The organism is Thermocatellispora tengchongensis (assembly GCF_014202315.1).
Classification (GTDB): Bacteria; Actinomycetota; Actinomycetes; order Streptosporangiales; family Streptosporangiaceae; genus Thermocatellispora; species Thermocatellispora tengchongensis.
In genome coordinates this window covers 1-230,686 of sequence record NZ_JACHGN010000010.1, presented here as the reverse complement: position 1 = coordinate 230,686, position 230,686 = coordinate 1, and the positions used below count along the sequence as shown (strand labels likewise).

Sequence of the window (230,686 nt, the reverse complement as noted above, 5' to 3'; positions counted from 1 at the left end):
CGCCACCGCGACCGCGCTGGCCGCGATCCACCGCGCCGGGGTGGTGCACCGCGACTTCAAGCCGAGCAACGTGCTGCTCGGGCCCGACGGGCCCCGCGTGATCGACTTCGGCATCGCCAAGGCGCTGGACGTGAGCCAGAGCCACAGCACCGGCGTCGTGGGCACGCCGGCGTACATGGCGCCGGAGCAGTTCCACGGCTCGGCGGTCGGCCCGGCCGTGGACGTGTTCGCCTGGGCGGGCACGCTGGTGTTCGCCGCCACGGGCGCCCCGGCGTTCCGCGCTGAGGGCCTGCCCGCGACCATGCACCGCATCCTGACCACCGAGCCGGACCTGGACGGCGTCCCGGCGTCGCTGCGCCCGCTGCTGTCGGCGGCGCTCGCCAAGGACCCGGCGGCGCGCCCCACCGCCGCCGACTGCCTGACCGCGCTGTTCGGCCTCGGCGGCGACCCCGCGCCTGTTCCCACGCCTGCTCCCGCACCTTCCCCCGCGCCTGCTCCCACACCCGCTCCCCCACCTTCCCCCGGGCCTGCTCCCGGGCCTGCTCCGGTGACGTTCCCCGCACCGGGCCCGCCTCCGCCGCCCGCGCCGCCGTGGTCGGGGTACGTGCCGCCGGCGTCGCCGGTGCGGTACACGGAGACCGGCAAGGCGGTGCGCCGGTTCCCCGCCGGGTCGGGGAGGCGCGGGCTGGGCGTGCTCGCGGCGGTCGCGCTGATCGCCGTGGTGGTGCTGGGGTGGATCGCGGTGCCGAACGCGCTGTCGGCGCTGCGCGGCCAGGGCGGCGACGACGACGGCGCGGGAGAGCGGTCCGCCCCGCCCGCCGGGTTCGGCGCCGCGCTCACCGAGACCGTGAACCCGAGCACGCGCCGAGGCGGCACGATGCGGGTCGGCGCGGAGTACGCGCTGACCAGTTACGATCCGGCCTCCTCCTACGAGCCCGCGGGCACCAACCTGATCAGGCTGTACGGCCGGACTCTGGTGATGTCCCGGCCCGCCCCCGGCGGTCAGGGCGTCACGCTGGTGCCCGACCTGGCCCAGTCGCTGGGCGTGCCGAGCGACGGCGGGCGCACCTGGACCTACAAGCTGCGGCCGGGCCTGCGCTACGAGGACGGCACCCCGATCACCGCCGCCGACGTCGCGTACGCGGTGCTGCGCTCCATGGACGAGTCCTTCCTCGGGCCGGTCTACTTCCGGGAACTGCTCGACCTGCCCTCGCGCTACGAGGGCCCGTACAAGCAGCCCGAGGCCGGCACCTCGACGGCGATCGAGACGCGCGCCGACGGCACCATCGTCTTCCGCCTGAAGAAGCCCTACGCCGAGTTCGACTTCCTCGCCGCGATGCCGCAGACGGTGCCGGTGCCCAAGGCCCGCGACACCGGCGAGCGGTACAAGACGCAGGTTGTCGCGTCGGGTCCGTACCGGTTCGACGGGACGGCCACGGAGGAGCGGCTGCGGCTGGTGCGCAACCCGATGTGGGACCCCGCCACCGACCCCAACCGGCCCGCGCTGCCCGATGCGTACGACATCAGGTTCGACCTCACCCGCAAGCAGATCAACGACCAGATCCGCGCGGGCACGCTGGACCTGGACCTGCGCGGCGGCACGGCGGCCGATGTCGACGTCGCCCGCGTGCGCGACCGGGCCGACGCCCCCCACTACGGCAACCTGCGCTTCTTCGCGATCAATCCGCAGGTGGAGCCGTTCACGGACATCGAGTGCCGCCGCGCGGTGATGTACGCCGTGAACCGCACGGCGCTGACGCAGGCGGTCCGGGGCGGTACCCTGTCCGACCCGGGGCTGCGCGACACACCGGCGACGCACCTGCTGCCGCCCACGATCCCCGGGCGCCGGGCGATCGACCCCTACCCGGCGGGCGCCGAGGGCGACCTTGCCGCGGCCCGCGAGCGGCTGCGCGCCTGCGGCCGGCCCGACGGCTTCTCCACCGTCATGATCCACAACGATCTGCCGCAGCATCGGAACGCGGCCCAGGCCCTGGCCACGGCGCTGGCCCGGGTGGGGATCGAGGTGGAGACCAGGAGCCTGCCCGCGGGCGAGTACTACGGCAAGTACGCGGCCCCGAAGTACCTGCGCGACAACAAGGTCGGCATCATCTCCCGCACCTGGGCCCCCGACTGGCTCGACGGCTACTCCTTCCTGGAGTCGCTGGTCCACAGCAGGCTGATCCTGGACGACGGCGGCTCGGTCAACGTGAGCGTCCGCATGCCCGAGGTGGACAGGCTGCTGGACCAGGCGGCGGCCGAGGCCGACGCCGCGAAGCGGAACCAGACCTGGGCGGAGATCGACCGGCTGGTGACGGAGCAGGCGGTGATCCTGCCCGGGCTGTGGGAGAAGCGTGTGCTGGTGCGCGGGCTCACGCTGACCAACGTGCGGGTGCACCCGGAACTGGCCGAGTACGACCTGGTGGCGCTGGGGCTGAGCCGCTGACCCCTCACTCGGCCGCCCTACTCACTCGGCCGGTGCCGCTCAGCCGGTGACGGCCAGGGCCAGCGGCAGCACCGCGGGCGCGCCCGCGTGGCGGACGAGGGCGGCGGCCATGGTCATGGTCCAGCCGGTGTCCACGCGGTCGTCCACGAGCAGCACAGGGCCGTCCATGGCCTTCAGGGCGCCCGCCAGGGGCGTGGGCACGGCCAGGGTGGCCCTGATCGCCTGCACCCGCTGGGCGCTGTTGTACTGGCGTCCGGGCGGGCCGTTGCGGTAGCCCAGCTCGCCGAGGTAGGCCAGCCGGCCCACCTGGGCCAGCCGCTCGGCCAGGCCGCGTACGAGCCGGGGCCGCGAGGCCGAGGGCACGTTCACCACCGCGACCGGCCGCTGCCGCCACTCCCAGGACGCGAGCACCTGCACCACGGCCGCGAACACCTCGTCGGGCACGGGCTGGTCGGGGGCGCCCTCGGCGAGCATGCCGCGCAGCCGGTTGCCCCAGCCGATGTCGGTCAGCCGGCCCAGCGCGCGGCCCGGCTCGGCGCCGAACTCGGGCTTGATCCGGCCCGACAGGTCGGCCAGCCCGGTGGGCCACTGCTTGCGGGCCTCGATGTCCACCCCGGGGCGGCGCAGCCGCTCGCCCGCGGCGCGCACCGCCCCCTCGGCGACCTCGGCCGAGCGGTGGTCCCCGGTGCAGTTGTCGCACCGCCCGCAGGGGGCGGCGGTGTCGTCGTCGAGGTGGCGGCGCAGGAACTCCTCGCGGCAGCCGGTGGTGGCGATGTAGCCGAGCATGGCCTCCTGCTCGGCGCGCCGTTCGGCGGCGACCCGGGCGTAGCGCTCGCCGTCGTACGCCCACGGCTCGCCGGTCGCCTGCCAGCCGCCCTTCACCCGGCGCACCGCGCCATCGACGTCGAGGACCTTGAGCATGGTCTCCAGGCGGGTGCGGCTGAGATCGACCCGGGTCTCCAGCGCGGCCGTGGACAGCGTGCCGGCCTCGGCCAGGACCTCCAGCGTACGGCGTACGACGGGCTCGGGCGGGAAGGCGAGCGAGCCGAAGTAGGCCCAGATGTCGCGGTCCTCGGCGCCGGGCAGCAGGATCACCTCGGCGCGCTCCACGCCGCGGCCGGCGCGGCCGACCTGCTGGTAGTACGCCACCGGCGACTGCGGTGCGCCCACGTGCACGACGAAGCCGAGGTCGGGCTTGTCGAAGCCCATGCCGAGCGCGGAGGTGGCGACCAGCGCCTTGATCCGGTTGTCGAGCAGGGCCTGCTCGGCGGCCAGCCGCTCGGCCTGCTCGGTCTGGCCGGAGTACGCCGCGACCTCGTGGCCCTGCTCGCGCAGGTAGGCGGCGATCTCCTGGGCGGCGGCCACGGTGAGGGTGTAGACGATCCCGGAGCCGGGCAGCTCGCGCAGCTTCTCGGCCAGCCAGGCCAGGCGCTGTTCGGCGCCGGCGGGGCGCACCACGCTCAGATGCAGGCTCTCGCGCTCCAGCGGGCCGCGCAGCACCACGGTCTCGCCGCCGAGCTGCTCGGCGACGTCGCGGGTGACCCGGGCGTTCGCGGTCGCGGTGGTGGCCAGCACCGGGACGCCGGGCGGCAGCCCGTCGAGGAGGGTGCGCAGGCGCCGGTAGTCGGGGCGGAAGTCGTGGCCCCAGTCGGAGATGCAGTGGGCCTCGTCCACCACGACCAGGCCCGCGCTCTCGGCCAGCTCGGGCAGGACCTGGTCGCGGAAGTCGGGGTTGTTCAGCCGCTCGGGGCTGACCAGCAGCACGTCCACCACGCCCTCGGCGACGCCGGCGTAGATCTTCTCCCACTCCTCGGGGTTGGCGGAGTTGATCGTGGCCGCGTGGATGCCGGCCCGCTCGGCGGCGGCGATCTGGTTGCGCATCAGCGCCAGCAGCGGCGAGACGATGACCGTGGGCCCCTCGCCCAGCTCGCGCAGCAGCGCGGTGGCGATGAAGTAGACCGCCGACTTGCCCCAGCCGGTGCGCTGCACCACCAGCACCCGCGAACGGTCCAGCACCAGCGACCTGATCGCCGTCCACTGGTCCTCGCGCAGGCGGGCGTGCTCGCCGGCGAGGGCGCGCAGCCGCTCCTCGGCCTCCTCGCGCAGCGCCGCCGCCTCGGGGTCGTCGTAGTGAGCCTCAGCCACCTCAGCCATGCAGTCCTTGCTATCAGGTCCGGGTGACTGTTCGCGCCGTTACGGCACGCCGACCTCCCGGCCCCGGCCCCGGTCGGGGTCGCGGTCGGCGTGCTGCTCGAAGGCGTTGATGGTGACGCGGTGCATGATCCGCCGCTCGGTGTAGTCGGCCACGGCGTAGTGCTGGGTGCTGCGGTTGTCCCAGAAGGCCAGCGTGCCGGGCGCCCAGCGCAGCCGCACCTGGAACTCCGGCGACCGGATGTGGTCGATCAGGTACGGCAGCAGCGCCTCGTTCTCGCGGTCGGACAGGCCCACCAGCCGGGTGGTCGAGGCCCGGTTGACGAACAGCGCCTTCTCGCCGGTCTCGGCGTGCACCCGCACGACCGGCCGCTCCAGCGGCGGCCACCTGGCCTGGACCTCGGCCAGGTCGAAGTCGTGCCCCTTGGCGATGGCCTTCTTCATCGACATCGTGATGTCGTGCACGGCGGTCAGCTCCTCGCACAACCGCTGGATCGGCGGCGACAGCGCCTCGAACGCCATGACCGCGTTCGCCCACAGCGTGTCCCCGCCGACCTGGGGCAGCCGCACGCAGCGCAGCAGCGACCCCATCGGCGGCACCGGCTCGAAGGTGTTGTCGCTGTGCCACTCGTCGCCGCCCTCGCCCTTCGGGCTGACCTGGTCGAGCACGTGCACCCGGGTCTTGTGCCGGTTGAAGGCCGGCATGTTCTCGGTGCCGAAGCAGGTGGCGAAGCGGATGTGCTCCTCGTCGGTGATGTGCTGGTCGCGGAAGAACAGGACCCGATGCTCCAGCCAGCCCCGGCGGATCGTGGCCACCTCCTCCTCCGACAGCGGCTTGCGCAGGTCGACTCCGGTGACCTCGGCACCGATGTTCCGGGTGACCGGCGTGAACTCGATCATCGTCCCGAACCGCCTTCCGCCTTATCAAGCAATCGCTTGGTCAAGGATACCTCGCCGCATCCCCCTGTGGGCGGCCCGCCACCACGTGGTTGGATCTGGTGTCCATGGACGTCACGACCTGGCACCTGGAGCAGACCGACCCGGCGGACCTCATCCCGGCCAAGCCGCCGCGCATGCAGGTGGACGTGGTGCGCTCCGAAGTCCCCTCGCCGGAGTTCGCCCGTTTCCTCTACACCGCGGTCGGCGGCGACTGGCACTGGACCACCCGCCTGCCCTGGACCCGGCGGCAGTGGCTCGCCTGGCTCGACCGGCCCGGCCTGGAGACCTGGGTGGCCTGGCACCGCGGCACCCCGGCGGGCTACGTACAACTGGAGTCCCAGCCCGACGGCGTCGTGGAGATCACCAACTTCGGCCTCCTCCCGTACGCCATCGGCCACGGCGTGGGCGGCCACCTCCTGCACGCGGGCGCCTCCCGCGCCTGGGACATCCACCTGCGCTGGCCCGGCCGCGAGCCCACCCGCAGGGTCTGGGTCCACACCTGTTCCCTGGACGGCCCCGCCGCCCTGTCCAACTACAAGGCCCGCGGCTTCCGCCTGTTCAAGACCGAGGTCAAGCAGGAGGACGTCGCCGACACCCCACCGGGCCCCTGGCCCGGCGCCTGACCCGCCACGGCTCGCCACTGGCTCGCCACTACGGGCGGCGAGGCCGTGCGGGCGATGGGCGGGACTCGTGACGCGTGCCGGTCATGGGCGAAGCGCAGGCGATAATGACTGCCATGGCCCGACGAACCACCAGTTCCCCGCCGCCGGAGGACTTCGAGGAACGCATCATCGACATCGACGTTTCCGCGGAGATGCGTACGAGCTTCCTGGAGTACGCCTACTCAGTGATCTACCAGCGAGCGCTGCCCGACGCGAGAGACGGCCTCAAGCCGGTGCAGCGGCGCATCCTCTACTCCATGAGCGAGATGGGGCTGCGGCCCGACCGGGGGCACGTCAAGTCGTCCCGGGTGGTCGGCGACGTCATGGGCAAGCTGCATCCCCACGGCGACGGCGCGATCTACGACGCGCTGGTGCGCATGGCGCAGCCGTTCTCGATGCGGCTGCCGCTGGTGGACGGGCACGGCAACTTCGGCTCCCCCGACGACGCCCCGGCGGCGATGCGCTACACCGAGGCGCGCCTGGCCACGGCGGCGACGCTGATGGTGCAGTCGATCGACGAGGAGACCGTCGACTTCAAGCCCAACTACGACGGCCAGGAGACCGAGCCCACGGTCATGCCGTCGGCGTTCCCCAACCTGCTGGTGAACGGCGCGACCGGCATCGCGGTGGGCATGGCGACCAACATGGCGCCGCACAACCTGGTCGAGGTCATCGCCGCCGCGCGGCACCTGATCAAGAAGCCGCACGCGACGCTGGACGAGCTGATGCGGTTCGTGCCGGGGCCCGACCTGCCCACCGGGGGCATCGTCATCGGGCTGGAGGGCATCCGCGACGCGTACGAGCGGGGCCGCGGCACGTTCCGGATGCGGGCCAAGTGCGCGATCGAGCAGGTGACCCCGCGGCGCAAGGGCATCGTGGTCACCGAGCTGCCCTTCAACGTCGGCCCCGAGCGCGTGGTCACCAAGATCAAGGAACTGGTCACCGCGAAGAAACTGCAGGGCATCTCCGACCTCAAGGACCTCACCGACCGGCACAAGGGCCTGCGCCTGGTCATCGAGATCAAGACCGGCTTCAACCCCGAGGCCGTGCTGGAGGAGCTGTACCGGCTCACCCCGATGGAGGAGACCTTCGGCATCAACAACGTGGCGCTGGTCGACGGCCAGCCGCGCACGCTGGGCCTGAAGGAGCTGCTCCAGGTCTACGTGGACCACCGCATCGACGTCGTACGCCGCCGCTCCACCTACCGCCGCCGCAAGCGCGAGGAGCGGCTGCACCTCGTTGACGGCCTGGTCATCGCGCTGCTCAACATCGACGAGGTCATCCAGGTCATCCGGTCCAGCGACGACTCCGCCCAGGCGCGCTCGCGCCTGATGCAGGTCTTCGAGCTGTCGGAGATCCAGGCGGCCTACATCCTCGACACGCCGCTGCGCCGCCTGACCAAGTACGACAAGCTGGAGCTGGAGCGCGAGCGGCAGACCTTGCAGGACGAGATCGCCGAGCTGACCTCGATCCTGTCCTCGGAGGAGAAGCTGCGCAAGGTCGTCTCGGCCGAGCTGGCGGAGGTCGCCAAGTCCTACGGCACGCCGCGGCGCACGGTGCTGCTGGAGTCGTCCGGGGCGTCGCTGTCGGCGGCGGTCCCGCTGGAGGTCGCCGACGACCCGTGCCGGGTCCTGCTGTCCTCCACCGGCCTGCTGGCGCGCACCTCCGACGCCGAGCCCCTGGCGGGCGAGGGCGAGCGGTCCAACCACGACGTGCTCGTCTCGGCGGTGCACTCGACCGTGCGCGGCGAGGTGGGCGTGGTGACCTCGCGCGGCCGGGTGATCCGGGTCAGCGTGCTCGACCTGCCCGCGCTGCCGCCCTCGGCGAGCCCGCCGTCGCTGTCGGGGGGGCATCCGGTGAGCGAGTACGTCCAGCTCGACGCCGGCGAGAGCGTGGTCGGCCTGGGCTCGCTCGACCCGTCGGGCCCCGGGCTCGCGCTCGGCACCCGGCACGGCGTGGTCAAGCGGGTGGTGCCCGAGTATCCGGTCAACCGCGACGAGTTCGAGGTGATCGGGCTGAAGGACGGCGACGAGGTGGTCGGCGCGGTCGAGCTGACCTCCGAGGACCACGATCTGGTGTTCATCTCCTCCGACGCGCAGATGCTGCGCTTCCCCGCCTCCTCCGTACGCCCGCAGGGCCGCCCCGCCGGCGGCATGGCGGGCATCCGGCTCGACCCGGCGGCCACGGTGGTGTTCTTCGGCGCGGTCGATCCGAACAGGGAGGCCCGGGTGGTGACCGTGGCGGGCTCCACCACGGCGCTGCCGGGCACCCAGACGGGCGGCGGCAAGGTGTCCGACTACGCCGAGATCCCGGCCAAGGGCCGCGCGACCGGCGGCGTACGGGTGCAGCGGTTCCTGAAGGGCGAGGACGCGCTGCTGCTGGCCTGGGCGGGCCCGGCGCCCGCGCGGGCGGTCTCGGCCACCGGCAAGCCGGTGCCGCTGCCGGAGGAGCTGGGGCGGCGCGACGGCTCCGGCGTACGCCTGACGAACACGATCGGCGCCGTGGGCGGCGCGATCGGCACCGACCCGCGCCCCGCGGCGAGGCCGGCCCAGCAGGAGCCGCAGGACCAGGAGCAGCAGCAGGAGGCGGAGCTGTTCTGACGCCCGGCACGGCGCCCCGCACGGCCCCCGCCTCAGGGGCAGGCCGGTGCGGGGCGCCACCGTCATCGGCGGGCGGTCAGCTCCACGCCGTCCCGTCCTCCACGCACAGGCAGAAGGGGTGCCCGGCGGGGTCGAGGTAGACGCGGAAGTCGCCGTCGGGCCTGCCCGGCTGGTGCTCGGGCATGGTCGCGCCGAGCTCCAGCACGAACTTCTCCGCCGCGTCCACGTCCGCGGCGATCAGGTCGAGGTGGAGCTGCTGCGGGCGCTCGGGGTCGGGCCACTCCGGGCGCCGGTAGTCCTCGGCCCGCTGGAAGGACAGCTTGCGGCCGTCGGCTCCCTCGATCGTGGACCACTCGTCGTCCAGCTTGGTGACCTCCCAGCCGAGCACCTGGGCGTAGAAGCGCGCCAGTTCCTTGGGGTCGGGGCAGTCAAGGACCGTCGAGTGCATCTTCGCCACACCGGCCATCGCCGCGGCACCATCCTCTCCTACGCGTTCCACTCGTACGCGTTCCACCAACACCACTGATCACGTTACACCGGTGTCGCCGTGGTCGGCCAGCCTGGCGGCCTGCGATGGGACACAATGGGCGTCATGGCTGTCAGCTCGTTCATGGTCCCGCTCGGCACTCCCGCCCCCGACTTCGAGCTGCCGTCGATCGACGGCGGCAGGTTCGCCCTCAGCGAGGTGAAGGGCTCGCCGGCGACCCTGGTGACCTTCCTGTGCAACCACTGTCCGTACGTCCGCCGCATCGAGCGCGGCCTCGGCGCCTTCGCCGCCGACTACCGCGACCGGCTCGCGATCGTGGCCATCTGCAGCAACGACGTGAGCGCCTACCCCGACGACGACGCGGCACACCTGGCCGAGCAGGCCCGGCGGGCCGGGTTCGCCTTCCCCTACCTCGTGGACGAGACCCAGGAGGTCGCCAGGGCGTACAAGGCGGCGTGCACCCCCGATTTCTTCCTGTACGACCGCGAGCTGCGGCTGGCGTACCGGGGGGAGTTCGACAACGCCCGCCCGAGCAACGACGTCGCGGTCACCGGCGCCTCGCTCAGGGCCGCCGTGGACGCCGTGCTCGCCGGGACCACCCCCGAGGGACCCCAGCAGCCCAGCCTCGGCTGCGGCATCAAGTGGAAGCCCGGCAACGAGCCCGCCTGACTCCGCCCCTCAGGCGGGAGCGCCGGCCTGCGCCGCGGCCGACCGGATGGCGAACAGCAACTGCCACGGCTCGCCCGACTCCCAGTTCTTCACGATCGCCAGCCCTTCGTCACCCGGGTCGAACGGGCCGTCGCCGCCGGGCCCGAAACACCCGGCCTCGACCAGCCCGGTGATGAGCGGATCGCCGTCGTCGAGCGAGCCGGCGTACGCCGCCGCGTCGAGCAGGGCCAGCGCGCACCGGGCGTTGCGCCCGCCGTCGCGGACCTCGACCCGGTCCAGCCGGCGCCTGCCGTGGGTGCGGAAGTACTCCGCGACGGATTCGCTCCTGGTCATTGTCCTCTCCCGAGTCGCTCACGTTGAGTCGCAACATCATTACCCAAGGTGAGCACTGATCGTGTGACGTTGACCAACCCCGTGCCGGCTCTGTGCCACCCGTGTGCAGGCGGCCACGGCTCGTAGGCACGGATAGCCCCCGGAAACAGTCATGAAACCCGGATGTTGCACCATTACCGGCATGACCGCCTTCGATGACCTGCTCGCCGCGAACAAGAAGTACGCCGCCGACTTCTCGCACTCGAACCTGACGGGTCGAGCCGCCCGCAGGCTCGCCGTGGTCACCTGCATGGACTCCCGCATCGACCCCCTGGGCCTGCTCGGCCTCCAGGCGGGCGACGCCAAGATCCTGCGCAACGCAGGCGCCCGCGTGACCGACGACGTCCAGCGCACCCTGGTGCTGGCGGTCTACCTCCTCGGCGTGAACCGCGTCCTGGTCATGCCGCACACCGACTGCCGCATGTCCAAGTCCACCGACAGCGACATCCACGACCTCATCGCCCGCGACCACGGCGTGGACACCCGCAGCCTCGACTTCCACACGGTCGCCGACCAGGGCGAGGCCCTACGCCACGACCTGACCCGCATCCGCACCAGCCCTTTCCTCCCCAGCGACCTGGCGGTAGGCGGCGCCATCTACGACGTCCACACCGGCGAACTCATCCCCGTGGACATGTGACCCACGCCCACGACCGCTCCCGCGAGCAGGCGCCGCGGCCACGCCTCCTCCCCCTGCCGAATCCACGCCTACCGACCTCACGCACGCCGATCACGGGCATGCCGAGGAGGGTCGGCGGGCCCGGGGCACGGGAGCAGTCCACGGGCCGCAGGCCACGAGCCACGGACCGCAGGCCACGAGCCACGGACCGCAGGCCACGAGCCACGGACCGCAGGCCACGAACCGCAGGCCATGAGCCACGGACCTGCGGAGGCGCGGCCGAAGAGGGGGCGCCGCCTGCCGCGTGGGCCTTCGGCAGCAGGTCGGGCGGCGGCCGGATGCGCCCATGCGGAGCACCGGCGGCCTGGGACACGGGCCCGACGCAGCCGCGCTCCGCGGATGCGTACCACAGAGGAGGGGCGGCCGGATGCGCCCATGCAGAGCACGCGCGGCCTGGGACACCGGCTCGACGCAGCCGCGCTCCGCGGATGCGTACCACAGAGGAGGGGCGGCGCGATGCGCTCATGCAGGGCACGGGCGGCCTGGGACACCGGCTCGACGCGGCCGCGCTTCGCGGATGCGTACCGCGGAGGAGGGGCGGCCGGATGCGCCCATGCAGAGCACCGGCGGCCCGGGACACGGGCCCGACGTGGCCGGGCTTCGTGGACGCGTGTGGCGGAGGAGGGGCGGCGCGGGGTGTCAGGCGTCGATGTGGTCGCGGTCCACTTCGGCGGCGTTGCCGACGATGAACTCGCGGCGGGGGGCGACGTCGCTGCCCATGAGCAGGTCGAAGATCCGCTCGGCCTCCTCGACGTCCTCGATGCGGACGCGGCGGAGGGTGCGGTGGCGGGGTTCCATGGTGGTCTCGGCGAGCTGGTCGGCGTCCATCTCGCCCAGGCCCTTGTAGCGCTGCACCGGGTCCTTCCAGCGCTTGCCGCGCCGCTCCAGGTCGCGCAGTACGCGGTGCAGCTCGGCGTCGGTGTAGCAGTAGACGTACTTGTCCTGGCCGCGGCCGGGGTTGGTGATCTCGATGCGGTGCAGCGGGGGCACGGCGGCGAAGACGCGGCCCGCCTCGACCATCGGGCGCATGTAGCGGTGGAAGAGGGTGAGCAGCAGGCAGCGGATGTGGGCGCCGTCCACGTCGGCGTCGGCCATCAGGATGACCTTGCCGTAGCGGGCCGCGGAGAGGTCGAAGGAGCGGCCGGAGCCGGCGCCGATGACCTGGATGATCGCGGCGCACTCGGCGTTCTTGAGCATGTCGGAGACCGACGCCTTCTGCACGTTGAGGATCTTGCCTCGGATCGGCAGCAGCGCCTGGAACTCCGAGTCGCGGGCGGCGCGGGCGGTGCCCAGGGCGGAGTCGCCCTCGACGATGAACAGCTCGCTGCGATCGACGTCGTCGCTGCGGCAGTCGACCAGCTTGGCCGGGAGCGCGGAGTTCTCCAGGGCGCTCTTGCGGCGCTGGTTGTCGCGGTGCTCGCGGGCCGCGATGCGGGCCTTGGCCGCGGCCACGACCTTCTCCAGCACCTGGCGCAGCGCCTGCTTCTGGCCCCGCTTGGGGTTGGCGAAGATCTGCTTGAGCTCGCGGGAGACGACGTGGGAGACGATCCGGGTGGCCGCGGAGGTGCCCAGGACCTCCTTGGTCTGGCCCTCGAACTGCGGCTCGGGCACCCGGACCGTGACGACCGCGGTGAGCCCTTCGAGGGCGTCCTCCTTCAGGATCGGGTCGTCGCCGTTCTTCAGCAGGCGGGTCTCGCGCAGCAGCTCGTTGAGGGTGCGGACCAGGGCGCGCTCGAAGCCGTTGACGTGGGTGCCGCCCTTGGGGGTGGCGATCACGTTGACGAAGGAGCGCACGGTGGTGTCGTAGCCCTTGCCCCAGCGCATCGCGACGTCCACGGTCAGCTCGCGCTCGACCTCGGTCGGGGTCATGTGGCCCTGGTCGTCGAGCACGGGGACGGTCTCGTGAAAGTGGCCGACGCCCTGTAGCCGCATCACCTCGCAGACCGCCTCGTCGCGGGCCAGGAACTCGGTGAACTCGGAGATGCCGCCGTCGAAGCGGAACTCCTCCTCCACCGGCTCCTCGCCCCGGCTGTCGCGCACGAACAGGGTCAGGCCGGGCACCAGGAACGCGGTCTGGCGCAGGCGTACGTGGATCTCGTCGAGCAGGACCTCGGCGTCGGGCAGGAAGATCTGCGTGTCGGCCCACCAGCGCACCCGGGTGCCGGTGCCCTTGCCCCGGCTCAGCGGGCCGAGGTCGCGCAGGCCGGACTTCTTCTTGAACTTGGCCTTGGGGCCCTCGCCGTCGAACACGCCGGGCACGCCGCGGCGAAAGCTGATCTCGTGGGTGCGGCCGTCGCGATCGACCTGGACGTCGAGGCGGGAGGAGAGGGCGTTGACCACGGACGCGCCCACGCCGTGCAGGCCGCCGGACGCGCCGTAGGAGCCGCCGCCGAACTTGCCGCCGGCGTGCAGCTTGGTGTATACGAGCTCGACGCCGGCCAGGCCGCTCTTGGGCTCGATGTCGACCGGGATGCCGCGGCCGTCGTCGCGGACCTCGATCGAGCCGTCGGCGTACAACTCGACCTCGATGCGGCTGCAGTAGCCCGCGAGGGCTTCGTCGACCGAGTTGTCCACGATCTCCCAGAGGCAGTGCATGAGACCGCGGGTGTCGGTGGACCCGATGTACATTCCGGGGCGCTTGCGGACGGCCTCAAGGCCTTCCAGGACCGACAGATGACGGGCCGTGTAACCCGTCTCCATGCTTACGGCGGTCACACCCACTCCCACTCTTCAACTCTCCCAGCCGCTGGAGCTGGTGTTCGAATTCATCGAACACATGTGCGTAGCTTACCGTTCTTCCCGCTAACGCGCGTACAAGCTTGCCATGGCGCCGAGATTGGCGTTACCTCGGGAGTGGCGCCCGTCACTTTCCGACACATTCCGCTCTGGGCGTAGCCGGGGGGCGGTTGGGAACGTCCCGGCCGGGTTAGATGTTGTCCCAAGTGACTGACGCCAGATCCCCGTCCCTGCGGGGATGACCCGAAAGGCGATACGTGACTGGAGCTCTCGCCCCCACCAAGCCGCTGACGGCCATCGACCGCTGTGACCGTTGCGGTGCCCAGGCCTACATTCGCGCGACCCTGCCCGTGGGTGGGGAGCTGCTGTTCTGCGCCCACCACGGGCGGCAGCACGTAGCGGCGCTGCGCGAGAAGGGCGCTGACATTCAGGACGAGTCGGCGCGGCTCAGCCAGACCCGCGCGACCGCCTCCGAGAACGAACGATGAGATCGACGTCATAGGTCACCCGACCCGGTAGTGATACCGGCCCGACTCCGTGAAGCCGGCGCGCTCGTACAGCGCCCGAGCGGCGGTGTTGGCCTCGGTGACCACGAGATATGCCCGTTTCGCGCCCTGTTGCTCCGCATCGGAGAGCAGGGCGCGAAGCACGCTTCGCGCGTGTCCGGCGCGCCGCGCCCCGGGCAGCACCGCCATGCAGTAGATCCCGTACCAGTCGCCCTGGGCGACCCCGCGCCCGACGCCGTACGGCGCCTCGCGCGGGCCGCGCCAGGCGTACCGCGCCGGCACCCCGCCGAGGATCCGCGAGGCCGTGCCCAAGGCCGTGTCCAAGGCCGCGCCCTCGGCGTCGCCGGCGTCCCCGTACCTGCCGTCCACCCGCCACCAGGCGCGCAGCCAGGCCGGGAACGGCTCTTCCGCCATGCCCACCTCCTCCTCCGGCGCGCCGTCGCACGCCGTGCCGAGGGACGCGGTCATGATCAGGGTCGGGTCCGCCAGGGCGTAGCCGCGCCGCGCCAGCTCGGCGTCCAGCCCTTCCGGCGCGCCCGGCCCCATCGAGAACACGCACGGCGTGCCCAGCGACGCGTAGTGGCGTTCCGCGGCGTCCACGGCCGCGGCGATCCCCTCCGGCGGCTCCCCCACGGCGAGCACCGAGTTGGCCCGTTTCGTCACCCCGCCGGCGTGCCGGTACACCCATTCCCCCGCCCGTACGCGGTGCGGCGCGGGCCAGGCGGCGTCCACGAGGCGCTCGGCCTCCCCCTCGATCATCCCCGCAGCTTAACGGGCCGCCACGCCAGTCCGCCCCTGCGCCCCGGCGGCGCCGGGGGGCGATAGGGTCGGCGCTCGTGCTGATTGTGCTGCCGCCATCGGAAGGGAAGGCCGAGTCGGGAGACGGCCCGCCCGTGGACGTGGCCGGGCTGGGATTCCCGGCGCTCACGCCCGCCAGAATCCGGGTCCTGGACGCGCTCACCGCCGTGTGCGAGCGGCCCGACGCGCAGGCCGTGCTCGGGCTGCCCGCCGGACGCGTGGCGGACATCGCCAGGAACCGCGCCCTGCGCACCGCGGCCACGCTGCCCGCGGCGCGGCTGTACACCGGCGTCCTGTACGACAACCTCGGCCTGGCCACGCTCGACGCGGCGGCGCTGGCGAGGGCGGAGCGGCGGCTGGTGGTGTTCTCGGGGCTGTGGGGCCTGCTGCGGCCCCAGGACCGGGTGCCGCCCTACCGGTTGTCGATGGGGGTCCGCCTGCCGCCTGTGGGCAATCTGGCCGCGTTCTGGCGCCCCGCCATCGGCGAGATCCTGGACGAGACGCCGGGGCTGGTGGTGGACATGCGCTCCACGACGTACGCGGCGGCGTGGCGTCCCGGGGCGCGCGCGGTCTCGGTGCGGGTGGTGCGCGACGGCAAGGTCGTCAGCCACATGGCCAAGGCCACCCGCGGCGCGCTGGCGCGTTCCCTCCTGCTGTCCGACGCCGAACCGGAGACCCCGGAGAAGCTGGCCAGGCACCTCGCCGACCTCGGCTACCGGGTCGAGCTCGGCCCTCGGCCCCGCCGCGGCGAATCCTGGACCCTCACCTGTCAGGCGACCGTCTGAGACGGGCGTCCCCGTCCCCCATGCCCCTCGCGCGGGGTGCGGGACGCGCGACGGGCTTCGGGACGGGTTGCGGGCTTTCGGGACGGGTTTCAGGACGGCCCGGCTAGGCCGGGACGGGCACGTTGAGCCGGGCGCAGGCGCGCTGGTACTGGTGCGCCGGATCACCCAGGTGCGACCAGGGCAGGCGGCTGCCCCGGCCCCCGGTTCTGGCGAGGTGGCCCCGCGCGGGGCGGCGCAGGTCGGCGGTGTAGAAGGCGGCGCCGAAGATGTTGTGCGCCTCGATGCCGCGGGGATGCCTGCCGCGCTGCCACCAGCGGCCGGCCGCCGCGACGATCTCGCGCAGCGCCTCCTCGGGGAACCAGGCCCCGCGGGACATCGGGCTGCGGCCGGCGGCGGCGTTCTCGAAGTGCGCGAGCGGGACCAGGGCGGGCAGCGGGTCGCTCTCGGGAGCGCGCGCGGCCTGGGTCCTGGCGAACTCCAGCATCTCCTGGGCGGTGCCGCCCCACGCGGGCGAGAGGGTGGTCAGGCGGGCCACGTTGGCCGGGAACAGGGTCGGATAACGACGAGCGGCCTCGAACCAGACCGAGTCCTTGTCGGACCGGGGCCGGTCGAGGCCGAGTGCGACCCACATCATCGCCTCCCAGGGCACCGGGTCGGCGGGGATGAGGGAGGCCGCCGTGAGAAGGGGCCGCCGTGCGGAGTCCATCGCCTGCTGGAAGGACTGGAGCCGGTGCGCCTGTACGGCCCTGGCCCGCACGTCGGGTTTGAGCTGCCAGGCCTGTTCCACCAGTGTGCGGCCGAGCCACAGCCACAGGTCCGGATTGGACCGGTCCTGCTGGATCAGCCGCTCTATCGCGGTGCTCGCCCCCATCGCGGCCCGCGAGAGCGCCTCGACCCGCAGCGCCCGGAGCTCCGGATCGCCGCGTGTCGCGGCGAGAACCGGCACCGCCGCCGCGAACGATCCGTGGCGCACCGCGGTCACCGCGTCGTCGAGCATTACGTCCGCCCACGGACGATCCACGATCATCCGTGCCCCCCGGGCGCGAAGCTTGTCCACTTCGATCACACCCATGTCGGGCGAGCCTAGAAGCGGATCACGCGCCACATGCTTCGGGAATGTTACACCCAGGTAAACCAGGGATCACCGGACGCGACGTCGCGCCCGGTGACCGATACGACGACCTAGTCGAGGTAGTCGCGCAGCACCTGGGAGCGGGAGGGGTGACGCAGCTTGGACATGGTCTTGGACTCGATCTGCCGGATGCGCTCACGCGTCACGCCGTAGACCTTGCCGATCTCGTCCAGCGTCTTGGGCTGGCCGTCGGTCAGCCCGAACCGCATGGAGACCACGCCCGCCTCGCGCTCGGACAGGGTGTCGAGCACCGAGTGGAGCTGCTCCTGGAGCAGGGTGAAGCTGACCGCGTCGGCCGGGACGATCGCCTCGGAGTCCTCGATCAGGTCACCGAACTCGCTGTCGCCCTCCTCGCCGAGCGGGGTGTGCAGCGAGATCGGCTCGCGGCCGTACTTCTGCACCTCGATGACCTTTTCAGGGGTCATGTCCAGCTCGCGCGCCAGCTCCTCCGGGGTGGGCTCGCGGCCGAGGTCCTGGAGCATCTGCCGCTGCACCCGCGCCAGCTTGTTGATCACTTCGACCATGTGGACCGGGATGCGGATGGTCCGCGCCTGGTCGGCCATGGCCCGGGTGATCGCCTGGCGGATCCACCACGTGGCGTACGTCGAGAACTTGTAGCCCTTGGTGTAGTCGAACTTCTCCACCGCGCGAATGAGACCGAGGTTGCCCTCCTGGATCAGGTCCAGGAACAGCATGCCGCGGCCGGTGTAGCGCTTGGCCAGCGAGACCACCAGTCGGAGGTTGGCCTCCAGCAGGTGGTTCTTGGCGCGGCGGCCGTCCTCGGCGATCCACTCCAGCTCGGCCCGGACGTCGACCGGGAGCTTGTCGCCCTCGGTGGCGAGCTGCTCCTCGGCGAACAGGCCGGCCTCGATCCGCTTGGCCAGCTCGACCTCCTGCTCGGCGTTGAGCAGGGGGACCTTGCCGATCTGCTTGAGATAGTCCTTCACCGGGTCGGCGGTGGCGCCGGCCGCGGCGACCTGGGCCACCGGGGCGTCATCGTCGTCGTCGGAGAGGATCAGCACCTCGTCGTCGCTCTGCGCGACCTCGGGCTTGGCGTCGCCGTCGGCCTCGGTGTCGGCCTCGGCCTCCACCTCGATGTCGTCGCCCTCGTCGGCGTCGTCGGCCTCGTCGGTGACGTCCTCGTCGTCGAGCTCGAAGTCCTCCAGCTCGACATCGACGTCGAGATCGAGGTCGTCGTCCTCCTCGTCCTCGACGTCGGCGCCCTTGGGCTTGGTGTCGACCTTGACCTGGTCCTTGGCCTCGGGACGCGCCGCGGGCGCGGCGGGGGCCGCCGCGGCGGCGGCCGGCGCCGGAGTCTCGGGCTTGGCGACGGGCTTCTTGGCAGGAACCGCCTTCTTCGCCGGGGCCGCGGCCTTCTTGGCCGGCGGCTCGGGCCGGGCCTTGCGGACCGCGGGCTCCGGCTCGCTGACGACCGCGGTGACGGTCTCCGGCTGGGGCTCCTTGGCGGCCGCGGAGGCGGCCTTGGTCTTCTTGACGGGGGCTGCGGTGCGACGCTTGCCCGAACCACGAGACCTCTTGGGCGCGGCGGCCGAGTCGGCGGCCGTCACCACCACGGTCACACCCTCTTTGCTGAGGCTCCGCAGGAACGCGGCGGCGTGTGACATCGGGATGTCGGCCTCCTCGAAGGCCTTGCGGACATCCTCGGACTCGAGGAATCCCTGCGAGCGCCCACGCTCGAGCAGTCGCTGAATGACGGGCTCGTTCAGCTCTGATGGCTTAGAGCGAGTCGAACTTGCAGGCGACACGAACACCTCTCGAACGAACGCGTGGCGACAATGGACCCAGGTGCCCCGGCGAGGGGCGGATGGCTTCTCAGTTGTGGCGGCGATGCCGGACGGACCGCGGCGGACCTGCCCAGCATTGTGACATGACACCGCGTTCCATACGGCCGCCTCCCGGCGGTTGCCCTCCACCCTAGGCCGCGCCAGAGACTAGTGCGTACGTATGCGGCGCACTGATATCCGAAAGCAACCGTTATGACTGTTTCATTCAGTCACTCTTCGTCGCAGGAGGGACGTGGATCGCTAGCACCGTAACATCATCATCCTGTTCATACGCCGCCAACATGCGTTCGACCAGGAAATCCAGCAGCATGTGCGGGCTGCCGATGACTTCCGGCGGCGCCTCGGTCACAACCGAGCAAAGCTCCGCGAGTCCGGCGTCCAGGCCGCGCTTGCGGTTCTCGACCAGGCCGTCGGAGTACAGCACGGCGGTGTGGCCAGGGGGCACGCAGAACCGGAACTGCCGCCGGCTGGTGGGCCAGCCCAGCGGCGTGCCGGGCTCGCCGTCGCACAGGATCGGCACGCCCTGCGGCGAGACCAGCAGCGGCGGCGGGTGCCCGGCCAGGGCCAGCGTGCCCTCGCCGGTGCCCGGCTCGACCACCATGTAGGCCAGGGTGGTGACCTGCTCCTCCTCTTCGGTGGCCTCGAACACCCGGTCGAGGCCGGTGAGGACGGCCGCGGGCGGCGGGTTGGTCAGCGCGAGCGCGCGCATGGCGTTGCGGATGCGGCCCATGCCGGCCGCGGCCTTGACGCCCTTGCCCATGACGTCGCCGACGACCACGGCGACCCGGCCGTCCTGCAGCACGAAGGCGTCGTACCAGTCGCCGCCGACCTGGACGTGGCGGCTGCCGGAGCGGAACCGCTGGGCGATGGTCAGCCCCGGGACCACCGGCAGGCTGTCGGGCAGCAGGCTCTGCTGCAGGGTCTCGGCGGTGCGGTGCTCGCGCTCGAACAGGGTGGCGCGCTCGACCGCCAGCGCGCACTGCCCGGCCAGCGCCTCCAGGAAGACGCCGTCCTCCTGGGAGATCTTCTGCGGCCGGGTGAAGGCGAAGCGCAGCGCGCCGAGCGCGCGGCCCGCCGCGAGCAGGGGCAGGCCGACCCAGGCCCGCTCCTCGGTGCCGGCGGTGAACGCGGTCAGCGCCTCGCGGTCGCCGCCCGCCTCGACGAGCTGGCTGACCAGGCTCTGGGGCGACTCGGCGAAGACGGGCCTGCGGCTGTTGACCGCCAGGGTCATCACGCTGGAGTGGGACAGCGGGATCTCATCGCCCTGCGCCGGCGCCTCGGGCACCCCGCCGCTGTTGATCAGCTTCAGCGCGGCCCGCTCGGTGTCGAGCAGCGCCACCGCGGAACGGTCGGCGGCCAGGGCGGTACGGCCCACGTCGATGATGACCTGCACGACCTGCTCCACCGTGAGCGCCTCGGCGAGCACCGCGGTCGCGCCCTGGAGCCGGGCCGTGCGCAGCGCCGCCGCGCCGAGCTGGTCGGTCAGCCGCCCGCGCATCTCCTCGGCCTCGCGCTGCGGCGTCACGTCGGTGTTGGCGCCGACCCACTCCACCACCCGGCCGTGGCGCATGATCGGGACGGCGCGCACCTCGAAGTGACGGTAACCGCTGGCCCTGGTGCGCACGCGGTAGTTCCACTCGAACATCGTGCGGCCCCGCAGCGCCTCGCGCCAGGCCTCCTCGGTCTGGGCGCGCTCGTCGGGGTGCACGGCCTCGATCCAGCCGTGGGCGAGGTACTCCTCCAGCCCCTGGCCGGTGATCGCGCGCCACTGCGGCGCGTCCTCCAGCACCGCGCCCGACGGCGAGGTGATCCACACGAGCTGCGACTGCGCCTCGACCAGCGACCGGTAGCGCTCCTCGCTGCGGCGGAGCTGCTCCTCGGTCTCGCGGCTCTCGGTGACGTCCACGCCGACCAGGACGACCGCGCGCAGCACCCGCTCGTCGTCGTGCACCGGCGAGAAGGTCAGCGCCCAGTGCCGGCTCGCGCCGTCGGCGCTGCGGACCCGGATGCGCAGGTCGCTCCCCTCGACGGTGCGCCCGGTCTCGGCGACGTCGTGCACGGCCGACTCGATCACGGCGGTGAGGTCGGCGGACAGGACCTCGCCGGGCGCCCGGCCGAGAAGGTCCTCGGCGGGCACGCCCGCCACCTGGGCGAAGATCCCGTTCACCCGTTGGAAGCGGCCGTCGAGGTCGAGGAAGGCGAAGGCGTAGGGACTCTGCAGGATCAGGCCGTCGAGAAGGCCCGCGTCTGAGATCTCCACACCAGACTCCCGGGGACGGGGCACGGAGGTCTCGGCGCTCATGGTCGGCACCTCCGTCGCGTGCCAGGGTCTCCCACGAGGCACATCTCCAAACTCGAAAGTCGGTGTGGGGCAGGTCCGGGGGACCGGATCCTGCAGTACATCATCTGCGATGGGCATGCGCGGACGGAAGCCCCGGCAGCCATGCGGTCAACGCATCCTGTCAAAAACGCTTCACCACCCGCAGCAGGATCAACCTACTTTTTCTTCGCCGCCTGCTTGGCCTCCTGCTTCGTCAACCGGACTTTCGCCAGGCTGTCCCCATCGACCACGTCGGCGACCGACCGGAACACCCCCTCCTCGCCGTACGGCCCGGCCGCCTCCCGCCAGCCGGGCGGCCGGACGCCGAGCTGCTTGCCCAGCAGGGCCAGGAAGATCTGCGCCTTCTGCCGTCCGAACCCGGGCAGGTCCATCAGGCGTCCGAGCAGCTCCCGGCCGTCTCGCACATCCCGCCACAGCTCCTCCGCCGAACCGTCGTGCTGCTCCACGAGGTACGCGGCCAGCGCCTGGACCCGCCTGGCCATCGACGAAGGGTAGCGGTGGACGGCCGGTTTGCGGGCGAGAAGCGCGGCGAAATCGTCGGGATCGTATTGGGCGATCACCTCCGGCGACAAGTCCCCGCCCAGGCGGTCGGCGATCGTGCGCGGGCCGGCGAAGGCCCACTCCATCGGGATCTGCTGGTCGAGCAGCATCCCGACCAGCAGGGCGAACGGGTCGCGGCCGAGCAGCTCGTCGGCGTCGGCCCGCTGCGCGAGCTGTAAACGCATGCGACCAGCTTCGCATGTCGGGGGCAAGGGGGTTGACAGCGGCGGGAGAAGATATGGAATGGGAGCGCACGTCCTATAAGCGAGGGAATGGGACCCAATTCCATGCCCGCACTGACCAGAGATCACCGCACCATCACGCCGCGCGACCCGGCGTCCGCCGCGGCGGGCGGCGCCCCGGCGTTCCGTGGGCCCCGGCCGTCCCAGGAGTCACGGGAGTGCCGCGAGCTCGTGGCCGCCCACCTGGCCGAGGAGTTCCTCAAGGTGCCGGTGGAGGACGTCGCCAAGTGCGTCGCCGACGTCTGGGCCTGCGCCGAGCACCTCGGCTTCCGCCCCACGCCGGAGGTGGTGGAACGGGTGGCCCGCGAACACCTCCTCGCACTCGTGAACTCATCTCCCCCATCACGGATTCCTCGGTAACATAGGGGTCACCGGGCCGCGTTCTACGCACCCTTCCGGCCGGGAATGCGAGAGGGTCGGGTCGTGAGCGAGCAAAGCGAGCGAACCAATGAGCACACCAGCGATCTCGCTCACGGTGCCGACGAGGCAGGCGGCGTGAGCGGGCGTGCCACCACGCACGGCCACCTCCGGCCCGCGCGGCCGTCGCAGGAGGTTGCGTGACCCACCGAGCCACCATGCACCACCCCCCTCGACCCCGCCACCCCGCCCCCGCCACCCCCGCGACGGACGCCCACGCCAGGAACCACGGCACCCCCGAACCCCCCACGCGCGACCACGACCGCGGGGAGCATGCGCACCCCGCCACCGCGCCCGGCGACGCCGCGTCCGCTCGTGGCCGGGAACGTGAGCGGCGCGCCGCGACGGGCGGCGGGCGGCACGGGCACGCCGCCACGGCGGCCGGTGCCGTCCGCATGCTTCCGCCGCGCGCCAGCACAGCGCCCGGCCGGGGATCGGAGGCGTGCGGACAGCGCACCGCCACACCCACCCTCGCCGGGCACACCGGCGCCCCCGCCTGCCACGCCGCGCCCCCGCCCGACGACCACGGCAGCGCGGGCGGCGCGCATCCCGCCCCCACGCCCGACCGCGGCCGAAGGCGCGGGGCGTGGGGACGGCCCACCGCGGCGACCGTCGCCGACGCGCGGCATCTGAACGTCCGTCCGGCGGGTCCCGCCACGGCCTCTGCCGATGCCCTTCCGGCAGGCGGCCGGGGCTGCGGGGCGTGCGGGCGCGCCGGCGGCCGGGGGCGTGGGCGGCGCGTCACGGTCGCCGTCCGTGTGTGGCATGCTCGGTGCGGCCGGGTGGCGGGCGGCTGGGAGTATGGGGGGTGCCGGCGGGCCGTCGTGGTGGTCGAAGGGGCGGGGAGTGTGCTGCCGGGCGGTGTGAGGGGTGTCGTGGGGTGGGGTGTGGCTAGGGGGGTCGTGTGAGCCGTCGCCATCGTCGTACGCCGGCTGACACGCCGCCGCCGGATGACGTGTTCGCCGAGATGCTGCTCGCGGCGCGGGAGCTGCTGGCCGTGCGCAGCCCGCTGGACGCCGAGCTGATGGTGTCCGACATGATCGGGGCCTGGTGGGGCAAGCGGCTGCACGGCGGTGACGTGGAGCAGGTGCTCGGGGAGGGACTGGTCGACTACGCCGCCAAGGCCGGCACGCCGGCGGGCCTCACGCTGCTGATCGCGATGGCGTACCTCGGCACCGCGCGGCAGGCGGCGAAGGCCGAGGGGGCCGCGCTGGCGCTGATGGAGTCGGGCGTGGCCCGGCCCGGGTGGGCCGACCGGGTGGGCGCGGTCAAGCCCGCCGGCTGTTACGTCTCGCGCGACGCGTACGGCGACCAGGACACCGTCGTGTGCACCTTCGCCTACCGGTCCCCCGGCTCCTACCGCTCGGGCGCGCCGAGCTCCCCGGAGGAGGGCGAGGACCGCCACGCGCTCGTCGTCGTGGTGGACTACAACATGCGCGGCATGGCCCGCGACGCGTGGGTCTCCTCCCAGGTGGACAAGCTGCTGGAGCAGGCGAGCGCCGAGGCCGGCGGCAACCCGATGCTGCGCTTCGAAGAGCTGGAGCCCCAGCAGGCCCGGGCGCTGCTCGAATCGGCCATGAAGGCCACCCGCGACGGCTTCGACCGCAAGGGCCCGCCGCCGGTCAGCGACAGCTACGGCACCTACCACGCCTTCGCCCGCGCCCGGATCAAGGCGCTGCCGCCCGGCCGCAAACGCCCGGCCCCGCTGCACACCGAGGCGCCCTACAGCCGCGAGCGGCGGGCGATGCTGGCGGCGGAGTTCCTGGCCTCCGACGCGGCCGAGCACCTGTCCGACCCGTCGGCGGCCTCGCGGTGCGCCGACCACATCATCGACTACGGCTGCGAGCAGGACTTCATGCGGCCGATGCGGGTCAGCCCGACCAAGTGCGAGACCTTCCTGCTCGACTGGTTACCGAAGAAGATCATGCTGAGCCCGGCGGAGCAGGAGGCGGTGCCGTACGTGCTGTCGGCCTGGGTGCGCTTCGCGGGGCGGCGTACCGGCCTGCCCGAGGAGGGGGTGCGGGCCACGCTGGACGCGGTGTGGGAGGCCACGGCGAAGTTCGCCGAGGCGTACCGCGACCCGACCACCGCCTTCGGGCTGGACCGCGAGCTGGTGGCGCGGCTGCTGCCCGACGGCGACCTGTCGGCGCTGGCGCGGCGGGCGTTCGCGTTCCCGTTCCTGCAGGGCGCGGCCGGTGACATCCTGCTCGACCGGCTCAACCCGGCCGACGACGGCGACCGGCGGCTGCTGATCGAGCTGGACCACGCGGCCGAGCGGCACCGTCCCGACTACCAGGAGCACCTGGCCTGGCACGAGGAGATCGCGGCCCGGCTGTGGGAGGGCGACCCGCCGCAGTTGTGGGAGGCCGCGCAGCGGCTGCTGGACCTCGGGCACGACCGTCACGACGTGCTGCACGTGCTGATCGAGATCGCCGAGCGCATCGGCGACCACCCCGACGAGCTGGCCGCCGCCCTGGACGACATCGCCGACATTCCGGACGCACCGCCCGCCTGATCGGGATCGCACTCCCTAGAATTTCCTTCTATGACGGCCATGTACCTGCCCAAGGGCGCGGGGCGATACGACGCGACGGTGCACACCCAGGGCCCGTGGCATCCGGAGCAGCAGCACCTCGGCCCGGTGACCGGCCTGCTGGTCCACGAGCTGGCCCGTACGGCGCCGCGGCCCGGCCTGGCGCTGACCAAGCTGGCGGTGGACGTGTTCGCGCCGGTGCCGGTCGCCGAGGTCGAGGTGCGCACCGACGTTGCCCGCGACGGCAAGCGGGTCCAGTGCCTGTCCGCCTCGCTGCTCGCCGGCGGGCGCGAGCTGGTACGCGCGACCGCCTGGCGCATCCGCGAGGGCGAGACCCCCGCCACCGGCGCCGCCCCGCCGCCCGCCCCCGTGCCGCCCGCCCAGCCGAGGGAGTCGGCCTCGTGGCTGGCCAGCGGGTTCGGCTACGGCCGGGCGATGGACTGGCGGTTCGTGGCCGGCGACCCGCAGCACACCGGCCCGGCCACCGTCTGGGGCCGGTCCACGGTGCCCCTGGTGGAGGGCGAGGAGATGACGCCGCTGGAACGGCTGGCCGTCTTCGCCGACAGCGGCAACGGCGTCAGCTACGCGCTGGACTTCGACTCCTACCTGTTCGTCAACGTCGATCTGTCGATCTCGCTGTTCCGCCCCCCGCAGGGGGAGTGGATCTGCCTGGACGCCGCCACCACCATCGGCCCCGCCGGCTGCGGCCTGACCCGCACCACCCTGTACGACCGGTCCGGCGAGGTCGGGCAGGCCACCCAGACCCTGTTCGTGGCCCCGCGCCCGGGGCGGGAGGCGGACTCCGCGGGGTGATCACAGGCGTAGGCTTGAGGGCGTGATGGACGGGTCCCACCAGGAGATCGATCTCAACGCCGACCTGGGCGAGGGGTTCGGCGTGTGGCGGCTCGGCGACGACGAGGCGCTGCTCGACATCGTCACCAGCGCCAACGTCGCGTGCGGGTTCCACGCCGGCGACCCGGTGACGATCCGGCGCACCTGCGCCGCCGCGGTGGACCGGGGGGTGCGCATCGGCGCCCAGGTCTCCTACCGCGACCTGGCCGGGTTCGGCCGGCGCGAGATGGAGGTCGATCCCGAGGAGCTGTGCGCCGAGGTGCTGTACCAGATCGCCGCCCTCGACGGGATCGCCAGGGCGATGGGCGGCGAGGTGTCCTACGTCAAGCCGCACGGCGCGCTGTACAACCGGGTGTGCCGCGACCGCGAGCAGGCCGAGGCCCTGGTCGCGGCGGTGGCCGACTTCTCCCCCGCGCTCCCGGTGCTCACCCTGCCCGGCTCGGTCGTGCACGAGGCCGCCGCCGCCCAGGGGATCGCCACGGTCAACGAGGCGTTCGCCGACCGGGCCTATACGCCCGAGGGCGCGCTGGTCTCGCGCCGCCTGCCCGGGGCGGTGCTGCACGACCCGGCCGAGGTCTCCGCCCGCGCGGTGCGCATGGCCGTCGAGGGCGAGGTGACCGCCCGCGACGGCTCGCGGGTGGCGCTGTCGGCCCGCTCCATCTGCGTGCACGGCGACACGCCGGGCGCGGTGACGCTGGCCCGCTCCGTACGCCAGGCGCTGACCGACGCCGGCGTCCGGCTGCGGCCGTTCGCATGACCACGCCCGCCGGCGAGGGCGCGGTGCCGATCCACAGGGCCGGGGAGCACGCGCTGCTGGTCGAGACCGGCGGGCTGGCGGCCTCCCACCGGCTGGACGCGCTGCTGCGGGCCGAGCGCCCGCCCGGCGTGACCGAGATCGTGCCCGGCCCGGCCACGGTGCTCGTCGTCGCGCCGGGCGCCGACCCGGTCGGGCTGCGCGCCCGCCTGTCCGCCCTGGCCGCCGCCGCGACGGCCAGGCAGGAGGCGGGCACGGCCGCGGCGGCGCCGCTCGTACGGGTGCCGGTGACCTTCGACGGCGCGGACCTGGCCGACGTCGCCGCGCTGACCGGGCTCGGCCCGCAGGAGGTGATCGCCCGGTTCTGCGGGTCGGAGTTCGTGGCGGGATGGCTGGGGTTCGCCCCCGGCTTCGCCTACCTCACCGGCCTGGACCCGGCGCTGCGCGTGCCGCGCCTGGACACCCCGCGCACCTGCGTGCCCGCCGGCGCGGTGGCCGTCGCGGGCCCGTACGCCGCCGTCTACCCCGCCGCCTCCCCCGGCGGGTGGCGGCTGCTCGGCCACACGACCCTGCGCGTGTGGGACACCGGCGCCGACCCGCCCGCCCTGCTCCGCCCCGGCACCCGGGTGCGCTTCGAGGCGGCGGTCCCGTGAGCGTCGAGGTGCTCTCCCCCGGCCCCTACGCCACCGTGCAGGACCTCGGCCGCACCGGCTACGCCCATCTCGGCGTGCCCCGCTCCGGCGCCGCCGACCCGCGCGCCCTCACCCTGGCCAACCGCCTGGTGGGCAACCCCGAGGGGCACGCGGGCATCGAGCTGACCCTCGGCGGCGCCCGCCTGCGCTTCGCCGCCCCCGCCTGGATCGCGGTGACGGGCGCGCCGTGCCCGCTGACCCTGTCGGGCCGCGCGGCGGGCATGTGCGCGCCCCTGTGGGCCCCGGCCGGCGCCGAGCTGCGGGTGGGGGTGCCGGCGCGCGGCCTGCGCACGTACGTGGCCGTGCGCGGCGGCCTGGCCGTCGCCCCGGTGCTGGCCAGCCGCTCCACCGACTCGCTGTCGGGCCTGGGCCCGCCCCCGCTGCGGGCCGGCGACGTGCTGCCGGTGGGGCCGCCTGGCGGTCTCGGCCCGATCGTGGTGGACGCGGCGCCGTACGCGCCGCCGCCCGAGCGCCCGGCCCTGCGGGTGATCCCCGGCCCCCGCGACGACTGGTTCACCCCCGACGCGCTCGACCTGCTCTGCGGCGCGCCGTACGAGGTGAGCCCGCACAGCAATCGGGTGGGCGTGCGGCTGCGCGGCCCGGCCCTGGCGCGGTCACGGGGCGGCGAGCTGCCCAGCGAGGGCATGGTCGCCGGCGCGATCCAGGTGCCCCCCGACGGGCAGCCGATCGTCTTCCTGGCCGACCACCCGCCCACCGGCGGCTACCCCGTGATCGCCGTGGTGCGCGCCGCCGACCTGCCGCTCGCGGCCCAGTTGCGCCCCGGCGACACGGTGACGTTCCGCCGCGCCTGATCCGCCGAAGGTCAGGGCTCCAGGAGCGCGGACACGCGGTCGGCCTCGTCGGCGAGCGGCCCGGCCGGGACGTCCTCGAACAGCTCGAAGGCGAGCTTGCCGGACTTGGCCTCCCAGACGCCGGCGATCCGGCCCCGGTAGACGACCACGGGCGAGATCCAGCCGGCCGTACGGCTGACCTTGGCGCGGACGGCGGCGGGCAGCAGGGGCTCCAGGTCGCGGGGGGCCGCCAGGACGTACTGGTCGAAACCCGGCAGGAGGTGCACGGACTCGGACGGACGGGTGGCGGCCAGCGAATCGACGTGCTCGGCCAGGGCGAGCATGGGCCACCCCTCGACGTCGATCTCGACCGCGTCGGAGCCCAGCCCCGCGAACCAGGCCCGCAGTACGGCCTTGCGCGACTGGCCGCGGAAGAGCCAGGCGTCGAACATCTCGGGGGTGGCCGGGCCGTGGGCGCCCAGGAAGGCGCGGGCCAGCAGGGTGCCGGCCTCGGCCGCGGGCAGCGGGGCGACGCCGGGGGAGGTGAAGGTGACCCGGCCCTCGCGGGGCGGGCCGTAGCACAGCTCGCCGAGGAAGCTGAGCGGCTTGAGCAGCGCGCCCCAGCCCGAGGTCAGGGCCTCGCGCAGGTGCTCGTCGCCGGTGACCTCGATCACCGACTCGACCAGCTCCTCGCGGGTGAGCACCCGGCCGGCGAGCGCGCGCGGCACGGCGTCGATGACCTTCTCGATCTCGGCGGCGGTCACGCCGTGGCCGCGCTGCCAGGAGCCCTTCTCCCAAAAGCGCAGCGAGCCGAGCGTGCCGAAGTAGACCGGCAGCTCGTCGGCGGGCACGAGGTGCAGGGTGCCGCGCATCAGCCAGGTCTTGGCCAGCGTGCCGTCCTGCCACAGCGCCGACTCGACCTCGCCGGGGTCGGGCCGCTCCTGCCGCACCGCCACCGCCAGGCGCGCCGAGGACGCCACCTGGGACTGCACCCCGCACAGCCGGCGCACGATCGACACCGCGTCGCCGCCGGGCCGCGCCACGAACTGCCGCCCCAGCCGCCATGCCAGCACCTGGGGCCATGTCACCGAGACCGTCACCCCTACTGTCTACACCGCGCCACCGACAGGAAAACCGCGCTCAGCGGGTGAAGCCGATGTCGGTGTAGCGCAGGTCGCGAAAGCCGTTGGCCCCGATGTTGGCCAGCGAGGCGCGTACGGCGACGGTCTGCGGGCGCTGGTAGAGCGGCAGCACGTTGACGTTGCGCCACAGCAGGGCGTCGGCGGCGTGGGTGTATCCGAGACGGCGGGTGGGGTCCAGCTCGCCCATGGCCCGCAGCAGCGCGCGGTCGGTCGTGGGATGCCCGATCCTGGCCAGGTTGGCGTTCCAGACCCGCGGCCCGCCCGCGCCCACGGTACGGGCACCGCCGGGCGGCGTGACCGCGTCGGCGTACTGGGCGTAGGAGGCGGAGACGGGGAACGGCGAGCCCGCGTACGTGAACGGGGCGATGTCGAAGTCGCCGGGGATGACGTGCTTGGTGAAGAAGGCGTCGGCCGGCACCTCCACGACCGTCACCTTCACCCCCACCTCGGCCAGCATCGCGCGTACGCGCTCGCCCTCGGCCCGGCTCACCGCCACGCCGGCGGGGACGACGAACCGCAGCGCCGGCTCGGCGCCGTCCTTGCGCCGCACACCCGTCCGCTCGTCCAGGACCCAGCCCGCGTCCTCCAGGCGCTCGGCGGCGGCCTCGGGGTCGTACGTCCCGATCTCGTGGGAGTTGTCGCGGTAGCCGGCCTGGGTGTTCAGGAAGAAGTGGTTGCCGAGCGGCACGGCGGGCCAGCCGAGGCCGGCCAGGCCGGCGCGGGCCAGCTCGGCGCGGTCGATGGCCATGGCGACCGCCTGGCGCACGGCCGGGTCGGCGAGCCTGGGGCTCTCGCCGTTCAGGGTGAGCTGGCGGTAGCCGGGGCCCGCCGCCTGCCGCACCACGGCGTCGCGGGACGCGCGCGCCTTGGCCACCGCCTCGGCGGACATGCCGAGGTCGGTCACGTCCAGCTCGCCCGCGGTGAAGGCGCGCAACCGGGCGGCGGCGTCCATGGCCCGGAACACGATCCGGTCCAGCCTGGCCTTCTCGCCCCACCAGGCGGGGTCGCGGACCACGGTGACGGTGCGCGCGTCGGGATCGAGCCCGGCCGGCTTGAACGGGCCCGCGGTGACCGGGATCGCGTTGAGCCAGTAGCCGTTGAACGCGTCGGGCGTGGCGTTGGCCGAGCGCGGGTACAGCGGCGTGAACAGCGAGCGCCAGTCGGCGAACGGCCGGGCGAAGGTGATGACGACCTGGTGGTCGTGCGCGCCCCGCGCCACCGAGCCGATGTCGCGGTAGCCGGCGGTGCCCGCCACCTGGTAGGCCGGGTCGCGCCCGCTCATCGCCCGCCACTGGGCGTGGTAGTCCTCCCAGGTGATCGGCCTGCCGTCGGACCAGCGCGCCCTGGGGTTGAGCGTGAGCGTGACGACCTGCGCGGGCGAGCCCCGGGTCACCTCCGCCCGGGTCAGGTAGTCGGGGTCGGGGGCGACGATGCCGCGCTCGTCGGCGCGGAACGGGGCGGGCATCAGCGCGTCCATGACCGCCTCGACCTCCGGCAGGCGGCCGTTGACGTGGTTGAGGTTCCACTGGCTCGGATAGTGGTCGATGCCCCACCGCAGCGTGCCGCCCTCGCGCACCTGGCCGCGCGGGACCGGATTGATGTCGTACGCCCGCAGCGTGGCGCTCACGGCCGGAGCCGCGGCCCGCCCGCCCTCACCGCACCCGGCCAGCGACACCATGGACACGACCAGCACCGTGGCCACGACGAGCACCGCCGCCACCGCGGCGGACGCCGATCGCCGCCCGTTCTCCACGACTCCCCCACTTCGCCCACCGCACACGAGGACAACACTACTCAGAGTGATCACCCAAATGCGTACAGGCAGTGCGTCCGCGCGCGCCGCGTCGCCGTCACGCCGCGGGCAGGGTCAGGGGGCGGGATCAGCGGTCGGACAGCTCCTCGATGGCGCTGCGCACGTCCTCGCTGGTGATCGTGGTCAGGTCGGCGGCGGTGGCCGGGGTGGGCCCGGCCGCCAGGCGGACGTCACGGCGCATGGCGGCCCGCTCGAACAGGTTGCGGGCGAAGCGGCCGTTGCCGAGCCCGTCGATCAGCCGCTCGGCGCACACCACGGAGAACACCTCCAGCAGGTCCTGCCGGGCCGCGTCGTCGAAGCGGTCGCCGGCGCGCTCGGCCAGCAGCTCGGCGATCTGGGCCAGCTCGTCCGGCGTGTACGACGGGAACGCGACGCGCTGGTTGAACCGGCTGGCCAGCCCGGGGTTGGTGGCCAGGAACCGGTCCATCTCGCCGGCGTAGCCGGCCAGCACGATGACGAGCCGGTCGCGGTCGTCCTCGGCCCGCTTGAGCAGGGTCTGCACCGCCTCGGCGCCGAAGGCGTCGCCGCCGGAGTAGCCGGTGTTGACCAGGCTGTACGCCTCGTCGATGAACAGCACCCCGCCCAGCGCCCGGTCGATCAGCTCGTTGGTCTTGATCGCGGTGGAGCCGAGGTGCTGGCCGACGAGGTCGGCGCGCTGGGCCTCCACCACGTCGGGGCGGGCGAGCAGGCCGAGCGCGGCGAAGATCCGGCCGAGGATGCGCGCGACCGTGGTCTTGCCGGTGCCGGGCGGGCCGACGAAGACGAAGTGCCGCATCTGCGGCGGGGTGGGCAGGCCGCGCTCCTGGCGCATGCGGGCCACCCTGAGCTGGGCGGCTATCGCGTGGACCTGGCGCTTGACGGGTTCGAGCCCGGCCATGCGGTCGAGGTCGGCCAGGGCCTCCTCCAGGGTGGGGGTGGCCTGGTAGCCGCGGAAGCGGGCGGTGAGCTCCTCGAACGCCTTGGTGACGTCGGCGGCGGTGGTGGTGACCAGGTCGGCGGTCGTGGGCGAGCCGCCCGCGCCCACGACCCGTACGTCGCGGGCCTGGGCCGCCGCCTCGACCAGGCTGCGGGCGAAGCGGGCGTTGCCCAGCTCGTCGATCAGCCCGCGCCTGATCACCTCGTCGTAGAGCCCGGTCAGCGCGGCCCGCGCGTCGGGCGCCATGCGGTCGCCGCGCCCGGCCTGCAGCAGCTCGGTGATCCGCGACAGCTCCTCGGCGGAGTAGCTGGGGAAGGTGACCCGGGTGGAGAAGCGGGAGGACAGGCCGGGGTTGGAGGAGAGGAACGCGGTCATCTCCTTCTCGTAGCCCGCCAGGATGATGATCAGCCGGTCGCGGTCGTCCTCGGCCCGCTTGAGCAGGGTCTGCACCGCCTCGGCGCCGAACCGGTCGGCCTGGCCGTCGCCGGTGTTCATCAGGCCGTACGCCTCGTCGATGAACAGCACCCCGCCCAACGCCCGGTCGATCAGCTCGTTGGTCTTGATCGCGGTCGCGCCGAGATACTCGCCCACCAGGTCGGCCCGCTGGGCCTCCACCACATAGGGGGTCTCCAGCAGGCCGAACGCGTAGAAGATCTTGGCGACGGTGCGGGCGACGCTGGTCTTGCCGGTGCCGGGCGGGCCGACGAAGACGAAGTGCCGCATCGGCGGGTCGGTGGTGTAGCCGGCCTCGGCGCGCAGCCGGGACGCCTCGATGGAGGCGGCGATCGAGCGCACCTGCTCCTTCACCGGCAGCAGGCCGATCATGTTCTCCAGCTCGGCGAGGGCGTCCTCGACCGAGATCGGCGGCGGGGGCGCGGCGGCGTCGGCCCCGGCGGGCGGCGGGCCGCCCTCGCGGGCGCGCACCCGTACGTGCCGCTGCTCCCCGGCCGTCAGCGCGGCCTTCACCCGGCGGGCGAGGACGAACCGGTACGCCAGCACGCCCGCCGCCCCGGCGTACGCGAGCCAGACCCCGGCCATCGGGTACAGCGGCGAGACGGCCCCGGCCAGCACGCCCGCGGCGAGCAGCGCGAGCAACGTGGTCATCCAGGGCGGCACCCACCGGATCAGGTGGGCGGCGCCGCCGGCGACGACGCCGAGCGCGATCAGCAGCGTGGGGCCCGGCGAGCCCGGCTCGAAGAAGGCGGCGAAGATCGGCAGCAGCAGCATCCACCCCGCCACCACCAGCGCGGTGGCCGCGGCGCGCGGGAAGCGCAGGGTGAGCGCCACGAAGGCGAGCAGCAGGACGCAGCCCACCAGCGTGTTCACGATCGACCAGCCGAGGGCGACGGCGAGCGCGAGCGCGATGACGAGCACCGCGGCGTACGCCATTCGCCGCGTGAATGGGGAAAGCCGAAAATAGCGAACACGCACGTGTTCGAACAGATCCCTAGCCGCAGCGCGCCCCGCCGGCCGGGCCCTGTCGGAGTCCCGCATCAAGCCTCCCCGGTTCGCCCCCGGTTATACCGCAACCGAGCGACGTTTGGGCGCGGGCGCCCAGAGCGTGTTTCGGCGTGGCGCGCGGCCGGGTTCCACGCGCCTGCCGTCTCGCGAGGAGCCGGTGTCACTGTCCGGCATTCCGGTCGGATGCGGCCGACAAACCTCGCGATTTCCGCGCCGAGGTCCGGACCGGCGTCTTCCTGCAGCAAATGCCCCGCTCCGGCGATCACGGGATGCCCGATCCCGCGCGCTCCGGTCGGACGACTCGTCCGGGAACGGCGCGTCGTACGCCGCGCGCACCTCGTCCGGCGGCTTCGTACGGCAGCGCGCCTGCACGAACCTGCGGGCGTCGCGGACCGGCGCCGCGGCTGCCGCCCGCCGGGACCGGCGCCGGCCCTCGGGCATGGGAATGTCACCGGCCGGCAAGCCCGTGCCGGCCGCGACGATGGCCGCGATCCGCTCCGGATGCGCCGGGCCACGCGCACCCGCCAACGCGCGGGCCCACTCCACTGGGCGTGCCGACGAGCGGCCCGCCGTGCGGGACGGCGGCCCTCAGCGGCGGCGGGACTGGTGACGTCCCGGGTACTCGCCGATGAGGACGTCCTTGGGCGTGACCCGCAGCACCTCGGCCTCCGGGTCGCCCAGGGCGATCCCGCGCACCTCGGCCCAGAAGCGCCGCTCGATGGGGTCGGCGACGAAGACCGCCACCCGGGGATCGCGCTCGGCGGCCTGCCAGGCGTCGTCGGGCGCGATCAGGCGCAGCTCGCCCGCCGGGCCGATGGAGCTGACGGCGCCGACGGCCAGGGCGCGCGGGCCCGCGTCGTCGGCGTACGCCAGGACGACGCCGCGCGAGGACACCAGCGCCCGGCGCACGGCCTCGCTCAGGCCCACCGGCGCGCGCACGTCGGCGGGGAGCCTGCCGCCCCACCCGTCCGCCATGGCCAGCGAGGAGCGCCACGGGCCCGGGGAGCCCCGCCACCAGGCGCGGGCGGCGCGGGCGGCGAAGACCGCGGCCATCAGGGTCAGCGCCGCCAGCGCCACCCTCCCGCCCCACGCGGGCACCTCCGTACGCGGCGCGCCCGCGGCCTCGACGAGCCGTACCACGCCCGCCCCCGCCAGCGAGGCCGAGGCCAGCACCAGGAGCAGCAGCGCCGCCGCGAGGGAGCGGTCGGCGGCCAGCACCCGGCGCACGTTCGCGCCCAGCCGCCCCGACCTGCGCACCCGCAGCAGCGCCAGCGGCACCGCCAGCGCCGCCACCGCCACGCCGGTCTCGCCCGCCACCAGCGACAGGCACCCGACGAGCCCCGCCGCCGACCATCCGCGCACCGCCACGATCCACATGGCGATGCCGGTGTCGCGCCGCGCCGTACGCTCGGGCAGCGCGACCGCGAACTCCGCCAGCGCCCGCACCGGCCGCCCCCGCCACGCCTCCGCCAGCACCCGGACCAGGGCCGCGGCCGGCCCGTTGCACACCACCAGGCCGGCCAGCCCCGCCCACAGCGGCTCCCACGAGACCGGCCCGGCGGCGGACCAGGAGGGCAGCATGAGCACCGCCGCCGCGTACGCGAGCGCGGCCAGCGGCGTGAGCGCCACCGCCACCGTCAGCCACAGATCGCGGCCCAGCATCTGCGGCACGTACGACCAGATGCGCACCCGCCGCGCCTGCCGCACCGTCGGCACCGCCGCCAGCGCCAGCACGACCAGCCCGCCGATCTGCGCCTGCGCCCGCATCCCCGTCCAGAAGGCGGCCACCGCCACCAGCGGAAGCGCCAGGGCCAGCAGGACCCGCACCTGCCGCGACCACACGTCCAGCGCCCGCCGGGCCCGCCCGGTCTCCCGCGGATCGGCGGCCCACGCCGGATCATGGTGACCGCGCGGCCGCTCCCAGCACAGCAGGGTCAGCCCTAGGTTCACCCGGGCCACCGGATGATCGTGCGCGCCGCGCAGCGCGGCGCGGTAGGCGCGCGCGGCGCGCTCATGCTCGCCACGGACCAGCGCGAGGTCCCCGGCGAGCACGTGTACGTCCGGCTCCTCCGGCGCGAACCTGACCGCCTTGCCCGCCTGGGTCCACGCCTCCCGCCACCGCCCCGGCACCCGCCGCAACGCCGACCCCAGCCGCAACCGCGCCGCCCACGAACCGGGCGCCAACCGCACCGCATGCTCGGCCGCGACCACCGCCTCGTCGTCCCGCCCCAGCCGCTCCAGCGCCAGGCTCTCCAGCCGATACCCCCACTCCAGCCGCGAATCCCGCCCCAGCGCCTCCCTGGCCGCCTCCAGCGCCGCCTCCGGCATGCCGGCATCGAGCAACCGCACGGCCAAGCCACACCACTCACGCGGATCATCGGGATCCGCAGCCCCCGACACACTCACGCGGCTCTGCTCATGGCCCGTGCTCCGCACGGGCGGGCTTGGGCGCCCCGCAGGGTCGCGTCTTCCCTCGTCGCTCCGGTCGCTTCGCTCCCGCCGCTCCTCAGTCCAGACGCGACCCGCGCCCAAGCCAACCACCACCCCGTCACCGCACCTTGATTCCGGAACCCGCTCACCGGACGGCTCACCCGGTCACGCTCCTTGCCGATTGGGGCCTCCCGACGCCGGCACGGGCACCACCCGCATGGCACCCAGCGGCCACCACCCGGGTAGCGCTCGCGCACCAGGACGGCCGCCCCTGCTCCAGCCCCGCCAGAGCCGATGCCGCCCATCCCAGACAGGACCGCGCCCACAGGCCGCGCACCCCACCGCCAGCGCCCAGCCAGACCCACGACCGCACCTCCCCCCGCGCCGCAAGTGGCCCCGCCGCCAGCGGCCCCCAGGCCAGAAACGGCCCGCACTAGGCGCATGGCGCGTGCGCCACGCACACAGCCCTCCCGCACCGCGACGGCCACGCCTGCTCCCCTCACGCCGGGACCGATGCCACCCATCCCGGACACGACCACCCCACCCACAGGCCCCGCACCCCACGAGCGGCGCTCATGCAGGCCGACGGGCTGCGCACCCCACAGGCGGGGCTCATGCACGCCCACGACCGCGCCTTCCCCTGCCGCGTCAGTCAGCCCGCCGCCGAGGGCCTTCTCCAGACCCGAGACGGTCTGCACCGCGCTCAGAGCGCCGGGAGCGGGGTGCAGGCAGCGCTCGCGCATGCCGATGGCCACCTCCCGCACGACACCCGTGACCACCTCCCGCACAAGGCCCAGGGCCGCCTCCCGCACGACGCCCGTGGTCGCCTGCCGTATGGGCGGGATCCGCGTCGGTTTCGGGGGCGGCGCTTCGGGGTTGGGGCATGGCGGTGGTCCCGCCTTCTGCTGCCCTCCGACGGGAGGAGGCGGCTGCCCTCGGGCGGGAGGAGGCGGCGTGCGCCGGGGGCGTGGCCCGGGGGCGGTGCCGGGTCTGGCGGCGGGTGTGATCTGGGGCCCCTCGCAGTCCCTGTCCACGATCGCCATGGTCCGTGCGAGATCACGGATTGGCCAGACCTCGGACATATCTGTATCTCTCTAGAGAGGTCGTCACCATGCGGTCACACTTCGCGTACGACTGCAAGTTTCGGGGGTTGCATATGGGGCGAATCCCCTGATGTCGCCCGTGGTGAGGGCGGGATGGCCTAGGCTGCCACGGCGACCGGCGGCCCGGAGCGGTGCGGGAATTCGAGATCTTGGTGAGGTTTCCGCCACGTTTACGTGAGGTTTGGAATCGCTTCTGGAGGTCACAGGGATATGGGCAACTCGAACCGGGCGAACCAGAATGAGTGACGTGCGACAAACCCTTCACGATCTTGCCGCGCTCGCCGCTCGCATTGGGGTGGGCGGCATATTCTTCGCCAACGGGTGGCACAAGCTGGAGGCCGGCCTGACCGCCACCGGCGCGCAGTTCGCCGCCCTTGACGCGCCCGGTCCCGGGGGGATCTGGGCGGCGGCGACCATGCTCACCGAGCTCATCGCGGGCGCGATGCTCGTGGCGGGGCTGGCCGTCTCCGTGTGCGGGCTGCTGCTGTTCGCCGAGGCGCTGGCGGTGTTCATCGTCACCAGCGGCGACCAGGGGCTGCCGCTGACGGGTGGTGACGTGAACCTCATCGTGGCGCTGGGCGCCGCCTCGATCCTGCTGTCGGTCGGCGGGGCCGGGCGGTTGTCGGTGGACCACATGGTCGTGATCAAGCGGCGTGAGGCGGAGGAGGCCGAGAACTTCGCCGCCGAGGCCGAGGCCGACGATGTCATCGCCGCCCTGCGCGAGCCGAAGGAGCAGCGGCGGGGCGGTTCCCCTGGCGTCCCCGGCGCCCCCGGCGCCCCCGGTGCCCCCGGTGCCCCTGGTTCCGGCGGTTCCGGCGGTTCTCGTGGGTCCTCTGGTTCTGGTGGGTCTTCTGGGGCGGGGAGTGGTGAGCGGCCGTCGTCGCTGCGGCAGGAGCCGCCCGCTCCCACGGCTCCGGCCGCCGACGCCGAGGCCGACGCCGATACGGCCGAGATCCCCAAGCGGCGGCGCGGGCGTACCCGGGCCGAGCCCGCCGGGGACAAGGACGCCGGGAGCAAGGACGAGGTGCCCGCGCCCGGCGACACGCTCGTGGCGGGGCGGCGCGAGCCCCGGGCGGGCGGGAAGGCGCGCTGACTCCTCGGGGCCGCGTCGCGTTCGCGGGCCGCATAACTCCCGTATGCCCGTGTATGCCGGGAAGACAGGAGAATGCAGGGCATGCGCCTCCCAGCATGGTTCGCGGAGCGGGCCGGGCCCGTACCGGAGGAGTCCGAGATTCGGGTCTCCACGCTTGAACTCTTCTTCGACCTGGTCTTCGTCTTCACCATCACCCAGCTCACCCACCTGCTCGTGGTGGGGTTCGGGGAGGACGGCCACGGCACGGGGCACGCCGTGCCGATCGGCGAGAGCGCCCTGCGGGTGCTGCTCGTCTTCGGGGTGATGTGGTGGATGTACAGCGGGTACGTGTGGCTGACCAACACCATCCCCCCGGCACGCCCCGCGCGCCGCGTCCTCATCCTGCTCGGCATGGCCGGGTTCACGATCATGGCACTGTCGATCCCGACCGCCTTCGACGGCAGCGGGGTCGCGTTCGCGATCGGCTACCTGCTGCTGGTCCTGGTGCACGCCGGGCTCTACCTCCAGGCGACCGCCGCGATCGTCAGGGTGGTCCCGTTCAACCTCGCCGCGACCGCGCTCATCGGCGTGGCGGGCTACCTGCACGGCCCGTGGAACTACGTGCTGTGGGCGGCGGCGCTCGTGCTGGTGTGGGGCAGCCCGTACTTCATCGGGCAGAAGGGCTTCCCGCTGCGGGCCGAGCACATCGTGGAGCGGCACGGGCTGCTGGTCATCGTGGTGCTCGGCGAGTCGATGCTCGCGATCGGCATCGGCGCGGCCGGGCTGGCCGTGGACTGGGGGCTCGGGCTGGCCGCGGTGCTCGGGCTGGCGCTCGGCGCGGCCCTGTGGTGGGTCTACTTCGGCGGCGACGACGAGGTCCGGGCGGAGCACGCGCTGCGCGCCGCCGGCCAGGAGCGGCGGACCCGGCTGATCCTCGGCGCGTACTTCTACGCGCACATCCCGATGCTGCTGGGCGTGATCGCGGTGGCGGCGGGGATCAAGAAGCTGATCGGGCATCCCCTCTCCGGGATGAAGCCCGCCGCGGCCGTGGTCCTGGCCGCCGGGGTGGCGCTGTTCCTGGCCGGCGACCACTGGTACCGCCGCCTGCTCGCCATCCCCCAGGGCGGGCAGCGGGCGCTGGTGGCGGTGGCCGCGCTCGCCACGATCCCGCTCGGCCTGTGGTCCGGCATCGTCCAGATCGCCGTGCTGGTCGCGCTGCTGGTGGCCATGCTCGCCCTGGAGGGCCGCCGGGAGCGGGCGGCGGTCACGGACGTGGCGGCAGGCCCCTGAGCGGCCCCGGCGTCACGCCCGGGGCGCCGTGCTCTCCCTGACGGTCAGGCGGGGTTCGAGCAGGGTCGCCTCGGGCACCTCGCGGCCGTCCAGCTTGGCCATCAGCAGTTCGACCGCACGGTGCGCCACGTCGCCGGCCGGGATCAGCACCGAGGTCAGCGGAGGGCTGGCGCGGTCGGCCACGTCGTCGGGGCAGATCGCGACCACCGAGACGTCCTCGGGCACCCGCTTGCCGAGCACCCGCAGCGCGCTCAGCACATGGCCGACCGCCGCCTCGTTGTGCACGATCAGGCCGGACAGGCCGGGCATCCCGGAGCCGGGCTCGAACAGCGCCTTCACCTCGCCGAACACCTCGTCGAAGGTCTCCTCGCAGGGCAGCGCCGCGCCGGTCTGGCCGTGCGCGCGCACGGCGGCGGAGAACCCCTCCCGCGTACGCCGGGCGAAGCCGGTGCCGCGCTCGTAGACCACCGCGGGCGCGCCGAGCAGCGCGATCTCCCGGTGCCCCAGCTCGGCCAGATGGTCCACGCACAGCGCGCCCGCCCGCGCGAAGTCGAGGTCCACGCAGGTCAGCCCGGCCGAGTCGGCGGGGAAGCCGATCAGGACGCTGGGCTCGGCCAGCTCGCGCAGCAGCGGCACCCGCTGGTCGTCCAGTTCCACGTCCATGAGCACCAGCCCGTCCACCAGGGCGCTGGCGGCGACCCGGCGCAGCCCGTCGGGGCCCTCGTCGGCGGTCATGAGCAGCACGTCGTGGTCGTACTGGCGGGCCGTGGTGACCACGGAGGTGGCGAACTGCATCAGCACGGGCAGGTGCATGCCGGCGCGCAGCGGCAGCACCAGCGCGATCACGTTGGCCCGCTTGCTGGCCAGGGCGCGGGCGCCCGCGTTGGGGTGGTAGCCGAGCACCCGTACGCTGTCGAGCACCCGCTGCCGGGTCGTGGCGGAGATCGTGCGCTTGCCGCTGAGCACGTACGAGACGGTGCTGACCGCGACCCCGGCGTGCCGGGCCACCTCGGCGATCGTGACGGCGCGGCGGCTCACGGACGTACCCGGGCCGGGTGCAGGGTGAGCGCGCTGAGCGTCACGCCCTCGTTCTCGAACACGACATAAAGATCGTGGAGTCCCTCCGCTCCCGCAACCGAGCACGGTATCTCGGCCGGGGCGTGGCGGTGGCGGGTGCGCGGCACCGGCACGGTGGCGGCGACGTGCCCGAACAGCGGGTCGTCCAGCCGGATCGTGACGACGGCGCCCTCGGTGCTGGCCGCGGTGATCACGCAGTGCGCCGCGCCCTCCCCGAAGTCCACCTCGCGGAAGCCGATCCAGCTTCCCGCGGCCTCGGCGCGTACGGCGTCGCCGCGCTCCTTGGCCGCGTCCACCAGGGCGACGCCGTCGTACTCGTCGTTGTCGGCGGCGGCCAGCGGCCGGGCGTACGGGTCGCGGGGCGGGATGCGCTCGCCCGGCACGTGGAACGGCGCGGACAGGCGGATGTCGCGGGCCGAGCGGCCGGCCATGAGCTTGTGCGGCGCGTCCTCGACCACGAACCGGCCGCGGGTGACGTCCCAGAAGGCCAGGTCGGCGAGGTCGATCTCGATCGTCACGGTGCGGCTCTCGCCCGGGTCCAGGCGCAGCCGCTCGAAGCCGCGCAGGCGGCGCAGCGGCTGCTTGACCCGGGAGCGCTGCTGGTGGGTGTAGAACTGCACCACCTCGACGCCGGGGCGGTCGCCGGTGTTGGTGACGGTCACGGTGCCGATGACCTTCTGGCCGTCCACGGTCGCGGTGATCCCGGAGTACTCGAAGGCGGTGTAGCTCAGGCCGTGCCCGAACGGGTACAGGGGTGCGCCACGGAAGTACAGGTACGTCGCGTCGGCGGCGATGATGTCGTAGTCGAGCAGGTCGGGCAGTTCGCAGGCGGCGCGGTACCAGGTCTGGGTGAGCCTGCCGCCGGGATCGGCGTCGCCGTAGAGCACGTCGGCCAGCGCGTGGCCGTACTCCTGGCCGCCGTGCGCCGACCACAGCAGGGCGGGCAGGTTCTCCTCGGCCCAGGTGACCGCGAACGGGTAGCCGCTGCTGATCACCAGGACCGTGGCGGGGTTGGCGGCGTGCACCGCGCGCAGCACGGCCTCCTGGGCGGCGGGCAGGTCCAGCTCGGTGCGGTCCTCGGTCTCGCGCCCGTTGACCAGCGGGTGATCGCCGGCGACGACGATCGCCACGTCCGCCTCGGCCGCCGCTGCCGCCGCGCGCTCCGGGCCGCTCGCGACCAGTTCGGGGGTGAGCACGGCCGCGGCGTCGGCGTCGTCGGTCAGCCGCAGCGTGCCGCCCTCGGCCGTGACGTAGCGGCCGGTGGAGATGTGCCGCAGGGCCAGCGCCCCGCGCGAGCGCTCCTCCAGCCGGAACGTCTGGCGCACCTCCCAGCCGTTGGGCCCCGGCTGGTCGTTGACCAGCACGCCGTCATCGCCGGCGGAGACGTACCTGCCGTTGGCCGCGGCCCGCAGCGCGTACGCGCCGCCGCCCCAGTCGAACAGGTCGAACCAGCTCAGCTCGGGCCGGTCGGCGACCGGCCCGACGACCAGCGGCGCCCCGACGGGCTCCTCGCCCGCCAGGACGTGCCCGTCGGGGGTGTGCAGCGCGATACGGTCCACGCCCTCGCAGAACACGGTCTCGCCGCGCTCGGCGAGCCCCTGCCGCGCGGTCACGGCGTACGGCAGGGTGCCGCTGTACCAGTCCTCCATCAGCGTGTCGGCGAGCTGCCCGATCACCGCGACCTTCACCGGCGCGCGCAGCGGCAGGATGCCCTGGTTCTTCAGCAGCACGAACGCCTGGGTGACCGCCTCGCGGGCCAGTCGCTGGTGCTCGGGGCTGTTCACCACGGCCTCGGTGACGTCCTCGTACGGCTCGGCGGGGTCGAACTCGCCGAGCCGCAGCCGGATCGACAGCGCGTGGCGCACGGCCGCGTCGATGTCGGCCTCGGTGAGCAGGCCGCGGTCGAGCGCGGCGGTGATGTGCCGGATGGTCTCCTCGGGCCGGTCGTCGTCCTGGGTGAAGCTGTCCACGCCGGCCTTGATCGCGTGCGCGTACGCCGTGGGCGGGTCGGCGTGGTAGCCCTGCAACGCCGTGAGGTTGCCGGGGGCGTACGCGTCGCTGACCACCAGGATGTCGTCGGGGGCCCAGCGCCGCAGCACGTCGCCGATCAGCGGGCTCAGGTGCGCGGGCCGCCCGTTGACCAGGTTGTACGACGGCATCACCGCGACCGCGGCGCCCGATTCGAGCGCGGGGCGGTAGGCCGGCAGCTCGTACTCGTGCAGCACCCGGGGCGGCAGGCCGCTGGAGGTGGTGCAGCGGTCGGTCTCGTTGTTGTAGCCGAGGAAGTGCTTGAGCGTGGGGGCGGTCTTCATCGGCCCGGGGCCCTCGCCGCGCAGCCCCAGCGCGTACGCGGTGGCGAGCACGCCGGTCAGCCAGGGGTCCTCGGAGTAGCCCTCCTCGTTGCGCCCCCAGCGCGGGTCGCGCAGCGGGTTGACCACCGGCGCCCACACGTTGCGCCCCACCCCCTCGGGGTCCTTGCGGTGGTAGGCCAGCAGCTCGTCCGCCGTGGCCGCGCCGACCGCCCGTACCAGCTCCGGGTTCCATGTGCTGGCCAGCCCGATGGCCTGGGGGAAGACGGTCGCGGGGCCGAGCCAGGCCAGGCCGTGCAGCGCCTCGGTCCCGGTGCGGAACGGCTTGAGGCCCAGGCGCTCGACCGGTGCCTGGTACTGGTGCAGGAGCGCGATCTTCTCCGGGAGGGTCAGCCGGCCGATCAGGTCGGCCAGGCGCGCGGCGGGGGCCAGCGCGGGGTCCCGGAAGGTGCCGGACACCGGTTCGTTCATCGGGCCATCCTTACGTCGAAGCGCTTCGACGATCCTGCGAAAAGGAGCGCCTCGATCGAAGCGCTTCGAAGACGTACGAGAAGATTTCGGCGGTGTTAAATCCGGAGTTTTCATGAACTGTGCACTGTGACGCGCCGCGGGTCAACCCCCCGTGAAACTTTCACGGGGGGAGCCTCACCCCCGGTGCGGCAGTCGCCCGGAGTCGACCGAGTCGAGCACCCTGGCGGCCCCGCCGAGCGCGGCGGCGCCGTAGCCCAGCGTGCTGGCGACCAGGCGGCAGCCGCCCGCCTCGGGGGCGATGGTGCGGCGGCGGATCTCCGCCTCGGCGGCGGGCAGGAGCCAGGGGGCCAGCGGCACGTAGTAGCCGCCCAGGACCACCACCTCGGGGTTGAGCAGGTTGGCGATGACGGCCACGCCGCGGCCCAGGTTGCCGCCCACGCCCGCGAGCATGCCCAGCGTGGCGCGGTCGCCGGCGCGCGCCCGGCGTACGACCTCGTCCAGCTCGGGCTCGACCTCGGCGGGCGAGACGGGCGCGCCCTGCGCGTCGCGGCCGACCACCGCCCCGATGCCGGCCACGGCCTCCAGGCAGCCCACCCGCCCGCAGCGGCACTCGGGGCCGCCGGGGTCGATCTGGATGTGCCCGAACTCGCCGCTGTAGCCCTGCCCGCCGCGGCGCAGCCGCCCGTCGAGGATCACCCCGGCGCCCACGCCCACCTCGCCGGTCAGGTAGACGAGGTTGCCGATGCCGCCGAAGGGGCCGAAGCGGTGCTCGGCCAGCGCGCCCAGGTTGGCGTCGTTGTCCACCTGGACCGGGAAGCCGGGGTCGCGCAGCGCCTTGGCCAGGTCGCCGGCCAGATCGACATCGCGCCAGCCCAGGTTGGGGGCCAGGCGCACCCGGCCGTCCACGCCGACCAGGCCGGGCACCGCCACGGCCAGGCCGAGGACCTGGCGCTCCTCCTTGACCATGCGGGCCACCGCGCGCCGGGCGAGGCGGGCCACCTCGGCCACGGCCTGGGCCGGCGTGGCCGCGGGGCCCTGGAACGAACGCCGCCAGGACAGCAGCCGCCGTCCGGACAGGTCCACCGCCACCGCGGTCAGGTAGTCCACGTTGACCTCGATGCCCGCGGCGGCGTACGGCGAGCCGTCGAGCACCAGCATGGTGGCCGGACGGCCGACGCGGTTCTCGGTCAGCCCGGTCTCGCGCACCAGCCGCCGGTCGATCAGGTCGGCCACCAGGCTGGAGACCGTGGCCTTGTTCAGCCCGGTGGACGCGGCGATGTCGGCGCGCGAGCACGGCGCGTTCTCCCGGACGAACCTCAGCACGACGGCGAGGTTGGTGGCCCGGACATCGGTGAAGTCCGCGGGCTGCGGGCCCGTAGTAGAAGTGATCAAGGTCAGCCCCGTTCCCGGTCGGCCAGGCTTGGCCCATCATGCCGCATAGCGTGCCCATGGGTCATTCCGGCGGTCCCTTCACCGACTCGTGGCCCCGGCGCCCGGCACAACGCCGTCGTACGGCTCTTGTGGCGCGGGTCACCCTCGACTAATTTGTTTGGTCGAAAGACGAACTAACTTTACCCCGGAGCCATCCGCTCCCGACACCCCTCACCGCACGCCACCACTGCCTGACTCCAGAAGGAGCGCGCCGTGACCCACCTTCCGTTACGCGCGGCCACGTCCAGGCGCGGCTTTCTCGGCCTCGTCGCCGCCACCGCCGCGGCATCCGGCGGCCTGCTCGCCGGCTGCTCGACCCCCTCGACCCCGCGCCCCGGCTCCGGAGGCGCCACGGCCGCCGCCGCCGACAAGCTCAAGTCGCTCGTTCCCGCGTACACGCCCTTCACCGGCGCCAGGCCCGACATCCCCGGCACCGAGTCCACGCTCGAAGGCGTGCCGGGCTACGGCGGCGGCTTCACCGAGTATCCGAGCCCGCTGGCCCAGGCCGTGCCGCAGAAGCTCGGCAAGGGCGGCAGGTACACCGCCATGACCCCGCTGTGGGCCCCGGTCCCGCCCGGCCTGGACGACAACCGCTTCTTCCAGGCGGTCAACGCCGAGATCGGCGCCACCGTGGAGTTCCAGATCGCCGACGGCAACACCTACGTCGAGAAGGCCACCGCCCGCCTGGCCTCCGGCGACCTGCCGGACATCATGGTCATCCCGCAGTGGGAGATCGACAAGATGGCCGACTTCAACGTCGCGGTGGACAAGGCGTTCACCGACCTCACGCCGTACTTGCAGGGCGAGAAGGTCGGGGCGTACCCGCTGCTGGCCAACCTGCCCACGCCCGCCTGGCAGTGGTCGGTGTGGAACGGCAGGCTGATGGCGGTGCCGTTCCCGACGGAGCCGTACCCGTACGCGCTGCTGTACCGCAAGGACCTCTACGACGAGCACGGCTGGCCGCTGCCCAAGACCGCCGAGGAGCTGTACGAGCTGGGCAAGACGATCACCGACCCCAAGGCCAAGCGGTGGGCGTTCGGCGACATCCACGAGATGGTCTGGCCGATCTTCCGGGTGCCGCAGGAGTGGCGCTACGAGAACGGCAGGCTCGTCTACAAGTACGAGACGCCCGAGTGGGAGCAGATGCTCGCCTTCATGCGGCGCCTGTTCACCGAGGAGCTGATCCACCCCAACGTCGTGAGCAGCAAGGGCGCCAACGAGAAGGACCTGTTCGCGGCCGGGCAGATCACGATGTTCCGCGACGGCATCGGCGGCTGGAAGCCGCTGCTGGACCAGAACCGCCCCAAGAACCCCCGCTTCGACATCGGCGCGGTGCCCCTGTTCGCGCACGACGGCGGCACCCCGATCCACTACCACAACACCGCCGCCGGCATCTTCACCTTCCTGCGCAAGGGCCTGACCTCGGCGCAGGTGGAGGAGATCCTCGGCATCCTCAACTACACCGCGGCGCCGTTCGGCACCAAGGAGTACGAGATGTACGTCTACGGCGTCGAGGGCGAGCACTTCACCCGCGACGACGACGGCGTACCGCAGAAGACCGAGCTGGGCCTGAAGGAGGCCGCCGAGACCTACATCTTCCTGGGCGGCCGGCCGCTGGTCACCGACTGGGTCGCCTACCCCGACGCCGTACGGGCCTGCGCCAAGTGGCAGAACGACAGTTTCAGGTACATCCAGCCCACGCCGTTCGACGGCATCAGGGTGCAGCGCCCGGCCAGGATGTCCGGCCTCCAGGTGCCGACGGAGGACAAGTTCACCGACATCATGCGCGGCCGGCGTCCGGTGAGCGACGTGAAGAAGATCGTCGAGGAGTGGCGGCGCGACGGCGGCGACGAGGCCCGCGAGTTCTACATGCGCGTCCTGCGCGACAACGGCCGTGCTTAGCCACGGCGCGCGCCGGGACTCGGAAGAGGGCCGGAGCCCAGAAGAGGGCCGGAGTTCGGGAGAGGAGGCGCGGAAAAGGACCGGCCCGGCGGGTGACCTGACCTCACCCGCCGGGACCGGCACTCAACACGATGACGGCAACGACCCCATCAGCGCAAGTCGGACGCCCACCAAGAGCCGAAAACTCCGGAATTCCAGCGAAAAAACCATCCAGAAGGGCCCGCGCGCCACGCCTCCACACCGCCGCCGAAGCCCCCGGAGCCCTCGGAGTCCCCGAGGCGGCGCCCGGCCGCCGCTGGCCGCCCGCCTGAAACGCGACTGGCCGATGCTGCTGATGGTGCTCCCCGCCGTCGGGCTGCTGGCGGTCTTCTACTACACCCCCATCCTGGGCAGCGTCATCGCCTTCCAGGACTACTCCCCCTATGTCGGCATAAAGGACAGCCCCTGGGTCGGCCTGGCCAACTTCCAGTGGCTGATGCTGGACGCGAGCTTCTGGGACGCCACGCTGAACACCCTCAGCATCACCGCGTTCCAGCTCGTCTTCTACTTCCCGGTGCCGATCATGCTGGCCATCCTGCTGGACAGCATCGTCCGCCCCCGGGTGCGGCTGCTCATGCAGAGCATCGTCTACATGCCGCACTTCTTCTCCTGGGTGCTGGTCGTCTCGCTGTTCCAGCAGATGTTCGGCGGCGCGGGCCTGCTGTCGCAGATCCTGCGCGAACACGGCTACCGCGGCATCGACCTGATGACCAACCCCGACACGTTCATCCTCCTGGTCACCGCCGAGACCATCTGGAAGGACGCGGGCTGGGGCACGATCATCTTCCTGGCGGCGCTGGCCGCGATCGACCAGAACCAGTACGAGGCGGCGGCGGTGGACGGCGCGGGCCGCTGGCGGCGGATGTGGCACATCACGCTGCCCGGCCTGCGCCCGGTGATCATCCTGCTGCTGATCCTCCGCCTCGGGGACGCGCTGAACGTCGGCTTCGAACAGTTCTTCCTGCAGCGCGACGCGGTGGGCCGGGAGGCGGCCGAGGTGCTGGACACCTTCGTCTACTGGCGCACCCTGCTCACCGGCGAGTGGAGCTACGGCGCCGCGGCCGGGCTGGTCAAGGGCGTCGTGGGCCTGGTGCTGATCGTGATCGCCAACAAGGTCGCCCACCGGTTCGGCGAGCAGGGAATCTACCAGCGAACATGACGACACGCGCGTACCGGACGATCCCGGCCTGGGCCGAGCGCCCGTCACCGGCCGGAAGGGCGGCCAAGGCCGCCGTGCTGACCCTGATCGCCGCGGCGATCCTGTTCCCCCTCTACATGGTGACGCTGACCAGCCTGTCCACCCAGGAGGCGGTCTCGGCCGCCGGCGGCCTGGTCACCCGCCCCTCCCCCGGGCATCTGTCCTTCGCGGCGTACCGGGAGCTGTTCGCGGGCGGCGTGGTGACCCGCGCCGTGCTGGTCAGCCTGGGCGTCACCGGGGTGGGTACCGCGATCAGCCTCGCCGTCACGGTCCTGGCGGCCTACGGCCTGTCCAGGACGGGCTCGCTGCTGCACCGCCCGATCCTGTTCCTGATCCTGCTCACCTTCCTGTTCGTCCCCGGCATGATCCCCAGCTACCTGGTGGTCAGCTCCCTCGGGCTGATCGACACGTACTGGGCCCTGATCCTGCCCAGCGCGGTATGGGCGTTCAACCTGGTCGTGATGCGGGCGTTCTTCATGAACATCCCACGGGAGATCATGGACAGCGCCCGTATCGACGGCGCGGGCGAGTTCCGCATCCTGTGGCGCATCGTGCTGCCGATGTCCAAGGGCGTCACCGCCGTGATCGGCCTGTTCTACGCCGTGGGCTACTGGAACGCGTTCTTCAACGCCGTGCTGTACCTCAACGACACCAGCATGTGGCCGCTGCAGCTCGTGCTGCGCCAGTACGTGCTGCAGGGCCAGTCCATCTACGCCGGGCAGAGCGGCGAGAGCATCGTGGCCGGGCAGAACCTGCCGCCGAGCCTGGCCGTGCAGATGGCCATCGTCGTCGTGGCCATGATCCCGGTGCTGTTCATCTACCCCTTCGTGCAGAAGCACTTCACGAAAGGCGTGGTGATCGGCGCCGTGAAGGGTTAGAGGGCCTTGAGGAACTTGGCCGCGATGGGCGCGGCCGAGGAGGCTCCGCTCCCCCCGTTCTGCACGAACACCGCGAACGCCAGCGTGCCCCGGTACCCGATGAACCACCCGTGCGACTGCTGCCCGGCGACCTCGGCGGTCCCGGTCTTCCCGGCGGTGCCGGGCGGCAGGCCGACCCGGGCGGCCGTTCCCTCGGTGACCACGGCGCGCATCATCGCGCGCAAGCCGGCCACCATGCCCTCGTCCAGCGGCACCTCGGGCGCCGCCTCCCCGCCCGGCTCCCCCATGCTCGCCGGCCGCCACACCCCGCTCGCCACCGCCGCCGCCACCTCCGCCATGCACAGCGGGCTGGCCTGCACCGAGTTCTGCCCGATCGCGTCGGCCCCGAGCGCGTCGGCGTCCGGCGCGGGCGCGATCCGGCACGAGCTGAGCCCCGGCTTCACCCGGAACCCGAACCGGCCGGCGGCCTCCGCCCGCAGCAGGTCGCCTTGCAGCCGCTCGTACGCCTGCTGGGCGAAGGTCGTGTTGCACGACAGCGCGAACGCCGCCGCCAGCGAGACGGTGCCGTGGTCGGTGGCGTCGGCGTTGGTGAAGGTCCGCCCGTTGGGCAGGGTGTACGTGGCGGGACAGGCCACCGGCGAGTCGGCCGTGAGCCCGGTGCGCAGCAGCGCCGCCGCCGTGACCGTCTTGAACGTGGACCCGGGCGGATACAGCCCGTTGAACGCCCCCTTGCCGCCCAGCGTGTCGGCGACGGCCCGCACCTCCCGGCTCCCGACGTCCACCGCCACGATCGCCGCCCGCCGCGCCAGCCCGTCCAGCGCCCGCGCTGCCGCCGCCTGCACCGGCTGCGAGATGGTGGTCCGCCGCGTGGCCGGGGTGGGCGCGGGCGACTGCAGCAGCACCTTTCCCGACGGCTCCTCCTCCAGCGCCAGGTCCACCGCCATGCCGTCCAGCCCGGTCACGTAGTCGCCGGCCCGGCTGTCACGGGGGAACGGCGTCCCCTCCATGGTCAGCGTGGCCGGCCGCCGTACGGGCGTCTCCACGATCTTCAGGCCGCCCCCGCCCGCCAGCGACGGATGCATCGTCTCCGGCGCCCACACCACCTTCCACGCGCCCGTACGCCGCCCCAGCCGCAACACCGACGAGAACGGCCACCGCCCCAGCCCGTCCACCTCCCGCACCCCCTCGAAGGGCATCTCGGCGGAGTCGGGCCCGTTCTCCCGGAGCGCCCCCGGCGTGATCAGCAACGACCGCACGCGCAGGTCGGCGTCGAACCGCCGATGCCGCTCCACGAAGTCTCCCGGCGCGTCGGTCACCATCCCCGCCATCGCCGCCAGATCCCCGACCTGCCAGGCCGCGAAGTACGCCGCCGCCACCTCCCGCGCCCCCAGCGTAGGAGTCGGGGAAGGCGAGGGCGACGGCGTACGCGCGACCGTGGCCGCGCTCTCAGGCTCCTCCTCCTGCGCCTCCGACGGCCCCGCCTCCGGCCTCCCCACCACCGCGGCCCCGGGCGCACACGCCAGCCCGTACACCCCGAACGCGACAATCGCCCCGGCCGCCGCCAGCAACGCGACCAACCGCCGATTCGCCATACGGAGCACCCCTGCATCATGGGATCAAATCCGGCGAAAGGATCGTATTCCCCCCACCCACCCCCGCACAGGCGCGTCTTCAATACTCCTGCTCGGATTTCAGAGGCGATCTAGACCGGAAAGGCACGCCGCCGGGGCAGGAACCACAGCGCGGCCACCCCGGCGGCCAGCATGATCAGCGTCCCGATCCAGGCGATCGAGCTGGCGTAGGAGTGGAACTGCCACGCCCACCAGCGGGGGACGCCACCGCCGTGGGCGCCCCAGTACCCGACCACCACGAAATCGGCCAGGGGCAGCCCCCAGGCCAGCGCCCGCCCGAACAGCCGGGCCGAGATCAGCCCGAGCCCGAGGAAGAGCAGGACGTTGCGGACCGCCTCCGCCAGCGTCCCCGCGGTGACATGGCTGCCTCCGGCGTACGTGGCCGCGGCGAAGAGCGTGCAGGACAGCACGGTGAGGAACGCCAGGTGGACGAGTTCCGCCCGCCTCAGTACCGCTGTGGCGGCCTGTTCCAGGGAGGCCATGGAGCTGTGCAGGCTGACCGCGACCAGCACGGCGAACGGGAACGCCGTGTACAGCATGCTGGCCATCGCGACCGATCCGGAGGCCGTGGACGCCGGGATCACCAGCTCCCGGTCAGCGGCGAAGTAGGCCGCCGCCGACTCAGCTCCGGGGGACACCGTGTGTCGATATCCGCCGAGAGCATCGGTCAGGGGCCTGCCTCGATGTCCGGCGCGGTCACGCAGTCTCCGTTGAGCCAGAGCCGGTGGTTTCGGTTGCGTCCGCGCTCACACACCTAGCGGCGAAGGGATAGATTTAACATAGGCGGTAACGAACATCAACTGCACATTCGGTCTCCGGCGGCCCCAACTCCAGGTACACAGTTGAACTCGTAGAGGAAGACCGTGCGTTCACCGCGGTTGAATGGGCAGTCGGCGCACATCGGGCAACCTGTGAGAAAATGCGTCCTGAGCCGGGTCTTTTTCAACTCACGTTTGCCGATGCGGACCAGGGCGTCGACATCGGCGGCGTAGAAGCACGGCAATGGCGCTTGAGCAGCGACCATACCCCTCGGCCGGTTCGGCTCGGGAACATAAGCGGGCATCAACCGGCGCAGCCAGTCCTTGTCGCCGGCGGCGAAATCAGCCGGCCGGAACCACCCCGTGGTGCGGCCGGTGCCAGGCCACGGGGGTGGCGATGCACGGCCGGGCGTTCAGGCCGCGATCTTCGTCCGCGCGCCTCCGCTGGGCTCAGCCACGGCGGGTCTGAGGGGCTCGCCCGGTGGGGCGGGGGGTGGCGGGTGGGTCAGCAGCCTTTTGCCGATGCGCGGCCGTGCCATCGCACGCGGGAGTTCACAGCTCCCAGCGTTCTACTCTTCGTATCTTGTTCATGGCGTCCAGGGCGGCCACCTTGTAGGACTCGGCCAGGGTGGGGTAGTTGAAGACGGCGTCCACCAGGTAGTCGATGGTGCCTTCGCAGCCCATCACCGCCTGGCCGATGTGCAGCAGTTCGGTGGCGCCCGTGCCGAAGACGTGGACGCCCAGCAGTTTGCGGGTCTCGGGGCTGACCAGGAGTTTCAGCATGCCGTACGTGTCGCCGATGATCTGGCCTCTGGCCAGTTCGCGGTAGCGGGAGACGCCGACCTCGAAGGGGACCTGCTGCTGGGTCAGCTCGTCCTCGGTGCGGCCGATGAAGCTGATCTCGGGGATGGTGTAGATGCCGATCGGCTGGAGGTGGTGGATGCCGCGCAGGGGTTCGTCGCAGGCGTGGTGGGCGGCTATGCGGCCCTGTTCCATGGAGGTGGCGGCGAGGCTGGGGAAGCCGATGACGTCGCCTACGGCGTAGATGTGCGGGACCTCGGTGCGGTAGTCCTTGTCGACCTGGATGCGGCCGCGGGCGTCGGCGGTCAGGCCGGCGGCCTCCAGGTCGAGCTCGCCGGTCATGCCGTGGCGGCCGGCGGAGTACATGACGGTGGACGCGGGGATCTTCTTGCCGCTCTCCAGGAGGGTCAGCGCGCCTTTGGGGCGGCGCTGTACGGCGGCGACGGTCTCGCCGAAGCGGAACGTCACGGCGAGGTCGCGCAGGTGGTACTTCAGGGCCTCGACGACCTCCAGGTCGCAGAAGTCGAGCATGCGGTCGCGCCGTTCCACGACGGTGACCTTGGTGCCCAGGGCGGCGAACATGGAGGCGTACTCGATGCCGATCACTCCGGCCCCGACCACGACCATCGACTCGGGGACCTCGCGCATGGACAGGATGCCGTCGGAGTCGATCACGGTGTGGTCGTCGAACTCGACGGTGTCGGGGCGGGCGGGGCGGGTGCCGGTGGCGATTATGATCTTCTCTGCGGTGACCTTGACCTCGCGCTCGTGCTCGTCCACGACGCCTACGGTGTGCGGGTCGAGAAAGCGGCCGGTGCCGGTGAGTACGGTGACGTGGTTGCGGGCGAGCTGGCTGCGGATGACGTCGATCTCGCGGCCCACGACGTGCTGGGTGCGGATGCCTAAGTCGGCCACCGTGATGTCGTCCTTTACGCGGTAGCTCTGGCCGTACATCTCGCGCTGGTTGAGGCCGGTGAGGTAGAGGACGGCCTCGCGGAGGGTCTTGGAGGGGATCGTTCCGGTGTTGATGCAGACGCCGCCGATCATGTTGCGACGTTCGACGATGGCGACGCGTCGCTCCAGCTTGGCCGCGGCGATGGCCGCCTTCTGGCCGCCCGGCCCGGAGCCGAGCACAAGAACATCGAAGTCCCGCATAACGCCAGTGTGAGGGGTGAACCCCTGCAATTCGACCCGCGGACTGCTCATAATTGATGATCTACGGGTGGGCTGAACTCCTGGGGAGGAGAACCGGAAATGCCGGAAATGCAGCCCTTACGGGATGTAGATCCCGCTGAAGTGGGTTCTTACCGGCTGATCGGGCGATTAGGGGATACCACATACCTGGGCCAGCAGCCCGGCGGTGAGCGGGTGGTCATCAAGTTGTTACACCCCGACGCCGACCCCGAACGGTTCATGCGGGTGATCGAGCCGCTGCAGGGGGCGTCGGCGTTCTGCACCGCGCAGATCCTGGACTCGGGCACGCAGGACGGCCGGCCGTACGTCGTCAGCGAGTACATCGACGGGCCCACCTTGCGCGCCGCCGCCGAGGCGGGCGAGCTGCTGCGGGACGCGGCGCTGCACCGGTTCGCGGTGGGCACGGCCACGGCGCTGGTGGCGATCCACCAGACGGGGGTGGTCCACGGCGACATCGGGCCGGACAACGTCGTGCTCGGGCCCGACGGGCCAAGAGTGATCAACTTCGGCGTGGCGCGGGCGGTGCAGGCCACCGGCGCGGCCACGACCCGCAAGGTGGACGTCCCCGCCTTCACCGCGCCGGAGCGGTTGCAGGGCCGCGAGATCGAGCCGGCCGCGGACATGTTCTCCTGGGCCGCCACCATCGCGTACGCCGCCTCCGGCCGCTCGCCGTTCGACGGCGGCTCGATGGCGGGCACGGTGAACAAAATCATGAACGCCGAGCCCGACCTGCCCGAACTGGGCGACCTGCGCGGGCTGGTGCTCGCCTGCCTGGCCAAGGACCCGGCCCGGCGGCCCTCGGCGAGCGAGGCCCTGCTGCGGCTGGTCGGCGAGACCGGCTTCCTCACCGGATCGGTGAGCGCCGCGCTGCCGCCGCCCTCCGGCCCCGCGTACGACCTGCCGCCGCCGCGGGGCGCCACCACCACGGCGCCGGTGCGGCGGATGGGCGTGGTGCTGGTGGCCGTGGTCGCGTTCCTGGCGGGGGGCGTGCTCACCGGGGGCACCGTCTACACCCTGACCGGACGGGAGGGGCCGGTCGCGGCCGCTCCGAGCGCGTCGCCCAGCGGCCCGGTGATCACGTCCGCGCCGCCGATCACGCCCGGCTTCACCCAGGCCCCGTTCGCGTCGGTCGCGCCGACGCCCGCCACGAACACCAAGCTGCCCGACATCGGCGTCATGCTGCACGAGCATCCGGACGACGCGGTACACCTGGCCGCGTACTTGCAGGCCAAGGCGCCCTTCAACGCGTTCGTACGCGAGCCGTCCGGCAAGTTCAAAGCCGTCGGCCTGGGTGAGGAGCCGTCACTGTCGCCCGACGGCAGGTGGGTGGCGCTGAACCCGTGGCTGAAGTTCCAGGGCTCCGACATGGACCAGGTCAACTTCACCAACCTCGCCACCGGTGAGAAGTTCACCGTGACGACGGTCAAGAAGCCGCAGCAGACCTGGTTCCCGGTCTGGTCGCGCGACAGCAGGCGGCTGCTGCTGTCGGTGACCGACGAGAAGCGGGAACGGATCACCGGCTTCGCCCTGATCGACGTGACGACGAAGAAGGCCACGGTGGTGGAGGCCGAGTACCACGACGACATCCGGCTGACCTACGCCTTCACCCCGGATGGCACGATCGTGCGGGGCTACGGCAACGGCAAGTCGTACGGGATGGAGTTCTACAACCTGTCCGGGCAGGTGGTCCGGAGCATGCACTGGGTGGGCCGGCCGCCGCGCGCCCCCGACTGGTATTCGCCCTCCGGCAAGCAGTTCCTCACCGTCTGCCCGAACGGGGAGGACCTGTGCGTATGGAACGCCGACACCGGTGTGCGCAGGGCGACCGTGCCGAAGATCAGCAGTGAGGCGGGCCTGCTCGGCTGGTTCGATGAGAACCACCTCCTCATTCACCAGCCCGGCAAGGGCAAGAAGGACAGGAGGGAGGGCGAGGTCCGGATCGTGGACTTCACCGGCGACGTCGCCCGGGTGCTCGCGGACGTCGATCCTCTCAGCGCCTCCCTCCAGTGGGCGCCCGTGGTGCGCTGATGGCGACGCGGACGAAGCCGCTGCTCGGGGGCGACCCGGCCGAGGTGGCCGGCTACCGCATCCTGGGCCGGATCGGCGAGGGCGGCCAGGGCGTCGTCTACCTGGGCGAGGGGCCCGGCGGCATGCGGGTCGCGGTCAAGATGCTGCGGTACGGCCCGGGGCTGGGCGAGGAGGGCTCGCTGGGCGACTTCCGGCGGGAGATCGAGCTGACCCGGCGGGTGAAGGCGTTCTGCACCGCCGGCGTGCTGGAGACCGGCGAGCTGAACGGGCTGCCGTACATCGTCAGCGAGTACGTGGACGGCCCTTCGCTCTCGGAGGTGATCTCCGAGCGGGGGCGGTTGCGCGGGGCGGAGCTGCGCCGGCTCGCGCTGGGCACGCTGACCGCGCTGGCCGCGATCCACCAGGCGGGCGTGGTGCACCGCGACTTCAAGCCGGGCAACGTGCTGCTCAGCAGGGACGGCCCGCGGGTGATCGACTTCGGCATCGCGCGCGGCCTGGACGTGAGCGAGCTCACCGGCGAGCACATCGTGGGCACGCCGCCGTACATGGCGCCGGAGCAGTTCACGATCGGCGGCTCGGGCGCGCCCGCGGACATGTTCTCCTGGGCGTCCACGATCGTGGCCGCGGCGACGGGCCGGCCGCCGTTCGGCTCGGGCGACCTGCCCGTGGTGATCAACCGCATCCTGTCCGCAGAGCCGGACCTCGGCGCCCCGGACGGCGGCCTGGACGGCGACCTGCGCGAGCTGGTCGCGCGGTGCCTGGCCAAGAACCCGGGCGAGCGGCCGACGGCGTCGCAGGCGCTGCTGACGCTGCTCGGCCATCCGGTTCCGCAGCAGGACCTGCTCGCCGCGGGCGAGGCGGTGGCCACCCCGCCCTCGCCCGCGCCTCCCCGGCCCCGGCGCCGCCGCGCGTACGTGGCCGCCGCCGCGGCGCTGGCCCTGGTCGCGGCGGGCGGCGGCGTGGCGTACCACCTGTCCGGCTCCACTGCCGGTCCCCCGAGCTCCTCCGCGCCGCCGGCGCCGCGTCCCACCCCGTCGTCCGGCCCGATGGCGGCCACCTCGACCGTCACCTCGCCCATCCCCGACACCGGCATCGTGCTGCACGAGAACCCGGCGGACCCGGTGTGGGCCTCCTCCCTGTACGGCGCCGGCGACGACACGTTCACGGGCGCCCCGTCCTACGTCCGCGACCCCAAGACGGGCGAGTTCGCCTTCTTCGGCACCTACCAGTTCCCGATCGTCTCCCCCGGCGGCGCGTACGTCGCCGCGCTGCCCACCACCAACTTCACCCGCACCGACTACAGCAGGCTGAGGATCGTGGACCGCGCCCGGGGCGAGGAGGTGCAGCTCCGCGTGGACGACAAGCCCGGCAACGCCGCGGACATGCGCTGGCACACCGACCAGCGGCTCCTGCTCACCGTCTACCGCGACAACGTGACGACGGGATTCGTCGTGGTGGACCCGGCCGCCCGCTCGGTCGTCGTCAGGAACGTCCCCGGCGCCGGCACCGCCGCGTACGCCTGGGGCCCCGACGGCACGGTGATGCACCAGACGGCCGACGGCGCGGTCCGCTTCCGCCGCCTGGACGGCACGGAGGTGCGCTCGTTCCGGAACGTGGGCGACCTGTCGCCGGCCGGCGTGACGAGCGTCGCCGATCACGGCGAGGTGTTCACCACCGAGTGCCCGGCCCCGGACATCGGGCTGTGCCTGTGGGACGCCGCCACCGGCGCCCGCCGCGCCACGGTGCCGCTGCCGACCCGCTCGCGGTTCAACGGGTGGCTCGACGACCGGCACTACATGGCCACGATGACCGGGGCGAAGACCACCAAGGTCGTCCTGGTGGACCTGGAGGGCACGGCGGTGCGCACCCTGGCCGAGGGGCCGGCCAAGGAGATGGCGAAGAGCACGCTCTGGTTCACCGCGAAGTAGAACCGCTCAGGCCATCGCCTCCACGCGGTCCACGATCGACTTGGCGCCCTCCTCGCGGGCGCAGTGGGCGCAGCAGAACCAGCGAGTGCCGGCCTGGACGCCGTGGCCCACGATCCGGCAGCCGCAGTGCTCGCACACCGGGGCCATCCGGGTGATCGCGCACTCGAAGGAGTCGAAGGTGTGCACCTTCCCCTGCGCGTGGATCTCGAAGCTCATGTCGTAGTCGTTGCCGCACGTCTCGCAGCGCCCCATGGTGTCCCCCAATGCAAACCGAAGGCGGTCCGTACGCGGGTAGCCCTACCCCGCGCGCGGACCGCCAGTCACCGGCTCAGCCCAGCGTGAAGGAGGAGATGCGAAGATCCCCGGTGAAGACCAGGTAGACGTCCTGCTTTCCGGTCGCGCCGGTGAGGGGCGCGGTCACGGTGGTGTAGGCGTACTTGTCGCCGGTGGACGGGACCGTGGCGGTGCCGAGCAGCCGCCCGCGCACGGGGTCGCCCGCGCGGATCTGCACGCTCGCGGTGCCGGCCGCGGGGCGGGCGACCTGGGCGGTGAACGTGCGCGCGTTCAGGGCGCTGCCGGCGAACTCGATCCAGTCGCCCGCCGAGGCGCCCACCGCGTCGCCGCGCGCCTTGGACTCGTCCACGAGCTCGACGCCCTGGTAGTCGTCGAAGTCCACGGCCCGGGTCGGCTTGGACAGGTCGCGGGCGGGGATCGTCTCGCCCCGGACCCGCAGCGCGGCCTTGCGCCGGATGTCGGCGGAGGAGGAGCCCACCATGATGTCGTGGGTCGCCGACTCGACCACCCACTTGTTGCGGGTCACGTCCCAGTGCGCGAGGTCGGCCGCGCGGACCTTCAGGCTGACCGTCCTGGTCTGGCCGGGCTTGAGGCTCACCTTCTGGAAGGCGTGCAGCTCCTTGACCGGCTGCGGGTCGCGGGAGGCCCGCTGGTGGCCGTAGAGCTGGACGACCTCCTGCCCGGCGCGCGAGCCGGTGTTGGTCACGTCCACGCTGACGGTGACCGTGCCGTCCGCGCCGATCGTGCCCGAGCTGAGCCGCAGCGGGCCGTACCGGAAGGAGGTGTACGACAGGCCGTGGCCGAAGGCGTACAGGGGATCGCCCTTGTAGTACAGGTACGTGCGCTGGGCCTTGACGATGTCGTACTCCAGGATGTCCGGCAGGTCCGACTCCGAGCGGTACCACGTCTGGGTCAGCCGCCCGGCGGGGTTGACCGCGCCGAACAGCACGTCGGCCAGCGCGTTGCCGGTCTCCTGCCCGGCGTGCGAGGTCCACACGATCGCGGGCACGTTGGCCTGCTCCCAGTTCAGCGTGGTCGGGTAGCTGTTCTGCACCACCACGATCGTGTTCGGGTTGGCCGCGCGCACCGCCTTGATCAGCTCGCTCTGGCCCTCGGCCAGCGCCATGCTGGTGCGGTCGTGGTCCTCGCGCCCGTTGATGAACGGCATGCTGCCCACCACGACGACCGCCGCGTCGGCGCCCTTCGCCGCCTCGGCCGCGCCGCGGGCGCCGTCGGCGACGACCTCCTTGGTGAAGCGGGCGGCGCCCTCGGCGGTCGGCGAGCCGAGCGTGAGCGTGCCGTCGGGCCCGACGGTCAGGTAGTGGTTGGGGCCGGACCAGTCGTGGGCCTTCTCGTAGCCGGCGTAGCGGGCGGCGTACGTGCCGTCGGGCTGCTCCTCCAGCTTGAACTGCTGCATCACGAACCAGCCGTTGGGCTGGTCCTGGTCGTTGACGAAGGTGGACCAGTTGTAGCCCACGTACTTGCCGTTGGCCACGCTGCGCAGGGTCAGCACGCCCTGGCCCCAGTCGAAGACGTCGAACTTCTCGGTGTCGCCGGCGGCCGTGGCGCCCACCTTGAGCGCCGCGCCGGCGCCGGTGCCCGCGCTGACGTACTTGCCGGTGGTGACCTCCTTCAGCGCGATGCGGTCCACGCCCTCGGTGGCGGTGACGCTCGCGCCGGAGCCGAGCCGGGCCTTGATGCCGTCCAGCGGGGTCACCCGGTACGGCAGGCCGCCGGAGTACCAGTCGGTGTAGACGGTCTGGGTCAGCGGGCCGATGACCGCGACCTTCCTGGTCCTGGCCGGGTCGAGCGGCAGGGTCTTGCCCGCGTTCTTCAGCAGCACCATCGCCTCGGCGGCGGTGCGCCGGGCCAGGGCGCGGTGCTCGGGGGTGCCGATCGCGCTCTCGCCGATCTTCCCGTACGGGCCGCCGCCCGGATCGAACTCGCCGAGCCGGAACCGGATGGACAGGATGTGCCGCACGGCGGTGTCCACGTCCGACTCGGCCAGCAGCCCCTTGGAGAGCGCGGTCCTGATCGCGGTCGTGGTCGGCTCGGCGTTGGTGTTGTCGGTGGTGAAGCTGTCCAGGCCGGCCTTGAGCGTCGCCGCGTTGCCCTCGGTCAGGCTCGGGTAGTAGCCCTGGGAGCCCACCAGGTTGTTCGGCGCGCCCGCGTCGGTGACGTTGAACAGGGTCCGGCCGGTCCAGCTCCTCACCTCCTCGCCCAGGTCGGGCAGCACGGTCGCGGGCCTGCCGTTGACCAGGTTGTACGCCGCCATCACGCCGGTCGCCGCGTCGCTTTCGATGGCGGGCCTGAAGGCGGCCTCGTCGTACTCCTTCTTGACCCGGGGCCGCAGGTTGGAGGAGGTGGTGTCGCGGCGGATCTCGTTGTTGTTGGCGAGGTAGTGCTTGAGCGTGGGCGCGGTCTTGAGGTGGTCGGGGTCGGGGCCGCGCATGCCGGCGGCGTACGCGGTGGAGATCGCCCCGGTCAGGTGCGGGTCCTCGGAGTAGCCCTCCTCGTTGCGGCCCCAGCGCGGGTCGCGCAGCAGGTTGACCACCGGCGCCCACAGGTTCAGCCCCCACACCCGCGGGTCGCGGGCGTTGAAGCCGCGCGCCTCGTCGCCGACCGCCGAGCCGACCTTGTGGATCAGCTCCGGGTCCCAGGTGCTGGCCAGGCCGACCGCCTGCGGGAACACCGTGCCGTTGGCGGTCACCACGTTGCCGTTGTCGTCGTAGTCGGTGGACCAGGCCACGCCGTGCAGGGCCTCGGTGCCGGTCTTGAACAGGCCGATGCCGAGCCGCTCGATCGGCGGCTGGTACTGGTGCAGCAGCGAGATCTTCTCGTCCAGCGTGAGCCGGCCGAGCAGGTCGTCCACGCGCTGCGCGAGGGGCAGCGCGGGGTCTCGGAACGGGAGGTCCTCGGCCGCCCGCGCGGGCGTGCATAAGCCCGCGACCAGGCCGAGCGCGACGGCCGCGGACAGCAGCGGCCTGCGTGAGGACATGGCGCCTCCAAGTCAGGAAGGGTCGAAGCGCGTTACTTGATGGCCCCCACCGTGACGCCCCGGGTGAGCGTCCGCTGGAAGATCAGGAAGAAGGCGACCGCCGGTACGATGCCGAGCAGCGCGGACGCGCTGGACATGGTGGCGTCCATCATGCGCTGCCCCTGGAGCACGCCCAGGGCGACCGGCACGGTCTGGTTGTCGTTGCTGATCAGGAAGATCAGCGGCAGGAAGAACTCGTTCCAGGTCCAAATGAAGAAGAAGATCAGCAGCACCGAGATCGTGGGGCGGCTGATCGGCACCACGATCCGCCACAGCGCCCGCCACCGGCCCGCGCCGTCGATCTCGGCGGCCTCCAGGATCTCCCGGGGGAACGCGCCGAGCACCGAGGACAGCAGGTAGGTGCCGAAGGCGGCCTGGATCGCGGTGAAGATGATGATCACGGCGAGCTGGGTGTCGTACAGGCCGGCTTCCTTGGACAGGTAGTACAGCGGGTACGCCAGCGCCTCCTGCGGCATGGTGTTGGCGACCAGGAACACCACCAGGATCCACAGCCGGCCCTTGACCCGGCCGATGCCCAGCGCGTACGCGTTGAGCACCGACAGGATCACCGCGAGCACCGCCACCGCGCCGCTGGTGATCAGGCTGTTGAGCAGCTTGCGGCCGAAGTCGACCCGGTTCCAGAAGTCGATGATGCCCTGGAGGTACAGCTCCGAGGGCAGCGAGAGCGGCCCGTTGGTGGAGTAGTCGGCGGGCGTCTTGATCGCGTTCAGCGAGACGATAGCGAACGGGGCCAGCATGACCACGGCGAACACGACGAGCGCCGCGAGCACGGCCCAGCGCCCGGGGCCGTAGCGCCTGCTGGTCTGGACGGTGGTCATCGCTCGCCCCTGTCCTGGAACTTCAGGAAGAAGGCGGTGACGATCACGATGATGATCGCGAGCACGGTGGCGATGGCCGAGCCGTACCCGACGTTGGCCTTCTCGAAGAAGTTCACGTAGCTGAAGTAGGACGGGACCATGGTGGCCCGCCCGGGACCGCCGCCGGTGAGCACGAAGATCGGGCCGAACACCTTCAGCGCGGCGATCGTGCAGGTCAGCAGCACCACGAAGATCTCCTGGCGGATCTGCGGCACGGTGATGTGCCAGAATCGGCGCCACCAGGAAGCGCCGTCGATCTCGGCGGCCTCGTACAGCGCGGGATCGACCCGCTGCAGCCCGGCCATGAAGATCACCACGGGGTAGCCGAGCTGGAACCAGACCATGATCGCCATGACCGTGGCCAGGGCCAGGTCGGGGTCTCCGAGCCAGTTCCGCGCCAGCCCGTCCAGGCCGACCGCCTGGAGCACCTGGTTCAGCGCGCCGTAGGAGGGGTGCAGCATCCACCCCCACACCACGCCCGCGACCGCGACCGGGAGCACCTGCGGCAGGTAGTACGCCGCGCGCAGCGCGCTCGCGGTGCGCGCGCCGAACCGCTTGCCGATGTAGTCGAACAGCGCCGCGGCCAGCACCAGGCCGATGATCGTGGGCACGATCGCCATCGCGACGATCAGCAGCACGTTGTGCCGGAACGACGCCCAGAAGGTCTCGTCGGCGAACAGCCGCGTGTAGTTGTCCAGCCCGGTCCAGCGGGGAGTGCCCACGCCGGTCCACCGGGTGAAGCTGGCGCCGACGTTCATCGCGAACGGCACCACGATCACGGCCAGGAACAGGACCGCGCTGGGCAGGAGGTAGAGCCAGTAGCCGCCGCGCCGCGGGGCCGCCCGGCCCGGCCCGGCCTCCCGCGTCGCCGCCGGCCGGGCCGCCGGAGCTTGTACTGCCATGGGTCACCTTTCGGCAGGGCCCGCCGCCGCCCAGGGCGGCGGGCCCGCCCCGCATTCCGCACGGACCGGGCTCCTGCCGGTCGCGTTCGTGGCGGGTTCGTTGTGTTTCGTACTGGTCGTCGAGCGGGAGTGCGGGATGTGGGGCGCGGCGGCCCTCAGCCGCCGATGTCGGCCAGGTTGTCGTTGTACGGCTGGGCCAGCTCGTCCAGGACCGCCGACGGCTCCTTGCTGCCGTTGATCAGCTCCTGTACGCCCGCCACCATCACGTCGTAGTAGCCGGGCGCCGGCCAGTCGGGGTAGAAGGCCAGGCCGTCCTGCGCGGCGAGCTTGTTGAAGTTGTCGATGAGCTCCTTGTTCTTCTCATCGCTGATCGCGGCGGGGTCGGCGGCCACGGGCACGCCGCCCGCGTTGCCGAGCTTGTTCTGGATGTCCTTCTTCATGGTGATGTCGATGAAGTCGTAGGCCAGATCCTTGTTCTTCGACTGCTCCGGCACCACCCACAGGTTGCCGCTGGAGCCCGCGCTGAACTGGTTGCCCGGCCACAGGAACGTGCCCCACTCGAAGTCCTTGACCTCATCGGCGATCCTGCCGTACCACCAGCTTCCGGACACCATGATCGGGAACTTGCCGCTCATGAAGGCCAGGCCCATGTCCTCGGCCTTGATCCCGGCGGAGTCCTTGGCGATGTAGCCCTTCTTCACCCAGTCGGCGAAGGTCTGCGCGCCGAAGGTCAGCTCCGGGCCGTGGAAGTCCACCTTGCCCTTGTAGAGCTGGAAGGCGTCCACCCACTGCCGGTTCGCCTTGCTCAGCGCGAGCTGGTACATGATCTGCTGGGCCGGGTACTCCGCGCCGCCGACCGAGATCGGGGTGATGCCCGCCTTGACGAACTTGTCCATGGCGGCGGTGAACTCGTCGAGCGTCGTCGGCGGGGCGGTGATGCCCTGCTTCTCGAACATGTCCTTGTTGTAGTAGACCATCACGTATTCGGCGTAGTTGGGCACGCCGTACCAGTTGCCGGAGCCCATGATGCCGCGCTCGTCGTACTTCGCGGTGGTCTGCAGCGACGGGCTGAGCAGCTGGTCCCAGCCGCGTTTGGTCGCCTCGGCGCTCAGGTCGGTGAGCAGCCCCTGCTTGGACAGCAGGCCGGCGGTGGCGTTGCCCTTGTTGTACTCCAGGATGTCCGGCGCCTGGTCGGAGTTGAGCACCATGCTCGCGGTCTTCTGGATCTGTTCGAAGCCCTTCTCCTCGAACTTCACCTTGACGCCCGGGTGGGTGGCCTCGAACTGCTTGATCGCCTCGGCCCAGGCGACGCCCATGGCGCTGTTGGCGGTCTCGTAGTGCCACAGCGTGAGCGTGCGGCCCTCCGCCGAGGAGCCCCCCGGCTCGTCGGACCCGCCGCCGCAGCCGGCCAGGGCCAGGGCCGCGACGGCCAGCGCCGCGACCGCTCGTAGCTTGAACATGGTGCCTCTCCAGGGGTGGTGTGGTCTTGCTCGCCTGCTTCACGTCGTGATGATCTCGACGGGGCCGGGCACGTTCTCGGCCGCGCGGATGCGCGCGGGGCCCGACACGACGAGGCGGAGGGTGTCGCCGTCGCGCGTCGCCGTGACCGTGGTCTCGCCGTCGAGGTCCCTGATCGTCGTGCGGGCGCCGTCCCCGGCGCCGTAGCCCACCAGGGTGATCTCCCCGAAGGGCCCGTCGCCCACGGCCTCCCCCGGTTCGGCCGTGGGCAGGATCGCGCCGTGCCGTACGTACAGCGGGATCCGGTCGAGCGGCGCGGTCACCCGGACGTACGCGCCGCCGTCGAGCACCTCGCCCGTCCAGTAGTCCACCCAGGACCCGGCGGGCAGGTAGACCTGCCGGGTGCCGTCGGGCGACGTCATGGGGGCGACCAGCAGGTCGGGGCCGAGCAGGTATTCCAGGTCGGCCTGCCAGGCCACCGGGTCGTCCGGGAAGTCCACGCACAGCGCGCGCATCATGGGCGCGCCCGTCTCCGCCGCGGTGACGGCGGCGGTGTAGAGGTAGGGCATGAGCCGGTAACGCAGTCGGATCGCCTCGATCGCGCCCTTCTCGGCGTAGTCGGGGAACTCCCACGGCTCACGGCTGGTGGTGCCGTGGAAGCGGACCAGCGGCGACAGCGCGCCGAACTGCGCCCAGCGTACGTACAGATCGGGGCTGGGGGTACCGGTGAACCCGCCGGCGTCGTGGCTCCAGAACGGCACGCCCGACAGCCCGTGGGCCAGGCCGCCGCGCAGGGTGCTGCCCATCGCGGCGTAGCTGGTGTAGGTGTCGCCGCCCCACTGCGCCGAGTGCCGCTGCCCGCCCAGGTACGACGAGCGGGCCCAGACCAGCGAGTGGCCGTTGATCTCGCGGGTGACCTCGGCGACGGCGTCGTTGAACAGCAGCGTGTAGACGTTGTGCAGGTCGGTGCCGGTCATGCCGTTGTGCGCGAGCGAGTCGGCGGGCACGCCCTCGGCGAAGTCGGTCTTGAACACCGCGACGCCCTGGCGCAGCAGGGGGCGCAGCAGGTCCTGGAACCAGGCCACGGCCTCGGGGTTGGTGAAGTCGACGATGCCGCAGGCGGGGTAGCTGCCGTGCCAGCAGTCGGCGACGTACGTCGTGCCGTCACGCTTCTTCAGGAAATATCCGGCTTCGTCGGCTTCGGCGAACAGCGGGCTCAGGTGCGAGACGTATGGGTTCATCCACAGGCTGACCTTGAACCCCATGCCCGCCAGCTCCGCCAGCATCGCCTCGGGGTCGGGGAAGTTGTCCCGGTCCCAGCGCAGGTCGGACCAGTTCCCCTTGACCTGCCAGTAGCAGTCCAGGTGCAGCACGTCGCACGGGATGCCGCTCTGCCTGATCCGGCGGGCCCGCGCCAGCACCCGCTCCTGCGTGTCCACGAAGAACCCCGAGGAGATCCAGGTGCCGAACGCCCACTTCGGCGGCAGCGACGGCGCGCAGGTGAGCAGATCGTACCGGGCCAGCACCTCGGCCGGGCCGGGGCCCGCGATCACGTAGTAGTCGATCAGGTCGTCGGGGACCAGGATCTGCAGGCAACTGTGCGTGGACTGGCACACGTCGAACTCGACCGGGGCGCCGCTGTCCACCAGCACGCCGTAGCCGCGGCTGGAGACGTAGAACGGGACGTTCTTGTACGCCCGCTGCGACTCCGCGCCGAAGGCGTCGAAGTTCCACATCACGGGCCGCTGGCCGCGTTTGTCCAGCGGGGTGAACGACTCGCCGAACCCGCTGAACGCCTCGTCGGGCGCGGCGGCGAAGCTCTCGTGGTAGGCCACGGGCGCGCCGTCGGCGGTGGACCGGCCGAAGGGCAGGGTGCGCAGCCGGCCGCTGATGTCCACATGGCCCCGGTCCTGCTCCACCAGCAGCCGCCCGGAGGCGTCGGTGAAGCGCAGGTGCCACGGGTTCAAGGTGATCTCCGCGCGCAGCGCGCCGGCGTCCAGGACCACGGCGCCCTCGCCCACCTCGACCCGCGCGCCCGGGTACTCGCCGGGGGTGACCATGGTGGTCGCGCGCGCCGATCGGGTGCGCGCGTCGGCGTCCTGGCCGAGGCGGACCCGGATCACTCCCTCGCCGGCCGTGCCCACCTGCACGACCAGGGTCTCGTCCGCGCCGGTCTGGCCCTTGAGCGTCACGCCGTACGCGTCCGCGCTCACCAGCTCGGCCCGGACCAGCGCGGACAGGCCGCCCTCTCCCGGCGCCCGCACCGGCAGCTCGGGCGGGTCCGCAACGAAGTACTCATGCGCGACCAGAGGCGGACGAAACGGCATGGGGGCTCCTCAGTCAATGCGGCCAGGCGCTAATTAGTTTGCCGACCATACCAACAAACGTCAACGGGACGAGGACCCCCGAACACGCGGAAGGGGCGCGGGGATGATCCCCGCGCCCCTTCACGCGATCGCGCCCGGAACGCCTAGTGGCAGTTGCCCCAGGTCCTGCGCCCGCCGGTCGCCTCGGTGAAGTCCAGACGGGTGTCACGCGTGGCGCCCCAGTACTTCACGCACGCGTCGCGCGCCGGCAGCCTGACCGGCCCGGCGTAGTACTTGAACTGGCCCTCGTCGGTCTCGGTCCGCCCGCCCTGCACGCTCAGGGTGGCGCTCGTCCAGGTCTTGGTCCGGGTGAAGGCCGACTTGATCAGCGTCACGCAGTTGTAGCCGGTCCTGCGGTTGTAGAGCAGATAGATCCGCCCGTACACGTCCCTTCCGGCCTTGACCGCGCGCGAGCCGTCGCTGACGCGCGAGAAGCCCGCGCCGCAGATGCCCTCGGGCGTGTAGCCGACGGCCGCGGACACCGCCCCGGCCGGCGTCAGCGCGAGCCCTCCGGCCAGCGCCACGGCCACGGCGACGCCCTTCGTGGCGATCCTCACCAGCACTCCCCCTTCTCCGGGTGACACACCCGAGCGATCTTTACGCACTCCTTTACCCACCCGCAACCTCCTTGGCCGGGCCCGTACGCGTTGACCGCCGGCCGCGAGCCGGATTAGTTTGGCGTCCAGCCGAATTAAGGACGTCTCGGATGGACTGGAGCGAGCGCGTCGCCGGCCTGTGCTACGGCGGCGACTACAACCCCGAGCAGTGGCCGGAGGAGGTGTGGCGCGAGGACGTGGCGCTGATGCGGCGGGCCGGGGTCAACCTGGTCACCGTCGGGGTGTTCGCCTGGAGCCGGCTGGAGCCGGAGCCCGGCCGGTACGACTTCGGCTGGCTGGACCGGGTGCTCGGCCTGCTGCACGAGGGAGGCGTGCGCGTGGACCTGGCCACCCCGACCGCGAGCCCGCCACCGTGGTTCACGCTCGCCCATCCCGGCGCGCTGGCCGTCCGGCGCGACCTGGTCCCGCTCACGCACGGCAGCCGCGACACCTACTGCGTCAGCGCGCCGGAGTACCGGGAGGCGTCGGCCCGGATCGCGCGGGCCCTGGCCGAGCGGTACTCCGGCCACCCGGCGCTGGCCATGTGGCACGTGCACAACGAGTACGGCACCCCCTGCCACTGCGACCACACGGCACGGGCCTTCCGGGCCTGGCTGCGGCGCCGGCACGGCACGCTGGACGCCCTCAACGAGGCGTGGACCACGGCGTTCTGGAGCCAGCACTACTCGGCCTGGGAGCAGATCCTCCCCCCGCGCGCCACCCAGTGGCTGCCCAACCCGGCCCATGCGCTGGACTTCCGCCGCTTCCTGTCCGATGAGATGCTGGACCACTTCCGCGAGCAGCGCGACATCCTGCGCGCCGCCGCCCCCGGCGTCCCGATCACCACGAACCTCCACTTCGGCGCCTGGTCCCCGGTGAACCCCTGGCGCTGGGCGGGCGAGATGGACCTGATCGCGGTGGACCACTATCCCGGGCAGGCGGGCGAGGGCGCGGCCGAGGAGACCGCGATGGCCGCCGACCTGGCCCGCTCCTGGGCCGGCGGGCGGCCGTGGCTGCTGATGGAGCAGGCCCCGGGCATGATCCACGCGGACGGCCGGATGCTCGCCAAACGCCCCGGCGAGACGCTGCGGCACAGCCTCCAGCACGTCGCCCGGGGCTCCAAGGGCGCGATGTTCTTCCAGTGGCGCGCCTCACGCGGCGGCGCCGAGCAGTGGCACGCCGGGATGGTGCCGCACGCGGGCCCCGACTCGCGCGTCTTCCGCGAGGTCTGCGAGCTGGGCGCGCTGCTCGGCCGTCTGCCTGCGGACCTGGCCGGGCCGGACGCGCGGGTGGAGGCCGGCGTGGCGATCCTGTGGGACCCGGAGTGCTCCTGGGCCCTCCAGGCGCCCAGCCTGCCGTCGCCCGGCCTGGACCACCACGACGCCGTGAGCCAGGCACACCGGGTGCTGTGGCGGCACGGCGTCACCGCGGACTTCGCCCACCCGGGCGCGGACCTGTCCCGCTACCGGATGGTGCTCGCCCCCTCGCTCTACCTGATCGGCGACGCCGAGGCGGCGAACCTGCGCGCCTACGTGCGCGGCGGCGGCACGCTGGTGGTGTCCTACTTCAGCGGCGTGGCCGACGAGCACGGCCGGGTGCGCCTCGGCGGCCACCCGGCCGCCTTCCGCGAGGTGCTGGGCGTGCGGGTGGAGGAGTTCCACCCGCTCCCGGCCCCGGTGCCGCTGTCCGACGGCGGCGAGGGCACCGTGTGGAGCGAGCACGTCCACCTCGACGGCGCCCGCCCCCTGCTGCGCTACGCCGCCCCCCACCCCACCGGCGCCGAACTGGCCGGGCTGCCCGCCGTCACGGTCAACCGCGCCGGCGCCGGCACGGCCTGCTACGTCTCCACCCGGCTCGGCGACACCGCGTACGCGCGGGTGCTGGCCGCCGCCGGGCTCCCCATGGAGCCGGCCGGGGTGGGGGCCGGGGTGGAGACGGTACGCCGCGGCCCCTGGCTGTTCGCGATCAACCACGGCGCGGACACCCGCGAGGTGAAGGCGCACGGCACCGATGTGGTGACCGGCGTGCGGGCCGAGGGCACGCTCTCCCTCGCCCCCGGCGGCACGGCGCTGATCCGGCTCGACGACTAAAGGCGGCACACCTCACGGTAGGGAAGGCCGGGCAGGTGGGCCCGCCACTCCTTCTCCGACAGGCCCCGCCCGGCGCGGGCGCACACCTCGGCGGCCGCGTCGCCGGGCCGGAGCCGGTGCACGCCGAGGCCGCCGTTGGCGTCCAGGATGAGCAGGCGGGCGGCGTCGGCGGAGAACGCCAGGTCCGTGATCGCGACCGGGGGCCCGCTCACCCTGCCGAGCAGCGCGCCGGTGGCGCGGTCCCACACCGCGACCGTGCCGTCGCGGGCCACCGTGGCGAGCGGGCCGCCGACCGGGGCGGCGGCCAGGCCGGCGATGTCGCGGGTCGAGCCGCGCAGGGTCACCTCCACCGGGGCGGGCGAGCCGGGCACCCACATGGTCAGGCTTCCTTCGGCGTCACCGGCGGCGTACAGGACGCCTCCGGAGCCGAAGCGCACGCCGCGGCTCGCCCCGCCGAGCGTGGCCGGGCCGCGCGGCTCCCCGGTCGCCGCGTCGAAGGCCGCGACGTCGAAGGCCATCGCGTCGTCGCCCCGCACCAGCACGGTCCGGCCGTCGGGGGTGAAGGCGGCCTCGCGCGCCAGGTCGCGGGTCACCCGCCACAGCCGCTCGCCGGAGTCCAGGTCCCACAGGTCCACCAGGAAGACCGGCCTGTTCACGTCACTCGTCACCGACACCAGGCGGCGGCCGTCGGGTGAGAAGGCCACCGAGTCGGGGGGCGACGGCAGGCCGGTGATCCTGGCCTGCTCCGCGCCGGTGCCGGTGTCCCAGACCACGATCTCCGTGCCGTCGTCGTCGCTGCCCCCGGCGGCCAGGGCGCGTCCGTCCGGGCTGAACGCCGTGAGGGACAGGCTCCAGGCGCCGCTCGGCTTCCGCCCCAGCGTGCGCCCGGTGTGGCGGCCACCGCCGGTGGCGAGGGGCTCGCCGAGGCGTACGCCGCCGGTCGCCGGGTCCCACGACGCGAGCAGCCGCCCGCCGGGGGCGAGCGCGCTCCATCTCGGCCTGGCGTAGCCGGCCAGGCCGGTGAGGTCCAGCGTCACGACCGTGTCGCCGTCGAGAACGCGGGCGGAGTGGCCATCGGGATCGAAGGCCAGGTCGGGCTGGGAGGCGGAGATCGCGTGCCGCAGCACCATCGCGCGGTCGGCCACCCGGAAGACCTGGACCTCGGTCGCGGTGGTCGAGGCGAGCAGAGCCCCGTCGGGGGAGAACTCCAGCGTCCCGCCGTTCCAATCCTGCATGGGCTCTCCGCGCTGCTTGCCGGTCATCGGGTCGTTCAGGGTGATGAGATCGTCCTCGTCGGCCACGGCGAGCATGCGGCCGTCGCGGCTGAGCGCGATCTCGTGCCGGCACCCCCCGCACTTCTCCAGGACAACGCGCCGCCCGCTCGGGAAGGCGGTCCGCACCACGTCGCCCGACAGTGCGGCGGTGACCGTCGCCGAGCCGTCGGGGACGGCGATCGAGTGGCAGCACTCGGCCCACCCGGTCTGCCCGGTCCGGCTGTTCCAGACGGCCTCCCCCTCGCCGATGTGCACCGCCAGCACGTCCTCCGAGTTGCCGTACGTGATCCCGGTCTGCAACTGGGCGCTCTCGGGCCCGAGCGGGTAGCCGCGGGGCAGCGGCCGGCCGGTGCGCAGGTCCCACAGCCGCACCCCCTTCTCCGCGGTCGCGACCGCGAGCACCTTGCCGCTCGGGCTCAGCTCGGCGTCCAGGATCTGGTGGACCCCGGTGCCCAACTCGTCCACCCCGCCAACCCGGCGGCCCGTGCGCACGTCCCAGGCGCGGACCCGGTCGTCGCCGATGCTGACCAGCACCCGGCCGTCCCGGCTGAGGCGGCGGATGCCCTGGGCCGCCGGGTCGCGGAAGACGCGCGTCTCGGGCTGGGTCAGGGCCCCGATGAGCGCGGCGCGCGCCTCGGTGACCGGGCTGATCCGCCAGGCGGCCACGCTGAGCAGCATCGCGACGACGGGGTCGGTGGCCCGCAGGCCGTCGGCCACCACGGCGATGCGCCGTGCCTCGGACTCGTCGCGCTGGAGCGCGGCGACGCGGCTCTGCCAGACCGCGACGCCCCCGGCGACCAGGGCGGCCACCAGCAGCACGGCCAGGGTCACGGTGACCATCCGGTCGCGGCGCGCCTTGCGCCGGGTCAGGGCCGCGGCGGCGTCGAGGAAGTCGCGCTCGACGGGCGTGAGGGTGATGTTGCGCCGCTCCGTCGCCGCCCAGCGCAGCGCGTCGTCCAGAGTGGCGCCCTGGATCAGGTCGGCGTCCCTGCGCCCGCCGGTGGTCCAGCGGCGGGCGGCCAGGGCGATCTGCCGGTGCACGGCCAGGCCGTCGCGGTTGGCGCGCACCCAGGCGCGCATGCGCGGCCAGGCGTGCGGCAGGGCGGGGCGGCTGAGGGCGATCTCGTCGCCCGTGGTGAGCAGGTAGGAGAACACGCCGAGGACCCGCTCCACCGCCGCGGCCTCGTCGGGGGGCCGGCCGCCGAACAGCTCCTCGCGGGCCGCGCGGCGTACGGACAGCTCGCCGTCGTCGCGTACGGTGACCAGGCGCAGGAAGATCTCCGGCACCAGCTCGCGCTCGGCCGGCGAGAGCACGGCGTAGGAGTCCTCGGCCAGCGTGCCCAGGGCCGGATCGGCGGTCACGGCCTGCCCCACCTCGGCGGCGGCGCGGCTGCCCTCGGCCAGCATCCGGGGCATGTCCAGGCCCGCGCCGCCGCTGACCAGCGAGATCAGCAGCTCGGGAGCGCTCGGCCGGCCGGTCGGCTCCTTGGCCAGCGCCGCGCCGACCAGCCCGCGCAGCGAGGGCGGCAGCGGGCTCAGATCGGGGTCCACCGACAGCACGCGGTGCATCACCGCGCCCAGGCTGTCGGCCTGGAACGGGTCGCGGCCGGTCGCGGCGAACAGCACGATCGCACCCCAGGCGAACACGTCGGCGGGCATCCCGGCCCGCGCCCCGGTGAACACCTCCGGCGCCATGTACGTCGGCGTGCCCGCGGCGATGCCGGTGGAGGTGAGCGACATCTCCAGCGTGCGCGCCACGCCGAAGTCGATCACCCGCGGCCCGTCGGGGCCGAGCAGCACGTTGTCGGGCTTCAGGTCGCGGTGCACGACCCCGGCCTCGTGGATGGCCGTGATCGCGGTGGCGATGCCGGTGGCCAGCCGGTGCAGGTCGTCGCCGGCGAACACCCGCCCCTCGCTCACGGCGCGGCGCAGCGTGGGGCCCTCGACGTACTCGCTGACGATGTACGGCCGCTCGCCGGAGAAGTCGGCGCCCAGCACCCTGGCGGTGCAGAAGGACGCGACCCGCTGCGCGGCGGCGGCCTCCTTGACCATGCGGGCGCGCAGGCCGGCGGCGTTGAGCGGGTCACCGTGCAGCACCTTGACCGCGACCCGCACACCGCTCGCGTCGTACGCCTCGTACACCACGCCCTGGCCGCCGGCGCCCAGCCGGCCCGCCAGCCAGTAGTCGCCGAGCCGGTGCGGATCACCGTCGATCAGGGCTTGCCCCATGCCTCATCCCCTGCCTGCCTCATCCCGCGCTGTTGGACGTCGTTGATCACGGCAAAGTTCTCCGAAACACCAGGAAGGGGATGTCACATTCCGGCCACCCCTCTCGTCCTTGCTTACGTGAGCGACGACGAGGATCTCGCCCGCGAGTTCGCGGAGCTGCGCCCGCGCCTGGTGGGGGTGGCCTACGGCCTGCTCGGCAGCGTCGAAGAGGCCGAGGACGTGGTGCAGGACGCCTGGCTGCGGCTCAGCCGGCAAGAGCCCGGCCATGTCGGCGACGTCGCCGGCTGGCTGGTGGTCACGGTCTCCCGGCTCGCCCTGGACGTGCTGCGCTCGGTGCGGCACCGCCGGGAGGAGTACGTCGGGCCGTGGCTGCCCGAGCCGGTCGTGACCGGCCCGGAGGCCGCCGATCCGGCCGACCGCGTGACGCTGGACGAGTCGATGAGCATCGCCATGATGGTGGTGCTCGAATCGCTCAGCCCCGCCGAGCGCACCGCGTTCGTGCTGCACGACGTGTTCGGGCTGCCGTTCGAGGAGATCGCCGTCGCCGTCGGGCGCACACCCGCGGCCTGCCGGCAACTCGCCGCCCGCGCCCGCAGGCACGTCGCGGCGCGGGCCCCGCGCTTCAGCGTGGACGGCGCCGAGCACCGGCGGGTGGTGGACGCCTTCGCCCGCGCCTGCGAGGCCGGCGACCTGGACGCCCTGCTGGCCGTGCTCGACCCCGACGTGGTCCTGCTCTCCGACGGCGGCGGCCTGGCCCGCGCGGCCCGCAGGCCGATCCTGGGCGACGCCAAGGTGGCCAGGTTCCTGCTCGGCGTCGCGGCCAAGTTCGGCCCCGGCCCGCGCTTCACCCCGATGGCCGTCAACGGCTGGCCGGGCCTGGCACGGGTCGGCGGCGGGCGGCTCACGCACGTGTTCGGGCTCGCCGTGGCGGACGGCCGCGTCACCGAGATCGACATCGTGATCAATCCGGAGAAACTGAGGAGAACGACATGACCCCGAGGATCAACATCGCCGAGCTTGCCCCCAAGGGCTACCAGGCCATGCTGGGCGTGGAGATGTACCTGGCCAACAGCAGGCTGCCGAAGAACACCCTCGGCCTGGTGAAGCTGCGCGCCAGCCAGATCAACGGCTGCTCCTTCTGTGTGGACATGCACGCCCACGAGCTCAAGAAGGAGGGCGAGAGCGACGAGCGGCTGTGGTCGGTGGCGGCCTGGCGCGAGTCGCCGTACTTCACCGAGGCCGAGCGGGCGGCGCTGGCGCTGTGCGAGGAGGTCACCCGGCTGGCCGACCGGGGCGAGACCGTGCCCGACCCGGTGTGGCAGGAGGCCGAGAAGCACTTCGCGCCGGAGGTCCTGGCCGATCTGGTGCTGGCGCTGGCCCTGATCAACGCCTGGAACCGCATCGCCGTGACGTGCAGGACCGTGCCCGGTTCCTATCGGAAGTAATCCATTTGTGACCCGGCCATACCAGGGGTTAGGTTGGCCGGGTCACAGGACCTCCTTCACCGGTCCTGTGCCCGAGGGCGCCGTGCCCGATGGCGCCCTCGCCACGCTCGCACTTCGAGCGCCCGGACATGGTCCACTGCAAGCGCGCGCCAACCGCCCGTCAAGCCGGGCGGGTGAGAGTCGAGGCGACACGCGGGAAGGAGGCTGACCATGCGGCGTATCAGGATCTCCCGGCCGTCCAGCCGGCGTCCGGCCCCCAAGCCGGACCTGGACCTGCGCTCACCCTCGGGGCGCCGGCTGCCCTACTAGCACCCGGTTTTACGGCGGTTTTACGGGGTGATCGGTAGGTATTCCGATATAACGAAATCATCACGCCGGGGGGCTCAGGTGAAGAGACTAGTGGTGGTACCGCCTCACGTCGCGCGACACAAGATCCGCGACATCCGCAGCGCGACCGTGCGGCGCCGGCCGGCGGCGCCCGACACGAAGGTGATCGACATGCGCGCCTGGACCGGCCGCAACGTCATCCACTTCCCCCCGAAGCCCGGACCCACCTCGGCGGCCTGATCCCGCCGCGTCCCGGGCATCCGGCGTCCGCCGCTCCCGGAGCCGCACCACGGCACCGGAATTCCGTAAAAAGGCGTTCAAGGGCGGCCAAAGACGCCAGGATGCACCCGATGAATGATCTCGACTCACTCGATCGGCGCATCCTCGCGGCGCTCAGTGTCAACGGCCGCGCGAGCTGGACCGACATCGCCCAGGTGATCGGCACCTCCACCACCACCGTGGCGCGGCGGGCGCAGCAGCTCATCGGCGACGGGGTCGTGAGCGTCGCGGTGCTGCCGCACCTGGAGCACAACGGCCCCGTTGAGGTCTTCCTGGTCCGGCTGGGCTGCGCGCCCGGCAGCCAGGCGCGGGTGGCGGGCGAGCTGGCGCGGCGGCCGGAGGTCGGGTTCCTGGCGCTGGTGACCGGCGGGCACGACATCGTCTTCGAGCTGGTGGCGGCCAAGGACCGCGACCTGTACGGCGCGCTGGTGGAGGACGTGCAGCGGGTGCCCGGGGCGCTGCAGGGGCACGCGGACCTGGTGCTGCACACCTACGACACCGGCCGCGACTGGCCCTTGGAGGCGCTCGGCGCCGACGCCGCCCGGCTGGCCCCGCCCCGCGTGCCGCACTCCTGCGACGCCACCCACCTCGACGAGGTGGACCGGGACATCCTCGGGGTGATGGGCGAGGACGGGCGGGCCAGCTTCCAGTCCGTGGCCAAGCGGCTGGGGGTGAGCGAGAGCACGGTGCGGCGCAGGTTCGAGGCGATGACCGAGCGGGGCTGCGCGTCGGTGACCACGTTCGTCCCGGCCCCGGCGCTGGGCTACGCGACCGAGGTCCTGTTCTGGCTGTCGGTGGAGCCGTCGCGGCTGGAGCGCGCCGCCGAGGCGCTGGCCGCGCGGCGCGAGGTGCGCCGGGTCTCGGCCACGCTGGGCCAGTCGTCGCTGATGTGCGAGGTCGCGCTGCCCGCGACCGCCGACGCGCGCCGTTTCACCGGCCGTACGCTGGCCGGGATCGCGGGCGTGCGGTCCTGGACGGCCAGCGTGCAGATCCTCACCGTCAAGCGGGGCTTCCTCACCGCCCCCTGGGCGGAGCGCCGCCTGGCCCGCGAGACCGCCGCCGCGTCCTGACCGTCACGGCAACGGCTGGAGGAGCCGGTGCGGCGCGCGCAGGGCGACGCTGACCGGATCGGTCCTGCGGTGGTCGGCGGCCGGGCCGGGGCGTACCTCGATGTCCTCCAGTTCGGGGATCGCCCCGCACTCGGTGCAGGCCGCGTTGCCGTCGAGCCCGGCGTCGCAGGGCATGTGGAAGAACCTGCGCCGCGACCTGGCCGACAGGTGCCGCTCGCCCCACCTGCCCAGTAGGTACACCACCGGCCACAGCTCCCGGCCCATGGGGGTGAGCACGTACTCGTCGCGCGGCGGCGCGTCCTGGTAGCGGCGGCGCTCCAGCACGCCCGCCTCGACCAGGGTGGTCAGCCGCTGGGCCAGCACGGCGCGGGGCGCGTCGAGGTGGGCCAGGAAGTCACCGAAGCGGCGTACGCCGTAGATCGCGTCGCGTATGACGAGCAGGGTCCAGCGCTCGCCCACGAGTTCGAGCGAGCGGGCGACCGAGCAGTCCTGGCCCTCGTAGTTCTTGCCTAGGCCCATACCCTCCACCCTAGTTCATTGACTGAACCGACAGGTGATACCGTCGTCAGCCTACCGTCGGTTCAATGAACGAACTTAGGGGAGCACTCCGTGACGGCCATCTCCGCACCCGCCACCGCGGCCCGCGCCACCGGGCCGATCCTCACGCTGACCTGCGCGGCGCCACTGCTCGTACTGATCAACTACACCGCGCCCATGGTGTCGGTCGCCGGCACGGCGGACGCCCTCGGCGCCGGTCCCACCGGCCCCGCCTGGATGATCAACGGCATCGCGCTCGGCCTGGCCGCGCTGCTGCTGGTCGCGGGCAGCCTGGCCGACGACCACGGCCGGCGGCGGGTCTACGTCATCGGCACCTGGCTGCTGGCGCTGTCCTCGGTGGCGGTCGCGACGTCGGTGAACACGCCCATGTTCGTGGCCGCCCGGCTGGTGCAGGGCGCGGCGAGCGCCGCCATGCTGGCGGCCGGCCTGGGCATCATCGGGCACGCCTTCCCCGGCGGCCCGCAGCGGCTGCACGCCACCGGCCGGTACGGCGCGATGCTCGGCCTCGGCATCGCCGCCGGCCCCCTGCTGTCGGGCGGCCTGGCCGCGGTGTGGGACTGGCGGGCGGTCTACTGGGTGATCGCCCTGGCCGCGGTCGCGCTGGCCGTCGCCGCCTCCCGCGCGCTGCCCGAGTCCCGCGCCGAGCACCCCCGCCCGCCGGACGTCGCCGGCGCGGTCACGCTCGGCCTCGGCGTGGCCGCCCTGCTCATCGCGATCACCGAGGGCAGGTCCGGCTGGACCAGGCCACCGGTGCTCGCCGCCCTGGCCGCCGCGGGCGCGCTCATCGCCGCCTTCGTCGCCGTCGAGCACCGCCGCGCCCGGAGCGGAGGCGCGCCGATGATCGACCTGTCGCTGTTCCGCCGCCCGCCGTTCCTGGTGGCCACCGGGGGCGCGCTGGTCGCCGGCGTCGCGGTGATCGGCCTGATGAGCTACCTGCCGACCGTCCTCCGGCTCGCGCACGGCATCGCCCCGCTGACCAGCGCCGCGCTGTTCTGCGCGTGGTCCGGCGTCGCGTTCCTCACCGCGCTGGCCGCAAAGCGGCTGCGGATCTCGGCGCGGGCGCGGCTGGCGCTCGGCCTGCTGCTGTCCGGCGCGGGCACGCTGCCGCTCCTCGGCGTCGCCGCCGACGCCACCTGGCCGCTGGTGGTGGGGGGCCTCGTCGTGGGCGGGCTGGGCAGCGGCCTGATCAACGCCTCGCTCACCCACCTGGCCATCGAGAGCGTGCCCCCGCAGCAGGCCGGCATGGGCTCCGGGGCGAACAACACCGCCCGCTACATCGGCGCCTCGATCGGCGTCGCCGCCGTGGCGAGCGTCGTGGGCGGCCAGGGCCTGTACGCCGGCACCGACATCGCCGTCCTCGCCGCCGCCGCCCTGTGCGCCCTGGCCGCCGCCGCGACCCTGCTCCCCGCCGCCCGCCGCCCCTGACCTGTCCCCCGCCCCTGCCCTGCCCCGCCCGTTACCTGCCCCCGCCCGTTACCTGCCCCCGCCCCTGACCTGTCCCCGCCCGTGCCCTGCCCCGCCCCTGACCTGCCCCCGCCCCGTACCCGGCACGGCTTCGCGTCCCGGCACCATGTCCGATTCCCGCTGGCCGCCCGCTCCCGGGACCGGCGATCCTGGACGGCATGCTCTTCTCGCTCGACCTGCCCTTCACCCCGCCGCTGCACCCGGACAACCTGTTCGGGCACCTGGTGGCCACCGGCGTACCGGGGGTGGAGGAATGGCGCGACGGCGCGTACCGGCGCACGCTGCGCCTGCCGCACGGGCCCGGCATCGCGGCCCTGCGGCCCCAACCGGAGCGGATCGGGTGCGAGCTGATCCTCTCCGACGAGCGCGACCTGCCGGCCGCGATCGCGGTGTGCCGGCGCATCCTCGATCTCGACGCCGATCCGGCCGCGGTGGACGCCGCGCTGGGGGCCGACCCGCTGCTCGCGCCCCTGGTGGCCAAGGCGCCGGGGCGGCGGGTGCCGGGCGCGGCCGACGGGGCGGAGTTCGCGGTACGGGCGGTGCTCGGCCAGCAGGTCTCCACGGCCGCCGCGCGCACCCACGCCGCCCGCCTGGTCGCCGCGTACGGCGAGCCCGTACGCGACCCGGCGGGCGGGCTGACCCACCTGTTCCCCACCGCCGAGGCCCTGGCCACGCTGGACCCCGGCACGCTCGCCCTCCCCCAGGCGCGGCGGCGCACGATGGCCGCGCTCGTCGCCGCGCTGGCCTCCGGCGACCTGGACCTCGGCCCGTCGGCCGACCCCGCCCGCGCCCGTACGCGCCTGGCCGCGCTCCCCGGCGTCGGCCCCTGGACCGTCGAGACCATCGCCATGCGCGCGCTCGGCGACCGGGACGCGTTCACGGCCACCGACCTCGGGGTCCGCCACGCCGCCCTGGCCCTCGGCCTGCCCGCGACCCCGGCCGCCCTCACCCGCCACGCCGAAACCTGGCGGCCCTGGCGCGCGTACGCCGTGCAGCACCTGTGGGCGACCGGCGACCACCCGATCAACCGGCTCCCGCGCTGATCCCCGGTTATGCCGCTGATCCCCGGTTATGCTGAGGGCGCGCAGGAGGGCGCATCCGGGCCCGCGGGAAGGACCGAGTCCACCTCCGTCTCCAGGCGCACGGTCGCACCCGGCCTCTTCCCTCCGCCTGACACGCGGGCCGCGGGCGGTGCGAGGGAGAGACCATGCCACTCGATCTGCCCGAACGCCCGCACCTCGGGCGGCTTCGCCGCCTGGCGAAGGACCTGCGCCGGGCCGCCGCGTCCGGTGACCCGCAGGCGCTGGCCCGCATCCACGCGGTGTCCCCCGCGATCACCCTGTCCCCCGCGATCACCCTGGCCGCCGCGCAACTCGCGCTGGCCCGCGAGCACGGATTCGCCTCCTGGCGCCGCCTGAAGGCCGAGGTGGAGCGGAAGAACGCCCTGGCCGACGGCGACCTGCGAACCCTGGCCCGCCTGGTCGCGGCCGATCCCGGCCTCGCGCGCGAACGGGTCAGCTCCCGCTACAGCTCCCCGTCGGCGCCCGCCCTCGGCTACGCCGCCGTGGCCCGCTTCCACGGCCTCGCCGAGCACGACCGCGCCGCCGACATCGCCCGCGTGCTGCTCGCCGCGGGCGCGTCACCCGACGGCGACCCCGATGACTTCGAGACACCCCTGATCACGGCGGTCAGCTACTACGAGACCGAGATGGCCCGGGTCCTGATCGAGGCCGGCGCCGGCCTGGAGGCCACCGGCCGCGAGATCCCGGGCGGCACCGCCCTCACCCACGCGGTCTGGTTCGGCCAGCCCCGGATCGCCGACATGCTCGTCGCGGCCGGGGCCCGGGTGCGTACGATCGTCGAGGCCGCGGGCGCGGGCGACCTCGACGGGTTCCTCACCCCCGCCACCCCGCTCGCCGACCGCGAGGCCGCCCTGCTGACCGCCGCCGCCAACGACCGCCTGGCCGTCATCGACCGCCTCCTGGCCACCGGGGTGGACGTGAACGCGACCCCGGGCCGGCACCACGGCCCCGGCGTCACGGCCCTGCACCAGGCGGCCTGGCACGGCAAGGCCGCCGCCGCCCGCCACCTGCTGTCGCGCGGCGCCGACCCCGGCCTGCGCGACGCCCGGCACCACGGCACCCCCCTGGACTGGTACCACCGCCGGCAGCGCGAGGCCACCCGGTTCCCCGGCCAGCGCATCCCGGACGACGTGGAGCACGTCCTCACCGCCGCGGCCGGAACCGCCTCGCCCGCCACATGAGCGGCGGGGAGCGGACCGTCCGGCCCGCTCCCCGCCCGCGTACGCGTCAGCTACAGCCGCTGGTGCTGCCGCAGCCCTCGCACACGTAGCAGCTCCCGGCCGGGCGCATCTTGGTGCCGCAGGTCATGCAGAGCGGCGCGTCGGCGGTGCGGCCCTGGTGGCTCTCCAGGGCGCGGCCCCGGTTCGGCTCGGCGGCCGGGCGCGGCTGGACGGCCGGCGGCGCCGCGGCGACCGGGGGCTTGGGCTCGATCGGCGCCGACTGGGCCAGGGCCTCGGCGTCGAGGACCTCCTCGGCGTGCAGCGCCGCCGGGTCCTCGCCGCGCGCCTGCGCCGCCCGCTCGGAAGCCGAGAAGATGCCCAGCGCCGCGCGGTCCTCGTACGGCAGGTGGTCAAGGGCCAGGCGGCGGAAGATGTAGTCCATCACCGAGGCCGCCATCCGCACGTCGGGGTCGTCGGTCATGCCCGCCGGGTCGAAGCGCATGTTGACGAACTTGCTCACGTACGTCTCCAGCGGCACGCCGTACTGCAGGCCGATGGAGATCGCCACGGAGAAGGCGTCCATGACGCCCGCCAGCGTGGAGCCCTGCTTGGACATCTTCAGGAAGACCTCGCCCAGGCCGTCGTCAGGGTAGCTGGACGCGGTCATGTAGCCCTTGGCGCCGCCGACGGTGAACCGGGTGGTGGTGCTGGGCCGCTGGTTCGGCATGCGGCGGCGGGTGGGCCGGGTGACCTCCACCACCTGGACCGTCGGCTGCTCGGCCTTCTCCTCGGCCTTCTTGCCGCCGTTGCCCGCCGACAGCGGCTGGCCCACCTTGCAGTTGTCGCGGTAGACGGCCAGCGCCTTCAGGCCGAGCCGCCAGCCCTCCATGTAGACCTGCTCGATGTCCTCGACCGTCGCCGACTCCGGCAGGTTGACGGTCTTGGAGATCGCGCCCGACAGGAACGGCTGGGTGGCGGCCATCATGCGCACGTGCCCCATCGGGGCGATGGCCCGCTCGCCCATCGCGCAGTCGAAGACCTCGTAGTGCTCCTCGCGCAGCCCCGGCGCGCCCACCACGTGGCCGTTGGCCGCGATGAACTCCACGATCGCCTCGATCTGCTCCTGCTGGTAGCCGAGCTGCTTCAGCGCCCGCGGGATGGTCTGGTTCACGATCTGCATCGAGCCCCCGCCGACCAGCTTCTTGAACTTGACCAGGGCGAGGTCCGGCTCGATGCCGGTGGTGTCGCAGTCCATCATCAGGCCGATGGTGCCGGTCGGGGCCAGCAGCGACGCCTGCGCGTTGCGGTAGCCGTTCTTCTCGCCCAGCTTCAGGCACTCGGCCCACTGACGGGTGGCCTCGGCGTGCACCTTCTCGTCGATGCCGCCCAGGGTGGCGATCCTGGCGTTGGCGTCGGCGTGCTTGCGCATGACCCGCTTGTGCGGCTCGGCGTTGCGGGCGTAGCCGTCGTACGGGCCGACGATCCCGGCCAGCTCGGCGCTGCGCCGGTACGACACGCCGGTCATCAGGCTGGTGATCGCCGCCGCGATCGACCGGCCGCCGTCGGAGTCGTAGGCGTGACCGGTCGCCATGAGCAGCGCGCCCAGGTTGGCGTACCCGATGCCGAGCTGCCGGTACGCCCGCGTCGTCTCGGCGATCTTCTCGGTCGGGAAGTCCGCGAAGCAGATCGAGATGTCCATCGCGGTGATGATCAGCTCGGTGAGCTTGACGAACGCCGGGACGTCGAAGCTGTCGTCGTCCTTGAGGAACTTCAGCAGGTTGATGCTGGCCAGGTTGCAGGAGGAGTTGTCCAGGTGGACGTACTCCGAGCACGGGTTGCTGGCGGTGATCCGGCCCGTCTCGGGCGTGGTGTGCCAGTCGTTGATCGTGTCGTCGTACTGGATGCCCGGGTCGGCGCACTCCCACGCCGCCCTGGCCATCTTGTGGAACAGGTCGCGGGCGTCGACCTTCTCGATCACCTCGCCGGTCAGGCGGGCGCGCAGGCCGAAGTCGTTGCCCTTCTCCACCGCCTCCATGAACTCGTCGGAGACGCGCACGGAGTTGTTGGCGTTCTGGTACTGCACCGAGACGATGTCCTTGCCGCCGAGGTCCATGTCGAACCCGGCGTCGCGCAGCGCGCGGATCTTGTCCTCCTCGCGCGCCTTGGTCTCGATGAACTCCTCGATGTCGGGGTGGTCCACGTCGAGCACGACCATCTTGGCGGCCCGGCGGGTGGCGCCGCCCGACTTGATCGTGCCGGCGGAGGCGTCGGCGCCGCGCATGAACGACACCGGCCCGCTCGCCGTGCCGCCGCTGGACAGCAGCTCCTTGCTGGAGCGGATCTTGGACAGGTTGACCCCGGAGCCGGAGCCGCCCTTGAAGATCACGCCCTCTTCCTTGTACCACTCCAGGATCGACTCCATCGTGTCGTCCACGGAGAGGATGAAGCACGCCGACACCTGCTGCGGGGAGGCGGTGCCCACGTTGAACCACACCGGCGAGTTGAAGCTGAACAACTGGTGCACCAGCGCGTGCTTCAGCTCGTGGTCGAAGATCTCGGCGTCTTCCTCCGAGGCGAAGTAGCCGTGCTCGATCCCGGTCCTGGTGTACACCCCCACGACCCGGTCCACCAGTTGCTTCAAGCTCGACTCGCGCTGCGGGGTGCCCACCGCGCCGCGGAAGTACTTCGACGTCACGATGTTGGTCGCGTTGACGGACCAGAAGTCGGGGAACTCCACGCCGCGCTGCTCGAAGTTGATCGAGCCGTCCCGCCAGTTCGTCATGACGACGTCGCGGCGCTCCCAGTTCACCTGGTCGTACGGGTGCACGCCCTCCGTGGTGAAGATCCGCCGGATCTTCAGCCCCTTGCGGCCGCGCTTGCCCCCGCGCGCCGCCGTCGCGCCGCTCACCGTCTCCGTCATGACTTCCCCCTTCCGGGGCCGCTCACCCGGCCCTCGATACGGTTCAACGTGGTCTTGCCGCCGTGCCGTCCCCCGCCGCCGGGGCGCACGCTTCCGGTCCTGTCACGATCCGGTGTTCAGTTGCCGCGGCCTCCCGGCACGCGTACGGGCCGTCTCCTCGCCACGTTCACGGCCCCGCGGCCCCCCGCTCCCGCGGAAGGCCGTCGCCTCACTCCTCGACGGGCTTCTCGGCCGCCCGCTTCGCGCGAAGCTGCTCGATCTCCGCCTCGAAGTCGGCCAGCGTCTCAAAGCTCCGGTACACCGAGGCGAAGCGCAGGTAGGCGACCTCGTCGAGGTCCCGCAACGGCCCCAGGATCGCCAGCCCCACCTCGTTGGAGGGGATCTCGGCCGCACCCGTCGCCCGGATGCTCTCCTCCACCCGCTGCCCGAGCTGAGCCAGCGAGTCCTCACTCACCGGCCTGCCCTGACAGGCGCGCCGCACTCCGGCGATCACCTTGTCCCTGGAGAACGCCTCGGTGACGCCACTGCGCTTGCTCACCATCAGCAGCACGTTCTCCTGCGTGGTGAACCTGCGCCCGCACTGGGGGCACGTACGCCGCCGCCGTATGGCCGCGCCGTCCTCGGTGGAACGGCTGTCGATCACCCGCGTGTCGGGATGACGGCAGAACGGACAATGCACCCCGATTCGCCTCCCTAACCGGGCCCCGAGCCGCAGCCCACAACCACGCCGCCACCCCTGCGAAAACGCTGACGCACGCCCAATGGCGTACCACGGTGCGGCAATGGAAACACAATTTGTGGTGAACTACATGGCTGTAACTACTAGATGTTGTGGTCCAAACCTAGAAGCGCGCGCCCATGAACGCAAGTCGAACACCGGCCCCATACCGAATTCGCTGCTCAGCCCCCTCGCGAGTGAACAGACCCGGCGTGTCGCCCCAGGGTCCCCACCGGTCCCACTGCACACACCGCGCCGACCTTACGCCCTCCCGCTCCCGGCCCGCGTCCCACCCCGCCACACGACGGACGACCGCCTGGGCCGCCGGGAGCGTCCGGACCGCCGCCGGCCACGCCAAGGGCCGTCCACGCGCAGCCGATGACCGTGTCGGGGGCACCGCAGGACGGCCCCCGCTTGAGGGGTTCGCGACGCGGTGCCAGGAGGTCGCCGTGCGCGGGCCGGTGAAGGGCGGCGCGATGGGCCGGCTCGCCCTTTTCGCGATCTCGCCACCCTCCTGTCGGCTCCTCGGCCGCAGCCCTCTGGGGTGGGCGCTGCCTCCCGGTCCTGCCCCACGGCCGTGCCACCTCGTCAGCGGCCGGAGAGGCCGCCCCGGTGCGGACAGCAGCGCAGCGCGAGAGCAGCCGGCCACCCCTGGCTCACCCCCCAGAGGCGCCCGCGACGACGTCGGACCCTCCACCGCACAGGAGGAGAGTCGCCCCTTCGGCCGCCCGCGAGAAAGGTCACTCATCCCCCGCACAGGGGTGGGCACCGGAGTGGGCACCGGGGTGGATGGCCGCCCCACGACCCACCGCAGCCCCTCAAGTGAGCCGCCCTTCAGGCGAACCGCCCCCCACGCGAACCGCCCTTCAGGCGAACCGCCCCCCACGCGAACCGCCCTTCAGGCGAACCGCCCTTCAAGCGAGCCACCCCCATGCGAGCCACCCCCCACGCGAACCCCCCCACGGGAACCGCCCCCCACGCGAACTACCCCACGCGAGCCACCCCCACGCGAACCACCCCCGGCGAACCGCCCCCAGGCGAGCTGCCCCTCAGCCTGCCTGCGAGAGCGGGACGTACAGGCGCATGCCCGGAGTGATCACGGTGCTGGACAGGCCGTTGAGGTTCATGATCTTGCGGACCATCGGGGCCGGGTCGGCCTCGGGGCTGACCGCGTCGGCGATCTCCCACAGGGTGTCGCCCTGGCCGACCACCACCCAGGGCAGGCCCGCGTGCTGCGAGCCGGGGTGGTGCCAGGTCGAGGCGATGCCGACGGCGCGTGTGCCGAGCCAGAACACGCCGAGGGCGATCATCGCCACGGCGACGACCAGGACCACCCGGCCGCGTCTCGTCAGCCGCAGCGGCGGGGCGGGGTGGCGCCGCTTCCTGAGGGTGGTCCGAGAGGGCCGGGCCCCCGGGCGGCCGGACGGCGCGGGGCGTACGGTCGTCTCCTCCAGGTCCTCGGCCGTCAGCACCGTGCCCGGACGCCACCCGCCGGCGGCGCCCCGCCTCGGCGCGCGTACGGCCCTGGGGCCGGGCGTACGGCGGCCGCCGGACCCCACGAGCTCGCCGCCACGCCGACCGGCGCCCCCGCCAAGGCCGCGCGTCGTCACCGCGCCGGTGCCCGCGGGCTCGCCGCCGCGCCGACCCGCGCCCCCGCCAGGGCCGCGCGTCGTCACCGCACCGGTGCCTGCGGGCTCGCCGCCACGCCGGCCAGCGCCCCCGGCACGGCCGCGCGTCGTCACCCGGGTCCCCAATCCACTGACCGCCCATTGGGAGGCGGGACCGCCCTGGGCCTCACCCCGCAGGCCACCGGCCCATCGGCCGCCGTTCACCCATCCGGCCTCGGCCGCGCCCCACGCCTCGCCCATGCCACCGGCGCCGGTCCCCGCCCTCGCGGTGGCGCCCGCCCGCGCGTTGACGGCAACCTGGGCGTTCGCGATCTTCTGAGCCCGGCGCGCGGAGGATCGTCTCGCGGCCGCGCGGCGGCGCATCGCACGCCGGGCCTCGGTCTGACGGTCGAGGACCTGCCGGGCGAGCGCGCCCCCGCCGGCGCCCGCCCCGCTCACATCCGCATCCGATCCGGACGCTCCGACGTTCCCCCTCGTGTCGAGAACGCCGCCCGGCTCCGCCGCAGCCGCGCGCGGGCCCGCCCCGCTCGCATCCGCACCCACTTCGGACGCGCTCGCGCTCCCGCTCACTTCGCGGACACCGACCACCTCCGCAGCCGCGCACGGGCCCGCCTCGATCACATCCACACCCGCTTCAGACACACCGGCGTCCCCGCTCGTGTCGAGGACGCCAGGTTCCCCCGCCGCAGCCTCATGCGGGCCCGCCCCGCTCACATGCACACCCGCATCGGCCTCGCCCGCGTCCCCGCTCACTTCGAGGACGCCGACCACCTCCGCCGCAGCGGCGTACAGACCCGCCGCGGTCACATCCGCATCCGATCCGGACGCTCCGACGTTCCCGCTCACGTCGAAGACGCCGACCACCTCCGCCGCAGCCGCATGCGAGCCCGCCCTGGCTTCGGCCGCGCCTGTTCGGGGCCTGGGCACGATGACGCCCGCCCCGGCCGCGCCCACGCCTGACCCCGCACCCGTTCCGGGCGTGGCCGCGGTCTCGCCCCTCTTGGCCGCACGCACGCCCACGTCGGCCCTCTTCGTCGTGGGGTCCGCCGCCTCGGCGGGCGCGGGGCCGGGTAGGGGCGGGCTGGTGGCTTCGGGCAGGTCGGCGGGTGTCTCGCGAATCGCACGGCGGATCACCGCGGGTTGTGCGAAAGTTGGGTTTGTGGTTGTGGTCGTCCGCATGGCGGCCTCCGCTCCCCCCGGCCGGCCCGAGTATCGGCCGAGTAAAGATCGGCAAATCGAACACGGTGTCGATCGAACTCCCGTACGATGTTGTACACCACGCGACCGACGATTTCGAGGACACTCGAACAATTGTTTGAAGATGATCTTTGGAGGGGATACGGTCGCTGTGTGCGACGTGAAGACCACGGATCGGGAGGCGAGCCACGTGAGACCGCAGCGCGGCCGAGCGGGGACCGCCAGGCGAGGAGGCAATCGTGAGCGGGCATGACGACGAGGCCGTGAGCGACCTGGCGGTGCGCAGGCGCGACTCCCTCGGGCTCACCCCCAGGCAGCGCAAGATCCTGGAGGTGATCCGCGACTCGGTGCAGCAGCGCGGCTATCCCCCGTCGATGCGCGAGATCGGCGAGGCGGTGCAACTGACCAGCACGTCGAGTGTGTCTCATCAGCTCACGGCGCTGCAGCGCAAGGGCTACCTGCGCCGCGACCCGCACCGGCCGCGCGCGCTGGAGGTACGCCTTCCGGGCGAGCCGGTCCTGTGGGTCGATCCCGACGCGGGCGAGGAGGAGTCCGCGGTCAGCCGGCCCACCGCCGCGTACGTGCCGCTGGTCGGCCGGATCGCCGCCGGTGGCCCGATCCTGGCGGAGGAGAGCGTCGAGGACGTCTTCGCGCTGCCCAAGCAACTCGTCGGCGAGGGCACGCTGTTCCTGCTCCAGGTCTCCGGTGACTCGATGATCGAGGCCGCCATCGCCGACGGCGACTGGGTGGTCGTCCGGCAGCAGCCGGTCGCCGACAACGGTGACGTCGTGGCCGCGATGATCGACGGCGAGGCGACGGTCAAGACCTTCAAGCGCAAGGACGGCCACGTCTGGCTGGTCCCGCACAACCCGTCCTACGAGCCTATCCCGGGCGACGAGGCGACGGTGCTGGGCAAGGTCGTCGCGGTCCTGCGCAAGCTCTGACCGGTCGCCCCCGAGAGGTCCTCGCGCACCGACCCGGGCGAGCCGCCACACCTGCCCTCCTGTGAGGTGCCAGGCGTGGCGGCCGCCTGTCGTTGGCATCAGGGGGTGGGATCCCAGCCCGCGGGGTCGGGGGCGCTCACAGGTCCGGGCTCGTGGATCAGAGGGGTCTGGTGGGTCACCGGGGTCTGGGGGGTCACGGGTCTCGTGAGTCCGGGCGCTCGCAGGTCAAAGCGGCCGGTGGGTGAGCTGGGTCCGGCGGGTCGGGGCGCTCGCGGGGCGGAGGGGCCGGTGGGTGAGCTGGGTCCGGCGGGTCCCGGCGCTCGCGGGGCGGAGGGGCCAGTGGGTGAGCTAGGTCTGTGGGCCGGGGCGCTCGCGGGGCGGAGATTCTCGCGGATCGGGGCGCTCGCCGGGCAGAGATTCTCGCGGGTCAGGGTTTCGTGGGTCAGAGGGTCTGGCGGGGCAGGGCGCGCTGGAGATCGAGCCGATGCAGCTGCACGGCGGCGCGCAGCCGGACCAGGGCGAGGCGCTGTTGGGCGTCTTGGAATCGTTGCAGCTGTTCGCCGATGATTTGGCCATCCCGGTACGGACGCTGGAGACCCACCGCTGGGTGGCCTCCCGCTGGCCGGCCAAGTACCGCCAAGCCGGCGTCCCGTACTACATTCACGCGACGCCGGCCTCCATTCGCGACGATGAGGAGCGGTGGGCGCGCATCGCCAAGCCGCCGCTGGACAACCGCACGGGAACCCATCGGTGGACCGACACGGCCGCCAAGCAGGCGGTCGACCAGAAGCTCGTCAACATCGCCTCGGTGCAGCAGAAGGTCGAACGCATCCACGATCTAGCCCGCGATGAGGAGGTCGCCGTCCGGGTGGCCACCGACCTGCTGCGCCGACCGCAGGTGGCCTCCCGCACGATGCTGGATGACACAGCCAAGCACATGGTCAACCGCGCCCAGGTCGACCATGTCCGCCAGGCCGGTCAGGTGGTGCGGCAGCGCACCCCAGCTCTGCCCCGCATCGAGCACAGCCGCGACTTCCTGGTGTTGACCGGCGCCTGCGCGGCCTTCGTCTCGGCCATCGGCCGGGTCGTCCCCGGCCTGCGCGGCCACCAATTCACCGCCGACGAGCGCGCCGCGGTGGCGCGGAACGTGGCCCGGGTCCGGGCCACGGCCGACTGGATCGAATCGGCCGTGGAGTCCGGCGAGATCAGTGGTGGATGATGAACGCCCGGCGCAACGTGATCGACTACGAGCGGCTCCCGCAGCATAGCGAGGCCCACCTGGCGTGGGCCGCGATCACCTTGATGACAAGGCGTTTGACCAGGAAGAACGCGCGATCGTGGAGTCGCGCGCAACCCGTGACACCGCAGGCCGCATGAGCTGCCGGGCGGTTTGCGAAGGCGCCCCTCAGACTCAGAGGCCCGCTTGCGCCCATTGTTAGCCAAGTGGTGTACTGTTAGCTATATGGTGAACGATCCGTTCAGGGCCGTGGCCCACCCGATCCGGCGCAGGATGATCGAACGTCTGGGCAACGGCCCCGCGACGGTCGGCGAGGTGACCTCAGACCTGGGCGTCTCCAAACCAGCGATCACCAAGCATCTGAAGATCCTCGAAGAAGCCGGGGTCGTCGTCCGCAGAGTCGTCGGCCGCACCCACCGGCTGGCCTTGAACCCGGCCGCGCTCATCGACGCCGTCACCTGGGTCGACCACCAGCGCGCCCTCTGGGAGCGCATGTTCGACACCGTCGAGGAACACCTTGCCGACAAGGAGCAGACAACCATGACCGACACGACTACACGGTCGACCGCCGTCCGCATCGAACGCACCTACCGGGCGTCCGCAGACGCCCTGTTCGACGCCTGGACCAACCCCGAAGTGATCAGGAAGTGGTGGCACGCCGGCCCTGACTGGGAAACCGCCGAGGCCGAGGTCGACTTGCGCGTCGGCGGACGCCTGCGCGTCGTCATGCGCGACACCGACGGCATCGAATACACCGCCACCGGCGTCTACACCGTCGTCGAACGCCCCTCACGCCTGGGCTGGATCTGGCACGGCGAAGAGGGCGAGGCGGGCACCGGATCGCGGTGTGACCTGGAAATCAGCGAGCAGGATGGCGTCACCGCGGTGGTGCTGACCCACAGTGGCCTGCCCGACCACCACGCGGCGGCTGAGCTTCGCGAGGGCTGGGGCCTGTGCCTGGACAACCTCGACAAGGTCATCACTCGATGACCCGCCTCGACGACGCGACGTTGCCCCAGGGCGATGTGCGCCTGCTGGGGACTGACGTGGCCCAGCGGCTGCTCCGCTCCACCGAACTCGCCCGCGTCGCCTACGTGGCCAAGGACGGAACGCCACGGGTGTTCCCCATGCTGTTCCATTGGACCGGCAGCGAGGTCGTGCTCTCCACCTTCGGAGGTCTCAAGGTCAACGCTTTGCGAGCCCGCCCCGACATCGCTATCACGATCGATGCCGCCACCACCCCACCCTCAGTGCTCCTCATCCGAGGGAAAGCCGAACTCACCGACGTCAAGGGCATTGTCGAAGAATACGCCGCCGCCCAGCGCCGCTACGCCGGTGAGGAACAAGGCGCGGCGAACGTCGCCGCAGTCGACCGGCCCGGCACCACCATGGTCCGTATCGCCGTCCGGCCGACCTGGGTCGGCGTCCTCGACTTCATCACCCGCTTCCCCGGCGGCACGACGCCCGACGAGTTCGCTCGGCGAGGGCAATAGGCAGGCCGCAGGGAGGCCATCGCCGCATATCCCAAAACGAAACCAATGAGCCCGGCCAGCGCGATCGCGTCAGCCGGGCTCCTACATGCCTCAAACGATGGGAGTCGGGTCCTCCCACTTCACATCTCTGTGTCTCGAAAAGATCGTTTTACCGGTCGAGAACACCTCTCAGGGGGCGGGGTGGTCGTTGCCCTCGTTCAGGAGGGTGCGCAGGCGTTCGGTCTCCCGGCGTTTGCGGTAGCCGGCCGTGAAGGACGCCGAGACGATCAGAATGCTGCCGGTGGCCATCAGGAGCAGGGCGAAACTGGGCAGTTCGCGTCCGCCGGTGAAGACGATGCTCAGGGCGCTCACCATCACGGCCAGGTAGCCGGGCACGACCGTGAACTCGCGGCGCAGGAACATGCCGAAGCTGCCGTACGCGTCGGGAGCGACGAAGTACAGGTGGGTGGTCGCCACCGTCAGTGCCGCTATCGACACCGCCCAGCCGGCGATGGCGAGGTGCATGGCGTGGCCGAGCCAGCCGGCCAGCATGGTGACGCCACCGGTCAGGGTGAAGGCGGCTATGGCCGCCAGGCTGACGATCTCTGCCGCTGACGAGCGTGGTGTCACGGTGTGCTCCTCAGGGCGAGGGCTGGATGATGCCGGGGCGGAGGATGTGCGTGGCGACTGCGACCGGGGCGGGGCGGGCGGTGACGCGAACCGGCGGGCGAGTGTGCGGGTGGGCGTGGGGATGGCCCGCGGGTAGAGCCGGGCAGGTATTGACGCGACTCACGTGGGCTTGCGGATGGCCTGCGGGTACGGCCCGGCGGGCATTGTCGCGACTCACGTGGGTGCGCGGATGGCCTGCGGGTGGAACCCGGCGGGCATTGTCGTGGCTCGCGTGGCCGTGCGGGGGATCCTGGGTCTGGGGGGAGGCGGGCTCGGTGGGGGCCGGGGCGGAGTGGGAGGGGTGGGGCGGCGGCGGGTTCGCCGTCGGTTTGTCGCAGGCCCGTGCCCAAGGCAGCGCGTACGCCCCCGCGACGGTCTCGTGGCGGGCTCGCCGGCGCTCGCGCGGGGTCGGGCGGGACACCAATGCAGTCTAGCGTCACCGGATACGGTTCATTATGGCATCGAGGCCCGATTGGGACCGGGTATCACGACGACGGAGGCATGCCCCAGGCAGAGTCACGCGGCTGCCGTACTTTTACCATTAAGGGCGTGGGAGAGCGCTTTGGGGTGGATCGGCTGTCGGAGGCGGACGCGCGGCGGCGTACCGGGGTGAAGTGGGCGCAGCCTGAGGACGGCGTGATCCCGGCGTGGATCGCCGACATGGACTTCCCCGTGGCCCCGGCGATCGTGGCCGCGGTGCGGGAGCGGGCGGAGCTGGACCTCGGCTACCCCGTCTGGCTGGATCGGCCGCAGGCCGGGCCGCTGGCGGAGGCGTTCGCCGAGCGGATGGAGCGCAGGCACGGCTGGCGGCCCGATCCCGAGCACGTGCGCGCCTACTCCGACATCAACCAGGCGCTCCAGGTGCTGTTGCATGTCATGACCGAGCCCGGTGACGGGGTCGCGCTGCACGTGCCGAACTATCCGCCGTTCCTGGAGACGCTGGCGCAGATGGGCCGGACCCCGGTGCACGTCCCGATGCGGCCCGAGGGCGGGACGTGGACGTTCGACCCGGAGCTGATCGACGGGCGGTGCCGGGTGCTGCTGCTGGTGAATCCGCACAACCCCACCGGAAGGGTGCTGACCCGGGACGAGCTCGGCCGGATCGCCGAGCTGGCCGAGCGGCACGACCTGCTGGTGATCTCCGACGAGATCCACGCCGACCTGGTGTACGAGCCGCACCGGCACATCCCGTTCGCCACGCTCCTCCCCGAGCGCACGATCACGCTGACCTCGGCGACGAAGGCGTTCAACCTGGGCGGCATCCGATGCTCGGTGGCCCACATCGGGGCGGCGCGGGCGCGCAAGGCACTGGCCGCGCAGCCGGCCCATCTGTTCGGCGCGGCGAACCTGCTGGGCGTGGAGGCGACGGTGGCGGCCTGGCGGCACGGTGACGCGTGGCTGGAGGAGGTCGTCGGCGTCCTGGACCGCAACCGGCGTCTGCTGGCCGACCGCCTGCCGCCGGAGGTCGGCTACCGGATGCCCGAGGCCACCTACCTCGCCTGGCTCGACTTCGGCGGGCTGGGCCTGGACGAGGAGCCGGCGGAGTTCCTGTATCGCGAGGCCCGGGTGATGGCCAGCCCGGGGCCGCTGTTCGGGCCGGGCGGTCCCGGGCACGTGCGGCTCAACTTCGCCACCTCGCTGCCGATCTTCGAGGAGATCCTGGGCCGGATCGGCCGCGCCTGCACGACGCCCTGAGCCGGTCAGCCGGAGTCGGCGTCGAAGTACAGCTCTGAGGTGATCCGGTAGCGGTCGCCCCGGTAGATGGAGCGGGTCAGCTCGACGATGCGGCCCCCGGCGTCGCGGGTGGTGCGTTCGAACAGCAGCGCCGGGGCGTACTGGGGGACGCCGAGGAGCTCGGCCTCGGTCTCGTCGGTGACGGTGGGCTCGATGGTCTGCACGGCGCTGCGCACGTCCACGCCGAAGCGGGCGCGCAGGAGCTGGTAGAACGAGCCCGACTCCATGTCCTCGGGGGCCAGTCCGCGCACCAGGGCGTGGGGCAGGTGGATGCGCTCGATGGCCATGGGCTCGTCGTCCACGATGCGCAGGCGTACGGCGCGCAGCACCGGGTCGGCGGGCGAGACCTGGAGCCGGTGGGCCAGGCGGGCCCCGGCGGGGGCGGAGTCGAACTCCAGCACCCGGCTCAGCCAGTGGCCCTCGGCCGGCGGCACGTAGAAAGAGCTGCCCGCGGTGGCGGCGAGCTGCTGGGTGACCTTGTGCGGGCCGATGAAGGTGCCCCGGCCGTGCTCGCGGACCAGCAGCCCCTGGCGGACGAGGTCGTCTATGGCGGCGCGCAGCGTGGGGCGGGAGACGCCCAGCTCGCGGCAGAGGTCGCGTTCGGAGGGGATCGCGTCGCCGGGGCGCTTGTCGCCGATGAGGTCCAGCAGGAAGTCACGGACCCGGTCCCGCTTGAGTCCGGCACGCGCGTTCAGGGCCGATGTGCTCACACCGGCCCATGTTACCAGTTATTGACCAGTTCTCCGGAAACTCCCCTCTTGACGCGGCTACTGGTAAAGACCACTATGCGCCTATCCGGCCGGATTGCTTACCAATATCTTACCAATCAGGGAGGCGCCATGAGGGGTCTCGCGAGGCTGCTGTGCGCGGTTCTGCTCGCAGGCGGGCTGGCGGCCTGTTCCGGCGACGGCGGCGAGGGGGGCGCCGCCACTGCGGGGCCGGGGACTCTGGACGTCTGGGTGATGCGCGACAGCGCCCCCGACGACCTGATCGAGCGGGTCAACGCCGAGGTCGAGGCGGCCCACCCGGGCCTGACCGTACGCGTGCAGGTCCTGGACTGGGAGGGCCGGGACGTGAAGTGGAAGACGGCCCTGGCCGGGGACGATCCGCCGGACGTGCTGGAGATGGGCAACACCGACGTGCTCACCTACGCGGCCTCCGGGGCGCTGGCCGAGCTGAAGCCGGCCGACTACGAGAACTCGGGCACCTGGCTGAAGGGCCTGGCGGACGCCGGCGGCTACGAGGGCAAGCTGTACGGCGTCCCGTACTACGGCGGCACCCGTGTGGTGATCTACCGCAAGGACCTGTTCGAGAAGGCCGGGATCGACTCCGAGCCGGCCACGCTCGCCGAGCTGCGCCAGGCGGCGGAGAAGCTGATGAAGGCCAACCCCGGCGAGGACTTCTCCGGGCTGTACTTCCCCGGCCGCTACCAGTACGGCGCGCTCCCCTTCGTCTTCGACGCCGGCGGCCAGATCGCGGCCAAGGAGGGCACGGCCTGGAAGGGCATGCTGTCCACCCCGCAGTCGCAGCAGGGCCTGCGGAACTGGGCGGACCTGGTCAAGGCGGTCTCGAAGGCGCCGCTCGACGTGGACACCGACGCCGACCGGTTCGTGGACGCGCTCGGCCAGGGCCACACCGGCATGATCATCGGCCAGGCGTGGATGATGCGCGGGCTCGGCGAGAAGTACCCCAAGCTGGCCGACCAGCTCGGCGCCTTCCCGGTGCCCGGCGTCAACGGGACGATGCCGGTGTTCATCGGCGGCTCCAACCTGGTGGTCTCGGCAGGCTCGCAGGCGCCCGCCATCGCCACGGAGTGGGTCAAGCTCATCACCGGCACCAAGTACCAGACCGAGCTGGCCAGGTCGGGCCTGCTGCCCAACAGCACCAGCCTGGAGGGCGTGGTCGAGGGCGTGACCGCGGTGCAGATGAAGGCAGCGGCCAGGAGCTGGTTCACCCCGCAGTCCACCCAGTGGTCCAACGTGGACAACGCGCAGGTGCTCCAGGACATGTTCCAGGCGATAGCGTCCGGGGAGAAGAGCGTCGCGGAGGCGGCGGCGACCGCGGACAAGAAGATCGCCGAGATCCTGAACGCGACCGGCTGAGGCGAGGCCGGGCGTGACGCTGACCCGAAACCCGCCGCGCGCGGCCGCCCCTGACCGGCGGCGGCGCGGGGTGCGGCCCGCCTCCCGCAGCCGCTCGCGGGCGTTGCCGTACGTGCTGCTGCTCCCGGCCGCGCTGGGCATCCTCGGCACGCTGGTGTACCCGGTGTTCCAGCTCGTGGCGCTGTCCTTCCAGCGGGAGAACCTGGCCGACCTGATCCGGCGCACGACCACGTGGGTCGGGCTGGACAACTACACCCGCACGCTGACCGACCCGCAGTTCTGGACGGTCCTCCCCCGTACGATCGCGTTCGCGCTGACCTGCGCCGGGCTGACGCTGCTGATCGGCACGCTGTGCGCGCTGCTGCTGCGGGCGGCGAGCCCGTGGGCGCGGCTGGCGCTGTCCAGCGGGCTGGTGGTGGCCTGGGCGACGCCGGTGTTCATCGGCGCGGTGATCTGGCGCTGGCTGTTCGACAGCGAGTTCGGCGTGGTGAACCACCTGCTCACGGTCACCGGGCTGTGCGAGTGCCGCGGGCACGGCTGGTTCCTCACCGGCGGGCAGGCCACCTTCGTGCTGGTGGTGATCATCGTGTGGGGCGCGGTGCCGTTCGTGGCGCTGTCGGTGTACGGCGGGCTGCTCACCGTGCCGCCGGAGCTGCACGAGGCGGCCAGGGTGGACGGCGCGGGCGCGACACGGATCTTCTTCTCGATCACCTTCCCGCTGCTCCGCCCGGTCTACACGATCCTGCTGGTCCTCAGCCTGATCTGGGACATGAAGGTGTTCCCGCAGATCTGGTTCACCACCAAGGGCGGCCCGTACGAGTCGACGGTCATGCTCGGCGTCTACATCTACAACAAGGGGATCAACGCCTCCCAGTTCGGCGCCGCGTCCTCCATCGCGGTGCTGATGACGCTGCTGCTGGTCGGGCTGTCCTGGCTGTACGTCCGGGCGCTGCGTCAGGAGGCGTCGTGAAGAAGGCACTGGTCAACGTCGCCTGCCTGCTGGTGTGCGCGTTCTTCGTCTTCCCCGTCTACTGGATGGCCACGACGGCGCTGAAGCCCGACTCCGACATCCTGCGGCACACCCCCAAGCTGGTCCCCTCCCCCGTCCACTGGGACAACTTCCGCGAGATCCTCACCGCGAGCGGCTTCTGGAACGCGATGCGCAGCTCACTGCTCGTCACCGGCGCGGTGGTGCTGCTGGGCATGGCGGTGTCGTTCCTGGCCGCGGTGGCGCTGGCGAGGTTCCGGTTCCGGGGCAGGACCGCGTTCCTGCTGGCGATCATCATCGTGCAGATGATCCCGGGCGAGGCGCTGTTCATCCCGTTCTACCTGATGCTGCGCGACGCGCGCCTGCTCGGCACGTACGCCGGGCTGGTGATCGTCTACATGTCGTTCACGCTGCCGTTCGCGGTGTGGATGCTGCGCGGGTTCGTCACCGCGGTGCCCGCGGAGCTGGAGCAGGCCGCGATGGTGGACGGCGCGAGCCGGTTCCAGGCGTTCCGCAAGGTGGTCTTCCCGCTGGTCGCGCCGGGCCTGATGGCCACCTCCGTGTTCTCCTGGATCACCGCCTGGACCGAGTTCACCTACGCGTACGTCCTGCTGGACGAGCCCGCCCGCTACACCCTGCCGGTCTACATCCAGTCCTTCATCGGCAGGTACGCCACCGACTACGGCCCGCAGATGGCGGTCGCCACGCTGTTCACGCTGCCGGTCGTGGTCTTCTTCCTGATCATCCAACGACGCGCCGTGGCGGGGCTGTCCGCCGGCGCAGTGAAGGGGTAGTCGCGTGCTCATTCCGAGACCGCAGGTCCTCACCGCCGCCGCCCGGCCGCTCGACCTGTCCGCCCTGCCGGTACGCCGCGGCGCCGACGACCCGGCGCTCGGCCCGGAGGGCTACCGGCTGCGCGTGGGCGAGGACGGGATCGACCTCACCGCGGGCGGCCCGGCCGGGCACTTCTACGGCACCCGCACGCTGGCCCAGCTCGGCGGCTCCGCGCCGGAGCTGACCGTCGAGGACCGGCCGGCGTTCGGCTGGCGCGGCGTGATGCTGGACGTGGCCCGGCACTTCATGCCCAAGGAGTTCGTGCTGCGGCTGATCGACGCGCTGGCGCTGCACAAGCTGAACGTGCTGCACCTGCACCTGACCGACGACCAGGGCTGGCGGCTGGAGAGCAAGAGGTACCCGCGCCTGACCGAGGTCGGCGCGCGGCGCGGCGGCCACTACAGCCAGGAGGACATCCGGGAGATCGTCGCGTACGCCGCCGCCCGGTTCGTCACCGTCGTGCCCGAGATCGAGATGCCGGGGCACGCGCAGGCGGCCATCGCGGCGTACCCGCGGCTGGGCAACCACCCGGGCCGGCGGCTCGACGTGTGGGACCGGTGGGGCATCAGCGAGCACGTGTTCAACCTGGAGGAGGCCACGATCCGGTTCTGCCAGGACGTGCTGGACGAGGTCGTGGACCTGTTCCCCGGGCCGTACGTGCACGTCGGCGGCGACGAGGTGCCCCCGGCCGAGTGGGAGGCGAGCCCGGCCGCGCGGCGCAGGATGGCCGAGCTGGGCCTGCCCGGCGCGACCGCGGCCCGCGCCTGGTTCATCGGGCGGATGGCCGAGCACCTGGCCGCGCGGGGGCGGCGGGTCGTGTGCTGGGACGAGGACGGCACCAGCCCGCCGGGGGCGGTGCGGATGGCCTGGCGCGACGCCGAGCGCGGCCCCGACGCGGCACGGGCGGGGCATGAGGTGGTGCTGACGCCGTACCGGCACACCTACTTCGACTACTACCCGGCCGACCCCGAGGCGGAGCCGGGCCAGCCGCGGGCGCAGGACGGCGTGGTCTCGCTCGCGGACGTCTACCGCTTCGCGCCGCCGACGATCCCCGGCGTGCTGGGCGCGCAGTGCCAGCTCTGGACGGAGTACATGCCCACGCCCGAGCACGTGGAGTACATGGCCTTCCCCCGGCTGTGCGCGTTCGCCGAGGTCGCCTGGGGCACCGCGGGCGACTTCGAGGGTTTCCTGGCCCGGCTCCCCGCCCACCTGGACCGCCTGTCCGCGCTTGGGGTCGCCTCCGGCCCCATCCGCGTCTGATCCGCCATCCGATCGATTGGAGAACGCATGCGGTTACGCAAGATCCTGCTCGTCGTCACGCTGGCCGCCATGGTGGCGACCGGCGGCCTGATCCGCGCGGCGTCGGCCGACAGCGGGCTGCGGGTGCAGTACCGCACCACCATGACCGGCGCGAGCGCGTACGAGACGCAGCCCTGGTTCAAGATCCGCAACACCGGGTCGTCGGCGGCGTCGCTGTCGCGGTACACGATCCGGTACTACTTCACCGGCAACGGCGCCGCGTACTCCTTCTCCTGCGCCTGGGCGGTGGTCGGCTGCGGCACGCTCAGGCACCGGTTCGTCACCCTGGCCACGCCGGTGAACGGCGCGGACAGGTACCTGGAGATCGGCTTCACCTCCGGCACGCTGGCGGCGGGGGCCGACACCGGCGACATCCAGCTCCGCCTGTGGCGCACCGACTGGCAGAACGTGAACCAGGCCGACGACTACTCCTTCGGCGCGGCCCAGACCTCCTACGCCGACTGGGCGCGCACCCCGCTGTACCTGGACGGCGTGCTCGACTGGGGCACCCCGGCCAGCACCGACCCGACGACCAGCCCGTCGCCGACGGTCACGCCGACCGTGCCGCCCGGCGAGCGTACGGAGCTGTTCGACGACTTCTCCTACACCAACTCCTCCGACCCGCGCATCGGGCAGCGCCGCTGGTCGGTGCGCACCAACCCCGGCGGGCCCGGCATCCCGGGGGCGTCGTGGCCGGCCTCGGCGGTCACGTTCCCCTCGATCGGGACCGGCAACCAGGCGCTGACGCTCACCGCGACCACCGACGGCACGGCGAGCGGCACCAGCCAGGCCGAGATGCTGCACCAGCGCAAGTTCTTCGAGGGCACGTACGCCGCGCGCGTCCGCTTCACCGACGCGCCGCAGAGCGGGCCCGACGGGGACAACGTGGTGCAGACGTTCTTCACGATCACCCCGCTCGCCTTCGACCTCGACCCGAACTACGGCGAGATCGACTTCGAGTACCTGCCCAACGGCGGCTGGGGCGCGCAGGGGCCGATCATGTACATGACGACGTGGGAGACCTACCGCAACGAGCCGTGGCTGTCGGACAACACCTACACCACGGTCAACCAGAGCATGGCGGGCTGGCACACGCTGGTCTTCCAGGTCTCGGGCGGCAACGTCACCTACTACATCGACGGGCAGCAGGTCGCCCAGCACGGCGGCAAGTACTACCCGGAGACCCCGATGTCGATCAACTTCAACCACTGGTTCATCAACGGCGGGCTGAACGGCAGCTCCACGCAGCGCAGCTACGTGCAGCAGGTGGACTGGGTCTACCACGCCAAGAACGAGGTCGTCGCGCCGACGGCCGTGCAGGGGCGGGTGGACGCCTTCCGCGCGGCCGGCACGGCGTGGACGGACAGCGTGCCTGAATGAACGAGCCCGGGTGAACCGGGTGAACGTACCCGAGTGATCTGATCGGCGGTCGCGGGCGGCCCGCATCAGGGCCGCCCGCGGTCGCTCAGGGGACGATGTTGACCAGCTTGGGCGCGCGTACGATGACGCGGCGCGGGGCGCCGGACAGCAGGGCCTTGACCTTCTCCGAGGCCAGGGCCAGCTCGGCCAGGGCGTCCTCGCCGATGTCGGGCGAGACCTCCAGCCGGTCGCGGACCTTGCCCGCCACCTGCACCACGCAGGTCACCGACTCCTGCACCAGCAGCGCCGGGTCGGCGACCGGCCAGGGGACGCGGGCGATGGAGCCGGTGTGGCCCAGCCGCTCCCAGCCCTCCTCGGCGACGTAGGGCGCGACCAGCGACAGCAGCACGGCCAGGGTCTCGGCGGCCTCGCGCACCGCCGGGTCGCCCGCGCCGGGGCCGGAGTCGATGGTCCGGCGCGCGGCCGTGGTCAGCTCCATCATGCGGGCCACCGCGACGTTGAACCGGTAGGACTCGACCAGCTTGGTGACCTCGTCGATGGTGCGGTGGGTGACCCGGCGCAGTTCCAGGTCACCGGTGGCCGGGTCGGCGCCCAGCGGGCTGGTCACCTCGCTCATCACCCGGAACGCGCGGCTCAGGAACTTCTGCGAGGCGGCCGGGGACACGTCGGCCCAGTCGATGTCGTCCTCGGGCGGGCCGGCGAACACCATGGTCAGCCGGACCGCGTCGACGCCGTAGGTGTCGATCTGCTCGCCCAGGTCGACGCCGTTGCCCAGCGACTTGGACATCGCCTTGCCCTGGTTGATCACCTGGCCCTGGTTCAGCAGGCGCACGAACGGCTCGGTGAAGCCGACCATGCCCATGTCGTAGAGCACCTTGGTGAAGAACCGCGCGTACAGCAGGTGCAGCACGGCGTGCTCGATGCCGCCGACGTACTGGTCGATCGGGCCCCACTTGCGCACCTGCTCGACGTCGAACGGGCCCTCGGTGTAGCCCGGCGAGCAGTAGCGCAGGAAGTACCACGAGCTGTCGACGAAGGTGTCCATCGTGTCGGTGTCGCGCTTGGCGGCGCCGCCGCACTTGGGGCACTCGACGTTGACCCAGTCGGCGGCGTTGGCCAGCGGCGCGATGCCCTTGGGCGCCAGCGCCTCGCCGCGCAGGTCGGGCAGGGTGACCGGGAGCTGCTCGTCGGGGACCGGCACCTCGCCGCAGTCGGGGCAGTGGATGATCGGGATCGGGGTGCCCCAGAACCGCTGCCGCGACAGCAGCCAGTCGCGCAGCCGGAAGTTGACCGCCCGCTTGCCCAGGCCGCGCTCCTCCAGGATCTGGATGATCCGGTCGATCGCCTCGGCCTTGGTCAGCCCGTCCAGGGGGCCGGAGTTGACCAGCGTGCCCTCGCCCGGGGTGGCCTCGCCGGTCTCGCCCGGGTCGGCCAGGCCGGTGTGCACCACGACCCGCACCGGCAGGCCGAACTTCCGCGCGAAGTCCAGGTCGCGCTGGTCGTGCGCGGGCACGGCCATGATCGCGCCATGGCCGTAGTCGGACAACACGTAGTCGGCCGCCCAGACCGGGATGCGCTCACCGTTGACCGGGTTGATCGCGTGCACACCCAGGAAGACGCCGGTCTTCTCCTTCTCGGTGGACAGGCGCTCGATGTCGCTCAGCTTGGCGACCTCGGCCCGGTACGCCTCGAAGGCGGCCCGCTGCCCGTCGGAGACGATCTCCTCCGCCAGCGCGGCGTCGGGGGCGACGACGAAGAACGTGGCGCCGAACAGGGTGTCGGGGCGGGTGGTGTAGACCGTGACCGGCTCCTCGCGGCCCTCGATCCGGAACCGCACGTCGGCGCCCTCGGAGCGGCCGATCCAGTTGCGCTGGATGGTCAGCACCCGCTCGGGCCAGCCGGCCTCCAACTGGTCCATGTCGTCCAGCAGCCGGTCGGCGTATTCAGTGATCTTGAAGTACCACTGGGTCAGCTCGCGGCGTACGACCTCGGCGCCGCAGCGCTCGCAGCGGCCCGCGACGACCTGCTCGTTGGCCAGCACGGTCTGGTCCTGCGGGCACCAGTTGACCAGGCCGCCCTTGCGGTAGGCCAGGCCCCGCTCGAAGAACCGGTTGAACAGCCACTGGTTCCACTTGTAGTACTCGGGGTCGCTGGTGTGCAGGCGGCGCGACCAGTCGAAGCTGATCCCGTAGCGCTTGAAGGAGGTGGCCTGCGTCTCGATGTTGGCGTAGGTCCACTCGGCCGGGTGGGCGTTGCGGCGGATCGCGGCGTTCTCGGCGGGCAGGCCGAAGGAGTCCCACCCGATGGGGTGCAGGACGTTGTAGCCCTTGTGGAACCAGTAGCGGGCGAGCACGTCACCGATCGCGAAGACCTCGCCGTGGCCCATGTGCAGGTCGCCGGACGGGTAAGGGAACATGTCGAGCATGTAGCGGCGCTCGCGGGGGTCGGCCGGGTCCTCCTCGGCGCGGAAGGGGTCCAGTTCCTCCCACCGCCGCTGCCACTTGGCCTGCAGCGCCTGCGGGTCGTACTGCTGCTCGCTACGATCACTCACGGTCGGTCCCTCGGTTGTTGTCCCGCATTGTCGCGGCCCATGGTCACGGCCCATAAAGAAACCCCTCCGCGCACGTGGAGGGGTGGCCGCGTCGGCGTGGGCAGTGATCAGCTCGCCGGACGCGGCCTGCTAAGAAGCAGGGTCGCGAAACGCATATGTCAAGGGTAGCGCAGAGCGCGATGTTCTCGGGGCGCGAGACGGTCTCTGTCTCGCCAGGTGAGATGAGATGCGGCTTTCGCCCGGACGGCGAAGAAACGCCTCGTAAGGTATGACGCGCGGAGCGCCCGTGCCTGGGCGTACAGAATGAACGCCTGATGCACGTGAGACCCGATGGTGATAGATCCGTTGTGACCTCTTCTGTACCGTTAGTTTACTCTTGTCGCTATGGCGAACTCGTACGATCCAGAGCTTCGGCCGGATCCCGAGGAGTTCGGCCTTCCACTCCAGGACCCGCCGACCGACCCGACCGGCCGGCTGTTCTACGGGGGATTCTCCCGTTTCCCTGCGGAACCCCCCGAGCCGCATGAGATCATGCGCAGCACCCCTAATCCGGGCAATATCGCGGGAGGTACGGCAGCCATGGCCCCGGAGCAGTCCAGCCAGTCCCACCTACCCCCGGCCTGGCCCGAGACGCCGCGCAACGACCCGCCGCCGCCCGCCTGGCCCGATCCCCCACGTGGCGACGCCCCCCACCCCGGTGGCCGGCCGTCCCACCAGGCGCAGTCCGGCCGGCCCCACACGTCCACCGGCCCGTCCTGGCCCGACCCCGCGGCCGGCCCGTCGCCAGACCGGTCCGGCATGACCGGCCCAGACCCGCTCGGTATGGCCACGCCGTCCCGGCCCGACCCGAACGGCGGCTCCGGCATGTCCTCACCGACCTGGCCCGGCCCCAACGGCAGCACCGCCGACTCCGGCCCCGCCTGGCCCGACCCCAACGGCAACGCCGGCGCGTCGTCCCCGTCCTGGCCCGGCCCCAACGGCAGCACGGCCGACTCCGGCCCGGCCTGGCCCGGCCCGAACGGCAGCACCGCCGACTCCGGCCCGGCGTGGCCCGATCCGAACGGCCGCTCGGGCGCGTCGTCGCCGTCCTGGCCCGACCCGAACGGCGGCTCCGGCATGTCCTCGCCCTCCTGGCCCGGCCCGAACGGCGGCTCCGCCGACTCCGGGCCCGCGTGGCCCGGCCCCAACAACGCGGCGGCCTCCGGCGCGTCGTGGCCCGGCCCCGAGGGCGGGCCCGGCATGAGCACGCAGCCGCGGCCGGAGCCGAACGGCACGTCCGGTGCGTCGTCGCCGTCCTGGCCCGGTCCCAACGGCGGCCCCGAGCCTGACCCGGCGCCCAGGTCGGTCTGGGACACCAGCCACAACCGCGCTCCGGCGCCCAACCCGTCCGCCGGCACCCCGTCCTGGGAGGACGACCCGCTCAGCACCATGAGCGCCATCTCGGTCCCGCCGGCGCCCGCGGCCTCTGACGCCAACTTCGAGCGGACCGTCTCGCTGCCCATCGGCGCGGCGCGCCCGGCCCAGCCCGACACCCCGCCCCCGGCTCCGCCCGGCCCCGGCTCCGCAGGCCCTTCGGGCCCGTCCGGGCCGCAGCAGGGTGGCCCTGGTGGTCCCGGTGGCCCGGGTGGACCCGACGGCGGTCCCGCCGGACCGTCCGGGCCTCCCGGCGGCGGGCCGTTCCAGCACCCGCAGGGCCCGCCGCCCGGCCCCGCGCCGCACCCGGGCGGCCCGGGTGGTCCCGGCGGTCCCGGCGGCCCTGGTGGTCCGGGTGGCCCCGGTGGTCCGAACGGCGGGCATGGCGGCCCCGGTGGGCCCGGTGGCCCTGGTGGACCCGGTGGGCCGGGCGGGCCCGGCCCGCAGGACCCCGGCGACCCGTACCGGCCGTTCGTCACGGCCGGGCAGATCAGCGGGCCCAAGACGCCGCCGCCCGACCGGCAGCAGGAGCTGTGGAACAACGTCTTCGGCGAGAACTACCAGCAGATGGGCGATGATGACCTGGACCGGCCGGGCAAGCCGATCTGGATCTACGCGCTCGTCGGCTCGGTGGTGATCGCGCTGGTCGCGGCGCTGTTGTGGGCGTTCCTGGCGGGTCCGCTGGCCTCGGGCGACGAGTCCGATTCCGACCCGGGGGCGCAGGGGCCGGTGGCCACCAAGTCGGCCGCGCCACGTCAGCAGCCGATCGGCCGGCTGCCCCGCTACAAGGGCACGGCCTCGCCGGTTGCGGGCACGCTCACCGACCAGGGCGCGGCGATCACCCTGCCCCGGCTGGGCCGGCCGTGGCGGCTGGACCAGCGCGCCACCGTGCGTACGCAGTTCGGCTTCGACACCCGCCAGTACGTCGCGGCCGGCCAGGACTCCACCGGCAAGGCGCAGTTCGCCCAGGTGATGTCCGGCCCGCTGGCCCGCCGGCTGGCCTCGAAGTACACCTCGCCGGAGAACCTGACCCCGGTGATCAGCGCGGTGGCGTTCCAGCAGCGCACCAAGTACTTCCCCGAGGGCAACAAGATCCGCAAGACCGCGCAGCAGGCGCTCAACGTGGGCGGCCTGCCCGGCCAGCTCGTGGCGTACGAGATCACCGCGGGGAGCGAGAAGACGACGATGGTCGTGGCCGCGATCAGCACCGGCGCCGACCTGCCCGCCATCGTCTACATGGCGGTGCCCGACGCCAAGAAGGAGCTGCTGCCCGACGTGAACACGGTCTTCAAGGGCATCCGCCTGTCGAACCCCTGACGGACGCCCCGCGGGGACGGCGTCAGAACGTCTGCTCGGCTCAGAACGTCTGCTCGGCTCAGAACGTCTGCTCGGCTCAGAACGCCGGCTCGGCTCAGAACGTCGCCTCGGCGTGCTTGATGCCGTTGATGAAGTTGCTCAGCAGGCGCTGCGGGGTGCCCACCTCCAGGTGCGGGACGCGCTGCAGCAGCTCGCGGAACATCACGCTGATCTCGCGCCGGGCGAGGTGGGCGCCCAGGCAGAAGTGCGGCCCCGGGCCGCCGAAGCCGACATGCGGGTTGGGGTCGCGGGTGATGTCGAACCGCAGCGGGTCTTCGAAGACCGCCTCGTCGCGGTTGGCCGCCCAGTAGTACAGCAGGACCTTCTCCCCCTTGCGGTACAGGTTGCCGTTCATCTCGTGGTCGCGGGTGACCTTGCGCCGCATGTAGTTCACCGGGGAGGCCAGGCGGACGATCTCCTCGACGGCGCGCGGGGTGTGGCCCTCGATGTCGCTCAGCCACAGCGCCCGCTGGTCGGGGTTGGTGGTGAGCAGGCGCATGCCGTACGAGATGGCGTTGCGCGTGGTCTCGTTGCCGGCCACGACGAGCAGGATGAAGAACGACCCCAGCTCCTGCATGGTCAGGTGCTCGCCGTCGATGTTCGCGGTGACCAGGGCGGAGATCAGGTCGCCGGTGGGGTGCTCGGCCCGGTGGGCGGCGAGGTCCTGCACGAGCTGCTGCAGCTCCATGCCCGCGGTGAGCAGCCGCCGGCCCACCTCCTCCATGTCGGCGGCGCCGTACTCGGGGTCCATGCCGCCCAGGATGATGTTGGAGCGGTCGAAGACGAACCGGTAGTGCTCCTCGGGGATGCCCATCATGTCGCAGATGATCTTCAGCGGCAGCCGGGCGGCGACCTCGGTGACGAAGTCGCAGCCGGGCCCGGTGCGCAGCAGGTCGTCCACGATCGCCCGCGCCGCCGACTCGACGTCGGCCTCGAACTGCTTGATCATCTTTGGCGTGAAGGAGCGGGAGACAATGCGGCGCAGCCGGGCGTGCCGGGGGTCGTCCATGTTGATCATCGACCCGAAGTACTCGGCGAACTCCGCCGGCATGTCGGGGATGTTGGTCGCCCCGCCGTCGCCGGAGCAGAACACCTCGGGGTTGCGGCTCGCCTCCAGGATGTCGGCGTGCCGCACCAGCGCGTGGTAGCCGAGCCCCTTGGGGGCGTAGGCGACCTCCATCTCCTCGAAGAAGGCCGGCCGGTCCAGCGCGCGCAGCAGCGCGAAGGCCCGCTCGCGCTCGGCCATCGGCCGGGCCCAGAAGTCGATGTCGCTCAGATCGATGTCGGCGGCGGTGACGATCGGCCGCCGATCGGCGGGAGTCACGGTCATGGGCCCATGATTCGCACGCTCACGCCCCCACGTCAATGCGTGTGACGTACATCGTACGTAACAGGCAGCATGCGGTGATTTGCACTAGAAGTCGCAGGTCATGTGCTTTATCCCATTGATGAAGCTGGACCGGAGCCGATCCGGCTCGCCCACCGACCGGATCGCGGGCACCCGGGTCAGCAGCTCGCGGAACATCACGCTGATCTCGCGCCGGGCGAGGTGGGCGCCCAGGCAGAAGTGCGGCCCCGGGCCGCCGAAGCCGACATGCGGGTTGGGGTCGCGGGTGATGTCGAACCGCAGCGGGTCTTCGAAGACCGCCTCGTCGCGGTTGGCCGCCCAGTAGTACAGCAGCACCTTGTCGCCCTTGCGGTACTGGTGGCCGTGCATCTCGTGGTCGCGGGTGACCGTGCGGCGCATCCACGCCACCGGCGAGGCCACGCGGACGATCTCCTCCACCGCGCCGGGCAGCCGGCCGTCGAGGTCGGCCAGCAGCAGCTCGCGCTGGCCGGGGTTCTGGGTGAACAGGTGCAGCCCGTGCGAGATGGCGTTGCGGGTGGTCTCGTTGCCCGCCACGACCAGCAGGATGAAGAACGAGCCCAGCTCCTGCGGGGTCAGCCGCTCGCCGTCTATGTTGGCGCTGGTGAGCGACTTGATCAGGCCCCGGGGCTCGTTGTCGGCCAGGGTGACCACGAGATCGCGCAGCTTCTCGCCGGCGCCGAGCAGCTCCTCCGCGGCCCGGTCGAGGTCCTCGATGAACTCGGTGTCGCCGCCCGAGAGGATCACGTTGGAGGCGCGGAAGATGTCCTGGTAGTGCTCCTCGGGGATGCCCATCATGTCGCAAATGATCTTCAGCGGCAGCCGCGCGGCCACATCGGCGACGAAGTCGCGGCCGGGGCCCTTGGCGAGCAGCGCGTCCACGATGCGCGCGGCCTCGGTCCGCACGTCTTCCTCGAACTGCTGGATCATCTTCGGGGTGAACGCGCGCGAGACGATGCGGCGCAGCCGGGCGTGCCGCGGGTCGTCCATATTGATCATCGACCCGAAGTACTCGTTGAACTCCACCGGCAGGTCGTGGATGCTGGTGGCGCTCTTCCCCGAGCAGAACACCTCCGGGTTGCGGCTGGCCTCGATGATGTCGGCGTGCCGCACCAGCGCGTAGAACCCCGGCCCCGTGGCGGCGAAGCCGATCTCCGGCTCGGCGAAGCGCACCGGCGCCGGCAGCCGGCGCAGGAGCGCGAACGCCTCCTCCCTCTCGGCCATCGGCCGCTCCCAGAACTCCGGCTGCGCCAGGTCGATCTCCGCGAGGGTGAGCGTCACATCCGCCTCCTCCAGAACAGGGTTCGGTTACCCGCATCCTGCCACAGGACGGCCGGTTCGCGGCAGGTGAATCCGAGCCGTGCTCATGACGTCACCCGGCCTCGGCGTCGGCGAGGATCAGGTCGGCGGCCTTCTCGCCGATCATCACGGCGGGGGCGTGGGTGTGGCCGCGGTTGATGACCGGCATGACGGAGACGTCGGCCACGCGCAGGCCCGCCACGCCGCGTACTCGCAGCTCGGGATCGACCACGGAGGCGGGGTCGGTGCCCATGCGGCAGGTGCCCACCGGGTGGTAGAGGGTCTCGCTGCGCTCGCGGATCCAGCGCTCCAGCTCCTCCTCGGTGCGCGCCCCCCAGTACGGCGACATCGGCGGGCCGGCCAGCGGCGCGAGGGCGTCGGTCGCGAACAGGTCCAGGGCCAGGCGCAGGCCCGCCACCTGCCGGCGCAGGTCGGCCGGGCTGGTGAGGTAGGCCGGGTCGATCACCACGTCGTGGCCGTCGAGGGTGATGCGGCCCCGGCTCTCGGGCTGCAGCAGGATCGAGGCGATGGTCAGCCCGTGTCCGGGCGGCGGGGTCAGGCCGTGGTCGGCGAACGGGCCCGGGGCGAAGATCAGCTCGATGTCGGGCGCGGGCTCCTGCGGCGTCGTACGGACGAAGGCGACGGCCTCGCCGACGTTGGAGGTGAGCATGCCCCGGCGGCGCAGGAGGTAGCGGGCGAGGTTGGCCAGCGACTCGGCCCCGGTCAGGGTGATGTCGCGCGGGCAGTGCAGGATGATCCCGGAGGCCAGGTGGTCCTGGAGGTTGCGGCCGACCTCGGGCAGCTCGCACACCGGCAGCACCCCGTTGGCGCGCAGGTCGCCGGGGTCGCCAACGCCCGAGAGCATGAGCAGGTGGGGCGAGCCGATGGCGCCCGCGCACAGGATCACCTCGCGCCCGGCCGCGATCCGCACCCCGTCGGCGCACTCCACCCCCACCGCGCGGCCGTCCTCGATGGCCACCTTGACCGCGTGGGCGCGGATGAGCACGGTGAGGTTGGGCCGTCCGCGCGCCGGGCGCAGGTAGGCGTCGGCCGCGCTCCACCGCCGCCCCCGCCACTGGGTCACCGGCGTCTGGGCGAACCCCTCGTTGGAGGGGCCGTTCAGCTCGTCGAGACGGGTCATGCCCAGCTCGGCGCAGGCCCGCAGGAACGCCTCGGTCGCCGGGTTGGGGTCGCGCAGCTCGGAGATGTGCAGCGGGCCGGAGGTGCCGTAGACGCCGCCGCGGTTGGAGCCGACGCGGTGCTCGGCCCGCTGGAAGTAGGGCAGCACCTCGTCGTAGGACCAGCCGGGCACGCCCCAGCCGTCGTAGTCGGCGCGGTGGCCGCGCACCCACATCTGGGCGTTGATGCTGGAGGAGCCGCCGAGGGTCTTGCCGCGCGGCCAGTACAGCCGCCTGCCGGCCATCTCGGACTGCTTGGCGGTCATGAAGTTCCAGTCGTACTCGGTCTTGAACAGCTTCTTGAAGCCGGCCGGCACCCGGATCTCCATCTTGCTGTCGGGGCCGCCCGCCTCGATGAGCGCCACCGTGACCCCGGGTTCGGCCGACAGCCGCCCGGCGAGCGCGCATCCCGCGGAGCCGGCTCCGACGATGACGTAGTCGTACTGCGTGGCCGTGGCCATGGGGCGCACCTTTCCAACGAGGGGCGGGCCGTCGCGGGGGCGGGCGGCCCGTCGTCCGCACACTCCGCTATGTGCTTACTCCGCTTCGTCGTCCCCGTCCATCGCCTTGACCGGACTCGTCCAGCGACTCACGGCTCTTGCGGGTAATCGTCCAATTTGTAATCTTGGGTTACCTACCGGTAGGTATCCCGCGCCTGCGAGTATGGCCGGGCAGCATCGTCTCCAACCGGCTACGAGGAGGACGCGTTCCATGCTCAACCTGGCGATCGTGCTGGAGGACAGCGCGCGGGAGGCACCGGACCAGACCGCCTTGGTCTTCGGTGACCTGCGCATCCCGTACTCGCTGGTGGACACGGTGGCGAGCCAGGTCGCCAACCTCCTGGTCGCGCGGGGCATCCGCAAGGGCGACAAGGTGGCGCTGGCCTGCCCCAACCTGCCCTACTTCCCGTTCGTCTACTACGGCATCCTCAAGGCGGGCGCCACGGTGGTGCCGCTCAACGTGCTCCTCCAGCCGCGCGAGATCGCCTACCACCTCGACGACTCCGAATCCAAGGCGCTGTTCTGCTTCGAGGGCACGCCGGAGCTGCCCCTGGGCGAGCGCGGCAAGGCGGGCTTCGAGCAGTCCGGCAGCGCCGAGCACTTCTTCGTCCTCCCGGCCACGCCGTTCGCCATGGAGTCGGAGTACGGCGAGACGCTGTGGGCCGCGCTCGATGGCATGCCGGGCGAGTTCTCCACCGTGCAGACCTCGGCCGACGACACGGCGGTCATCCTCTACACCAGCGGCACCACCGGCCAGCCCAAGGGCGCGGAGCTGAGTCACCAGAACATGCTGCTCAACGCGATGGTCTCGGACGAGATGTTCCCGCGCGAGGGGCTGGGCAAGGACATCTACCTCGTCGCGCTGCCGCTGTTCCACTCCTTCGGGCAGACCACGATGCTCAACGCCGGGTTCCGCCGCCGGGCCACGCTGGTGCTGCTCCCCCGCTTCGAGCCCGGCCCCGCGCTGGAGCTGATGCGCAAGGAGAAGGTGACCCTGTTCGCCGGCGTGCCCACGATGTACTGGGCGATGCTGTCGAAGATCCACGCCGACGGGGACGAGGTGCCCACCTCGCTGAAGTCGGCGACGGCGGGCGGCGCGTCGGCGCCGGTGGAGGTGCTCAAGGACTTCGAGGCCACCTTCGGGGTGCCGATCAACGAGGGGTACGGCCTGTCGGAGACCTCGCCCGTCGCCAGCTTCAACCAGCCGGGCAAGCCGGCCAAGGCCGGCTCGATCGGCTGGCCGATCTGGGGCGTGGAGATGAAGCTCATCGACAGCGACTGGAACACCATCGAGGGCGAGGGCCCCGGCGAGATCGCCATCCGCGGGCACAATGTGATGAAGGGCTACTACAACCGGCCCGAGGCCACCGCGGAGGTCCTGCGCGACGGCTGGTTCCGCACCGGCGACATCGCGACGCGGGACGAGGACGGCTACTACTACATCGTGGACCGCGCCAAGGACATGATCATCCGGGGCGGCTTCAACGTCTACCCGCGCGAGGTCGAGGAGGTGCTGATGACGCACCCCGAGGTCTCGCTCGCGGCCGTGCTCGGCGTGCCGCACGACTCGCACGGCGAGGAGATCAAGGCGTACGTCATCCGCACGCCCGGCTCCACGCTGACCGAGGACGACCTGGTGAACTGGGCCAAGGAGAACATGGCCGCGTACAAGTACCCGCGCATCGTGGAGTTCCGCGAGTCGCTGCCGATGACCGCGACCGGCAAGATCCTCAAGCGCGAGCTGCGCTGACCCGCCGCGCAACACCGGCCCTGCGCACAACGCCGACCCTCGGCACAACGCCGACCTTCGGCACAACGCCGACCCTCGGCACAACGCGGCAGGCCGCCCGCTTCCGCGGGCGGCCTGCCGTCGTTTCCGGGACCTGGCGCCGTGGCCGGGACCTGGCGCCGTGGCCGGGACCGCCGTGGTCGGCGGGATCGGTCAGGGCCAGCCGATGGCCGGGCGCAGCGGCATGTCCGAGGCGCCGTGCTCGCCCAGCTTGACCGCGAGCACCTGGTGGAGCTGCACCTTGTTGCGCTCGAAGCCGACGACGCAGCCGGCCATGTACAGCCGCCACACGCGGGCGGTGCCCCGGCCGACCTCCTGCACGGCCTCGTCCCAGTGCTCGTCGAGGTTGGCGCACCACTTGCGCAGCGTCAGCGCGTAGTGCTCGCGCAGGTTCTCCTCGTGCCGGATCTCGAAGCCGATGTCCTCCATCTGGCGCACGAGGTAGCCCACGGACTCCAGCTCGCCGTCGGGGAAGACGTAGCGGTTGATGAACCCGCCCTTGTTGAAGGTCTTCTCGGTGCCGGTGGGCCGGGTGATGCAGTGGTTGAGCAGCCGCCCGCCCGGCTTGAGCTTGTCGTAGAGGAACTTGAAGTAGAACGGCAGGTTGTCCTTGCCGATGTGCTCGGTCAGGCCGATGGAGCTGACCCGGTCGAAGTCGGTCTCCTTGACGTCGCGGTAGTCCATGTGGCGCACCTCGGCCAGCTCGCCGAGGCCCGCCTCGGCGATGGCCTTCTGCGCCCACTCGGCCTGCTGGCGCGACAGCGTGACGCCCAGCGCCTTGACGCCGTACTCGCGGGCGGCGTGCATGACCATGCCGCCCCAGCCGCAGCCCACGTCGAGCAGGCGCATGCCCGGCTTGAGGTCCAGCTTCTTGGCCACCAGGTCGAACTTGGTGAACTGCGCCTCCTCCAGCGTGGAGTCCTGCTGCGGGAAGACGGCGCAGGTGTAGGCCATCGAGGGGCCGAGCACCCACTCGTAGAACCTGTTGGAGACGTCGTAGTGGTGGTGGATCGCCTCGGCGTCGCGGCGCTTGGCGTGCCGGCTGCCCAGGCGGGCCATCATGCTGCGGCGCACCTCCTGCTTGGGCGGCGGCACCCGCATCAGCAGCGGCTTGAGCCCGAGCGAGCGCATCGCGGCGATCTTCTCGGAGGTGGGCATGTCGTTGAGCGTCACCGACCACATGCGGTCGAGCAGGGTGTACATGTCACCTTGCACGTCGATGTGCCCGGAGACGTACGCGCGGGCCAGGCCCAGCTCGCCCGGAGCCTGGGCCAGGTAGGCCACCGCGATCGGCGACTTCACCTCGATGCGGATGTCGGCGCTCGCCGGCCCGGCCTTGCTGCCGTCGTAGGCGACCAGCGAGATGCCCGCGTCGGGGCCCACGATCTTTTCGAAGATCTGTGCAAGCGACACAGAACCAACCTCCTTAACGCCCCCGTACACACTTGTCGTAGAGGTCGAGCAAGCGACCGCCCGGGTCGTAGGACCGCTTGACCGGCCAGTACGCGTCTCCGTTGTACAGCCGCCAGAACTCCTCGCGGGGATAGAACGAGGTCGAGTACAGCGACTTGTGCCCGTCGAGGTCGTGCACGGCGCGCTCGATCATGCGGTTGTAGTAGCCGTCGAACTGCCCCCGTGGCAGCGGGACGGTTCCCCAGAACCCGAAGTTCACATACAGCCGTCCCGGCTCCAGCGGGTACAGCGGCCACTCCTCGCGCGCCTTCAGCGGGCACATCCACACCGGCGTCATGCCCACCTTGGCGGAGAAGAAGTCCAGGAACTCGGCGCCGCGCTCGACGGGCACCTCGATGTCCTGGATCACCGACTCCTGCACCGGCCGGTCGCGCCAGCGGTCGATCCGGGCCGTCACGCCGTACTTGCGGTCCAGGCCGACGAGCCTGCGGTAGACGTCGGAGCGCATCCAGCGGCGCGGCATGAGCGAGCGGACCAGCGGCTGCTGCACGCCGAAGGCGCGCGAGCACCAGAACCAGTCGGTGTCCCAGCGCCACAGGTAGTCGCGGATGGTCAGCCAGTCGCGGGTGCGGGTGCGGATCGACTGGTAGTAGATCCGCATGCCGGTGTAGTCGGAGGCGTACGGAGCCCGGTCGGCGAACTGCCCGACCGTGATGTACATCTCGCCGGGCCGGAAGAACACGCCGTCCACGAAGTCGATCTTCTCGCCGTCGTGCTCGCCGCGCTCGCAGATCTCCTGCATGGCCAGCATGCACTTGTCGGCGTCGGAGAACGGCAGGTGCGTGAGGCGGACGTACGGGCTGACCGGCTTGAGCTTGATCCTGATGCGCAGCGCGTAGCCCAGCGTGCCGTAGGAGTTGGGGAAGGCACGGAACAGGTCGCGGTGCTCGTTGTCGTCGCGGGCCACGATGATGCGGCCGTCGCCGGTGAGGATCTCCAGCTCCTCCACCGACTCGTGCGGCAGCCCGTCGCGGAAGCTGGTGGACTCGATGCCGAGCCCGGTGACCGCCCCGCCGAGCGTGATCGTCTTGAGCTGCGGCACGACGTACGGCATGAGGCCGTGCGGCAGGGTGGCGTCCACGAGGTGCTCGTAGGTGGTCATCCCCTGCACCTCGGCCGTGCGCGTGACCGGATCGACCTCGATGACCTGGTCGAGGTCGCGCGCGGAGAGCTTGGCCGCCTTCCCGCCGTCGCGGAAGCGGAACAGATTCGTCGTGGCCTTGGCCAGCCGCGGCGCCGCGTCATCGGGAATCGCGGCGTAGGACTCCTTGATCTGCTCTACTGCCCGCCGGTGTGCCCCCATCCGCCCGGTCGTCCGCACGGAGCGCTCTGGCATGACACCACCCCCAGGTTCCCAGAGACGGAGATCGTCCCATCGAACGCTATATCCAGAAATATCGACGTACCAGACTCGACACGTTAAGCATGCGAAAACTTACAACTGCCGCGGCACGCGTGATCGATCCCCGGCCCGCGAGCCGTGAGAACTCTACTCCTCACGCGATCGTCGTCACGCCCACCCCCCCGGTGTGCCGCGATATCGGCCATGCGAAACCCACCGCGGAGTCCGGATACCGCTAGCCGGGCGCGCGGCGCACGACCACCGGGGACACGCCGTTGACCACGCCCTCGACCGGGCGGCCCTCGACGGCGGCGCGCACGTTGTCCAGCACCCTGGCCACCAGCCTCGTCGTGGACTGCGGGGTGCTCCCGGCCACGTGCGGCGAGAGCAGCACGTGGGGCAGCGAGCGCAGCGGGTCGTCCGGGGGCAGCGGCTCGGTGGCGAAGACGTCCAGCGCCGCGCCGCCGAGGTGGCCGCGCTCCAGCGCCGCCACCAGGGCCGCCTGGTCCACGACCCCGCCCCGCGCGGCGTTGACGAGCAGCGCCCCGGCGGGCATCCGGGCCAGCCGCTCGGCGCCGATCAGGCCCCGGGTCTCCTCCGACAGCGCGATCACCAGCACGAGCACGTCGGAGGCCGCCACCAGCTCGTCCAGGCCGAGGTACTCCGCGCCGCGGCTCTCCTCCGGCGGCCTGGCCCGGCGCGACCAGTACGACACCGCGCAGCCGAGCGCGCCGAACAGCTCCGCCGCCCGCGCCCCGATCGGCCCGAAGCCGACGATGCCGACCCGGAGCCCGCCCAGCTCCCTGGGCCTCAGACCGAGCTGCGGCCACTCGCCCGCGCGCACGGCGGCGTCGGCCTCGGGGAGCTTGCGGCTCAGCGCGAGGGCCGAGGCCAGGCACCACTCCGCGACGCCCGCGGCGCTCACCCCCGCCGTGTTGGCCAGCGGCACGCCGGCCGCCGCGAGCGCGTCCGGGTCGTGCCCGTCCACGCCGACCGAGGGCTGCTGCACGAAGGCGAGCCGGGGCGCCGCGCGTACGGCCTCGGCGTCGAGCGCCAGCGCGGCGGTCCAATCGCCGACCACGATCTCCGCCTCGGCCAGCGCGTCGAGCAGCGCGCCGCGCTCCCGGGCGGCGGGCACGGCCACGGTGACCGCCTCGCCGAGAGGCCCGAGCATGGCCCGCACGGCGTCCTCGGGCAGCGGCGCGAGGGCCAGCAGCCGCCAGGGCCCCTGCTCGGTCATGGCGTCAGACCCCTCCGGGCGTGAAGCTGCGGAACACCTGGTTGAGCAGGCGGCGCTGGCGCTTCCAGTCCGACTCCAGCGTGGTCCACTCCAGGATGTAGGTGTTCTCGCCCACCACGATCACGCGCTGCACCTCGTGGTAGGTCTGGCCCGCGCTGGCCCACTCCGAGCGGCCCAGGTCGCCGGCCACCCAGGTGAACTCCCACTCCACCGCGGTGGCCCCGGGCACCCGCACCTCGCCGGTGCGGATCGTGCGGATGCTCTGCGCGTACGGCTTCAAGTTCTCCTCGGCGTCGCGCAGCACCTGGGCCGGGTCGCCGCCCCGGCCCGGCACCTCCTCCACGCCGAGGTGCGCGTTGCCGTCGCGGCGCAGCCACTCGGTGTACGCCTCCTGCCGCGAGCCCTTCCACAGCCGGGGGTAGCGGATCGACCAGCCGGCCGGGGAGGTGTACGTGCGGATGGCCGCGGCCCGCCTGACCGCCGTGGGCGTCGGGGTGGGGGTCGGCGTCGGGGTGACCTCGGGCCGGGACTGCGGAGTGGCGGGCGGGCTGGTCGTGGCCGCCGCCGCTGCCGCCGCGTCGGCGCTGCGCGAGCCGGGCGCGTCGGGCACCAGCGTGACCCAGCCGACGGCCGCGGCCACCGCCACGACCACCGCCGCGCTCGCGATCACCAGCGTCCTGCGGCGGCCCCCGGCCCCGTCGCCGCCCTGGGCGGCCTGGCCCGTCGCGGGGGCGCCGCGGTCGCGCCGCCTGCCGCCCTTGCCCTGGGCCGGGGCGGCGAGCCCGGTCAGGATCTCCTCGGCCTGCTCGGCGGTGAGCCGCTGCGCCGGGTCGCGCTGGAGCAGGCCCTTGATGATCGGGTGCAGCGCGGGCGGCACCCGGCTGAGGTCGGGCTCCTCGGTCAGCAGCGCGCTCAGCGTGGCCATGGTGTCGGCCCGCTCGAACGGCGAGCGGCCGATCACCGCGGCGTAGATGGTGGCGCCGAGCGACCACAGGTCGGCGGCCGGGCCGGACGCCTGGCCGCGGGCCCGCTCGGGGGCCAGGAAGCTGGGCGAGCCCGCCACCATGCCGGTCTGCGTCAGCGAGGTGTCGCCCTCCAGCGTGGCGATGCCGAAGTCGGTCAGCACCGCCCGCCCGTCGTCCGCCACCAGGATGTTGGCCGGCTTGACGTCCCGGTGCAGGATGCCCGCCTCGTGGGCGGCGCGCAGCGCCGACAGCACCTGGAGCCCGATGTCGGCCACCTGGCGCACCGGGGTGGCGCCGCGGGTGCGGACCATCTCGTCCAGCGGCTGGGCGTCCACCAGCTCCATGACGATCCACGGGCGGCCGTCCTGCTCGGCGACGTCGTAGATGGCGACGATGCCGGGATGGTTGAGCTTGGCCGCGGTGCGCGCCTCGCGTGTGGTGCGCAGCAGCAGGCGCTCGTGCTCGACCGGCGGGAGGTTCGGGGGCAGCAGCACCTCCTTGACCGCGATGGCGCGGTCGAGCAATGTGTCGTGGCCCTCCCACACCACGCCCATGCCGCCCTGGCCGAGTTTGCGCAACAGGCGGTAACGCCGGGCGATCAAGCGCTCTCCGTCCGGTGACACCATGTCCGTTTCAGCCCCTAGATCCGCTACGCAATAGGGCGCAAGTTTCCCATAATCCCGGCCTTCCGCGTTGGTGGACGGCGGCGCGTCTTCACGGTGGGCGCGGGGGCGGGCGCGGAGGCTTGCCAGACGTGACCGAATATGGTTCTACTGACCGCACCGGGCGTCGAACCCAACGCTTGTTCACCGCCCACCGAACGCTGAAGGAGATCCTCATGAGCGCAGCGACCGAGGGCCGTACGGGACCGCTCGCCGGGATTCGCGTCCTTGAGCTGGCCGGCCTGGCGCCCGGGCCGTTCGCCGGGATGATGCTGGCCGACCACGGGGCGGAGGTGCTGCGGATCGACCGCGTGCCGGCCGTGCGCCGGGCGGGCGGCCGGCCGCGTACGGACGTGATGGACCGGGGCAAGCACACCATCGGGCTCGACCTGAAGTCCCCCGACGGCGTGGCCGCCTTCAAGGAGCTGGCCCGCGGCGCCGACGTGGTGATCGAGGTGTTCCGTCCCGGCGTCGCCGAACGGCTCGGCATCGGCCCCGAGGACCTGCACGCGGTCAACGAGCGCCTCATCTACGGCCGCATGACCGGCTGGGGTCAGGACGGCCCGCTCGGCCCCACCGCCGGGCACGACATCGACTACATCGCGATCTCCGGCGTGCTGTCCATGCTCGGCCGCGCGGGCGAGAAGCCCACCCCGCCGATCAACATCCTGGGCGACTTCGCGGGCGGCGGGCTGATGCTGGCGTACGGGGTGCTGCTGGCGCTGATCGAACGCGGGCGCACCGGCCTGGGGCGGGTCATCGACGCGGCCATGGTGGACGGCTCGGCGCTGCTGTTCGCGATGTTCTACCAGGGCGTGCAGAGCGGGTCCTGGGGGCCGCGGGGCACCAACCTGCTGGACACCGGGGCGCCGATGTACGACACGTACGAGACCGCCGACGGCGGCTACGTGGCGGTCGGCTCGCTGGAGCCGCAGTTCTGGGAGGAGATGGTCGCGCGGATGGGGCTCACCGGCCTGCCCGACCGCGACGACCCGGCCAACTGGCCCGCGCTGAAGGAGCGGCTGGCGGCGGAGTTCCGCTCCAGGACCCGGGCGGAGTGGGAGGCGGTGTTCGACGGCTCCGACGCGTGCGTCTCGCCCGTGCTGTCGATGGGCGAGGCCGCCGAGCACCCGCACAACAAGGCGCGCGGCACGTTCCTGCGCGTCGGCGAGGTGCTGCAGCCGGCCCCCGCGCCCCGGCTGCTCGGCGTGCCGGAACAGGACCTGTCGCCCGCGACCACCCTGGAGGATCTGTCGGGCTGGGGCCTTTCCCGCGAGACCGCGGCGAAGCTCCGGGAAGCGGGCGTGCTGGCCTGACACGCGGGTCGCCGGCCCGTCACGGGCCGGGCGACACCGGCGTTCACATCGGCTGGAGCACCGCGATGTACAGGTCGGCGCCGTCCGGGTGGTGCACCTCCAGATCGGTGGTGAACGCCCGGGGCGGCGTGGCCCCCGACTCGGTGTGCTTCCACACCTGCTGCCAGCACTCCACCAACGCGCCCGGCATGGGCCCCCGCGCCTCCAGCTTCAGCGCGGGCACCTTCGGCACGCGCACGGCCACCATGCCCTCGGGCAACGCCGCCGCCGTGCGCACCGCGACCCCGACCACCTGCGTGTACGCCCCGTTGTGGTCGCTCTCGTAGTCGGTCAGCACCGCGTACAGGTTCTCGTCGGCCTTGCCGGGGACGTGGGCGAACGCCCCCGGCGCCCCGGCCCGCGCCCACAGGGCGGGCAGCCTGGCCCGCGAGGGATCCATCTCGTCGGCGTTCGACGTGCGTACGGCGAACCCGACGACCAGCGCCTCCGGCCGGTCAACGATGTTCACTGCGCCTCCATTTCATGGCCACCCGTTCGGCGTCAATCGATCGCGCCGTCAATGTAGCCCCTTCCCGCATCATCCGGATCACCGGCAACCCCGGCGGGTGTGGAATCCTCCCCCGCACCCCTCTGACCAGCGACGTCCTGCTGAGAGGCCATTCAGGATACGGAACGGGGAATACCTGTCTGAGCACCGGGCGAATAGGATGGACATACGTGAAGTTCCTGAACGACATGACGCCTGCCCACGAGCTGACCTACTCCGACGTGTTCATGGTCCCCGCACGCTCGGCCGTCGGCTCCCGGCTCGACGTCGATCTCGCCACCTGCGACGGCACCGGCACCACCATCCCGATCGTGGTGGCGAACATGACCGCCGTCGCCGGGCGGCGCATGGCCGAGACCGTGGCGCGGCGCGGCGGCATCGCCGTGATACCGCAGGACATCCCGATCGACGTGGTCACCAACGTGATCGACTGGGTCAAGACCCGTGACCTCGTCCACGACACCCCGATCACGCTCACCGCACACGACACCGTCGGCGAGGCGCTGAACCTGCTGCCCAAGCGGGCCCACGGCGCGGTCATCGTCGTGGACTGGGAGAACCGCCCGGTCGGCGTGGTAACCGAGGCCGACTGCCAGGGCGTGGACATGTACACCCAGCTCTCCCAGGTCATGTCGGCCTCGCTGCTGACGCTGCCCGCCGGCCTCGACCCGCGCGAGGCGTTCGAGAGCCTGCACGAGGGACGGCACCGGCTCGCCCCGGTCGTGGACCACGACGGCCGCCTCGTCGGCATCCTGACCCGCACGGGCGCGCTGCGCGCCACGCTGTACCGGCCGGCTGTGGACGCGGCCAACCGGCTGCGCATCGCCGCGGCCGTGGGCGTGAACGGCGACGTCGCGGCCAAGGCCAAGGAGCTGCTCGACGCCGGCGTCGACTGCCTGGTGGTGGACACCGCGCACGGCCACCAGGAGAAGATGATCTCAGCGCTGCGCTCGGTGCGGGCGCTCGACCCGGGCGTGCCGGTCGCGGCCGGGAACGTCGTGACGGCCGAGGGCGTGCGCGACCTCGCCGCGGCCGGCGCCGACATCATCAAGGTCGGGGTGGGCCCCGGCGCGATGTGCACCACGCGCATGATGACCGGCGTGGGCCGGCCCCAGTTCTCCGCGGTGCTGGAGTGCGCGGCCGAGGCGCGCCGGCTGGGCCGGCACGTGTGGGCCGACGGCGGCGTACGCCATCCGCGCGACGTCGCGCTGGCCCTGGCCGCCGGCGCCGCCAACGTGATGATCGGGTCCTGGTTCGCGGGCACGTACGAGTCGCCGGGCGACGCGCGCACCGACGCCAACGGGCGGCGCTACAAGGAGAACTTCGGCATGGCCTCCGCGCGGGCCGTACGCCTGCGCACCGCCGAGGACACGCCGTTCGACCGGGCGCGCAAGGCGCTGTTCGAGGAGGGCATCTCGACCTCCCGGATGTATCTCGACCCGGTGCGGCCCAGCGTCGAGGACCAGATCGACGCGATCGTGGCCGGCCTGCGCTCGGCCTGCACGTACGCCGGGGCGGCCGACCTGGAGGAGTTCCACGCCAAGGCGGTGGTGGGCGTGCAGAGCTCCTCCGGCTACACCGAGGGGATGCCGCTGCACCAGAGCTGGTAGGCATAACCTCCGCGAGGCGGGTAGAGGCACGATCGTCTTTTTCGTGTCAGTCCATCTCGTGAGAGGCGAGATCACCATGATGACCGATCCGACCGCCGGACTGGACGTGCCCGTCGGCGGCGACCGGCGACTGCTCGTCAGCCATCCCGACTACCTGTCGGCCCAGCGCACGGTGGACACGCTCTCCGACGCCGGCTTCCCGGTGCAGAACGTGTCCATCGTCGGCCAGGACCTGCGCCTGGAGGAGGCGGTGACCGGCAGGGTCACCAACGCCCGCGCCGCCCTGACCGGCGCCGGCAGCGGTGCCGTGTTCGGTGTGATCGTGGGACTGTTCCTCGGGCTGTTCACCAGCACCACGGGCTCCTTCGTCGCGCTGGTGCTGTGGGCGGCGTTGTGGGGCGCGGTGCTCGGGGCCGCCTTCGGCTTCATCAACCACGCCTTCCAGGGCGGCAAGCGCGACTTCGCCTCGCGAAGCGCCATCGTCGCCGGCCGGTACGACGTGCTCGTCACCTCCGCCGAGCTGGAGCGCGCCCGGCAGCTCCTCGACGGCGTCGCCGCCGCCACCGGGTCCGCCCAGGCCGACACCGCGGTGGTGACCCCGCCGCCGAGCGCCGGCACCTACGACCCCGCGCGGGCCCGCGCCCAGGCGCCGTCCGCCTACGCCGACACGCCCACGACCCCCTCATCCCCCGCTCCCCCGCCCCGGCGGCCCTGACCTTCCAGGGGCCGGGTGACGTTCGTCCACCCGGGTGGAGAATACGGACCCCGCCGCCGCCCGCCCGCGAGCCGTACCACGTAGAGTCGTCCGGTCGGCCCGGAAAGGCGGCCGGCGGCCGGTCCCGTACGCGCCCGCGGCCCGGTTCACCGACCCAGAGGCGCGAATCCAGGCAAGGAGAACCACGTGGCACTGGAGAAGCCGGAGATCGACTTCCCCGAGGGCGCGCCGCCCGCGGATCTGCAGATCGAGGACATCACCGTGGGAGAGGGCCGCGAGGCCAAGCCGGGCGACAACGTCAGCGTGCACTACGTGGGCGTGGCGTTCTCCACCGGCGAGGAGTTCGACGCCTCGTGGAACCGCGGCCAGCCGTTCCAGTTCCCGCTCGGCGCCGGCCGGGTCATCGCGGGCTGGGACCAGGGCGTCGCCGGCATGAAGGTCGGCGGCCGGCGCAAGCTGACCATCCCGGCCCACCTGGGCTACGGCAACCGCGGCGCGGGCACCCGCATCAAGCCCGGCGAGACTCTGATCTTCGTCGTCGACCTGCTCGGCGTGAACTAGAGGACCTACCGAGATTTGCCCGTGCCGGCCGGGGCGCGCGCCCGCCCGGCCGGCACGCGCGGCCGGATTCGCCCGGCCGCGGCCGAGGGCCCCAGCAGACCGTCCGGTAAGGCACCATTGACGGTGTGTTGCTGATCGACGTGGCCCGGGTTTCCGAAGAGGTGGCCCGCACCAGTGCCAGACTGGGCAAGATCCGCCTCCTGGCCGAGCTGCTCGGCCGGGTCGAGCGGGCCGAGGCCGAGATCGCGATCTCCTACCTGTCCGGCGAACTGCCCCAGCGCCAGGTCGGCGTCGGCTACCGCTCCCTGCGCGACCTCCCCGAGCCGCGCCAGGTCGCCACCATGACCCTCGGCAGGGTGGACGACCTGCTCGAACGGATCAAGGCCCAGACGGGCCCCGGCTCCCAGGCCGCGCGCAGGGCGCTGGTGACCGAGCTGTTCGGCGGCGCCACCCGGCAGGAGCAGTCCTTCCTGGTGCGCCTGCTCACCGGCGAGCTGCGCCAGGGCGCGCTCGACGGCGTGATGATCGAGGCCATCGCCCGCGCCTCCGGCGCCCCATCCGCCGAGGTACGCCGCGCGCTCACGCTCCGCGGCTGGCTGCCGGCGGTGGGCTCCGCCGCGCTGACGGGCGGCGTCGAGGCCCTGCGCGCCTTCCAGGTCGAGGTGGGCCGCCCGGTCGCCCCCATGCTCGCCCAGAGCGCCCCCACCGTCACCGCCGCCCTGGAGAAGATCGGCGGCGAGGCGGCCCTGGAGTGGAAGCTCGACGGCATCCGGGTGCAGGCCCACCGCTCCGGCGAAGTGGTCGCGGTCTTCACCCGCACCCTCGACGACATCACCGCCCAGGTCCCCGAGCTGGTCGAGGCCGTACGCGAGCTGCCGTACGACGACCTGATCCTCGACGGCGAGGTGATCGCGCTGCGCCCCGACGGCCGGCCCGAGCCGTTCCAGGTCACCGCGGCCCGCGTCGCGAGCCGCACCGATGTCGCCCGCCTGCGCGAGGCGACCCCGCTGAGCGTCTTCTTCTTCGACGCGCTCCGCCTGCGCGGCAAGGACCTGCTCGACCTCCCCGACGCCGAACGCCACGCCGCCCTGTCCGACGCCGTCCCCGAGTCGCTGCTCACCCCCCGCCTGGTCACCGCCGACCCCGCCGAGGGTGAGGCGTTCTTCGCCGAGGTCGTCCGCCGCGGCCACGAGGGCGTGGTCGTCAAGAGCCCCCAGACCCCGTACGCCGCCGGCCGCCGCGGCGCAGGCTGGATCAAGGTCAAGCCCCGCCACACCCTCGACCTCGTCGTCCTGGCCGTCGAATGGGGCAGCGGCCGCCGCCAGGGCAAGCTGTCCAACATCCACCTGGGCGCCCGCGACCCCGAGACCGGCGGCTTCGTCATGCTCGGCAAGACCTTCAAGGGCCTCACCGACGAACTGCTGGCCTGGCAGACGGAACGCTTCCTGCAACTCGCCGACGGCCCCACCGACGGCTGGACGGTCCACGTACGCCCGGTCCAGGTGGTCGAGATCGCCTTCGACGGCGTACAGCGCTCGACCCGCTACCCGGGCGGCATGGCCCTGCGCTTCGCCCGCGTCCTGCGCTACCGCGACGACAAGACGGCCGCGGAGGCCGACACGGTGGACACGGTCAGGTCGCTCCTGCTCTGACGAGACAGACTCGCACGGGCGCCTCCCCCAGCCCTTTGCCGAGCGCCGTACGCATTGCGCAGCCCCTCACCCAGCGCCCCGCCACCCATATGCCGCCCCCCGCCCCACCGTGCGCCGGCCCCCGCGTGCCACCCCACCGCCCCTTACGCTGAGGGCCACCCAGCGGCCCCGCCCACCGCGCCCCGGCCCCCACGCGGCACCCCGCCGCCCCTACGACGGCCCCCGCCCAGCGGCCCCCTGAGCCGACCCCCACTGGCCGCCCCGCGACTCCTTACGCCAGCCCGCCCCCACGCCCCCACGCACACCCCTTACGCCAACAGCCGCCCATCCGCCCAGCGCACCCCAACGCCGCTGCTCACCCAGCGGTCCCACCCACCCATGCGCCGGCCCTCACTCGCCGCTTCGCCCAGTCCTTCGCCCGTTGCCCGTTGCCCTTTGCCCTGCCGAGCGGCGCCTCACCCGGCGTTTGATTGGCGCGGACGCCGACCCGGCACGCCCCCGCCGCCGCGCAGCGCCGTCATACGCACGAGCGAGGGCCACCCCACGACCCCGCCGCCGCGCAGCGCCGTCATACGCACGAGCGAGGGCCACCCCACGCCGCCGCCGCTGCACAGCGCCATCACACGCACGAGCGAGCGCCACCCCACGCCGCCGCCGACGTCACCACACCACCCCCGGCGCCACCTTCATCCCCGATCACCCCAATAGTGATATAAGTCACGATATATCCCATTAAGGTGTCTTTGTCCCAGTTTTGTCCAATATGGTCGGCTGCACCACGCGGGACCTCCCCGCATCCGGGCACGGGCCGCGCCCTCTCCCCTCGGCCGCGGCCCGTGCTCCCGTCTCCTCCCCTGCCCCCGAACAAGGAGCCGTGGTCAGCCGTGGGCCAGCACTCCAGCCGGCGTACCCGCCGCCGTGTCATCACCGCCACCTGCGCCGTAGCCGCCGTGACGGCAGCCGCCGCCACCTGGGCCGTGATCGCCCGTCAGGAGGCGCCCGCCCCCCTGGCGAGAACGGCGGCCCACCTCCCCGCGGCAGCCCCCAAGCTCTCCCCCCAGACCCCTGCGATCCCCCAGACCTCCGCGGTGACCCCGACGCCAGAACCCACCCCCACGCAATCCCCGACGTCCACCCCCACCTCCGAACCGGAGGCCAAGGCGGAGCCGAAGGCCGCCCCCAAGACCACCGCGAAGCCCAAGCCCAAGCGCAAGGCCGCGAAGGTGATCAGCAGCGGATCGTGCGGCGCCTCCTTCTACGACGAACCCCAGATGACCGCGAGCGGCGAACGCTTCAACCCCGACGCGATGACGGCCGCGCACAAGTCCCTCCCCCTGGGCAGCCGGGTCAGGGTGATCAACCCCTCCAGCGGGCGCGCGGTCACCGTGCGCATCAACGACCGGGGCCCGTACATCGGCGGCAGGTGCCTGGACCTGTCCAGGGCCGCGTTCGCCGCGATCGGCGACACGGGCGCGGGCGTCATGCGGGTCAGGTACGAGGTCCTGGCCCGCTGATCACTTCACCAGCCGCAGCGTGAGCGGGTAGCGGTAGAAACGACCCTCGGTCAGCGCCGACACGCCCGCGACGACCGACAGCACGAAGGCCACGACCCAGATCACCGGGACCACGATCAGGCCGATCACGGTGAACGGCAGCAGGATGCTCGCCCCGAGGACGGTCAACTGGAAGTTCAGCGCCTCGACCGCGTGCGCCCGGATGTACGGCGAGGCCCGGCCGGCCAGCATCACGATCAACGGCCCGATCACCACGAGCCCGAGCAGCGGCAGCAGGTGCGCGGCACCGGCCGCGAGCCGGTCTCCCGACTCGACATGCCCGAATCCGGGGCGGGGGCCGACGGGCGGCACGGGCGCGGGCGCGGCCGGGCGCACGCCGTACAACTCCTGCATGATGGGCACGAGGTCGGCGTGCGTCTGAGCCGTCATGGCCCGGTGCACGCGCTCGTCGAACTCGTCCTTGTCGAAGCGCCCCTCCGCGTACGCTGCCTTGACGTGCTCGACGACCTGCTCCCGATCGTCGTTGCTCACCCGGAGGTCGACATGCGACCGAGGCCCTCCCGCGGGCCCCTGCCAGCGCGGAGGCTGCGGAGGCCGAGGCGTCAGAGTCGGTGCCGTGTCGTACGGCGTGCCTGCCATGTGCAGCAACCCCTTCGGTCAGTTGTGTTTCCCGTATCCCCATCGTGCGCCCGCCACCCGCCCGAGAACATCCGGAGAAACCCCGACGGAACCCCGATAGTGCCCGTAGACCACGCCAAGAACGGCCAAGGCGAGGTATACAAGGAGACATGAGATGGCGCGATCGCTATGGCCTCCGCCGACGCCGCGGTCAACGGCTGGCCAAGTTCGACCGTGAGGCCACCGACGCCGACATCGAGGCCCTCATCGAGTTCGCGAAGTCCCGTGCCGGGGTCGAGTTCTACGTCGAGCCCGAAACCTTCGCCACCGACACCACGGCCGTCGCCGTAGCCGACGACGGCGAGTGGACCAGAAGGCGCGTCGGCTCCCCCGACGTCATCCGCCGCGTCGCCCGCGACCTCGCCCTCCCGGTCTACGACGTCCAGCTCACGGGCTACCCGCCCCGCATGCGCGCGTACAACGAACGCCGCCGCCGCCTCGAAAGCTGACCCACCCCGCCCAGAGCCCACCCCCGCCCGCACGCCCCCAACCGGCGACACCTCCTGTCACCCCTAACCGCCGCCGGCACCGAGCGGCGGCGTCATGCTGCGCGGACGCCCCCGCCCCACTCAAACACCCACGCAACAAACCCACGGCCGCCCGCCTACGCGCTCCCATCCCCCACCACCGCGCCTCCGCCCCGCCATTCCCCGCCACGCCCCCACCCCAACCCGGCCACGCAGCCACCCGCCACCATCGCCAGTCCCGCTGCGGCCACCCCCAAGCCCAGCACCAGAGCACGAACGCCCCAAAGCGCCCCGCCACGAAACCCACCGGCCGACCTTGAACCCGCGCCCCTCGGGCCTCCCCCACCCCCAACCCCGACCCCCCAGCCCGACTCCCCCCAACCCCCACCCCCAGCCCAACTCCAAGCCCCAACCCCCCCGACGCCCCAGCACCCGCTCGCTCCACGCCCGACCACCACACAGCCCCCGCCGGGCCCACCCCACTCCCCGCCGGGCCCACCCCACTCCCCCCAGTGCCCGCCGGGCCCACCACCTCTCTTATCCACAGCCGGACACCGCAACGGGAGACGCCCCCCGCCCCGTCCACAGAACCGCGTTCGCCTCCGCCCCCGATTTCCCGCCAAGGCACTCTTGGCCGCATGCTCGACGACACCCGCCCCGAACTCCGCGTCTCCGCCCCCGACGACGTGCTCGCCACCGTCCCCTATGTGCTGGGCTTCCATCCCAGCGACAGCCTCGTGCTCATCGGCCTGACCGGTGACCCGCCACTGGCGCACACACGCTTCATGCTGCGCTGGGACCTCCCCCTGGATGCCGGCGCCACCGACGACCTCGTCCCGCTGCTGCGCCGCGAGAAGATGTCGCGGATCATCCTGGCCGGCTACGGACCGGGCGCTCTCGTCACTCCCGCGATCGACACACTGCGTGCCCTGGCCCGGAGGTCCGGCCTCGCGGTCCTGGAGGCGCTCCGGGTGGAGAACGGCCGGTTCTGGTCCTATATATGCACCGACACGTCGTGCTGTCCGCCCGATGGCAGACCCTACGATCCCAAAGGCAGCCGCATCGCGGCGCAGGCCACGCTCAGTGGCATGGTGGCGCTGCCCGACCGGGAGGCGCTGGAGCGCTCGCTGGACCCCTACGTCGGCGCGCCGAGACAGGCCATCCGGCGGGCGACCGACGCGGCCGTAGCCGACACCCTCCGCCGCCTGCAACTGTGCCGTGACGCCGACGCCCTGGCCCGCGACTTCGTTGCCGAGGGCATCGCCCGCGTCCGCACTGCCCTGGGCCCGCAACCGGACCTCGCCGCGGGCGCTCCACCCCCGACCGGCCATCCCCCCGCGTGTCCCCCCGCACATCCTCCAGCGCATCCTCCAGCGCATCCTCGAACGCATCCGCCGACCCATCTCCGGCGCCTCACCGACGACGAGGCCGTACGCCTGGGGATCGCCCTCACGGTGATCAGAGTCAGAGACGAGGCGTGGACCCTGATGAGCGACGCCACGCTCAGGACCCACCTCGCGCTGTGGCAGGACCTCACGCGCCGCCTGGAGCCCCGGTTCGTGCCGCCGGTGGCCTCACTGCTCGGCCTGGCGGCCTGGCGCGACGGCAACAGCGCGTTCGCCGGGATCGCGCTGCGACGGGCGCTGGCCATCGATCCCGGCTACTCGATGGCGAGGCTGCTGATGCACGCGCTCCAGCACTTCCTGTCTCCTGCCGCCCTCGCCGACCGGATGCCCGGCCCCGCCGAGCTCGACGAGACGATGGGCACGCCACGCATGTCCTGGCTGCTGCCGATGGTCGGCATCCTGAACGAGGAGGGCCCGGCGTCAGGAGACGACGTGCCGGGCACGGCAGAGCCTGCCCGATTCAGCCCTGCGGCACCGACGGAGACTCCGTACCACTCGCCTGAGCTGGGACCAGCCGGAGCCGCACCATGATCGCCGCCCCGGCGACGGCCACGGGCATGGCCACGACGGCGCCGAGCGGCACCAGGAAGACAAGGAAGACGATTACGCCGAACCCGAGCGACGTCGCCTTGTTGCCACGCAGTACGCCGAAGCGCACCTTCCGCCGCATGCCCCTGCGCTCCATCGCCAGGGCGGTGAGTTCCACCGTGAGGAAGAACCCCGACACCAGCGCGCCCAGCACGGGCACCACGGTCTGGCCCACCACCGGCACGAACCCGAGCGCGAAAAGAGGAATGGTGAACAACAGCACCCAGCAGAGCGTCACGAGGCTGTCCCGTATGGATCGGGGAATCGCCCGCCACCAGGGGGTGTCGTCCTCGCTCGGCACCTCGCCGTAGCTCTCCTCCACTTTCTCCGACAGCTTCTCGTAGAAGGGCTCGCCGACGGCGAGGGTGAGCGCGGTGAACGTCAGCACGGCCACCGCCAGCCCGGCACCGAAGATCACGACGGCGAGCAGCGTACGAACCGTGTCCCTGAGTCCCGCGCTCCAGTCATCGGCGAAGGGGGTGAGGAAGACCGCGATGTCCCCGGCCCTGTTCCCGAGGAAGATCAGCACAACGACATAGACGACCAGCGCCACCAGCGCCGGCAACAGCCCGAACAGCCACCAGCGCGGATGCCGCGCAGTCCAGCGCAGCCCTTGAAAGAAGAACCCGACGCCCTCGAAGAAGGCACGCACAGCTTGCATGCCCGGCAGGCTAGCCCCACATCCCCCCATCACGCCCGGCCACCTCCGGAAAAGCCCACGCATGCGGAAGGAGAACAGGACCATTCACCAACGGCGATACGCCCTCATCCACGCCACCACCATGGCCACCGGATCACCCCACCCCCCGCCGGCCCCACGCAGCGCCCCACCGCCACCCACTGCAACACGGCGGCACAGGCACATCGCCTGCCGAGACGACACGTCTCCACCACCATCAACCTGCCGAGATGCAAGTCTCCACCACCATCGGCATGCGGAGACGACACGTCTTCACCGCCATCAGGACAAAGAGCGCCCCGACCACCAGCAGACCTCGCCATCACGTCTGCGCCACCGGCACCGACCGCGCTACGGCGCCATCCGCCACCTGCGCAGCCCTGGCGCGTCAGCGCCACACCGCGCCGCCCCCTGCCATCGCGCCACCAACACGACGGGGGCCACCGGGGCCATCCACCCCTGGGCTGCCCACGCCACGTGTGCCACCCGCGCTACCACGCCACTGGTGCTGCCCGCCACGCCGGCCACCGGGCCACATGCCACCTTCTCGCCCGCATACCGCCCCCCACACCATCCGGGCCACCAGCACCACACGGACCACCCGCCATCCCTGGGGCGACCCGCCACGTCTGCCACCCGCGCTACCGCGCCGCCGCACCACCCGCGTTCCCCCACCACCCGCGCTCGGCGCCACAACAATGGCCTGTGCGCCTCCGGCACCGCGCATGCCGTCACCATCCGCGCCATGTGCGCCGCCTTGCTGCCCCCACATGCGCCGCCCTCGCCCGCACGCCATACCGTGCAGCGTGCGCCGTTCGCGCCACCGGCACCGGACGTGCTAGGGCCCACCCTCGCCACCTGCGGCCCCCTTGACCAATATGTGCCACCCTGGTCGCCACCGCCATACCGCGTAGCCCGTGCCATCCAACGCACCGGCAGCGCCCACGCTTGGGCCGGCCCATCCTCCACCCGCGCCATCAGCGCCGGCCATGCCATGGCACCGTCGGCACCACCGGCGCCCGCTGGCCTCGGCAGTGCCGTCGGCGCCGCCGCCGTCATCCATGCCGCCAACGCACATCCGCGCCACCGGCCTGACGCTCACGGGCCGGGGCGAGGACGTACGCCCTTGATCAAGGGCTGGGCACGCTGCGGTCTTCGCGGTCAGCGCAGGCCGGAGTTGGCGAGGAAGGCTGTCAGGGGGCCGTCGGTGAGCTTGCCCTCTCGGCGGGCATGGCTCAAGTCTCGGGTCAGCTCCCGGATCTTCTTGCCGGCTTCGGAGGCCTCGCCCTTGGCCAGCTTCTCCGCCGCGTCTCGGATCTTCTCGTGCGCTTTGGCCGCCACGTCGGGAGCGATGCCGCCGGTGCGTTGCTGTGCGGTCACGGCGCTGTCCAGTGCGAGGAGCCAGACGCGCGGATCGGTGAGGTTGGGCGGGGTGGCCGATGGGGTGGGCCTGGCGGTGGGGGGCGGCGTGGGCGTGGGCGCCGATCTGCTGGGGGTCGGGGTGGTGGTCGGCGGCGTGGCGGGGGCGGATGTGGGGGTGTCGGTGGGGGCGGTGGCGGCGGGGGGCCGTGGCGCCGGCTCTGGGCGGGAGAAGACCACGATCGCCCCCACGGTGGTCAGGGCCAGAACGGCGACAGCCAGCGCCACCTGGACCAGCAGGCGCCGGTGGGACAAGGAGGACCCTGCGGAACCGGGGGGCACTGCGGACTCGGTGGGCGGTGCGGGGAGTACGGCGGTGTGACCGGCGGCCACCGGTCCGCGGTCGAACGGGGGTGCGGAGGCGGATGGCGAAGCCGCAGGGGTGGAGGACCAAGATCGGGCCCCTGGGGTGGTAGGCGGGGCCGCGAAGGCGGCGGCTCCAGGCGCGGTCGCGGAGCCGAGTGGTGGGGCCAGGGGGGCGGACAGCGGAGCCCTCGGCGTGGACGCCGGAGCTCCTGGCATAGACGCCGGGGCCCCTGGCATGGACGCCGGGGCCCCTGGCATGGACACCGGGGCCCCTGATAGAGACGCCGGGGCCCCTGGCATAGACGCCGGAGGCGTAGGCATGGACACCGGAGGCGCGGGGGTGGGCGGCGGAGATCCTTGGGTGCGAGGGTCCGGCGGCGTGGGAGGGGCAGGCGGAGACGCGGGGGTGGGGTGGGGGGCGGGAGCGGGGGCACTGACGTGCGGGACCGGAGCGGGGGCGCTGGGATGCGGGACCGAAGCGGGGACGCTGGGATGCGGGACCGAAGCGGGGACGCTGGGATGCGGGACCGAAGCGGGGGCACCGGGGTGCGGGACCGAAGCGGGGGCACCGGGGTGCGGGACCGGAGCGGGGACGCTGGGGTGCGGGGCGGCGGGAATCGTGAGGTGGGGGGCCGGTGTGGGGCGGGGTGATGTGCGGGTGCGGTTGGCCAGGACGGCGAGGAGATGCTGTACGTGTTCGGCGTCGGCGGGGCGTTGGGCGGGGTCCTTGGCCAGCAGGGCCAGGATGAGGTGGTTGAGTTCGGCGGGGATGTCGGCGCGGTGCCGGATGGGGGGTACGACCGGCTCGTACAGGTGTTGGTCGATCAGTTCGGGTGGGGACGCGGTGAAGGGCGGGTGGCCGCACAACAGCTCGTAGGCCACGCAGCCCAGCGCGTACAGGTCGCTGGCCGCCTGTGCGCCGGAGCCGTTGATCTGCTCGGGGGCCAGGTAGGCGGCCGTGCCCACGGTGGTGCCGGCCGTGGTCAGGCGGGCGGCCTCGCTGGCGAGGTGGGCCAGGCCGAAGTCGACCACCTTCAGGGTGCCCTCGTCGGTCAGGTGCAGGTTGGCGGGCTTGATGTCGCGGTGGACGACCCTGGCCCGGTGGGCGGCCGCCAGTCCTGCGGCGGCCTGGGCCAGGAGTCTGCAGACCTCGGCGACGCCGAGCGTGCCGCGGTCGGCCAGTTCGGCGGCCAGGCTGCGGCCGGAGAGTAGTTCCATGACCAGGAACCGGCGCTGGGCGTCCTGGCCGACGTCCAGCACCGTGACCACGTTGGGGTGGATGATCTGGGCGGCGGCCCGCGCCTCGCGGGCGAACCGCTCGGCCGACGCCAGGCCGCCGGTCAGCGAGTTGACCAGCTTGACCGCTACCGGCATGTCCAGGCGCGTGTCCACTCCACGCCAAACCTCGGCCACGCCTCCGGCCCCGATCGGGTCGATCAGCCGATACCGGCCGGCGATCATCACCTGTTCCTGGTGCATCTTTCGTGCGCCCACCGCTCAAAGAGGAGATCTCATAACTTCGGGCACACCTTATGGCCAAGGTCGTCCGATCGGAGGGTCAGGATCGGGCGGGCGCCTCGATCGCCGCTCCTCGGCTCTCGCCTTTTCCCCTTCCTCGGCTCTCGCCTTCTGTGGAGGGCGGCTTCGTCGCGCCCTTGGGTCACGCCGGGGCGAGGGGCGGCCGGTTGCTGCTGCCGGTTCCGGCGGGCGGGGAGGTCGCCGGGCCGCAGTACGCGGCCTGGGTGATGGCCAGGAGCTTGGGGAGGGGCGAGTTCGCGTCGTCGAAGGCGGTCGTGTTGGTGGAGATCGCCAGGCGGCGGGCGTCGCGGGTGGCGAGGGCGAGGCTGGAGAAGCCGAAGGTGCCGCCGCCGTGGCCGTACAGGGTCTCGCCGCCGCACTCCGGGGGCAGGGTCAGCGTCATGACGCCGAGGCCGTAGCCGGCGATGCCGACCGTGCCGCCGGGGAAGGGGCGCAGCATCTCCGCGAGCAGCGGGGGCGGCAGTACGGCGCCGGTCAGCAGGGCGCCGAGGAAGGTGTTCAGGTCCCGGGTGGAGGAGATCATCGCGCCGGCGGCGTCCACGGCGGAGGGGTTGACGACGGTGATGTCCACGAGCCTACCGCCGGCCGTCATGTAGCCGTGGGCGTGCGGGCCGGGGATGTGCGGGTCCCGGTCGGGGGCGGAGGTGGCGGTGAGGCCGAGGGGCTTGATCAGGCGGCGGGTTACCTCCTGCTCCCAGGTACGGCCGGTGGCGTCCTGGATCAGCATGCCGAGCAGGATGTAGTTGGTGTTGCCGTAGCTCTGGGCGGTGCCGGGCTCGAACAGGCGGGGGTGGGCCGTGGCGACGGCGACCAGTTCCCCTGGGTGCCACTGCCGCCAGCGGTGGCGCAGCACCTCCTCCGGGTCCGACATGACCTCGGGGCGGTAGTTGGGGATGCCGCTGGTGTGCTGCAGGAGGTGCCGTACGGTGATCGGCGGATAGTCCGCAGGCAGCGCGTCCGGCAGGTACTCCTGGATCGGCCGGTCCAGGCCGATCCTGCCCTCGGCGACGAGTTGCAGGACCACGGTGGCCACGAAGGTCTTGGTGATGCTGCCGATGCGGAACCGGCCCTCGCGCGGGACGGGACGCGTACGGCCCGCCTCGGCGCTGCCCGCCGTACCCGCCCAGCGGGCGTCCCGCCCGCTCACCCTGGCCTGTACGCCCACCACCGAGTCGCCGACCGCCGCCTCCAGGGCGGCGTGGACCGCCCGTTTGTCGAAGGGGGCGGGCGCGGACGATCCGGACGCGGCGGGGTTCGAGGGGCGCGCGGGCGTGTGAGTGAGGGGCGTGGCCGAGGCCGGCGCGGCGGTCAGGAGGCAGGTGAGGGCCACGGCGGACGCCATCAGGCTCAGGCATGCCGCCGGGGTCATGGGTGTCGATCGCATGGCTTCATGGCAGCCGATCGGGATGTGCCGCGTCACGGGCGTGTGGTGGAGTCCCGGGGTAGAGCGCGGTCTACCCCTGCACGGCTTCATGGCCGCCGGTTGGGGACGTGCGGCGGCACGGGCGCGTGGTGGAGTTCCGGGACGGCTTCATCGCCTCCGATCGGGGACGCGCGGCGCACGGGCTCATGGTGGTTCCTGGGTAGAGCGCGGTCTACCTCTGAGGTGGATCGGGTGGTATGTCCATCGGGGATGATCGGTCGTAGGGTCTGCGGGGATGGCTGGTATCCGCGTATCTCCGGGGCAGGCGCCGGCCTGGGCGCCGTGGCGGCTGGTGTTCTCCGCCCGGCCGTGGCGGTCGGTGGCGTACCTGGGCACGGGGGCCCTGGTGGGGTTCGGGGTGCTGCTCTGCGTCGTGTTCACGGTGGTGGCGTTCTCGGTGCTGCTGGTGCCGCTGTGGGTGCTGGTGGTGGCCCCGCTGGAGCGGCACAGGTTGCGGCTGCTCGGACACCCCCTGCTGCACAGCCCGCACGCCGCGTCCGCCTCCGGTGTACGGGGGTGGCTGCGGGAGCCGGCCACATGGCGGGAGACCGCGTGGTGCCTGCTGCTCGCGCTCCTGGGCCTGGGGAACGCGGTCGTGCTGATGGGGACCGTGGTGCCGGCCGGGCTGTTGCTCGGCTCGCCCCTGTTGTACGCCCTGGGGCTGCTGGACGACGCGGGGATCTCGGCCACGTCGTGGTGGCCGACGCTGCCGCTGGCGGGGGCGGGGGTGCTCACCCTGGTGGCCGCGTGTTACGTGTGGACCGCGCTCGCCGCCGCCGAGGCCGCCCTCGCCCGTACGCTGCTGTCGCCGCGCGAGGAGGAGCTGGAGAGCCGGCTCGCCGAGGTCGTGCGGTCGCGGATCACGCTCGCCGACGCCTTCGAGCACGAGCGGCGGCGGATCGAGCGCGACCTGCACGACGGCGCCCAGGAGCGGCTGGTGGCGCTGAGCCTGACGCTGGGCCTGGCGGAGCTGGAGCTCGCGGGCCCGGAGTCGCGGCCCACCGCGCGGGAGCTGGTCGCCAGGGCGCGGGCGCAGGCCGAGGAGGCGATGGTGGCCCTGCGTGCCACGGTGCGGGGCATCCACCCGCAGGTGCTCACCGATCACGGACTGGCGGAGGCCGTACGGGAGGTGGCCGGCCGCTCGCCCGTGCCGGTGGCGGTAGACCTGGACGTGCCCCGGCTGCCCGCGGGGGTGGAGTCGGCGGCGTACTTCGCGGTCACCGAGGCCCTGACCAACGCCGCCCGGCACAGCGGCGCGGCGCGCGCCGAGGTGACCGGCCGGTACTCGGCCGAGGACGGGCGGCTCACCCTGGTGATGCGTGACGACGGGCGGGGCGGGGCGAGGTTCGCCGACGGCGGCGGGCTGGCGGGGCTGCGCGAGCGGGTCGGCGTGTACGGCGGGAGCCTGGCGGTGGACAGCCCGCCCGGCGGGCCGACCGTGGTGACCGTGGTGGTTCCCTGTGCGCGGGAGGGGCGCTGAAGGTGCGAGTGGTGCTGGCCGAGGACTCGGTCCTGCTCCGGGAGGGCCTGGCGGGCCTGCTGGCCCGGTTCGGGCACGAGGTGGCCGCCTCGGTGGGCGACGCGGAGGCGCTGGTCCGGGCGGTGGAAGGGCTGACGGCGGCGGGCGGGCCGCCCGACGTGGTGGTGACCGACGTACGGATGCCGCCCGGCCACGCCGACGACGGGCTGGTCGCGGCGGTGGAACTGCGCCGCCGCCACCCGGGGCTCGGCATCCTCGTGCTCTCGCAGTACATCGCCGACGCGTACGCCGCCGAGCTGATCGAGCGCACGTCGGGGCCGGGCGGCGTCGGCTACCTGCTCAAGGACCGCATCGGGCGACTGACCGAGTTCGCCGCCGCCCTGGACGCGGTGGCGGGCGGCGGCGTCGTGATCGACCCCGAGGTCGTACGCCACCTGCTCACCCGCCGCGCCCCCGGCGGCGGCCCGCTGGACCGCCTGACCCCACGGGAGCGCCAGGTGCTCGCCCTCATGGCGGAGGGCCGGGCGAACGCCGAGATCGCCGAGCACCTGGTGGTCACCGAGCACGCCGTGGCCAAGCACATCGGCAACATCTTCGCCAAGCTGGACCTGTCGCCCGCGGAGGGCCACCGCCGGGTCCGGGCGGTGCTCGCCTACCTGAGGTTGAGGTCGTGACGCCCGCGGCGGCCCGGGCGCGTACGGCGGCGGTCAGCGGGCCGTGCTCGGGCCTACTCGGCCGTGCACGGCCCTACTTGTCGGGGGCTAGGAACGCCACAAATCGGTGACCTGGACGCCCAGTTCGGCGAACAGGCGGCGGAGCAGGGGCAGGGAGATGCCCAGCACGTTGCCGTGGTCGCCGTCAATGCCGTCCACGAACCAGCCGCCACGTCCGTCGAGGGTGAACGCGCCGGCGACCCGCAGGGGCTCGCCGCTCGCGACGTAGGCGTCGATCTCGGCGTCGGACGGGGTGCCGAAGCGGACCTCGCTGGAGGCGACCTCGGCCACCTCGCGCCCGCTCCCCGCCTCGATGACGCAGTGCCCGGTCAGAAGCCGCCCGGTCTTGCCGCGCATCTCGCGCCAGCGCGTCACCGCCTCCTGTGGCGAGCCGGGCTTCCCGTACGCGCGTCCGCCGAGGTCGAGCACCGAGTCGCAGCCGATGACCAGCCCGGCGTCCAGAGCGCCCGCCACCGTCCGCGCCTTGGCCTGCGCCAGAACCAGCGCCAGCTCGGCGGGGGTCTCGGCGGTGACCGCCTCCTCGTCCACCCCGCTCACGATCACCTTGGGGTCGAGCCCGGCACTGCGCAGCAGAGCCAGGCGGGCAGGGGACGCGGAAGCGAGCACGATCGTCGTCACGTCCCCTCACCCTAGCCGACCACCGCCCCCGGCGGTTCCCGGCGGACGAGCAGCAGGGCGCGGAGGGCGTCAGCCGTGGACGGGTGGGAGGGGTGGGGGCTGGGTGGGTCTGTGGGGGTGGGGGAGGCCGGCGGCGGTGTAGGCCTGGGTCTCGTCCAGGGTCTCGTTCTCCAGCAGGGCGGTGACGATGGCGTCCAGGCGGTCGCGGTTCTCGGTCAGGACTCGGATGGCCACCTCGTAGCACTCGTCCACGATGCGGCGGGCCTCCTGGTCCACGGCGGCGAGGGTGGCGGGGGCGGCGGCGGGCTGGCCCCCGTCGGGGGAGGCGGGCAGGATGGTGAGGGGGCCGATCTTGGGAGACATGCCCCAGCGGCCGACCATGCCCCGGGCGATGGAGGTGACCTGCTCCAGGTCGCTCTCGGAGCCGGTGGTGATCACGCCGTACACGACCTGCTCGGCGGCCATGCCGCCGAGGGCGCCGATGATGCGGCCGCGCAGGTAGCGCTCGTCGTAGTTGTAGCGGTCGGAGTCGGGGGTGGACAGGGTGACGCCGAGGGCCCGGCCGCGCGGGATGATGGAGATCTTCCGCACGGGGTCGGCGCCCTCCTGCAGCATGCCGAGCAGCGCGTGCCCCGCCTCGTGGTACGCCGTGCGGCGCCGCTCCTCCTCCGGCATCACGATCGCACGGGCCGTGCCGAGTTGCAGCTTCTCCAGGGCGTCGGCGAAGTCGGCGGGGGCGACGGCGGTCCGGCCGCGCTTGGCCGCCAGAAGGGCGGCCTCGTTGACCAGGTTGGCCAGGTCGGCGCCGGTCATGCCGGGGCTGGACTTGGCCAGCCGGCCGAGGTCGACGTCGGGCGCGAGCGGCACGCCGCGGGTGTGCACCTTCAGGATGGCGACGCGGCCGGTGGCGTCGGGCGGGGCCACCATCACCGTACGGTCGAAGCGGCCGGGCCGCAGCAGCGCGGGGTCGAGGATCTCGGGCCGGTTGGTCGCGGCGATGACGATGACGCCCTCCGAGCCGGTGAAGCCGTCCATCTCGGTGAGGATCTGGTTGAGCGTCTGCTCCCGCTCGTCGTGGCCGCCGACGGCCATGCCGCCGCGCGTACGCCCGATGGCGTCGATCTCGTCGATGAAGATGATGCTCGGCGCGACCTTGCGGGCCTCCATGAACAGGTCGCGCACCCGCGAGGCCCCCACGCCGACGATCATCTCGATGAACTCCGAGGCGCTGGCGGAGAAGAACGGCACGTTCGCCTCGCCCGCGACGGCGCGGGCCAGCAGGGTCTTGCCGGTGCCGGGCGGGCCCGCGAGAAGCACGCCCTTGGGCAGCTTGGCGCCCAGCCTGCGGTACTTCTCCGGCTCCTTGAGGTAGTCCACGACCTCCACGAGCTCGTTCTCGACCTCGTCGATGCCGGCCACGTCGTCGAAGGTGACCCGCACCTCGCCCGTCTCGACCGGCTTGGCGGCCCGGCTCCGGCCCAGCCCGCCCAGGCCGCCGCCGCCGAGCATGCCGGCGGAGCGGCGGATGAACCAGATGTACAGCCCGGCGAGCAGGGCGACCGGCAGCAGCGACAGCAGCAGGTTCACCAGGAAGCCGCGCTGCGTGGCGATGGGCTCGGCGCGCACCACCACTCCGCGCGAGGCCATCTGCTGGTAGATGTCGTCGTCGGCGAACGTCGGCCGTTCGGTGACGAACCTGGTGTAGGTGACGTTGTCGGAGTCCTTGGCCGGCTGCTTGAGGTTGCCCTGGATCGAGTCGCCCTGGGCGTAGATGTCCTTGACGTTGCCGTTGCGCACCTGCTCGGTGAACTGGGTGTAGGCGATCGTCTCGGGCTGCTCGGCGTCGAAGAAGGAGGAGACGAAGAAGAACAGGGCGTAGGCGGCGACGAGGGTCATCGCGAACCGCCACCAGTTGATCTTGGGCCGCTGGCTCTTGCCGCCGCGGTCGCCGAGCCCTTCGATGCGCCAGGGCTTGGGCCGGTCGTCCCCGTTCTCCCTGCGGGCGGCGTCGCGCCGCCCGTTGCGGGCCTCGCCGTTGCGCCCGGCCTCGCGTGCGCCCCGGTCGGTGTCGCTCACCCCGGGCGGGGCCGGCTTGCGCACGGAGGCGTGGACGAAGCCGCCCGTCGCCGCGGTGCCGTCCGATGGGGGGCCGGCGGGGCCGTGCGGCCCGGCGTTCATATGGTGCTTCCGGTCATATGGATATTCTGCCCATGAATCGCGATCATGCTTCGAGACCGTCTTTGTCACGAAACATCCCCATATTTCCCCATGGGCTGCGCGGCTAACCGGGCCCGCACGTCCCGCACGGCGCCTAGCGCATCGGGCGTATCCGGGAGATCAGGGTGTTGATGTCGCGCCACCGGGAGCGCTGCGCGTCGGGGATGCTGACGAACACCAGGGCCGGCTTGGCCGCCTTCGGGGGCTCGACCAGCGCGACCGCGGCCATGGAGGACCGCTTCTCGCCCTTGACCTGGTACTTCACCCGGTAGGCGAGCACCCGGCCGTACTTCGCGGGCTGGGAGGCGACCCAGCTCAGGGTCGCGCCCCTGGGCTGGTGGTTGAGCGTCCAGCGGGCGGCGAGCAGGGCGGTGTCGCGCAGGTCGTCCTGCACCTCGATCGGCACCGGGCAGGAGACGATCAGCGCGCGGTGCCCGGCGCCCTTCGCGGCCGGGAGGACCTGGCGGGTGCGGAACGGGGAGGCGGCGGCCCGCTTCCACGGCCCGCCGAGGCGCGGGAGGTGGACGCGGGAGCGGCGGTCGATGATCCTGCCGGCGACCCGGGCGGGTTTGCCGGGCAGTTTGCCCAGCTTCGCCCGCTCCGGCTCGCCGGGCACCCGGGGATCGTCCAGCGCGTCCTCCATCGCCGTACGCTCGGGCGCGGAGACCGGCGGGGGCGAGGCGGCGAGCGTGGGCGGGGCCACGGGGGATGCGGGCGAGGGCGGCGCGGCCGATGGCGCGGCGATCGGCCGGGACGGAGCCTCACCCGGTTGGGCCCGCAGCACGAGCAGCACGACCGCCGCGGCCGCGGCCACGACGATCGCCAGGCCCGCGGCCGCGATCCTATACACGACCCGCATCGGCAGGTCGCCGATGCGGGACAGCGGCGTGCGCGTGGCCGTCTTGGGCGGGAACGGCGGCGGGCTCACCGTGATACGGGGCAGCGGCGCGGTCTCCGCCTCCGCCGCCACGTACGACGGCACCGCCCGGCCCCGTCGGGGAGCCGGATCGGCCTCGGCCGCCGGCGCGGCGGCGAACCCTGCCCCTCCTGCCCCCGATTCCCCACCCACCCCATCGAGCACGATCGGGAGCGTACGACATATCACGTCTTTTCGCGGCAGAACCTAATCACACTTCGGGAACGACACCCCCATCTGTCCGAATTGCCCCCTCGCTGGCATGATGGCGAAATGCAACACCAGGTGGAGCTGCGTTTCCACGCCGATTCCCGCGACGCCCAGACCCACACCAACCTCTCCGCCATCCGCGCCGACGGTCCCGGGCTCTGGGTCGCCGGCGACGAGACGGCCACCATCGAGCACCTGTCCTTCGCCGGCGGCCGCTACGACGGCCAGCGCGGCTTCGCCCTGGCCGACTTCGTGGAACTGCCCGCCGGACGCGACGACGAGGCCGACATCGAGGGCATCGGCCTGAGCGACGGCTGGCTGTGGGCGGTCGGCTCGCACAGCCTCAAGCGCAGGCGGGTCAAGACCACCGACCCGCAGAAGGCCAGGAAGCGCCTGGCCACGGTGGTGCGGGAGGAGAACCGGTTCGTCCTGGTACGCCTGCCGGTGACCGGCAGGGGCACCCCGTACGCGACCCCGGTGCGCCGCGACGGCGACCGTACCGCCGCGATCCTGGCCGGCAAGGGCGACAACCTGGCCGACATCCTGGCCGATGACCCGCACCTGGCGCCGTTCCTGCGCCTGCCGGGCAAGGACAACGGGCTGGACATCGAGGGCATCGCGGTCAAGGGCGACCGGCTCTACATCGGGCTGCGCGGGCCGGTGCTGCGCGGCTGGGCGGTGCTGCTGGAGATCCGTCCCAGGCAGCACCACTCCGACCCGCACCGGCTGCGGCTCGGCGAGATCGACGGGCATCCGTACCGCACGCACTTTCTGGACCTGCGCGGGCTCGGCATCCGCGACCTCAGCCCGCACGGTGACGACCTGCTCATCCTGACCGGCCCGAGCATGGACCTGGACGGCCCCGTACGCGTGGTGCGCTGGCGCGACGCGCTGATCACCGACGCGCCCGCCGTCCTCACCGCCGCGGACCTGGAGGTGGTCGCCGACCTGCCCTACGGCGACGGCGACGACCACCCCGAGGGGCTGACCGTGCTGAACGGCGACACGCTCATGGTCGTCTACGACAGCCCGGCGCCGGCCCGGCTCACCCCCGAGGGCGGCGTGTACGCCGACCTGATCCCGCTCCCCCGGACGTGACCGGGCCGATCTCGATGATCTTGGCCCGATGGTTGCGCATATTGGCATCCGGGCCACTCGTGACGCGGCCGGGCGCCCGGCGATGATGGCCCGCATGACGCTGACCACCGACGGAAAGAGCGGAACCGGCGGGCGCCGGACGAGCCGGCGCGGGCTCCACCGGGCGTGGATCGTGGCCGGGGTGGCGTTCGTGGCCATCGTGGGCGCGGCCGGGTTCCGGGCCACCCCCGGCGTGCTGATCACGCCGCTGGAGGAGGCGTTCGGCTGGACGCGCGGCGAGATCTCACTGGCCGTCTCGGTCAACCTGATGCTCTACGGCCTCACCGCGCCCTTCGCCGCCGCGCTCATGGACCGCCTCGGCATGCGCCTCGTCGTCACCGGCGCGCTGGCGCTGGTCGCGGCGGGCAGCGGCCTGACCGTGTTCATGACGGCGAGCTGGCAGCTCGTGCTGTGCTGGGGCGTGCTGGTGGGCCTGGGCACCGGCTCGATGGCGCTGGCCTTCGTGGCCACGGTCACCGACCGCTGGTTCGTACACCACCGCGGGCTGGTCACGGGCGTGCTGACCGCGGGCGGGGCCGCCGGGCAGCTCGTCTTCCTGCCCGTGCTCGCCCACCTGGCCGGGCACCAGGGCTGGCGGGTCGCCTCCCTCACGGTCGCGGGCGCCGCGCTCGCCGTCGTGCCGCTGGTGCTGCTGTTCCTGCGCGACCACCCGCGCGACGTCGGCCTGACCGCCCTGGGCGCCGGGGAGGAGGCGCCGCCCCCGGCCCGCGCCCACGGCGGGGCGGCCAGGCGGGCGCTGGCGGTGCTCGGCCGGGCCGCGCGCACCAAGGCGTTCTGGCTGCTCGCGGGCGGCTTCGCGATCTGCGGCGCGAGCACCAACGGGCTGGTCGGCACCCACTTCATCCCGGCCGCGCACGACCACGGCATGGCCGAGCCCGTCGCGGCGAGCCTGCTGGCCCTGATCGGGATCTTCGACATCGCGGGCACGGTCGCCTCGGGCTGGCTGAGCGACCGGGTCGACTCGCGCATCCTGCTCGGCGCCTACTACGGCCTGCGCGGCGCGTCGCTGATCGTGCTGCCGTCGCTGTTCTCGGCCACCACCGAGCCGAGCACGCTGATCTTCATCGTCTTCTACGGCCTGGACTGGGTGGCGACGGTGCCGCCCACGGTCGCGTTGTGCCGCAAGATCTACGGCCCCGACGGTGCGGTGGTCTTCGGCTGGGTGTTCGCCTCGCACCAGGTGGGCGCGGCCATCGCGGCCTCGGCCGCCGGGCTCACCCGCGACCACCTGGGGAACTACGACCTGGCCTGGTACGGCGCCGGCGTGCTGTGCGCGTTCGCCGCGGTGATGTCCCTGCGCATCGGGCGCGGGCGGGCGGCGGCGCCGGCGGGGGCAGACTTGAAGGATGCACGAGGCTGAAGCAGAGGAGAAGCGGGCCCTCCCGCTCGTGGTGCGGATCGAGCGGGCCGAGCCGCCGCGGCGTACCGACGCGCTGGAGGCGGCGGCGCGGGCGGTGCTGACGCTGCTCACCGACCCCCGGGTGACCGGCGCCGAGGGCGAGTGGGCCGCGGCGGTGCGGTCCTGGGAGCGGATCGGGATCAGGAAGGTCGTGCGCCGGGCGCGCGGCGGCGAGTGGCGGCGGGTGCTCGACCTGCCCGGCATCACCGTGGCCCACCGCACCGCCGAGGTGCGGGTGCACCCGCCGGTCCCGCTCGACGACTGGCCCCGCGACCTGGCCCGGCTCCAGGTGCGCGGCACCGAGCTGGACGACCCCGAGCCGGTCCCGCCGCCCGGCGAGGAGGTCGTGCTCTGGCTCAACCCCGGCCTGGAGATGTCGGCGGGCAAGGCCATGGCACAGGCGGGCCACGCGGCCCAGCTCGCCTGGTGGGACACACCGGAGGCGGTCCGCGAGTCCTGGCTCGCGGCCGGTCTGCCCCTGGCGGTGCGCCCGGCGCCGCCGGAGCGCTGGGAGGAGCTGACCGGCAGCGGCCTGCCCGTGGTGCGCGACGCCGGCTTCACCGAGGTCGCCCCGGGCTCCTGCACGGTGGTGGCCGAGGCCCCGTGGCTGCGCGCCGACGGCTACCGCCCGGCCGCGGCCGGTCCGCTCCGCAACCAGGGGCTATAGCCGGGCCCGCAGCCGCCGCGCCACCGCGACCAGGGTGGTCAGGGCGGCCTCCACCTGCGGGTAGGTCCGGGTCTTCAGCCCGCAGTCGGGGTTGACCCACACCCGCTCGGCGGGCAGCACGGCGAGCGCGGCGCGTACCGACTTCTCGACCTCGGCCTCCGTGGGCACGCGCGGGGAGTGGATGTCGTACACGCCCGGGCCGAGGCCGCGGCCGAAGCCGGCGACGGCGGGCTCGGCCAGCAGGCGCGCGTGCGAGCGGGCCGACTCCACGCTCGTCACGTCGGCGTCGAGGGCGTCCACGGCGGCCAGGATGCTCTCGGCGTCGGAGTAGCACAGGTGGGTGTGGATCTGGGTGCGGTCGCCCGCGCCCGAGGTGGCCCGGCGGTACGCGGCCACCGCCCACTCCAGGTAGCGCTCCCGCTCGGCCTGCCCGCGCAGCGGCAGCAGCTCGCGCAGCGCGGGCTCGTCCACCTGCACGATCGCGGTCCCGGCGGCCTCCAGGTCGCGCACCTCCTCGCGCACGGCGTCCGCCACCTGGAACACCACCTCGCGCAGCGGCAGGTCGTCCCGGACGAACGACCACGCCACGATCGTGACCGGGCCGGTGAGCATGCCCTTGACCGGCTTGGCGGTGAGCGACTGGGCGTAGGAGGTCCAGCGCACGGTGATCGGCGCGGGCCGGCGCACGTCGCCGTGCAGGATCGGCGGGCGGGTGCAGCGCGAGCCGTAGGACTGCACCCAGCCGTGCCGGGTGACCGCGAAGCCCTCCAGATGCTCGGCGAAGTACTGCACCATGTCGTTGCGCTCGGGCTCGCCGTGCACCAGCACGTCCAGGCCGAGCCGTTCCTGCAGCCGGATCACCCGCTCGATCTCGGCGCGCACCAGGCCCTCGTACGCGGCCTCGTCCAGCTCGCCGGACGCCAGCGCGGCCCGCGCCGCCCGCAGCTCCCCGGTCTGCGGGAACGACCCGATCGTGGTGACGGGCAGGGGCGGCAGCCCCAGCGCCTCGGCCTGGGCCGCCGCCCGCACGGCGTACGGGCTGCGCCCGCCGCCGCTCACCGATGCCGGCGCGGCCGGCGCGTGTACGGCGGGGGCCGGGGCCGTCACGGCGCCGGGCAGGGCGGCGGCCAGCTCCACGACCTCGGCCACCTTCTGCTCGGCGAACGCCAGCCGCTCGCGCACCGCCGGGTCGAGCCCGTCCTCGCGCGTCACGTCGTACGGGACGTGCAGCAGCGAGCACGAGGTGCTCACCACGACCTGGGCCGCGTGCTCGCGCACGGCCAGCAGTGCGCGCAGCGCCCGCTCCCGGTCGGTCCGCCACACGTCGCGCCCGGACACCACGCCCGCGACCACGGTCTTGCCGGCGAGCACGCCCAGCCCCTCCGGCGCGCCCCGGACGAGGTCCAGGCCGATCGCCTCCACCGGCGTGGCGGCCAGCGCCGGCAGCGCGTCCCCCAGCCCGCCGAAGTACGACGCCACGAACAGCGCGGGCCGCCGCGTCACCGCCCCCAGCCGCTCGTACGCCCGCCGCAGCGCCGCGATCTCGGCCGCGGTGCGGTCGGCCACGAAGGCGGGCTCGTCGAACTGCACCCACGCGACCCCCTCGCCGGCCAGGACGCCGAGCAGCCGCTCGTACTCCCCCAGCACGTCATCGAGCCGGCCCAGGTCCGAGCCGCCCTCGCTGAGCAGCAGGAACGTCACCGGCCCGAGCAGCACCGGCCGCGTCTCGCACCCCAGCGCCCGCGCTTCCCGCACCTCCCCCACCGGCTTGGCCGGGTCCAGCCGGAAGACGGTCTCCGGGCCGATCTCGGGCACGATGTAGTGGTAGTTGGTGTCGAACCACTTGGTCATCCGCAGCGGCGGCACGCCGTCGGTCCCCCGCGCCATCGCGAAGGCCGTGTCCTCCGGCGTCGCCGCCCGGTAGCGCTCGGGAACCGCGCCCAGCATGATCGCGGTGTCGAGCACGTGGTCGTAGCAGGAGAACGTGTTCGACGGCAGCGCCCCGAGCCCCAGCTCGTCCAGCCTGCGCCAGGTGGCGGCCCTCAGCTCGGCGCCGGTGCGGCGCAGCTCCTCGATCGTCGCCCGCCCGTCCCAGTACGCCTCCAGCGCCCGCTTCAGCTCGCGGCGCGGCCCGATGCGCGGATACCCGAGCACGGTCGAGGCGGGAAAGGGGATCATCGGCAACTCCTTTCGGTACGTGCCCGGCATGCTGCCGTGCCCCCGCGCCCCGGATCGCGATCGATAAGCAATGGCAATAGATTGGGCGATGTGGAGCGAGGGCCGGAGATCCGCGACGTCAGGTGCTTCGCGGCCGTGGGCCGGCATCTCGGGTTCTCCAGGGCGGCGGTGGAGCTGGGGCTCTCGCAACCCGCGGTCTCGCAGGCCATCGGGCGGCTGGAGCGCACCCTCGGCGTGCGGCTGTTCGACCGGACAAGCCGGGAGGTGCGGCTGACGGCGGCCGGGGAGGCGCTGCTGCCGTACGCGGGGGCGCTGCTCGGGGCCGCCCGCGAGTTCGCCGCGGAGGCGGCCCGGCTGGCCGAGCCGGCGGCCCCGGCCATTCGCCTCGCTTATGCCCCGGTCGTGGGCACGCTGGCGGCCCGGGTGGCGCGGCGGCTGGGGCGGCGCGGGATCGGGGTGGAGCTGCGCCCGGCGGGACGGCGGGCGGCACTGGCCGGGATCGCGGGCGGGGAGGTGTCGGCGGCCGTGCTCGCGGCGCCGTTCCCGGCGGACCTCGCCACCGCCGCGCGGTTCCACGTGCCCGTGGCGCATCTGGCGGTGCCCGCGGGCGACCCGCTGGCCACGGCGGCGCGGCTGCGGCCCGACCGGCTGGGCGGGCGGCGGGTGCTGATGCCGCGCGAGCGTCCGCCGGGCGGGATGTGGGCGCGGCTGGCCGCCCGGCTGCCCGCGCCCGGCGGGCCGTACGCGGTGGCCGACGAGATCGACGACTTCGCGGCGGCGCTGGACCTCGTGGCGGCCGGGACGGGCGTGCTGCCGGTGCCGCAGCTCCTGGTGCGCTCGGTGCGCCGCGACGACGTGCGGTTCGTGCCGCTCGACGTGCCCGGCCTGCGCATCACGTACGCGCTGGCCTGGCGGCCCGACCGGGCCTCGGCCGATCTGCTCACCCTGGCCGGGGCGGTGCAGGAGACCCTGTGGACCAGATGATCAGCCGTGCACGATCAACCGTGCACGATCAACCACGTCGCCACGGCGCTGGCGCTCCGGTGCCGGTTGGCGATGATGTGGGGGCGGCTGCACGGGAACGTGACGGAGTCGCCGGGGCCCAGCGTGACCTCCTCCGACTCGAACTCGATGGTCAGCTCGCCCTCGGTGACCGTGCCGACCTCGTAGCCCTCGTGCCGCAGGAACCGGCCGTGCGCGGTGGAGGTCGAGCCGGGCGGATAGACCGACTCGAAGAACTCCACGCCGGGCGTGGGCACCGGTGACAGCCTGCGGAACAGCACGCCGTCCTTGAGCACGAGCGGGGCCACCTCGCCGGCCCGGCGGACCACGACGCCCCCGGGCTCGGCGACGCCGAAGGCACCGGCGGAGGTCCCGGCGGTCGTCTCACCGGTGGTCTCGGCAGCGGTCGCGCCGGTCGTCCCGGCAGCGGTCGCGCCGGTCGTCCCGGCAGCGGTCGCGCCGGTCGTCCCGGCAGCGGTCGCGCCGGTCGTCCCGGCAGCGGTCGCGCCGGTGGTCTTGGCGGTGGTCTTGGCGGTGGTCTTGGCGGTGGTCTTCGGGGTCGTCTCGCCGGTGGCCTCGTCGAAGACGGCGGCGAGCGGCACGCCGAGGGCGGTGACGATCGCGATCAGCCTGCTGACCGAGGGCCGCAGCGCACCGCGCTCGATCTGGGAGACCGCGCTCGGCGAGATGTCCAGCTCGCGGGCGAGCGCGCGCAGCGACATGCCGGACCTCACGCGCAGCTCGCGCAGCCGCTCGCCGAGCCTCTCGGTGGAGATCGCGGGGGGTTCAGGCGTCATTCGTCACAGGGGCTTTACAAGCGGGAAATTCGGCGCCGGGTGTTAAGTCATACATTCACACCAAGGCGTTAAGTGGTCGCTTAACACGTGCGCGAAAATCCTACCCCCCGGAAGTGCACATGACCGAATTCAGCACCCCCCTGCCCTCCTCCGCGGCGGCCGTGTCCACCGGCCCCGCCGTGATCAAGCCCGGTTACGATCCCCGCCTGGCCAACGAGGACCTGGCGCCGCTGCGGCAGCAGTCCTGGTCCTCCTACAACATCTTCGCGTTCTGGATGTCGGACGTGCACAGCGTCGGCGGCTACGTCACCGCGGGCAGCCTGTTCGCGCTCGGCATCGCGAGCTGGCAGGTGTTGTTCGCCCTCGTCGCCGGCATCGTCATCGTCAACGTCTTCTGCAACCTGGTGGCCAAGCCCAGCCAGGTCACCGGAGTGCCGTACCCGGTGATCAACCGGGCGGTGTTCGGCGTGCTCGGCGCGAACGTGCCGGCCGTGATCCGCGGCGCCATCGCCATCGCCTGGTACGGCGTGCAGACCTACCTCGCCTCCCAGTCGCTCATCATCATCTTCCTGAAGTTCTGGCCCGCCACCGCGGCGCTGAACGACGCCGGCAGGTACGGCTTCCTCGGCCTGTCCGCGCTCGGCTACATCTGCTACGCGATCCTGTGGGTCGCCCAGGCCGCGGTGTTCTGGAAGGGCATGGAGGCGATCCGCCGCTTCATCGACTGGGCCGGCCCGGCCGTGTACGTCGTGATGCTGGTGCTGGCCGGCTACCTGGTGGCCGAGGCGGGCTGGGGGAACATCAGCCTGGACCTGTCGCAGGGCGAGAGCCTGGGCTTCGCCGAGTCGATCCCGGTGATGCTGAGCGCCATCGCGCTGGTGGTGTCGTACTTCTCCGGCCCGATGCTGAACTTCGGCGACTTCTCCCGCTACGGCCGGAGCTTCGAGGCGGTCAAGCGCGGCAACCTGCTCGGCCTGCCGGTCAACTTCCTGTTCTTCTCGCTGCTGACCGTGATCACCGCCTCGGCGACGGTGCCGGTGTTCGGCGAGCTGATCACCGACCCGATCCACACCGTGGAGCGGATCGGCACGCCGTTCGCGATCCTGCTCGGCGGGCTCACCTTCGTGATCGCCACCATCGGCATCAACATCGTGGCCAACTTCATCTCCCCGGCCTTCGACTTCTCCAACGTCAGCCCGCAGCGCATAAGCTGGCGCACCGGCGGCATGATCGCCGCGGTCGGGTCGGTGCTGCTCACCCCCTGGAACTGGTACGGCAACCCCGACGCCATCCACTACACGCTCGGTCTGCTCGGCGCGCTGATCGGGCCGCTGTTCGGCATCCTGATCGCCGGCTACTACGCGATCTCGCGGCAGAAGGTGTCGGTGGACGATCTTTTCACGCTGGAACCCACTGGGCGATACTGGTTCCGCAACGGATACAACCCCAACGCGCTGTGGGCGGTCGCGGCGAGCGGGGTGCCCGCGATCCTGTCGGTGCTCCTGCCCAAGATGCTGCTCGACCTCGGCGTGACGAGCGTGGACGCGACCTGGATCAGCGACTACAGCTGGTTCATCGGCTGCGGCCTCGGGTACGCCGCGTTCGTCCTGCTGGAGCGGGCGTCGCCGCGGATCTCGGTCCCGGCCGGCGCCGAAGAGGCGACCGGCGGCGCGCGCCCGTGACCGACCCCCTGACCGAACCGGCCACACCGTGACGCAGATCAGAGTGATCAACCCGAACACCGCCCGCGCCATGACCGAGAGCATCGGACGCTGTGCGCGGGCGGTGGCGGCGCCCGCGACCCGGATCGTCGCTGTCAACCCGGCGATGGGCCCGGCCTCCATCGAGAGCCACTACGACGAGGCCATGGCGGTGCCCGGCGTGCTGGCCGAGGTCGCCGACGGCGAGGCCGACGGCGCCGACGGCTACGTCATCGCCTGCTTCGGCGACCCGGGCCTCGACGCGGCGCGCGAGCTGGCCCGCGGCCCGGTCGTGGGCATCGCCGAGGCGGCGATGCACGCCGCGACGCTGGTGGGCCGGGGCTTCAGCGTGGTGACCACGCTCTCCCGCACGGCCGGCCGCGCCTGGGACCTGGCCGCACGCTACGGCTTCCGCGACGCCTGCCGGGCGGTGCACGCCTGCGACATCCCGGTTCTGGAGCTGGACGCCCCCGGCTCCGGCGCCCGCGAGGTGGTGACCCGGCTGTGCGCCACGGCGCTGGAGCGCGACGGCAGCGACTCGGTCGTGCTCGGCTGCGCGGGCATGGCCGGGTTCTGCGCCGAGATCTCCGCCGAGCTGGGCGCCCCGGTCATCGACGGCGTGGCGGCGGCGACCAAGCTGGTCGAGTCGCTGGTCGCGCTCGGGCTGCGCACCGGCAAGCGCAACGAGTACGCCCCGCCGATCCCCAAGCCCTACACGGGCCTGCTCGCCGACTGGGCGCCCGCCATGTGACCCGTGGCGCAGGTCACACCCGGCGTGTGCGGTTCGACATGTTCCGAGAACGCGGTTCGCCCCGTAATGGGACACGACCGATCCATTGTCTCGGAAGGAAGAACCGCCATGCGAAAGATCGCCTCTGTCCTGGCCCTGGCCGCCGCCGCGGTGGGGACGCAGCTCGTGCTGGCCGCGCCCTCGCACGCCGACACCCAGGCCGGCGTCACGGCCGCGAACCTGCACATCACCGCCGCCGCGGGCAAGACCAACTCCATCACCATCGACCCGGCGGACGGGGACGTGATCGTCCGGGATGGCGGCGACGTCATCCGCCCGGCCCCGGGCTGCCTGCGGGTGTCCGCCGACTCGGTGCGCTGCTCCGGCGTCCAGGTGATCCAGATCACCCTGGGGGACGGCGACGACAGCGTCGTCAACAACACCGGGATCGGCGCCCGGGTCAAGGGCGGCGATGGCGCCGACACCATGACCGCGGGCTCCGGCGGCGACACCTTCACCGGCGGGCCGGGCGATGACACCTTCACCGGCGGCGCCGGGACCGACAACATGGTCGCCGACGCGACGGCCGACGGCGCCGACGTCTTCAACGGCGGCGGCAACGTGGACACCGTGGTCTACAACGACCGCCTCGCCACGGTGTTCGTCTCGCTGGACGGCCAGGCCAACGACGGCGCGGCCCGCGAGCGGGACAACGTGGGCACCGACGTGGAGAACATCCGGGGCGGCAAGGGCGCCGACACGATCACCGGCGACGACGACGCGAACGAGATCCGCGCCGGGGCCGGCGTGGACACCGTGGACGCCCGGGGCGGCAAGGACGTCGTCAACGGCGACGCCGGTGCCGACACTCTGAACGGCGGCGCCGGCGACGACACCGTGCGCGGCCTGGACGGCGCGGCCGGCGACACCGTCAACGGCGGCGCCAACACCGACACCTGCACCGTGGACGCGGGCGACACCGAGATCGACTGCGAGAACTGACCGGCCCAGGCGGACCACGCCGGCGCAGGCACGCCGGCGCCGCGGGGTCGGCGCATCCCGCCGGGCGCGCCGGACCCCTCCAGGTTAACCATGAGAACCCAAACGGGCCACTTACCACAAGGGCTATTGCACGCTTAAGTTAATGTGGAATAACCTCCTGGCGACAGAAGCCCGCGGACGTCGCCGTGGGCCGGGGCACAGGGAGGCCGACTGTGGAACGCCGGGTGTGCGTCGCGGGAGCCGGGATGATCCCGTTCACCAAGCCCAGCGCGGGCGAGACCTACGACTCCATGGGCGAGCGGGCCGTGCGGGCCGCGCTGGCCGACGCCGGTGCCGGGTACGAGCTGATCCAGCAGGCGTACGCGGGCTACGTCTACGGCGACTCGACCAGCGGCCAGCGGGTCCTGTACCAGGTGGGCCTGTCCGGGATTCCGGTGGTCAACGTCAACAACAACTGCTCCACCGGGTCCTCGGCGCTGTGGCTGGCCCGGCAGGCGGTCGCGAGCGGCGCCGCCGAGTGCGTGCTCGCGGTGGGCTTCGAGCAGATGCGGCCGGGCGCGCTGCGCAACGTGTGGGACGACCGGCCGCTGGTGTTCGACCGATTCACCGACGCGATGGCGCAGGTCCAGGAGCCCGCCCCCGACGCCCCGCTGGCCGCGCAGTTGTTCGGCGGGGCCGGAGCGGCGTACATGGCCAGGTACGGCACCGACCCGGCGACCTTCGCCAAGATCTCGGTCAAGGCGCGCAGGCACGCGGCGCACAACCCGTACGCGGTCTTCCGCGAGCCGGTGACCGAGGAGGAGGTGCTGGCCTCGCCCCACGTCTACGGCCCGCTCACCCGGTTGCAGTGCTGCCCGCCCACCTGCGGGGCCGCGGCGGCCGTGCTGTGCGGCGAGGAGTTCGCCCGCCGGCACGGCCTGCCGTCGGACGTGGTGATCAGGGCGCAGGCGCTCACCACCGACACGCCGAGCACGTTCGGCTCCGGCGACATGACCCGCGTGGTCGGCTACGACATGACCCGCGAGGCCGCCCGCCAGGTGTACGAGGCCGCCGGCGCGGGCCCCGAGGACGTGCCGGTGGTGGAGCTGCACGACTGCTTCACCGCCAACGAGCTGATCACCTACGAGGCCCTGGGGCTGACCCCGGAGGGCACGGCGGAGAAGTTCGTGCTCGACGGCGACAACACCTACGGCGGCCGGGTGGTCACCAACCCGTCGGGGGGCCTGCTGTCGAAGGGGCACCCGCTGGGCGCGACCGGGCTCGCGCAGTGCGCCGAGCTGGTCTGGCAGCTCCGCGGCCGGGCCGGGGCCCGGCAGGTCGAGGGGGCGCGGCTGGCGCTCCAGCACAACCTCGGGCTGGGCGGCGCCTGCGTCGTCACGATGTACGAGAAGGTCACGACGTACGAGAAGGTCACGACGCACGAGAAGGCGGCATGACAGCGCGGCGGCGGACTGTCGATCCAGGAGCCGGACGATGACGTACACATCCTCCTGGGTGCGCGACGACGTGGCGCTCCTGGCCGAGACCGCGCGCCGGTTCTTCGCCGCCGAGGCCGCGCCGCGGCGGGCGGAGTGGGAGGAGCGGCGGGGCGTGGACCGCGCGTTCTGGCGCAAGGCGGGCGAGCTGGGGCTGCTGTGCGCCGGCGTCCCGGAGGAGTACGGCGGCGGTGGCGGCACCGTCGCCCACGACCTGGCCGTCCTGCGCGAGCAGGCGGCGGCGCTGGAGTACGGGTTCGGCAACCCGGTGCACAGCGGCATCGTCGCGCACTACCTGGCGGAGTACGGCACCGAGGAGCAGAAGCGGCGCTGGCTGCCGCCGATGGCGTCCGGCGAGGTCGTCGCGGCCATCGCGATGACCGAACCGGGCACCGGCTCCGACCTGCAGTCGATCGCCACCCGGGCGGTGCGCGACGGCGGCGAGTACGTCATCACCGGCGCCAAGACGTTCATCACCAACGGCGGCTCCTGCGACATGGCGCTCGTCGCCGCGAGCACCGACCCCGCCCGGCGGGCCCGCGGGCTCTCGCTGTTCCTGGTGGACGCAAGCGCCCCCGGCTTCCGGCGGGGGCGCGTCCTGGACAAGATCGGCCAGCACACCGCCGACACCGCCGAGCTGTTCTTCGACGAGGTGCGCGTGCCCGCCGGCGCGCTGCTCGGCGGGGCCGAGGGGCAGGGCTTCGTCCAGCTCATGCGGCAGCTCCCGCAGGAGCGGCTGATCATCGGCGTGATCGCGGTGGCCGCCGCCGAGCAGGCGCTCGCCCACACCGTCCGCTACGTCAAGGAGCGGCGGGCGTTCGGCGAGCCGCTGTTCGCCATGCAGAACACCCGGTTCGAGCTGGCCGAGTGCGCCACGCTCGCCCACGCCGGGCGGGTGTTCGCCGACTCCTGCGTGGAGCGCCACCTGCGCGGCGAGCTGGACGCGGCCACCGCCTCGATGGCCAAGTGGTGGCTGACCGAGGTGCAGTGCCAGGTCATCGACCGCTGCCTGCAACTGTTCGGGGGATACGGCTACATGCGCGAATACCCGATCGCGCGCATGTACGCCGACGCGCGAGCCCAGAAGATCTACGGCGGCGCGAACGAGGTCATGAAGGAACTCATCGCCCGCTCTCTGTGACCCCCCTCTTCTCCCCTAAGGAGGAGCCCGTGTACCTCACCCAAGGGCTGCACCGCTCGCTGCGGCACGACCCCGACGCCCCCGCCACGATCTTCGGCGAGCGGGTGCGCACCTTCCGGGAGCAGGCCGACCGGGTGTCCCGGCTGGCCGGGGCGCTGCGCGCGCTGGGCGTGCGCGACGGCGAACGGGTCGGCGTGCTGGCCCTCAACTCCGACCGGTACGCCGAGATCCTGCTCGCCGTGCCGTGGGCGAACGGCGTGCTCAACCCGGTCAACATCCGCTGGACCGCACCCGAGATCGCCTACTCGCTGGCCGAGTGCCAGACCGGCATCCTGTTCGTGGACGACCGGTTCGCCGGTCACGTCCCGCACCTGGCCGAGGCGGGCGTGCACACCGTCGTCCACCTCGGCGACGGCCCGGCGCCCGAGGGGATGCTCGGCTACGAGGAGCTGATCGCCGCGCACGACCCGGTCCCCGACGCCCGGCGGGGCGGCGACGCGCTGCTCGGCGTCTTCTACACCGGCGGCACCACCGGCTTCCCCAAGGGCGCGATGATCAGCCACGCGAACCTGCTGATGTCCACCCTGGGCATGCAGGCCGCGGCGCCGTCGGGGGTGCCGGGCGGGCGGCACCTGCTCGCCGCGCCCATGTTCCACATGGCCGCGCTGGCCGGCTGGCACATCCAGCTCACCGTGGGCGGCGCGCACGTGATCGTCCCGGCCTTCGAGCCGGCCGAGGCGATCCGGGCGATCACCAGGCACCGGGTGAGTTACCTGCTGCTCGTGCCCACGATGATCCAGATGCTGATCGACCACCCCGAAGCGGCCGAGCACGACCTGTCCTGCGTGCGCAGCGTGGTCTACGGCGCCTCGCCGATCAGCGAGAGCCTGCTGCGGCGGGCGATGAAGGTCTTCCCGCGGGCGGGGTTCGCCCAGGCGTACGGGATGACCGAGCTGGCGCCGGTCGCCACCGTGCTCACCCCGGCCGACCACGAGGAGGGCACCCGGCTGCGCTCGGCCGGCCGGCCCGCGCCGCACGCCGAGGTGGCGGTGGTGGACAGCGAGGACCGGGAGCTCCCGCCCGGCCAGGTCGGCGAGGTCGTGGTGCGGGGCGGCAACGTCATGCTGGGCTACTGGGGTAAGCCGGAGGAGACGGCCGAGGCGCTGCGCGGCGGTTGGATGCACACCGGCGACGGCGGCTACCTCGACGAGGACGGCTACCTCCACATCGTGGACCGGATCAAGGACATGATCATCACCGGCGGCGAGAACGTCTACTCCGCCGAGGTGGAGAACGCCCTGGCCACCCATCCGGCCGTGGCCCAGTGCGCGGTGATCGGCGTGCCCGACCCCCGGTGGGGCGAACGGGTGCACGCGGTGGTCGTGCTCCGGCCCGGGGCGACGGCCTCGGCGGCCGAGCTGCGCGAGCACTGCCGGGGCCTGATCGCGGGCTACAAGGCGCCGTGCAGTTGCGAGTTCGTCGAGGCGCTCCCGCTGTCGGCGGCCGGGAAGATCCTCAAGCGCGAGCTGCGCAGGCCGTACTGGGAGGCCGCGGATCGCCGGGTCAACTGAGCGCCCGTCTACGATGGCGGCCATGAACGGGAAGGCGACGGTGCGGGCCAGGCCGCGCGACCGCAGGGCGCAGATCCTGCGCACCGCCGCCGCCCTGTTCCACGAGCACGGCTACCACGGGGTGGGCGTGGACGGCATCGCCGCCGCCGTCGGCATCTCCGGCCCCGCCCTCTACAAGCACTTCCGCGGCAAGCACGACCTGCTCTGGCATGTCATCGACAGCGGGCTGGCGGCGTACGAGGCGGCCTCGCCGGCCGGCTTGGGGGAGCTGCTGGACGCCATGGTCGCCCTGGCGCTGGAGCGGCGCGAGCTGGGCGTGCTGTGGCAGCGCGAGTCGCGCAACCTCAACGCGCCCGAGCGGGCCGAGTTCCGCGCCCGGCTGCGGCGCGGCTGCGAGCACACCGCGCGGCTGCTGGCCGAGGAGCGCCCGGAGCTGGGCGAGGACGAGGCCCGCCTGCTCTCCTGGGCGATCACGGCGGTGGTGAGCAGCCCGTCGTACCACCGGGCCTCCTTCGAGGGGTATCCGGCGCTGCTGCGCGGCATGCTGGCCGCGGTGGCGCGCAGCACCGCGCCGGTGGCCGCGCCGCCCGTGCCGGTCCCGCAGGAGGCCCCGCGCGAGCGCGCCTCCCGGCGCGAGGCGATCCTCGCCGCCGCCATCCACCTTTTCGCCCGCCACGGCTTCGCGGCGGTGTCCAACGACGACATCGGCGCCGCGACCGGCGTCACCGGCCCCACCGTCTACAAGCACTTCGCCAGCAAGACCGAGATCCTCGTCACGGCGCTGAACCGGGGCGACGACGCGCTCCAGCTCGCGCTGGACCGCGCGCTGACGGGCGCCCCCGCCCCGGCCGACGCCCTCCCGGCGGTCGTGGCGTCCTACGCGGACTTCGCCGCCGGCCACCCGGACCTGATCGGCGTGCTGATCACCGAGGTCATCCACCTGCCCGCGGAGGAACGGCACGCGAACCGCCGCAAGCAGCACCTGTACGTCGCGGAGTGGACCCGCCTGCTGCGCGCGGTGCGCCCGGAGCTGTCCCAGCCCGAGGCCCTGGCCCTGACGCACGGCGCGCTCACGCTGGTCAACGACCTGGTACGCCTGCCGCTGACCCGGTCCCGCCCCCACCGGGCCGAGGAGCTGACCGCCCTGGCCCTGGAGGTGCTGCGGGCTCAGGCGTAGAGGAAGTACCTGCCCTCCGTGCTGCCGGGCCAGGTCTGGTAGACGCAACTGAAGCTGGTCCACCAGCCGGCGTTGATGCCGAACTGCCCGCCGTAGAGGCAGTCGGAGTAGTAGACGTACACGTACCTGATGGTGGGCTCGGCGTGTGCGGGCGCGGCGGCGGCCCACAGCAGGCCGGTGGCCAGCAGTGCCGAGACGAGCAGTGCCCGGACCTTGCGCATGGTTCCTCCAAGGAGGTCTGCGAACGACGTTCCCCCGACCGGCAGGGGCAGCATCGCATCGCGGCCCGCGCGCCGAGAAGATCGCCGCGCTCCCCGGGCCGGGACGGGCCCGAAACCGCAGGCCGCGCGCCGCACGCCCGTGAAACGTTCACCGGACCCGGCCACGCCGGCCGGCGAGCCGCTGGGGCGGCGGCCGGCCCAGGACAACAGGAGCCGTGAGCGGGCATGAGAAAGGCGTCCGAGCGAGGCCGCTCGGACGCCTTCGATGCTTGTGGAGCTATGGGGATTCGAACCCCAGACCTCCTCCATGCCATGGAGGCGCGCTACCAACTGCGCTATAGCCCCTTGGGTGTGTCGTCAGTGTATCCGAACTTGGGGCCATGGCTGTAACCGTGAGGATCAGAGCAGGTCATGGGCCCGGCCCAGGAGGGTGGCGAGCTCCTGGAGCGCGGGTCCCGGTTTCTGTGGCGGGTGGTGAATGCGGTGATTTGTGCGATAGGTCTATGCACTGTCGTGTCGCCGGTGTGGGGAGTCGTCCGTGCGGGTCTATCTGGGAGTGGCGGTCAAGCGTCCGGGGGCGCGGGTGCCCACCGCCGTCCTCGACCTGGCGCGCGCCTCGATCGAGGTCGCCTTCCCCGTCCCGCGCGAGGCGATCCGGCCGGCGGAGTGGCACGGCACGGGGGTGTCGCTGCTGGCCTGGACCAACGAGCCCGACGACACCCGTACGCCCGGCACCCTCACCGTGGATCCGGCCGGCCGGCGCGCCGTCGGGGTGAGCGGCTACCTGTCCGCGCCGCCGGACGTGGCCCGGCTGCTGCGGGCGGAGAACCTGGGCGTGACCACCGACGCGCTGCCGGGGTGCCTGGCGGCGTTCCGCGCCGGCGAGGACGGCGAGCTGAGCGCGGCCACCTCGATCACCCGCGCCTGCCCGGTCTTCCACGCCGAGACCCCCGACCTGTACGTCGTCGGCAACCGCGCCCTCCTCGTCCACCTCGCCGCCCGGGGCCGGGTCGAGTGGGACGTGCTCGCCCTGGAGATGATGGTGCGCCAGGGCTACTTCCTGTCGGACGAGACCCCGTTCCTGGGCGTCACCGCGCTGCCGCCCTCGTCCTCGATCACCATCCGCGACGGCCGGCGTACGATCACGACGTTCCCGCTGCCGCACGCCCGCCCCGCGCCCGCCGATCCCAAGGGGCGCAAGGCGCTGGTGGAGGACCTCGCCGACGCGCTGCTGACCACGGTCGAGCCGCTGCGGGCCGCGTCCGAGCCGGTGAACCTGGCTCTGACCGGCGGGCGCGACAGCCGGCTGATGGCGGCGCTGCTGCACGCGGCCCGCATCCCGTTCCGCGCCACCACCAACGGCCTGGACGACCACCCCGACGTGGTGATCGCCCGCTCGATCGCCGCCGCGCTGGGGATCGAGCACACGGTGATCCCGCCCAAGCAGACCGAAAAGCGCGACGCGGTGATGGTGGAGCACCCGCTGCTGCGCACCCACGAGACGCTGCGCACCTGCGAGGGCATGACCTCGGCGTACGAGTCGATCGTGGGCTACCTGCCCTACAGCGCCAAGCCGACCATGTCCGGGCAGAGCGGCGAGATCCTGCGCGGGAGCGGGTTCCTGCTGCTGCCCACAGACCTGAGCCCGCGCGGGCTGCGCCGCCGGGTGGACAACTACTTCCTCAAGACCGGCGAGCTGTTCACCGACGCCGCCAACGAGCACGCCCGCGCGCTCGCCGCGCCGTGGCAGGCGATGGACAACGGGTTCGAGGCCCTGGAGCACATGTACGTCGCCTACAAGGTGGGCCGCTGGCACGCCGCCGCCCGCGCCGGGTCGCTGCGCCGGGGCGACGCGGTGATCCCGTTCCTGGACGCCCACGTCGTACGCCCGGCGATGACGATGGACCACCTGTGGCGGCGCTCGGAGGAGGTGGTGTTCGAGCTGATCGACACCTTCGCCCCGGAGCTGTGCCGCATCCCGGTGGACGGCAAGCCGTGGCGCTTCCTGGCGGAGGCGGGCGAGGACGCGCCGCGGCGCCGTGAGCACCGCCGCATCCCCCCGCCCCTGGTACGCCCGCCGGCCAAGGGCGGCTGGCACTGGCGGACGAGCCCGGGGCCGGAGCTGAGCGCGGTGCTGGGCGGATTCGTGCTGGAGCACGCGGACGCGCTGGCCCCGATCGTCCGCCCGGACAAGCTGCGCGAGATCTTCGCCGGGCCGGTGGTGAAGCAGCCGTCGCTGGCCTGGAACCTGTACACGGTGGCCGCGATGCTCACCGGCCTCTATCCCGGCCCGGCGCCCAAGGACCTGGACCCGGTGCGGGTCCCCGTGCCGGTCTGACCCTCTTTCAGCAGGCGCGGGCCGTACCGGCTGGGGCGCGGTGAGCGGACCCCCTGGACATCCGCCGAAATCCCTACAAGATTTGTAGGGAAGCGGTTCCCGTCGAAGGGGGATGCACCATGCTCGTCCAGCCCGATCCGACCTTCTACCCCTCGGCCCGCGAGGCGATGCGGGCCCCTCGGGAGCTCCTCGCCTACGTCGCGCTCCTCGACGCGGGGGGCGACGGGCGCCCCGACGCGCTGGCGACGGTGGACCTCGACCCCGGCTCGCCGGCGTACGGGACCGTCGTCAACGTGCACGACCTGCCCGTGGCCGGCGACGAGCTCCACCATTTCGGGTGGAACGTCTGCAGCGCGGCGCTGTGCCCGTACGCGCCGCACCCGCACGTCGAGCGCCGCTACCTGATCGTGCCCGGCCTGCGCTCGTCCCGGATCTACGTCTTCGACACCAAGCCGGACCCGCTGCGTCCCGTCCTGGTCAAGACGATCGAGCCGGAGACGATCCTGGACCGCACCGGCTACAGCCGTCCGCACACCGTGCACTGCGGCACCGACGCGATCTACGTCAGCGCGCTCGGCAACGCCGAGGGCGACGCGCCCGGCGGGGTGTTCATGCTGGACCACGACACGTTCGAGCCGCTCGGCCGCTGGGAGGTGGACCGGGGGCCGCAGCGGCTGCACTACGACTTCTGGTGGCACCTCGGCCACGACACCATGATCACCAGCGAGTGGGGCACCCCGAACATGATCGAGGCGGGCCCCGACCTGGAGCTGCTGCTCGGCCGCCAGTACGGCCACCGCCTGCACGTGTGGGACCTGCGCAAGCGGGTGCACCTACAGGAGATCGACCTGGGCGACCAGTACCAGATGGCCCTGGAGCTGCGTCCCGCGCACGACCCGACCAGGACCCACGGGTTCGTGAACACCGTGATCAGCGTGGAGGACCTGTCGGCGAACATCTTCACCTGGTGGCTCGACGGCGGCACCTGGCGCGCCGAGAAGGTGATCACGATCCCGGCCGAGCCCGCCGACCCGGCCGTGCTGCCCGAGCCGCTCAAGCAGTTCGGGGCGGTGCCTCCGCTGGTCAGCGACATCGCGCTGACCCTGGACGACCGCATCCTGCTGGTGTCGGCGTGGGGCACGGGCGAACTGCTCGCCTTCGACGTGTCCGACCCTCGCAACCCCAAGCAGACCGGCTCGGCGCGGCTGGGCGGGATCGCGGCGCGCGCCGCGCACCCCAAGGCCCCCGGCCGGCCGCTGAACGGCGGCCCGCAGATGGTGGAGGCCAGCCGCGACGGGCGCCGGGCGTACTTCACCAACTCCCTGTACCGCTCCTGGGACGAGGTGTTCTACCCCGACGGCATATCGAGCTGGCTGGTCAAGGTGGACATCGCCGAGGACGGCTCGATCGCGCTCGACCCGGACTTCTTCGTCGACTTCTCCGCCGACGGCCGCCGCGCCCACCAGGTGCGGCTCCAGGGCGGCGACGCGTCCTCCGACTCGTACTGCTTCCCCTGAGCCCCGGCTGGACGGATCGGCACCATGGATGCGGTCTCGGTGCTGGTCCTGGCCGGGCTCGGCGCCTTCCACGGGCTGAACCCGGCCATGGGCTGGCTGTTCGCGGTCGCGCTCGGGCTGCAGGAACGCTCGCGCGCCGCCGTGCTGCGCGCGCTCCCGCCGATCGTGCTCGGCCACGCGGGCTCGGTGCTGGTCACGCTGGCCCTGGTCACCGCCGCCCGGCTGGCCGCGCCGCCGCGCGCGGTCGCGTACGGCGCCGCGGCGCTGGTGTGCGGCTTCGGCGTGTGGCGGCTGGTACGCCGCAGGCACCCCCGCTGGGTGGGCATGCGGGTGACCCGCTGGGAGCTGGCCGGCTGGTCGTTCCTGATGTCGTCCGCCCACGGCGCGGGCCTGATGCTGCTGCCGGTGACCCTGGGCGGCGGCGGGACCGCCGTGCTCACCCTCACCGCCGGCGCGGTGGCCGCCGCGGCGGTGCACACCCTGGCCATGCTCGCCGTGCTGGCCGGGGTGGCGGTGCTGGTCTACGAGCGGCTGGGCGTCGCGGTGCTGCGCCGCGCCTGGATCAACCTGGACGTGGTGTGGGCGGTCGCCCTGATCGGCGCGGGCGCGGCACTCGCCCTGACCGCCTGACCGCGTTCACCGCCGGACGCCCCCCGGCGACGCCGGCGGCCTGACACGCGGCCGGGGTCGTGTGCGGAGGCGCGCCGGGCGTTAGGCTCGGAACGGTGAGCAACCGCCCGCGTCCAACCGGCGAGGGGGCCGCGCGCGCCGGCACGCCCGAGGGGGCGCCGGTCGCCGAGGTCGTGCGCGGCCTGGCCGCGCTGGGCCATGCCCTCGTCGCCTCCTTCCGCGAGCCCGCCGATACCGAGCCCGCCGCCGGCGATGACGGCGACACCGGCAACGTCGTCGTCTCGCCGCTGAGCGTCGGGGTCGCCCTGGCCATGGCCAGGGCGGGCGCGTCCGGCGCCACCGGGGCCGGGCTGGACCGGCTGCTCGGCTTCCCGGCCGAGGGCGTGCACGCCGCGCTCAGCGGGCTGACCTCGGCGGTCGTGACCGTCGAGGGCCCGCCGCCACCCCGCGCCGAGTCGGCCGCCGAACCGCTCCCGCCGGTGGTCGCGCTGGCCAACGGCCTGTTCGTGCGCGAGGGGCTGCCGCTCGCGCCGGGGTTCCTGCGCGAGGTGACCACCGGGTACGGCGCGGCCGTGCGGACGGTGGACTTCGCCGGCGACGCCGCCGAGGTGATCAACGCCTGGGCCCGGGAGCGTACGGCGGGCCGGGTGGACCGCCTGTTCACCGCGCTCGACCCGGCCACCCGCCTGCTGCTCGCCAACGCGCTCTACCTGCGGGCGCAGTGGGCCCGGCCGTTCACCGAGCTGCCGGCCGAGCGGGGTCCGTTCGCCCTGCCCGGCGGTGGCAGCACCGAGGCCGAGTTCATGCGCGGCGCCGGCGTGAACCGCTACGTCGCGGTGCCGGGCGCGCAGGCGGTCGAGCTGCCGTACGCGCCGGGCGAGCTGGCCATGTGGGTGCTGCTCCCCGAGCCGGGCGCCCCGCCAGCCGCCGCGCTCGACCCCGGCGTGCTCGCGCAGGTCGCGACCGGTCTGGAGCCGGTGCCGGTGGACCTGGCCCTGCCCCGCTGGGACTTCTCCTCCTCGCTGGACCTGATGACGGCCCTGGGGCTGGGCGGCGGCGACTACTCCGGCATGCTCGCCGAGGGCGCCGGCCCGCTCGGGCTCGACCAGGCGGTCCACCGCGCGACCGTCACCGTGGACGAGTGGGGCACCGAGGCCGCCGCGGTGACCGGGCTGGCGTTCCTGGTGGCCGCGCCCCCGCCGCCGGAGGTGCGCCTGCGCGCCGACCGCCCGTTCGCGTTCGCGATCGTGCACACCCCCACCTGCGCGCCCCTGTTCACCGGCCAGGTCACCCGCCCCGCGTAGCCGGGGTCAGGTCCGGGCGCGGCGCAGCACGAACACGCCCCAGCCGAGGTGATCGCGGCCGTACTCCAGGTAGGACCGGCGCGCCCGGTCCAGGAACGCGCGCATCTCGCCCGCCTCCGGATCGCCGGGGTTCGCGGCCAGCCAGTCGCTCATCGTCCACCACTGGCTCGCGGCGTAGCGGTCCCAGCTGTCCTGGTCGGCCAGGACCATCTCCAGCAGTTCCATCCCGCACGACTCGAACCGGTCCAGCGTCTCGCCGAGGGTGCCGAACGCCTCCCGGCCGAAGCCCAGCGCCTCGGTCGCGCCCGGCGGCGGCTCGGCGATCCAGTACGGCTCGCCGACCAGCAGCAGCCCGCCGTCCTTCAGCGCGGGCAGCATCAGCTCGATCGTGCCGGCGAGCCCGCCGCCGATCCAGGTCGCCCCCAGGCAGGACACGATGTCGTACGCCGCGCCGGCCGCGGTCTCGCGCAGGTACGCGCCCGCCTCGCCGTGCTCGAAGCGGACGAGGGCGTCAACGCCCAGCTCGGCCGCCCGCCGCACCGCCCCGTCGAGGAAGACGTGGCTGATGTCCACGCCGACCCCTTCGACGCCGTAGCGCGCGGCCCACTGGCACAGCAGCTCTCCGCGCCCGCTGGCCAGGTCGAGCATCCGGGTGCCCTTGGCGGGGCGGACGATCTCGCCCAGGAGGTCCAGCTTCTCCGGCGTGAACGGGTTGAGTATGCGGTGATCGCCCTCGGCGATCTCGTGAAAGCGCAACGACATGAACCCATCGTTCCCAGTGCCCTCGCCCCGCCGCCACTGGATTTACCGTGGCCTGCTAGCGTGGGCGCCGCGGGTTGAACGCGTTCAAAAGCCCATCCGTGGAGGCTTCCGTGCGGCTCCTGCTCAACGTGGTGCTGGCCACCGGCATGCTCGTGGTGATCCCGGCGGGCCTGCGCCTGATCGCCGTACCGGTGGCGATGCGGCGCTGGTGGTGGGCCGGAGCCCTGCCCGGGGCCGTGTCGCTGTGGCTGCCGCCGGGCCCGCCCGCCGCGGCCCTCGCGGCGCTGTACCTGCCGGCCACCGCCGCGCTGGCCCTGCTCGCCCCGCGCGCCTGGGCCCGCGCCCGCTCCCTGCCGCTCGGCCTGGCGGCGGCGACCGCGCTGGCCACCCCGTCGATCGCCGCGGTCGCGCTCGTCGCCGAGCGGGCCGGGCGCACCCTGTGGGGCTTCGAGCCGCCGATCCTGGCGCTGACCGTGGCGCACTTCCACTACGCCGGCTTCGCCGCGGCGCTGGTGGCGGGCCTGGTCGCGCGGGCGGCCGGCCCCGGTGCGGCGGCGCGGCTGGCCGCGCTCAGCGTCCCGGCGGGCACGCTCATGGTGCTCGGCGGCTACTTCGTGGCCGAGTGGGCCGAGCTGGCCGGCGCGCTGGTGCTGACCGCGGGCATGTGGACGGTCGCCTGGCTGACGTTCACCGAGGTACGCTCGGGCGCGCCCGGCCGGGCGACCCGGGCCCTCCTCGCGGTGAGCGCCGTGGTGCTGGCGGCGTCCATGCCGCTCGCCCTGAGCTGGGCGGTGGGCGAGGCGACCGGCCTGCCCAAGCCGTCGATCGCGTGGATGACGGCCACCCACGGCGTGCTCAACGCCTTCGGCTTCGCCCTGTGCGCCCTGGCGGCCTGGCTCCGCCTCCGCCCCATCCCCCTGTGACGCCCGAGGAGACCGCAGATGACCAGCTTCACGTACGCGCCGGTCGGCCGTACCCGCGAGGGTGCCGAGCCCGCGCCCGGCTACCGCCACCTGCGCTACCAGGCGATCCTGGGGCACGGCGAGGCGGAGTTCGTCCGGGCGGCGGAGGCGCTGATGAGCTGGCGCGGCCACGCCGCCCTCTGGATGCGACCGCGCGCGTCGGCGCCGCGCGCCGAGGAGGGCGCGACCATCGTGTGCCGGCTCGGGCCGATCACGATCCCGTGCCGGGTCGTGTGGACGCTGCGGGAGAAGCGCCGCGCCGGGTTCGGGTACGGCACGCTGCCCGGCCATCCCGCCAAGGGCGAGGAGGCGTTCCTGGTCGAGCTGGGCGACGACGGCGCGGTGCGGTTCACCGTCACCTCCTACAGCCTCCCCGCGAGCTGGTACGCCAAGGCGGCCGGGCCGGTCACGGTGCTGCTCCAGCGGGCCTTCGCCCGCCTGTACGCACAGGCGATGCGCCGCATGGCCAGGACGGACTGACCCGGCTCACAGCCTGGCTCACCGACGGCACAAAGGGCGGGCTCACAGGCCGAGGAAGGCCAGGGCCTCCGCGCGGGTCATCGCGGCGCCGACGGCGTGGGCGGCGGCGTACACCTCCTCGCCCAGCGCCTCGCGGGCCAGGGCGGACTCACGGGCGGCGTCCGGCCCCGGGACCGTCTCGGTGCCGCGCCACGCGCGGGCCGCGCCGAACAACAGCGCCGCCCGGTGATGGTCGCCCCGCAGCACCGCGACGCCGGCCAGGCCCTCCACCGCATCGGCCGCGGCCGGGAAGCTCGGGTTGGCGACCGCCCACGCGACCGCCTGCCGGTGGCACGCCTCGGCCTCCGCCACCTCGCCCCGCGCGGCGGCGATCCGCCCCCGGGCGACGAACAGCATCGCCCGCCCCTCCCCCGCGCCGAACCACGCGCCCGGGGCGGCGGCCAGGGCCTCCTCGCACAGCCGCGCGGCCGTGCCGAGGTCGCCGCGCAGCCGCGCCACCTCCACCAGCCCGACGGTGGCCCGCGCCCGCGCCTCGGGCAGCGCCGCGCGCCGGGCCAGCTCGGCGGCCCGGGTGTAGTCGGCGTGCGCCGCGTCGAGGTCGCCGGCGCGCAGGTGGATCAGGCCGCGCTGGCAGACGATTTCCGGGATGTCCTCGCTCGCGCCCAGTTGCTCGATCAGCACTGTCGCCTCATCGGACATCGCCACGGCCCGGTCGCGCTCGCCGCGCCAGTCGGCCAGCTTGGCCAGCTCGCACAGCGAGGTCGCCACGCCCCACCGGTCGCCGGACTCGCGGAACGAGGCCAGGGCGGCGACGAACATCCGCTCGGCCTCGGCGACCTCGGCCTCGGCCAGCAGGCACTGGTAGGCGGTGCCCAGGGCCATCAGCCCGCGCACCCACGGGCTCTCGCCGGCCAGGATGGCCCGCAGCGCGCCCAGGTCGGCGGCGGAGCCGTCCTCGGGCATGCCCATCATCGTGCCCCAGAACAGCAGCAGGAACGGATGGCGCAGCGGGATCTCGCGGCTGTGCAGGATGCGCTCGACGACGCGCAGGTACGGCGCGGGCTCGGCCACGTGGCCGGGGATCTGCACCGCGCTCAGCACGCACATCGCGTACTCCTCGATCATGTCCGGCGGCGGCTCCGGCCCCACGACATCGAGCAGGGCGGCGGCCAGCGGCGCCGCCTCGCCGCGCATCCCGCGCAGCCACCAGTACGCCGACAGGTTGACCACCAGCCTCAGCCCGATCTCCGTCGCGCGCTCGGCGACCGCCCAGCGCAGCGCGGCGAACAGGTTGTCCCGCTCGGCGGTGAGCCGGGCCAGCCAGGTGAGCTGCTCGCCGGTGTGCAGGCGCGGCGCCGCGGTCTCGGCCAGCTCCAGGTAGTACGCGGCGTGCGCCCGCCGCAGCCGCGCCTCCTCGCCCTCGCCGGACTCCCCCAGCCGCTCGGCGCAGAAGGCCCGGATCGTCTCCAGCATCCGGTAGCGGCCCTCCGCCGCCTCCACCAGCGACTTCTCCACCAGGCCGGTGAGCAGTTCCTCCGCCTCGTACGCGGGCAGCCCGCACACCCGCGCCACCGCCTCCAGCGTGGCCCCGCCCGGGAACACGGTGAGCCGCCCGGCCATCACCCGCTCGGCCGGGTCGAGCAGATCCCAGCTCCAGGCCACCACGGCGCGCAGCGTCTGGTGCCGCGGCTGGGCGGTGCGCGAGCCGCGCGACAGCAGCCGGAAGCGGTCGTCGAGCCGGTCGGCCACGTCGGCGAGCCTGAGCGCGCGCAGCCTGGCCGCCGCCAGCTCGATCGCCAGCGGGAGCCCGTCGAGCGTACGGCAGACGCGTACGACGTCGGCCACCGTGGCGGCGTCCACCCGGAAGCCGGGGGAGACCGCGGCGGCCCGATCGGCGAACAGCCGCACGGCCGGGGAGCCCGCGGCCTCGGCGGGCCCCGCCCCCGGGGCGGGCAGCGGCAGCGGCGGCACCGGGCACAGCGACTCGCCGGTGATGCCCAGCGCCTCGCGGCTGGTGGCCAGGACGCGCAGGCCGGGGCAGGCCCCGAGCAGCCGGTCGGCCAGCCGCGCCGCGGCGTCCACGACATGCTCGCAGTTGTCCAGCACCAGCAGCGCCTCGCGGTCGGCGAGCGCGGCGACCAGGCGCTCGGTCACGTCCTGCGCGGGCGGCTGCTCGCCGGCCGGCCACTGGATGCCGCGCTCGCGCAGCCCCAGCGCCGCGAGCACCGCCTGCGGCACCTCGCGCCCCTCGGCGAGGGTGGCCAGCGCCGCGAAGTACACCTCACCACGCGCCCGCGCCGCCGCCTCGATCGCCAGCCGGCTCTTGCCCGCGCCTCCCGGCCCGGTTAGGGTGACCAGTCGCGCCTCGGCCAGCAGCTTGCCCACCCGCTCCAGCTCGTCGGCCCGTCCCACGAACGAGGTGAGCTGTTCCGGCAGCCCGCGCCGCCGTCCGGCCTCCTCGGCGCCCGGGGAGGCGCCTGGGGAGGTCACCGGCCCGCCGTCGGCGCGCAGGATCGCCAGGTGCACGGCCGCGAGCTCCGCCGACGGGTCGGCGCCCAGCTCGTCGGCGAGCAGCCGCCGCGCGTCCTCGAAGACCTCCAGCGCCTCCGCCCGGCGGCCCTCGGCGTGCAGCGCCCGCATGAGCTGCCCGCGCAGCCGCTCCCGCAGCGGATGCGCCGCCACCAGGTCGCGCAGCTCGGCCACCAGCGCCCCGTGCCGCTCGCTCCCCGGAACGCCGCGCAGGGCCAGGTCGGCCTCGGCGCGGTCTTCGAGGGCGGCCAGGCGCAGCTCCTCCAGGCGTACGGCCTGGGCCGCCGCGAACGGCGCGTCGCGCACGTCGGCGAGCGCGGGGCCGCGCCACAGCGCCAGTGCCTCGCGCAGCAGGGCCGCCGCCTCGGCGTGCTCGCCCGCGGCGCGGGCCGCCCGGCCGCGCTCGGCCAGCCGCTCGAACCGGTGCGCGTCCACGTCACCGGGATCGACGGCGAGGCGGTAGCCGGCTGCGTGGTACTCGACCGCGACCGGGCCCGCCTTGAGCACCTGCCGGAGCCTGGAGACGTGCGACTGCAGCGCGTTGGTCGCGCCCGCGGGCGGGTCGGCGCCGTACAGGCCGTCGATCAGGTGCTCCGCGGTGACGACCCGGCCCGCGCCGAGCAGCAGCATGGCCAGCAGCGCCCGCACCCCGGGGCCGCCGACGGGAAGGCGCCGCCCGTCGTCGAGCAGGGCCTCGGTGGTGCCGAGAACGCCGAACCGCATGTCCTTCAGTATCCCGTTTCCCGGCAGGCGTCCCCGCTGCCGGATGGGATCGATCCCGAACCACGCCCCCTCCGGCGGCGTCATAACCAACGTCACGAAAACGGCGATTCCCCGAAGGGGCGCGTAGCCGGCACAGGGGACGGCACGCGGGGGGCACTGGGGGCATGGCATGGACGACGGCGACCACTCACGACGGCCGGGCCGGAGGGCCGCGCTCGCGCTCATGGCGCCCGCCCTGGGCGCGGCCATCGCCCTGGCGGGGCTCGCACCGGCGCCCGCCGCCGCGGCGGCGCCGGTCTACACGCTGCCCGAGACGGTCGTCACGGCCGACGTGCGCGACGACGGCACCGTGCTCGTCACGGAGGACCACACCTTCCGCTTCACCGGCGAGGGCCACGGGGCGTACGTGGACGTGCCGCTGGGCGGCGACAGTTCGCTGTCGGACGTCCGGGTGAGCGAGAACGGCACGCCCTATCGTGAGGAGGGCACCCCGGAGCTCGGGGTGGAGCGCCCGGCGGGCACGTACGCCGAGACGTCCTGCGCGTTCGCCTTCACCCACCGCATCGTGTGGTACTTCGACGCGGCACCCGGCTCGACCAGGACGTTCCGGGTGACGTACACGCTGGCCGACGCGGTGGAGGTCTACCGCGAGCACGCGTTCCTGCATCTGCCGGTGTGGGGCGCCAGGTGGCAGCAGCCGCTCGACCGGCTGTGGGTGACCGTGCGCGTGCCGGACGCCGGCAGGAAGCGCGAGGGCGACGTGTACGCCGCCTTCACCGAGACGGGCTCGGGGCTGACCGCCAAGGTGGACGCCTCCACCCGTGTCACGACGGCCCAGGCGGAGAACGTACGGCCCGGCACCCTGCTCGCCCTCGACGTCGCCTTCCCCACCCGGGCCCTGGACCTGCCCGAGGAGGGGTCCGGCGACCGGCGCTCCGACCGGCGCTCTGACGGCGACGGCGACTCGCAGCTCCAGGCACTGCGCGACGGCGCGTGGGACGACGAGCGGTACACCCGGGGGACCGGCGGCTGCGGCTCCGCCGAGTCGTCCGCGGAGTCGGGTTCCTCGGATGGGCCGCTGCTGCAGATCGCGCTGGTGGTGGCCGGGCTGATCGCGCTGTCGTTCCTGATGAACCGGTTCTGGGGCTCCGGGGGCGCCCGCCCCCGGTCGTCGTACCGCCGCTCCCACCGCGGCCACGGCTCGTCCTCCTGGTCCTCCAGCGGCAGCGGGTCGAGCGGGTCCAGCGACTCCGGCGGGGGCGGGGGCGGTGGCGGGGGCGCCTGGTGACGCTCACCCGAAGGCGCTGAACGTCTCCTCGGCCCGGTCGCGCTTGACGAACATGTCCCAGGCGACGCCGGCGATCTCGTCGGGGTCGAGCGAGCGGGCGCCCACGTCCCCGAACCGGTCCGGCTGCGACATCACCAGGGCGTGGATGTCACCGCGCTCGATGAGGCCGCCGATGATGAGCGTCCCGGCGTACACGCCCGTGTCGGCCAGCGCGGCGTTCAGGGTCACGGCGTAGTTGCGCAGCGCCGCCGAGGACACCGCCAGGGCGCCGAGCGGCGGCATCGGCATGACCGCGCTGAGGCCGCCGGCGAACAGCAGCCCGCCCGCGCCGCGCTCGATCATCCCCGGCAGCACCCGGCCGGCCACCTCGACGGCCGGGTACACCCACTCCATCGCCTTCCGCACGCTCCCCGCGTCCACCGCCTCGATGGGGCCGGGCTTCGGCTCCGCGTCGGCGGCACCGGGCCCGTAGTAGACGAGGTCCACGCCGCCGTGCCGCTCGGACACCGCGTCGAGCACGGCGAGCAGCCGGTCGCGGTCGCGCACGTCGGCGGCGTGCGCGGACGCCTCGATCCCCTCCCCGGCCAGCTCCGCGACGTACCCCGCGTGCCGGGCGCCGGTGCGCGAGATCAGCGCCACCCGGTACCCCTCGCGCCCGAACCTTCGCGCCATGGACATGCCGAGCCCCGGCCCGACCCCGACGACCACGGCGGTCCCGCGCGCTTGGGCGACTGCGGACATGGCAGTACCTCCTCAACTTGAGGGTATCCTCAAATTCTCTTCCGCCCCAACCCTAGCACAGAACTTGAAACAACCCTCAACTTCGTATGATGGGGACATGGCAGCCGGAACCAAGCCGCTGCGGGCCGACGCCGCGCGCAACCGCGACAAACTCCTCGCCGCCGCGACACAGGTGTTCGGCGAGCGCGGCATGAACGCGCCACTGGAGGAGATCGCGCGCCGGGCCGGGGTCAGCATCGGCACGCTCTACAACCACTTCCCCACCCGCGACGCCCTGTTCGAGGCGATCTTCCCCGACCGGCTGGCCGCCCTCGACCGCGTCATCGACTCCGCCCTCGCCGACCCCGACCCCTGGCACGGCCTGGTCTCCTTCCTCGAAGGGCTCTTCGCCCTCCAGGCCCAGGACCGCGGCCTCAACGACGCCGTGGCCGCGCAGTGGCGGCTCACCGCCGAGGCGTCCGCGGCCTGCACGCGCGGCTTCGAGCAGGCCGGTCAGATCATCGAGCGGGCCAAGCGCAGCGGCCGCCTGCGCCCCGACTTCGAACCGCAGGACCTGGTCACCCTGGTGTGGGCGGTGTCGCAGGTGATCCGCGAGTCGATCGACACCGCCCCCGACACCTGGCGCCGCTGCCTGGACCTCTTCCTCGACGGCCTGCGCGCCCCGGAGAGCAGCACAACGTAACCACGAGGACACGTTCCGCGACCGGCGAACCCGGAAACACCCCCCACGCCCCTTGTGCAGCCTCCAACCGGAACGGACCTCACATGCGCCGAGCCGTCCTCCCGGCCGCCCTCGCGGCGGCCCTCTTCCCCCTGCTCCCGGCCACCCCCGCCGCCGCCAACCCCCCGCCCTGCGCCTACGACCTCACCCTCACACTCGGAGGCGTCCCGACCACCCTGCCCCCGCTGCCGGCCCACTGCTCCCCCGCCGACGCCCCCGTGTCAGCCGGCCTCATCCTCAACGTGGGCACGCACCGGCCGGGCTGACCCGGCCACGACTCCCCGCGAGCTTCTTTCGGGCCGGGATCACGACCGGGCTGAGCGCGCGCCGCCGTCGCCGGGGTGTCCGGCCGGGCCGGCACGCCGGCGCCGGGCATGCGCGGACCTGATCGTGGTGGCCGCCGACGGCGTGGGCATGGCCCCCTCCCTCGACCCGGCCGCGTCGCTGCTGCTCGGCGCCCACCCCGGGCTGGTCCGGCACGTGGTCGTGGACGGCAGGGTGGTCAAGCGCGACGGCACGCTGACCGGCAGCGCCGGCCTGGCGCTTGGAGGCCGCCCGCGAGAGCCTGGAGCACCTGCGCAAGGCCGTGCCGGACGTGCTCGGCTCATCAGGTATGCCGGGATTGAAACGCCGAGAGCCCGGCCGACCGGCCGGGCTCTCGATGTGTCTTCTCCGGCCGTCTCGGGACGGCCGCTGTGGTGGAGCTATGGGGATTCGAACCCCAGACCTCCTCCATGCCATGGAGGCGCGCTACCAACTGCGCTATAGCCCCGTGCGATGGGAGAAGTGTATCGGAGTCGGGGGCCTGGCGCAGAATCGGTTATCGGGGCGAGGGGGTGGGGGTCATGTGCCGCTGAGGCCGGTGTGGGCTATCGAGCGGATGATGTTGCGCTGGAAGAAGACGTAGGCGATCAGGAGGGGCAGGCCGCCCAGGACGGCCGAGGCCATGATCTGGGCGTAGCGCAGGCCGTAGGAGCTCTGGATGGTGGCCAGGCCGACGGGGATGGTCATCAGGTCGGGGTCGGAGACGGCCAGGAACGGCCAGAAGAAGTTGTTCCAGGTGAAGATGAAGGTGAAGATGCCCACGGCGGCCAGGGCGGGGCGGGAGAGCGGGAGCACCACCTGCCAGAAGATCCGCCACTGCGAGGCGCCGTCCACGCGGGCGGCCTCCTCCAGTTCGTGCGGGATGCCGTCGAAGAACTTCTTCAGGATGAAGACCATCACGGGGGCGGCGACCTGGGGCAGGATCATGGCCCAGTAGGTGTCCACCAGGCCGAGGGCGAGCATCTCGTCGTACAGGGGCACGACGAGCACCTGCGGTGGGACCATGACGCCGGCGACGACGAAGGCGAAGACCGCGCCCTTGCCGCGGAAGCGGGTGCGCGAGAACCCGTACGCCGCCATGGCCGCGGTGATCAGGACCAGGGCGGTGACGCCGACCGCGACCACGGTGCTGTTGAGGAACCAGCGCAGCATGTTGCTCTGGATGAAGGTCTTCTCGAACGCCTCCCAGGTGAAGTTCTCCGACCACCAGGTGAGCGGGATGAGGGTGGTCTCGCCCTCCGGTTTGAACGCGGTGTTGGCGGCCCACAGCAGCGGCGCGAGCCAGAGCAGGGCGATGATCGCGGTGACGATCAGCCCGGCGGCGTTCCAGGCGCGGGTGGCCCAGTGGGTGGCGGGCGGGGGTGCGGTCGTCGTCGTCACCGGTCCGGGCCCTTTCTCGCGAAGAGCTTGAGCTGTACGGCCGACACCGCCACGATCAGCGCGAAGAAGAAGGTGGAGATCGCCGAGGCGTACCCGAACCTGAAGTTGGTGAAGGCCGTGGTGTAGACGTGCTCCAGGATCGGCCGGGCGGCGAAGCCGGGGCCGCCGGTGCCCTGGTAGAGCAGGTAGATCTGGTCGAACACGCGCAGCGAGGCGAGGATCTGCAGCACGATCACCAGGCCGGTGGTGCGCCGGAGCATGGGCAGCGTGACCGAGCGCAGCCGCTGCCACCATCCGGCGCCGTCGATGGCGGCGGCGTCGTACAGGTGTTGCGGGATCTGCTGCAGGGCGGCCAGGTAGAGCAGGTAGTTGAAGCCGACGGTCCACCAGACGGTGGCGATGGCGACGGAGACCATGGCGAGTTCGGGCTCGGTGAGCCAGCCCAGCTCGGCCAGGCCGATCCGGGTGAGCGTGTCGTTGACCAGGCCGAAGCCGGGCTGGAACAGCCAGATCCAGATCAGCGCGACGACGCTGGCCGGCAGCAGGAACGGCGCGAAGAACGACATCCGCCACAGCCACCGCAGTGGCATGGCGCGGTTGGTGAGCAGCGCCATGACCAGGCCGAGCACCACCAGCGGCGGCGTGGTGAGCAGGGTGAAGTACAGGGTGTTGCCGAAGGAGGCCCACATGGCCGAGTCGCCGAACATCTCGGCCCAGTTGGCCAGGCCGACCCATTCGCCGCGGGTGCCGGTGAGGCTTTCGTTGAAGAAGCTCAGGTAGAGCGCCGAGAGGGTGGGCCAGACCAGGAAGGCCACGTAGAAGACGAGGAAGGGGAGGGTGAACAGCAGCCCGGCGGGGACGCGCCGCCACGGCGGGAGCCTGCGCCCGGCCGGGGTGGTGGCGGGCGCGGGGGTGGGTGCGGTGATCGTCGCCATGGTCTCGGGTCCTCGTCAGACGGGGCTGAGGGTGGTCAGGAGCTTGTTCACCGCGGCCTTGAACCGGGCCAGGCCCTCCTCGGGCGTGAGCTCGCCGCTGAGCACGCCCTGGAAGGCGGCGCCGCCCTGGTTCTGGAAGTCGGAGCCGGAGCCGCTGAACCAGGCGGGCGGGTCGAGCTGGACGTCCGGGGTGACGTCGCGGTACTCCGACTGCGGCTTGAGCGCGAGGTATTCGGGCGTGCCGAGGATCGGCTGGTACGCGGGCACGTGTCCCGCGCTGCCCCAGGTGACGCTGGTCTTGAGCATGTGGGCGATGAGCCGGTAGCTCGCCCTGGTGCGCTCGGGGTCGCGTACGCGCTGGTGCGGCAGCACGAACACGTGCGAGTCGCCCGCGGTGCGCCCGTTGCCGAAGATGTTCGGGAACCTGGTCATGCTGTACGGCAGCCCGGCGGCGGTGAAGGTGGCGACCTCCCAGCCGCCGTTCCAGTGGAAGGCCGCCTCGCCGTTGATGAAGGAGGCGATGGCGCCGGGGTAGTCGACGCCCTCGGTGGCCAGGCCCTCGGCGGTGAGGCGGCGCATGTACTCCAGGGCCCGGATCGCCTTGGCGTCGTCGATGCCGACCGTGCCGCCGGGCGGCAGTTCCATGGCGCCGTCGAGCTGCCGGTACAGCCCCCAGAACAGCCGCCAGGGCTGCACGTCGAGGTTGTCCAGCGACAGGCCGTACCTGCCGGTGACCGCCTTGGCCTTGGCGAACGCCTCGGCCACCTGGTCGGGGCCGGTCAGCGGGGCGAGCTCGCCGTCGGCGCCGAGCAGGCCGGCCTTCCCGGCCAGGTCGGTGTTGTAGTACATGACGAACGGGTGGACGTCGAGCGGGAGCGCGTACAGCCTGCCGCCGACGGTGGCGCGTTCGAGCAGGCCGGGCGGGAACTGCGACGTGCGCAGGCCGACCTCGGCCATCAGCTCCTCGTCGAAGGCGTCGAGGAGGTGGCCGGCGGGGTAGCCGGGCATCCGGGCCAGGTGCAGGATGGCGACGTCGGGGCCGCGCCCGCCCGCGGCGGCCATGGCGAGTTTGGTGTAGTACGGCGCGCCCCAGGCGAGGGTGACCGCTTCGAGGTCGATGTCGGGGTTCTTCGCCCGGAAGTCGTCCTGCATCTTCAGCATCAGCACGCCGTCGCCGCCGCCGAAGAGGTTCCAGTAACGGATCTCGGTACGGGCGCCGCCGCCGCAGCCGTTCAGCGGCAGCGCTCCCAGAGCGAGCGCGGCGCCCAGCACCGCCCGCCTTGTGGGTGGTCGGTCATTCACGTGGCCTCCTCATGGGGTCACCTCGGCGAACCGGGTGAGCTTGCCGGGCATCCGGGAGCCGAGCGGCGACATGCCGTCGGCGGCGCCGAGCCGGGCCAGGGCGTCGAGGATGAGGCGACCCCGCCGTACGCGCTCCCGGCCGCTGCTCACGGCTACGTGGCGCAGGTGGTCGCCCGCGGGGTAGATGTCGGGCGCGTTGCGCAGCCCGAACTTCAGGTAGACGGGCGCGCCGCAGCGTATCAGCTCGGCGGCGTCGCCCAGCCGCACGTGCCCGCCGAGGCCGTCGGGGGCCTCGACGTAGAAGTCCATCGGCACGCGGGCGGCGGCGCGCATGTCGGCGAGCTCGGCGATGGTCAGGTCGCTGGGCACGTTGACGGAGTCGGCGCCGAGGTGCTCCCACAGGGCGAACGTCACCGGGTTGACCGGGCCGACCAGCGCGGAGACCTTGAAGGTGGCGTCCGCGGGCAGCTCGCCGGCCTCGCGCATGCGGTGCAGCGCCCACAGCACGCCCTCGTCGGCGACGAGCAGGCAGCGTACGCCGAGGTCCACCGCGCGCCGGGCGTCGTCGAGGCACCCGGCGACCTGGTCCCGGCCGCGGGCGCGGGGCCCGGCGACGGGCACGGAGCCGGGGCCCCAGGTGCCGCGAGGGCCGAGGAACAGGCACAGCTCGACGCCCGCCTCGGCGCAGACCGAGACCATCTCGCCGATCTCGGCGTCGGTGAGCATCCACACGCCGCTGCCCTGGCTGACGCGGTGGATCGGCACCTCCAGGCGAGCGCTTTCCGCGAGCACCGCCTCAAGGACCGCGGGCCCCTCGCAGGACGGCACCTCGGTACGCCAGGTCCCGCCGTCGGGGAAGGCGAGGGGCGAGCCGGGCACCGGGGCCGACGGCGTGGGGTAGCCGAGCCGGTCCATCGCGAGCTGTCCTGACGTGCGACGCAGCACCGATCGCCTCCACCTGATCATGGCCAGGAAGCCCTGGCGTTTGTCCGATATTTCGGACACGATGCGAGAAGTTGCCGAGACTGTAAAACCGACAGATCGGACGGTCAACACTTCAGCCGAAATTTCGGTCACTGTACGAAATTTCGAACAACTCTCGCCTTTAGGAGTGCGAATGGGCCGCGCTGTTCCCGCCGTGTCCCGCGCCCTGGACATCCTGGAGCTCTTCCTCGACGGCAAGGCGCGCTCCGCGTCGCAGATCACCGAGCTGACCGGGCTGCCCCGTACGACCGTGCACGAGCTGGTGACCACGCTGGCCGACCGGGCGTACCTGACGGCCGAGCCCGGCCAGCCGACCCGCTACCGGCTGGGCATGCGCCTGTTCCAGCTCGGCAACGTCTTCGCCGAGCAGCTCGACCTGGCGCACGAGGCGCTGGTCGCCGCGCGGGAGATCGCGGCGAGCTGCGACGAGACCGTGCACGCGGCGGTGCTCGACGGCGCCGAGGTGGTCTACATCGCCAAGGTGGACAGCACCCACCCGGTGCGCATGGTCTCGGCGGTCGGCCGCCGCCTGCCCGCGCACTGCACCGGGGTCGGCAAGATGCTCCTGTCCGGTCTGAGCCCGCAGGCGCTGGACGCGTGCTACCCGCCCGACCGCGAGATGACCGCGATGACCGCGCGCAGCATCACCTCGCCGGAGCTGCTGCGCACGGAGCTGGCCGAGATCCGCCGGGAGGGCCTGGCCTACGACGAGTGCGAGTCCAACGAAGCCGTCAACTGCGTGGCCGCGCCGGTCCACGACCACACCGGGGCGATGGTGGCGGCGCTGAGCATCTCGGTGCCGATCCTGCGCTGGGACTCCCGCCGCCGCCGGGAATGGGGCGATTTAGTACGCCGCGGCGCGCGCTCGCTGTCGGAGCGGCTCGGCCACCGGCCCCCCGGCGGCGAGGAGCGGGAGTGACGATCAGGCGCGCTCGTCCTCCAGGCGGCGGTCGCGGCCCGCGTACCAGCCGGTGGTGAGCTGGGCCGCGGTGATCACGAACAGCAGCACGAAGGTCACCGCCCAGCCGCCGGTGGCGGCGTACAGGACGCCGACGAGCAGCGGGCCCGCGCCCGCGATCAGGTAGCCGATGCTCTGCCCGAACGCCGACAGCGCGGCGGTGGCCTCGGGGGTGCGGGTGCGCAGCGCGAGCATGGTCAGCGCCAGCGGGAAGGAGCCCATGGCGATCCCGATCAGCACCACCCAGACCATGGCGGTGTTGCCGGGGGCGAGCCAGAGGCCGGCGAATCCCACGACGTACAGGGCGGCGAAGGCGGTCACCAGGGGCCGCTGGTCGGCGAAACGTGCGGTGAGCGGAGGCACGGCGAGGGAGACCGGGATGCCGAGGCCGGTGAACACCGCCAGCGCGATCCCGGCCTGACCGGCCGTGAACCCCTTGTCCAGCAGCATCTGCGACAGCCAGCCGAACATCACGTAGGCCAGCAGCGACTGGGCGCCGAAGTACCCGGCGACGGCCCAGGCGAGGCGGCTGCGCAAGAGCGCGCGCGGGCCGAGGTCGCGCGCCCCTTCGCCGGCGGTGACGCGGGCGGGCTCGCGGCGCAGCAGCACCAGCCACGGCAGCGCGGACACCGCCGCCAGCGCGGCCCACACGCCGAGCGCGACGTGCCAGTTGCCGTCGGCGGCGCGCTCGATCGGCACGGTGGCCGCGGCGGCGAGCATGGTGCCCACGGCCAGGGCGGTGGTGTAGACGGTGGTCATCGTGCCGGCCCGGCCCGGGAAGTGGCGCTTGATCAGCGTCGGGATCAGCACGTTGCCGACCGCGCCGCCCGACAGCGCCAGGGCGCTGCTGAGCAGGAACACCGTCGCCGACTCGACCACCGCCCGCACCAGCAGGCCCACGCCGAGCGCGAGCAGCGCGGCCAGCAGCAGGCGGTGCTCGCCGATGCGGCGCGCGAGGGACGGGGTCATCGCGCCGACGGTGGCGAAGCAGAGCACGGGCAGCGTGGTGAGCAGCCCCGTGGTCACCCCGGTCAGGCCGAGCGCGGTGGAGATCTGCTCCAGCAACGGCCCGACGCTGGTCACCGCGGTACGCAGGTTCAGCGAGGCGAGCACGATCCCCAGCACGAGCAACCACGCGAACGACCTGGTACGTCCTGATGCCCCATAGGTGAGCACGCTCATGCCGGGCCCGATCCTCCCTGTTGTCGATCATCGTCCAGAAAAACATCCCATGATGGGATGAGTAGCGGATGACCTTCACCATAACAGGAGCGAACGGTGAGATTGTTCCTGACCCCCACATGACCCACGCATTGGGGGCAGACGGTGCGGTGCGTGAAAACGGCCACGGCCGCGCCCGTATCGGACGGGGCGGCCGTGGCCACGGGGCTCACCGGGTGCGGGGCCCTTTCGGCACCCGGCGCAGCCTGTCAGGGGGGATCAGACCCGGGGGTTCGGGACGGCCGGCGGGTCGTCGCCCGGGTTGCGGCCGGTCCAGGACCGCGGGGCCGGCGCCGGGGGGACGCCGGTGCCGGGCACGTGGTCCTGCGGGCCGTAGCCCTGCGGAGTCGCCGCGCCAGGGGTTGCCGCCGTGCCGGGGGCGGCCGGCGTGCCGGGGTTGGTCGGCGTGCCGGGGTTGGTACGGGCGTCGCCGGGGATCTCGCCGCGCCAGGCCCCGGTCTCACGGCCGCGGGACTCGATGAAGCGCTTGAAGCGCTCCACGTCGCCGCGGACGCGCATGCGCACGATCTGCAGCCAGTCGCCCGCCGTCTCCGCGAAGCCCTCGGGGTCGTACTCCATGCGCAGCGTGACCCGGCAGGTCGAGTCGTCGAGCTTGTCGAACGTCACCACGCCGGTGTGGCGGGGACGGTCGAGCGAGCGCCAGGAGATCAGCTCGTCCGGGCGCTGCTCGGTGATCTCGGCCTCGAACTCGCGGCGCACGCCGGCGATCTCGGCCGCCCAGGCGGTACGCGCGTCGTCGAGCTGCTTGACCGACTCGACGCCTTCCATGAACTCCGGGAAGCTCTCGAACTGCGTCCACTGGTCGTACGCGGTGCGCACGGGCACGCGCAGGTCAACCGAGTGTTCGATGAAACTCATCTGGGATTTCCACCCTCCGTCGGGACTTGACCCTCTGTTGGGGTTGAGACCCTCCGCTGCCCGAGAGAGGAGAACGGAAACCTCCGGATCGCCCGTGGGCGCGCTACCGGCGGGGGCGCAGCAGCCAGTAAAGGCCGAGCAACGGCAGCACGAGCGGAATGAACAGGTAGCCCCTGCCGTACGCCGACCAGACGGTCTCGTCGGGGAACGCGGCCGGATCGACCAGGCTGGCGGTGCCGATCACCAGGACCCCGGCCAGCTCGACGCCGAGCGCCGCCAGCGCCGTACGCCGGGCGCCGAGGGCCAGCGCCACCGTGAGCAGGACGTACACCGCCGCGGCGAACGCCGACAGCGAGTACGCCAGCGGCGCCTCGGCGAACCTCGTGGCGATCTGCACCCCGGCCCGCGCGCCCGCCGCCAGCGAGAACAGCCCGTAGACCGCGATCAGCGCGCGCCCGGGGCCGGTGCCGATGCCGCCGCCGGTGCTCATGCCGTGCCCTGCCAGATCTGCAGCAGCCTGCCGGTCATCACCGCGATGGCGAACCCGGCCACGACGAGGATTCCCGAGCCCCACCGGCTGCGCTCGGCCAGGGCCAGCGCGACCCCGGCGGGCGGGATCAGCGCGGTGCCGATCAGGTAGCCGTACAGGGTGACCTTGTCCGAGGGCCCCTCGCCGCCGACGGCCGCCGCGACGGTGACACCGGCCTGCACCAGCACGGCCACTTCGAGCACGCAGAAGCCGATCAGCAGGACCATGCCCATGGCCCGGTTGCGGAAGGCCGTGATCAGGCTCGCCAGCATGAGCAGCAGCGAGAGCGCGATGACGACGGCCGCGATCGGCGTGTTCACGGCGACTCCTCCCGGTCCAGGCCGGCCGCGATGCCGTTGAGCAGCCAGGTGAGGCCGATCTCGAAGGTGTCCTCCTGCTCGGGGACGCCGTCGCGGAACATCGGCTCCAGGTGCGGGTAGGCGCCGGTGCCGACGCGCTCTTTGAAGTAGCGGTCCACCGCGGCGGTGCGCCGGGGGTCGGCGGCGTTGTGCTCGCGCAGGATGAAGCCGCGGGTGTAGTCGCCGACGGCGGCGAGGATGCGCAGGGTGGCGGCGCGGTCCAGGCCGAGCCCGCTCAGCGCGGCCACGGACTGCTCCAGGTGGCGCAGCCCGTTGGGCCCGACGGCCTCGCGCCGGGAGATCAGCTCGACCAGCCAGGGGTGGTGGCGGACGGCGGCGCGCTCGCTCCGGGCGATGGTCATGGTGGCCTCGCGCCAGTCGGACGGCAGCGGCTCGGCGACGTGGGCCTCCGCGATGACCTCGTCGGCCATCAGGTCGAGGAGGTCCTCCTTGCGCTCGATGTAGGTGTACAGGCTCATCGCGCGGGCGCCCAGCTCGGCGGCGACACGGCGGATCGAGACCGCGGCCAGCCCCTCGGCGTCGGCGACGGCCACCGCCGCGGCCACGATCGCCTCGCGGCTCAGCGTCGTCCGGCGCCCGGCGGGCGGACGCGCCCACACCGGAACGGCGCCGTTCTCGGATGTCACGGCCCACAGTCTAGTTCGACTGCTACACCGTACGGAGTTAGCGCTACAGTGTACGGAGAAGCGATACAGCGTACGGGAGGACCCGGCTCGATGACGACCACCGCGCGGAGCGCGACCGGGGCGGACCCGGCACTGGGCAGGACGGCGCTCGTCGTGCTGCTCGGACTGATCATGACGATGCTGGACGGCACGATCGTCAACGTCGCCGTCGGCGCTTTCGCCCGCGACTTCGGCGCCTCGGTGGCGACGATCCAGTGGGTGCTCACCGGCTACCTGCTCGCGCTGTCCATGGCGATCCCGGTCACCGGCTGGGCGATGGCCAGGTTCGGCGTGCGCCGCATGTGGGTGGCCGCGCTGCTGGTGTTCACCGCCGGGTCGGTGTTGTGCGGGGCGGCCTGGTCGATCGGCGCCCTCATCGTCTTCCGGCTGCTCCAGGTCTTCACCCGGGCCGGGCTGGAGAACCCGTTCACCGGGGCCTTCTGGTGCGCGCTCGGCATCGCGGCGACCGCCCTGGTGCCGGTCCTGCTGATCCCGCGCGTCAGGACCCCGGCCCCGGCGTCCTGACGCGGTCAGCCCAGGCCGTGGCGGGCGGCGAGCACGGCCAGGCGGATTCGGTTCGGGCAGTCCAGCTTGATCATCAGGCTGGCGATGTGGGTCTTGACCGTCGTGACGCCCACGTTGAGCCGCTCGGCGATCTGCCGGTTGGACAGGCCGCCCGCCACCAGCCCGAGCACCTCGCGCTCGCGCGTGGTCAGCGTGCCGGGCAGCCCGTCCGGGCCGGAGCCGGAGGCGGAGGACGTGCCCTGGGCGACGACCGCCGTCTCGACCAGCCTGCGCAGCACCTGCCTGCTGAAGGCCCGGTCGCCGTCGGCGGCGCGGCGGATCGCGTCCAGCAGCTCGGGCGGCGGGGTGTCCTTGGTGACGAACCCGCACGCCCCCGCGGCCAGGGCCGGGTAGAGGTGGTCGTCGTCGTCGAAGGTGGTGACGGCCAGCACCCGCACGGCCGGCCGGGCGGCGGTGATGCGCCTGGTCGCGGTGATGCCGTCCACGCCCGGCATGCGCAGGTCCATCAGGACCACGTCGGGCGCGACCTCCTCGACGAGCCGCACCGCCTCGGCCCCGCCCGCCGCGTCGCCCACGACCTCCATGTCGGGCGCGGACTCGCACAACATGCGCAGGCCCATCCGGACGAGGTGCTGGTCGTCCACCAGCAGCACGCGGATCACGCGGCCGGCTCCGGCAGCATGGCGGACAGCCGCCACCCGGCCCCGCCCGGCCCGGCGGGGCCCACCTCCAGGTGGCCGCCGAGCAGGTCCACCCGCTCCCGCATCCCGACCAGGCCGTGCCCCGGCTGCCGCCGCTGCCCGGCCTGCGCTGTCTGCCCTGGGGGCGCCGTCTGCCCTGGGGCGCCGCGGCTGCCGTCGTCGGCGATGTCCAGGTGGACCGACCGGTCGTCGCCGACGGTCACGCCCACCCACACCCGGGCCGCCGGGCCGGCGTGCTTGGCGACGTTGGCCAGGCCCTCCTGCGCCAGGCGCAGCACCGCGATGCCGCGCAGCGCGTCCAGGCCGGCCACGGCCGGGTCGATGGCGGCGCGCACGTCCAGCCCGTTGCCGCGGCCCCGCTCCATCACCGCGTCCAGGGCGGCGGGCAGGGTGCCGGGATCGACGATGGACGCGGCGGGGTCGTCGCCGACCCGGGCCGGGTCGCGCAGGATCGCCACCAGCTTGCGCAGGTCGGCGAGCGCGGCCGTGCCCGAGGCGTGCAGGTCGTCCAGGGTCGCGGTGACCCGCGGGTCGTCGCGGGGCAGCACGTGCCGCGCCACGCCCACCCGCAGCACCATCGAGGACACGTGGTGGGCGACGAGGTCGTGCAGCTCGCGGGCGATGGCCGCGCGCTCGGCGGTGCGCGAGGCCACGATCCGCTGCGCCACCCGCTCGCGCTCCCGCTCGGCCGCCTCGCTCATCATCCGCACGTAGCCGCCGAGCAGGAACGGCACGCCGACCACGATGGCGACCCGGAACAGCACGGACGGCAGCTCGGCGGGCAGCGCGCCGAACAGGTTGAAGCACATCACCAGCGCCACGGCGACCGCGCCGGCCGCGAAGCTCCGGCCCGGACGGCGTACGGCGAGGTCGAACAGCGTGACACAGGTCATCACCTTGATCGCGACCACGACGCCCAGCCCGAGCACGTCCATCAGGGCGAGCATGCCCGCCTGGACCAGCACCGCGGCGAGCGGCGACCACAGGCCGAACAGCAGGCCCAGCCCGAACGCCGCCAGCGCGAACGCCCACCCGGCCGCCCCGGCCCCGGTCTCGACGAACAGCAGGTCGCCGACCAGGGCGGCGAGCATCACCCCCACCCGCGCCGGGCCGTGTCCGGGCTGCAGCACGTTGTGCACCCACCGCGCGATCACACTCGAATGGTAGGCCGCCGCCGCCCGCCCGGCCTCCTGCTAGTGGAGGAGGCGCCTCCTGCCATCGGCCGCCGGACCGGCCCGCGGGCCGAAGCGCGCCGGCGGCCCGCCGCGCGAGCGTGGCCCCATGTCACAACCGAGAGATGACGGCCGGCTGCCCGGCGTGTTCGCGGCCCTGGGCCGTGGGGCGGCGCGGCGGCGCTGGTGGGTGGTGGCCGGGACCGCGGTGGTGGTCCTGGTGGGGGTGCTGTGGGGAACGGGGGTGTTCGGGAACGTCATCGGCGGCTCCGGGTTCGAGACCGAGGACATGGAGGCCGTCCGCACGGAGCGGGTGCTGCAGGGGCCGCTCGGGCGCCACGCCGCCGACATCGTCGTGCTGTACGAGAGCGACCGGCTGGCGGCCGGTGATCCGGCGTTCGCCGGGCCTGTGCGGCGGGCGCTGGACGCGCTGCCGCGCGAACGGGCCGAGAGGGTGGAGTCCTACTGGTCCACCGGGGACCGGGACTTCCTCTCCCGCGACGGCCGGGCGGCGTACGCGCTGGTGCAACTGCCGTCCGGCGTGGACCAGGACCGGGTCCGGCAGTACGAGGAGATCCGCGGCGCGCTCGCCGCGCCCGCGGCCGAGGTGCCCGGGATGAAGGTCTCCTTCGGCGGCTCGACCCCGATGACGCATCAGGTCAACGCGCTGGCCGTGCAGGACCTGGTGCGCGCGGAGGTGCTGTCGCTGCCGGTCGTGCTGATCCTGCTCATGGTGATCTTCCGTACGGTGGTGGCCGGCGCGCTGCCCCTGCTGGTCGGCCTGGTGGTGCTGCCCGGCGCGCTGGCGATCCTGCGGGTGGTGTCCACGTACGCGGAGATCTCGACGTACGCGTTCAACGTGGTCAGCATCCTCGCGCTCGGCCTGGCCATCGACTACGGGCTGCTGATGGTGACCCGGTTCCGGGAGGAGCTGGCCGCCGGCCGCGACGTGGACGCGGCGGTGGAGCGCACCATGGCCACGGCCGGGCGCACGGTGGCGTTCTCCGGGCTGACGGTCGGCGCGTCGTTCGCGTGCCTGCTGGTCTTCCCGTCGCGGTTCCTGATCTCCATGGCGTGGGGCGGCATCGCGACGGTGGTGGTGGCCGTGGCCGCCTCGCTGGTGCTGCTGCCGGCGATGCTGCGCTTCGCCGGACGGCGGGTGAACGCGCTGCGGGTGCCGTTCCTGCCCCCGCCGCGGGTGGCGGCGGCCGACCGGGGGCGCTGGTACCGGCTGGCCCGCGGCGTGATCCGGCGCCCGCTGGCGACCACGCTCGCGGTCGTGGCGGTGCTGCTCGCGCTCGGCGCGCCGTTCCTGTCGGTCAACTGGGCCCGGCCGGGCGACTGGGTGCTGCCGCCCGACGCCGAGGCCAGGCACGTCACCCAGCAGATGGCCGCCCGCTTCGCCCACGACCCCTCCCGTACGGTGACCGCCGTCGTCACCGCGTCCGGCCCGATCGCCCGCGCCGAGCTGGACGCGTACGCGGGCCGGCTGGCCGGGGTGCCCGGGGTGCACGAGGCCGAGGTGACCGGCGTGCGCGGGAACCAGGCCCGGCTGAGCGTGGGCTACACGCCGGACCCGATGTCGCCGCAGGCGTACACGATGGTGGAGCGCCTGCGCGCGACGCCACCGCCGCCGGGTGCGCAGGCGGGCTTCGCGGGCATGGCGGCCTCCCGGGTGGACGTGGTGGAGATGATCCTGGGACGCCTGCCGCTGATGGCCCTGGCCGTGGCGGTGGTGTCGTTCGTGGTGCTGTTCCTGGCGTTCGGCTCCGTGGTGATCCCGGTGAAGGCCCTGCTGCTGAACCTGCTGTCGCTGACGGCGGCGTTCGGCGCGATCAAGCTGGTGTTCCAGGACGGCTGGTTGTCCGGGCTGCTGGGCTTCGTGCCCGCGGGCGCGGTGGACATCAACTACCCGGTCCTGGTGGTCGGCATCGCGCTCGGCCTGGCCATGGACTACGAGGTGTTCCTGCTGGCCCGGGTGCGCGAGGAGTGGGAGCGCACCGGCGACCCGGCCGAGGCGGTCGCGGTGGGCCTGCAGCGCACCGGGCCCACGATCACCGGCGCGGCGCTGCTGATGGCCGTGGTGGTGGCCGGGTTCCTGACCGCCGACATGGTGCTGATGCTGATGATCGGGGTCGGTCTGACGATCGCGGTCGTCGTGGACGCGACCATCGTGCGCGCGCTGCTGCTGCCCGCCGCGATGGGCCTGCTCGGCCGGGCCGCCTGGTGGTCCCCGGCGCCGCTGGCGCGCTGGTGGCGGCGGTACGGCGCCGCGGTCGCGGAGGGTCCGTACGATGGACAGCGTGGAGAGAATCCTGGTCAGCGCGTGCCTCTTGGGGCGTGAGGTCCGCTACGACGGCGGCTCCAAGCGCAGCGACGACGCGCTGCTCGCGGCCTGGCGGGCGGAGGGGCGGCTGGTGCCCTTCTGCCCCGAGGTCGAGGGCGGGCTCCCGGTGCCCCGGCCGCCGGCCGAGATCGAGGGCGGGGCCGGCGGCGAGGCCGTGCTGTCCGGCGCGGCGCGGGTGCTGACCCCGGCGGGCGACGACGTGACCGGCGCGTTCCTGGCGGGGGCGCGGGCGGCGCTGGCGGCGGCCAGGTCCTTCTCGGTGCGGATCGCGGTGCTGAAGGAGGGCAGCCCCTCGTGCGGGGCGCTGGCGGTCTACGACGGCTCCTTCAGCGGCCGCAAGACCCCCGGTAGCGGCGTCACCACCGCGCTGCTCGAACGCGACGGCATCCGGGTGTTCGGCGAGGACCGGATCGCGGAGGCCGCCCGGCACCTCGCCGAGCTGGAGCGCGCGGGCTGAGGCTCAGAACTCCCACACGTCGGTCATCGGCGGGTGGCCGTTCCAGGTGCAGAACACCGAGGAGCCGTGCTCGCCCTTGATCAGGTCCACCCTGATCCACTGCACGTTGCCGCTGACCTTCGCCTCGTAGCCCGCCGCCGGGCTGGCGGAGATCAGCCGGCACTCGCCGCCGCCGGTGTCGAACGACACCTGCCCGCCCTTGACCCGCACCACCGCCACGTCCTTGCCGCCGCCCGCGGCCTCCGGCCGGCGGGGGGACGGCGACGGGGCGGTCTGCGAGGGGGACGGCGACGGGGCCGGCCTGCGGGTGCGCCGGGGCTCCTGCTTCGCCTCGGGCCGCGCCGGCTCGGCCGACGTGGGGGCCGTGCTGGTGACCGTGCTGTCGGCCGGGGTGTCGGCCGTGCTGCCGGACGGGCTGCCGGCCGGGGTGGGGGCCGGGGGGCGGCCGGTGCGGGTGGCGGCGGCCACCGCGACGCCCGCGTACGCCTCGTCGGTCACCTCGGCGCGCAGCACGTCCCGCACCCCGAACCAGGCGAGCGAGATGGCCAGGGCCGTGGCGCCGCACCAGACCGCCAGGTACCCCAGGACTCGCCGCATGCGGTGAATTATGGAGCAATGTGCCACTACGGTGTGGTCGCATGGCGACGGTGCTCGTGGTGGAGGACGACGACTTCGTACGCGCGGCGATCATCCAGGAGCTCACCCGGCAGGGCCACGCGGTGCGCAGCGCCGGCCGCGCCCTGGACGCGCTGCGGGACATCGCCCAGCACCCGCCCGACGCGGTCGTGCTCGACCTGGGCCTGCCCGACCTGGACGGGTCCGAGGCGCTGAAGATGATCCGCGGCGTCTCGGAGGTGCCGGTGATCGTGGCCACGGCCCGCGACGAGGAGGCCGAGATCGTCCGGCTGCTGCGCGCGGGCGCGGACGACTACCTGGTCAAGCCGTTCTCCGGCGACCACCTCGCGGCCCGGCTGGACGCGGTGCTCCGGCGCGCGCGGGCCGCCGCCCCGCCCGAGGTGCTGCGGGTGGGCGGCCTGGCCGTGAACGTGAACCGGCGCGAGGCCACGCTCGGCGGCGCGCCGCTCGCGCTGACCCGGCGCGAGTTCGACCTGCTGGCCTATCTCGCCGCCCGCGCCGGCCGGGTGGTCTCACGGCGCGAGCTGCGCACGGAGGTGTGGCGGCAGGCGTACGGGGAGGACCAGACGATCGACGTGCACCTGTCCTGGCTGCGCCGCAAGCTGGGCGAGAGCGCAGCCGCACCACGCTACCTGCACACCGTGCGCGGGGTCGGCGTGATGCTCTCGGCCCCGGCGGAGTGACATGCGGCGCTCGCTGGCCCTGCTCGCGGTGGCCTGCACCACGATGGTCACGCTCGCCTTCCTGGTGCCGCTGGCGATGGTGGTCCGGGAGGCCGCGCACGCGCGCGCCCTGGCCGGGGCCGAGCGGCAGGCCGCCGCGCTGGTGCCCGCGCTGGCCATCACCACCGATCCCGACCGGCTGGAGTACGCGCTGGCCGGCGCCGGGGCCCGCGACCGCGTCGCGATCCACCTGCCCGACGGCAGCACGCTGGGCACCTCGCACGCTCCCGCGGCACTGGTCGGCGAGGCGGCGGAGCGGAGCCGGGCGAGCACCCGCGCGCTCGGCGAGGCGTACGTGCTGCTCCGCCCGGTCGTGCTGGACCGGGGGCGCGGCGCGGTGGTCGAGGTGTACGTGCCGCCGGAGGCGCTGACCCGCGGGGTGGGCCGGTCGTGGGCGGTGCTGGCCGGGCTGGCGGTGGCGCTGGTGGCCGGGTCGGTGGTGGTGACCGACCGGCTCGGGGCCCGCCTGGTGCGCTCGACCCGGCGGCTCGGGGCCGCGGCGTCCTCGCTGGGCGCGGGCGACCTCAGCGTACGCGTCAAGCCCGCGGGCCCGCCGGAGGTGGCCGCGGCCGGACGGGCGTTCAACGCGATGGCCGACCAGGTCGTGGCGCTGCTCGCCGCCGAGCGCGAGCTGGCCGCGGACCTGTCGCACCGCCTGCGTACGCCGCTCACCGCGCTCCGGCTCAGCCTGGGCCACCTGGGCCCGGAGGCCGAGCCGAGCCGGCAGGCCCTCGGCCGCCTGGAACAGGAGGTGGACGCGATCATCGCCGCCACGCGAGGCGCCCGGGAGGCGCCCCGGGGCGGGCCGGCGCTCGGCGCGGTGCGCTGCGACGCGGCCGAGGTGCTGCGGGAGCGGCTGGCCTTCTGGTCGGCGCTCGCGGAGGACCAGGGCCGGGCGTGGGACCTGGTCGGCGCGGCGGAGCCGGTCCCGGTGCCGGTCGCCGCGGCCGAGCTGACCGCGGCCGTGGACGCGCTGCTCGGCAACGTGTTCCGGCACACGGATGAGGGGACCGCGTTCTCGGTGACCCTGCACCGGGGCGCGGACACGGCGGGCGTGCTGGTGGCGGACGCGGGGCCGGGCATCCCCGACCCGCGGGCGGCGCTGCGGCGCGGGGCCAGCGGCTCGGGCTCCACCGGGCTGGGGCTGGACATCGCCCGCCGGCTGGCGGAGGGGACGGGCGGGTTCCTGAAGATCGAGCGGTCGGCCGCACTGGGCGGGGCGAGCGTGCAGCTCTGGCTGCGCACCGGCCCGCGCGAGCCGGCCGGACGGCCGCGGCGCGGGCGGCGGACCCGGGCCGCCCGGTCGTGAAACGGCCCGTAAGTGATCCTTAACGGCGCCTAAAGGCAGATATTCCGGGTGAGAGGGGTCGGCACGCTTGGCCCCATGGAGATCACCAGCACCGCCCGCCGCAAGGCCCTCGTCATCGCCGCCCTCGCGGCGCCGTCCCTGCTGCTGCCCGCCTTCAGCGGGCAGGCGTACGCGCACGGGACCATGAACAACCCGCCGAGCCGGGCCCTGGTCTGCTACAACGAGAACCCCGAGAGCCCGGACAGCGCCGCGTGCAAGCAGGCCGTCGCGCTCGGCGGCACCCAGCCCCTCTACGACTGGAACGAGGTCAACATCGCCGACGCCGCGGGCCGGCACCGGCAGATCATCCCCGACGGCGAGCTGTGCAGCGCGGGCCGCGACAAGTACCGCGGCCTCGATCAGGCCCGCGCCGACTGGCCGGCCACCACGCTGCGCAGCGGGGCGTCCTTCACCTTCACCTACCGCGCCACCGCGCCGCACCGCGGCTCCTTCGAGCTGTACGTCACCAAGAACGGCTACGACCCCACCGCGCCACTGAAGTGGTCGGACCTGGAGAGCACCCCGTTCGCCAAGGTCACCGACCCGGCGCTGTCGGGCGGCGCGTACACGATCGACGCCAGGCTGCCCTCGGGCAAGCAGGGCCGCCACCTGATCTACGCGATCTGGCAGCGCAGCGACAGCCCGGAGGCGTTCTACTCCTGTTCCGACGTGGTCTTCACCGGCTCCTCCGGCGGCACGGCCCCGACGCAGGCGCCCACCAGGCCCGCGGCCACGCCCACGCCTCCGGTGACGCCTCCGGTCACGGCGCCGCCCACCACCGCGCCGACCCACGACCACGAGCACCCGCTCCCCTCCCCCACCCCGACCCGGGGCGGCGACGGGGACGGCCCGCTGGCCCAGGTGGCGGCGGGCGTCGGCGTGCACCCGGCCAAGGCGGCGCGCGGCCAGTCGGTCACCGTCACCGCGGTCTGCTCCAGCGGCCGGGTGGTGTCGGTGGCCTCCGGCGCGTTCACCCGGCGCACGACCGCGGCGGGCGCGCGCGCCGAGACCTGGTACCCGACGCTGACCGTCTCCGCCTCGGCCCGGCCCGGCACCCATGCCGTCTACGTGCGCTGCGCGGGCGGCGGCCTGGCCAGGACCGCGCTCACCGTGACGGGCTGACGCGCCGCGCCGGCGGGCGCTGTGTGGGCCATGACCGGGTGAGCGACACTGTGCCCATGAGCAGCACGCGCATCGTCATCATCGGAGGCGGCATCACCGGCGCGGCGGCGGCGTACGAGCTGGGACGCCGCGCCGCCCCGGAGGCGCTGGAGGTGACCGTCGTGGACCGCGACGCCCCCGGCCGGGCGACCCCGGCGGGCGCCGGGATCATCTGCCCGTGGGTGGACCACGAGGACGACGACGCCTGGTACCGGCTCACCGCCGCGGGCGCCCGCCACTACCCCGAGCTGATCGCGATGCTGGCGGAGGACGGCGTCCGCGAGACCGGGTACGCCCGGGTGGGCGCGCTGGTCGTGGCCGACGGCGCCTCCGGCCTGCGCGACGCGCGGACGCTGCTGGAGCGCCGCCACGAGGGCGCGCCCGAGATGGGCGCGGTGGAGGAGGCCGCCGAGCCGCGCGAGCTGTTCCCGCCGCTGCGCCCCGGCCTGGCGGCGCTGCGGATCGACGGCGCGGCCCGGGTGGACGGCCGGGCCGTGCGCGACGCCCTGCTCACGGCCGCGGCCCGCCAGGGTGTCACGATCCGCACGGGCACCGCCGCGCTGACCGCCGACCCCGGCACGATCACGATCGACGGCGCCCCACTGCGGGCGGACGCGGTGATCGTGGCGGCCGGGGCCTGGACCGGCGAGGTGTGCGCGCCGCTCGTGCCCGGCCTGCCGGTGCTCCCCCAGCGCGGGCAGCTCGTGCACGCCCACCTGCCCGGCGCCGACACCTCGGGCTGGCCGATCGTGCTGCCCCGGGTCGGGCCGTACCTGCTGGGCTTCCCCGGCTCGCGGGTGGTCTTCGGCGCGACCCGCGAACTGGCCGGCTTCGACCACCGCCCCACGGTCGGCGGCGTGCACGAGGTGCTGGCCGAGGGCCTGGCGGTGGCGCCGGGACTGGCGGGCGCGGCGATCGGCGAGATCCGCGCCGGCCTGCGCCCGCTGGCCGCGGACGGCCGCCCGGTGCTGGGCCGGCTCGCGCCCGGCGTGGTGGTGGCGACCGGCCTGAGCGCGTACGGCCTGACGGCCGGCCCGTACGCGGGACGCCTGGCCGCCGTCCTGGCCCTGGACCCGGGCGCCGGGGAGCCCTGGCCCGAGTTCACCCCGGCCCGGTTCCTTTCGGATATACCTTCTGCGAACGCGTCCCGGCCGCCGTCGCGGCCCTGACCGACGATCCACAAGGAGCTGTGCCCATGGACAAGACCGTCATCACGTCCCCGTCCGCCCCGCCCGGCGGCCCGTACTCCCCGGGGCTGATCAGCGGCGATCTGGTCTTCCTGGCCGGCCAGACCGCCCCCGGCGCCACCATCGAGGAGCAGACCGAGGGCGTCATCGCCAAGATCTCCGCCCTGCTCGCCGAGGCCGGCTGCACCCTGGCCGACGTGGTCTCCTGCCTGGTCCACATGACCGACCTGAGCGAGTTCCAGCGCTACAACGCGGTCTACGAGAAGCACTTCCCCGAGCCCCGCCCCGTCCGCACCACGGTGGGCGCCCAGCTCCTCGGCTCCGCCCGGATCGAGATCACCGTGACGGCTCGCCGAGGGCCGGGCGGAGCGGCGTGACCTGCGGCAGGGGATTCCGGCGACGAATCCGTTAAGTCGCCTGTTTCCCCACTGGTTATCCCCGGTCACTACCATTTCTCGGCGTGCCCCCTGAGCAACACCACACGACCGCGGTCTTCGTCGATGAGAGCGGACGGCGAAGACGGCTGATCATGATCAGCTCGGTCGCGGCCGCCGTGCTGGTCCTCGCGCTGATCGGGATCGTGATCGGCGGCCTGTTCACCGACACCAGGCTCGCCGTCACCGGGTGGCCGGAAGACGGCCCGGGAGCGGCCGGCGCCACGGCCACTCCCTCCCGGTCGGCGACGCCGCGGCCCGACCGGCCGGAGCCGCCGACGCCCTCGCCCACGCGCGCCCAGGCGAGGCCCACCCCCACCGAGACGGGCACCGCCACCGCCACGTTCCCGGCGCGACGGCCCGAGGCGGAGCGCACGACCTCGCGGCCGTCGCCCAGCACGGGGCCGGGCGACCGCTCCGCCAGGCCGAGCCCCCGTGACCCGGCCGAGCCGGCCGAGGACCCCACCGCCCCGCCCACCGAGCCCACCGACCCCACCGGGCCCACCGCGTCCGACACGCCGTCCGGCCGGGCCAAGACACCGCCGGGGCACGACCCGGACCGCACGAAGGGGCCGAAGAATTGACCCGGCGGGACGAGGACCGGCGGGTGTGGCCGCCCGCCCCGGTGCCGGCGTGGCAGGACTTCCGCGCGGGGCAGGGCCAGGGACCCGACACGCTGCCGCTGCCGCTCACCACCGAGCCGCCCCCGCCGCCGCCCGACCCGCGCGGCCACTGGTTCCTGCTCGGCGTCGGCCTGGTCCTGGTGGCCACCGCGCTGCTGCTCAACGGGTACACCACCGATGTCGTGGGTGAGACCCACCCCGCCCCGGCCGCGGCCGACACCGCCCCGCCGTCGCCCGCGCTGCGGGAGGCGCGCCAGGGCGAGGCCGTGCTGAACACGGCCGGGCCCCTGCCCGTCAGCGCCGGCCCCTCGGCCCGGACCATCGCGCTGACCTTCGACGACGGCCCCGACCCGGAGTGGACGCCCCAGGTGCTGGACGTGCTCCGGAAGTACCGCGCGAAGGCGACGTTCTTCGTGGTCGGCGCCAAGGTGGCCGCGCATCCCGAGCTGGCGCGGCGGATCGTCGCCGAGGGGCACGAGCTGGGCAACCACACCTACTCGCACGCCGACCTGTCGCAGGTGCCCGGCTGGCGGCTGCGCCTGGAGCTGTCGCTGACGCAGCGGGCCCTGGCGGGGGCGACCGACCTGCACACCACGCTGGCCCGCCCGCCGTACTCCTCGACGCCCGAGGCGATCAGCACGCCGCAGTGGGAGAGCATCCGGGCGGCGGGGACACAGGGCTACGTCGTCGTGCTCACCGACCTCGACACCAAGGACTGGAGCCGGCCCGGCGCGGCGAAGATCGCGGCCGCGGCGATCCCGCCCCGGAACCGCGGCGCGATCGTGATGATGCACGACTCGGGCGGCGACCGGCGGCAGACCGTCGAGGCGGTGGAGCTGGTCCTCAAGGAGCTCGTCCCCAAGGGCTACAAGGCGGTCACCGTCAGCCAGGCGGTCGGCCTGCCCTCGGCGCACCAGCCGGCCGACACCGCGGGCCGGTTCATCGGGTCCGTGCTGAACCTCGCCCAGCGCGCCGCCGAGGCGTTCGCCGGCGCGCTGTCGTGGGTGCTGTTCGCGGCCGGGGCGCTGACGCTCGGGCGGCTGCTGTTCTTCGCCGTGCTCGCCTGGATGCACGCCGCGCGCAACCGCGGCGGCAAGCGGCGCAAGGGCCGTGCCCCCGCCTGGCCCGCGCCGCCGCCGGTCACCGTGATCGTGCCGGCGTACAACGAGGAGGCGGGCATCCAGGCGACCGTGCGCTCACTGGCCGAGACCGCCTACCCGGGCGAGGTGGAGATCCTGGTCGTGGACGACGGCTCCACCGACCGCACCACCGAGCTGGCCGGGGCGCTCGGCCACGCCAACGTACGGGTGATCCGCCGGCCCAACGGCGGCAAGCCCGCCGCGCTCAACACCGGCATCTCCCAGGCCGCGCACGAGCTGATCATCATGGTGGACGGCGACACCGTCTTCGAGCCCGCCACGATCGGCCACCTGGTGCGCCAGCTCGCCGACCCGGCCGTGGGCGCGGTGAGCGGCAACACCAAGGTCGGCAACCGGGGCGGCATGGTGGGGCGCTGGCAGCACATCGAGTACGTGATCGGGTTCAACCTGGACCGGCGCGCCTTCGAACTGCTGGACTGCATGGCCACCGTGCCGGGCGCGATCGGCGCGTTCCGCCGCTCGGCCCTGCTGGCCCTGGGCGGGGTCAGCTCCGACACGCTGGCCGAGGACACCGACCTGACCATGGCGCTGTGCCGGTCCGGGTGGCGGGTGGTCTACGAGGAGAAGGCGCTGGCCTGGACCGAGGCGCCGGGCTCGCTGGGCCAGTTGTGGCGGCAGCGCTACCGCTGGTGCTACGGAACGCTCCAGGCGATGTGGAAGCACCGGCGCGCGGTGCTCGAACGGGGCCCGTTCGGCCGCCGCTGCCTGGGCTACCTCGCGATGTTCCAGGTGCTGCTGCCGCTGCTGGCCCCGGTGGTCGATCTCATGGCGGTCTACAGCACCGTCCTGGGCGACCCCCTGCCGGTGGTCGCGGTGTGGGCCGGGTTCGTCGTGGTGCAGGCCCTGACCGGCTGGTACGCGCTGCGGCTGGACGGCGAGCCGGCCTCGGCGCTGTGGGTGCTCCCGCTCCAGCAGTTCGTCTACCGCCAGCTCATGTACCTGGTGGTGATCCAGTCGGTGGCGACCGCGCTGCTCGGCGTGCGCCTGCGCTGGCACACCCTACGCCGCGAGGGCACCTTCGGCGGGCCGGGCGGCGCGGCCGAGCCGGACGCCCGCCGCGAGTACGCCGGCATGACCGGCCCGGCCCGGCCGTGAGGCGGGGCGGGGCCGGTCAGACGCCCTCCACCGCGTACGTGACCAGCGTGGTGAGCACGTGCTTGACCGACTCGCGCTCGCGCACGTCGCACAGCACGACCGGGATGGTCTCGTTCAGGCCCAGCGCCCGCCGCACCTTGGCCGGGTCGTAGCGGCGGGCGCCGTCGAAGCAGTTGACGCCGACCACGAACGGGATGCCGCGCTGCTCGAAGTAGTCCACGGCCGGGAAGCAGTCCTGGAGGCGGCGGGTGTCGGCCAGCACGACGGCGCCGAGCGCGCCGAGGGCCAGTTCGTCCCACATGAACCAGAACCGGTCCTGCCCGGGGGTGCCGAACAGGTACAGCCACAGCCCCTCGCGGATCGTGATGCGGCCGAAGTCCAGCGCCACGGTGGTGGTGGTCTTGGCCTCCACGCCCGAGGTGTCGTCCACCCCGACGCTCCGCTCGCTCAGCAGCTCCTCTGTGTGCAGCGGCCGGATCTCGCTGATCGTGCCGACCATGGTCGTCTTGCCGACGCCGAAGCCGCCCGCGATGAGGATCTTGATGGCCAAGGCCGAGGCGACCGCGGTCGCCCCCGGCTCAGAGGCTGCGTAGTCCATGCAGCACTTCCCTGTAGATGCGTTCGTCGATCGTCTGCGCCACGGGGCGCGGACGCTCGATGGTGACCAGGCCCTCGCGCCGCAGGTCGCCCAGGATCACCCGGGTGACGTTGAGCGGCAGCCTGAGGTGGGCCGCGACATCCGCCACCGGCGTGGGCCTGCGGCACACCGACAGCACGGCCCGATGCTCCGGGATCAGGTCCGCGGGCTCGTAGGAGCCGCTGACCGTCGTCACGATGGCCACCAGGTCGAACGCCTCGCCCTGCGGGCGCGCCCTGCCCCCGGTCAGCCCGAACAGCCGGATCAGCGGCCCGGGATCCTCTCCGGTCACGGTCTCGCGCCGTTCCAGGCGGGTGCCGGTGCCGCCCCCCTCGGCTGCGCGGACAGGTGCTCGCCGACCCGCTTGACCATCAGCGCCATCTCGTAGGTGACCATGCCGAGTTCGGCGTCGGCCGAGGCGAGCACGGCCAGCCGGGCGCCCTGGCCGGCCGCGGTGACGAACAGGAAGCCCCCCTCCATCTCGATGATGGTCTGCCGTACGCCGCCCAGGCCGAAGTGCCGGCCCGCGCCCATGGCCAGGCTGTGGCTGCCGGCGGAGATGGCGGACAGGTGCTCGGCGTCCTCCCGGGTCAGCTCCCGGGAACCGCCCATGGCCAGCCCGTCGGCGGACAGCACGATGGCGTGCCGGATGCCGGGAACGCGCTGGGTGAGGTCGTCGAGCAGCCAGCTCAGTTCACTTCTGGGGTCGGGCATCGGGATGGTCGTCCTTTCGGTTCCACACGTCGTGTCCCTGCTCCGCCTGGCGGCGGCCCTGCTGCCACCCGCGCTGCATGGACGACATGAGCTGGGCGAGCTCCTCCGGCGAGCGCACCGAGACGGAGCGCCGCTCCGCGCGCCGGGCGTCGCGGAGCTGGGGAGCCATGTTGGCCTGCGGTATCCGCATCGGCAGCCCGTCCAGGTCCTCATCGGCGTCCTGGGCGGGCACCGTGACGCTCCACTCCACGGCCGGCGCGGCGGGAGGCACGGGAGAACCGGGTACGGGCGTCGGGATCGGCCCGGTCGCGGTCCCGCCCGCCGGACGGGGCGCGGGACCGGCGTCGAACCAGGCCCCACGCTCGGGCTCGGGAGCGGGGGCCCGTACGGGCACGCCGGGCGCACCGTGCGTACCGGACGCACCGCCCCGGCCGCCCCGGCCGCCGAGGCCGACGGGGCCGGTGCGTGCCTCGGGCGCCGGGTTGCCGGGCGCCTGGGGCGCCGGGAAGGGGTCCGGTGCGACGGCCACGCCGCCGGATCTGGGCTCGGCGGGGGCGGTGCCGAGGGCGCGCATGGGCCTGGCCGCGCGGGCCGCGGCGGCGTGCTCCGCCTGGCGCTGCGGCTGGGCCGCGGCCGGGGTCTCGGCGGACGCGGCGAGCAGGGACGAGGGCAGCAGCACGATCGCGGTGGTCCCGTCGTACGGCGAGCGGCGCAGCACGACCTTGATGCCGTGGCGGGCGGCGAGCCTGGACACCACGAACAGGCCGAGCCGGTCGCTGTCGGCCAGGTCGAACTCCGGGGGCTCGGCCAGCCGGGCGTTGAGCTCGTCGAGGGTGGCCTGGTTCAGCCCCAGGCCCCGGTCCTCGACCTCCAGCGCGAAGCCGTTGGCCGCGGTCATGCTGCGGATGTGCACGGTGGTGTCGGGCGGGGAGAAGACGGTGGCGTTCTCCACCAGCTCGGCGACCAGGTGGATCACGTCGGTGACCGCGGCGCCCATCAGCAGCGGCGCGTTCGGCATCGGCGCGATCGTGACGCGGGTGTAGTCCTCGACCTCAAGCACCGCCGCGCGTACGACGTCGAACAGCGGCACCGGGTCGCGCCAGCGGCGGGCCGGCGCGGAGTCGGACAGGATGATCAGGTTCTCCGCGTGCCGCCGCATGCGGGTGGTGAGGTGGTCCAGCTTGAACAGGTCCTCCAGGACCTCCGGCTCCTCGACCCGGCGCTCCATGGTGTCCAGCAGCGCGAGCTGGCGGTGCAGCAGGGCCTGGTTGCGCCAGGCCAGGTTGAGGAAGACCTGACCGACGCCCTTGCGCAGGGTGGCCTGGCCGACCGCGGCCTCGACGGCGGTGCGGCGCACGGCGGCGAAGGCGTGCACCACGCGATCGACCTCGGCGGTGTCGGCGGGGTCCAGGTTGGGGGCCTCGGTGGCGGGGTCCACGTCCTCGCCGCGGCGCAGCCGCTCGACCAGCCTGGGCAGGCGCTGCTCGGCCAGTTCCACCGCCGACGCCTGGAGCCGCCGCAGCTCGTCGATCAGCGAGCGGCCGAACCGGTACGACAGCAGCACCGAGACGACCACCGCGGCCAGGCCCAGGACCAGCACCAGGCCGATCCGCCAGTACGCCCCGGTCTTCTGCGCCTCGGTCTCCGCCGCGGCGCGGGCCAGTTCCCGCTGGGTGTCGCGGGAGATGGCGCCGAGCATGGCGTCGGCGTCGCTCTTCCACACCTCGGGGTCCACCGGCGGCGGGCCACCGGTGGTGTCCCAGGTGAACAGCAGGTCCTCCGCCTCGACCAGCCGCTTGTACGAGGCGCCGCCGGCCAGCTTGGCGAAGTTCACCCGCAGCTCCGGGCCCACGTCGCGCTCGGCGTTGGCGAAGACGATCCTGCGGCTGTTGAACGCGGCGACGAAGGCGGCGCGGTCGGCGGGGGTCATCTTGCCGTGCACGATCGTGCTGGTGATGATCGCGTGCTCGCGGCCCAGGTACTCGGCGGTGGAGCTGTAGGCCGCCATGCCGCGCACCGCCTGGAAGGCCGACACGCTGCTCAGCGCGTCGCGGTCGTTGAACTGCTTGTTGGCGACGTCGATCAGGTTGTTGTAGGCGTCGATGACCTTCAGCGGCGGGGTCAGCCTGCCCGCGTCGGCGGAGGCGCGCAGCGTACGCAGGCCGTCCAGCGCCTGCACCAGGGCGCGCACCTGTTCCGGGGTCTCGGCGCCCTCGGATTCGAGGTCAACTGATCCGATGATCTGACGAAGGCGATCGGCCTTGGCGTCGGTGACGCGCCGCTGCTCGGCCAGCGGCGCGTACGAGGCGGTGCCGCGGGGCGCCTCGGCGGAGAGCTGGCGCTCCCGCTGTAACTCGACGATCAGTTGCAGCACCGGAGAGCCGATCGCCTCCCAGCGGTCCTGCGCCCGGGAGACCGTGACGATCTCCTCCACGCTGGAGTAGGCGATGAACCCCCATAACGCGACCATGGAGACCAGCGGAAGCAGGAGGATCCTGAGCAGCTTGGTACGGATCGGCGGGGGCGAGCTCATCCATCATGTCCAATTCCGTGCGGGGGGTGCGCCGGTGGGCAGTCGTGAACCGGTCCGCCCGCGAGGTTGCCCGCCACGACTGGTACGCCTGTGGTTCGTCCACTATGCCGAGGCACCAGAGGTACTTCAAGCTACAGATGCGAAGAAACATCGCGAATGGCCGTCTGACAGATTGTCAGCACACGGTTCGTAACCGTAATCGCCGCCATCTCACATACAGTGACGATCATCGGAGCTTCGCGGGCGGCGGATCGTGCCGCCCGCGAAGCGATCGGGCCCCTTGGCGGGACCGTCAGCCGCTCGGCCGGATCGCCGGCGGGCCCGTCAGGCCGCCGTGCCGAGCATGCCGTGCGGGTCGAGCACGTACTTGCGCGCGGCCCCCTCGTCGAACTCGTGGTAGCCCCGCGGCGCCTCGTCCAACGGGATCGGCGTGGCGTTGACCGCCTTGGCGATCTGCACCCGGTCGTGCAGGATCGCCATCATGAGCTGGCGGTTGTAGCGCATGACCGGGCACTGTCCGGTGACGAAGCTGTGCGACTTCGCCCAGCCCAGGCCGATCCGGATCGACAGCGAGCCGTGCTTGGCCGCCTCGTCCTCCGCGCCCGGGTCGCCGGTCACGTACAGCCCCGGGATGCCCAGGGCGCCGCCCGCCCGGGTGACGTCCATGAGCGTGTTGAGCACGGTCGCCGGACGCTCCACCTCCGACTCACGGCCGTGGCCGCGCGCCTCGAAGCCGACGGCGTCCACCGCGCAGTCCACCTCGGGCTCGCCGAGGATCTGCTCGATCTGGTCCTTCGGCTCGCCCAGGGCCACGTTGACCGTCTCGCAGCCGAAGCTGTGCGCCTGGTCCAGGCGCTCCTTGTTCAGGTCGCCGACGATGACGACGGCGGCCCCCAGCAGGAACGCCGAGCACGCGGCGGCGAGCCCGACCGGGCCCGCGCCCGCGATGTAGACCGTCGCGCCCGGCTTGACCCCCGCGCTGACGCAGCCGTGGTATCCCGTCGGGAAGATGTCCGCGAGCATGGCAAGGTCCAGGATCTTCTCCATGGCCTTGTCCTTGTCCGGGAACTTCAGCAGGTTCCAGTCGGCGTAGGGCACCAGGACGTAGTCGGCCTGGCCGCCGATCCAGCCGCCCATGTCGACGTACCCGTACGCCGACCCCGGCCGGTCCGGGTTGACGTTCTCGCAGACGCCGGTCTTGCCCTCCTTGCAGTTCCGGCACCGGCCGCAGGCGATGTTGAACGGCACCGAAACCAGGTCGCCGGTCTTGATGTACTCCACGTCGGGCCCGGTGTCCACGACCTCGCCGGTGATCTCGTGACCGAGCACCAGCCCCTGCGGGGCGGTGGTGCGCCCGCGGACCATGTGCTGGTCGCTGCCGCAGATGTTGGTGGCGACCGCCTTCAGGATCGCCGCGTGCGGCAGCTTGCGCCCGACGTTCGCCGGGTTCACCCCAGGGCCGTCCTTGAGCTCGTAGTCCGGATACGCGGTCTCGCGCACCTCGACCTTGCCGGGTCCCTCGTATACGACACCCCTGTTCTCAGGCATGTCCATGCCCTTCCTTCCATGAAGGCGGTTGATGGCCGGATCACGCAGTCGCGCCGATCACCTCCCCCAGTGGCCGGGACGCCTGCGCCGGTGTCCCCCGACGCGCTCGTCGATCCGGTCGTCGTGCGGTGTGCGGGCTCCGGGCACCTCCCCGGCCCGGCGGCGTTCTTCCTCACGATCGCGGGCCGCGGCCGGCTCGCCCTCGGGCTCGCGCCGGCCGGTGACCTCGCCCGCGGCGCCCTGCTCCGCCGCCTCGGGCACCTCGCGCACCGGGCGGGCGACGTAGTCGTACACGACCACGCCCAGCACGGCGCCGATGAGCGGCCCGGCGATGTAGACTCCGATCTCCAGCCACGGCGTGTTCCCGCCGAACAGGCTGTTGACCACGTACGGCCCGAAGGTCCTGGCCGGGTTGATCGAGCCGTTGGTGAGCGGCCCGATCAGGAAGATCTCGCAGGCCACGGCGAGCCCGATCACCAGCCCGGCCCAGCCCGGCTGCGCCCGGCGGTCCACCGCCAGCGCCATGACCGTGATCAGTAGCAGGAACGTGCCCAGGGCTTCGAGCAGGATGCCCTGCCCGTAGTTCACGCGGCCCCCGAGCGTGGTCAGCCCGACGCCGCCGAGCTCCACCGCCCGCCGGCCGTACCCGGCCACGATGAACAGGCCCCCGGCCACCGCGCCGGCGAGCTGGGCCAGGATGTACAGCGGCGTCTCGGACCACGGGAACCGCCGGCTCACCGCCAGGGCGATGGTGACCGCCGGGTTGATGTGCGCGCCCGACGTGGTGCCGAAGGCGTAGATCACGACCGCGACGACGATGGCGAACGACAGCGAGATGACGCCGAGACCGGCGTAGTCGATCTCGCCGTCGCCCATCACCAGAGCGGCCACGACCGCCCCGGCTCCGAACAGGACGAGCAGCATCGTCCCGATGAACTCCGCGATCAGCCGCCGCGTGAGGTTTCCGGCCATCGTGACCCCCCGATAACGATGGTTAACCCCAAACTAGGACATATGCCCTACCTTGTCCCCCCTGCCCCTCTCTGATTCCCCCAAAAACTCCCTGGTCTCCCTCTACCAGGTGTCGAGGTGCAGAACCTCGGCGAGCGGCGCCCGATGCGCGGGCCGGAACGTGTCGCCGGTGTAGTAGGCCGTGGGGATGAGCGCGCCCTGCCGTACGTCCTGCGGCAGGCCGAGCAGCTCGGCCACCTCCCGCTCGTACACCAGATGCAGCGACGTCCACGCCGTGCCCAGCCCGCGGGCCCGCGCGGCCAGCATGTAGCTCCACGCCGCCGGCAGCAGCGACCCCCACAGCCCGGCCTGGTTGCCCTCCGGCAGCTCGCCCCCCGGCACCCGCAGGCAGGGCAGCACCAGCACCGGCACCTGCCCCATCCGCTCCCCCAGGTACGCCGCGCTCTCCGACACCCGGTGCTGCACCTCGATCCGATCCCGGTCCCCCGGGTACAGCTCCTCCGCCGGAGGCCGGGACCGCTGGTACGCCTCGAACGAGCGCCGGTAGTACTCGCCGATCCGGGCGCGGATCTCGGCGTCGGTCACCACGATCCAGTGCCACCCCTGCCGGTTGCTCCCGCTCGGGGCCTGCAACGCGATCTCCAGGCACTCGCGTACGAGCTCCAGCGGCACGGGCCGCGTCAGATCGAGCCGCTTTCGGACACTGCGCGTGGTGGTCAGCAGCTCGTCGGGGCCCAGTACATGATCAGTCATCCCCCCATGCTCGCACGGCCCCGCCCGCGAGCGATCGTGCCCCCGACGGGATTCGAACCCGTACCGTCCGGCCCCTCAGACCGGTGCCTCTGCCGTTGGGCGACGGGGGCGGGAGAGCGTGTGCCTCTCGTGCGGCCCCCGGGATTCGAACCCGGAACTCCTGCCATCTGAGGACAGGTCCTCTACCTGTTGGGACAGGGCCGCGTGACGACGCCGGCGTCCGGCCGCGGCCCCGAGCGGGGAATCGCTCAGATCAGGCCACGGCCACCGCGCAGCGGGGACAGTCGAAGGCGAAGTCGCAGTCGCAGTCGCATGGCCGGGCCTCCTCTCGGGTGTGCCCCCAGCCTGACATCCCGCCCCCACGACCGGCAACGCGTTTTTTCGGGGCCCCGGCATGACAAAGGGCGCCGGAGCGATGCCGCTCGGACGCCCTGTCAGGGTGGAGCTATGGGGATTCGAACCCCAGACCTCCTCCATGCCATGGAGGCGCGCTACCAACTGCGCTATAGCCCCTGGTGAGACTGTAGGAGCATAGCGGGTCGGCCGGAGTTCGGCGAATCGTCACGTGGCACGGGGGGCGCTGATCATGTCTCCGATCGGCGGGTCAGGGGGCGTCTTCGGCGGCTTCGGGGGTGTCGTCGCTGGAGACGGGTTCGGGGAGGGTGCCGGCGTTGTGCTCCAGGAGGCGCCAGCCCTTGCGGCCCTCTTCGAGCATGGACCAGGAGCAGTTGCCGAGGCCGCCCAGGGCGGACCAGAGGTTCTCCGGCAGGCCGAGGGTGCGGGCGATGCCCAGGCGGATGGCGGCGCCGTGGGAGGCCACCACGAGGAGGCCGTCGGGGTCGAGTTCGGCGGCCCAGCGGCGGATCGCGCCGGACACACGGTCGGCGACGTCGGAGACGTCCTCACCGCCGGGGGCCTCCCAGGCGGCGTACTCGCGGGGCCAGCGCTCGGCGATCTGGTCGCGGGTCAGGCCCTCCCACTCGCCGCCGCCGCGCTCGCGGAGGTCCTTGTCGGTGGTCACGGGCAGGCCGGTGATGCGGGCGAGCATGCCCGCGGTGTCGGCGGCCCGGCGCAGGTCCGAGGAGACGATCATGGAGGGGCGGAGCGCCGCCAGCAGGGAGGCGGCCCTCTGGGCCTGGGCGATCCCCACCTCGTCGAGAGGGATGTCGGTGTGGCCTTGAAAACGGTGCTCGACGTTCCACGTCGTACGGCCGTGGCGCCAGCAGACGACGCGGCGGCTCATCGGGCCGCCGTGGGGGAAGCGGTCATCGTGCTGCCTGGCGTCACCGCACGCCCCCGCGGGCGCGCTGCACGGCGAGCTGCCGCACGCTCTCGGGGAGCGCGATGGACGGGCAGTCCTTCCACAGCCGCTCCAGGGCGTAGAAGGTGCGGTCTTCCTCGTGCTGGACGTGCACCACGATGTCCACGTAGTCGAGCAGCACCCAGCGGCCCTCGCGCTCGCCCTCACGGCGTACGGGCTTGGCGTCGAGCTCGATGCGCAGGCGCTCCTCGATCTCGTCCACGATGGCACGGACCTGACGGTCGTTGGTGGCGGAGCAGAGCAGGAACGCGTCGGTGATCACGAGCTGGTCGCTCACGTCATAGGCGAGGATGTCATCGGCCAGCTTGTCGGCCGCCGCCTCGGCGGCGACCCGGATGAGCTGGACGGCTCTTTCGGATGCGGTCACGATGTGGGTCGGTCCTCCTGTTGTCGGCTGCCGTCACCTAAGAGGGTTCCCGGTACAGCCCGCGTTTATTGATGTATTGCACGATCCCGTCCGGCACGAGATACCAGATCGGTTCGCCGGACGCCACCCTCTGACGGCACTCGGAGGACGAAATGGCCAGCGCCGGTATCTCGATCAGGCTGACCTTCCCCTCTGGGAGCCCCGGGTCGTGCAGGACATGACCTGGTCGAGTACAGCCTACGAAATGCGCGATGGTGAACAGCTCGTCAACGTCACGCCAGGAGAGAATCTGGGCCAGGGCGTCGGCGCCGGTGATGAAGAAGATCTCGTGATCCGGGCCGTACACGGCGGAGATGTCGCGCAGCGTGTCGATGGTGAAGGTCGGGCCGGGGCGGTCCAGGTCCACCCTGCTGACCGAGAAGCGGGGGTTGGACGCCGTGGCGATGACGGTCATCAGGTAGCGGTCCTCGGCCGCCGACACCGCCTTGTCGGCCTTCTGCCAGGGCCGGCCGGTGGGCACGAAGACGACCTCGTCCAGTTCGAAGTGGTGGGCGACCTCGCTCGCCGCGACCAGGTGGCCGTGGTGGATGGGGTCGAAGGTTCCGCCCATGACCCCGAGGCGGCGCTTCCCCTGGCCGTTCGGCGCATTCTTCATGAAACGGACCATACGCGGCGTCCTTCCCCCGGCTTGACCCGACCCCACCGGCGAAGCACCGCGCGTCGCGGGTCTCACAGACGTAGCATGCCGGGCATGACGACCACCCCGGATCGCAATCGCGTACAACTGCCCGGCATCTCGTCCCGTGCCTACGAACATCCCGCCGACCGGTCCGCCCTGGTCGCCCTGCGTTCGCTGAGCGGGTTCGACACGGTGCTCAAGCAGATGTCCGGTCTGATCAGCGAGCGCCGCCTGCGCCTGATCTACCTGGCCTCGGCCGTGCGCACCAGCGAGACCCAGTTCCGCGCCCTGTACGACATGGGGCGCGACGCCGCCTACATCCTCGACCTGCACCGGGTCCCCGAGATCTACGTGCAGCAGGACCCCTCGGTCAACGCCAAGGCGATCGGCTTCGACGACCCGTTCATCGTCGTCACGACCGGCCTGCTCAACCTCATGAACGACGAGGAGCAGCGCTTCGTCATCGGCCACGAGACCGCCCACATCCTGTCGGGCCACGCGGTCTACCGCACCATGCTCGACATCCTGACCCGGCTGGCCGCCCGCGTGGCCTGGATCCCGCTGGGTTACATCGGCCTGCGGGCCATCGTCGCCGGCCTGGAGGAGTGGTACCGCAAGTCCGAGCTGTCCGCCGACCGTGGCGGTCTGCTCTGCGGCCAGGACCCCGAGGCGGCGCTGCGCGCGCTGATGAAGCTCGCCGGCGGCTCGCAGCTCCACGAGATGAACATCGAGGCGTTCCTGGACCAGGCGAGGGAGTACGACACCGCGGGCGACGTCCGCGACGGCTTCCTGAAGGTGCTCAACCTGCTCGGCACCACCCACCCGTTCGCGGTCGCGCGGGTCGCCGAGCTGGACCGGTGGCGCAGGAGCGGCGAGTACGAGGCCATCCTCGGCGGCGACTACCCGCGCCGCGCCGACGACGCCAATGCCAAGATCACCGAGGAGATGCGCGCCGCGGCCCGCTCCTACCGCGAGTCCTGGGCCCAGTCGCAGGACCCGTTCATCGGGGTGCTGCGCGACGTGGCCGAGGGCGCGGTCCACGCCGGCGAGCGCATCTTCAACCGCTTCTCCCGCCGCGACGCGGGCTGAGCGGTGCCGTAGGGGAACACGAGCACGTCTCTCCCGGGGTTCCGGCCGCAGGTGGCTCCGGGAGCGTCCCCGGCACCGCGTCACAGCGGCACCGCGTCACCACGGCACCGCGTCACCACGGCACCGCGTCACCGCGGCACCTTGGGGCGCCCAGCAGGCGTCACAGCAGCAGCGCGATGGCGCGCACGGCGGCCACGCACAGGGCGACGAAGCCGCCCAGCACGGCCAGCGCGCGCAGGGGCTCCCTGCGCAGCGCGGGCAGCCGGGCGCTCATCCGCTCGATCTCGCGGCCCACGATGCCCCCGCACAGCACGCCGAAGACCACGGCGGCGACGGTCACGGGCATCGCCCTCTCCCACCACCCGGGACCGAGGTCGCCGCCCGCCGCGGCCCACAAGGCCAGGGCGGCTCCCCCGCCGGCGGGCAGGCCGGGCCAGACCGCCGCACTGAGCGCCGCCAGGGCCAGTGTGAGCGGGAAGGCCACGATCCGCAGCAGTGCGCGGGTGCGCGCCGACCTGCGGTTGCGTACCATCCAGTGGCCCAGCCACACCGTCCGGGTCAGCACGGCGCAGGCCGCCGTGACCCCGATCGCGGCGATCGGCCAGATCACCGAGGCCACCACGCACGGCACCGCCAGCAGCGCGAGCAGCACCAGCACCGCGCTCCCCGGCACGGCACCGCCCCCGCCGTCGCGCCTGCGGCCCTGAACCCGGCCCGCGACGCGCGCGGACGCCGACGCCGGCGGCGCTCCGGTCGCTCGCGATCCCGTCGTACGCGGCCCGGTGCCGCCCCTGGCGCCCGCACGCCGCCGCGTGGCGGTCGCGGTCGCCGCCGCGGGCGCGTCGGCCGCCGGCTTGCCCGGTGTCGCGCCGGTACGAGCCGCCGGCGTCGTGCCGGTGCGCGCCTGTGGCGTCGTGCCCGTGCGCGCCGGCGGCGCTGTGCCGGTGCGCGCCTGTGGCGTCGTGCCCGTGCGCGCCGGCGGCGCTGTGCCGGTGCGCGCCTGTGGCGTCGTGCCCGTGCGCGCCGGCGGCGTTGTGCCGGGCGTGCCCGCGCGCGCCGGGACCGGTGTGGACGGTCCCGTGTCGGGCCCGGACGGCGGCTCCGTCCGGGCCGCGGCCTGCTTGCCGTCCGGGGGCGGTGCCGCCTGCGGCGCGGCCTCGGCCTCCGGTACGCCCGCCGCCACCGGCGCCGCCAGGGGCAGCGGGCCGGAGGAGGCGCGGGCCAGCCGGCTGAGCCGGTCGCTGAGCACCGCCGCGGTCGGCCGCTTGGCCGGGGTGCGGTTCAGCGCCGCCTTGACCAGCGGCAGCAGCGCGGCCGGGACGCCCGCCAGGTCGGCGTGGCCGTTGAGGATCGCGTACATCTGCGCCTCGACGGTGCCCCGCCCGAACGTCGGCCGCCCGGTCGCCGCGAAGGCCACCGTGGCCGCCCAGGCGTGGATGTCGGCCGGCTCGCCCACCGGCTCGTCGGTGAACAGCTCGGGCGCGGCGTATCCGGGCGTGCCGAGGAACGTGCCGGTCAGGGTCAGCCTGGTCGCGTCGAGCATCTGGGCGATGCCGAAGTCGATCAGGATGGGCCCCTCGGGGCCGAGCAGCACGTTGCCGGGCTTGAGGTCGCGGTGCACCACCCCGGCGGCGTGGATGATCGCCAAACCGGCCGCGATGCCCTGGGCGAGGTGCACCAGCTCGGCGCGGTCGAACGGGCCGCTGCGGCGCACCCGCTCCAGCAGGGTCTCGCCCTCGATGTGCTCCATCACGAGGTACGGCCGGTCGCCGGTCAGGTCGGCGTCGAGCACCCGGGTGACGTACGGGCTCTCGACGCGGCGCAGCGCGCGCACCTCGCGTTCCAGCCGTAATCGGGCGTCGGCGCTCTCGTGCAGCGGTTCGCGCAGCAGTTTGAGCGCGACGCGCTCGCCGCGCTTGCTGTCGGCGAGGTAGACCTCGCCCATCCCGCCTCGGCCGAGGCGCTCAAGGAGCGTATAAGGGCCGACTCGACGGAGCTTGCCCAAACTCCCTCCTACGCCGGCGCACCCACAGGGGCCTCAACCCTAGTGGAACCGTACGACGTTCTCCCGGCGGCGCGCCGGGAAACGGCCCGGCGCGCCGGTCAGCCGCCGCTGTTGTCGCGGCGCGGGAGGTCGAGCGGGGGTGCGACGGTGTGCGGGGCGGTGGAGTGCCTGCGGCCGAAGCCGAACCCGCCGCGGCGGCCGAACAGCACGTGGTCCAGGCTGTAGCGGCCCGCGCCGCCGGCCGCGAGCAGCAGGCCCAGCAGGCCGATCATGGCGACCAGCTCCCAGCCGCCCTCGCGCACGAAGACGCCGGCCTCGCGGTGCACGAACAGGAACGCGCCCAGCATGTTCACCAGCACCAGCACCCCGGCCAGCGGGGTGAACAGGCCCAGGATGAGCAGCACTCCCGCGCCGATCTCGACGATCATGGCGAAGGCGGCCGACACCGGCGGGAGCGGCACGCCCATCTCCTCGAAGCCGTCGATGGTCCTGCCCATCCCCACCGTGGCCTTCTGCAGGCCGTGCGCGAGCAGCACGACGCCGAGGACGATCCTGGCGACGAGCGCGGCGACGTCGTACGCGGTCTGCCTCATTCGCGGCCTCCCGCGCGTCCGGACGCCGCCGCGAGCAGGGTCTCCAGGCCGGTCTCCGGCTCCTCGGCGAGGCCGGGGCGGGTGTGCCGCGTGCGCCGCCAGGTGATGTGTCCTCGGCGTTCCAGCCACAGCAGCAACCGGTCGGCCCCGAACAGCACCGCGGCGGCGAACACCAGCGAGACGGCAAGCTCCATGCCGTCCAGTGAAACCCAGCGACCTCGCCGCCGTCACGGAACGACACGCTACAGTTACCTAGCGTCACACTCCGCGCAGGTGTCCCTCGCCGGTGAACACCCACTTGGTGGAGGTCAGCTCGGGCAGGCCCATCGGGCCGCGCGCGTGCAGCTTCTGGGTGGAGATGCCGATCTCGGCCCCGAAGCCGAACTCGCCGCCGTCGGTGAACCGGGTGGAGGCGTTGACCCCGACCGCCGCCGAGTCGACCAGCGCGACGAAGCGGCGCGCGGCCGGCTGGGAGCGGGTGACGATCGACTCGGTGTGGCCGGAGCCGTAGGTGCGGATGTGCGCCACCGCGTCCTCCAGCGAGTCGACGACCCGGGCGGCGATGTCCAGCGACAGGTACTCGGCGTAGTAGTCGTCCTCGGTCGCGGGCACGACCTGGGCGCCGTACGCCGCCACGCGCTCGTCGCCGTGCACGGTCACGCCGGCGTCGGCCAGCGCCTTGAGCGCGAGCGGCAGGAACGCCTCGGCCACGTCGGCGTGCACGAGCAGGGTCTCGGCCGCGTTGCACACCGACACCCGCTGGGTCTTGGAGTTGAGCAGGATGTCCACCGCCATGCCGAGGTCGGCGTCGGCGTCGACGTACACGTGGCACACGCCCAGGCCGGTCTCGATCACCGGCACCGTGGACTCCTCCACCACCGACTTGATCAGGGAGGCGCCGCCGCGCGGGATCAGCACGTCCACCAGGCCGCGGGCCCGCATGAGCAGCTTGACCGACTCGCGGGTCTGGCCGGGCACGAGCTGCACGGCCCCCGCGGGCACGCCGGCGTCGGCCAGGGCGTCCTGCATGACGCCGACGAGCGCGACGTTGGAGGCGTACGCGCTGGAGGAGCCGCGCAGCAGGGCCGCGTTGCCGCTCTTGAGGCACAGCGCCGCGGCGTCCACGGTGACGTTGGGCCGGCCCTCGTAGATGATGCCGACCACGCCGAGCGGCACCCGGATCTGGCGCAGCTCCAGCCCGTTGGGCAGGGTGCTGCCGCGCACGACCTCGCCCACCGGGTCGGGCAGGTCGGCGACCTTGCGCACGGCGTCGGCGATGGCCGCGATGCGGCCCTCGTCCAGCGTCAGCCGGTCGATCATGGCCTCGGAGGTGCCCGACTCGCGGGCCCTGGCCACGTCGCCGGCGTTGGCCGCGACGATCTCGGCCGAGCGGGCGACGAGCGCGTCGGCGATCGTGCGGAGCGCCGCGTCCTTGGGCGCGCGCGGCAGGGGCGCCAGCTCGGCGGCGGCCTCCTTCGCCGCGGTGGCGACCTTCAGGAACTCATCGTGGTCGGACATGCCAGGCTCCCGGATGGTTATTGGTAGGGCTCCAGTATGACGATGTCGTCGCGGTGGATCAGCTCGCGCTCGTACTCGGGGCCGAGCGAGCTGCCCAGCTCCTTGGTGGAGCGGCCGAGCAGCTCGGGGATCTCCGCCGCGTCGAAGTTCACCAGGCCGCGCGCGACCACCCGGCCCAGCGGCGCGCACAGGTCCACGGGGTCGCCGGCGGAGAACTCGCCCTCGACGCCGGTCACGCCGGCGGGCAGCAGCGACTTGCGCCGCCCGACCACCGCTTCGACCGCGCCCCGGTCGAGGTGCAGCCGGCCGCGCCCGGTGGTGGCGTGGGCGAGCCACAGCAGGCGGGTGCCGGGGTGGCGCCCGTCGGGGTGGAAGTAGGTGCCGACGTCCTGCCCGGCCAGGGCCTGCGCTGCGTGCGCGGCGGCGGTGAGCACGACCGGCACTCCCGCGCCGGTGGCGATCCTGGCCGCCTGCACCTTGGTCACCATGCCGCCGGTGCCGACCCGGCCCGAGCGGCCCAGCTCCACGCCGACCAGGTCCTCGGGCCCACGTACGTGGGCCAGCCGGCGCGCGCCGGGACGCCGCGGGTCACCGTCGTACAGGGCGTCCACGTCCGACAGCAGCACCAGCGCGTCGGCGTAGATCAGGTGCGCGACCAGCGCGGCGAGCCGGTCGTTGTCGCCGAACCGGATCTCGTCGGTGGCCACGGTGTCGTTCTCGTTGACGACCGGCACGATGCCGAGTTCGAGCAGCCGGCTCAGCGTGCGCTGGGCGTTGCGGTGGTGGGCGCGGCGCATCATGTCGTCGGCGGTGAGCAGCACCTGGCCGACCCGCAGGCCGTACCTGGCGAAGGAGGAGGTGTAGCGGGCCACCAGCACGCCCTGGCCCACCGACGCGGCGGCCTGCTGGGTGGCCAGGTCGCGCGGCCGGTCGGGCAGGCCGAGCGGGCCCAGCCCGGCCGCGATGGCGCCGGAGGACACCAGCACGATCTGCGTGCCCGTGTTGCGGCGCGCGGCCAGCACGTCCACCAGGGCGTCCACCCGGTCCACGTCGATCGTGCCCTGGGGCGTGGTGAGCGAGGACGAGCCCACCTTCACCACGATCCGCGACGCGGTGCGGATGCGGGCGCGCTCGGCGCCGCCGTTCAGGGTCAACGAGCCCTCCATCTGCCTCACCCGAGCCTGCTGTCGGTGCCGCGCGGGCCCGTGACCCGGGCCTCGGCGTTGAGCGTGGGCTGCCAGTCGAAGACGTAGCCGCCCTCCATCGGGCCGATCACGACCTCGGCCCCGGCCGTGGCGCCGGCCTCCTTCAGCGCGTCCTCCACGCCCAGCCGCTCCAGGCGGTCGGCGAGGTAGCCGACGGCCTCGTCGTTGCTGAAGTCGGTCTGCCTGATCCAGCGTTCCGGCTTCTCGCCGGTGACCTGGAAGGTGTTCTCGCCCACCTTGCGCACGCTGAACCCGGCCTCGCCGAGCTGCCTGGGCCGCAGCACCAGCCGGGTCGGCTCCTCCACGGGCCTCGCGGCGCGGGCGGCGGCGACCATCTCGGCCATGGCGAAGGACAGCTCGCGCAGGCCCTCGTGGCTGGCCGCGGAGATCGTGAACACCCGCAGGCCGCGGTCCTGGAGCATCGGGCGCACCAGCTCGGCCAGCTCGCGCGCCTCGGGCACGTCCACCTTGTTCAGCACCGCGAGCCGCGGCCGGTCCTCCAGCGCCCCGTACGCGTGCAGCTCGGCCTCGATCACCTCGAAGTCGCTGATCGGGTCGCGGCCGGGCTCCATGGTGGCGCAGTCGAGCACGTGCACCAGCGTGGAGCAGCGCTCGACGTGCCGCAGGAACTCGTGGCCGAGCCCCTTGCCCTCGGACGCGCCCGGGATGAGGCCGGGCACGTCGGCGACGGTGAAGACGGTCTCGCCCGCGGTGACCACGCCCAGGTTGGGCACCAGCGTGGTGAACGGGTAGTCGGCGATCTTGGGCCGGGCCGCCGACAGCGCCGCGATCAGCGAGGACTTGCCCGCGTTGGGGAAGCCGACCAGCGCCACGTCGGCGACCGTCTTCAGCTCCAGGATCACGTCGAGCGCGTCGCCGGGCTCGCCGAGCAGCGCGAACCCGGGCGCCTTGCGCTTGGCCGAGGCCAGCGCCGCGTTGCCCAGGCCGCCGTTGCCGCCGCGCGCGATGACGTACCGGGTGCCGGCGCCGATCAGGTCGATCAGCACCTCGCCGGTGCGCGCGTCCTTCACCACCGTGCCGTTGGGCACCGGCAGCACCACGTCGCCCCCGTTGGCGCCGTCGCGGTTGGAGCCCTCGCCCTGCTTGCCGTTGGCCGCCTTGCGGTGCGGGCGGCGGTGGTAGTCGAGCAGTGTGGCGGTGTTGGGGTCCACCTCAAGGATCACATCGCCGCCGCGCCCCCCGTTGCCACCGTCGGGGCCGCCGAGCGGCTTGAACTTCTCCCGGTGGACGGAGGCGCAGCCGTTCCCGCCGTCCCCCGCTTTCACGTGCAGGACGACCTGGTCCACGAATTCCGCCATCTGCCTTTCCCCGCTGAGTAGCGTTGCGCAACGAACAGGGGTGGATCGCGGAAGGCGATCCACCCCTGGAAGGTAAACGTCAGCCGGCGCGGATCTACTCCGCGGCGGGGACGATGCTCACGGCGCGGCGGCCGCGCTTGACACCGAACTGCACGTGGCCCGCGACCAGCGCGAACAGCGTGTCGTCGCCACCGCGGCCGACGTTGTCGCCCGGGTGGAAGTGGGTGCCGCGCTGGCGGACGATGATCTCGCCGGCGTTGACAAGCTGGCCGCCGAAGCGCTTCACGCCGAGGCGCTTGGCATTGGAGTCGCGGCCGTTCCGGGTGGACGACGCGCCCTTCTTGTGTGCCATCTCGATACTCCCCGAACTCAGGCCTGGTCGATACCGGTGATCTTCACCTGGGTGTACCGCTGGCGGTGGCCCTGGCGCTTCTTGTACCCGGTCTTGTTCTTGTACTTCAGGATGTTGATCTTGGGGCCCTTGGTCTCGCCGAGAATCTCGGCCGAGACCGTGAACCGGCCCGCCTCGGTGGTCACGTCGCCCTCGTTGACGACGAGCACCGTCGGCAGCGACACCGTGGAACCGATCTCGCCGGCGACCTTGTCCACCTCCAGGACGTCACCGACGGAGACCTTCTGCTGCCTGCCGCCGCAACGAACGATCGCGTACACCGCGGAACCCTTCTGTTACTTCTTGCTCGCTGGATGCTGCGCCCCGCATCCGGCTACCGTCATTTTGATGAACCGACGAACCGGGTAGGCGCGCGAACAGGGCACGTCACCGGACGCACCGATTGACTAGGGTACCGGATTTCGGCGGCCCAGGTCGAACCGGACGGAACGTCGGGCGCCGGCCGCTATTCGGCCGACTTGGCTCGGCGGGAGCGTCGCCGCCCCCTGCCGGAGGTCTGCGTGGCTTGGCCGGGCCCGTCGGGCGAATCCCCGAGACCGTCGTCAAGCGCATCGGTCACGGTATCACGACCGGCCCTGTTGCCGGCGGCGACCGCGGAAGTGCCCTCGCCCGCGGCGACGGTGGAGCCGTCCCCGTTCTTGGACAGCTTCTCCGCCACCGCCTTCTCCACGGCCATCTTGCCCTGGGTGCCGCGCGGCTCCGGCTTGCCGTCCACGGGCTCGCTGGAGATGTGCAGCCCGCGCCCGTTGCAGCACTCGCACGGCGTGGAGAACGCCTCCAGCAGGCCCTGGCCGACGCGCTTGCGGGTCATCTGCACCAGGCCCAGCGAGGTCACCTCGGCCACCTGGTGCTTGGTGCGGTCGCGCGCCAGGCACTCCAGCAGCCTGCGCAACACCAGGTCGCGGTTGCTCTCCAGCACCATGTCGATGAAGTCGATGACGATGATGCCGCCGATGTCGCGCAGCCGGAGCTGGCGGACGATCTCCTCGGCCGCCTCCAGGTTGTTGCGGGTGACCGTCTCCTCCAGGTTGCCGCCCTGGCCGGTGAACTTGCCGGTGTTGACGTCCACCACGGTCATCGCCTCGGTGCGGTCGATGACCAGCGAGCCGCCGCTGGGCAGCCACACCTTGCGCTCCAGCGCCTTGGCGATCTGCTCGTCGATCCGGTACGCCGCGAACACGTCGCCGTCCTCGTCCCAGCGGGTCAGCCGGTCGGCGAGGTGCGGGGCGACGTACTTGACGTACTCGTCCACGGTGTCCCACATCTCGTCGCCCGCCACGACCAGCGAGGAGAAGTCCTCGTTGAACACGTCGCGGACCACGCGGATGGTGAGGTCGGGCTCGGAGTACAGCAGCTCAGGCGGGCTGGCCGACTTGGCCTTGCGCTTGATGTTCTCCCACTGCGCCGACAGGCGGGCCACGTCGCGGCCCAGCTCCTCCTCCGAGGCGCCCTCGGCCGCGGTGCGCACGATCACGCCCGCGTTCTCGGGCATGACCTTCTTCAGGATGCTCTTGAGCCGGGTGCGCTCCTTGTCGGGCAGCTTGCGGGAGATGCCGGTCATCGACCCGTCGGGCACGTACACCAGGTAACGCCCCGGGAGGCTCACCTGGCTGGTCAGCCGGGCGCCCTTGTGCCCCATCGGGTCCTTGGTGACCTGCACCAGCACCGACTGGCCCGACTTCAGCGCCGACTCGATCCGCTTGGGCTGGCCCTCCAGGCCGGCGGTGTCGAAGTTGACCTCACCGGCGTACAGGACGGCGTTGCGGCCCTTGCCGATGTCCACGAACGCCGCCTCCATCGAGGGCAGCACGTTCTGCACCTTGCCGAGGTAGACGTTGCCCACGTAGGACTGGCCGGCCTCGCGATCGACGTAGTGCTCCACGAGCACGCCGTCCTCCAGCACCGCGATCTGGGTCCGGCCGCCCTGCTTGCGCACCACCATGACCCGCTCGACGGACTCGCGGCGGGCCAGGAACTCCGACTCGGTGATGATCGGCGGGCGCCTGCGGCCCAGCTCGCGGCCCTCGCGGCGGCGCTGCTTCTTGGCCTCCAGCCGGGTCGAGCCGCGTACGCTCTGCACCTCGTCCACGGACGTGCCGGCGGCGGCGCCGGCGCGACCGGCGCGCGGCGCCCGGATGCGCACCACCGTGTTCGGCGGGTCGTCGGCGGCGGGCTCGACGCCCTCGTCAACGCCGCGCCTGCGCCGCCTGCGGCGGCGGCGCGAGCCGGTGGCCTCCTCCTCGGCGGCCGTCTCGGCCTCGGCCTTCTCCGCGGGCTCCTCCTCGGCCTCGGGCTCGCCGCCCTCGGCCTCGGCGGCGGACTCCTCGGCCTCCTCGCGGTCGCGGGCCCGGCCCCGGCCGCGTCCGCCGCGCCTGCGCCGCCTGCGCCGGCCGCCGGCCTCGTCGGAGTCGCCCTCGCCCTCGTCCTCCTCGGCGCCCGTCTCGACGTCCTCGGTGTCCTCGATCTCCTCGCCCTCGTCCAGCGGCTCGCGCAGCGCCTCCTCGCGGGCGGCCTGCTCGCGGAGCTGCTCGACCAGCCGCGGGTCGGGCGCCTGGAACAGCGGCGTGAAGACCACGCTGGGCGCCTGGAAGCTCACCGCGGGCGCGGCCCGCATCTGCTCCTGCGCGGCCAGCCCGAACGGGTCGGACAGCAGCCCCGGCCGGCGCACCCCGAGACCGTCGCGGACACCGGACTCCTCGTCCTCGTCCTCTTCGGTGTCCTCGTCGGCGTCCTCTTCGGTGTCTTCGTCGGTGTCGAGGTCGTCCTCGACGTCGAAGTCCTCGTCGAGATGGCCGGGCAGATCGCCGCGGAGGTCGTCGGCGAGGTCATCGACCAGGTCCTCACCGGCGAGCTCGTCGTCCAGCGGCTCGTCCTCGGGCAGCGCGTACCCCAGCGCCGCGGCCACCTCGGTCTCGGCGTGCTCAAGCGCCTCGGAGGTGGCGGGCGGCACGTCCACGCCCGGCACGGTGCCGTTCAGCTCCGCGGTCTCGGCGGGCGCCGGGGCCTCCTCGGCCTTCTTACGCGTACGGCGCCGCTTGACCGGCGCCTCTTCCGCGGCGGGCGCGGGGGCGTCCTCGGTCTCGGCCTTCTTCGTACGGCGGCGGGTGGTGGTGGTCGCGGTGGCCGTGGCGGTGGAGCGCGACCTGCTGGTCTTCTTGACGGGCGCGGCCTCGCCCTCCGGCGCGCCCTCCTCGGCGGCGGCGGCCTTGCGCCTGCTCGCCCTCTTCGCGCGCGCGGGCGCGGCGGGCTCAGCGGGCTCGGCGGCGGGCTCGATGGGGGCGGCCTCGGCCGCGGAAGATGCGGCGGCCTGCTCAGCGGCGGGCTCGGCCGCGGAGGACACAGCGGCGGGCTCGGCCGCGGAGGACACAGCGACGGCGTCGGCCGCGGAGGATGCGGCTGCTTGTTCGGCCGCAGGGGGCTCGGGGGCCGCGGAGGGCTCCGGGGCAGGGGTGGTGATCAGACCGGCGGCCCGCTCGGCCTCCTCGGGAGGGGGCCCGGCGGGCCGGCTCGCCGCGCGGCGGCGGACCTTCGTGACGGTCGTCGTGGTTGTGGTGGTCGGCTGTTCTGTTGTATCGCGCGCAGGGCTGTCGGCCCCGGCGATCGGCTCGTTGTCGAGCATGCGGGCATTCTCCCGTCAGCTCCCGGGCGCGTCGCCGCGCCGCACGGGAGCCCTCGTCTCCGTTGTCCGCCGGTGCCCCAAGGGGGCGCCGGCGCCAAAGTCCTATAGGTCGCCGACAACGCGGTCCGCCGGGCCCGGTACGCCGCCGCGCGTGACATCGCGGTCCAGCTCGAACGGGTCGGCGGGTTCGCCGGTTCTCTCATCCAGCGGCCCCTGCGCCAGCCTGGTCACCTCGGGGGGCGACGGCGGCGCGAAGCCGGCCACTTGACGAAGAGCCGAAAGAACGTCGTCGGGTCGAACGGCAGGGTTGTCGTGCCGTACGCCCATGCGAAGTATGACACATGACCGTCCCGGCGTCTGACCTGCTGTTCTCTGTGTTCCCTCCGGACCCTCCAGCACCTCGATCCTGAGCACCGCGGCGCGCGCGTCGAAGCGACGCAGCCCCTTCTTGGTCAGGCGCTCGACCTCCACGAGGTCGGCGGCGAGGAACTTCTCCACCGCCGTGGTGGCGGCGGCGAGGTCCGTCCCGGGCAGGCGCAACTCCCACATGGACCCTTCGAGCCGCTCGGCCAGGGCGCCCGCCCTCGCCTCGACGACGTCGAGCACGTCGAGACCCGGCGGGAGCGAAACATCCAGGTCGGCGCGGAGCCGCTCGGGCTCGCACGGCCTGGTCACGCCGATCTCGAGGTATTCGGCCTCACTCGCGACGCCGGTCGGAGCGGCGCCCGCGTAGGAGATCTTGGGGTGTGGGGTGAATCCCGCGCTGTAGGCCACCGGGATGCCTGCACGGCGAACCGCTCGTTCGACGGCCCGCGAGATGTCACGGTGGCTGGTGAAGCGCAGGCGTCCGCGCTTGGCGTAGCGGACACGAAGCCGCTGCACCACCGGCGCGGGCGCAGGCCCATCGGGAACGGGTTTCAGTGTGCTGTCGTCCTCTCTTTTCGATAGTCAACGTGCCGGCAGGCGCGACCATTCCAGCGCCACGCCTCCGCTCCCAGGATAAGGCCGTCACCGGACCCGATTCCCCCACCTCAGGAGGGGCCATCCGGCCGCATCCGGACAATACCGGCCCGGATGCGGCCGGCTCAGAGCACGGTGAGCGGGAGCAGTTTCCGGCCCGACGGACCGATCTGGATCTCGGTCCCCATGGTGGGGCAGACCCCGCAGTCGTAGCACGGGGTCCAGCGGCAGTCCTCGACCTCGCCCTCGCCGAGGGCGTCCTGCCAGTCCTGCCACAGCCACTCGCGGTCGAGGCCGGCGTCGAGGTGGTCCCAGGGGAGCACCTCGTTCTCCTCTCGCTCGCGGGTGGTGTACCAGTCGACGTCCACGCCGGCCTCCTCCGCGCAGCGCATCCAGCGCTCGTAGGAGAAGTGCTCGCTCCAGCCGTCGAACCGGCCGCCGTCCTCCCAGACGCGGCGGATGACCTCGCCCACCCGGCGGTCGCCCCGCGACAGCAGGCCCTCCACGATGGACGGCTTGCCGTCGTGGTAGCGGTAGCCGATCGCCCGGCCGTACTCCTTGTCGGAGCGCAGCGCCTGGCGCAGCTCGGCCAGCCTACGGTCCACCGTCTCGTGGTCGCACTGCGCCGCCCACTGGAACGGGGTGTGCGGCTTGGGCACGAACCCGCCGATGGACACCGTGCAGCGGATGTCGCGGGAGCCGGTGGCCTCGCGCCCCGCCTTGATGACCTTCTTGGCCAGGTCGGCGATGCCGAGCACGTCCTCGTCGGTCTCGGTGGGCAGGCCGCACATGAAGTACAGCTTCACCTGCCGCCAGCCCTGGCTGTAGGCCGCGGTGACGGTGCGGATCAGATCCTCCTCCGTCACCATCTTGTTGATCACCTTGCGCATGCGCTCGGAGCCGCCCTCGGGCGCGAAGGTGAGCCCGGAACGCCGGCCGTTGCGCGAGAACTCGTTGGCCAGGTCGATGTTGAACGCATCGACCCGGGTGGACGGCAGCGACAGGCCGATCTGGGAGCCTTCGTACCGGTCGGCGAGCCCCTTGGCGATGTCGCCGATCTCGGAGTGGTCGGCGGAGGACAGGGACAGCAGCCCCACCTCGCTGAACCCGGACTCCTTCAGCCCCACCTCGACCATGTCGCCGATGGTGTCGATCGACCGCTCCCGCACCGGACGGGTGATCATGCCCGCCTGGCAGAACCGGCAGCCGCGGGTGCAGCCGCGGAAGATCTCCACGCTGAACCGCTCGTGCACCGTCTCGGCCAGCGGCACCAGCGGCTTCTTCGGATACGGCCACTCGTCGAGGTCCATGACGGTGTGCTTGTGCACCCGCCACGGCACCCCCGGCCGGTTCGGCGCGACCCGCCGGATGCGGCCGTCGGGGTGGTACTCGACGTCGTAGAACCTCGGCACGTACACGCCGCCGGACTCGGCGAGCCGCATCAGCAGCCCGTCGCGCCCGCCGGGACGCCCCTCGGCCTTCCACTCCCGGATCACCTCGCTGATCGCGATGGCGATCTGCTCGCCGTCGCCGAGCACGGCGGCGTCGAGGAAGTCGGCGATCGGCTCGGGGTTGAACGCGGCGTGGCCGCCCGCGAGCACGATCGGATCGTCGTCACCGCGGTCGGCCGAGCGCAGCGGGATGCCGGCCAGGTCGAGCGCGGTCAGCAGATTCGTATAGCCCAGCTCGGTGGCGAAGGACACGCCGAGGACGTCGAACGCCCGCACCGGCCGGTGGGCGTCCACGGTGAACTGCGGCACGCCCTCGGCGCGCATCAGCGCCTCCAGGTCGGGCCACACCGCGTAGGTGCGCTCGGCCAGCGTGCCCGGCAGCTCGTTGAGGATCTCGTAGAGGATCTGCACGCCCTGGTTGGGCAGGCCCACCTCGTACGCGTCCGGGTACATCAGCGCCCAGCGCACCTCGGCCTCGTCCCACTCCTTGACGGTCGAGTTGAGCTCACCCCCGACATACTGGATCGGCTTCTGCACCTTGGGGAGCAGGGCTTCCAGACGAGGGAACACGGACTCGACAGACATGCACACAGCCTATAGGCCCTCCGCCGATCGCTTGCCAACACGCGGGCACACCGCGACGCGCTCGCGCCGCCGGCGGACCCGCTCCGGATTCGCGGCCTCAGGCCGTCAGAACGGGGCCTCAGGCCGTCAGAACGGGGCCTCAGGCCGTCAGAACGGGGTCCATCGCCGGTTGTCGCCCGCCTTCAGGCTCTCCAGGCGGTGCGTCAGCTCGGTACGGGCCCTGGAGTCCCAGTGGGCGGTGCGGAGGACGGCGGTGAGGGTGCGCAGTTCGCGCATGTCGCGCAGCACGCCGTACCACTCCCAGGACGTGACGTCGTAGCCGTAGCCCGCGGTGAAGGCGGCGCGCTGCTCCTCGGAGACGCCGAAGCGGGCGCCCTGGAGGGTGGGGATGAGGTCGATCTCCCGCGGCCCCGCGCTCACCGAGTCCCAGTCGCAAAGCAGCAGCCGCCCAGATGCACGGACCAGGTTCCCCCGGTGGGCGTCACCGTGGATCAGCCCGTACGGAAGGGCGAACTCCACCCGCTCGTAGTAGTCCTCGGCGAGCGCGGAGCAGCGGTCGAGCAGCCAGCCCCGATCCGAGGGACCGAGCACCCGGCTGGCGTTCACCGCCCGCTGGATCGGCCCGAACGGGTCGTATACCGGCAGCTCGAACGGGACCGGCGGCAGGGTGTGCAGCCGCCGGAGCATGGGGCCCAGGCTGGCGGGTTCCGGCGGCTCGGTGTGCGCCGGGTCGCTCTCGTGGTGCCAGAAGGTGATCAGGAAGCCCTCGGCGGCCACCGGCTGGCGGACCTCCAAGGGGCGGATGGCCGGGAAGTCGTGTTCGGCGAGCCAGCGCGTCACGCGTACCGAGGTCTTGAGCCGGTCCAGCTTGCCCGGCGTGCCCGCGTCGGCGAGACGGACGACGACGTCCTCCGCCGGCAGCAGGTAGACCGCGTTCGCGAAGCTGCGCATGAGCGTCGCACCTGCGGTGGACAGGCCCGCCGCACGGCATGCCTGGTCCAGGGCGGCGACGGCGCGAGTGAGTACGGCGTCGCCCGTGGCGATCATCATCGGGTGCCCCCGTCTGATATGGCAGGCACGGCCTGGGGCAACCCGACCGCGCAGAAACTCTCGATCTGACGTGCCGTGCGCTCACCGTCGGGGTGAGCGGCGAGCAGCGCACGGCCGGCGCCCAGGGTGAGCGCCAAGCTGCTGATACGCCGCTCGGGCGGCAGCGACAGCAGCGGCGCCACCGCGCGGTCGGCTCCCTCGGCGTCGTCCTCCATCAGGTGTGCGATCACCAGGTGGGCCCTGGCCATCGCCTCGCACCCGTACGACCGGTTGTGCGCGTCGTCGTCGGCGTACAGGCGCAGCGACGACCAGCCCTCCTCGATCGCGCTGCGCGAGTCGCCGAGGTGCAGCCGGGTGACGGAGGCGTAGTAGTGCTGTTTGGCAGGCAGGAACGCGAACTCGCCCGCCATCTCGTCGTGCAGTTCGTCGCCTTCGCCGGCCGCGCGCGCCTCCTCGGCGCGGGCCAGCGCCTCCAGCGCCTCGGCCCGGCGCGAGAGCATCGCGCAGGCCCGCGCCTTGAGCATGTACAGCCTGGCCCCGCCGGCCCCGCGCGACAGGACGTTCAGGCCCTCCTCGGAGTAGCCGAGCGCGTCGTGGTACCGCTTGTCCCACAGCGCGACCTGCGACTGCATGCCGCGCGCCCAGCCCATCAGCGGCGCGTGCCCGGCGATGCGCCCGTACGTCCACGCGGCGCGCGCCAGCGTGTCGGCGGGCACCCTGCGGCCCAGGTCCATGCTGACGTTGGCCATCAGGCCGCACAGGGCGCCGGTGAGGAAGTACAGCTCGCTGGCCTGCCCGGGGTGGATGCGCTTGTCGAGCGCCTTGCGGGTGCGGTCCTGCAGCCCGCGCATCTCCACGAACAGCGGCAGCGGCGCCTCCCAGACGTACCGCCTGCCGATCCAGACGACCTCGGCGCGCAGCCGCTCGATCGCGCTGGAGCCCAGCTCGCTGGCCTCGGCGCGTTCGGCGTGCGCGCTGGCCTCGTCGGCCGCCATCGCGATCGGGTCGGGCGGCGGCGCGGAGTAGGCGCGCATGTGCTCCGGGGTGTAGTCGCGGGCGAAGCCGAGCTGCACCGGCCCGGTCTCGAACAGCCGGCACAGCAGGTCGGTGTAGTCGCGGTCGGGCCGCGACCCGGCCTCCCACTCGCGCCAGGAGCGCTCGGTGAGGCCGCGCCGCTTGACGCCCTCGCGGTCGCACATGAGGTGGAAGTTCTCGATGGCCTCCTCAACCGTCCAGCCGTGGGCGAGCCGGAAGCACTTGAACCGGGACGCCTGCGGGCAGGACGCGTGGATCTCCTCCGCGATGCGGTGGAAGACCTCGGACGTGGGGGGCAGGCCGTGCAGGTCGGCGAGCGCGCGCTCGCGTACGACCGTCGCCACGGCGTGGACCGACCTGTCGCCGCGCGCGTCGAACCTGCGCCCGGAGGGGTCGGCGGGGGGAAGGTGGGACGGCGTCACCGGCCCTCCGTGCGGATGGGCGCGACCCGGCCACCGTTGGTGAGCTCGGCGAGGAAGAGCTGCCCGCACAGGCTGCTCGGCGTGTCGGCGAACCAGACCTTGGGCGGATCACCGGCCGCCGCGGCGGCCCATCGCCCCCCTCCGTATACGATTCGGTAGTCGGGGAAGGCGGCGCGCAGCATCTCCAGCGCGCGGGTACGCAAGGCGTCCTCTTGCGCCTCCTCCAGGAGAGTCGGTCGATCCGGCATCACGACTCCTCAGTCATCGCGTGTTCAACCCCCGAACCGCTTACGTTCCCAGGATGTTCGTTTGACGCTGTTCGCGCCAGTGAGAGCCGGGCGCGCACACCCTGAGGACGGCTCTCATGCCCGGGGGAGCGGGCCGCTCATCCGAAGGACGGGGGCGCTACAGTCGCTGCTCGCGAGCGTGGATGGCCTGGAGAACACCCACTGCCGCCATGTTAGCGAAGGTCGCCGTGCCGCCATAGGACACGAACGGCAGCGGCAGCCCGGTGATCGGCATCATGCCGATCGTCATGCCGACGTTGATGAACGCCTGGAAACCGAACCAGCACACGATCATCCCGGCGACGAGGGTGCCGAACCTGTCCTCGCACCGCCTGGCGATGCCGATGCCGCGCAGCAGCACCACGCCGAGCAGCGCCACCACCGCGGTCGAGCCCAGGAAGCCGAACTCCTCGCCCGCCACGGTGAAGATGAAGTCGGTGTGCTGCTCGGGCACGAACCTGCCGGTGGTCTGGCCGCCCTCGAACAGGCCCTTGCCGAACACCTGGCCGGAGCCGATCGCGAGCAGCGACTGGGTGGAGTTGTAGCCGACGCCGCGCGGGTCGGTGGACGGGTTGAGGAAGGCGGTGAACCTGGCCACCTGGTACGGCTCCAGCAGCTCCAGGAACCACACCGCCGCGGCCCCGGCCAGGGTGAGCAGCGCGAGCAGCCCGATCCAGCGCTTGCGCACGCCGCCGATCAGCAGCGCCCCCGCCGCGATGACGCCGAGGACCATGGTGGTGCCGAGATCGGGCTGGAGCATGACCAGCCCCATCGCCAGCGCGGTCGCGAGCAGCCCGAGCACGACGTCCAGAGTGCGCGGCCTGATCGTGCCCTCGGCGGGCTGGGCGAGCAGCATGGCCAGCAGCAGCACCAGGCCGAGCTTGGCGAACTCCGACGGCTGCACCGCGAAGCCGCCGCCGAGCAGGATCCACGAGTGCGAGCCGTTGATCGTCGAGCCGACCGGGGTGATCACCAGCACCAGCCCGGCCAGCGAGAGCAGGTAGATCACCGGCGCGTACGCCCGCAGCCACCGGTAGTCCACCATCGCCGCCCCGGCCAGCAGCCCCGCCCCGATCAGGACGTTGAGCATGTGCTTCTTGACCAGCCCGGTGGAGCCCGGCGCCCAGGTGCGGGTGGAGGACCACACCAGCAGCGTGCCGATCACGCACAGCGCGACGACGGCGACCAGCAGCACGCCGTCCATGCGCCACAGCGCCGAGGACGCCCCCACGGTGCGCCGCGCCAGCGAGTCCCCCCGCACGGAAAGCGCCCGGTCCATCGAACTCATCGCCCCACCTCACGCCCGCCAGCCCACGCCACGGCGCGCCCCACCGGCGAACCGCCCCACACGGAAAGCGCCCGGCCCATCGAACTCATCGCCCCACCTCACGCCCGCCAGCCCACGCCACGGCGCGCCCCACCGGCGAACCGCCCCACACGAAAAGCGCCCGGCCCATCGAACTCATCGCCCCACCTCACACCCGCCAGCCCACGCCACGGCGCACCGCGCCGGCGAACCGCCCCACACGAAAAGCGCCCGGCCCATCGAACTCATCGCCCCACCTCACACCCGTCAGTCCACGGTCCCGTCGGGACCGAGCCTCGGCGGCTCGGTGGCGGGACGGCCCGCGGGCAGCACCGCCTTGGCCCGTTTGCCGTCCTTGGTGAAGCCGTAGATGCCCTCGTAGATCTCCCGCACGGCCGGGGCCGCGGCCGAGCCGCCCATGCCGCCCTGGGAGACCATGGCGACCACGACGAACCGCGGGTTCTGCGTGGGGGCGAAGGAGGCGAACCAGGCGGTGTCCTCCTTGCCCCACACCTCGGCGGTGCCGGTCTTGCCGCCGATGCGCACCTTGTCCATCGGCCAGCCGGTGAACGCGCCGGCCGCGGTGCCGTCGGAGGGCACCTGGCTGAGCGCGTTCTTGATGTAGGCGCGCTCCTTCGCGTTCAGCGGCAGCTTGCCGCGCACGGGGACGTCGATGGTGCGCACGGGCGTGCCGTCGGGGCGTACGAGCTGCCAGCCCACGCGGGGGCTGCGCACCTTGCCGTCGGTGACCAGCGCGGCGTACGCGGTGGCGAGCTGCAGCGGCGTGACCAGCACGTCGCCCTGGCCGATGGAGAAGTTGGCCGCGTCGCCCGCGCGGAACTGGTAGCCCTCCAGGCAGTTCTCGTGCGCGAGCCGTTTGAGGAACTCCGCCCTCCCCGGGTCGGTCTTGGCCACATCCGGGTAGCCGGTCTTGGCCCGCTTGCAGCTCTGCTCGCGGGTCTGGTCCCACAGCTCGGCCTTCCACTTGCGGTCGGGGATGCGTCCTGCCGACTCGCCCGGCAGGTCGATGCCGGTGCGGCTGCCGAACCCGAACGCCCGCGCCATGTGCGCCATCGGCTCCTTGACCACCCGCTTGGGCTTGATCCCGCCGTCGCGCTGCCACATCTCGTAGCCCGCCCGGTAGAAGATCGTGTCGCACGACTTCACCAGCGCGGTGTGCAGCGTCAGCGTGCCGAGGCCGATGCCGCGGAAGTTGTTGAAGGGCCGGTTGCCGACCATGAACGAGCCGGGGCAGTCGTACTTGCCGTGCAGCGGGTAGCCGTCGCGCAGCATCGCCGCCACCGAGGAGACCTTGAACGTCGAGCCCGGCGCGAACTCGCCCTTGATCGCCCGCGACACCAGCGGCTTGCCGGCCTTCTCCGACAGCAGCTTGTCGTACTCGGCGGCCGAGATCCCGCCGGTCCAGATCCCCGGGTCGTAGGAGGGCACGCTGCCCAGCGCGATCACCCTGCCGGTGCGGGCGTCGAGCACCACCCCGGCCGCGCCGTCGGCCTTCGGCGAGCGCTTCATCGCGTTGGCCAGCGCCCGCTCCACCACCATCTGCACGTCGGCGTCGATGCTGGTGATCAGCGTGTGCCCGGCCGTGGGCGCGACCTGCCGCTCCACGCCCAGCGCCTTGCCCATGCGATCCACCGCGACCCGGCGCAGCCCCGGCGTGCCGCGCAGCTCGTCGTCGTAGACCGACTCCAGCCCGTCGCGGCCCATCAGATCGACCCCGGAGAACGCGTCGGCCAGGCCCTTGCGCCGGTCCAGCTCCTCCTGGGTGATCGGCTGCAGGTAGCCGAGCACCTGCGCGGCGGCGGTCTTCAGCGGGTACTGCCGCACCGCCTGGATCTCGGCGGTCACCCCCGGGAAGCTCTCCTGGCGCTCCAGGATCTGCAGCGCCTGCCGGGTGCTGACGTCGCCGGCGATCGGGATCGGCTGGTACGGCGAGCCGGGCCAGCACGGCTTGCCCACCCCCGGCCCGCACGCCCTGATCCGCTCGCGCATCTCCCTGGGCGGATGCCCCAGCACGCCCGCCAGCCGGTCGAGCACGGCCTTGCCCCGGTCGGGCATCTTGGCCAGCCGCTCCCGGTCCACCGACACCACCAGCGTGGTGCGGTTGCGCACGAGGGGACGGCCCCGCGCGTCGAGGATCTGGCCGCGCACGGCCGGCACGACGACCTGCCGCGTACGCGTCTCGGTGGCGGCCCGCACGAACTCCGGCCCGCGCACCACCTGCACCTGGTACAGGCGCACGCCCAGCACCGCCAGCAGCGTCAGCACCAGCGCCTGCAGCACGAACAGCCGCCCGCGGACCAGCGCCAGGCCCGCCCCCCGGCTCACGCTCCTCATGCCGGCCACCTCCCCTCGCCCCGGCTCATGCGGGCCTCCGGTACGCAGGCACGCGGCGCACCGCCCTGCCGGAGCGCTCGCCGAGCAGCCGCATCGCGCCCAGGACGACGGGAGGCGCGGCGAGCAGGTTGTAGACCATGGCCGGAGGCAGCTCGGCCACCATGGCCGCCACCGTGATCCGCGGGTCGCCCAGCAGCGCCCCCGCCGCCGCGCCCAGCACCGGCCCGGCCACCCCGCACAGGATCGCCGCCGCCACCGGCGACCCCGGCTCACGGTTCGCGGTCACCCGCCCCGCGAGGTACCCGGCCACCGCGTACACCAGGGCGTACTGCCCGACGGCATGCGCCGCGGGCGGCACCACGTCGGCCACCATCCCCACACAGAACCCGATCAACGCCCCGGGCACGGCACCGCGCACGATCCCCCACGCCACCACGACCAGCAACACCAGATCGGGCGCGGCGTCCCAGGGCAGCGGAAGCCGGTTCACCACCACCACCTGCGCCAGCATCGCCACCGCGACGATCACGGCCCCGATCACGACCGCCCCTCCCACCCGGCCGCACCACCATCAGAACCGGGCCCCGCCCCCCAAGCACCACCAGCCACACCATCCACGACATCCACGACCGGAGCGGCGACGGGGCCCCACCGACCGGCCACGCCATGCGCGAACGCCGAAGCGCCACCACCATCCCGCCGACCGGCCACACCACCCTCCAAGGCACCCACGAACACCGGAGCTGCAACGACACCTCCCCGGCCCGCCACGCCACCATCCCCGCCACCCACGAACGCCGAAGCGGCGACGGCACCCCGCCGACCGGTCGTATCGCGCGGGATCGGGCGCTGCACCGGGCGCCCCATCGCGCGGAGCAGCGCCGGAGCGCCGACCGCGGCCCTGGGCCGGGGCTCGGCGGCGTCATCGCCGGGCTCCTCCACCCCGCTGTCGGCATCCTGGGCATCCTCGACATCAGCGGCATCGCCGGCATCACCTGGGGCATCGCGGGCATCGCGGTCGCGCGCATCGGCCCCCGCGTCCTCGCGGTCCTCCGCGTCAGCCCCTCGCGCCGCGTTCTTGCGGGTGCGCGCGTCCTTCCGGTCGCGGGCGGGGGTCGCGGCCGCTGCGGTGACGGGCCGGGGCGGCAGCACCGAGTCGCGCGGGTTGCGGGGCGGGGCCTCCACCACCACCCCGACCACGTCCAGCGCGCTCAGATCCGCGTACGGCCGCGCGTACGCCACCCGGGTCAGCTCGCCCGGCGTGGACTCCACACGCTCGATCACACCTACCGGGACGCCCGGCACGTACGGAGCGTTGCGATCGGAGCCGAAGCTGACGATCCGCGCGCCCGCCGCCAGCGGCGCGGTCGAGTCGAGCAACCGGAAGCGCACCAGACGGCCGCCGTCGCCGAGCCCGCTGACCACGCCGATCTCCTTGCGGTCTTCGAGCCGCGCCCCAGCCGAGGACGCCGGATCGCTCAGCAGCACGACCGTCGAGGTGCGCGGCCCGGCCCAGACCACCCTGCCGACCAGGCCCTGCCCGTTGAGCACGGTCATCTGCGGGCGGACGCCGTCGTCGGAGCCCGCGTCGATCTCGATCGCGTCCTCGAACCCCGGGACGCCGCGCCGGGCCACCACCTGGGCCGCCACGATCCGGTACTGCCCGCGCCCGGCGAGCCCGAGCACGCTGCGCAGCTCGGCCGAGCGCGCCTTGTCCAGCCGCTGCGCCGCCAGCTCGGCCCGCAGGCGGTCGTTCTCGGCGGTGAGCCGCTCGATGCGCCGCTGCGCCGCCGGGGCTTCCACGATGGCCTGCGCGAAGTCGCCCACCGGCCGGATCACCGCCGCGCCCGCCTGTTCGACGGCGCCGAACACGGTGGAGCCGACCCCCTTGAGCGGCCCGAACGGGGACAGGTCGCCCGTGCGGTGGTCCACGGTCATCACGACCAGCGCCGTGACGAGGAGAGTGCCCAGGATCAGCCGGGTGCGTCGGGTATCGCGCATCAGTGCCGAGGCTCCGGCACCAGAACCGTCTGCAGCGCCTCGAAGTCCTCAACGCACTTGCCGGAGCCGAGCGCCACCGAGTCGAGCGCGTTGTCCACCAGGTGGATCGGCATGCCGGTCTCGTCACGCAGCCGCTCGTCCAGGCCCTTGAGCAGCGCGCCGCCGCCGGTGAGCGCGATGCCCCGGTCCATCAGGTCGCCCGACAGCTCCGGCGGGCACTTGTCCAGCGTGGTCTTCACAGCGTCGACGATCGCGTTGACCGGCTCCTCGGTGGCCTTGCGGATCTCGAACGACGACACCACGATCGTCTTGGGCATGCCGCTGACCAGGTCGCGGCCCCGGATCTCGGCGTGGGCCTCCTGGTCGAGCGCGCACGCCGACCCGATCGCCATCTTGATCTCCTCGGCGGTGCGCTCGCCGAGCAGCAGGGAGTACTCCTTCTTGGCGAAGTTGATGATCGCCTGGTCCAGCTCGTCGCCGCCGACCCGGATCGACTGGCTGGTCACCACGCCGCCCATCGAGATGATCGCCACCTCGGTGGTGCCGCCGCCGATGTCCACCACCATGTTGCCCGTCGGTTCGTGCACCGGCAGCCCGGCCCCGATGGCCGCCGCCATCGGCTCCTCCACGATGTAGACCCTGCGGGCCCCCGCCTGGTATCCGGCCTCCTTGACCGCGCGCTGCTCCACCCCGGTGATCCCGCTGGGCACCGCGACGATGATGCGCGGCTTGGCGAAGTGGCGCCGCTTGTGCACCCGCTGGATGAAGTAGCGCAGCATGCGCTCGGTCACCTCGAAGTCGGCGATCACGCCGTCCTTGAGCGGGCGCACCGCGACGATGTTGCCCGGGGTACGGCCGATCATCCGCTTGGCCTCGATCCCGACCGCCACGACCTTGCCCGTCACCGTGTTGATCGCCACGACGGACGGCTCGTTCAGCACGATCCCCCGCCCGCGCACGTAGACGAGCGTGTTGGCGGTTCCGAGATCGACCGCCATGTCACGGCCCAGAAAAGCGAGCTTTGCACCCATGGGGAAGGAGGCCTTCCGTACGTCGTTCGCGCGTCGTCACGCATCGCATTCGAATCGTAACGTGACGTACCCACCCGGGAGCGCAAGGAGCCGTTCTGTCCCGTCAAAATCTTCCCCACCCGGCGTCGCGGGACGTCCGTACGGGAACCACCGGTCCGAGCCGGTGGCGACACACGAAGCGTAGGACTACACGCCGAAGCCGGGGACGACACGCGAAAGCGGGGGCGCCGTCCTCACGACGCCCCCGCTCTCGTACGTTCCGGCCTACGCGCCCGGCTCAGAAACGGTCGGGAAAGAAGATCTTGATCTCCCGGGCGGCCGACTCGGGCGAGTCGGACCCGTGCACGACGTTCTCGCCGATCTCCAGCGCGTGGTCGCCGCGGATCGTGCCGGGGGCGGCCTTCACCGGGTCGGTCGTCCCGGCGAGCGCCCGGAACGCCTCGATGGCCCGCGGGCCCTCCAGCACCATCGCCACCAGCGGCCCGGAGGTGATGAACTCCACCAGCTCGCCGAAGAACGGCTTCTCCGCGTGCTCGGCGTAGTGGGCCTTGGCGGTGTCCGCGTCGAGGGTGCGCAGGTCCATAGCCACGATCTTGAGGCCCTTGCGCTCGATGCGGGCGATCACGTCACCGACGAGCCCGCGGGCCACGCCGTCAGGCTTGATCAGGACAAGGGTGCGCTCGGACACGGAGGTTCTCCTTCGAACATGGGTACGTCTCGCGATGTTTCGGATGGATGCGCCGAGCTTACCGGTCGCGCCGCCCCCGCCCGTACTCACCGACGGCACTGACCGGCCTCGTACTCACCGGCGCGGCGTACCCACCGATGCCGTACTCACCGGCCTCGTACCCGCCGACGCCGTACTCACCGGCGCGGCGTGCCCGTCAGGACGCGTCCGGCCCGTCCCCCATCTCATGCTCCGGTGACGGCGTCGGCGGCGGCACCGAGGGCCCCGGAGCCGGCGGCACTCCCCGTCCCGGCCCCGCAGGCGGCGGCACCGGCCCTCCGGGCTGCCCGGGAACACCGCGATGCGGCCCCGAAGGCGACGAGGGCGGCGGCACGAACGGCTCCGGTCCTCCGCCTCCCGCCCCCACCGGCCCACCCGGCCACGGCACACTCGCAACCGGCCCACCCTGATGCGGCACACCCGGCCCCGGCACACCCGGTCCCACCACACCCGGTCCCGGCACGCCCGGAGCCCGCACGTCGTCCCCCGCCACGCCCGGACCGGGCACACGGCCCTCCGGCACTCCAGGGCTCGCCACATCCCCGCCTGGGGCGCCCAGACCCGGCACACGGGCCTCCGGCACGCTGATGCGGGGCAGACCGCCCCCCGGCGCTCCGGGACGCGCCACGTCGGCCTGGGGCGCTCCGGAGCGCCGCACATCACCCTCCGGCGCTCCAGGGCGCGTCGTACCACCCTCCAGCCCTGTACCACCCTCCAGCGCTGTACCACCCTCCAGCGCTCCGAGCCGCGGCGCATCCCCCTCCGGCTCACCCGCGCCCTGCGCAGGGCCGCCTGTCACACCGCCCCCGGGCAGATCGCCTTCGGGCACCTGGCCCTCGGGCAGGCCACGACCGGGCGTGTCACCGTCAGGTCTGCCGTCACGACCGCCGCGGGCACCGTACCCGGCCCCGGCGCCACCGCTCGCGTCACGGGGTGCCCCGTCACCCCCAGGTCCCTCGGCACGGGCCCCGGAGGAACCGCGGGCCGCCCCATCCTCGGCCCTGTCGGCGCCGTCCCCGACACCACCGAGCCCGTCACCACCCGCACCGGCGGCCGCCGCAACGGCAGCCGCACCGGCACCCAGGGCCCTGCCATCGCCCGTTCCGGCCTCGGGCGCCATGTCCTGCCCGTTCCCGGCATCGTCCTCATCGGCCGGAACGCCCCGCGCGTCACCACCGCGATCACCGGCCGCAGCGGCGTCGCCGTCCGCGCCGGGAACGTCGCCAGGAGCGCCAGGGGCAAGAGCGCCGGCCACGGGCTCCGCACCGGCGCCTGGCCGGTCGCCGTCGTGCGCGGTCTCGGCCCCGTCCCGAGCGTCCTGTGCCGCGGCCGGGCCAGGACGCAGCCTGTCGAGCAGCGCGCCGAAGGCGATCAGGCCGACGATCAGGAAGCCGCCCACCAGCGCCCAGGTGTGCAGCGCGTCCACGAACGCGTCGACCATGGCCTGCGGAGTGGTGGCGGCGTGCAGGCGCGGCATCTGGATGCCCGTGCCGAGCAGGAACCCGGCCAGCATCGCCGGAAAGCACAGTGAGAGCGCGAACATGGCCGCGCCCAGCCCGGCAGAGCGCAGCACCGTCGCGAGTGCGAGCGCGGTCCCGCCCGCGAGCAGGCCGAACGGCACGATGAGCGGCAGCCCGTCCTCGGCCGGAACCATCAACCGGACCGCGCACAGCCCGCCGACCACGACGAGCAGGCCCGCGTTCGGCACCGCGGCCGGCACGGACTCACGGGCCAGGGTCGCCACCAGCGCGACCGCGAGGGCGGCGGCCGCGGCCGCCGCGAAGGGCAGCCACAGGCCGGACAGGCCGGGACCGCCGAGCCCGCCCAGTTCCATGTACGTCACCTGCGCCGCGGTCGGCAGCACGACCGCGCCGAGCGCCACCAGCGTGTACGCCGTGACGCGCCCGCCCGGGCCGTCGAGGGCGCCGAAGGACGCCAGCCCGAGCAGCGTCGCCAGCGACAGCCCCGCCGCCACGATCACCAGCGGGAACGCCCAGGCGTTGGTGGTGCCCAGGGCGAGCACCGCGATCCCCGCGGCCGGGACGGTGGCCAGGAGCAGGCGGCTGCGCTCCGCCCCGCCGCGCCGTGAGGCGGCGTCCGCCGTGGACGCGGTTTCGGCACGGGTCAGCCAGAGGATCAGGTACAGGCCCGCGAGCCCGAGCGCGACGCCCGTGAGCAGCGGGTACGGCTGCAGGGTGACGCGCCACGACGTGACGTCGTCCAGCGGCCACAGGGCCAGTGCCTGAGCCGCGAGCAGGCCGAACGCGAGCGAGGCCGCCCAGATCGCACGCAGCGCCGGGCCGCGCTCCCACGCCGCCGCCAGCGTCGCCGGGATCAGGATGCCCGCCCCGACGCCGTGCAGGACGCGCAGGGCGCCGACGGCGGTCACCGTGTCGGCGTAGCCGCCGGCGGCGTCGGCGAGGGCGAGCAGGGCCAGCCCGCCGACCAGCATGGGGGCCGCGCGCAGGCGGCGCACCAGCACGGCGGCCGGCGGGACGGTCAGCATCATCGCCGGCAGCGCGAGCCCGTGGGCCCGCATCATGTCGGGCGGCGACACGCCGGGCGGCAGGAGAGCCGCGACCACCGAGATGGTGTTGGGCACCGCCACCAGCGCGAGCGGCACCGCGACCGCGACGAGCAGTCCGAGTACGACATCGCGCACCCATCCGGTGCGCACGGCCCTGGCGAGGCCGGCGGGGTCCGCGGCCACCGCCGGGGAGGGCTGGATCGGGGGGACGGCCATGTCGGCCGACTTTAGCGGGAAGTCACGCCCTCGACACGGCGAGCGACGAATATTGCCGTTATCCAAAGGGCGGTGAAGATCAGTCCGAGCACGAACATCACCGGGATCAGGAACCCCGTGGCGAGCACGAGCACCTGGAGCACGCTGCCGGCGACGTACGCGAACGGCCGCTTGAGCAGGCCCGCGACGACGACGCACAGGACCGCGAGCCCGATCCCCACGGTCACCGCCATGCCGGGCGCGACCCCGGCCTGCGTGATCAGCACCGGCGTGGCCAGCGCCACGACGATCGCCTCCATGCCCAGCACGGTGGCGCACAGCCGCCGCATGCCCGGCGTTACCTGGAACACGGTTCCTCCCGAAGTGCGCACCGGCGCATGTCAATCCGCCTTGAGCAGGAGCCGGGCGTCTCCCGCCGTGACCACCGAGCCGGTGATCAGCACGCCGGTCCCGCTGAACTCGCCCGCCTCGTCGGCGAGGCCGATCGCGATGTCGATGGCGTCGTCGAGCCGGGGTGCGACGCGTACGCGGTCGGCGCCGAACACGCCCTCGGCCAGCTCACCGAGCGCCTCCGGCTCCATCGAACGCGGCGAGGAATTACGGGTGACGACGACCTCGGACAGCACGGGCTCCAGCAGCTCCAGGAGCGCCTGTACGTCCTTGTCGCGCATCGCCGCCACGACCCCGATGACCCGGGTGAAGTCGAAGGACTCCTCCAGGCCGTCGATCGTGGCCATCATCCCGGCGGGGTTGTGCGCGGCGTCCACGACGACGGTCGGGCCGCGCCGGACGACCTCCAGCCGGCCCGGGGACGCGACCCGGGCGAACGCCTGACGCACGAGGTCCTGGTCGAGAGGGTCCTCGCCGGCGGTGAGCACCTCGACGGCGGCTATCGCGCAGGCCGCGTTGCCCGCCTGGTGCCCGCCGTAGATCGGCAGGAACACCTCCTCGTACACGCCCTTCAGCCCCTTGATCCGCAGGAGCTGCCCGCCGACGGCGACCTCCCGGCCCAGCACGCCGAACTCCAGCCCCTCGCGGGCGACCACGGCCCCCGTCTCGGCGGCCCGCCGCATCAGCACCTCGGCCGCCGCCAGCTCCTGCTGGGCGAGCACGGCCGTCGCACCCTTCTTGATCACGCCGGCCTTCTCCCCGGCGATCGTGGCCAGGTCCTCGCCCAGGTACTCCATGTGGTCCAGCGAGATCGGCGTGATCACGGCGACGGTGCCGTCGGCCACGTTGGTGGCGTCCCAGGTGCCGCCCATGCCGGTCTCGACCACGGCCACATCGACCGGCGCGTCGGCGAAGGCGGCGTAGCCCATCGCCGTCAGCGTCTCGAAGAACGACACCCGCCCGACCTGCTTGTCGATCATGTCGAGATAGGGCGCCACATCCTGGTAGACCTCGGTGAAGCGCTCCTCGCTCAGCGGCGCGCCGTCAACGCAGATCCGCTCGCGGATCGACACCAGGTGCGGGCTGGTGAACCGGCCCACCCGGAGCTGGCGCTCCGCCAGCAGCGCCTCCACCATGCGCGCCGTGCTGGTCTTGCCGTTCGTCCCCGCGATGTGGACGACGGGAAAGGCCCGCTGCGGCGACCCGAGGAGATCCATCAACGCGGCGATGCGATCCAGAGTCGGATCGACGTGCCACTCGACTCCCCGCTCCATGATCGCGCGCTCAACATCCCGAAATTCCACGTCACAACCCTAGTTCATGAGCACTCCGGTGGGGCCCGAGCCCCCTGACGAGCCCCCGGAACGCAGAAAGGCCATCCCACCGGGATGGCCTGTCACGCCAGCGCGTATCCCGGCCCGGAAACACGAAAAGGGCCGCCCCTCACGGGGCGACCCTTTTTCATAAATTGTCCGGCGGTGACCTACTCTCCCACACCGTCCCCAGTGCAGTACCATCGGCGCTGGAGGGCTTAACTACCGGGTTCGGAATGTAACCGGGTGT

Annotated in this window: 183 protein-coding genes, 5 tRNA genes and 1 rRNA gene (1 of these 189 cut by a window edge); 82 read left to right on the top strand and 107 right to left on the bottom strand. The window is 73.0% G+C overall.

Going from position 1 to position 230,686, the window contains the following annotated elements; all coding sequences use genetic code 11:
* Positions 1-2,443, top strand: partial view of an ABC transporter substrate-binding protein gene (locus HNP84_RS24150; protein ID WP_185052155.1) — the 3' portion only. 371 nt of this gene lie to the left of the window's left edge; the window shows 2,443 of its 2,814 coding nt (coding positions 372-2,814); its start codon lies off the left edge, out of view; it ends in the stop codon at positions 2,441-2,443.
* Positions 2,444-2,482: 39 nt separating this feature from the next.
* Here HNP84_RS24150 and HNP84_RS24145 read toward each other — a convergent pair whose 3' ends face one another.
* Both HNP84_RS24145 and HNP84_RS24140 read right to left on the bottom strand, forming a co-directional pair.
* Complete coding sequence (locus HNP84_RS24145; protein ID WP_185052154.1) at positions 2,483-4,597, bottom strand: RecQ family ATP-dependent DNA helicase; 2,115 nt, start codon at positions 4,595-4,597, stop codon at positions 2,483-2,485.
* Between the two features lie 39 nt (positions 4,598-4,636).
* Entirely contained in the window at positions 4,637-5,494 is an 858-nt protein-coding gene (locus HNP84_RS24140) for a TauD/TfdA dioxygenase family protein (protein WP_185052153.1), read from the bottom strand.
* A 104-nt stretch (positions 5,495-5,598) separates the two neighbouring features.
* Between HNP84_RS24140 and HNP84_RS24135 the strand changes: the two genes are divergently transcribed.
* The gene (locus tag HNP84_RS24135; protein WP_185052152.1) at positions 5,599-6,156 is read left to right on the top strand and encodes a GNAT family N-acetyltransferase; all 558 of its coding nucleotides are present in this window, start codon (positions 5,599-5,601) and stop codon (positions 6,154-6,156) included.
* 113 nt (positions 6,157-6,269) lie between these two features.
* Positions 6,270-8,795, top strand: a complete 2,526-nt coding sequence (locus HNP84_RS24130) for a DNA gyrase/topoisomerase IV subunit A (RefSeq protein ID WP_185052151.1) — start codon at positions 6,270-6,272, stop codon at positions 8,793-8,795.
* A 76-nt stretch (positions 8,796-8,871) separates the two neighbouring features.
* Here the strand turns inward: HNP84_RS24130 and HNP84_RS24125 are convergent, their stop codons facing one another.
* Positions 8,872-9,261, bottom strand: coding sequence for a VOC family protein (locus HNP84_RS24125; protein ID WP_185052150.1), 390 nt, complete (start codon positions 9,259-9,261; stop codon positions 8,872-8,874).
* A gap of 126 nt (positions 9,262-9,387) precedes the next feature.
* Here HNP84_RS24125 and HNP84_RS24120 point away from each other — a divergent pair, with 126 nt between their 5' ends.
* Positions 9,388-9,951: a thioredoxin family protein gene (locus HNP84_RS24120; RefSeq protein WP_185052149.1), complete on the top strand. Its 564-nt coding sequence runs from the start codon at positions 9,388-9,390 to the stop codon at positions 9,949-9,951.
* Positions 9,952-9,960: 9 nt separating this feature from the next.
* Here HNP84_RS24120 and HNP84_RS24115 read toward each other — a convergent pair whose 3' ends face one another.
* On the bottom strand, positions 9,961-10,284 hold the full coding sequence (locus tag HNP84_RS24115) for a hypothetical protein (protein ID WP_185052148.1): 324 nt from the start codon (positions 10,282-10,284) through the stop codon (positions 9,961-9,963).
* A gap of 181 nt (positions 10,285-10,465) precedes the next feature.
* Here HNP84_RS24115 and HNP84_RS24110 point away from each other — a divergent pair, with 181 nt between their 5' ends.
* The gene (locus HNP84_RS24110) at positions 10,466-10,963 is read left to right on the top strand and encodes a beta-class carbonic anhydrase (RefSeq protein WP_185052147.1); all 498 of its coding nucleotides are present in this window, start codon (positions 10,466-10,468) and stop codon (positions 10,961-10,963) included.
* 678 nt (positions 10,964-11,641) lie between these two features.
* Here HNP84_RS24110 and HNP84_RS24105 read toward each other — a convergent pair.
* A complete protein-coding gene (locus HNP84_RS24105) occupies positions 11,642-13,702 on the bottom strand; it encodes a DNA gyrase/topoisomerase IV subunit B (protein WP_185052323.1) in 2,061 nt (686 codons plus the stop codon).
* Between the two features lie 293 nt (positions 13,703-13,995).
* On the opposite strand from HNP84_RS24105, the gene HNP84_RS24100 reads away from it, so the two are divergent.
* A complete protein-coding gene (locus tag HNP84_RS24100; protein WP_185052146.1) occupies positions 13,996-14,226 on the top strand; it encodes a DUF7455 domain-containing protein in 231 nt (76 codons plus the stop codon).
* A 15-nt stretch (positions 14,227-14,241) separates the two neighbouring features.
* Here the strand turns inward: HNP84_RS24100 and HNP84_RS24095 are convergent, their stop codons facing one another.
* On the bottom strand, positions 14,242-15,003 hold the full coding sequence (locus HNP84_RS24095) for a GNAT family N-acetyltransferase (RefSeq protein ID WP_185052145.1): 762 nt from the start codon (positions 15,001-15,003) through the stop codon (positions 14,242-14,244).
* A 77-nt stretch (positions 15,004-15,080) separates the two neighbouring features.
* Here HNP84_RS24095 and HNP84_RS24090 point away from each other — a divergent pair, with 77 nt between their 5' ends.
* A complete protein-coding gene (locus HNP84_RS24090) occupies positions 15,081-15,827 on the top strand; it encodes a YaaA family protein (RefSeq protein ID WP_185052144.1) in 747 nt (248 codons plus the stop codon).
* Between the two features lie 103 nt (positions 15,828-15,930).
* Here the strand turns inward: HNP84_RS24090 and HNP84_RS24085 are convergent, their stop codons facing one another.
* From HNP84_RS24085 to HNP84_RS24070, 4 genes are all read right to left on the bottom strand, one after another.
* Positions 15,931-16,899, bottom strand: coding sequence for a hypothetical protein (locus HNP84_RS24085; RefSeq protein ID WP_185052143.1), 969 nt, complete (start codon positions 16,897-16,899; stop codon positions 15,931-15,933).
* Positions 16,900-17,009: 110 nt separating this feature from the next.
* Positions 17,010-18,725: an RNA polymerase sigma factor gene (locus HNP84_RS24080; protein WP_185052142.1), complete on the bottom strand. Its 1,716-nt coding sequence runs from the start codon at positions 18,723-18,725 to the stop codon at positions 17,010-17,012.
* Between the two features lie 244 nt (positions 18,726-18,969).
* Positions 18,970-21,066 (bottom strand): SpoIIE family protein phosphatase, encoded by a 2,097-nt coding sequence (locus HNP84_RS24075; protein WP_185052141.1) that lies wholly within the window; start codon positions 21,064-21,066, stop codon positions 18,970-18,972.
* Positions 21,067-21,260: 194 nt separating this feature from the next.
* Positions 21,261-21,830, bottom strand: coding sequence for an HhH-GPD-type base excision DNA repair protein (locus HNP84_RS24070; protein WP_185052140.1), 570 nt, complete (start codon positions 21,828-21,830; stop codon positions 21,261-21,263).
* A gap of 87 nt (positions 21,831-21,917) precedes the next feature.
* Between HNP84_RS24070 and HNP84_RS51225 the strand changes: the two genes are divergently transcribed.
* The 6 genes from HNP84_RS51225 (at position 21,918) to HNP84_RS24040 (ending at position 27,947) form a co-directional block, all read left to right on the top strand.
* Positions 21,918-22,247, top strand: coding sequence for a hypothetical protein (locus HNP84_RS51225; RefSeq protein WP_221336715.1), 330 nt, complete (start codon positions 21,918-21,920; stop codon positions 22,245-22,247).
* 1,024 nt (positions 22,248-23,271) lie between these two features.
* Positions 23,272-24,819, top strand: a complete 1,548-nt coding sequence (locus tag HNP84_RS24060) for a hypothetical protein (protein WP_221336686.1) — start codon at positions 23,272-23,274, stop codon at positions 24,817-24,819.
* 30 nt (positions 24,820-24,849) lie between these two features.
* A complete protein-coding gene (locus HNP84_RS24055) occupies positions 24,850-25,650 on the top strand; it encodes a thioesterase family protein (protein WP_185052139.1) in 801 nt (266 codons plus the stop codon).
* Between the two features lie 25 nt (positions 25,651-25,675).
* Positions 25,676-26,446 carry a LamB/YcsF family protein gene (locus HNP84_RS24050; protein ID WP_185052320.1) on the top strand — a complete coding sequence of 257 codons (771 nt, stop codon included), beginning with the start codon at positions 25,676-25,678 and terminating at the stop codon, positions 26,444-26,446.
* A complete protein-coding gene (locus HNP84_RS24045) occupies positions 26,443-27,096 on the top strand; it encodes a 5-oxoprolinase subunit B family protein (RefSeq protein WP_185052138.1) in 654 nt (217 codons plus the stop codon). The genes HNP84_RS24050 and HNP84_RS24045 overlap by 4 nt, the downstream gene beginning before the upstream one ends.
* On the top strand, positions 27,093-27,947 hold the full coding sequence (locus tag HNP84_RS24040) for a 5-oxoprolinase subunit C family protein (protein WP_312925599.1): 855 nt from the start codon (positions 27,093-27,095) through the stop codon (positions 27,945-27,947). The genes HNP84_RS24045 and HNP84_RS24040 overlap by 4 nt, the downstream gene beginning before the upstream one ends.
* Positions 27,948-27,958: 11 nt before the next feature.
* Here the strand turns inward: HNP84_RS24040 and HNP84_RS24035 are convergent, their stop codons facing one another.
* The 4 genes from HNP84_RS24035 to HNP84_RS24020 form a co-directional block, all read right to left on the bottom strand.
* Positions 27,959-29,014 carry a winged helix DNA-binding domain-containing protein gene (locus HNP84_RS24035; RefSeq protein ID WP_185052136.1) on the bottom strand — a complete coding sequence of 352 codons (1,056 nt, stop codon included), beginning with the start codon at positions 29,012-29,014 and terminating at the stop codon, positions 27,959-27,961.
* A gap of 52 nt (positions 29,015-29,066) precedes the next feature.
* The gene (locus HNP84_RS24030; protein WP_312925598.1) at positions 29,067-30,821 is read right to left on the bottom strand and encodes an ABC transporter family substrate-binding protein; all 1,755 of its coding nucleotides are present in this window, start codon (positions 30,819-30,821) and stop codon (positions 29,067-29,069) included.
* Between the two features lie 127 nt (positions 30,822-30,948).
* On the bottom strand, positions 30,949-33,186 hold the full coding sequence (locus HNP84_RS24025; protein WP_425586028.1) for an AAA family ATPase: 2,238 nt from the start codon (positions 33,184-33,186) through the stop codon (positions 30,949-30,951).
* 660 nt (positions 33,187-33,846) lie between these two features.
* A complete protein-coding gene (locus tag HNP84_RS24020; RefSeq protein ID WP_221336649.1) occupies positions 33,847-35,607 on the bottom strand; it encodes a hypothetical protein in 1,761 nt (586 codons plus the stop codon).
* Positions 35,608-37,038: 1,431 nt separating this feature from the next.
* Here HNP84_RS24020 and HNP84_RS24015 point away from each other — a divergent pair.
* On the top strand, positions 37,039-37,884 hold the full coding sequence (locus tag HNP84_RS24015; RefSeq protein ID WP_185052133.1) for a DoxX family protein: 846 nt from the start codon (positions 37,039-37,041) through the stop codon (positions 37,882-37,884).
* Positions 37,885-37,965: 81 nt separating this feature from the next.
* Positions 37,966-39,153 carry a low temperature requirement protein A gene (locus HNP84_RS24010; RefSeq protein ID WP_185052132.1) on the top strand — a complete coding sequence of 396 codons (1,188 nt, stop codon included), beginning with the start codon at positions 37,966-37,968 and terminating at the stop codon, positions 39,151-39,153.
* Between the two features lie 12 nt (positions 39,154-39,165).
* Here HNP84_RS24010 and HNP84_RS24005 read toward each other — a convergent pair whose 3' ends face one another.
* From HNP84_RS24005 to HNP84_RS23995, 3 genes are all read right to left on the bottom strand, one after another.
* Positions 39,166-40,191, bottom strand: coding sequence for a LacI family DNA-binding transcriptional regulator (locus tag HNP84_RS24005; protein ID WP_185052131.1), 1,026 nt, complete (start codon positions 40,189-40,191; stop codon positions 39,166-39,168).
* Positions 40,188-43,010, bottom strand: a complete 2,823-nt coding sequence (locus tag HNP84_RS24000; RefSeq protein ID WP_185052130.1) for a glycoside hydrolase family 3 protein — start codon at positions 43,008-43,010, stop codon at positions 40,188-40,190. Before HNP84_RS24000 ends, HNP84_RS24005 begins: the two co-directional genes overlap by 4 nt.
* A 174-nt stretch (positions 43,011-43,184) precedes the next feature.
* Positions 43,185-44,402 (bottom strand): ROK family transcriptional regulator, encoded by a 1,218-nt coding sequence (locus tag HNP84_RS23995; protein WP_185052129.1) that lies wholly within the window; start codon positions 44,400-44,402, stop codon positions 43,185-43,187.
* A gap of 252 nt (positions 44,403-44,654) precedes the next feature.
* On the opposite strand from HNP84_RS23995, the gene HNP84_RS23990 reads away from it, so the two are divergent.
* From HNP84_RS23990 to HNP84_RS23980, 3 genes are all read left to right on the top strand, one after another.
* The gene (locus HNP84_RS23990) at positions 44,655-46,343 is read left to right on the top strand and encodes an extracellular solute-binding protein (RefSeq protein WP_185052128.1); all 1,689 of its coding nucleotides are present in this window, start codon (positions 44,655-44,657) and stop codon (positions 46,341-46,343) included.
* A 208-nt stretch (positions 46,344-46,551) separates the two neighbouring features.
* Positions 46,552-47,541: an ABC transporter permease gene (locus tag HNP84_RS23985; protein ID WP_376771953.1), complete on the top strand. Its 990-nt coding sequence runs from the start codon at positions 46,552-46,554 to the stop codon at positions 47,539-47,541.
* Entirely contained in the window at positions 47,538-48,458 is a 921-nt protein-coding gene (locus HNP84_RS23980; protein ID WP_185052126.1) for a carbohydrate ABC transporter permease, read from the top strand. The genes HNP84_RS23985 and HNP84_RS23980 overlap by 4 nt, the downstream gene beginning before the upstream one ends.
* Here the strand turns inward: HNP84_RS23980 and HNP84_RS23975 are convergent.
* The 3 genes from HNP84_RS23975 to sthA form a co-directional block, all read right to left on the bottom strand.
* Positions 48,455-50,050, bottom strand: coding sequence for a penicillin-binding transpeptidase domain-containing protein (locus HNP84_RS23975; RefSeq protein ID WP_185052125.1), 1,596 nt, complete (start codon positions 50,048-50,050; stop codon positions 48,455-48,457). The genes HNP84_RS23980 and HNP84_RS23975 overlap by 4 nt on opposite strands.
* A gap of 110 nt (positions 50,051-50,160) precedes the next feature.
* On the bottom strand, positions 50,161-50,727 hold the full coding sequence (locus tag HNP84_RS23970; protein WP_185052124.1) for a hypothetical protein: 567 nt from the start codon (positions 50,725-50,727) through the stop codon (positions 50,161-50,163).
* Positions 50,728-51,399: 672 nt separating this feature from the next.
* Positions 51,400-52,803 carry a Si-specific NAD(P)(+) transhydrogenase gene (gene sthA / locus HNP84_RS23965; protein ID WP_185052123.1) on the bottom strand — a complete coding sequence of 468 codons (1,404 nt, stop codon included), beginning with the start codon at positions 52,801-52,803 and terminating at the stop codon, positions 51,400-51,402.
* Positions 52,804-52,902: 99 nt separating this feature from the next.
* Here sthA and HNP84_RS23960 point away from each other — a divergent pair, with 99 nt between their 5' ends.
* Positions 52,903-54,870: a protein kinase domain-containing protein gene (locus HNP84_RS23960; RefSeq protein ID WP_376771948.1), complete on the top strand. Its 1,968-nt coding sequence runs from the start codon at positions 52,903-52,905 to the stop codon at positions 54,868-54,870.
* The gene (locus HNP84_RS23955) at positions 54,870-56,798 is read left to right on the top strand and encodes a serine/threonine-protein kinase (protein ID WP_185052121.1); all 1,929 of its coding nucleotides are present in this window, start codon (positions 54,870-54,872) and stop codon (positions 56,796-56,798) included. Before HNP84_RS23960 ends, HNP84_RS23955 begins: the two co-directional genes overlap by 1 nt.
* Positions 56,799-56,804: 6 nt before the next feature.
* Here the strand turns inward: HNP84_RS23955 and HNP84_RS23950 are convergent, their stop codons facing one another.
* From HNP84_RS23950 to HNP84_RS23920, 7 genes are all read right to left on the bottom strand, one after another.
* Positions 56,805-57,050 (bottom strand): metallothionein, encoded by a 246-nt coding sequence (locus HNP84_RS23950; RefSeq protein ID WP_185052120.1) that lies wholly within the window; start codon positions 57,048-57,050, stop codon positions 56,805-56,807.
* A gap of 76 nt (positions 57,051-57,126) precedes the next feature.
* A complete protein-coding gene (locus tag HNP84_RS23945; RefSeq protein ID WP_185052119.1) occupies positions 57,127-60,090 on the bottom strand; it encodes a glycoside hydrolase family 3 protein in 2,964 nt (987 codons plus the stop codon).
* A 32-nt stretch (positions 60,091-60,122) separates the two neighbouring features.
* Entirely contained in the window at positions 60,123-60,968 is an 846-nt protein-coding gene (locus HNP84_RS23940) for a carbohydrate ABC transporter permease (protein ID WP_185052118.1), read from the bottom strand.
* Positions 60,965-61,909, bottom strand: a complete 945-nt coding sequence (locus HNP84_RS23935; protein ID WP_185052117.1) for a carbohydrate ABC transporter permease — start codon at positions 61,907-61,909, stop codon at positions 60,965-60,967. The genes HNP84_RS23940 and HNP84_RS23935 overlap by 4 nt, the downstream gene beginning before the upstream one ends.
* Positions 61,910-62,064: 155 nt before the next feature.
* Positions 62,065-63,369 carry an ABC transporter substrate-binding protein gene (locus tag HNP84_RS23930; RefSeq protein WP_185052116.1) on the bottom strand — a complete coding sequence of 435 codons (1,305 nt, stop codon included), beginning with the start codon at positions 63,367-63,369 and terminating at the stop codon, positions 62,065-62,067.
* Between the two features lie 39 nt (positions 63,370-63,408).
* On the bottom strand, positions 63,409-65,694 hold the full coding sequence (locus HNP84_RS23925) for a TIM-barrel domain-containing protein (RefSeq protein ID WP_185052115.1): 2,286 nt from the start codon (positions 65,692-65,694) through the stop codon (positions 63,409-63,411).
* Positions 65,695-65,837: 143 nt separating this feature from the next.
* Positions 65,838-66,290 (bottom strand): hypothetical protein, encoded by a 453-nt coding sequence (locus HNP84_RS23920; RefSeq protein ID WP_185052114.1) that lies wholly within the window; start codon positions 66,288-66,290, stop codon positions 65,838-65,840.
* 149 nt (positions 66,291-66,439) lie between these two features.
* Here HNP84_RS23920 and HNP84_RS23915 point away from each other — a divergent pair, with 149 nt between their 5' ends.
* Positions 66,440-68,419 (top strand): beta-galactosidase, encoded by a 1,980-nt coding sequence (locus HNP84_RS23915; RefSeq protein WP_185052113.1) that lies wholly within the window; start codon positions 66,440-66,442, stop codon positions 68,417-68,419.
* Here HNP84_RS23915 and HNP84_RS23910 read toward each other — a convergent pair.
* Positions 68,416-71,922, bottom strand: coding sequence for a serine/threonine-protein kinase (locus HNP84_RS23910; protein WP_185052112.1), 3,507 nt, complete (start codon positions 71,920-71,922; stop codon positions 68,416-68,418). The genes HNP84_RS23915 and HNP84_RS23910 overlap by 4 nt on opposite strands.
* Positions 71,923-72,039: 117 nt before the next feature.
* Here HNP84_RS23910 and sigJ point away from each other — a divergent pair, with 117 nt between their 5' ends.
* From sigJ to HNP84_RS23895, 4 genes are all read left to right on the top strand, one after another.
* Entirely contained in the window at positions 72,040-72,915 is an 876-nt protein-coding gene (sigJ, locus tag HNP84_RS23905) for an RNA polymerase sigma factor SigJ (RefSeq protein WP_185052111.1), read from the top strand.
* On the top strand, positions 72,912-73,367 hold the full coding sequence (locus HNP84_RS23900; RefSeq protein ID WP_185052110.1) for a carboxymuconolactone decarboxylase family protein: 456 nt from the start codon (positions 72,912-72,914) through the stop codon (positions 73,365-73,367). Before sigJ ends, HNP84_RS23900 begins: the two co-directional genes overlap by 4 nt.
* A gap of 399 nt (positions 73,368-73,766) precedes the next feature.
* Positions 73,767-73,934, top strand: a complete 168-nt coding sequence (locus tag HNP84_RS51220; protein ID WP_221336647.1) for a hypothetical protein — start codon at positions 73,767-73,769, stop codon at positions 73,932-73,934.
* Between the two features lie 110 nt (positions 73,935-74,044).
* Entirely contained in the window at positions 74,045-75,043 is a 999-nt protein-coding gene (locus tag HNP84_RS23895; protein ID WP_185052109.1) for an Lrp/AsnC family transcriptional regulator, read from the top strand.
* A 3-nt stretch (positions 75,044-75,046) separates the two neighbouring features.
* On the opposite strand, the gene HNP84_RS23890 is transcribed toward HNP84_RS23895, so the two are convergent.
* Positions 75,047-75,562 (bottom strand): winged helix-turn-helix transcriptional regulator, encoded by a 516-nt coding sequence (locus HNP84_RS23890; RefSeq protein WP_185052108.1) that lies wholly within the window; start codon positions 75,560-75,562, stop codon positions 75,047-75,049.
* 90 nt (positions 75,563-75,652) lie between these two features.
* On the opposite strand from HNP84_RS23890, the gene HNP84_RS23885 reads away from it, so the two are divergent.
* The 3 genes from HNP84_RS23885 to HNP84_RS23875 all read left to right on the top strand — a co-directional run bounded on the left by HNP84_RS23885 (position 75,653) and on the right by HNP84_RS23875 (position 79,328).
* Positions 75,653-77,026 carry an MFS transporter gene (locus tag HNP84_RS23885; RefSeq protein ID WP_185052107.1) on the top strand — a complete coding sequence of 458 codons (1,374 nt, stop codon included), beginning with the start codon at positions 75,653-75,655 and terminating at the stop codon, positions 77,024-77,026.
* A gap of 197 nt (positions 77,027-77,223) precedes the next feature.
* Positions 77,224-78,108, top strand: a complete 885-nt coding sequence (locus HNP84_RS23880) for a DNA-3-methyladenine glycosylase family protein (protein ID WP_185052106.1) — start codon at positions 77,224-77,226, stop codon at positions 78,106-78,108.
* 164 nt (positions 78,109-78,272) lie between these two features.
* A complete protein-coding gene (locus HNP84_RS23875; protein ID WP_185052105.1) occupies positions 78,273-79,328 on the top strand; it encodes an ankyrin repeat domain-containing protein in 1,056 nt (351 codons plus the stop codon).
* A 46-nt stretch (positions 79,329-79,374) separates the two neighbouring features.
* Here HNP84_RS23875 and HNP84_RS23870 read toward each other — a convergent pair whose 3' ends face one another.
* The 3 genes from HNP84_RS23870 to HNP84_RS56170 all read right to left on the bottom strand — a co-directional run bounded on the left by HNP84_RS23870 (position 79,375) and on the right by HNP84_RS56170 (position 84,504).
* A complete protein-coding gene (locus HNP84_RS23870; protein WP_185052104.1) occupies positions 79,375-82,227 on the bottom strand; it encodes a vitamin B12-dependent ribonucleotide reductase in 2,853 nt (950 codons plus the stop codon).
* A 208-nt stretch (positions 82,228-82,435) separates the two neighbouring features.
* The gene (nrdR, locus tag HNP84_RS23865) at positions 82,436-82,906 is read right to left on the bottom strand and encodes a transcriptional regulator NrdR (protein WP_185052103.1); all 471 of its coding nucleotides are present in this window, start codon (positions 82,904-82,906) and stop codon (positions 82,436-82,438) included.
* A gap of 1,088 nt (positions 82,907-83,994) precedes the next feature.
* The gene (locus HNP84_RS56170) at positions 83,995-84,504 is read right to left on the bottom strand and encodes a LysM peptidoglycan-binding domain-containing protein (protein ID WP_185052102.1); all 510 of its coding nucleotides are present in this window, start codon (positions 84,502-84,504) and stop codon (positions 83,995-83,997) included.
* Between the two features lie 1,502 nt (positions 84,505-86,006).
* Here HNP84_RS56170 and lexA point away from each other — a divergent pair.
* The 4 genes from lexA to HNP84_RS23840 all read left to right on the top strand — a co-directional run bounded on the left by lexA (position 86,007) and on the right by HNP84_RS23840 (position 89,444).
* Positions 86,007-86,714 carry a transcriptional repressor LexA gene (gene lexA, locus HNP84_RS23855; protein ID WP_376771952.1) on the top strand — a complete coding sequence of 236 codons (708 nt, stop codon included), beginning with the start codon at positions 86,007-86,009 and terminating at the stop codon, positions 86,712-86,714.
* 484 nt (positions 86,715-87,198) lie between these two features.
* Positions 87,199-87,933, top strand: a complete 735-nt coding sequence (locus HNP84_RS23850; protein WP_185052101.1) for a DUF6192 family protein — start codon at positions 87,199-87,201, stop codon at positions 87,931-87,933.
* A 243-nt stretch (positions 87,934-88,176) separates the two neighbouring features.
* A complete protein-coding gene (locus HNP84_RS23845; protein ID WP_185052100.1) occupies positions 88,177-88,941 on the top strand; it encodes a metalloregulator ArsR/SmtB family transcription factor in 765 nt (254 codons plus the stop codon).
* Positions 88,938-89,444, top strand: a complete 507-nt coding sequence (locus HNP84_RS23840; RefSeq protein ID WP_185052099.1) for a pyridoxamine 5'-phosphate oxidase family protein — start codon at positions 88,938-88,940, stop codon at positions 89,442-89,444. Before HNP84_RS23845 ends, HNP84_RS23840 begins: the two co-directional genes overlap by 4 nt.
* 168 nt (positions 89,445-89,612) lie before the next feature.
* Here HNP84_RS23840 and HNP84_RS23835 read toward each other — a convergent pair whose 3' ends face one another.
* Positions 89,613-90,053 carry a hypothetical protein gene (locus tag HNP84_RS23835; protein WP_185052098.1) on the bottom strand — a complete coding sequence of 147 codons (441 nt, stop codon included), beginning with the start codon at positions 90,051-90,053 and terminating at the stop codon, positions 89,613-89,615.
* Between the two features lie 588 nt (positions 90,054-90,641).
* Here HNP84_RS23835 and HNP84_RS23830 point away from each other — a divergent pair.
* Positions 90,642-91,787: a MalY/PatB family protein gene (locus tag HNP84_RS23830; protein ID WP_312925586.1), complete on the top strand. Its 1,146-nt coding sequence runs from the start codon at positions 90,642-90,644 to the stop codon at positions 91,785-91,787.
* A gap of 5 nt (positions 91,788-91,792) precedes the next feature.
* Here HNP84_RS23830 and HNP84_RS23825 read toward each other — a convergent pair whose 3' ends face one another.
* On the bottom strand, positions 91,793-92,536 hold the full coding sequence (locus HNP84_RS23825) for a GntR family transcriptional regulator (protein ID WP_312925584.1): 744 nt from the start codon (positions 92,534-92,536) through the stop codon (positions 91,793-91,795).
* 129 nt (positions 92,537-92,665) lie between these two features.
* Here HNP84_RS23825 and HNP84_RS23820 point away from each other — a divergent pair, with 129 nt between their 5' ends.
* The 5 genes from HNP84_RS23820 to HNP84_RS23800 are packed head-to-tail and all read left to right on the top strand — an operon-like array spanning position 92,666 to position 98,429.
* Positions 92,666-93,928, top strand: coding sequence for an extracellular solute-binding protein (locus HNP84_RS23820; RefSeq protein ID WP_185052097.1), 1,263 nt, complete (start codon positions 92,666-92,668; stop codon positions 93,926-93,928).
* Positions 93,929-93,941: 13 nt separating this feature from the next.
* Positions 93,942-94,898 (top strand): carbohydrate ABC transporter permease, encoded by a 957-nt coding sequence (locus HNP84_RS23815; RefSeq protein WP_185052096.1) that lies wholly within the window; start codon positions 93,942-93,944, stop codon positions 94,896-94,898.
* A complete protein-coding gene (locus HNP84_RS23810; protein WP_312925580.1) occupies positions 94,895-95,710 on the top strand; it encodes a carbohydrate ABC transporter permease in 816 nt (271 codons plus the stop codon). Before HNP84_RS23815 ends, HNP84_RS23810 begins: the two co-directional genes overlap by 4 nt.
* Before the next feature lie 4 nt (positions 95,711-95,714).
* Positions 95,715-97,010, top strand: a complete 1,296-nt coding sequence (locus HNP84_RS23805) for a beta-N-acetylhexosaminidase (protein WP_185052095.1) — start codon at positions 95,715-95,717, stop codon at positions 97,008-97,010.
* A 27-nt stretch (positions 97,011-97,037) separates the two neighbouring features.
* Positions 97,038-98,429: a cellulose binding domain-containing protein gene (locus HNP84_RS23800; protein WP_185052094.1), complete on the top strand. Its 1,392-nt coding sequence runs from the start codon at positions 97,038-97,040 to the stop codon at positions 98,427-98,429.
* 85 nt (positions 98,430-98,514) lie between these two features.
* On the opposite strand, the gene leuS is transcribed toward HNP84_RS23800, so the two are convergent.
* Positions 98,515-101,034 (bottom strand): leucine--tRNA ligase, encoded by a 2,520-nt coding sequence (leuS, locus tag HNP84_RS23795; RefSeq protein WP_185052093.1) that lies wholly within the window; start codon positions 101,032-101,034, stop codon positions 98,515-98,517.
* A gap of 744 nt (positions 101,035-101,778) precedes the next feature.
* On the opposite strand from leuS, the gene HNP84_RS23790 reads away from it, so the two are divergent.
* The gene (locus tag HNP84_RS23790) at positions 101,779-103,710 is read left to right on the top strand and encodes a hypothetical protein (RefSeq protein WP_185052345.1); all 1,932 of its coding nucleotides are present in this window, start codon (positions 101,779-101,781) and stop codon (positions 103,708-103,710) included.
* Between the two features lie 94 nt (positions 103,711-103,804).
* Here the strand turns inward: HNP84_RS23790 and HNP84_RS23785 are convergent, their stop codons facing one another.
* From HNP84_RS23785 to HNP84_RS23775, 3 genes are all read right to left on the bottom strand, one after another.
* Complete coding sequence (locus tag HNP84_RS23785) at positions 103,805-105,079, bottom strand: cytochrome P450 (RefSeq protein ID WP_185052092.1); 1,275 nt, start codon at positions 105,077-105,079, stop codon at positions 103,805-103,807.
* 84 nt (positions 105,080-105,163) lie between these two features.
* Complete coding sequence (locus HNP84_RS23780) at positions 105,164-106,339, bottom strand: cytochrome P450 (protein WP_185052314.1); 1,176 nt, start codon at positions 106,337-106,339, stop codon at positions 105,164-105,166.
* A gap of 148 nt (positions 106,340-106,487) precedes the next feature.
* On the bottom strand, positions 106,488-108,053 hold the full coding sequence (locus HNP84_RS23775; protein ID WP_185052091.1) for a GMC family oxidoreductase: 1,566 nt from the start codon (positions 108,051-108,053) through the stop codon (positions 106,488-106,490).
* 250 nt (positions 108,054-108,303) lie between these two features.
* On the opposite strand from HNP84_RS23775, the gene HNP84_RS23770 reads away from it, so the two are divergent.
* Complete coding sequence (locus HNP84_RS23770; RefSeq protein ID WP_185052090.1) at positions 108,304-109,842, top strand: long-chain-fatty-acid--CoA ligase; 1,539 nt, start codon at positions 108,304-108,306, stop codon at positions 109,840-109,842.
* Between the two features lie 192 nt (positions 109,843-110,034).
* Here HNP84_RS23770 and HNP84_RS23765 read toward each other — a convergent pair whose 3' ends face one another.
* The 4 genes from HNP84_RS23765 to HNP84_RS23750 all read right to left on the bottom strand — a co-directional run bounded on the left by HNP84_RS23765 (position 110,035) and on the right by HNP84_RS23750 (position 115,503).
* Positions 110,035-111,294, bottom strand: coding sequence for an SAM-dependent methyltransferase (locus HNP84_RS23765; protein WP_185052089.1), 1,260 nt, complete (start codon positions 111,292-111,294; stop codon positions 110,035-110,037).
* 13 nt (positions 111,295-111,307) lie between these two features.
* Entirely contained in the window at positions 111,308-112,690 is a 1,383-nt protein-coding gene (locus HNP84_RS23760; RefSeq protein ID WP_246518548.1) for an FAD-binding oxidoreductase, read from the bottom strand.
* A 241-nt stretch (positions 112,691-112,931) separates the two neighbouring features.
* Positions 112,932-113,936 carry a 2-hydroxyacid dehydrogenase gene (locus HNP84_RS23755; RefSeq protein WP_185052088.1) on the bottom strand — a complete coding sequence of 335 codons (1,005 nt, stop codon included), beginning with the start codon at positions 113,934-113,936 and terminating at the stop codon, positions 112,932-112,934.
* A gap of 4 nt (positions 113,937-113,940) precedes the next feature.
* The gene (locus tag HNP84_RS23750; RefSeq protein ID WP_185052087.1) at positions 113,941-115,503 is read right to left on the bottom strand and encodes a serine/threonine-protein kinase; all 1,563 of its coding nucleotides are present in this window, start codon (positions 115,501-115,503) and stop codon (positions 113,941-113,943) included.
* Positions 115,504-115,739: 236 nt separating this feature from the next.
* Between HNP84_RS23750 and HNP84_RS23745 the strand changes: the two genes are divergently transcribed.
* Positions 115,740-116,879 carry a CaiB/BaiF CoA transferase family protein gene (locus tag HNP84_RS23745; RefSeq protein WP_185052086.1) on the top strand — a complete coding sequence of 380 codons (1,140 nt, stop codon included), beginning with the start codon at positions 115,740-115,742 and terminating at the stop codon, positions 116,877-116,879.
* 43 nt (positions 116,880-116,922) lie between these two features.
* Here HNP84_RS23745 and HNP84_RS23740 read toward each other — a convergent pair whose 3' ends face one another.
* Positions 116,923-117,387, bottom strand: coding sequence for a GyrI-like domain-containing protein (locus HNP84_RS23740; RefSeq protein WP_185052085.1), 465 nt, complete (start codon positions 117,385-117,387; stop codon positions 116,923-116,925).
* Between the two features lie 209 nt (positions 117,388-117,596).
* On the opposite strand from HNP84_RS23740, the gene HNP84_RS23735 reads away from it, so the two are divergent.
* The 5 genes from HNP84_RS23735 (at position 117,597) to HNP84_RS55170 (ending at position 123,478) form a co-directional block, all read left to right on the top strand.
* Entirely contained in the window at positions 117,597-119,036 is a 1,440-nt protein-coding gene (locus HNP84_RS23735; RefSeq protein ID WP_185052084.1) for a GuaB1 family IMP dehydrogenase-related protein, read from the top strand.
* A gap of 43 nt (positions 119,037-119,079) precedes the next feature.
* Positions 119,080-119,751, top strand: coding sequence for a YflT domain-containing protein (locus HNP84_RS23730; RefSeq protein WP_185052083.1), 672 nt, complete (start codon positions 119,080-119,082; stop codon positions 119,749-119,751).
* 186 nt (positions 119,752-119,937) lie between these two features.
* Positions 119,938-120,312 (top strand): FKBP-type peptidyl-prolyl cis-trans isomerase, encoded by a 375-nt coding sequence (locus HNP84_RS23725; RefSeq protein WP_185052082.1) that lies wholly within the window; start codon positions 119,938-119,940, stop codon positions 120,310-120,312.
* A 125-nt stretch (positions 120,313-120,437) separates the two neighbouring features.
* On the top strand, positions 120,438-121,964 hold the full coding sequence (locus HNP84_RS23720) for an ATP-dependent DNA ligase (RefSeq protein WP_185052081.1): 1,527 nt from the start codon (positions 120,438-120,440) through the stop codon (positions 121,962-121,964).
* 884 nt (positions 121,965-122,848) lie between these two features.
* Positions 122,849-123,478, top strand: coding sequence for a septal ring lytic transglycosylase RlpA family protein (locus tag HNP84_RS55170; RefSeq protein ID WP_312925571.1), 630 nt, complete (start codon positions 122,849-122,851; stop codon positions 123,476-123,478).
* On the opposite strand, the gene HNP84_RS23710 is transcribed toward HNP84_RS55170, so the two are convergent.
* Entirely contained in the window at positions 123,479-124,009 is a 531-nt protein-coding gene (locus tag HNP84_RS23710; protein ID WP_312925569.1) for a DUF1707 and DUF4870 domain-containing protein, read from the bottom strand.
* Between the two features lie 257 nt (positions 124,010-124,266).
* Here HNP84_RS23710 and HNP84_RS23705 point away from each other — a divergent pair, with 257 nt between their 5' ends.
* Positions 124,267-124,605 (top strand): hypothetical protein, encoded by a 339-nt coding sequence (locus HNP84_RS23705; protein ID WP_185052079.1) that lies wholly within the window; start codon positions 124,267-124,269, stop codon positions 124,603-124,605.
* A 656-nt stretch (positions 124,606-125,261) separates the two neighbouring features.
* Positions 125,262-126,560: a DUF4192 domain-containing protein gene (locus HNP84_RS23700; RefSeq protein ID WP_185052078.1), complete on the top strand. Its 1,299-nt coding sequence runs from the start codon at positions 125,262-125,264 to the stop codon at positions 126,558-126,560.
* Here the strand turns inward: HNP84_RS23700 and HNP84_RS23695 are convergent.
* From HNP84_RS23695 to HNP84_RS23685, 3 genes are all read right to left on the bottom strand, one after another.
* Positions 126,490-127,278 (bottom strand): EI24 domain-containing protein, encoded by a 789-nt coding sequence (locus HNP84_RS23695; protein WP_185052077.1) that lies wholly within the window; start codon positions 127,276-127,278, stop codon positions 126,490-126,492. The two genes, HNP84_RS23700 and HNP84_RS23695, sit on opposite strands and share 71 nt — an antisense overlap.
* A gap of 1,179 nt (positions 127,279-128,457) precedes the next feature.
* Positions 128,458-130,515, bottom strand: a complete 2,058-nt coding sequence (locus HNP84_RS55165) for a serine/threonine-protein kinase (RefSeq protein ID WP_185052076.1) — start codon at positions 130,513-130,515, stop codon at positions 128,458-128,460.
* A 166-nt stretch (positions 130,516-130,681) separates the two neighbouring features.
* Entirely contained in the window at positions 130,682-131,944 is a 1,263-nt protein-coding gene (locus HNP84_RS23685; RefSeq protein WP_185052075.1) for a serine hydrolase domain-containing protein, read from the bottom strand.
* Between the two features lie 274 nt (positions 131,945-132,218).
* Here HNP84_RS23685 and HNP84_RS23680 point away from each other — a divergent pair, with 274 nt between their 5' ends.
* Complete coding sequence (locus tag HNP84_RS23680) at positions 132,219-133,463, top strand: sensor histidine kinase (RefSeq protein WP_185052074.1); 1,245 nt, start codon at positions 132,219-132,221, stop codon at positions 133,461-133,463.
* 2 nt (positions 133,464-133,465) lie between these two features.
* Complete coding sequence (locus HNP84_RS23675) at positions 133,466-134,137, top strand: LuxR C-terminal-related transcriptional regulator (protein ID WP_312925565.1); 672 nt, start codon at positions 133,466-133,468, stop codon at positions 134,135-134,137.
* Between the two features lie 87 nt (positions 134,138-134,224).
* On the opposite strand, the gene HNP84_RS23670 is transcribed toward HNP84_RS23675, so the two are convergent.
* The 3 genes from HNP84_RS23670 to HNP84_RS23660 all read right to left on the bottom strand — a co-directional run bounded on the left by HNP84_RS23670 (position 134,225) and on the right by HNP84_RS23660 (position 138,113).
* Entirely contained in the window at positions 134,225-134,815 is a 591-nt protein-coding gene (locus tag HNP84_RS23670) for a Maf family protein (protein WP_185052072.1), read from the bottom strand.
* Positions 134,816-134,884: 69 nt separating this feature from the next.
* Complete coding sequence (gene ftsH, locus HNP84_RS23665) at positions 134,885-136,993, bottom strand: ATP-dependent zinc metalloprotease FtsH (RefSeq protein WP_246518547.1); 2,109 nt, start codon at positions 136,991-136,993, stop codon at positions 134,885-134,887.
* Positions 136,994-137,126: 133 nt separating this feature from the next.
* Positions 137,127-138,113, bottom strand: coding sequence for a hypothetical protein (locus tag HNP84_RS23660; protein ID WP_185052071.1), 987 nt, complete (start codon positions 138,111-138,113; stop codon positions 137,127-137,129).
* Positions 138,114-138,221: 108 nt separating this feature from the next.
* On the opposite strand from HNP84_RS23660, the gene HNP84_RS23655 reads away from it, so the two are divergent.
* The 3 genes from HNP84_RS23655 to HNP84_RS23645 all read left to right on the top strand — a co-directional run bounded on the left by HNP84_RS23655 (position 138,222) and on the right by HNP84_RS23645 (position 141,382).
* On the top strand, positions 138,222-139,256 hold the full coding sequence (locus HNP84_RS23655; protein ID WP_185052070.1) for a DUF3616 domain-containing protein: 1,035 nt from the start codon (positions 138,222-138,224) through the stop codon (positions 139,254-139,256).
* A 94-nt stretch (positions 139,257-139,350) separates the two neighbouring features.
* Positions 139,351-140,676, top strand: coding sequence for an MFS transporter (locus HNP84_RS23650; protein WP_221336646.1), 1,326 nt, complete (start codon positions 139,351-139,353; stop codon positions 140,674-140,676).
* A complete protein-coding gene (locus HNP84_RS23645) occupies positions 140,663-141,382 on the top strand; it encodes a peptidyl-tRNA hydrolase (protein WP_185052069.1) in 720 nt (239 codons plus the stop codon). Before HNP84_RS23650 ends, HNP84_RS23645 begins: the two co-directional genes overlap by 14 nt.
* Here the strand turns inward: HNP84_RS23645 and metE are convergent.
* Positions 141,377-143,560: a 5-methyltetrahydropteroyltriglutamate--homocysteine S-methyltransferase gene (gene metE / locus HNP84_RS23640; protein ID WP_185052068.1), complete on the bottom strand. Its 2,184-nt coding sequence runs from the start codon at positions 143,558-143,560 to the stop codon at positions 141,377-141,379. The two genes, HNP84_RS23645 and metE, sit on opposite strands and share 6 nt — an antisense overlap.
* A gap of 90 nt (positions 143,561-143,650) precedes the next feature.
* Here metE and HNP84_RS23635 point away from each other — a divergent pair, with 90 nt between their 5' ends.
* Positions 143,651-144,544 carry a LysR family transcriptional regulator gene (locus HNP84_RS23635; RefSeq protein WP_185052067.1) on the top strand — a complete coding sequence of 298 codons (894 nt, stop codon included), beginning with the start codon at positions 143,651-143,653 and terminating at the stop codon, positions 144,542-144,544.
* A 14-nt stretch (positions 144,545-144,558) separates the two neighbouring features.
* On the opposite strand, the gene HNP84_RS51210 is transcribed toward HNP84_RS23635, so the two are convergent.
* The gene (locus HNP84_RS51210; RefSeq protein ID WP_221336645.1) at positions 144,559-145,359 is read right to left on the bottom strand and encodes a helix-turn-helix domain-containing protein; all 801 of its coding nucleotides are present in this window, start codon (positions 145,357-145,359) and stop codon (positions 144,559-144,561) included.
* Positions 145,360-145,478: 119 nt separating this feature from the next.
* On the opposite strand from HNP84_RS51210, the gene HNP84_RS23620 reads away from it, so the two are divergent.
* The 7 genes from HNP84_RS23620 to HNP84_RS23590 all read left to right on the top strand — a co-directional run bounded on the left by HNP84_RS23620 (position 145,479) and on the right by HNP84_RS23590 (position 154,155).
* Positions 145,479-147,041 (top strand): NCS1 family nucleobase:cation symporter-1, encoded by a 1,563-nt coding sequence (locus tag HNP84_RS23620; protein ID WP_185052066.1) that lies wholly within the window; start codon positions 145,479-145,481, stop codon positions 147,039-147,041.
* A 28-nt stretch (positions 147,042-147,069) separates the two neighbouring features.
* A complete protein-coding gene (locus HNP84_RS23615; protein ID WP_312925560.1) occupies positions 147,070-147,810 on the top strand; it encodes an aspartate/glutamate racemase family protein in 741 nt (246 codons plus the stop codon).
* Between the two features lie 108 nt (positions 147,811-147,918).
* Positions 147,919-148,791 carry a calcium-binding protein gene (locus HNP84_RS23610; RefSeq protein ID WP_185052065.1) on the top strand — a complete coding sequence of 291 codons (873 nt, stop codon included), beginning with the start codon at positions 147,919-147,921 and terminating at the stop codon, positions 148,789-148,791.
* Positions 148,792-149,003: 212 nt separating this feature from the next.
* Positions 149,004-150,227: a lipid-transfer protein gene (locus HNP84_RS23605; RefSeq protein ID WP_185052064.1), complete on the top strand. Its 1,224-nt coding sequence runs from the start codon at positions 149,004-149,006 to the stop codon at positions 150,225-150,227.
* A 37-nt stretch (positions 150,228-150,264) separates the two neighbouring features.
* On the top strand, positions 150,265-151,407 hold the full coding sequence (locus HNP84_RS23600; RefSeq protein ID WP_185052063.1) for an acyl-CoA dehydrogenase family protein: 1,143 nt from the start codon (positions 150,265-150,267) through the stop codon (positions 151,405-151,407).
* Between the two features lie 29 nt (positions 151,408-151,436).
* Positions 151,437-152,978, top strand: coding sequence for a long-chain-fatty-acid--CoA ligase (locus tag HNP84_RS23595; RefSeq protein ID WP_185052062.1), 1,542 nt, complete (start codon positions 151,437-151,439; stop codon positions 152,976-152,978).
* A 22-nt stretch (positions 152,979-153,000) separates the two neighbouring features.
* A complete protein-coding gene (locus HNP84_RS23590) occupies positions 153,001-154,155 on the top strand; it encodes a TetR/AcrR family transcriptional regulator (RefSeq protein ID WP_185052061.1) in 1,155 nt (384 codons plus the stop codon).
* Here the strand turns inward: HNP84_RS23590 and HNP84_RS23585 are convergent.
* Together HNP84_RS23585 and HNP84_RS23580 are read right to left on the bottom strand one after the other, a co-directional pair.
* Positions 154,146-154,376: a hypothetical protein gene (locus HNP84_RS23585; protein WP_185052060.1), complete on the bottom strand. Its 231-nt coding sequence runs from the start codon at positions 154,374-154,376 to the stop codon at positions 154,146-154,148. The two genes, HNP84_RS23590 and HNP84_RS23585, sit on opposite strands and share 10 nt — an antisense overlap.
* A gap of 272 nt (positions 154,377-154,648) precedes the next feature.
* Positions 154,649-154,721 (bottom strand) — tRNA-Ala (locus tag HNP84_RS23580).
* 193 nt (positions 154,722-154,914) lie between these two features.
* Here HNP84_RS23580 and HNP84_RS23575 point away from each other — a divergent pair.
* The 4 genes from HNP84_RS23575 (at position 154,915) to HNP84_RS23560 (ending at position 160,165) form a co-directional block, all read left to right on the top strand.
* Positions 154,915-156,714, top strand: coding sequence for an asparagine synthase-related protein (locus tag HNP84_RS23575; RefSeq protein WP_185052059.1), 1,800 nt, complete (start codon positions 154,915-154,917; stop codon positions 156,712-156,714).
* A 119-nt stretch (positions 156,715-156,833) separates the two neighbouring features.
* On the top strand, positions 156,834-158,231 hold the full coding sequence (locus HNP84_RS23570; protein ID WP_185052058.1) for a selenium-binding protein SBP56-related protein: 1,398 nt from the start codon (positions 156,834-156,836) through the stop codon (positions 158,229-158,231).
* Between the two features lie 24 nt (positions 158,232-158,255).
* Entirely contained in the window at positions 158,256-158,861 is a 606-nt protein-coding gene (locus tag HNP84_RS23565) for a hypothetical protein (protein ID WP_185052057.1), read from the top strand.
* A 95-nt stretch (positions 158,862-158,956) separates the two neighbouring features.
* A complete protein-coding gene (locus HNP84_RS23560; RefSeq protein WP_185052056.1) occupies positions 158,957-160,165 on the top strand; it encodes a serpin family protein in 1,209 nt (402 codons plus the stop codon).
* 6 nt (positions 160,166-160,171) lie between these two features.
* Here HNP84_RS23560 and HNP84_RS23555 read toward each other — a convergent pair whose 3' ends face one another.
* Entirely contained in the window at positions 160,172-160,927 is a 756-nt protein-coding gene (locus tag HNP84_RS23555) for an SAM-dependent methyltransferase (RefSeq protein WP_185052055.1), read from the bottom strand.
* 110 nt (positions 160,928-161,037) lie between these two features.
* Here HNP84_RS23555 and HNP84_RS23550 point away from each other — a divergent pair, with 110 nt between their 5' ends.
* Together HNP84_RS23550 and HNP84_RS23545 are read left to right on the top strand one after the other, a co-directional pair.
* The gene (locus HNP84_RS23550) at positions 161,038-161,850 is read left to right on the top strand and encodes a YndJ family transporter (RefSeq protein WP_185052054.1); all 813 of its coding nucleotides are present in this window, start codon (positions 161,038-161,040) and stop codon (positions 161,848-161,850) included.
* An 18-nt stretch (positions 161,851-161,868) separates the two neighbouring features.
* Entirely contained in the window at positions 161,869-162,369 is a 501-nt protein-coding gene (locus tag HNP84_RS23545; RefSeq protein WP_185052053.1) for a DUF1990 domain-containing protein, read from the top strand.
* Between the two features lie 42 nt (positions 162,370-162,411).
* Here HNP84_RS23545 and HNP84_RS23540 read toward each other — a convergent pair whose 3' ends face one another.
* Entirely contained in the window at positions 162,412-165,621 is a 3,210-nt protein-coding gene (locus tag HNP84_RS23540) for an AfsR/SARP family transcriptional regulator (protein ID WP_185052052.1), read from the bottom strand.
* Between the two features lie 169 nt (positions 165,622-165,790).
* On the opposite strand from HNP84_RS23540, the gene HNP84_RS23535 reads away from it, so the two are divergent.
* Positions 165,791-166,909 carry a DUF2207 domain-containing protein gene (locus tag HNP84_RS23535; RefSeq protein WP_185052051.1) on the top strand — a complete coding sequence of 373 codons (1,119 nt, stop codon included), beginning with the start codon at positions 165,791-165,793 and terminating at the stop codon, positions 166,907-166,909.
* A 3-nt stretch (positions 166,910-166,912) separates the two neighbouring features.
* On the opposite strand, the gene HNP84_RS23530 is transcribed toward HNP84_RS23535, so the two are convergent.
* A complete protein-coding gene (locus tag HNP84_RS23530) occupies positions 166,913-167,650 on the bottom strand; it encodes an SDR family NAD(P)-dependent oxidoreductase (protein WP_185052050.1) in 738 nt (245 codons plus the stop codon).
* Positions 167,651-167,747: 97 nt separating this feature from the next.
* Here HNP84_RS23530 and HNP84_RS23525 point away from each other — a divergent pair, with 97 nt between their 5' ends.
* On the top strand, positions 167,748-168,332 hold the full coding sequence (locus HNP84_RS23525; protein ID WP_221336644.1) for a TetR/AcrR family transcriptional regulator: 585 nt from the start codon (positions 167,748-167,750) through the stop codon (positions 168,330-168,332).
* Positions 168,333-168,415: 83 nt separating this feature from the next.
* Positions 168,416-168,637, top strand: coding sequence for a hypothetical protein (locus HNP84_RS23520; RefSeq protein WP_185052048.1), 222 nt, complete (start codon positions 168,416-168,418; stop codon positions 168,635-168,637).
* A 430-nt stretch (positions 168,638-169,067) separates the two neighbouring features.
* On the opposite strand, the gene HNP84_RS23515 is transcribed toward HNP84_RS23520, so the two are convergent.
* The 5 genes from HNP84_RS23515 to HNP84_RS23500 form a co-directional block, all read right to left on the bottom strand.
* Positions 169,068-169,143, bottom strand: a tRNA-Ala gene (locus tag HNP84_RS23515).
* 71 nt (positions 169,144-169,214) lie between these two features.
* Complete coding sequence (locus HNP84_RS23510; protein ID WP_312925553.1) at positions 169,215-170,075, bottom strand: carbohydrate ABC transporter permease; 861 nt, start codon at positions 170,073-170,075, stop codon at positions 169,215-169,217.
* Positions 170,072-171,010, bottom strand: a complete 939-nt coding sequence (locus HNP84_RS51205) for a carbohydrate ABC transporter permease (RefSeq protein WP_221336643.1) — start codon at positions 171,008-171,010, stop codon at positions 170,072-170,074. Before HNP84_RS51205 ends, HNP84_RS23510 begins: the two co-directional genes overlap by 4 nt.
* A 15-nt stretch (positions 171,011-171,025) precedes the next feature.
* Positions 171,026-172,312 (bottom strand): extracellular solute-binding protein, encoded by a 1,287-nt coding sequence (locus HNP84_RS23505; protein ID WP_185052046.1) that lies wholly within the window; start codon positions 172,310-172,312, stop codon positions 171,026-171,028.
* Positions 172,313-172,321: 9 nt separating this feature from the next.
* Positions 172,322-173,257: a hypothetical protein gene (locus HNP84_RS23500; protein ID WP_221336642.1), complete on the bottom strand. Its 936-nt coding sequence runs from the start codon at positions 173,255-173,257 to the stop codon at positions 172,322-172,324.
* 172 nt (positions 173,258-173,429) lie between these two features.
* Between HNP84_RS23500 and HNP84_RS23495 the strand changes: the two genes are divergently transcribed.
* Positions 173,430-174,215 carry an IclR family transcriptional regulator gene (locus HNP84_RS23495; RefSeq protein WP_185052045.1) on the top strand — a complete coding sequence of 262 codons (786 nt, stop codon included), beginning with the start codon at positions 173,430-173,432 and terminating at the stop codon, positions 174,213-174,215.
* Positions 174,216-174,218: 3 nt separating this feature from the next.
* On the opposite strand, the gene HNP84_RS23490 is transcribed toward HNP84_RS23495, so the two are convergent.
* From HNP84_RS23490 to HNP84_RS23470, 5 genes are all read right to left on the bottom strand, one after another.
* Complete coding sequence (locus HNP84_RS23490; RefSeq protein ID WP_185052044.1) at positions 174,219-175,436, bottom strand: CynX/NimT family MFS transporter; 1,218 nt, start codon at positions 175,434-175,436, stop codon at positions 174,219-174,221.
* 258 nt (positions 175,437-175,694) lie between these two features.
* The gene (locus HNP84_RS23485) at positions 175,695-176,354 is read right to left on the bottom strand and encodes an SRPBCC family protein (RefSeq protein ID WP_185052043.1); all 660 of its coding nucleotides are present in this window, start codon (positions 176,352-176,354) and stop codon (positions 175,695-175,697) included.
* A gap of 103 nt (positions 176,355-176,457) precedes the next feature.
* Positions 176,458-176,844 (bottom strand): hypothetical protein, encoded by a 387-nt coding sequence (locus HNP84_RS23480; protein WP_185052042.1) that lies wholly within the window; start codon positions 176,842-176,844, stop codon positions 176,458-176,460.
* The gene (locus HNP84_RS23475; protein WP_185052041.1) at positions 176,841-177,203 is read right to left on the bottom strand and encodes a hypothetical protein; all 363 of its coding nucleotides are present in this window, start codon (positions 177,201-177,203) and stop codon (positions 176,841-176,843) included. The genes HNP84_RS23480 and HNP84_RS23475 overlap by 4 nt, the downstream gene beginning before the upstream one ends.
* Positions 177,200-177,889 carry a TetR/AcrR family transcriptional regulator C-terminal domain-containing protein gene (locus HNP84_RS23470; protein ID WP_221336641.1) on the bottom strand — a complete coding sequence of 230 codons (690 nt, stop codon included), beginning with the start codon at positions 177,887-177,889 and terminating at the stop codon, positions 177,200-177,202. The genes HNP84_RS23475 and HNP84_RS23470 overlap by 4 nt, the downstream gene beginning before the upstream one ends.
* 90 nt (positions 177,890-177,979) lie before the next feature.
* Here HNP84_RS23470 and HNP84_RS23465 point away from each other — a divergent pair, with 90 nt between their 5' ends.
* On the top strand, positions 177,980-178,453 hold the full coding sequence (locus tag HNP84_RS23465) for an MFS transporter (RefSeq protein ID WP_185052040.1): 474 nt from the start codon (positions 177,980-177,982) through the stop codon (positions 178,451-178,453).
* A 5-nt stretch (positions 178,454-178,458) separates the two neighbouring features.
* Here the strand turns inward: HNP84_RS23465 and HNP84_RS23460 are convergent, their stop codons facing one another.
* Both HNP84_RS23460 and HNP84_RS56165 read right to left on the bottom strand, forming a co-directional pair.
* Complete coding sequence (locus HNP84_RS23460; RefSeq protein ID WP_185052039.1) at positions 178,459-179,115, bottom strand: response regulator transcription factor; 657 nt, start codon at positions 179,113-179,115, stop codon at positions 178,459-178,461.
* On the bottom strand, positions 179,112-180,308 hold the full coding sequence (locus HNP84_RS56165) for a sensor histidine kinase (RefSeq protein WP_221336640.1): 1,197 nt from the start codon (positions 180,306-180,308) through the stop codon (positions 179,112-179,114). The genes HNP84_RS23460 and HNP84_RS56165 overlap by 4 nt, the downstream gene beginning before the upstream one ends.
* Before the next feature lie 127 nt (positions 180,309-180,435).
* Between HNP84_RS56165 and HNP84_RS23450 the strand changes: the two genes are divergently transcribed.
* Positions 180,436-182,670: an MMPL family transporter gene (locus HNP84_RS23450; protein ID WP_221336639.1), complete on the top strand. Its 2,235-nt coding sequence runs from the start codon at positions 180,436-180,438 to the stop codon at positions 182,668-182,670.
* Complete coding sequence (locus tag HNP84_RS23445) at positions 182,630-183,130, top strand: 2-thiouracil desulfurase family protein (protein WP_185052038.1); 501 nt, start codon at positions 182,630-182,632, stop codon at positions 183,128-183,130. The genes HNP84_RS23450 and HNP84_RS23445 overlap by 41 nt, the downstream gene beginning before the upstream one ends.
* A 3-nt stretch (positions 183,131-183,133) precedes the next feature.
* On the opposite strand, the gene HNP84_RS23440 is transcribed toward HNP84_RS23445, so the two are convergent.
* Complete coding sequence (locus HNP84_RS23440) at positions 183,134-183,727, bottom strand: hypothetical protein (RefSeq protein WP_185052037.1); 594 nt, start codon at positions 183,725-183,727, stop codon at positions 183,134-183,136.
* Between the two features lie 41 nt (positions 183,728-183,768).
* Here HNP84_RS23440 and HNP84_RS23435 point away from each other — a divergent pair, with 41 nt between their 5' ends.
* From HNP84_RS23435 to HNP84_RS23405, 7 genes are all read left to right on the top strand, one after another.
* A complete protein-coding gene (locus HNP84_RS23435; RefSeq protein WP_185052035.1) occupies positions 183,769-184,449 on the top strand; it encodes a response regulator transcription factor in 681 nt (226 codons plus the stop codon).
* Between the two features lies 1 nt (position 184,450).
* Positions 184,451-185,797, top strand: coding sequence for a sensor histidine kinase (locus tag HNP84_RS23430; RefSeq protein ID WP_185052033.1), 1,347 nt, complete (start codon positions 184,451-184,453; stop codon positions 185,795-185,797).
* A 75-nt stretch (positions 185,798-185,872) separates the two neighbouring features.
* The gene (locus HNP84_RS55160; protein WP_185052031.1) at positions 185,873-186,958 is read left to right on the top strand and encodes a lytic polysaccharide monooxygenase auxiliary activity family 9 protein; all 1,086 of its coding nucleotides are present in this window, start codon (positions 185,873-185,875) and stop codon (positions 186,956-186,958) included.
* 56 nt (positions 186,959-187,014) lie between these two features.
* Positions 187,015-188,166 (top strand): NAD(P)/FAD-dependent oxidoreductase, encoded by a 1,152-nt coding sequence (locus HNP84_RS23420; RefSeq protein ID WP_185052029.1) that lies wholly within the window; start codon positions 187,015-187,017, stop codon positions 188,164-188,166.
* 26 nt (positions 188,167-188,192) lie between these two features.
* On the top strand, positions 188,193-188,561 hold the full coding sequence (locus tag HNP84_RS23415) for a RidA family protein (RefSeq protein ID WP_185052027.1): 369 nt from the start codon (positions 188,193-188,195) through the stop codon (positions 188,559-188,561).
* A gap of 83 nt (positions 188,562-188,644) precedes the next feature.
* Positions 188,645-189,202, top strand: a complete 558-nt coding sequence (locus HNP84_RS23410) for a hypothetical protein (RefSeq protein ID WP_185052025.1) — start codon at positions 188,645-188,647, stop codon at positions 189,200-189,202.
* Entirely contained in the window at positions 189,199-191,496 is a 2,298-nt protein-coding gene (locus HNP84_RS23405; RefSeq protein WP_221336637.1) for a bifunctional polysaccharide deacetylase/glycosyltransferase family 2 protein, read from the top strand. The genes HNP84_RS23410 and HNP84_RS23405 overlap by 4 nt, the downstream gene beginning before the upstream one ends.
* Before the next feature lie 16 nt (positions 191,497-191,512).
* On the opposite strand, the gene HNP84_RS23400 is transcribed toward HNP84_RS23405, so the two are convergent.
* The 13 genes from HNP84_RS23400 to nadD all read right to left on the bottom strand — a co-directional run bounded on the left by HNP84_RS23400 (position 191,513) and on the right by nadD (position 200,996).
* On the bottom strand, positions 191,513-192,094 hold the full coding sequence (locus HNP84_RS23400) for a GTP-binding protein (protein WP_185052023.1): 582 nt from the start codon (positions 192,092-192,094) through the stop codon (positions 191,513-191,515).
* Entirely contained in the window at positions 192,075-192,425 is a 351-nt protein-coding gene (locus tag HNP84_RS23395) for a DUF742 domain-containing protein (RefSeq protein WP_221336636.1), read from the bottom strand. Before HNP84_RS23395 ends, HNP84_RS23400 begins: the two co-directional genes overlap by 20 nt.
* A complete protein-coding gene (locus HNP84_RS23390; RefSeq protein WP_185052022.1) occupies positions 192,422-192,847 on the bottom strand; it encodes a roadblock/LC7 domain-containing protein in 426 nt (141 codons plus the stop codon). Before HNP84_RS23390 ends, HNP84_RS23395 begins: the two co-directional genes overlap by 4 nt.
* Positions 192,828-195,380 (bottom strand): sensor histidine kinase, encoded by a 2,553-nt coding sequence (locus HNP84_RS23385; protein ID WP_185052021.1) that lies wholly within the window; start codon positions 195,378-195,380, stop codon positions 192,828-192,830. Before HNP84_RS23385 ends, HNP84_RS23390 begins: the two co-directional genes overlap by 20 nt.
* A gap of 324 nt (positions 195,381-195,704) precedes the next feature.
* The gene (gene fdhA / locus HNP84_RS23380; RefSeq protein ID WP_185052019.1) at positions 195,705-196,928 is read right to left on the bottom strand and encodes a formaldehyde dehydrogenase, glutathione-independent; all 1,224 of its coding nucleotides are present in this window, start codon (positions 196,926-196,928) and stop codon (positions 195,705-195,707) included.
* Between the two features lie 57 nt (positions 196,929-196,985).
* On the bottom strand, positions 196,986-197,900 hold the full coding sequence (locus HNP84_RS23375) for an MIP/aquaporin family protein (protein ID WP_185052017.1): 915 nt from the start codon (positions 197,898-197,900) through the stop codon (positions 196,986-196,988).
* Between the two features lie 102 nt (positions 197,901-198,002).
* Positions 198,003-198,653: a nitroreductase family protein gene (locus HNP84_RS23370; protein WP_185052016.1), complete on the bottom strand. Its 651-nt coding sequence runs from the start codon at positions 198,651-198,653 to the stop codon at positions 198,003-198,005.
* A 37-nt stretch (positions 198,654-198,690) separates the two neighbouring features.
* Positions 198,691-198,763 (bottom strand) — tRNA-Leu (locus HNP84_RS23365).
* Between the two features lie 20 nt (positions 198,764-198,783).
* A tRNA-Leu gene (locus HNP84_RS23360) sits at positions 198,784-198,857 on the bottom strand.
* A gap of 236 nt (positions 198,858-199,093) precedes the next feature.
* Positions 199,094-199,166: transfer RNA gene (locus tag HNP84_RS23355), tRNA-Ala, on the bottom strand.
* A gap of 91 nt (positions 199,167-199,257) precedes the next feature.
* Positions 199,258-199,896 carry a histidine phosphatase family protein gene (locus HNP84_RS23350; RefSeq protein WP_185052014.1) on the bottom strand — a complete coding sequence of 213 codons (639 nt, stop codon included), beginning with the start codon at positions 199,894-199,896 and terminating at the stop codon, positions 199,258-199,260.
* Between the two features lie 40 nt (positions 199,897-199,936).
* Complete coding sequence (gene rsfS, locus HNP84_RS23345) at positions 199,937-200,341, bottom strand: ribosome silencing factor (RefSeq protein WP_185052012.1); 405 nt, start codon at positions 200,339-200,341, stop codon at positions 199,937-199,939.
* A gap of 37 nt (positions 200,342-200,378) precedes the next feature.
* Positions 200,379-200,996: a nicotinate-nucleotide adenylyltransferase gene (gene nadD / locus HNP84_RS23340; protein ID WP_185052011.1), complete on the bottom strand. Its 618-nt coding sequence runs from the start codon at positions 200,994-200,996 to the stop codon at positions 200,379-200,381.
* Between the two features lie 87 nt (positions 200,997-201,083).
* Between nadD and HNP84_RS23335 the strand changes: the two genes are divergently transcribed.
* Positions 201,084-202,109, top strand: a complete 1,026-nt coding sequence (locus HNP84_RS23335; RefSeq protein WP_185052009.1) for a M48 family metallopeptidase — start codon at positions 201,084-201,086, stop codon at positions 202,107-202,109.
* A 160-nt stretch (positions 202,110-202,269) separates the two neighbouring features.
* On the opposite strand, the gene HNP84_RS23330 is transcribed toward HNP84_RS23335, so the two are convergent.
* The 24 genes from HNP84_RS23330 to rrf all read right to left on the bottom strand — a co-directional run.
* Positions 202,270-204,054, bottom strand: coding sequence for a serine/threonine-protein kinase (locus HNP84_RS23330; RefSeq protein WP_246518544.1), 1,785 nt, complete (start codon positions 204,052-204,054; stop codon positions 202,270-202,272).
* 158 nt (positions 204,055-204,212) lie between these two features.
* Positions 204,213-204,707 (bottom strand): DoxX family protein, encoded by a 495-nt coding sequence (locus tag HNP84_RS23325; protein ID WP_185052006.1) that lies wholly within the window; start codon positions 204,705-204,707, stop codon positions 204,213-204,215.
* A complete protein-coding gene (locus tag HNP84_RS23320) occupies positions 204,704-204,901 on the bottom strand; it encodes a hypothetical protein (protein ID WP_185052004.1) in 198 nt (65 codons plus the stop codon). Before HNP84_RS23320 ends, HNP84_RS23325 begins: the two co-directional genes overlap by 4 nt.
* A gap of 64 nt (positions 204,902-204,965) precedes the next feature.
* The gene (locus HNP84_RS23315; protein ID WP_185052002.1) at positions 204,966-206,225 is read right to left on the bottom strand and encodes a glutamate-5-semialdehyde dehydrogenase; all 1,260 of its coding nucleotides are present in this window, start codon (positions 206,223-206,225) and stop codon (positions 204,966-204,968) included.
* A 17-nt stretch (positions 206,226-206,242) separates the two neighbouring features.
* A complete protein-coding gene (gene proB, locus HNP84_RS23310; RefSeq protein WP_246518543.1) occupies positions 206,243-207,379 on the bottom strand; it encodes a glutamate 5-kinase in 1,137 nt (378 codons plus the stop codon).
* A 17-nt stretch (positions 207,380-207,396) separates the two neighbouring features.
* Complete coding sequence (obgE, locus tag HNP84_RS23305) at positions 207,397-208,749, bottom strand: GTPase ObgE (protein ID WP_185052000.1); 1,353 nt, start codon at positions 208,747-208,749, stop codon at positions 207,397-207,399.
* A 94-nt stretch (positions 208,750-208,843) separates the two neighbouring features.
* Complete coding sequence (gene rpmA, locus HNP84_RS23300; protein WP_185051998.1) at positions 208,844-209,101, bottom strand: 50S ribosomal protein L27; 258 nt, start codon at positions 209,099-209,101, stop codon at positions 208,844-208,846.
* Positions 209,102-209,118: 17 nt separating this feature from the next.
* A complete protein-coding gene (gene rplU / locus HNP84_RS23295; protein WP_185051996.1) occupies positions 209,119-209,421 on the bottom strand; it encodes a 50S ribosomal protein L21 in 303 nt (100 codons plus the stop codon).
* Between the two features lie 185 nt (positions 209,422-209,606).
* Complete coding sequence (locus HNP84_RS23290) at positions 209,607-212,780, bottom strand: Rne/Rng family ribonuclease (RefSeq protein WP_185051994.1); 3,174 nt, start codon at positions 212,778-212,780, stop codon at positions 209,607-209,609.
* A 102-nt stretch (positions 212,781-212,882) separates the two neighbouring features.
* Positions 212,883-213,665, bottom strand: coding sequence for a TIGR03936 family radical SAM-associated protein (locus HNP84_RS23285; protein ID WP_185051993.1), 783 nt, complete (start codon positions 213,663-213,665; stop codon positions 212,883-212,885).
* Between the two features lie 200 nt (positions 213,666-213,865).
* Positions 213,866-215,776, bottom strand: coding sequence for a TIGR03960 family B12-binding radical SAM protein (locus tag HNP84_RS23280; RefSeq protein WP_185051991.1), 1,911 nt, complete (start codon positions 215,774-215,776; stop codon positions 213,866-213,868).
* Between the two features lie 147 nt (positions 215,777-215,923).
* Complete coding sequence (locus tag HNP84_RS23275) at positions 215,924-216,826, bottom strand: phosphotransferase family protein (protein ID WP_185051989.1); 903 nt, start codon at positions 216,824-216,826, stop codon at positions 215,924-215,926.
* Positions 216,823-218,283 (bottom strand): NsdA family TPR-like regulatory protein, encoded by a 1,461-nt coding sequence (locus HNP84_RS23270; RefSeq protein ID WP_185051987.1) that lies wholly within the window; start codon positions 218,281-218,283, stop codon positions 216,823-216,825. The genes HNP84_RS23275 and HNP84_RS23270 overlap by 4 nt, the downstream gene beginning before the upstream one ends.
* Positions 218,280-218,531, bottom strand: coding sequence for a hypothetical protein (locus HNP84_RS23265; RefSeq protein WP_185051986.1), 252 nt, complete (start codon positions 218,529-218,531; stop codon positions 218,280-218,282). The genes HNP84_RS23270 and HNP84_RS23265 overlap by 4 nt, the downstream gene beginning before the upstream one ends.
* A gap of 157 nt (positions 218,532-218,688) precedes the next feature.
* Positions 218,689-219,858, bottom strand: coding sequence for a rod shape-determining protein RodA (gene rodA / locus HNP84_RS23260; protein WP_185051984.1), 1,170 nt, complete (start codon positions 219,856-219,858; stop codon positions 218,689-218,691).
* A 285-nt stretch (positions 219,859-220,143) separates the two neighbouring features.
* Entirely contained in the window at positions 220,144-222,231 is a 2,088-nt protein-coding gene (mrdA, locus tag HNP84_RS23255; protein WP_185051982.1) for a penicillin-binding protein 2, read from the bottom strand.
* Positions 222,232-222,256: 25 nt separating this feature from the next.
* Positions 222,257-222,772, bottom strand: a complete 516-nt coding sequence (gene mreD / locus HNP84_RS23250) for a rod shape-determining protein MreD (protein ID WP_185051981.1) — start codon at positions 222,770-222,772, stop codon at positions 222,257-222,259.
* Positions 222,769-224,232 (bottom strand): rod shape-determining protein MreC, encoded by a 1,464-nt coding sequence (gene mreC / locus HNP84_RS23245; protein WP_185051979.1) that lies wholly within the window; start codon positions 224,230-224,232, stop codon positions 222,769-222,771. Before mreC ends, mreD begins: the two co-directional genes overlap by 4 nt.
* Complete coding sequence (locus HNP84_RS23240) at positions 224,232-225,263, bottom strand: rod shape-determining protein (protein WP_185051977.1); 1,032 nt, start codon at positions 225,261-225,263, stop codon at positions 224,232-224,234. The genes mreC and HNP84_RS23240 overlap by 1 nt, the downstream gene beginning before the upstream one ends.
* Positions 225,264-225,540: 277 nt before the next feature.
* Positions 225,541-225,951, bottom strand: a complete 411-nt coding sequence (ndk, locus tag HNP84_RS23235; RefSeq protein WP_185051975.1) for a nucleoside-diphosphate kinase — start codon at positions 225,949-225,951, stop codon at positions 225,541-225,543.
* 196 nt (positions 225,952-226,147) lie between these two features.
* Positions 226,148-228,733, bottom strand: coding sequence for a thioesterase domain-containing protein (locus HNP84_RS23230; RefSeq protein ID WP_185051974.1), 2,586 nt, complete (start codon positions 228,731-228,733; stop codon positions 226,148-226,150).
* An 11-nt stretch (positions 228,734-228,744) separates the two neighbouring features.
* On the bottom strand, positions 228,745-229,083 hold the full coding sequence (locus HNP84_RS23225) for a DUF4233 domain-containing protein (protein WP_312925537.1): 339 nt from the start codon (positions 229,081-229,083) through the stop codon (positions 228,745-228,747).
* A gap of 30 nt (positions 229,084-229,113) precedes the next feature.
* Positions 229,114-230,397 carry a bifunctional folylpolyglutamate synthase/dihydrofolate synthase gene (locus HNP84_RS23220; protein WP_185052299.1) on the bottom strand — a complete coding sequence of 428 codons (1,284 nt, stop codon included), beginning with the start codon at positions 230,395-230,397 and terminating at the stop codon, positions 229,114-229,116.
* A gap of 196 nt (positions 230,398-230,593) precedes the next feature.
* Positions 230,594-230,686, bottom strand: a 5S ribosomal RNA gene (rrf, locus tag HNP84_RS23215); the annotation flags it as partial.

Coding starts and splice junctions, on each gene's coding strand:
- HNP84_RS24145 (WP_185052154.1), bottom strand. CDS start 4,597: ATGGCTGAGGTGGCTGAGGCTCACTACGACGACCCCGAGGCGGCGGCG.
- HNP84_RS24140 (WP_185052153.1), bottom strand. CDS start 5,494: ATGATCGAGTTCACGCCGGTCACCCGGAACATCGGTGCCGAGGTCACC.
- HNP84_RS24135 (WP_185052152.1), top strand. CDS start 5,599: ATGGACGTCACGACCTGGCACCTGGAGCAGACCGACCCGGCGGACCTC.
- HNP84_RS24130 (WP_185052151.1), top strand. CDS start 6,270: ATGGCCCGACGAACCACCAGTTCCCCGCCGCCGGAGGACTTCGAGGAA.
- HNP84_RS24125 (WP_185052150.1), bottom strand. CDS start 9,261: ATGGCCGGTGTGGCGAAGATGCACTCGACGGTCCTTGACTGCCCCGAC.
- HNP84_RS24120 (WP_185052149.1), top strand. CDS start 9,388: ATGGCTGTCAGCTCGTTCATGGTCCCGCTCGGCACTCCCGCCCCCGAC.
- HNP84_RS24115 (WP_185052148.1), bottom strand. CDS start 10,284: ATGACCAGGAGCGAATCCGTCGCGGAGTACTTCCGCACCCACGGCAGG.
- HNP84_RS24110 (WP_185052147.1), top strand. CDS start 10,466: ATGACCGCCTTCGATGACCTGCTCGCCGCGAACAAGAAGTACGCCGCC.
- HNP84_RS24105 (WP_185052323.1), bottom strand. CDS start 13,702: ATGGAGACGGGTTACACGGCCCGTCATCTGTCGGTCCTGGAAGGCCTT.
- HNP84_RS24095 (WP_185052145.1), bottom strand. CDS start 15,003: ATGATCGAGGGGGAGGCCGAGCGCCTCGTGGACGCCGCCTGGCCCGCG.
- HNP84_RS24085 (WP_185052143.1), bottom strand. CDS start 16,899: ATGGGTGTGATCGAAGTGGACAAGCTTCGCGCCCGGGGGGCACGGATG.
- HNP84_RS24075 (WP_185052141.1), bottom strand. CDS start 21,066: ATGAGCGCCGAGACCTCCGTGCCCCGTCCCCGGGAGTCTGGTGTGGAG.
- HNP84_RS24070 (WP_185052140.1), bottom strand. CDS start 21,830: ATGCGTTTACAGCTCGCGCAGCGGGCCGACGCCGACGAGCTGCTCGGC.
- HNP84_RS51225 (WP_221336715.1), top strand. CDS start 21,918: ATGGGACCCAATTCCATGCCCGCACTGACCAGAGATCACCGCACCATC.
- HNP84_RS24060 (WP_221336686.1), top strand. CDS start 23,272: ATGCTGCTCGCGGCGCGGGAGCTGCTGGCCGTGCGCAGCCCGCTGGAC.
- HNP84_RS24055 (WP_185052139.1), top strand. CDS start 24,850: ATGACGGCCATGTACCTGCCCAAGGGCGCGGGGCGATACGACGCGACG.
- HNP84_RS24050 (WP_185052320.1), top strand. CDS start 25,676: ATGGACGGGTCCCACCAGGAGATCGATCTCAACGCCGACCTGGGCGAG.
- HNP84_RS24045 (WP_185052138.1), top strand. CDS start 26,443: ATGACCACGCCCGCCGGCGAGGGCGCGGTGCCGATCCACAGGGCCGGG.
- HNP84_RS24025 (WP_425586028.1), bottom strand. CDS start 33,186: ATGGCGTACGCCGCGGTGCTCGTCATCGCGCTCGCGCTCGCCGTCGCC.
- HNP84_RS24010 (WP_185052132.1), top strand. CDS start 37,966: ATGCGCCTCCCAGCATGGTTCGCGGAGCGGGCCGGGCCCGTACCGGAG.
- HNP84_RS24000 (WP_185052130.1), bottom strand. CDS start 43,010: ATGAACGAACCGGTGTCCGGCACCTTCCGGGACCCCGCGCTGGCCCCC.
- HNP84_RS23980 (WP_185052126.1), top strand. CDS start 47,538: ATGACGACACGCGCGTACCGGACGATCCCGGCCTGGGCCGAGCGCCCG.
- HNP84_RS23975 (WP_185052125.1), bottom strand. CDS start 50,050: ATGGCGAATCGGCGGTTGGTCGCGTTGCTGGCGGCGGCCGGGGCGATT.
- sthA (WP_185052123.1), bottom strand. CDS start 52,803: ATGCGGGACTTCGATGTTCTTGTGCTCGGCTCCGGGCCGGGCGGCCAG.
- HNP84_RS23960 (WP_376771948.1), top strand. CDS start 52,903: ATGCCGGAAATGCAGCCCTTACGGGATGTAGATCCCGCTGAAGTGGGT.
- HNP84_RS23955 (WP_185052121.1), top strand. CDS start 54,870: ATGGCGACGCGGACGAAGCCGCTGCTCGGGGGCGACCCGGCCGAGGTG.
- HNP84_RS23950 (WP_185052120.1), bottom strand. CDS start 57,050: ATGGGGCGCTGCGAGACGTGCGGCAACGACTACGACATGAGCTTCGAG.
- HNP84_RS23945 (WP_185052119.1), bottom strand. CDS start 60,090: ATGTCCTCACGCAGGCCGCTGCTGTCCGCGGCCGTCGCGCTCGGCCTG.
- HNP84_RS23940 (WP_185052118.1), bottom strand. CDS start 60,968: ATGACCACCGTCCAGACCAGCAGGCGCTACGGCCCCGGGCGCTGGGCC.
- HNP84_RS23935 (WP_185052117.1), bottom strand. CDS start 61,909: ATGGCAGTACAAGCTCCGGCGGCCCGGCCGGCGGCGACGCGGGAGGCC.
- HNP84_RS23930 (WP_185052116.1), bottom strand. CDS start 63,369: ATGTTCAAGCTACGAGCGGTCGCGGCGCTGGCCGTCGCGGCCCTGGCC.
- HNP84_RS23925 (WP_185052115.1), bottom strand. CDS start 65,694: ATGCCGTTTCGTCCGCCTCTGGTCGCGCATGAGTACTTCGTTGCGGAC.
- HNP84_RS23915 (WP_185052113.1), top strand. CDS start 66,440: ATGGACTGGAGCGAGCGCGTCGCCGGCCTGTGCTACGGCGGCGACTAC.
- HNP84_RS23910 (WP_185052112.1), bottom strand. CDS start 71,922: ATGGGGCAAGCCCTGATCGACGGTGATCCGCACCGGCTCGGCGACTAC.
- HNP84_RS23900 (WP_185052110.1), top strand. CDS start 72,912: ATGACCCCGAGGATCAACATCGCCGAGCTTGCCCCCAAGGGCTACCAG.
- HNP84_RS23895 (WP_185052109.1), top strand. CDS start 74,045: ATGAATGATCTCGACTCACTCGATCGGCGCATCCTCGCGGCGCTCAGT.
- HNP84_RS23890 (WP_185052108.1), bottom strand. CDS start 75,562: ATGGGCCTAGGCAAGAACTACGAGGGCCAGGACTGCTCGGTCGCCCGC.
- HNP84_RS23880 (WP_185052106.1), top strand. CDS start 77,224: ATGCTCTTCTCGCTCGACCTGCCCTTCACCCCGCCGCTGCACCCGGAC.
- HNP84_RS23875 (WP_185052105.1), top strand. CDS start 78,273: ATGCCACTCGATCTGCCCGAACGCCCGCACCTCGGGCGGCTTCGCCGC.
- HNP84_RS23870 (WP_185052104.1), bottom strand. CDS start 82,227: ATGACGGAGACGGTGAGCGGCGCGACGGCGGCGCGCGGGGGCAAGCGC.
- HNP84_RS23850 (WP_185052101.1), top strand. CDS start 87,199: ATGCAGCTGCACGGCGGCGCGCAGCCGGACCAGGGCGAGGCGCTGTTG.
- HNP84_RS23845 (WP_185052100.1), top strand. CDS start 88,177: ATGGTGAACGATCCGTTCAGGGCCGTGGCCCACCCGATCCGGCGCAGG.
- HNP84_RS23840 (WP_185052099.1), top strand. CDS start 88,938: ATGACCCGCCTCGACGACGCGACGTTGCCCCAGGGCGATGTGCGCCTG.
- HNP84_RS23820 (WP_185052097.1), top strand. CDS start 92,666: ATGAGGGGTCTCGCGAGGCTGCTGTGCGCGGTTCTGCTCGCAGGCGGG.
- HNP84_RS23800 (WP_185052094.1), top strand. CDS start 97,038: ATGCGGTTACGCAAGATCCTGCTCGTCGTCACGCTGGCCGCCATGGTG.
- leuS (WP_185052093.1), bottom strand. CDS start 101,034: ATGGGCCGTGACCATGGGCCGCGACAATGCGGGACAACAACCGAGGGA.
- HNP84_RS23790 (WP_185052345.1), top strand. CDS start 101,779: ATGACCGGCCCAGACCCGCTCGGTATGGCCACGCCGTCCCGGCCCGAC.
- HNP84_RS23785 (WP_185052092.1), bottom strand. CDS start 105,079: ATGACCGTGACTCCCGCCGATCGGCGGCCGATCGTCACCGCCGCCGAC.
- HNP84_RS23780 (WP_185052314.1), bottom strand. CDS start 106,339: ATGGCCGAGAGGGAGGAGGCGTTCGCGCTCCTGCGCCGGCTGCCGGCG.
- HNP84_RS23775 (WP_185052091.1), bottom strand. CDS start 108,053: ATGGCCACGGCCACGCAGTACGACTACGTCATCGTCGGAGCCGGCTCC.
- HNP84_RS23770 (WP_185052090.1), top strand. CDS start 108,304: ATGCTCAACCTGGCGATCGTGCTGGAGGACAGCGCGCGGGAGGCACCG.
- HNP84_RS23760 (WP_246518548.1), bottom strand. CDS start 112,690: ATGCCAGAGCGCTCCGTGCGGACGACCGGGCGGATGGGGGCACACCGG.
- HNP84_RS23755 (WP_185052088.1), bottom strand. CDS start 113,936: ATGACCGAGCAGGGGCCCTGGCGGCTGCTGGCCCTCGCGCCGCTGCCC.
- HNP84_RS23745 (WP_185052086.1), top strand. CDS start 115,740: ATGAGCGCAGCGACCGAGGGCCGTACGGGACCGCTCGCCGGGATTCGC.
- HNP84_RS23705 (WP_185052079.1), top strand. CDS start 124,267: ATGAGATGGCGCGATCGCTATGGCCTCCGCCGACGCCGCGGTCAACGG.
- HNP84_RS23700 (WP_185052078.1), top strand. CDS start 125,262: ATGCTCGACGACACCCGCCCCGAACTCCGCGTCTCCGCCCCCGACGAC.
- HNP84_RS23695 (WP_185052077.1), bottom strand. CDS start 127,278: ATGCAAGCTGTGCGTGCCTTCTTCGAGGGCGTCGGGTTCTTCTTTCAA.
- HNP84_RS23685 (WP_185052075.1), bottom strand. CDS start 131,944: ATGCGATCGACACCCATGACCCCGGCGGCATGCCTGAGCCTGATGGCG.
- HNP84_RS23680 (WP_185052074.1), top strand. CDS start 132,219: ATGGCTGGTATCCGCGTATCTCCGGGGCAGGCGCCGGCCTGGGCGCCG.
- ftsH (WP_246518547.1), bottom strand. CDS start 136,993: ATGAACGCCGGGCCGCACGGCCCCGCCGGCCCCCCATCGGACGGCACC.
- HNP84_RS23655 (WP_185052070.1), top strand. CDS start 138,222: ATGCAACACCAGGTGGAGCTGCGTTTCCACGCCGATTCCCGCGACGCC.
- HNP84_RS23650 (WP_221336646.1), top strand. CDS start 139,351: ATGACGCTGACCACCGACGGAAAGAGCGGAACCGGCGGGCGCCGGACG.
- HNP84_RS23645 (WP_185052069.1), top strand. CDS start 140,663: ATGCACGAGGCTGAAGCAGAGGAGAAGCGGGCCCTCCCGCTCGTGGTG.
- metE (WP_185052068.1), bottom strand. CDS start 143,560: ATGATCCCCTTTCCCGCCTCGACCGTGCTCGGGTATCCGCGCATCGGG.
- HNP84_RS51210 (WP_221336645.1), bottom strand. CDS start 145,359: ATGACGCCTGAACCCCCCGCGATCTCCACCGAGAGGCTCGGCGAGCGG.
- HNP84_RS23620 (WP_185052066.1), top strand. CDS start 145,479: ATGACCGAATTCAGCACCCCCCTGCCCTCCTCCGCGGCGGCCGTGTCC.
- HNP84_RS23610 (WP_185052065.1), top strand. CDS start 147,919: ATGCGAAAGATCGCCTCTGTCCTGGCCCTGGCCGCCGCCGCGGTGGGG.
- HNP84_RS23600 (WP_185052063.1), top strand. CDS start 150,265: ATGACGTACACATCCTCCTGGGTGCGCGACGACGTGGCGCTCCTGGCC.
- HNP84_RS23590 (WP_185052061.1), top strand. CDS start 153,001: ATGAACGGGAAGGCGACGGTGCGGGCCAGGCCGCGCGACCGCAGGGCG.
- HNP84_RS23585 (WP_185052060.1), bottom strand. CDS start 154,376: ATGCGCAAGGTCCGGGCACTGCTCGTCTCGGCACTGCTGGCCACCGGC.
- HNP84_RS23570 (WP_185052058.1), top strand. CDS start 156,834: ATGCTCGTCCAGCCCGATCCGACCTTCTACCCCTCGGCCCGCGAGGCG.
- HNP84_RS23565 (WP_185052057.1), top strand. CDS start 158,256: ATGGATGCGGTCTCGGTGCTGGTCCTGGCCGGGCTCGGCGCCTTCCAC.
- HNP84_RS23555 (WP_185052055.1), bottom strand. CDS start 160,927: ATGTCGTTGCGCTTTCACGAGATCGCCGAGGGCGATCACCGCATACTC.
- HNP84_RS23545 (WP_185052053.1), top strand. CDS start 161,869: ATGACCAGCTTCACGTACGCGCCGGTCGGCCGTACCCGCGAGGGTGCC.
- HNP84_RS23540 (WP_185052052.1), bottom strand. CDS start 165,621: ATGCGGTTCGGCGTTCTCGGCACCACCGAGGCCCTGCTCGACGACGGG.
- HNP84_RS23535 (WP_185052051.1), top strand. CDS start 165,791: ATGGACGACGGCGACCACTCACGACGGCCGGGCCGGAGGGCCGCGCTC.
- HNP84_RS23530 (WP_185052050.1), bottom strand. CDS start 167,650: ATGTCCGCAGTCGCCCAAGCGCGCGGGACCGCCGTGGTCGTCGGGGTC.
- HNP84_RS23525 (WP_221336644.1), top strand. CDS start 167,748: ATGGCAGCCGGAACCAAGCCGCTGCGGGCCGACGCCGCGCGCAACCGC.
- HNP84_RS23520 (WP_185052048.1), top strand. CDS start 168,416: ATGCGCCGAGCCGTCCTCCCGGCCGCCCTCGCGGCGGCCCTCTTCCCC.
- HNP84_RS51205 (WP_221336643.1), bottom strand. CDS start 171,010: ATGGCGACGATCACCGCACCCACCCCCGCGCCCGCCACCACCCCGGCC.
- HNP84_RS23495 (WP_185052045.1), top strand. CDS start 173,430: ATGGGCCGCGCTGTTCCCGCCGTGTCCCGCGCCCTGGACATCCTGGAG.
- HNP84_RS23490 (WP_185052044.1), bottom strand. CDS start 175,436: ATGAGCGTGCTCACCTATGGGGCATCAGGACGTACCAGGTCGTTCGCG.
- HNP84_RS23485 (WP_185052043.1), bottom strand. CDS start 176,354: ATGAGTTTCATCGAACACTCGGTTGACCTGCGCGTGCCCGTGCGCACC.
- HNP84_RS23480 (WP_185052042.1), bottom strand. CDS start 176,844: ATGAGCACCGGCGGCGGCATCGGCACCGGCCCCGGGCGCGCGCTGATC.
- HNP84_RS23465 (WP_185052040.1), top strand. CDS start 177,980: ATGACGACCACCGCGCGGAGCGCGACCGGGGCGGACCCGGCACTGGGC.
- HNP84_RS23450 (WP_221336639.1), top strand. CDS start 180,436: ATGTCACAACCGAGAGATGACGGCCGGCTGCCCGGCGTGTTCGCGGCC.
- HNP84_RS23440 (WP_185052037.1), bottom strand. CDS start 183,727: ATGCGGCGAGTCCTGGGGTACCTGGCGGTCTGGTGCGGCGCCACGGCC.
- HNP84_RS23435 (WP_185052035.1), top strand. CDS start 183,769: ATGGCGACGGTGCTCGTGGTGGAGGACGACGACTTCGTACGCGCGGCG.
- HNP84_RS23430 (WP_185052033.1), top strand. CDS start 184,451: ATGCGGCGCTCGCTGGCCCTGCTCGCGGTGGCCTGCACCACGATGGTC.
- HNP84_RS55160 (WP_185052031.1), top strand. CDS start 185,873: ATGGAGATCACCAGCACCGCCCGCCGCAAGGCCCTCGTCATCGCCGCC.
- HNP84_RS23420 (WP_185052029.1), top strand. CDS start 187,015: ATGAGCAGCACGCGCATCGTCATCATCGGAGGCGGCATCACCGGCGCG.
- HNP84_RS23415 (WP_185052027.1), top strand. CDS start 188,193: ATGGACAAGACCGTCATCACGTCCCCGTCCGCCCCGCCCGGCGGCCCG.
- HNP84_RS23400 (WP_185052023.1), bottom strand. CDS start 192,094: ATGGACTACGCAGCCTCTGAGCCGGGGGCGACCGCGGTCGCCTCGGCC.
- HNP84_RS23390 (WP_185052022.1), bottom strand. CDS start 192,847: ATGCCCGACCCCAGAAGTGAACTGAGCTGGCTGCTCGACGACCTCACC.
- HNP84_RS23385 (WP_185052021.1), bottom strand. CDS start 195,380: ATGAGCTCGCCCCCGCCGATCCGTACCAAGCTGCTCAGGATCCTCCTG.
- fdhA (WP_185052019.1), bottom strand. CDS start 196,928: ATGCCTGAGAACAGGGGTGTCGTATACGAGGGACCCGGCAAGGTCGAG.
- HNP84_RS23375 (WP_185052017.1), bottom strand. CDS start 197,900: ATGGCCGGAAACCTCACGCGGCGGCTGATCGCGGAGTTCATCGGGACG.
- HNP84_RS23370 (WP_185052016.1), bottom strand. CDS start 198,653: ATGACTGATCATGTACTGGGCCCCGACGAGCTGCTGACCACCACGCGC.
- HNP84_RS23350 (WP_185052014.1), bottom strand. CDS start 199,896: ATGAGCCGCCGCGTCGTCTGCTGGCGCCACGGCCGTACGACGTGGAAC.
- nadD (WP_185052011.1), bottom strand. CDS start 200,996: ATGAAGAATGCGCCGAACGGCCAGGGGAAGCGCCGCCTCGGGGTCATG.
- HNP84_RS23335 (WP_185052009.1), top strand. CDS start 201,084: ATGCCGGGCATGACGACCACCCCGGATCGCAATCGCGTACAACTGCCC.
- HNP84_RS23330 (WP_246518544.1), bottom strand. CDS start 204,054: ATGGGCGAGGTCTACCTCGCCGACAGCAAGCGCGGCGAGCGCGTCGCG.
- HNP84_RS23325 (WP_185052006.1), bottom strand. CDS start 204,707: ATGAGGCAGACCGCGTACGACGTCGCCGCGCTCGTCGCCAGGATCGTC.
- HNP84_RS23320 (WP_185052004.1), bottom strand. CDS start 204,901: ATGGAGCTTGCCGTCTCGCTGGTGTTCGCCGCCGCGGTGCTGTTCGGG.
- HNP84_RS23315 (WP_185052002.1), bottom strand. CDS start 206,225: ATGTCCGACCACGATGAGTTCCTGAAGGTCGCCACCGCGGCGAAGGAG.
- obgE (WP_185052000.1), bottom strand. CDS start 208,749: ATGGCGGAATTCGTGGACCAGGTCGTCCTGCACGTGAAAGCGGGGGAC.
- rpmA (WP_185051998.1), bottom strand. CDS start 209,101: ATGGCACACAAGAAGGGCGCGTCGTCCACCCGGAACGGCCGCGACTCC.
- HNP84_RS23290 (WP_185051994.1), bottom strand. CDS start 212,780: ATGCTCGACAACGAGCCGATCGCCGGGGCCGACAGCCCTGCGCGCGAT.
- HNP84_RS23280 (WP_185051991.1), bottom strand. CDS start 215,776: ATGTCTGTCGAGTCCGTGTTCCCTCGTCTGGAAGCCCTGCTCCCCAAG.
- HNP84_RS23275 (WP_185051989.1), bottom strand. CDS start 216,826: ATGATGATCGCCACGGGCGACGCCGTACTCACTCGCGCCGTCGCCGCC.
- HNP84_RS23265 (WP_185051986.1), bottom strand. CDS start 218,531: ATGCCGGATCGACCGACTCTCCTGGAGGAGGCGCAAGAGGACGCCTTG.
- rodA (WP_185051984.1), bottom strand. CDS start 219,858: ATGAGTTCGATGGACCGGGCGCTTTCCGTGCGGGGGGACTCGCTGGCG.
- mrdA (WP_185051982.1), bottom strand. CDS start 222,231: ATGAGGAGCGTGAGCCGGGGGGCGGGCCTGGCGCTGGTCCGCGGGCGG.
- mreC (WP_185051979.1), bottom strand. CDS start 224,232: ATGCGCGATACCCGACGCACCCGGCTGATCCTGGGCACTCTCCTCGTC.
- HNP84_RS23240 (WP_185051977.1), bottom strand. CDS start 225,263: ATGGGTGCAAAGCTCGCTTTTCTGGGCCGTGACATGGCGGTCGATCTC.
- HNP84_RS23230 (WP_185051974.1), bottom strand. CDS start 228,733: ATGGCCGTCCCCCCGATCCAGCCCTCCCCGGCGGTGGCCGCGGACCCC.
- HNP84_RS23220 (WP_185052299.1), bottom strand. CDS start 230,397: ATGGAGCGGGGAGTCGAGTGGCACGTCGATCCGACTCTGGATCGCATC.